Below are 229,575 nucleotides of genomic sequence, written 5' to 3'. Positions count from 1 at the left end.
CCGCGTGTGTGACGCCCGTCACCGGCGCCCCGAAAGTCGGAATTCGGCGATCTCGCGCGCGTTGTCGATCGCATCCGTCAATGCCCGGTGCCGGTCGTCGGCGAACTCGGCGGCCAGCACCGCGTACTTGTCCGCAGCCCCCATCGGCACCCACGACGCGAGCGCGTACAGGTGATCGCCGGGGCGCTCGAGGACGTCGAACATCCGCGGCGGGGCGGGCGGCGGGTCGTCGCGTAGCTCCCGGATGCGGGTCAGCAGGATGTACAGCTCGGTGATCTTGTCGGTGAGGTGCCGAAGCTGGTCGTCCGAGACACGCCCCGACGGACCCACCGGCCACGGCTCGACCTCGGCGCTCGGATACGGGTCGTCGCCCAGCCAGTGCCGCACCCGGATCCGCTCTTCGCCGACGCACTCGAGCGCGTACCGGCCGTCGCCGATCCCGACGTGGGAGACGATCCGCACCGCGGTGCCGACGTCGTTGCGCACGTCGCCGCCGCCCACCTCGTGCCCGCGCGCGATGAGCACGGTGCCGAACACGGGCCCCTCGGTCGCGGTGAGGCAGTCGCGGACGAGTGCCTGGAAGCGGGGCTCGAACACGTGCAGCGGCAACCGTTCCCCCGGCAGCAGAGCGGCGCCGAGGGGGAACATCGGCAGAACGGTCATTTGACCAGAATGGGCCATCAGGGCATCCGGAGGCGGGGAACCGGCACCGTGTCGGGCGGGGTTTCCCGATCGAGTTCGACGATCAGATGGTCGGCCCACGCCACCAGCCCGGTGATGTCGAGGGCGTGCGGCGGGTTGTTCTCGAACGGCACGATGCGGTGCCGGCCCTGCCGGAGCAGTGAGACGGCGCCGGCCGGGTTGCCGCGCATCTGATGGGTCACCGCCACCGCCAGCTGGGCCAGGCCCTGCCACAGCCCGCGTTCCTCGTGCGGGGCCTTCTTCCACGCGGCCTCGAGCACCTCGTGCGCGTGGAACGGCAGATCGTGGTCGAGCAGGCGCTGCGCTTCGGTGATTGCCTCGCCGGGATCGAGATCCAGGTCGTCGGGCATCGTCGGAAACCCTTCCTCGCCCCACTCGAGCGGCCGGCCCAGGCGGTCCCGGGGCCGGGCGTTGCGCGGCTTGCCGAGGGTGTCCCGATCGCGGTCGGTCATAGAAGCAATCTAGCCGCCGACGGGGTGTCGGGGGAGGGGTAGCTTGGCCGCGGGGTCGTGTGGTCGGGTGGGCGTCGGCGGGCGAGAGCTCCCGGGCGGTCCCGCTCCCGAACTCGTCTCCTGCCCGCGCGATCGCGTCCGCGGGAGGTCAGTTCGGGAGCGGCGGCGCTGTGGGCACAAGAGCTGTGGGCAAAAGAAAAGACCCGGTATCGCTGGTGCGATACCGGGTCCTTCATTTGTAGCGGGGACAGGATTTGAACCTGCGACCTCTGGGTTATGAGCCCAGCGAGCTACCGAGCTGCTCCACCCCGCGTCGGTAATTTCAGACTACACGATGTTTCGGGGCCGATTTACCATCGAGGCGATCCGCGGCTGTGTTCCCGGTCACCGGAACGACGCCCCGCCCAGTTGAGTCGCCGCCTTAATCTGCGGAGAGACTGCACGACGAGGGATCCGGAGGGATTCGCATGGCACTGCTCGAGAACAAGGTCGCCTTCATCACCGGCGCGGCACGCGGACAGGGGCGCAACCACGCGGTGCGCTTCGCCCGCGAGGGCGCGGACATCATCGCGTTCGACATCTGCGCGCCCGTGTCCGACGACGTCGGCTACCCGGCAGCCGCGCCCGAGGATCTCGAGGAGACCGCTCGCCTGGTGCGCGCCGAGGGCCGCGAGATCGTCACCGCGATCGGCGACGTCCGCGACCAGGCCGACCTGCAGGCCGCCGTCGACGCCGGTGTGGAGCGCTTCGGCCGCCTCGACATCGTGGTCGCCAACGCGGGCATCTCGACGTGGAACCGCTTCTGGGAGATGCCCGAGGAGCAGTGGACCACGATGGTCGACATCAACCTCAACGGTGTGTGGCGAACCCTCAAGGCGGCGGTGCCCGCGATGATCGACGGCGGCCGCGGTGGCTCGATCATCGTCGTCAGCTCGGCGGCAGGCATCAAGGCCAGCCCGGGCACGTCGAACTACACGTCCGCCAAGCACGGCCTGGTGGGTCTGACGAAGACTGCGGCGATCGAGTTGGGCGAGTTCGGTATTCGCGTCAACTCCATCCATCCGGGTGCGGTGGACACCCCGATGGGCCAGGATGCCAACGTCGGCAAGATCCTCTCCCAGTTCCCGCGCTACCTCGACAACTACAAGTGGCCGCTGGCCGGGCTGAGCAAGTGCAGCGTCGACGACGTCTCCGAGGTGGTGCTGTACCTGGCCAGCGACCGCTCGCGCACCGTCACCGGTTCGCAGATGTCGCTGGACCTGGGCCTCACGAGCATCTGAGTCCGGACAGGGGCGGCGTGGTCACAGATTGCCGCGCCGCTCCTGCTCGCGTTCGATCGCGAGGAACAGGGCCTGGAAGTTGCCCTTGCCGAACCCGAGTGAGCCGTGCCGCTCGATGAGTTCGAAGAACACCGTGGGCCGATCGCCGATCGGTTTGGTGAAGATCTGCAGCAGGTAGCCGTCCTCGTCGCGGTCGACGAGGATGCCGCGGCACTCGAGTTCCTCGATCGGGACGCGCACCTCACCGATCCGTGCCCGCAGCGCCGGATCCTCGTAGTACGACGCCGGTGTCGGCAGGAACTCGACGCCCGCCGCCGACAGCCGGTCCACGGCGCCCAGGATGTCCGACGTCGCGAGCGCCAGGTGTTGCGATCCGGGGCCGCGGTAGAACTCGAGGAACTCGTCGATCTGGGACCGCTTGCGGCCCACGGCCGGCTCGTTGAGCGGAATCTTGATGCGGTGGTTGCCGCTGGCGACCACCTTGCTCATCAGCGCCGAGTACTCGGTGGCGATGTCGTCGCCCACGAATTCGGCCAGATCGGTGAACCCCATGACGCGGTGGTAGAAGTCCACCCACTCGTTCATTCTGCCGAGTTCGACGTTGCCGACCACGTGGTCGAGCGCCTGGATCACCTGCGGCCCAGCACTCGTGGCGGCGGTGCGCGCGACATAACCGGGCAGGTACGGGCCCGTGTAGCGGGACCGGTCGACAAGGGTGTGCCGAGTCTCGCCGTACGCGGCGATGCTCGCGGTGCGGACGGTGCCGTGCTCGTCGGAGACGTCGTGCGGTTCGACGAGAACGCGTGCCCCCTGCCCACGGGCGTGCGCGATGCAGCGGTCGACGTCCGTGACTTCCAGTGCGACGTCGTGGACGCCGTCACCGTGCCGGCGGTGATGGTCGTGCAGGGGGCTGGACGGGTCGACTCCGCCGGTGAGCACGAATCGGACTGCACCGCTGCGCAATACGAAGGCGCGGTGATCGCGATTGCCGGTCTCGGGACCCGAGTACGCCTCGAGCTCCATCCCGAAAACTGTGCGGTAGTAGGCGGCGGCCTGCGTCGCATTGCCCACCACCCACACGATCGCGTCCCACCCGACCACGGGGAACGGATCGGCGGACGGATCGTGCTCGACGAGCCCGAGCAGTTGGCGCAGAGCGGCGTCGTCGAGGTGGGTCAGTGACTGGTCGACGGTCATGAGCGAACCTCCCGTGACGGTACGGGTCGATCACACCGCGAGGTACGCGCGTAGGCAACATCGGCCGGTGCGGCTGTTCAAGGTGGACAATCTGCGTCGGCGGAGGGCCTGAGGGGTGTGCAGTTTGTACAGAGGGCAACGGGACCCGAGTTCCCGTAGAGGTGGGACGCGGGCGTGGTCGGGACGCGTCCCGGATGGTCGAAGACCGCAGGCTGAGGACTTCTCCGGATATTCGTGAAAAGTCTCCCAAAGGGGATACGTGCACGTTAGCTTCCTTGGATACGGCCGCGAAGGGGTGTTTATGGGGTTCGCCGACTGGCTCACGGCGGGAACGCGACGGATTCCGAGCAAGGATGCCGAGTTCATCTACGGGGAGAACGACGGCCACCTGGGGCATTTCGTCGTCGTGTACGTCTTCGACACCACGCAGTTTCCGGACGCCGAATTCACGCAGGAACGCGCGATCGAATGGGTGCGGGCACGACTCGGACACCACCACATGTTCACGCACCACATCCGTCGGGTACCGCTGGGCATCGATCATCCGAACTGGATCCCGGACCCCGACATCGACCTGAGCGCTCATGTGCACGTCACCGCGATCGACGAGCCCGGGTGGGCGCCCCTCGAGGCGCATTTCTCCGAATTGTTGTGTACACGTATGGATCTCACGAGACCACCATGGGAACTGCACTTCTTCACCGGTGTCAGCGGCATCGTCGACCAGCCCGGCCGGCTCACCGCAGTGGCGCTCAAGGCGCATCACAGCGTCGGCGACGGGTTGGGCGTGTTGCAGACGGTGGAGAAGGTTTTCTCGGACGCCACGGCACCTCCGATCGCCGTTCGTCCGGCGCGGTTCCTCCGGGCGCGACTGACCGCCAGGTCCGTATCGGGTTTTCCACGTCAGGTGATCCGGTTCGCCAAGAGCATCCCGGGTAACCGTGCCGCCGATCGCGCGCTGAAGGAGGCCGAGGCGTCCGGTGACTGGTTGGTGCAATCCGAACAACCGGGCATCCGGTTCAACGGCAAGGTGAGCGGATCGGGTGCCATGGTGCCGATCACGCTGTCCACGGAGTCGCTTCGCCGAATCCGGGGCGCCGTTCCGGGAGCGACCGTCAACGACGCACTCCTTGCCGTCGTCGGGAATGCTCTCGCGGCCTATCTCGCGGAGAAGGGTGAGCCGCACCGGGGTTCGCTCGTCGCGATGGTCCCGCGTTCCATGCGCAAGCTGGAGGAGTGGGAGTCGGGGAACCAGCTGGCAATCATGAATGTCGACACCCACACCGACACCCCGGATCTGCTCGAGCGGGTGGCGCGCGTCGCCGAGTCGTCGAGGTCCGAGAAGGCCCGCACGTCACACATCGCGGTTCGCCGGTCCGCCGCTGTGATCGACTCCCTGCCCCCGCTGATGATGCGAATGTTCATGTACGTGCGCAGGAACGCCGTCACGTTCGACCCCCAGCGCTCCCGGCACCGGCACACCATGATCAGCAATGTGGCATTCGGCGTGGCGAGCCTGACGCTCGAGGGCGCCCCGTCCGTGGCGGTGTTCGGTGGGCAGCCACCCGTGGACGGGGACGGGCTGCGGCATTTCCTCGCGGCCGCTGCCGGTGGCGACGTGACACTGACCGTGATGGCCGACCGCGCGATGATGCCCGACACCGACAGATACATCGAGCTGATTCGCGCGAGCCTCGCGGAGTTCGAGAGCGCGGCCGCGGGTCGGACCGATCAGGATCCTTCGGACGAAATCGCCTCCTGACGGTATCCACGATCACCGTTCCAAGCTCACGCCACCGGCCGGGTTTCGCCGTTAGTCTGATACCGAACGTGCACACACGAGCCGATCGGAGTGGACGATGTCACCAGCGAACGAGACCAGGCCGGTGATCGTGGGCGTCGACGGATCCGACGCCGCGATCCACGCCGTCAGGTGGGCGGCCGTCGAGGCCCACGCCCGCAAGGTGCCGCTGAAACTGGTGCACGTCATCGATACCGAGAACGACTTCCCGTTCGTCGCCGACGACCTCGAGGAAGAAGAGGCGGCCGGCCGGGAGGCACTCAAAGTCGCGCGGGAGGCCGCCACCGTCGAGGACTACACCATCGACATCGAGGTGGAACTGCTTCGCGGACGGGTCAATCGGGCATTCGTCGACCTGTCCGAGAAGGCGAGCCTGCTGGTCGTCGGCTCGGTGGGTGCCGGTTTCTTCGAGCGCATGGTCCTCGGGTCGACGGCCCTCTCGCTCGCGCATCACGCCAAGTGCACGGTCGCGGTCGTCCGCGGCGCCGACGGCAGCCCCGTCCCGCCCACGTCCGGTCCCGTCGTCGCGGGTGTCGACCACTCCGACAGCGCCGACATCGTCGTCGGCACCGCGATGCAGGAGGCGTCGATCCGGCACGCCGAGATGACGGCCGTGCACGCGCGTCGTCGGCGCGGCACCCAGGAGGCAGACGAGGAGGCCCGCGGCCGCATCGATCGGTTGATCGCCACGTGGGGCGCCAAGTTCCCGTCGGTTCAGGTCGAGACCGTGCTCGCGGAGGCGGGTCCCACCAAGCACCTGGTCGCCCTCAGTGCCACCGCCCGCTCGATGGTCGTCGGTAGCCGCGGTCGTGGCGGGTTCGAGAGCGCACTCCTGGGCTCCACCTGCCAGTCGCTGCTGTACCACGCGCAATGCCCGGTGATCGTCGCCCGCTCCCGCGTCACACCGTGACATCGCCATGGACCGGGGCGGGCATCGACTGGACGCGCTCGACGTCGACCTGATCGCCCGCCTGCGCGACGACCCGCGGATCGGGATCCTCGAACTGTCCCGTCGGGCCGGGGTCGCCCGCGCCACCGTGCAGGCGCGGTTACGCCGGCTCGAGGAGGCAGGGATCGTCACCGGCTACGGGCCCGAGATCGATTTGCACACAGCCGGATACTCGGTGCAGGCGTTCGTGACGCTGGAGATCGCGCAGGGCTCCCTCGGACAGTTGACGAAGGAACTCGAGGAGTTCCCCGAGGTGGTCCAGGCGTGGGCCACCACCGGGGTCGGCGACGTCCTGTGCCGGGTCGCGGCCGCGTCGCACGACGACCTGCAGACCCTGCTGATCGCGCTGCACCACTCGTCGACCGTCGCGCGGTCGATGTCGGTGGTGGTGCTCTCGGAGATCGTGGCGTTCCGGACGCTGCCGCTGCTCGCGAAGTCGGTCGAGCACTAACCGAGGTTCGCGGCCAGGTCCCGGTAGTACCCGGACTGGGACGGGAAGTAGTCCGCGAAGTCCGGCAGCGGCGTGCCGGCGCGCGCCGCGCCGAGCATGTCCAGGTAGTACTCCCACCCGGGGCCGATCTCGCTGACGGCCTCCGCCGGCACACCGAGATGGATCAGCGTCAGCTCGGTCGCGCCGTCCGTCTCCCGCAGGTCGACGGCCAGCCGCCAGGCTCCCGCGTCGTCGCTGGTGGACAGTCCCAGGTGCTGCGGCGGGTCGCACGCGTCGATGCGCATGTCGGTCCACGGAGCGTCCTCCTCGAACGCCATCTGCACGCGGATCGTGTTGCCGGCGCCGGGTTCTCCCTCCCACGGTCCGAACCATGCTGCGGTGCGTCCGGATTCGGTGATGCTCGCCCAGACGTCGTCGATCGGGGCGTCGAACGTGCGGGTGATGCGCAGGTCCACGCCGTCGGAGGTGCGGACGAGCGTGCCGTGCGGTTCCGGATCCATCCGCCTACTCTCCCTCACCCAGCTTGTCCTCGCCACGACGACGGAAGAACCCGAACCCGGGAACCCCGATGATCGCCTGTCGCACGTCCTTGACAACCTCGAGCAGCTCGTGGATCTCGGGGGACACGGTGTCGAGGGTTGCGAGGATCGGCATGAGCGCCGCCATCCGGTCGGTCAGCTCGGGAAGCTGGTCGAGCAGCCGGACCGCGGCGTGCACCTCGTCCTCGCTGATCTCGTCGACGAACTGCGTCGCCAGCGGCGCGGCCGTCAGCGCGAGTGGTCGGTAGATCTCGAGTAGTTGGTCGGCGACGGCTGCGGATCGCGACGCCGACGCCACCACCACTTCCGTCTCGCCTGCGATCACGGCGGTGCGGTCGACCAGCGCGGCGCACGCTGCGATCACCGCGTCGGCTGCGGCGACCGCGCGGGCGGCGCCGTCGACCACGCCGGACACCTGCCGCACCAGCCCCTCCGCCTCGTCGAGCAGTGCGGACACTCGGGTCGGCAGGCCTGCGACGAAGGTGGCCGTGTCCAGCGACCACTGCGCCGCCTTCTGGACCGTCGAGACGATGTGGAGCGGATTGGGGAGAAGCGGCATCCTGCAATCCTGCCCGAACTTCGCGGATTGTCGGTGGTTGCTGGGAGGATCGGAGCTGTGGATGCCGAACACACCGTCGTCGATTCGCCCGTCGGGCCGCTGACGCTGGTCCGCAATCCCGAGGGTCTGTGCGGGCTGTACATGCACCTTCAGCGGCACCTGCCGGACGGTGCGCGATTCGGTCCGCGCACCGACACCGGCTTCGACGACGTCACCGCGCAGCTCACCGAGTACTTCGCCGGGGAGCGCGCCGAGTTCACGGTGCCGCTCGCGCCGCGGGGTACCGAATTCCAGCAGCGGGTGTGGGCCGCGCTGCGAACCATCCCGTACGGCGAGACCTGGTCGTATCTGCAGCTCGCGGAGCATCTGGGCAACGTCGCCGCGATCCGCGCCGTCGCTGCCGCCAACGGCCGGAACCCGATCGGCATCATCGTCCCGTGTCACCGCGTGGTCGGCAGCAACGGCTCGCTCACGGGCTACGCCGGCGGACTGGGGCGCAAGCAGTTCCTGCTGGATCTGGAGAGCCCGTCCGCCGTGGGAATCCAGGATGGACTGTTCTGACGCGGAGCGAACCTCACGTTCCGGCGACCCGGAGCGTCTACCCGGTGTGGCACTGAAACCGTTCGAGAACATCGTCACCGAGCACGGGCCCGTGGTGCTGCGGGTGTGCCGGGCACTGCTCGGGCCCGTCGACGCCGACGACGCGTGGTCCGAGACGTTCCTGGCGGCGCTGCGGGCGTACCCCGATCTGGCGCCCGGTGCGAACGTCGAGGCGTGGCTGGTGACCATCGCGCACCGCAAGGCCGTCGACGTCCACCGCGTCCGACAGCGCACGCCCGTCCCCACCGACGACCTGCCCGACCGGGTGTCGGCGCGGGATCTGCCCGGCGCATGGAACCACGAACTGTGGGACGCGCTGGCCGATCTGCCGTTCACGCAGCGGGCCGCGGTCGTCTACCACCACCTGGCCGGACTTCCGTACGCGGAGGTCGCGGCGATCCTCGGCAACAGCACCGCCGCGGCCCGCCGCGCCGCCGCCGACGGCATCGCCCGGCTCCGCCGCACCTACCCGGCCGCCACCGAACCATTCGCCCAGGAAGGAGCCGTCCGATGACCGTCATCCCCACCCCCGACGTGGACCCCTCGGATCTGAGCCGCCTGCATGCCCGCCTCGCCGCCGCCGCCGACCGCGACGGCCTGCTCGACCTCGCCTACCGGTCCGTCGACACCCCCGTCGGACGGCTGCTGCTGGCCGCCACCGACGTCGGACTGGTCCGCGTCGCCTACCCGCGGGAGGACCACGACGCCGTGCTGGCGATGCTGGCCCGGCAGGTGAGTCCGCGCATCCTCGAGGCTCCGGGACGACTCGACGCCGCCGTCCGGCAACTCGACGAGTACTTCGCGCACCGGCGCACCCACTTCGACGTCCCGCTGGATCTGCGGCTGTCGAGTGGCTTCCGGCGCACCGTCCTCACCCGCCTGCCCGACATCGCGTACGGCAGCACCGCCAGCTACGCGCAGGTGGCCGAGGCCGCCGGCAGCCCGCGCGCCGTCCGGGCGGTCGGATCGGCCTGCGCCACCAACCCGCTGCCGCTGTTCGTGCCGTGCCACCGGGTGGTGCGCAGCGACGGCAGCATGGGCCAGTACGCGGGTGGCGTCGACACCAAGCGCGCGCTGCTGACGTTGGAGGCGGCGTGAGCGCGCTCGCCGACCGCGTCGACGCCCTCGACTGGACACCGCTGCTCGACGAGCTCGACCGGTTCGGCGGTGCCCAGAGCGCCCGTCCGCTCCTCGACTCCGACGAATGCCGGGAGTTGGCGGAGCTTTTCGACGACGACGCGCTGTTCCGGTCGACGGTCGACATGGCGCGGCATCGCTACGGCGCCGGCCGGTACCGGTACTTCGACTACCCGTTGCCGGCGTCGATCGCCGAGATGCGGGCCCGGTTCTACGTGAAACTTCTCCCGGTGGCGCGGGAGTGGGCGTGGCGGCTGGGCCGGCCGGCGCCGTGGCCCGACACTCTCGACGAGTGGCTCTCCATGTGCCACGCTGCCGGACAGCACCGGCCCACCCCGCTGATCCTGCGTTACGGCCCGGACGACTGGAACGCGCTGCATCGGGACCTGTACGGCGAGCTGGTGTTTCCGCTGCAGGTGGTGATCGGTCTCGACGAGCCCGGCGTGGACCACGAGGGTGGCGAGTTCCTGCTCGTGGAGCAACGCGCCCGCGCGCAGTCGCGTGGCACCGCGACCGTGCTGCGGCAGGGGCACGCGTTCGTCTTCACCACCAACGACCGCCCGGTGCAGTCGGTGCGCGGCTGGTCCGCCGCCCCGATGCGGCACGGCGTCAGCACCGTGCGCAGCGGCATCCGGCGCACGATCGGACTGGTACTGCATGATGCGGAGTGAATCGAGAAATGTACAAAATGCTCAGTTTTGTACAGAACGGCCCACCGTGTACACGTTGATCGGCCGGGACGGAAAGCCCTACGAGAGCGCCACTCCCGGCACGCTCGGCGGTCACCGCAAGGACCGCATCTACGGCACGCTCGACTGTCCCGGCGCGGCTCGCGCCATCGCCCGCGGCGGTTACGTGACACAACGCGTGTTCTTCGCAGACGAGGACACCGCTGTCGCCGCCGGCTACCGGCCGTGCGCGGTGTGCCTACGAGACATGTACGACGAATGGAAGAGATTGCACGGGAAGGGGGAGCGGTAGATGTCGGCACTGCTGCCCCGCCCGCGCCGCACCGTCGCTCCCGGCGCCGTGCTGGTCCCGGACTGGCTCGACCTCGGCGAGCAGCGCCGACTCGTGGAGGCGTGCCGCGACTGGGCGCGCGGACCGGTGCCGATGCGGGCCGCCCGCCTGCCCACCGGGCACGCGATGTCGGTGCAGACCGTGTGCCTGGGCTGGCACTGGCAACCGTATCGCTACAGCCGGATCGCCGGCGATGCCGGTGGCGGGCGCGTGCTGCCGGTACCGGAGTGGCTGGCGCAGTTGGGGAGACGTGCCGTCGCCGACGCGTACGACGATCCGGCTGCGGGCGCCCCCTACGAGCCGGACGCCGCGCTGATCAACTTCTACGACGACGCCGCCCGCATGGGCATGCACCGCGATCAGGAGGAGCGGGCGGACGCCCCGGTGGTGTCGCTGAGCATCGGCGACACCTGCACGTTCCGCTTCGGCAACCCTGACACCCGCACCAAGCCGTACACCGACGTCGAACTGCAGTCGGGGGACCTGTTCGTGTTCGGCGGACCGTCGCGGTTCGCGTACCACGGTGTGCCCAAGGTGTTTCCGGGCACCGCCGATCCCGACTGTGGCCTCACGTCGGGGCGGCTCAACATCACGCTGCGGGTCACCGGCTTGGAGGGCGAACGTTGACCGACACGACCGTCCTGCCGTTCCGGCCACCCTTCACCACGGCGCCCATGCTCGGCGCCTTGGCGGCGCACGCGGTGGACGGCCTCGAACTCCACGACGCCGAGAGCGGGACGCACACCCGGGTGGTGCCGGCGCCGCACGGACCCGCCGTGGTGAGCGTCCGCTTCGCCGGCCCCGACCACGTCGCCGCGTCGATCCGCGCTACCCGCCCCGACGACGTCCCGCACGTCGCAGCACTGGTTCGTCGCTGGCTCGACCTCGACGCCGATCCGGACGTCGTCGACGCCGCACTCGCGCGGCACACCCTGCTCGCACCGCACGTCGCGGCGCGGCCCGGGCTGCGGGTGCTCGGCTCCGTCGACGGTTTCGAGACGGCGGTGTTGACTGTGCTGGGGCAGCAGGTGTCGCTCTCGGCGGCACGAACATTCGGCTCCCGCTTCGTGGCGGCGTTCGGCACCCCGACCGCCTTCGACGGGTTCGTCAGCTTCCCCGAGCCCGAGCTGCTGGCCGCACTCGATCCGGCGATCGTTCAGAAGGCCGTCGGTCTCACCGGCGCCCGCGCCCGCACCGTGCAGGCGCTCGCCGCGGCCGCGGCCGACGGGCTGCACCTCGGCCCCGACGCCGACCCGGCCGAGTTCCGGGCCCGGCTGCTGGCGCTGCCCGGTATCGGGCCGTGGACCGTCGACTACCTGTCGGTCCGGGTGCTCGGTGACCGTGACGCCTACCCGTCAGGCGACCTGGTGCTACGTCGCGCGCTGGGCGTGAAGACGCCACGCGAGGCCGCCGCGGCGTCGGAGCCGTGGCGGCCGTGGCGGGCCTACGCGCTGTTCCATCTGTGGACGAGCCAGGCCTTTCTGTGACGAGGCGCCTACCGCGGCAGTGGGCGCAACCCGATCATCGTCCGGGCGGAGGCGTACACGGACATCAAGCCTTGGCCTCCGCGGCGGGACTCGCCGGGTTCCGGTCGCTCGACGCGTTTCCGTTCTGCGCGGTGCGGACGCCCTTCTCGACCCGCTCACCCAGGTCCTTGTCGACGTTGCGCCAATAGTCGAACGCGCGCACCAGAACCGGTTCGGTGACGCCGTTGAGCAGGTGGCCCACGATGTTCGACGCCAACCGCTCGCGGGCCGCGTCGTCGAGGACCTCGCGCACCATGGTGCCGGCCTGGCTCCAGTCGTCGTCGTCCTTGCGGAGCGTGTACGCCTGGTGCACCATCTCGCCGTCGCTGTACCAGCTCGGCGACTCGCCCGACACGGACGCGTCGGCGTGCGGCCCGCCCTTGGAGTTCGGCACGTACACCGGATCGCCCGGATTGTGGTGCCGCAGTTGCCCGTCCTTGGTGTACGAGTTCCGGGGCCCGGCATGTGGCGAATTGACCGGCAGCTCCTTGTAATTGGACCCGATCCGGTAGCGGTGCGCGTCCGGGTACGAGAACCAGCGGCCCAGCAGCATCTTGTCGGGGCTCGGCCCCGTGCCCGGTACCGAACTGCTCGGCTCGAATGCGGCCTGCTCGATCTCGCAGTGGTAGTCGACCGGATTGCGGTCGAGTTTCATCGTCCCGACGTCGATCAACGGGTAGTCGCCGTGCGGCCACACCTTCGTCAGATCGAACGGATTGAACCGGTAGGTCTTCGCGTCCTCGTACGGCATGATCTGCATCTTCAGCGTCCACGTGGGGTAGTCCCCGCTGTCGATGTGTTCCCACAGGTCACGGGTGTGATAGTCGGTGTCCGTCGCGGCCATCCGGTCACCCTCGTCCTGGGTGAGGAACTCGATGCCCTGGTCGGTCTTGAAGTGGTACTTCACCCAGAACCGTTCGCCCTGCGCGTTGACCCACATGTAGGTGTGGCTCGAATAGCCGTTCATGTGCCGCCACGTGCGCGGAATGCCGCGATCGCCCATCAGCCACGTCACCTGGTGCGCCGATTCGGGGGACAGGGTCCAGAAGTCCCACTGCATGTCGTGGTCGCGCAGATTGTTGTCGGCCCGTCTCTTCTGCGAACGGATGAAGTCCTGGAACTTCATGGGATCGCGGACGAAGAACACCGGGGTGTTGTTGCCGACCATGTCGAAATTGCCCTGCTCGGTGTAGAACTTGAGGGCGAACCCGCGCGGATCGCGCCACGTGTCCGGGCTGCCGCGCTCGCCCGCCACGGTGGAGAACCGTGCGAGCATCTCGGTCTTCTTGCCGGGCTGGAACAGGTCGGCCTTGGTGTAGGCGCTCACGTCGTTGGTGACCTCGAAGGTGCCGAACGCACCACCGCCCTTGGCGTGCGGTTGGCGTTCCGGCACCCGCTCACGATTGAACTGGGCCATCTTCTCGATCAGGTAGTAGTCCTGGAGGAGGATCGGCCCGTCGGGTCCGACGGTCAGTGAGTGTTCGTCGCTGGGTACCGGGATACCGGAGTCGTCGGTGGTGTAGTTCGACATCTCATTCCTTCCCTACGGATCACGTTGCCGTGCGGTAGAGACGATGCCCCGAATGTTCTGGGCTGCAGGGCATCATCGGTGGAGAGCGCGTACCTCGACGCGGCGCGAGGGGAGCGCGCCATCCATCACCTTCCAGCCGACCACTTCCGTGCCGATCCGTCAACCGATGTGCGACGTCGTCGACGACCGAGGGGTCAGTTTTCCGCCCGCGCCAACGTGGACGGCCACCAGATCTTCCGGCCGATGTCGTGCGAGAGCGCCGGCACCAGCACGCTGCGCACGACGATCGTGTCGAGCAGGACACCGAACGCGACCGCGAATCCCACCTCGGCGAGGAACACCAGCGGCAACACCCCGAGCACCGCGAACGTGCCCGCCAGGACGATGCCCGCCGACGTGATGACGCCGCCGGTCACCGCGAGACCGCGCAGCACCCCCGCGCGGGTGCCGTGCGTGACCGTCTCCTCCCGGACACGGGTCATGAGGAAGATGTTGTAGTCGATACCGAGCGCCACCAGGAACACGAACGCGAACAACGGGAACGACTGGTCTGCACCCGCGAAATGGAACACGTGCGTGAAGAAGAAGCCGCACACGCCCAGCGTGGCCGCGAAGCTCAGCACGACGGTGGCGATGAGGATCAGAGGCGTCAGCAGGGCCCGCAACAGCAGCGCGAGCACGATGAAGATCACGACCAGGACGATAGGGATGATCAGATTCCGGTCGTGCACCGACGCGGTCTGCACGTCGAGCGTCGCGGCCGAGCTTCCGCCGACGAGTGCGTCCGCTCCGGGCACTGCGTGCAGAGTGTCGCGTAGGCGTTCGACGGTCTCGAGGGCTTCCGGCGAATCGTACGAATCGGCAAGCGCCACATTGACGATGGTCCGACCGTCGATCGGCGCGACGTTCAACAGCGACGGCGGGCACCCGGGCGGCAACTGCTGTGCCGGGTTGCCGCCGGAGTTCTGCAGCAGCGCCTTCACCTTCTCGACGTCCACCTGCACGCACACCGAACCCGGCCCCTGCCGCACCCCCTCGACGCCGCCGGCGGCGGCGATCACCGCGTCGACACTCGTCGCGTTGGTGGTGACGACGGCGGGCGCGCCGGCCCCCTGATCGAAGTTGGCGTCGTACAGCGCCTGCCCGCGGACCGCGTCGGGCTCGTTGGTGAAGTTCTCGGTCGCGGTGAGGCCGCTGGTCTGCAGGCTGCCGATTCCGACCGCGAACAGGATCGCCAGCAGGGCGGTCGCCCCGATCCACGCGGGCCGGTCGCGACGGCCCACCAGGTCGGCTATCCGCCCCCACAGCCCGTGTGTCGCAAGGTCTGTCGCACCGTCGGTCCTCGGCTTGCGCGGCCAGAACACCCACCGGCCCACCGCAGACAACACGACGGGCAGGAACGTCATCATCACCAGGTAGGTACACGCGATTCCGATCGCGGCGACCGGACCGAGGCTCTTGTTCGAGTTCAGCTGTGAGAACCCCAGGCACAGCAGCCCGAGAATCACGGTGACCGCGGAGGCGGTGATGGCCGGCGCGGATTCCCTCCAGGCCTTGATCATCGCGTCGAAGCGGTTGTCGTGGAAGTGCAGCTCCTCCCGATATCTCGCGATCAGCAGCAGTGCGTAGTCGGTACCCGCGCCGATCACCAGCACGAACAGGATGCCCTGGCTCTGCCCGGTCAGCGTGAGGATCTCGTGGTCGGCGAGGAGGTAGATCACCATCGACGACAGCCCGAGTGCGAGCAGCGCCGAGAACAGCGGGAAGAACCACAGGATCGGCGACCGGTACACCACCAGCAGGATCAGGATCACCACCAGCAGCGCGACACCCAGCAGCGTGCTGTCGAGGCCCTCGAACGCGTCGATGAACGCCACCAGCAGACCGCCGGGTCCCGCGGGCAGCACCTCGAGATCCGACGGCACCGCGTTCTGTGCGGCATCGATGACGTCCTGTTCCGCCGCGGCGAGGTCGTTGCCCTGAACGGTGGTTCCGTCCTGTTTGGCGATGAGCGGCACGAAGACCGACGCGGTGGTGCCGTCCTTCGAGATCTGGGTGGGCGTCACACCGTCCGCGTCGACGCCCTCCACCGACGCCATCGAGACCCGCGCCTGGTCGATCGCGGCCTTGTCGGCGTCCGTCAACCCGCTGTCGCGGTGGAACACCACGGCGCCCGGAATGGTCTCCACCTTCAGGAATTTCGCGCTCTCGTTCGCGACGATCGTCGATTCCGCGGACCCCGGCAGATAGGACGCGTTGTCGTTCTTCTGCACCTCGGCGAGCTTGCCCTGGAAGGAACCACCCAGCCCGCCCAGGATGAACGCGACGATCGCGATCGCGACGACCGTGAACACCGGCCAGCCGCGGCGCACGCGCGGCGCCGTGCCGGGTGGCGTGTCACCGGAGGACTCCACTCGTGTCATCGGTGCTCCTCGTGCGCGATCGCGGCCGGACAACCAATGCAGACCAGTACAACACGCCACCCCGCCGGCGGTGGCCGATCACCACATCGAATGCGGGACGCGTGTGCGGCTGCCGGACACTCAGCGCAGTTTGATGCTGCCGCCGTCGACCATGATCGTCTGCCCGGTGATGTAGGACGCGTCGTCGCTCGCGAGGAACACCGCCACTCGTCCGATGTCGGCCTCGGGATCGCCGAAGCGGTGCAGCGGAGTTCGTGCCAGCAGGGCCTCCTCGACGCCCGGATTGGCCGCGATGTACGCCTCGATGCCCTCGGTGAGCGCCAGCGGGGAGATGACGTTGACGTTGATGTTGTCGGCGGCCCACTCGTTCGCCGCCACCCGGCTGATCCCGCGGATCGCCTCCTTCGCCGCGGTGTAAGATGCCTGGTTGACCTGGCCGTCGATTCCGGCGCCCGATGCGAAGTTGATCACCGACCCCTCGGTGGCCTTCAGCTGCTCGTAGCAGGCCTTCATCAGCCAGAAGGTGGGATAGAAGCCCGTACCGAACGACAGGTTCATCATCTCCTGGGTGGTCTGCAGCAAGGGGGCCTGCCGGGACGCGTGCGCATTGTTGATCAGCACGCTCACGGAGCCGAAGGCGTCGACGGCTGCCGCGCAGATCTCGGCGGCGCTGGACTCCTCGGAGATGTCGGCATGCAGGTAGCGGACCGGGTCCCCGAGTTCCGACGCGAGCGCGTCACCCGCGTCGTCGTTGATGTCCACCACCAGTACCTTCGCGCCCTCCTTGGTGAGCGCACGTGTCATGCCGCGCCCGATCCCGCCGGCGCCGCCTGTGATGATCGCGACCTTTCCCTCAAGCCTCATGATTCACTCCGATACGTCTGTGATCGTGGATGATTCATCGAGCCGGCCCCGCGGAGTCGACGATACGGAACGTCGTGGAATCGAGGTAGCGACGCCGGGGCCGCCCCGGCGCTACTCTCGGGGTGTGGACGCGGACGCGTCCCGGTGAGGTGAGAGGACGATGGGCCGCCCCCAGCCGAGCGCCAGGTGGTGTTCGTGGTGAACGCCAGGTGGTGTTCGTGGTGAACGGCGGTACGGTGCTGAATTTCGTGTTGGTCGTCGTCTTCATCCTGATCGGCGGCGTGTTCGCCGCCACCGAGATCGCGCTCGTCTCCCTCCGCGAGGGTCAACTCCGAACACTGCACCAGCACGGCCGACGCGGTGAACGCGCGGTCGCGTTGGCGCGCAATCCCAATCGCTTCCTGTCGTCGGTGCAGATCGGTGTCACGGTCGCCGGCTTCTTCTCGGCGGCGTACGGCGCCTCGACGCTGGCGCCGAGTTTCGCTCCGACGCTGCAGGAGTGGGGGCTGTCCGTCACGACGGCGGACGTGGTGGCGCTCGTCGGCACCACGCTCGTCATCTCCTACCTGTCGCTGGTGCTCGGCGAGTTGGTCCCCAAACGCATTGCGCTGCAGAATGCCACCGGAGTCGCGTTGGTGACCGCGCCGCCCCTCGACAGGTTCGCCGGGCTGGTCCGTCCGGTGATCTGGCTGCTGTCGGTGTCGACCAATGCGCTGGTGAGGGTCCTCGGCGGTGATCCGGCGCGGAGGGGCGAGGAGATCACCCACGAGGAACTGCGGGATCTGGTGACCGGGCACAGTGCGGTCGCGGAAGAGGAACGCCGGGTGCTCACGGAGGTGTTCGACGCGGCCCGGCGGTCCCTCGTCGAGGTGATGCGCCCACGCACCGAGGTGGACTTCCTCGGTGCCGACACCCCGGTCCGGCGTGCCCGGGGCGACGCCCTCGCACTCGGGCACAGTCGCTACCCGGTCCGTGCGGAAACTCTCGACGACGTAGTCGGTTTCGTGCACCTGCGCGACCTGCTGCTCGCGCGGGGCGACGACGAGCAGCGGACCGTCGGAGCCCTGGTCCGACCCCTGCTGCGACTGCCCGGGTCCAAACCCGCGCTCGCCGCCCTCACGGTGATGCGCCAGGACAATGCGCAGATCGCGCTCGTGGTCGACGAGTACGGGGGCACCGCCGGCATCGTGACCCTGGAGGACATCGTGGAGGAGGTCGTCGGCGAGATCGGCGACGAATTCGACCCCCAGCCGTCGCAGGCCGCCGAGGAACCGGGGCCTACGCACGTCGACGGCCGCCTGCTGGTCGAGGACTTCGAGAGCGACACGGGAACGGTGCTGCCGAAGGGTCCGTACGAGACGCTGGCCGGGTTCGTGATGTACCACCTGGCTCGGCTGCCCCGGGTGGGCGATCGGGTCGAGGTGGACGGGTGGCGGCTCACAGTCGAGGAACTCGAGGGCCGCCGCATCGCCGCCCTGAGGGTCACTCCCGTCAGGTGAACGACATACCTGCGGTCGTGATGGACGATTGCCGGTCTCGTTGTGGCACAGATCCCCACAAAGCATTCGATCGCCGAGCGAACTGACGTAGCGTGGTTCTGTCCCGCACAGGAGGCCGGCATGCATCTGACGCCGCGTGAACTCGACAAACTGACCATACTGATGCTCGCGGAGGTCGCGCTCAAGCGGAAGGCGAAGGGCCTCAAGCTCAATCATCCCGAATCCGTCGCGGTGATCTCCGCCGCGGCACTGGAGGGAGCGCGAGAGGGAAAGACGGTCGAGGAAGTGATGACCGACGCGTCGCACGTGCTGACCGCGGACGACGTCATGGAAGGCGTGCCCGAACTGATTCCCCGCGTACAGGTGGAGGCGGTGTTCCTCGACGGGAGTCGGCTGGTCACGGTGCACTCGCCGATCCACTAGCGGAACCGGGAGACCGTCGAGATGAGTAAATCGAGCAAGGCCGGTAAGGCAGGCAAGGCAGGCAAGCCGGAGAAGCCCGCCAAGGCGGCGAAGACCACGAAACCCGGCAAGGACACCTCGTCGGCGAACTCAATTCCCGTGGGCGGATACGTGTTACGTGACGAACCGGTCGAATTGAATCCGGGTCGGCCGCGCCGGAAGGTCACGGTGCGCAACACCGGCGACCGCCCCGTGCAGGTCGGTTCGCACTTCCATTTCATGGAGGTCAACCGCGCCCTGTCGTTCGATCGGGAGGCGACCTTCGGGTGGCGTCTCGACATCGCCGCCGGAACCGCTGTCCGGTTCGAACCCGGCGACGAAAAGGTGGTCACCCTGGTTCCTTTCGGCGGCAAGCAGCGGGTCCACGGCTTCCAGGGGTTCGTCGACGGCTGGGGGCCGACGCACGCGACGTACCGCCCGCGGTTGGCTCGGGCGGTGGCCCTGGCGAAGGAGTACGGCTTCGAAACCGGTTGAGGTGTTCGTGCTCATCCGACATGGGAAGGGTTCGTGACGCATGACCGAGATCTCGCGACTGGAGTACTCCGGGCTGTTCGGGCCCCTGAAGGGCGACAAGATCCGTCTCGGCAACACCGACCTGTTCGTGGAGGTGGAGGAGGACCTCCGGACGATCGGCGACGAGGCGCTGTACGGCGGGGGAAAGACGCTGCGGGACGGGATGGGTCAGGATCCGACGTCGTGCAGTGCGGACGGCGCGCTGGACCTGGTGATCACCAACGTGGTGGTGATCGATGCGCTGCTCGGCGTCGTGAAGGCCGATGTCGGGATCAAGGACGGCCGGATCGTCGGCGTCGGGAAGGCGGGCAACTCCGGGACCATGGACGGTGTGACGCCCGGCCTGACGACCGGCCCGGCCACCGACGCCATCTCCGGCGAGCAGTTGATCCTCACCGCGGCGGGAATCGACTCGCACGTGCATCTCGTCGCGCCACAGCAGGCGTACGCGGCGTTGAGCAACGGTGTGACGACCCTGTTCGGGGGCGGGTTCGGCCCGACGGACGGCACCAACGGGACCACCATCACGTCCGGAACCTGGAACATCGAGATGATGCTCCGGGCCAACGAGGGCGTCCCGGTGAACATCGGGATGCTGGGCAAGGGCAATTCGTCCGGCGACCGCTCGCTGATGGAACAGATCGAGGCCGGCGCCGCGGGCCTGAAGGTGCACGAGGACTGGGGATCGACCCCCGCGGCGATCCGTGCCGCGCTGCGGGTGGCGGACGCCATGGACGTCCAGGTGGCGATCCACACCGACACGCTCAACGAGTCCGGATACGTGGAGGACACGATCGCGGCGTTCGAGGGTCGCACCATCCACACGTACCACAGCGAGGGCGCCGGTGGCGGGCACGCGCCGGACATCCTCCGGGTGACGGGCGAGGACAACGTGCTGCCCGCGTCGACCAACCCGACACTGCCGTACGGGATCAACACCCAGGCCGAACTCTTCGACATGATCATGGTCTGCCACAACCTCAATCCGAAGGTGCCGTCGGATGTCTCGTTCGCGGAGAGCCGCGTGCGGGCCGAGACCATCGGCGGCGAGAACGTCCTGCAGGACATGGGTGTCATCTCGATGGTCTCGAGCGATTCGCAGGCGATGGGCCGCGTCGGCGAGACCTGGCTGCGCACCATCCAGTTGGCCGACTGCATGAAACGAGCGCGGGGGAAGCTCCCGGAGGACGCCGACGGCAACGACAACTTCCGGGTCCTGCGCTATGTCGCGAAGATGACGATCAACCCCGCTCTGACGTTCGGCGTCTCGCACGTGCTGGGATCGGTGGCTCCCGGCAAGATCGCCGATCTCGTGCTGTGGGAGCCGGGATTCTTCGGTGCCAAACCGAAGATGGTCATCAAGGGCGGAATGATCAACTGGTACGCGATGGGCGACCCGAACGCGTCCCTGCCCACTCCCCAGCCGGTGATGTACCGGCCGATGTACGGGGCGCACGGGAAGGCGCTCGCGGAGACGGCGGTGTCCTTCGTCTCCCAGGCCGCCCTCGACGCCGGGGTCGAGGAACGTCTGGGTCTCGAGCGGCAGGTGCTGGCGGTCTCCGGTACCCGGACCGTCACCAAGCGGGATCTGGTGCGCAACAACGCCACCCCGCGGATCGACGTCGACCCCGAGACGTTCGCGGTGAAGGTGGACGGGGCTCACGCCTACGTCGAGCCGGCCGAATCCGTTCGGCTCGGTCAACTCTACTTCTTCAGCTAGGGGGGATCGTGGCGGAAAAAGAGTTGCAGGACAGACTCGTTCGAGTCGACGCGGTGCTCGGCAACGTCGCCGACCCGGAGTGGCAGACGATCGTCGCGGACGGCGAGGTGGATCTGCTGGTCCTCGACCAGTGGGAGGCGCAGAAGAGCCGGCTGCGGCGCACGACCCGGGGCGGGGTCGAGATCGCGCTCTCGCTCGAACGGGGCGTCCAGCTGCGCGACGGGGACGTCCTGGTTCGCGACGGCGACGGCACGGTGGTGGTGGCCCGGATCGACCTCAAGGACGTCATGGCGATCGACCTGTCCGGTCTGCGCGACACGGCCCCGGAGGTCCTGATGCAGACCTGCCTGGAGTTGGGGCACGCGCTCGGGAACCAGCACTGGCCGGCCGTGGTGAAGGGGACCACGGTCTACGTTCCCCTCACCGTCGACGAGGCGGTGATGGGGTCGGTGATGCGTACGCATGCGTTCGAGGGCATCGAGTACGAGTTCCGGCCGGGAGCCGAGGTGATCCCGTACCTGGCTCCGCACGAGGCACGCCGACTGTTCGGGGCGGCGGCGCGCGAGGGCGAAGGGCACACCCATGCCCCGTCGGTCTGAGCCCGTCCGGACGGTGGCGGTGCCCGCCGCGATCACGCGGGCGATGCGTACGGCGCAGTTCGCGGACTCGATGTTCCCCGTCGGAGCGTTCTCGTTCTCCGGGGGGCTCGAGGCCGCGGTCTCCGAGGCCGTCGTGAGCGATGCCGCATCGCTACGCGAATACGTCCTCACCGTGGTGCATCAGGCGGCGACATGTGACGGCATCGCCGTGCTCGCTGCCCATCGGGGCGTCGTCGACCAGGACTTCGACCGTGTTCTGGCGGCCGACCAGGCGGTGGTCGAACGCAAGCTGAACGAGGAGTCCCGCACGATGTCGACGCGGATGGGCAAGAAGCTCGCCGAGCTCGGCAGCGAGCTCACCGGAGGCGTCACCTTCCGCAAGTGGCTTGCCGCGGTGAACGCGGGGGAGGCGCCCGGAACGTACCCGGTGGGCGTGGGAATCGCGTTCGCGGAGATGAACTGCCCGGAACAGGACGCCTTCGCCGTGCACCAGTACGGGGCCGCGACCACGGTGCTCGGTGCCGCGCTGCGACTGCTGCGGATCGACCACGTCGCCACCCAACGAATTCTGTTCGAGGTCGACGGAAACACCGCCCGCGACTACACGGCGGTGGCCGGTCTCACCCTCGACGACATGTCCACTTTCGCGCCGATGGTCGACGTTCTCGCCGCCGTCCATGTGCGTTCACACGTCCGGATGTTCATGAACTAGGAGGGCGAGCATGAAGAAGACGACGCGCATCGGGGTCGGTGGCCCGGTGGGATCGGGCAAGACCGCGCTCATCGAGGCGATCACCCCGGAGTTCGTCGATCGGGGCACGAGCGTCCTGGTGGTCACGAACGACGTGGTCACCACCGAGGACGCCAAGCACGTGCGCCGAGCGCTCAAGGGTGTACTCGTCGAGGAACGGATCGTCGGCGTCGAGACCGGCGCCTGCCCGCACACCGCGGTTCGGGAGGACCCCAGCATGAACCTCGCGGCCGTCGAGGACATGGAGCGGATGTTCCCCGGCACCGACGTGGTGTTCATCGAGAGCGGCGGCGACAACCTGACCCTGACCTTCAGCCCCGCGCTGGTCGACTACTTCATCTACGTCATCGACGTCGCCGCCGGCGACAAGATCCCCCGCAAGAACGGTCCCGGCATATCGCAGTCGGACATCCTGGTGATCAACAAGACCGATCTGGCCCCGTACGTGCACGCCGACCTCGAGGTGATGGCGCGGGATTCGGCACTGATGCGGGGCGGGAAGCCCTTCTACTTCACCAACTGCATGACCGGCGAGGGCATTCGGGACGTCGTGGACCAGATCGTGCACGGCGTCCTCTTCGACAGCGCCGAACCCTCGGAGACGGCCTCGACGTGACGGCCCGATCGATCCTGTCCGCCCCCGAGCTCGCTCCGTATCAGGACGAGCCCGGGCAGGCGCCGTCCGGCCGTGTGGGAAAGACCGGGATTCTCGAGATGCGTTTCGAGGATCGCGGCCCACGATCGGTGCTCGCCCATCTCTACCGCAAGACCCCGCTGCTGGTGCAGCAAGCGCTGTACTGGGACGAGGCGATTCCGGGGCTGCCCTGCGTCTACATGATCTCCACCTCCGGGTGCGTGCTGCAGGGAGATCGGCTGCGCGTCGCGATCGCGATGGATCCCGGGGCGATGGCACACGTGACGACGCAGTCGGCGACGAAGATCCACGAGATGGACGCGAACTTCGCCTCCCAGCTTCAGACCGTCACACTGTCGGAGGGTGCGTATCTGGAGCTGATGCCGGGAATGACCATCCCGCACCGTCATTCCCGGTTCCTCGCGCACACCGCCGTCACGATCGACCGTTCGGCGACACTGCTGTTCTCGGAGATCGTCATGCCCGGTCGTAAACATCACGGCGACGGCGAGACGTTCGAATACGACGTGTACTCCACGACCGTGACCGCGTCCCGGCCCGGTGGCAGTGCGTTGTTCACCGAGAAGCTGCTGATCGAACCGGGACGCGCGCCGGTCCGGCTCGCCGGTGTCATGCGCGGATACGACGTCTTCGCCAACGTCCTGCTGCTCACCCCGAAGGAGCACGCCGACGCCGTGCTGGACCGGGTGGCGACCGGGCGGCGCGATTCGTCGGTGATCGCGGGCGCGAGCCGTCTTCCCCACGACGCCGGACTGATCTACAAGGTGCTCGGGCCCGAGAGCGAGCCCGTCCGCGCGACGGTGCGGGACTTCTGGTCCGCCACACGAGCTGTCGTGCTGGACAAGCCCATTCCACCCGTGCCGCTCTGGGGTTGACGGTGGGCGTCGCGATCGGAGCAGCGTGGAATCGGGCCGCTGACCGGTACCCGGCGATGCGGTTCGTGGACACCGGTCTCGAGGGTGCGGGCCAGGTGATGCTGCAGGGCAACGCGGCCACCGGTCTGCTGTTCCTCGTCGGGATCTGGTGGGGCGCGGTCGCCACCCATTCGGTGCCGGTGGCGGTCGGGGCCGCGCTGGGACTGGTCGTCTCCACCGCCACCGGGATGCTGCTCAACTCCGACGATGCATCGATGCGCGCCGGAATGTACGGGTTCAACGGCATCCTCGTGGGGGCGGCGATTCCCACGTTCCTCGCGGGCGGGGCGATGCTGTGGGTGTACCTCGTGCTCGGTGCGGCCGCGTCGACCGTCGTGTTCATGGCGGTCGCCAACGTGTTCAAGACGTGGGGTGCTCCGGCCCTGACGGCCCCGTTCAACCTGGTGACATGGCTGCTCGTCCTCGCCGCCTTCCAGTTCCTCCGGATCCGGACGTCGCCGCTGGCCGAAGGACAGTTCCCCCAGCACGTCGGCGCGGCCGCCGCACGGGCCGACATCACGGTCGGCTACCTGTGGGACACGTTGTTCCGGAACGTGTCCCAGGTGTTCCTGATCCGTGACACCGGCACCGGCATCGTCTTCGTGATCGCCCTGCTCGTCGCGTCACGGTGGGCGGCCGGGTTCGCGCTGATCGGGTCGGCCGTCGCGACGGCGGTGGTGCTCGGGATGGGCGCGGATGCCGACGCGATCGGCAACGGGCTGTACGGGTTCAGCGCGGTGCTGACCGCCATCGCGCTCGGGACGGTCTTCTACGAGCCGTCGTGGCGGGTCCTGGTCTACACGATCTTCGCGGTGCTGGTGACGGTCGTCGTCCACGCGGCGTTGCTGTCGGCGTTCGCGCCGATCTCGCTGCCGGTCGGCACCGCGGCATTCGTGATCGCCACCTGGCTGTTCCTGCTCCCGAAGAAGCGATTCGTCCCGGTACAGCACGACACTATTCGCGGCGGTGCGGCCGAGCCGCGTCAGTCCTCCGGCTCGGCATAGCACTCCCGCACCTCGACCTCCATCGGGAACCGAACCGCGGTGTCGCCGAACAGCAGTCGGGTCGCCGACGCCGCCGCCGCGAGAACGTGCGCGGCCGCCGCCTCGGGCCGGCGGGTGTGCACCATCACCTCGTCGTGCTGGAAGAACACCAGCTCGCCGTCACCGGGAGCGGCGGCGAGGCGTCGGCGCAGATCCGCCAGCAGGCACAGCGCCCACTCGGAGGCGGTGGCCTGCACGACGAAGTTGCGGGTGAACCGTCCGCGGGCGTGCGTGTCGCCGTTCGACCACCACGAGTCCGACGGCGGGGGGCAGGCGCGGCCGAGCCACGAGTGCACCACCTCGCCGCGCTCACCGGCGCGGGCGGCGTCCTCGACCAGCTGCACCGCGGTGGGAAAGCGTTTGCGCAGCATGCTCAGGAGTGCGCGGGCCTCTCCGGCCGTGGCGCCGTAGAGGACGCCGAGGATCGCGATCTTGGCCTTGGCACGATCGCCGCCGAACGCCTCGGCCGCGACGAGTGCATACAGATCGTCTGCGCCGGCGGCGGCGGTCATCCGCGGATCGCCCGACATCGCCGCGAGGATGCGGGGCTCGAGCTGGCCGGCGTCGGCGATCACGAAGGTGTGGCCGGGATCGGCGATGACGCTCGTGCGCAACGCCTTCGGGATCTGCAGCGCCCCGCCGCCCCGGCTGGCCCACCGCCCGGAGACCACCCCGCCCGGCACGTACACGGGCCGGAACCGGTTGCCGCGCACCCACGCGTCGAGCCACGTCCACCCGTTGGTGCTGTGCAGTTTCGCCAGATCGCGGTACCGCAGCAGCGGTTCCACGGCCGGATGGTCGATGTCCCGCAGCAGGTACTTGCGGGTGGACGCCAGCTCGATGCCCTCGCGCGCGAAGGCGGCGACGACCTCGGGCTGCGAGGCCGGATTGACCTGACGACCGAACGCCGCCGACACCTCGTCGGCCACCTCGTGCAGGCGCGCGGGCAGCATGTCGTCCCGGGTGCGCGGGCCGAGCGCGTCGGCGAGCAGGGCCAGGTGGGCGTCGGTGGAGAACGGCAGCCCGTCGTGGCTCATCTCGACGGCCGCGAGGCCGCCCGCGGATTCGGCGGCCACCAGCAGGCGCAGCCGCGGATCGTCCGCGATGGCCGCGAGCTGGCGGCGGTGCCGCTCGATCACCACGTCGGGCGCGGTGGAGGCGACCGCGTCGAACAGTCCGGGACGGTCGTCGACGGGCACCTCGGCTGCCGGGGTGAACCGCCCGGCCCGCATGTCGAGCAGCGCGCCCGACAGCCGCAGGTCGTGACTCCTCGCCACTCGCACACCCGCCGCGAGCAGCGGCGGACACGCACGCGCGGAGTCCTCGAACACCCAGCGTGGGCTCTCCGACGCCTCGATCTCCCGGACCGTCGCCGTGACATCGGCCGTGCGGCGCGGCGCCTCCACCGGATCGCCGGACTCGTCGGTCCGGACCAGCGTGGCACCGTCGCTGTCGGGTACCAGCACCGTTCTCACGGCATCCAGTGTGCGCGACGGCACCGACACGATCGTGTCGGACCGGCGGGCGGTGGCGGAGCGGATCCCGGCCGAGCCGGTGTGGCTGCCGCTCCCCGCGCGGCGATAGGCTGACTAGCCCTGAGCACGTGTCGCTCGACCGGCTCAGCGCATCCGAACCCGGGAGGTTCCCTTGGCTGGTGGTCTCGTCGCCCTGTTGGACGACGTCGCAGCGATCGCGAAAGCGGCCGCGGCGTCCATCGACGACGTCGGTGCGGCGGCCGGCAAGGCCAGCATCAAGGCGGCCGGCGTGGTCGTGGACGACACCGCCGTCACACCCCGCTACGTGCACGGGTTCTCGCCGAAGCGTGAGCTGCCGATCATCCGCAAGATCGCGATCGGGTCGATCCGGAACAAGCTGCTGATCATCCTGCCGGTGGCGATGCTCCTCAGTCAGTTCCTGCCGCAGGCGCTGCCCTATCTGTTGATCGCCGGTGGTCTGTTCCTCTGCTACGAGGGCGCCGAGAAGGTCTACGAGGCGCTCACCGGCGGCCACCACGAGGACGAGGACGCGACGGCCGCGCAGGACGGGCCCGAGCGCGAGAAGGCGATGGTCGGCAGTGCGATCCGCACCGACCTGATCCTGTCCGCCGAGATCATGGTGATCTCCCTATCGTCCGTCGAGGACGAACCGTTCTTCACCCGACTGATGGTCCTCATCGTCGTCGCGATCCTCATCACCATCCTCGTGTACGGCGTCGTCGCCGTCATCGTGAAGATGGACGACGTGGGTCTCGCACTGGCCCAGCGCAAGTCGACCGTCAGCCAGCGGATCGGCCGTGGCCTCGTGGCCGCGATGCCGAAGGTGATGGCGGTGCTCACCGTCGTCGGCATCGCCGCGATGCTGTGGGTCGGCGGCCACATCCTGCTCGTCAACGTCGGCGAGGCCGGATTCCACTGGCCGGCCGACCGCCTGCACGACCTCGAGCACTGGTTCGGCGAACTCGTGCACGGCGGCTTCGGCGGCGTCCTGTCGTGGACCGCGGGAACCGTGGCGTCCGCCGTCGTCGGACTGATCCTGGGCGCGATCGTCGTGCTGATCGCGCACCTGATCCCGAAGCGGAAGAAGGACGCGGCGCACTGACGCGGGTTCACCGCCTGAGCGCGAGCATCGCCTCCGCCACCTCGTCGGTGGCCGCCGCGGGAATCGCGGTTGCCGCGTCCTCGATCACGAGTAGCCGTGCGCCGGGGACCTCCCGCGCGCAGGCCTCGCCGTTGCCGACGGGAAAGAAGGGGTCGCGCCTGCCGTGCACCACCAGTGCCGGGATCGTGAGTTCGGGCAGACGTTCGCGCCAGCGCGGCTTGCAGTCGATCCTGGAGAACACCATTCCCAGCTGGTTGGCCATCTGGATCGCGGGTTCGGTGCTCTGCGTGCGGTCCCAGATGCGTTCGGCGGTCGCGCGCGCCGCGGCGGGGTCGTCGCCGAGGATCTCGGCGCCGGCGGCGGCGAACTCCGCGACGGCGGCGCGGTCGGACCAGTCCGGCATCGGATGTGAGAACAGCCGGCCCATGGTCGCCTCGTCATGGTCGGGCAGGTCGTCGTCGACCGGCCCGGGAGCAACGGGCCGTGTTCCGACGAGCGTGAGCGCGCCGAAAGCATCCGCATGATCGAGCGCGGCGACCTGGGCGACCATTCCGCCGACGCCGATGCCCGCCAGGTGCGCCGGCCTGGAGTCGAGTTCGTGGGCGAGCGCCGCGGCGTCCGATGCCAGATCGCGCAGCGTGTAGGCCGGTTTCTCGGGATCGATGGTGGTCGACGCCCCACAATCGCGCAGGTCGTACCGCACGACGTGGTGCCCACCGTGGGCGAGAGCGGCGCACAGGCCGTCAGGCCACGAGAGCATGGTGGTTCCGCCCACCAAGAGAATCAGCGGCGCCGCCGCGTCCCCGAAGTGCTCCACCCCGAGTGTGACGCCGTTGGCGTCGATCGTGTCCATCACGTGTGTCACAGGAGTTCCCCCTCGTCATCGTCCGTACCGCCCGGCCAGTGCACTGCCCGCAGAAGCGGCTCTTGCACAGACAGACCCGGCGCGGGGTCGAAAGTCATCGGGTGAACCGGTGTGGTGCCGGACGGGATCGACCGTCCGTCAGGTCGTAGCCCCCTCGGCCGTCGTGGTCGGGAAGCGGCGTGCCACGTTCTCCTCCGTCGATGGACCGGGTGCCCACGGCGCGATCCATGGCCCGGTGCCCTCCGACGGGTCGAAAACCCCGTCCTCGAGCCACGTGTACTCGCCGCTCAGGACGCCGCGGGAGATCCGGTGGTCGGTGTCGTCGGTGTTCTCCCAGAGCGCCCCGAAAAGGCCATCGATCCGCAGCCTCGCCTGCCGGCAGAACGCGTCGGCGAGGTCGACGGCGGCCGTGCCGCGCACCGGGTCCTCGGCGCGCTCCATGTCCGCACGCACGCAGGCCGCCGACATCGCGAACAGCTCGGCACCGATGTCGACCACGCGCCCGAGGAACGACTGGTGCTTCTCCATCCCGGCCTGCCAGCGCGCCATACCGTAGAACGTGGAGCGCGCGAGCTTGCGCGCATTCCGTTCGACGAACCGTAGATGCGTTGCCAGCGAACCGAACTCGCCGTACGAGGTGGGCAGCTGGCCCTTGCCGGAGACCAGGTGGGGCAGCCACCGGGCATAGAATCCGCTGGCGCCGAGGGCGGCCTTCGCCTTGTGCTGCAGGTCGGCCTCGGGATCGGCCAGGTCGCCGGCGGCGGCCAGGTGCGCGTCGACGGCCTCGCGCGCGATCAGCAGGCGCATGATCTCGCTCGAACCCTCGAAGATGCGGTTGATCCGCAGATCGCGCAGCAGCTGCTCCACGGGCACCGCGCGCTCACCACGCGCCGCGAGCGACGCGGCCGTCTCGTAACCGCGTCCGCCGCGGATCTGTACGAGGTCGTCGGCGATCTGCCACGCCATCTCACTCGACCACAGCTTGGCCAGCGCGGCCTCGATGCGGATGTCGTTGCGTCCCTCGTCGGCCATCCGTCCGGTCAGCTCGAGCACCGCCTCGAGCGCGTACGTGGTGGCCGCGATGAACGAGATCTTGGCCTCGACCGCGCCGTGCTCACCGACGGGCCGGCCCCACTGCACCCGCTCGGCCGACCACTCGCGCGCGATCTTGAGTGCCCATTTGCCGGCCGCCGCGCACATCGCGGGTATCGCCAGCCTCCCGGCGTTGAGGGTGGTCAGCGCGATCTTGAGACCGTCGCCCTCGCGCCCGACGAGGTTCTCGGCGGGAACTCGCACCCGATTCAACCGGGTGACGCCGTTCTCGATCCCGCGCAGGCCCATGAAGGCGTTGCGGCGCTCGACGGTGATGCCGGGGGAGTCGGCCTCGACCACGAATGCGCTGATCCCGCCGCGCTTGCCCTCCCTGCGCGGTACCCGCGCCATCACCACCAGCAACTCGGCCACGACGCCGTTGGTGGTCCAGAGTTTGACGCCGTCGAGGATGTAGGCGGAGCCGTCCTCGGTGGGGGTCGCGGTGGACGCGAGCCGGGCCGGGTCGGATCCGACGTCGGGCTCGGTGAGCAGGAACGCCGAGATCGCGCCCTTCGCGCAGCGCGGCAGGAACCTCTGCTTCTGCTCGACGGTGCCGGCAAGCTTCAGCGGTTCCGGCACGCCGATGGACTGGTGGGCTGACAGCAACGCACCGAGGCTCGGGTGCACCGACGACACCACCATGAGCGCCCGGTTGTAGGCGACCTGGGACAGCCCGAGCCCGCCGTACTCGATCGGAACCTTGAGGCCGAAGCACCCGAGTTCGGCCAGCCCGGCGACGTAGTCGTCGGGGATACGGGCGTCCCGCTCGATCACCGACCCGTCCAGCCCTCGGCAGTAGCGCTCGAGTTCGGCGACGAACGCGCCGGTGCGCGCCGCCTCGTCGGCGTCGGGCCGGGGGAAGGGATGGACGAGGTCGAGCGGGAAACGTCCGAGGAACAGCTCCTTGGCGAAGGACGGCTTGTCCCAGCCGCTCTCCCGGGCCTCCTCGGCGACCTCGCGGGCCTGTTCTTCCGTCACCTGGGTCGGTGCCACCATGATCCGCCTCCTCGACGAGAGCGATCGAAGGACCTAGTGAAGAACCTACTGGCGAGTATTCCCCTCGATCGGGGTTTGTGGAACCCGTGCGAGAATCGATGCCCGGAGGTAACCATGGTCAGCTCGGCAAGGCCACCGGCGTACACGATGCGTCAGCTGTTCGTTTTCGTCGCCGTTGCCGAGACCGGCACCATCCGGGCCGCGGCCGACCGGCTGCACGTCTCGCAGTCGGCGGTCTCCCTCGCGATCACCGAACTCGAACGCGGACTCAAGTCGCAGCTGTGTGTGCGCCGTCGGGCGCACGGAGTGCAGCTCACCCCCACCGGCGAACGGGTGCTGAGCCGCGCCAAGGCGCTGCTCGAGCAGGCCGGCGACCTGGCCGCGGAGGCGTCCGGTGCCGAGGGCGTGCTCACCGGTCCGCTCGCGATCGGTTGCTACTCGTCGCTGGGACCGACGTTGCTGCCGCGGCTGCTGTACGACTTCAACCAGCTGCACCCGAAGGTCACGGTCGACTTCGTCGAGGACACCCAGGATCGGCTCGAGCAGCGACTGATGTCGGGCGAGCTGGACCTCGCGATCGTCTACGACCTCGACCTGTCGCCGGAACTGCGGCGGGCCCGGATGGACACCCGGCAGCCCGCGATCCTGCTGCCCGCCGACCACCGCCTCGCCGACGCGCCGGTCGTCGAGCTAGCCGAGCTCGCCGACGAACCGATGGTGCTGCTCGACGCCCCGCCCAGTTCCTTCCATGCCCTGCAGATGTGCAGCCGAGCCGGATTCACACCGCACGTGCGGTTTCGTCCCAAGAACTTCGAGACCGCCCGCGCACTCGTCGGCCGCGGTTTCGGCTGGACGCTGCTGATCCAGCGGCCGCAGCTCGACGTCACGTACGAGGGGCTCGGCGTCGTCGTCCGGCCGGAGGTGGAGCCGCCGGTGCCGGAGGTCGACATCCTGCTCGCCTGGTCGCAGGACGCACTCCTCAGCCGAACCGCCCGCGCCTTCGTCGACTTCGCCGTGGACGGGGAGTCCGACGAGGTCGCAGTGGATGTCGCAGCCCACTGAGAGGGCACGGGTGTAGCCACTCTCACACGGGACAATCGGTCCGGAACAGGGCAGGATTCGAGGCGGCGAGTCCGCTACCCGGGCGTGTGCCCCCTCCGACCGGCAAACCCCAGAATTTCTGCGTATTCACCTCGCTTTCTTGCGCTTTTCACACGATGTGATCCAGGTCAAGATGTCCTGCAGGCCGCTTCGTCGGCACGCGTGCAGGTGGGTTTCTTCCCTGCGCGCCTCCAGAGTTGAAAGGCACCCGAACCATGACGGCAACCATGGCTGCGGCTCCGCCGCAGGAGTTGCACCGCAAGGCCCGCAAGGCCGCGCTGGGCAGCTTCGTCGGCACCGCGATCGAGTGGTACGACTTCTTCATCTACGGCACGGCCGCCGCGCTCGTTCTCGGTCACCAGTTCTTCCCGAACTCCTCGGACCTCGCCGGCACCCTGGCATCCTTCGCGACCCTCGCGGTCGGCTTCATCGCGCGCCCCATCGGCGGCGTCGTCATGGGCCACTTCGGTGACCGCGTCGGCCGCAAGTCGATGCTCGTCATCTCGCTGCTGCTCATGGGCTTCGCGACGGTCGGCATCGGCGTGCTCCCCAACTACGACGCGATCGGCGTGTTCGCCCCGATCCTGCTGGTGACGCTGCGCTTCATCCAGGGCCTCGGTGTCGGCGGCGAATGGGGCGGCGCGGTGCTCGTCGCCACCGAGAACGCACCCGAGGGCCGCAAGGGTCTCTACGGGGCGGCACCCCAGATCGGTGTCCCGGCGGGCGTCCTGGTCGCGAACCTCGTGTACCTGCCGCTGACCGCGTTCATGAGCGACGAGACGTTCAAGGCGTGGGGCTGGCGTATCCCGTTCCTGCTCAGCGCCGTCCTGGTGCTGGTCGCGATGTGGATCCGGCTCGGGCTCGAGGAGAGCAGCGAGTTCAAGGAGTCCAAGGATCACGAGCAGCCGAACAAGCTGCCGATCATGGAGGTCCTCACCAAGCACTGGAAGACCGTCCTGCTCGCCGGTGGCACGTTCATCGCCACCAACGGCATCGCCTACGCGTACATGGTCTACGTCCTCAAGTACGGCGAGAAGGAACTCGGCTTCAGCAAGACCACGATGCTGTTCCTGCTCATCGGGTCGTGCCCGTTCTGGATGGCCGGCATGGCGTTCAGTGCGTGGAAGTCCGACACCATGGGACGTCGTCCCGTCTACGTCCGCAGCTCGATCGCCCTCGTGATCGCCGCCGCCGTGTTCTTCCCGCTCATGGACACCGCCGTCCTGCCCGTCATGGTCCTCGCGATGATCGGCCTCGGCTTCACCCTCGGCTGCTGTGCCGGCCCGCAGTCCGCGCTGTTCGCCGAGCTGTTCCCGCCGGCGATCCGCTACTCGGGTGCCTCGCTCGGCTACCAGATCGGCGCCATCCTCGGCGGCGGCCTCGCGCCCATCATCGCCACCGCGCTGTACGCGAGCTTCGAGACGTCGCTCGCCATCACCGGCTACTTCGTGCTGATCGCGTTGATCAGCCTCGCCAGCATCCTCGTGCTGAAGGTTCCCGGTACCACGTCCTCCCGTCCGATCGAGCAGGAAGCGGAGTAAGTCAGTGTCGACCTACTACCAGCCCAAGAAATACCCGGCCTCGGCCTTCGATTCGATGGCGGCTACCGACGAGACGCTGCCCGTCGTCATCGTCGGCGCCGGCCCCGTCGGCATGGCCGTCGCACTCGGCCTCGCGCAGCGCGGGATCCCCGTCACGATCATCGAGGCCGCCGACCAGGTGTCGTTCGGCAGCCGCGCGATCTGCATCTCCCGCCACAGCCTCGAGGCCGCCGCGCGCCTCGGCTTCGGCGCCGAGCTCGAGAAGATCGTGCTGCCGTGGGTCGGTGGCCGCAGCTTCTACCGTGACCAGCAGGTCCTGCACTTCCAGATGCGCAACGCCGACCACGACGTGCGCCCGCCCATGATCAACGTCTCCCAGTCGGAGTTCGAGCAGATCATGGTCGACACGATCGAGGCGAACCCGCTCATCACGCTGCACTGGTCGGCGAGCATCGCGGGCGTGCTGCGCGCCGACGACGAGGTCACCCTCGAGGTCGACTGCGCCGACGGCAAGCGCCATCTGCGCGCTCGCTGGGTCGTGGCCGCCGACGGTGGCCGCAGCCGCATGCGCGAGCTGGCCGGGCTGCGTCTGCAGGGCAACAACTACGACGGCCGCTACGTCATCGCCGACATCCACTGGGAGTCGGAACTGCCGGCCGAGCGCATGGTCTGGTTCGATCCGCCGAGCAACCCCGGTTCGACGATCATCATGCACAAGCAGCCCAAGAACATCTGGCGCATCGACTACCAGCTCGACCCGTTCGAGGACGCCGAGATCGAGACGCAGGAGGACCGCATCCGGGACCGCATCACGCGGCACCTGGAGTGGCTGCAGAACGACCTGCCGTGGACTCTCGAGTGGCACGGCTTCTACAGCGCCCGCGCCCTCGCGCTCGAGGACTTCACCCACGGACGGCTGCTGTTCGCCGGTGACGCCGCCCACCTGGTGCCGATCTTCGGTGTCCGCGGCCTGAATTCGGGCATGGAGGACGCCGAGACCCTGGCGTGGCAGCTGGCCGCGGTGATCCAGGGCAACGCCGACGAGAAGATCCTGCAGGCGTACTCGGTGGAGCGCCACGACGCATGGCGACAGAACGTCGCGAACGCCGGCAAGAGCACGCTCATCATGTCGCCCGGCAGTCACGGCTACCTGACGACCCGTGACGCGATCCTCGCGCTGGCCGTCAACCGCCCCGAGTTCGGACACCTCATCAACCCGCGTCAGTCCAGTGCCACCAACGCGCGGATCTCGCCGCTCACGTGGCCCACCCCGGCCGACGTCGTGGGCGTCGCCGCCGGTGACCCGGTCGACGACCGTCGCGTCGTGACCGCCGACGGCACCGAGACGTCGCTCAACACGTTGCGCGGCACCGGTTTCGCGGTGCTCGGCGTGAAGGTCGACGCTCCCGCGCTGGCCGCCGCGGCAGCCACTCTCGGCGGTGCGCTGGCTCCGGAGTCGGTGCGCGCCATCCTGATCGGTAGCGACACGTCCGAGGCTTCGGTCTCCGTCGTGCCCGACGCCGACGGCGGAATCATGGCCGCGCTCGGTGCCCGCGACGGCGAGGTCTTCGTGATCCGCCCCGACGGCCTGCTGCTGTGCCGCATCGACGGTGTCGGACGCATCGAGGACGTCGCCCGCCACCTGAGCCTGGGCGACGCCCCGGCCGGTGCCAGCGCGGCCGTGGACAGCGGACCGGCCATCGACCCGGACGAGCTGCGGCGCGAGAACGTGTGGATGGGCCTGTCCGACGCCCTCGACCAGGTCGGCGAGAACGACCGCGAGGGCTTCCTCGCGCGCCTCGCGCTCGTGCTCGGTTCGCAGGTGGGGCAGCGGGAATTCGAGGAGGCCATCGCGGCCGCCGCCGATCCGTCGCTGACCGTCCCGGCCGACCGGAACGTGGACGCCACCATCGGTGGCTGAGCAGGTCTCCGAATCCAGCGCCGTCCGGCAGCAGCCGGCGGCGCTGGATTCGTCTTCGTGGCCGGTGGTGGCCGTCGCGTTGCTGTCCGGGGTCCTGGCCGCGAGCCAGGTCGGCAAGGTCATCGTCGCGCTGCCCACGGTCCGCGACGACCTCGGCATGAGCCTGACCGCGTCGGGGGTCCTGCTGTCGTCGTATACGTTCGTGGGAGCGCTGCTGGGCAGCGCCGCAGGCGGATTCGTCGACAAGTGGGGCCGTCGCCGGATGCTGGCCCTGGCATTGATCGTCCTCGCGGCCGGTGCCGGACTCGGTGCGATCGGTCCCGGAACGCCCGCCCTGCTGGTCTCCCGGGTCCTCGAGGGACTCGGCTTCATGGGTGTCGCCGTAGCCGCGCCCGCGACCATCACGGCGGCGGCGGGGGATCGTCACCGCCGCTTGGCGCTCGGCCTGTGGGGCATCTACATGCCGCTCGGGCAGTTCGCGGCGATCCTGCTGGGCCCGTGGGTGATCGGCGCCATCGGCTGGCGCGGGTTGTGGGCGGCCAACGCCGGTCTGCTGCTCGCGTGCGCGGCGCTGGTGGTGGCGGTGGTGCCTCGTGTGGCTGGGGTCCCGGCTGCGTCGGCCGGCGCGAAACGAGCTCCCGTGTGGCGCAATCCGGCCGCAGTACTGATCGCCGTCGCCTTCGGCACCTACTCGCTGCAGTACCTCGCGGTCATCGGGTTCCTGCCCACGATGTACGCGGCCGGAGGCTGGGCCGACAGCTCGGCCGCGATCCTCACCGCGCTGGTCGTCTTCGGCAACATCGTCGGTAACGTCGGTGCGGGGATCCTGCTGCACCGGGGCGTGCTTCCCGGCACGCTCGTCGCAGTCGCAGCGACCTCGATGGGTCTCGCCGCCGTCCTCGTCTACGCGGGGTGGGCGCCGTTCGGCCTGTCCTACGGCGGCGCAATCGCTTTCGCGCTGCTCGGCGGGCTGCTGCCGGCCGCCGTGTTCGCGGCCGTGCCCAGCGCCGCCCGCGGACCGCGCGAGATCGGCCCCGTCAACGGGCTGGTGGTGCAGATGTCGAACCTCGGGTCGATCGTGGGACCGCCGGCCGTCGCGTTCGTCGCCACCCACGTCGGGGGCTGGTCCATGAGCCCGCTGGTGCTCACGACCACCGCCGTGGCGTGCCTCGCGGCCGGACTCGGCTTGCGAGCCAGGGAGTCTCGCTGACCGGACGGCGAGTGACGATCGTTCAGCTGTGCTCGGAGTGGTGTTCGCCGGCGCGACGCAGCAGGTAGCGACGCTCGATGTCGTTGCCGGTGAGCTCGGCGGCCGCGAGGAACTGTTCCCGGGCGCGGGTGGTGTCGCCGAGCTGGTCCAGGAGATGTGCCCGGACGGCACGAGCGCGTTGTGCGACGAGGGGATCGTCGGTGAGCCGGTGGACGCGATCGAACTCGTCGAGCAGCGCGACGCCGCGACGTGGCCCGAAGGCGTGCGCGACAGCGACGACCCTGCTGAGCCGGACGGGTGCGGTGGGCTGCAGCCGCTCGAGCCACAGATAGAGCGCGGCGATCTGCGGCCAATCCGTCTCGGCGGCGGTCTCCGCCTGCGCGTGCGTCGCGGCGACGGCAGCCTGCAGCTGATACGGGCCCACCCGATCTCGCGCCCAGGCCCGTTCGATCAGCTGCCGCCCCTCCTCGGTCAGGTTCCGGTCCCACCGGGCACGGTCCTGCTCGGTGAGGGGAACGAGGTCCTCTCCGGGGTCGGTGCGGGCGGATCGGCGCGCCTCCGTCAACAGCATCAGCGCGAGGAGCCCGGCCGCCTCCGGGTCGTCGGGGAAGTGACGGCGCAGCATCCGCGTCAGCCGTATCGCCTCCTTGGTCAGATCGGCCCGGGTGAGTTCGCCACCTGCTGTGGCGGTGTAACCCTCGTTGAAGATGAGGTAGAGGACCCGCATGACAGCCGAACTGCGCTGTGTGACAGCCTCGTCGGCCCGAATCTCGAAGCGGGCCCCGGCCTTCCTCAGCGTCTGTTTGGCCCTGCTGATCCGCGTGCCCATCGTTGCCTCGGTGGTGCCGTAGGCGTGTGCGATCTCGGCCGTGGTCAGGCCGCCGACGGCCCGAAGTGTCAGGGCGACCTGGGAGGCTTCGCTCAGCGCCGGGTGGCAGCACAGCAACAGCAGATGAAGGCTGTCGTCCCGATCGCGGAGGAGGGGCCCGGTCCGATCGGGCTCGACGAGCACCGCATCGCTGTACGCGACCTCCTCCTCGCGACGACGGGATGCCTGCTCGGACCGGACGAGATCGACCATCTTCCGGTAGCCGACACGGATCAGCCAGCTGCGGGGCTCCTCGGGGACGGTGCCCTCGCGCCACGTGGTGCTCGCCGCGATCAACGCCTCCTGCACGGCGTCCTCGGCGAGTTCGAACCTGCCGAAGCGGCGGACCAGCGCGCCGAGTACGTGCGGCGCTTCGGTGCGCAGCACGTCCTCGATACGCCGGTCCCCGGTTCGTGCCGCGGGGGCCGAATGCTCCATCAAGCGAAGTCGTCGCCCATGATCGGCCGGATCTCCATCGGCTCGCCGAGGACTTCGACCATGCGCGCGACGATGTCGCGTGCACGCTCGAGGCTCGAGCATTCGATGATCGCGAAGCTTGCGAGCACCTCCTTCAGTTCGGCGAAGGGGCCGTCCGTGGCAACGACGCCCGCATCCGTCTTCCGGACGGTGGTCGAGACCGCGGGGTGGCCCAGGCCCTCGCTCAGGACGAACTCTCCCGATTCACGAAGCTCGGCCTCGAACTTCTGGTAGGCGGCGAACGCGGCCAGGGCGTCGTCGCTGGGGACATCAGCGGTGTCGGCGTCCCAGGAATCCGCGGGGGTGTAGCTCAGCAGCAGAAACTTCATCGCTCTCCTCCGTAGCTCGTTTACGTTGGCAGCCTATGCGTTTCACAGTCCACGGCGCAGCCCGAGCGAATTCATCGTGACCCACGTGAACGCGACCAGTCCGGTCACCGCGACCTGGATGCTCGACTCCGAAGGCGACACCGGCAGCAGCAGGACCGCGGCGGTGACCCCGTGGCCGACCACAGCCCAGCGGCGTCGAGCGCGCAGCGCGCGGACCATCAGTGCGATGCACGCCGCCGCGAGTGCGAGGAACGCCAGGGCGGCTGCCGCCGAGTGGACGACGGCGTGCCACGACATGTCCACCGCACCTTCCGGTGCCCCGATCGGGAATCCGTTCTGCGGGTCCATCGGGAAACACCCGGCGACGACGAATCCGATTCCGAAGATGCCGAGGAACATCGGCACGATGCGGGAGCCGGTGCCGTCTGCCACGACGCCGCGGTGGGCGAGGGCGAGACCGAGAACCCCCACCCCGGCCAGCACGAAGGTGACCGCCTGAATCCACCCGAGGTCGCCGGTCGCGAGCTGGCTGAGGGGGTGGACGCGGAGGTCGAAGCCGTCCCGGGTCAGTGCCTGCGCGGTGGACGAGACGTAGAAGAGCGGTCCGGCGGTCGCGGCGGCGGTGAGCAGGTGCCGAGTTCGCCGGGCCGATCGGTGCGTGGTCCGCTCGGGAAGTGCGGTGGTGGCCATGGTGTCCTCCGGTTCTCGTGGTGCCCGCCGTCCGGAACCGGACGGCTTTCACCGACACCACGGAGCCGGGGTTCTTCTTTCGACATCACGGACCGACGACTTCTCGGAGTCGTCGTTGCGCGGATGTCGAGAACGCGATCGCGGCTCCGAGGTTTCCACGAGAGCAGCCGCAGCGACGCTGCTCCGAACCGGAGAAGGAGCACACCATGAACGACACCACCACCAGCAACGACATCGGCAACACCGATCCGTCGCGGCCCAGCGACCGGGTTCGAGCCCTCGGCCGGCTCGTCGGCACGTGGACGGTGACCGGGGGAGCGGAGGGCACCGTGCGGTACGAGTGGATGCCCGGCGGGCACTTCCTCGTCCAGCATGTCGAGCTCGAGCAGTACGGCGAGCCCGTCACCGGATTCGAGGTGATCGGACACCTGCATCCGTTCGGAGAACCGATCGGCGACGAAATCGTCTCCCGGTTCTACGACTCGGCAGGCAACACCTTCGACTACGTCTACGAACTCGACGGCGACGTCCTCACCATCTGGGCCGGCGCGCAGGGGAGCCCGGCGTACTTCAGGGGCCGTTTCGACGACGGCGATCGAACGATGACCGGCGACTGGGTGTACCCGGGAGGCGGCGGGTACACCTCGACGATGACGCGCCGACGGTCGTCGATCGTGGAGTGATCGGTGAAGCTCAGCGCAGCAGAAGCGCGCCCAGGCGCCGGGCCGCGGCCATGACCGCCTCGCCCAGCTTCTGCTCCTCGGACGAATCGAACACCGAGACACCGATGCTCACCAGGTCGGCGGGACGACGGTTCGGCAGCGTGGCCGAGATACCCGTGACCGAGTGAGTCACCTCCCCCGAGGTCACCGCGAAGCCGCGCTCGCGGGCGCGCGTGACCTCGGGGCGCTCGCCCTCCTGCGGCGGTAGCGCCGCCAGCATCGCCAACCCCGCCGACCCGCGGTTGATCGGGTCGATCTGACCGGCGTTGAACCCCACGTGCGCCCGCGAGTTCCGCGGCTCGATCACCATGAGCGCGCGCACCGAGTCCTCGCCCTCCCGCACCGCGAGGTGCGCGGTGGCCTCCACGGAATCCGCGAGGTCCTCGAGGATCGGGCGCGCGAGTTCGCGCAAGTCCTGCTCTACCGAGCCCGCCAGCGTGACCAGTCCCGCGCCCAGCAGGATGCGCTTGCTCTCGGTCCGCCGGCACAGCCGGTGCGCCTCGAGTGTTCGCACCAGGCGATCCGCGACCGTGCGGTGCACCCCGATCCCCTCGCCGATCTCGGTGATCGTCAGCCCGTACTTGTGCTGCGTCAGCAACTCGAGAATCTCGAGGCCGTTGTGCAGGGTCTTCGACATTCGCGAATCGAGCTGGACGACGTTCGATCTCCCAGGACTTTCGTTCATCTGATCATCGGAACCGACCGATGCCATGGATCCCTCCCTTGACGCGTGTGAGGCGAGACACCTACGCTTCTTCTTAATCGCACTATGCGTTCGATTATCGCACACATTGGCGGGGCGGTGCAATCCCGATCGGGGTGCACCGGAGAGTGACCGAGGAGTTCTTCATGACAGGGATCGAGAGCCGCGCCCATGTCGGCGCAGTGGCGATCGTGGAGATCCACCAGCTGTACGGCCGGCAGAGCCACCTCATCGACGAGGGGCACGCGGCCGGATGGGCGGCTACCTTCACGGCCGACGGTGAGTTCCACTCGCCCAGCTACCCGGCCCCCGTTGTCGGAACGGCCGCGCTGACGGAGTTCGCGGACGCGTTCTTCACCAACGCGTCCGTCGCGGGGGAGGCGCACCGGCACGTGATCACCAACATCGCCGTCGAACGCACCGGGGACGACGAGCTCGAGGTCCACGCCTACCTGCAGATCGTCGCGACCCGGATCGGCGGGGAGTCCCGCCTCGTGCGGTTCACCACCGTCACCGACCGGGTGGTGCGAGAGGGCGGCCAGTGGCTCATCGCGCGCCGCGCCGTCCGCCGGGACGATCAGGCCCCGCAGTCCTGACACCTCGGGACTCGGCAGACGAGCAACCCGAACCTTTTGCAGAACATTTGTTTTTGGAGGAACACCCGATCATGACCGAAACCGCTGACACCCAGAACCCCGGCCGCACCGATGCATCCCTGATGACCGCGCTGTACCCGGAGATGGCCGGCAAGGTCGCCGTCGTCACCGGCGCCGCCCAGGGCATGGGCGCGGCCTTCGCGGCCGGTCTCGCCACCCGCGGCGTCAACGTCGTGGGTGCCGACATCAACGAAGCGCAGATGACGGCCACCGCGGACGAGATCAACACCGCGCTCGCGGCGAACTCGGTCGCCGAGACGCCCGGCCGCGTCGTCGGTGCCCGCATCGACGTCACCGAGGCTGCCGAGCACGAGGCCCTCGCGCAGACCGCGCTGAAGGAGTTCGGCCGCATCGACTTCTGGATCAACAACGCGGGCATCTTCCCGTTCGCGCTCGTCGACGAGATCTCCCCCGAGCAGATCGCTGCTGTCCTCGACGTCAACGTCGAGGGTGTGCTGTTCGGCGCACAGGCCGCGTCCCGTCACATGTCGCCCGGTGGTGCGATCGTGAACATGTCGTCGGTGTCGGCGCTGCGCATCCGCCGTGGACGCGGCGCGTACTGCACGTCCAAGGCGGCCGTCGCACACCTCACCGAGTCGCTCGCTGTCGAACTGGGCGACAAGGGGATCCGCGTCAACGCCATCGCTCCCGGCTACATCGACACCGAGATGACCCGTTGGGTCCGCGAGGATCCCGCCGCCCTCGAGCATGCACTGAACGTGGTGCCGCTGCACCGCCTCGGCTCGCCCGAGGAGGTCTTCGGGCCGCTGCTGTTCCTGCTCTCGGACAGCGCCCGCTACGTCACCGGCCACTCCATCGCCGTCGACGGTGGTTCGCGCCATGTCTGAGTCGATGGGTCGTTCCGCAAGCTCCGCTCCTGAGACTTTCCCGAACGTCGTCCTCGTCACCGGTGCCGCCGGCGGTATGGGCGCGGGCCATGCGAAGGCGCTCGCCGCGCAGGGCGTGCACGTGTGCGTCGCCGACGTCGCGGACACGTCCGCGGTCATCGCCGAGATCGAGGCTGCCGGGGGCAGTGCGTCGGCACACGAACTCGACGTCGCGGACTCCGCCGCGTGGACCCGGGTGATCGACGAGATCCGTTCCATCAAGGGCGAACTCGGTGGTCTGGTCAACAACGCCGGCATCAGCCGTCGACGTGAGTTCATGGACACCCCGGACGACGTCTGGGAACTGACCATGCGGATCAACCTGTTCGGCCCGTTCTACGGGATGAAGGCCGCCGCACCGCTGATGCGCGAGAGCGGCGGCGGATCGATCGTGAACATCTCGTCGATCTCCGGCCAGGTCGGCTACTTCTCGCCGGCCTACGCATCGAGCAAGTGGGGACTGACCGGGCTGTCGAAGTCGGCGGCCGGGCAGTTCGCGCAGTGGGGCATCCGGGTGAACTCCGTGCATCCCGGGCTGGTCGGCACCGCTCTCGTCGGGGGAGCGGACGCCTTCGTCAAGGCCTCGCTGGAGAGCATTCCGGCCGGACGCATGGGCACCGTCGACGAGATCACCGACGCGGTGCTGTTCCTGCTGTCCGACCGGTCCACGTACATGAACGGCAGTGAGGTGACGGTCGACGGCGGCCTGGTGTCCAACGGGCTGTACCACCGCATCCTCGCCGAAACGGGAGGTGTCCTCTCATGAGTGAAGACAACTGGGACGTCGTCGTGATCGGCGGCGGCGGAGCGGGACTCGCGGCCGCGGTGTCCGCGGCCGAGCAGGGCGCATCGGTGCTGCTGTTCGAGTCGCAGACCGAACTGGGCGGCTCGACGCAGCTGTCGGCGGGCCTGTTCACCGCCGCCGGCACCAGCGTCCAGCGCGGTCTCGGGATCGAGGACACCGCCGAGAAGTTCTTCCAGCATTACATGGACCTCAACCACTGGATGCTCAAGCCCGGGCTGGTCCGTGCGTTCTGTGAGAACGCCGGCCCCACGCTGGAGTGGCTCATCGGCCTGGGTGTGGAGATTCCGGCCCGCGAGTCCGCCAATGCGCACATGCCGGGCCTGGCCCAAGCCGGCGTCGAGGACGTCTGGCGCGGTCACGTACCCAAGGACCAGGGCTACGGGCTGGTCCAGGTGCTCGACAAGGCTCGCCGGGACCGGGGCGTCGAGGTCGTCATGAACACCCGCGTGCAGTCGCTGCTCGTCGAGGACGGCCGCGTCGTCGGCGTCGTCGCCGACGACATCGAGGTCCGCGCGTCGGCGGTGGTGATCGCCAGCGGCGGGTTCGCGCAGAACAAGGATCTGGTCGACCGGCTGTACCCGTTCGCGAACCGCGGCGGCGACTCGCTGTTCGTCGTGGCCGCCGAGGGCAGCCAGGGCGACCACCTCGCCTTCGGTGAGCAGGTCGACGCCGCGGTCACCGGCGAGGGCTGGGGTCTGATGCTCCCCACCGCCTACTTCCAGCGGTTCCACCACTGGCAGTCGGGGTTCCCGCCCAAGTCGCGGATCTACGTCAACGGCGGCGGCCGTCGGTTCATGGACGAGGACGCGTCGTACGCGGTCTCCACCGGGATCATCGACGCCCAGCAGGGCGGCGCCTGGGTGGTGTTCGACGAAAGGGCTAGACTGAATCTTCCTGTGGGCTATACTGATTGGGCTCCGGAGCGGATTCTCGAAGAAGCCGAATCCGGGCGTACGCTCCGAGCGGACTCGCTCACGGAACTCGCCGGCGCGATGGGCGTGCCCGCCGATGCTCTCGAGGCGGCCGTCACGCGCTGGAACGATCAACTCCCGAACGGTGTCGACGACGACTTCCTGCGTCATCGCACCCTCTCGAACAAGGGGTCCACCGCCAACCCGGACCCGATCGACCAGGGCCCGTTCTACGCGGCCCGGTTGCTGCCCGCCGAACTCGTCTGCACGCACGCGGGCGTCGAGATCGACAGCAACGCATCCGTTCTGGATCGGACCGGTCGTCCGGTCGACGGACTCTTCGCCGCCGGCGAGGCCGGGGCCGGCATCCTCGGCCTCCGGTACGTGGGCGGCGGCAACGCCGTGGCGAACGCCCTCACGATGGGCCGGATCGCCGGAATGAACGCCGCCCGCACCGCACGCGGCGAGTCGACGACGTCGACGGCACTGACAACTGCAGGAATCTGACACCGAGCGTGTTGCGCACCAGACACTTACAAAGGACCATCCATGCCAACGAACGATATTGTGGAGCCCGCGGTTCGTAACCCCGAGCCCGCCCGAGGACCGGATCCCGTGCAGACAGAGACCCAGCCGAAGCAGTCCACCGTCAAGGTGGTGCGTGCGGCCATCGTCGGCACCGTCGTCGAGTACTACGACTTCGGTATCTACGGCTACATGGCGACCATCATCGCGTCGCTGTTCTTCGTCTCGGAGAACGACACCGCCGCCCTGCTCGGCACGTTCGCGACGTTCGCGGTCGCGTTCTTCCTCCGGGTGCCCGGTGGCATCTTCTTCGGCCACATCGGCGACAAGTACGGCCGCAAGAACGCCCTGTCCTGGACGATTCTGCTGATGGTCGTCGCGACGGCGGCGATGGGCATGATGCCCACGTACGTCACGCTCGGCGTGTGGGCGACCGCGATCCTGGTGCTGGCCCGCTGCCTGCAGGGCTTCGCGGCCGGCGGCGAGCTGGGTGGCGCCAACGCGTTCGTGTCGGAGTCCGCTCCGGCCAAGTGGCGCGCGTTCCAGACCTCGATGGTCAACTCGGGTACCTACCTCGGTTCGCTCGTGGCATCGCTGACCGCACTGGCGCTGACCTCGGTGTTCACGCACGACCAGATCATGTCGTGGGCGTGGCGCATCCCGTTCCTGCTGTCCGTCGTCATCGGCGTCGTCGGCATCTGGATCCGTAACCACATGGAGGACACTCCGCAGTTCAAGGAGCTCGAGGACAAGGGCGAGACCGCGAAGGTCCCGGTCAAGGAGCTGCTCACCAGCTCCGGTCCCGCGCTGGTGAAGATCATCTTCCTCGGCGCGCTCATCACCGGCGGCTACTACATCGCCTCGGTGTACGCGGCGACGTACCTGCAGAAGGCCGGCGGCCAGTCGTCCACCGTCGCCTTCCTGTCCACCTCGCTGGCCCTGGTCCTCGGTGTCATCACGCTGCCGATCGCCGGCTACCTGGCCGACCGCTACGGCCGCAAGCCCGTGCTGTTCACCGGTACCGTCGCCGCGGTCGTCCTGGGCGTCCCGATGTTCATGCTCATGGCGGGCGGCAGCATCTGGCAGGCGGTCGTCGGCCAGTCGGTCCTGTTCATCGCGGTGTCGGTGGTCAACGGTGCGTCGTACGTGACGTACGTCGAGATGCTCAAGGCGTCGGTCCGCTACAGCGGCCTGGCCCTGGGCAACAACATCACCAACATGGCGCTCGGTGGTACGGCCCCGTTCATCGCGACGTGGCTGATCGACATCACCGGCAACAACCTGGCACCGGCGTTCTACTTCGTGTTCTGTGCGCTGCTCACCCTCGGTGCGATCTTCTTCGTCAAGGAGACCAAGGGCATCGAGCTCCGCGTCGACTAGTCCGTCCCCGTCGGGCCCTGCCGGTGGCGACACCGGCAGGGCCCGTTCGTCACGAGAGGAGAGCGCATGTCGCTCATCGACAAGCAGGAGATCACCGAGGTCCTGTACCGCTACGCGCGGGCGGTGGACCGCAAGGACTTCGACCGCGTCGCCGACTGCTACTTCCCCGACGCGATCGACAACCACGGCGGCTACATCGGCACCGTCGACGGCCTGATCGAGGACATGAAGTCCCGGCACGCCACCATCGACTCGTCGCTGCACTACGTGACCAACGTGCTGATCGACCTCGACGGCGACACGGCGAACGTCGAGTCGTACTGCCTGTGCTACCTGCGGCAGGCGCCGCAGGTTCCGGGCGGGCCGCAGTCGCGGGCCACCGTCAAGTGCCGTTACGTCGATCGGTTCGAACGGCGCGACGGGCAGTGGCGCATCGCGGACCGCATCGTCGTGTTCGACGAGTCCGTGACCGACGAGATCGTGGACGCCCTGTCCCCCTCCTGGGTACGATCCCGTCGCTCCTTCGAGGACCCGGTGTTCACCGGGAAGCCCTGACCGGCAATACCTCCGGGCCCACGAAGGCAACAGCGCCGGTACCGAAGTCTGCGGGGTACCGGCGCTGTCGTGGTGTCAGCTCGGATCAGCTCACTTCAGCTCGGAGAGCACGGCCTCGATGCTGGTGATCAGCGCGACCGGTGCCTCGAACATCGCGTAGTGGCCGGCGTTCGCGAGGACGTCGAGCTGGCACTGCGGCAGCTGCGCCATCCACGTTGCCTTCATCGTCTCGGCGCCCAGCGCCGGATCGTGCTCGCCGACGATGGCCTTGACCGGGATCGACGTCTGCGGCAGCGCGTCGACGAAGTCGGCCCCGCCCCACGCACGCAGGTACGCGCCGAACGCCGGCCGCGTGGTGTGGTCCACGGAGAACTGGGTCATCTGCTTCAGCCACGTGGCCGACTGCCGGTTGCCGGTCGTGAAGTCGAGAATCGCGTAGCGGTTGCCGTCCTCGTTCTCCGCGCCCGAGAACAGCGCCTGGCTGTCCGCGTCGAACGGGACACCCGAGGCGGGCACCGGCGAGATACCGATGACCGCGGTGACCCGCTCGGGGGCGTCGGCCAGCACGCGCAGCGCGGCCGCGCCACCCATCGAATGACCGACCAGGGCGAAGCGGTCCCAGCCCAGCTCGTCGGCGAGGGCCAGGGTGTCCGCCGAGATCTCCTCGAGCGTGTACTCGCCGGCCTCGTCCTTGCGGGCACCGTAGCCCCGGTAGTCGATGAGCGCGTACGTGTAGGCGTCGGTGTCGACGAGTTCCGGGAGCATGCCCCAGCCCTCGGACGTGCCGAACCAGCCGTGCAGCCCGATCACCTTCACCGGTCCCTGACCGACGAGCTTGTGTGCGATGGTCATTCGTAGTCTCCTGTCTGTAACTGCCGTCGTCGAGTATGCCGAACGAGTCGGGCCCCGGCCCGACCCCACGCGGGAGGTCGGACCGGGGCCCGGTCGTCAGGTCGGATTCGCCGACCCGGCGGTCACGGTCACGCGACCTCGTCGAGGTCGACTCCCTTGGTCTCGCGGCTGAGCAGCAGCGCCACCACCGTGATCGCCATCGTCACCACCAGGTAGCCGACGACCGTGCCGACACCGAAGTTCTCGATCAGCCAGACCGCGATGAACGGGGCCGGGGCACCGGCGATGATCGACGAGCCCTGGAACACCAGCGACGAACCGGCGTAGCGGTAGCGGGTCGGGAACAGTTCGGTGATCCACGCGGCCTCCGGGCCGGCGAGCATGCCGTGGAAGAACGCGCCCACGCACACGCCGAGCCACAGCATCGGCAGGCTCTCGAGCTGGACCAGCCAGAAGAACACCGGCGCCCACACCACGAGGATGATCGCGGGCACGAGCATCGCCTTCTTACGCCCGATGCGGTCCGACCACGCGCCGCCGCCGATCATGCCGACGAACTGGAACAGCGACGCGAACGTCACGGCCAGGATGATGTCGCCGCGGTGGAAATCGAAGTACGTGGTGGCGTACGCGATGACGAAGACCGTGTACACGTAGAACGCGATGTTCTCGCCGAGACGCATGCCCAGGCCGATCAGAACGGCGCGCGGGCGGCTCAGTGCCTCGAGGATCGACGAACGTTCCTGCGTCGCAGGTGCCTTCGCGGCCTGTTCCTGTGCGGCCTTGAAGACCGGGGACTCCTCGACGCCGCGGCGCACCCAGAAGCCGACGATCAGCAGCGGGATCGCGAACAGGAAGGCCACACGCCAGCCCCACTGGTCGAACGCGTCGTCGGTGAGGAAGAGGCCGAGGACCGAGACGATGACGGTCGCCAGCACCGTGCCCATCGGGGCACCGGCCTGCGGCCACGACGCCCAGAAGCCGCGCTTCTTCGGCTCGCCGTACTCGCTGACCAGCAGCACCGCGGCACCGAACTCGCCGCCGAGCGCGAAGCCCTGGATCATGCGCAGCACCACCAGCGCGACCGTCGCCCAGATGCCGATCTGGTCGTACGTCGGCAGCAGGCCGATCGCGGCCGTCGCGGTGCCCAGCAGGATGAACGTGGTGACCAGCATCGGCTTGCGGCCGAACTTGTCGCCCAGATGCCCGAACACGATGCCGCCCAACGGGCGGGCAATGAAGCCGAGGCCCTGCGTGGCGAGGGCCAGCAGCAGCTTCGCGACACCGTCGTCACCGGGGAAGAACAGCGGACCGAGCACGGTCGCGGCGAGGATGCCGTAGATCGCGAAGTCGTACCACTCGAGCACGGCGCCGGCCATGCTGCCGGTGAGGACGCGCTTGAAGCTGGACTTCGGCGGCTGGTCGGTGGTGGCCGAGCCCGGCGGCACGGCGGCCCCGGTGACGGTCGGAGATCCCATGACGGATCCTTTCGGGTGCTGGAGAGATTCTGGGGGAGGGGGGATCAGAGTGCGAGGCTGAGCTTCTTGCCGCACGCGCGCGAGCAGCAGGTCATCATCGACTTGTTCTGAGCCCGTTCGGTCTTGGTGAGCACCATGTCGCGGTGGTCCACCTCGCCGTCGAGGACGGGGGCTTCGCAGGATCCGCACAGCCCCTCCTCGCAGTCGCTCTGGATGTCGATGTTCGACGCGCGCAGGGCGTCGAGCACGGTCTGGTCGGCGGCGACCTGGATCGTCAGGCCGGAGTCGCGCAGTTCGAGTTCGAACGCGTGCTCGTTGGCCGGGTCGAGGGTGGCCAGGTTCGAGGTGAAGTGCTCGACGTGCAGCGAGTCCTCGGGCCAGTGTGCGGTGGCCTCCTCGAGCGCGGTGAGCAGTCGCTCCGGGCCGCACGAGTAGATCTGGGTACCGGGGGCCGGCGTCGCCAGCAGCGTCGGGATGTCGAGGCGGTTGCCCGCGGCGCTCGAGTGGATCTCCACCTTGTCGCCGTGGTCCGCGGTGAGCCGGTCGAGCAGCGCCATCGTCGCGACATCACGTCCGCAGTAGTGGATCTCGTAGTCCTTGCCGGTGGCCTTCGCGTGGTCGGCCATCGCGATCACCGGGGTGATGCCGATGCCGCCCGCCACGAAGATGTAGCGCTGCGCGTCCGGGTCGAGCTTGAAGTGGTTGCGCGGGCCGCGCATCTTCAGGGTGTGTCCGGTCTGCAGGGTGCGGTGCACGTAGCGCGATCCGCCGCGGCTCTCGGGCTCCTCGAGAACTGCGATCTCGTAGTGCGACAGATCGTTCGGGTTGCTGCACAGCGAGTACTGCCGGGACAGGTCCCCCAGCTCGACGTCCACGTGCGAGCCCGGCGTCCACTTCGGCAGCGGCTTGCCCGACGGATCCGACAGCCGTACACGCACGACGCCGTCGGCGGCCGGGGTGATCGCCTCGACCGAGACGGTGCGCGAGATGTTGGTCTTCGACGGCTCACCGATCTTCACCGGCTGCCGGTCGTCGAGGATCGACGGGTCGGCACGCTCCGGGTTCTTCGCCGGGTCCCACTGCACCAGAACGTGATCCGGACCGCGGAACGACGTGTTGGGCAGGTAGGTGAACTCCTGGTCCGGGACCAGCTCCATGTGCGGGAGGCGCTTGGTGAACTCCTCGAGGAAGATCTGCATCTCCATGCGGGCCAGGTTCTTGCCCATGCACTGGTGGCTGCCGTAGCCGAACGTCAGGTGATCGCTCGAGTTCTCGCGGCGGATGTCGAAGTCGTCGGCGTTGTCGAAGTGCCGCTCGTCGTGGTTGGCCGACGACGTCACGATCAGCAGCTTCGCGCCCTTCGGGATGTCGACGCCGCCGATGGTGGTGTCGTCGGTGGCGAGGCGGCGCCACGCGGCGACCGAACCGGAATGGCGCAGGCACTCCTCGACGGCGTTGGGGATCAGGCTCGGGTCGGCGCAGATCTCCTCCCACACGCTGCGGTTCTCGAGCAGCAGGCGGAAGGCGTTGGCCGACGCGTTGGCCGTGGTCTCGTGTGCTGCAACGATTCCCGCCATCATCATCGAGTGCAGGTACGAGTCGGTGACGACGTCGGGCTGCTCCTGCTGGACGCGGATGCCGAAGGGCATCCAGCCGTGGCCGGAGGGATCCTTGCGCATCTTGTCGAGCACCTTGCCGGCGTACTGCCAGAACTTACCGACGGCCTCGGCGACCGCGACCTGCTCCTCGACGGCGGGCCGGCCCCACGTGTTGACGGTGTGCGCGATCGAGTAGCTGCGCAGCTCGTCCATGTCCTCCTCGGGCACGCCGAGGAAGTGCAGTGCGACGGTGAGCGGGACCTCCCACAGCATCTCGTCGACCAGGTCGGCCCGGCCGGTCTCGACGAAGCGGTCGACGTACTCGCGGGTGAGTCGTCGGACCATCGGCTCGTGGTGGACCAGTTCCTTGGGGGTGAACGGATCCATCAGCACGCGGCGGCGCGGCATGTGCGCGGGCTCGTCCTCGTTCACCATGGTGCGCGCCATCGCATAGTCGTACTTCGCGAGCGTCGCCGTCGCCTCCTCCGAGACGGGGGTGATCTTCTCGAGGGCGATCGACGGCGAGAACAGGATGTTGTCGCGGAAGACGGCCTTGACGTCCTCGTATCGGGTGACCACCCAGTAGCCGAGTTCCGGGCTGAAGAACACCGGCTCCTCGTCGCGCGACCAGCGCAGCGACGCTGCGGGGTCCACCTGGTACGGGCCGGTGAAGGGATCGAAGGCGGCGGCATTCGCGGAAACCGGGCAGCCCGTGGTCTGCAGGGCCTTGTGATCGATCGGGCACGCGCTCATGACTTGTATCTCCGTTGGTCTGAAACTCGCTCGAACTGCGAAGTTACTAATAACGCACAACCTGTAGCGGTGAGCGAACTCCGCACAGAGTAAGTGCGGTCACAATCGCGGTCAAGTGCGGCCCCGATAACGACGTAAGTGGTCTGTAACTGCGCGGCCCGAACTGGCCGAATACGCGCCCGGGCACCGTGTTTCGGCGGACCTGCGCGTCCCGTCCCCTCGCGTTTTGCGCACTTATCGCGCGTCCGGTGTCCCGTCCCCTCGCGTTTCGCGCACTTATCGCCGTCCGGTGTCCCGTCCCCTCGCGATTTGCGCACTTATCGCGCGTTCGAGCCCGGGGATCTTCGCGCTAAGTGCGCAAAACGCGAGAAGCGGCACCTGCGAGATGCGGGTGCCGCTGGGGCCGGCGTCGGGCGAGTGGTGTCAGACGGTGATGAGGCGCTCGATGTGGCGGGCGGTGCGCTGGACCGCGTCGGCGGCTCGGTCGGTGTCGAGACCGTCGATCGCGACGACTCCGATACTGCGTTCGAGTCCGGTGGTGGCGCCCACGCCGTCGGGCAGGCAGATCCCCGTAGCGATGCCGACCGCACCGTGCTCGAGCTGTCCGCGGGTGAGGCTGAATCCGTCGATCCGCGCCTGGCAGACCTCGTCGGAGTCGCTCGGCTTCTCGGGGCGCATCGCGAGGATCGCGATTCCGGCGGCGCCGCGATCGAGGGGATGGCTGCTGCCGACGCGGTAGCCGACCCGCAGCAGCGTCGCCTCGGGCTCGGCCACCATGATCACGACACAGTTCTGCCCCTGAGCTGCGGAGATGAACGCGGTCGCGCGGGTCTCGTTGGCGAGCGAGTGGAGCAGCGGCTGGACGTCGCTCGCGAACTGCGGCTCGAACCGGGATGCGAGGACGGCGGCGCCCACGCCCAGGCGGATGCGGCCGTCGGACGTGCGGGCGACGAGCCCGTGCGCCTCGAGCGTGGCGACGATCCGGTAGCAGATGGCACGGTGCACATCGAGTTCGCGGGCGAGGTCGGCCACCGAGATGCCGGCTGCGGACTGTGCGACGACGTCGAGTGCACGCAGCCCGCGATCGAGGGTCTGCAGTGTGCTCATGTTCATCCTGTTCGGGGGGTCGTCGCGCCCGGGTGTGGGCGCCGCTTTCGCTGGTCTGGGTTCTTTGTACAGACTTTAGGCTGCGTATGGACAACCTGTTGCCGCACTGGCCCGAGCGGGTGTCGCGAAGATTCGCCGGACCGACCACGACGGCATACACACGGGGGCAACTAGTTAATAGATATACTAATTCGGTGGAGTCAGTAGGACATTTCGAGCAGCGCGAGCCGCTGCGGTGCCGCGATAGGGTGGCCGAATGAACGGCGACGAGGGGCGCAGCGCGCGGGCGGCGGAGGGTTCGACGACGCCGGCTCCCGGCTCGCTCGACTTCTGGTCCTTCATCGACCTTGCCAATACGCGTCTGAGCACGGAGTTCGGGTCCACTCATCAATTGGCTACGCAGGTTTTACTGACCCTCAACCGGGCAGCGAACGTCGTCACCTACGACCTGGAATCGTCCGTGCACCGGCCCCGCGGGCTGTCGTGGTCGGCCTTCCGCCTGATGTTCGTCACGTGGCTGGCCGGGCCCATCGAACCGAAGAGCGCGGCGAAGCTCACCGGTATGAGCCGCGCTGCCGTCTCCAATCTTGCGAAAACGCTGGTCGCGAGCGGTCTGCTCGAACGCTCGCCCGACGCGCACGACGGCCGGTCGGTGCAGTTGTCGCTCACCGAGCAGGGGCGGGCCGAGATGGCCGCGACCTATCGCGAGCACAACGAGCGCGAGTACGCGTGGGCCAGCGTGCTCACCGAGGCTGAGCAGCACATTCTCGTCATGCTGCTCGACAAGCTGATCACCAACCGCAGCCAGTTCGACGTCCGCGGCCGCAACTGACGCTGCCCGTCCGGCGCTGCCCCTTCGTTCCTTTCCTGCCCTTCCCGCGTTGTGCGCACTTCTCGCGCACCCGGGGGTCCTTCCCTGCGCGCCAAGTGCGCAGAACGCGGTTCTGGGTGGCGCGAATCCGCGCTAAGTGCGCACAACGCGGGGGTGGGGAAGGCGAGACCGCCCGTGTGGTTGCGCTCACGCCGCGAAACTAGTTAATCTGTTTACTAACCTCGACAGGGATCGGCGGCCGTGACCACCACAGCCGCGCTGCTGTCCCGCCGACGGTGACGACCACAGCCCGAGATCGGGCGCGAGTACCTCAGGAGGCCGGCCATGGCGTTCTACCGACAGCTCGGCAACATTCCGCCGAAGCGTCACACTCAGCACCGGGACTCCGGCGGCCAGCTCTACTTCGAGGAGCTGATGGGTGAGGAGGGCTTCTCCTCCGATTCGTCGCTGCTGTACCACCGCCACATCCCGTCGGCCATCGTCGACGCGACCGTGTGGGAGCTGCGCGACCAGACCACCACCCCGAACCACCCGCTCAAGCCGCGGCACCTGAAGCTGCACGATCTCTTCCCCGAGGAGATCTGGGCGGAGACCGACGTCGTGACCGGGCGCCGGCTGATCCTCGGCAACGCCGACGTGCGCCTGTCGTACGTGGTGTCCGCCAAGGAGTCGCCGCTGTACCGCAACTCGCTCGGTGACGAAATGGTGTACGTCGAGTCCGGCGAGGCGATCGTCGAGACCGTGTTCGGCGCACTGCACGCCCGCCCGGGCGACTACGTCCTGATTCCGATGTCGACCACCCACCGCTGGGTGCCGCAGGGCTCGGAGTCGTTGCGTGCGTACGCAATCGAGGCGAACAGCCACATCGTTCCGCCCAAGCGCTACCTGTCCAAGTTCGGCCAGTTCCTCGAGCACGCGCCGTTCTGCGAGCGCGATCTGCACGGGCCGTCCGAGCCCCTGACCGCCGAGGGCACCGATGTCGAGGTGCTGGTCAAGCACCGCGCCGGTGGCGCGATCGTGGGCACCCGCATGGTGTACCCGAACCACCCGTTCGACGTCGTCGGCTGGGACGGTTGCCTGTACCCGTACACGTTCAACATCTCCGACTACGAGCCCATCACGGGCCGCGTGCACCAGCCGCCGCCGGCGCACCAGGCGTTCGAGGGCAACAACTTCGTCATCTGCAACTTCGTGCCGCGCAAGGTGGACTACCACCCGCTGGCCATCCCGGTGCCGTACTACCACTCGAACGTGGACTCCGACGAGATCATGTTCTACTGCGGCGGCGACTACGAGGCCCGCAAGGGTTCGGGCATCGGCCAGGGCTCGATCTCGATCCACCCCGGTGGCCACGCCCACGGCCCGCAGCCGGGCGCGTACGAGCGCAGCATCGGCGTCGAGTTCTTCGACGAGCTCGCCGTCATGGTCGACACCTTCCGCCCGCTCGAGCTCGGTGAGGGCGCGTTGGCCTGCGAGGACGAGGCCTATGCCTGGTCCTGGTCCGGACGGGGGCCGAACAAGTGACCATTTCTCCGTTGCTCGCCGGTCTGTGCGACGACGCGGCGCTGTTCCCCCCGGGGAACGCGCCGATGGACGCCGCGGTGCCCGCGCACCTCGAACACGAGCGCAGCGACCACGCTGCGCTGGTGGGGCCGTTCGTCTTCCCCGCACCGCGCCTCGGCGAGCTGCCCGCGATCATCGCGAAGCAGGACGGCGACCTCGAGCTGAGCCTGACCGTGCCCGCCGGCACCGACGCCGTACCGGCGGCGCTCGAGCAGCTGCGTGCGATCGACGGCGTCAGGCTGGTCGCGATGGAGATCGGTGTTCCCGAGGGACAGGCGCCGGACGCCCTGTTCGCCGCCCTCGGCGAGATCTCCTCGGCCGCACCGGGTGTGGAAATCTTCGTCGAGGTGCCGCGCGACGACCGTCGCCCCGCGATCCTGGCGGCAATGGCCGGCACGCCGTACTCCGCGAAGTTCCGCACCGGCGGCATCGTCGCCGCCGCGTACCCGGACGAGGCCGAGCTGGCCGCCGCCATCCACACCGTCGCGACGTCGGGCGTGCGGTTCAAGGCGACTGCGGGCCTGCACCACGCGATCCGGAACACGGACCCCGAGACGGGATTCGAGCAGCACGGCTTCCTCAACGTCATGCTCGCGACGCACCGGGCCACCGGTGGCGCGAGCGTCGAGGAGGTCGCCGCGACGCTCGCCGACCGTGACGGAACTGCTCTCGCCGGCGCACTGGCGGGACTGTCGGCCGAGGCGGTGGACGCGCTGCGCGCGAACTTCCGGTCCTTCGGCACCTGCAGCATCAGCGATCCGCTGACCGAACTGGTCGGCCTCGGACTGGTGCCCCGATCATCCACCGAGCCCTCCGCGCCTACGGGCTCGGTGGATTCCCCCTCGACCGAGGAAGGACCCCTCGCATGACCGTCATCTCGATTCCCGCCGATTCCCTGTTCGGTGTCGACAACCTGCCCTACGGCGTGTTCTCGACGGCCGACGCGGGCCCGCGGGTGGGTGTGCGTGTCGGCGACAGCGTCGTCGACCTCGCGAAGGCGCTGGGCGACGACACGTTCGCCCAGCCGACGCTCAACGCGTTCATGGCCCAGGGCCGCGACCGGTGGGTCGAGGTCCGCGCGCAGATCACCGCACTGGTCGCCGGTGAGATCGCCGACGACGCGGTGTTCGCGGTCGACGACGTCACCATGCACCTGCCGATCGCGGTCGCCGACTACGTCGACTTCTACGCGTCGGAGAACCACGCCACCAACCTGGGCCGGTTGTTCCGCCCGGATTCGGCTGCGCTGATGCCGAACTGGAAGCACCTGCCGGTCGGCTACCACGGTCGGTCGAGCACCGTCGTGGTGTCGGGCACCGACATCGTGCGCCCGTGCGGTCAGCGCAAGGCCCCGGCCGACGCGGCCCCGTCGTTCGGCCCGTCGATCCGCCTCGACATCGAGGCCGAGATGGGCTTCATCGTCGGTGTCGGTTCGCCGATGGGTTCCTCGATCACCCCGGACCAGTTCGCGGAGCACTGCTTCGGCGCCGTGATCCTCAACGACTGGTCGGCCCGCGACATCCAGGCGTGGGAGTACGTCCCGCTGGGTCCGAACCTGGGCAAGAGCTTCGCGACGTCGATCTCCGCGTGGGTCGTCCCGCTGCTGGCCCTCGAGGCCGCCCGCATCGACACCCCGGTGCAGGATCCGACCCCGCTGCCGTACCTGCAGGGTGACGAGAAGTGGGGCCTGGACATCGATCTCGAGGTCGAGTGGAACGGCGACGTCGTGTCCCGTCCGCCCTACGCCCAGATGTACTGGTCGCCCGCACAGATGTTGGCGCACACCACCGTCAACGGTGCGGCGGCGAGCACGGGTGACCTCTTCGGCTCCGGCACCATCTCGGGCCCCGACAAGGCTCAACGAGGCGCCTTCATCGAACTGACCTGGGGCGGCGCCGAACCCGTCGAGGTCGCCGGTGAGCAGCGCACCTTCATCCAGGACGGCGACGAGATCTCGATCTCGGCGACCGCGCCCGGCGCCGACGGTGGCCGTATCGGTTTCGGTGAGGTCCGCGCCCGCATCCTGCCCGCGACCGGTGATGCCCGATGAGCAAGGTCTTCGCATCGGCGGCCGAGGCCGTCGCGGACATCGCCGACGGCTCCTCGCTCGCGGTCGGTGGTTTCGGTCTGTGCGGTATCCCGAGCGCCCTGATCGGTGGGCTCTCCGAGCGTGGCGTGACCGGGCTCGAGGTGTTCTCCAACAACTGCGGCGTCGACGACTGGGGGCTGGGAATCCTGCTGTCGGCCGGGCAGATCCGTCGGGTCACCGCGTCGTACGTGGGCGAGAACAAGGAATTCGCGCGGCAGTACCTGTCGGGCGAGCTCGAGGTGGAGCTCACCCCGCAGGGCACACTCGCCGAGCGGATGCGTGCCGGTGGCGCGGGCATTCCGGCGTTCTACACCCCCGCCGGTGTCGGGACCCCGGTGTCCGAGGGCGGTCTGCCGTGGCGCTACGCCGCCGACGGGTCGGTCGCGGTCGCGTCGCCTGCCAAGGAGACCCGCGACTTCGGCGGCAAGACGTACGTGCTCGAGGAGTCGATCGTTGCGGACTTCGCGCTCGTCCACGCCGAGATCGGTGACACCGAGGGCAATCTCGTGTTCAACAAGACGGCGATGAACTTCAACCCGCTGGCCGCGATGGCCGGCCGGATCACGATCGCGCAGGTCGAGAAGCTGGTCGAGCCGGGCGAGCTGGATCCCGCGCAGGTCCACCTGCCGGGCGTGTTCGTCCAGCGCGTGGTGCAGGCGGGTCAGCAGGACAAGCGAATCGAGAAGCGGACGGTGTCGGCATGAGCTGGTCACGTGAGCAGATGGCCGCGCGCGCCGCGGCCGAGATGATCGACGGCGAGTACGTCAACCTGGGGATCGGTCTGCCGACCCTGATCCCGAACTACCTGCCCGAGGGCGTCAAGGTGGTTCTCCACTCCGAGAACGGCATCCTGGGCACCGGCCCCTACCCGACGGACGATGCGGTCGATCCCGACCTCATCAACGCGGGCAAGGAGACGGTGACCGTGAACCCGGGTGCGGCGTTCTTCGATTCGGCGTTGTCGTTCGGCATGATTCGCGGTGGACACATCGACACCGCGGTCCTCGGTGGCATGCAGGTCTCCCGGAACGGGGACCTCGCCAACTGGATGGTGCCGGGCAAGATGGTCAAGGGTATGGGCGGCGCCATGGATCTGGTGCACGGTGCCCGGCGCGTCATCGTGGTCATGGAACACACCGACCGCGATGGCGGCGCCAAGATCGTCGAGCAGTGCACGCTGCCGTTGACCGGCCAGGCGGTGGTGCAGCGCATCATCACCAACCTCGCCGTGATCGACGTCCGGGACGACGCGTTGGTGTTGCGTGAGCTCGCGCCCGACGTCACCGTCGACGAGGTGCTGGAGAAGACCGGCGCCGCGCTGGTCGTGGATCTGGCGGACGACGCCGCCTAGCCCCCCGATCGCCCGTCCGATCCGGACCTCCCCCCCTACGGATCGGACGGGCTTCCCACTTCCCGGGGCGCGATCGCTTCCGCGATGAACGTGGCAGCGCGGACGAACTCCAGTTCCATGTCGGTGACGGTGTTCTCACGCCAGTACCGGATCGTGGTGATGTACACCGCGGTGACCATCTGCGACAGGAAGCTCAGCGGGTAGTCCCGGCGCACCTCGCCGCAGTCGACGCCGGCCTCGAGTATCCGTCCGAACGCGACGAGGAACCGTTCGGTGCGGGCCGCACTGATCGCGGGGGTCGCGAGATCCCGGTCGAGTTCGCGGGTGGTGGCCCGGAAGTACTTCTCCAGCGTGACCGCGGCCTCGACGACGTCGTTGAACAGTGATCGGATTCGTTCGTCGGTCGTGAGGTCGCGCGCGAGCAGGCCGTCGATTATGCCCGGCAACTTGTCCATGTGAACCTGGTGCAGCGCGGCGAGGACGGCGTCCTTGCTGTCGAAGTAGTTGAAGAAGGTGCCGCGGGAGACGTGTGCCGTCCCGACGATGTCGTCGATCGTCGTGTTGTCGAAACCGCGCTCGGAGAACTGTTCACGGGCGGCTTGCAGAAGCCGCTCGAACGTCTGCTGTCGCCGTTGTTCCCGCCGCGTGACGATTTCCCGGCTTTCCCCCATCTCGCCGCCTCCGTGTCCCTAGCTCGAAGCCTGGATACCTTCCGGTCAGTCGGAATCTACCCGCCGGACGACCGTCTCGGACAAACTTCGCCAATCCGGTCAAATCAGGCGCGTGGGGTGAGGGACTCTGCCACATAGGTGCCGGCCATGCGGAAACCCTCGGCGAGGTCGTAAGCCGGATCCTGACGCCAGTACCGGATGGTCGAGACGTACACGGCCGCGACCATCTGGGCGAGGAACTTCGGCGGATAGTCCGTGCGCACCTCGCCGCGCTCGATGCCGGGCGTGAGGATGCGCAGGATCTCGTCGTTGAACCGGTCGGTACGCTCCGCGCTGATCTCGGGTGAGGCGAGGTCTCGTTCGAGTTCGCCGGTCACGGCACGCAGGAACCCGGGCAGTTCCTCGGTGGCCTGCACGAAGTCCGCGAACAGGCCCAGAATGCGCTCCTCGGTCGTCAGGTCCTGCGCCAGGAGGTTATCGATCGTGGCTGCCAACGAGTCCATGTTGCTGGTGTGCAGCGCCGCGAGGAGGTCGTCCTTGGCGGGAAAGTAGTTGAAGAACGTGGCCCGCGAGACGCCTGCCTGGTCCGCGATCTCCTCGACGGTGGTGCCGAGCACCCCCCGTGCTGCGAAGAGGACCCGCGCGGCGTCCAGGAGCCGTCCGCGCGTCTGCTGCTTGTTCAGCTCGCGTCGGCCGAGCGTCGTGGACTCGTTCATGTTCTCCGGACTCCCGATCTCGACCTCCCCAGTCGGTGCCGGACCGTGCGGCACGCAGGCGATTGTAGTGGTGGATGCGCCGGGAAGGGCCGTTCGGTGCATCGCCGAGCGTCGCCCCGGGAGGCGGTGCCCCCGGGAAAGAAATCGCGAACCCGTTCCAAAAACCTAGACTAGCGTCTATCTTTAGCCTCCGAGTCCAAAAATTGTGCACCTCCGGCGAGACATCCGAAGCCGGAGCCACATTCGGCATCGATGCCGGAGCTCGGTCGTCGGAGGAGGAGTCGGTGGGCGGATCGATCGGGCCACTCGTGGCAGCGGACGAGTACTTCACCCACCAGATCGTGGAGACGTTCGCGACGGTGGCGCAGACCGACTACGCGTGGACCGAGAAGGTGTGCCTGATGGCGGCCGCCAAGGACGGGTCGCTGCAGATCGGGTTCGGTTTCGGTAAGTACGTCAACCGCAACGTCATCGACGCGTACGCCGGTGTGGCACGCGGAACCGAGCAGTGGACGGTGCGGGCCAGTCGCGAACTGGCGTCCGACCCGGACTCCGTCGACGTCGGTCCCGTTCGCTACGAGATCCTCGAGCCGCTGAGGCTGATCCGCGCGGTGCTCGAGCCCAACGACGTCCAACCGGTCGCCTTCGACCTCGTCCTCCAGGGCACCGTCCCGTGTGTCACCGAAGAGCGGGAGGACCGCAGGGGCATCACCGGCTATCGGCGCACCGCGGATCAGATCCGCTATCACCAGACGGGTGTCGTGGCGGGTGGGTGGATCGAGGTCGACGGCGAGCGAATCGAGGTCGGTCCCGAGGACTGGGTGATGACCCGCGACCATTCGTGGGGGGTGCGCCCCGGCGTCGGCGACGACATCGCCGACCTCCCGCCGGATCCCACCGAGCGGCACACCCCGAGCATCCTCGCGATATGGAACCCGCTGTACTTCGAGCACCCCGATGGCAGCGACTACGCATTCCACCAGTACCTTTTGCACTACGAAGGTCCGGGCTACCTGCACAAGGTGGCGCAGGGCGGCTTCGAGTACGCCGACCGGCCGCGGGAACTGATCACCGGCATCGAACCCGAGATCACGTTCGATCCCCGCAACCGGCGGTTCCTCGGCGGCGCCTTCCACCTCACCATGTCCGACGGACGTATCCGCATGCTGGAGGCGGAGCCGGTGTCCGACACGGGCTTCCACCTCGGCGCGGGCCACTACCTCCGGCCGAACGGCGAGCGGGGCGGGTCCTGGAAGGGGGCGCTCCACATCGACGGCAGCTACTACCCCGACACCTCGACGCCCGAGGCGGCCGAGGAGCTCAACCAGTTCCGGGACTGCGTGATTCGAGCCCACGACGTCGAGACCGGCGCCACGGGCTGGGGCAACCTGCAAACCTGGGTCGCCGGGACGTGGCCCGACATGGGTCTGCCCGGGTAGGCGCAATCGTGACGAGGGAAGTGGAGACTGTGGGATGACGGTGCGGTACGAGCGGCAGGGCCGGGTCCTCGTGGTCCGGATCGATCGCGAGGAGAGGCGTAACGCGATCGACCGGGAGACGGCCGAGGGGCTCGAGGAGGCGTTCGACCTCCTCGACGACGATGACGATCTGTGGGTCGGAGTCGTCACGGGAACCCCTCGAGTCTTCTCGGCCGGCACCGATATTCGTGAGCGCGCCGACCTTCGCATGCCCCGGGGCGGCGAGTACGGCATCATCCGGCGCACGCGGATCAAACCCTTGATCGCCGCAGTCGAGGGCTATGCGCTCGGCGGCGGATTCGAGATCGCGCTGGCGTGCGACCTCGTCGTTGCCGCGCGCACAGCCGAGTTCGGTCTCCCGGAGGCGCGACGGGGACTCGTCGCCGCCTCGGGGGCGCTCTTTCGAGCGCCCCGCGCGCTTCCGGTGAACGTCGCGCGCGAGTTGTTGATCACCGGCCGGACCCTCGCTGCCGAACGCGCTTTCACGCTCGGGGTCGTCAACGAGGTGACCGACACGGGTGAAGCGCTGGCGGGCGCGATGGCGATGGCGCTCGAAATCTGTGAGGCGTCACCGGTGGCGGTGCGCGAGACCCTGCGTGCGCTCGACGCGCAGACCTCGACCCAGGACGAGCGCGGATGGGAAGCTACCGCTGACGCGCTGGGTGTGGTTCTCGCGTCGGAGGACTTCCGTGCTGGCATCGAAGCCTTCGCGCGGCGCGGCCGACCCGTCTGGTCGGGACGCTAGGCGGCGACGCCGACCTGAGGCGCTGTCCGACAATCGAAGCCGCCCGGCCCCTCGGTCCTTCGTCACTGTTTGATGCTGACGACGCGGGTGTCGAGGAACGTGGACGCCGGCGGTGCCGCCCTCGCGGCCGAATCCGCTGGATTCGACTCCGCCGAAGGGGAGTTCGACTTCGAGGGCGTTGTGTTGGTTGATCCAGGCCGATCCGGCGTCCCACACCGGTGGACCCGGCGAAGGAGACCTTGCGGATCCGGCGGTGTTCGACGAGGGCACGGCCGACGACGAGAGAGACGGATTCGGCGAGCTCGACGACGACGGCGGCGCCGACACCGGACGAGCAACCGGTGACGACGACTGTCTTGCCGGAGAAGTCGGGCACGGACGGACTTCTTGCGGGATGGGAGGTACGGGCCGGATGTGCCGGAGGCGAAGCTGTCGAATTTTGGACTCGAGTCTAAGAATTGAGTGCGAACTGTAACACTCCAGCAGTGTGGCGGAAAGGGGCGAGATGTGGATTTCCGCAGCGGGGCAGGGCTTCTCGAAACTATTGACGCGTGTCAATTTTCGACCTACGGTGTGAACCACCTCACGTAATCGTCTGATGGGCGGCCTCGACGACGCGCCCACGCACGCGGTCCACCTCGAACGGAGCACGATGGCGAAACCCACCACCTGCATCATCGGAGCCGGAATCAGCGGTCTGACGGCCGGCAAGATGCTCACCGACTACGACATCCCCTACGAGTGCTTCGAGAGCTCCGATCGCATCGGTGGCAACTGGGCGTTCGGCAACCCGAACGGTCATTCGAGTGCCTACCGGTCGCTGCACATCGATACGTCCAAGCGCCGGCTGTCGTTCAAGGACTATCCGATGCCGGAGGAGCTCCCGGACTTCCCGCATCACACCGACATCAAGCGCTACCTCGACGACTACGCGTCCGCGTTCTCGCTCCTCGACCGGATCCGGTTCGAGAACGGGGTCGAACACGCGGAGCACCTGCCCGGCGGGGGTTGGGAGATCTCGACCCAGGATGGTGAGACGCGCCGGTTCGACTTCCTGGCCGTCGCGAACGGGCATCACTGGGATCCCCGGCTGCCCGACTTCCCCGGCGAGTTCACCGGCGAATCGATCCACTCGCACGCCTACATCGATCCGGAGACCCCGCTCCATCTGCGGGACAAGCGAATCCTCGTCGTCGGACTGGGGAACAGTGCCGCCGACATCGCCGTCGAACTGTCGCAGCGGTCCCAGCGCAACAAGGTGACGATCTCGACCCGCTCGGGCGCGTGGATCGTGCCCAAGTACGCATTCGGTGTCCCCGCCGACACTCTGATCCAGACGATCCCGCAGATCCCGCTGTCGTGGCAACGCCGGATGGGTCGCCGCGGGCCGATCTTCCTGTCGGGGCGCCCCGAGAGCTTCGGGCTGCCCAAGCCGGACCATCACTTCGGCGAGGCGCATCCGACGCAGTCCCAGGAACTGTTGGTGCGCTTCGGTTCCGGCGACATCGATGCCAAGCCGAACATCGAGCGACTCGACGGTGCGACCGTGCACTTCGTCGACGGCACCAGCCGCGACTTCGACGTGATCATCTACGCAACGGGCTACAACATCACGTTCCCGTTCTTCGACGAGGACTTCCTAAGCGCCCCCGGTAACCAGTTCCCGCTGTACAAGCGCATGTTCAAGCCCGGCATGGACGATCTTGCCTTCATCGGCTTCGCTCAGTCCGCGCCGACGCTGTTCCCGTTCGTCGAGTGCCAGGCGCGCACGCTGGCCGCCTACCTCGCCGGCACGTACCGGCCGCCCGCGCAGGCCGAGATGCATCGGGTGATCAAGGCCGACGAGGAACGCTTCGTGGGGCACTTCAACAATCGGCCCCGTCACACGCAGCAGGTCGACTACTACATCTACGAACACGAGATGCGGACCAAGGAACTGCCCGCCGGTCTCGAACGGGTACGGAGGGACGGTGCCGTCCGGTTGGCGGGTGTCCCGGCATGATGAGGACCCGTACGCAGTAGCCGACCGGAAGGCCGACACCATGACCAGCCACCCCGCCTCCAGCGACGAGACCCGCACGCGGAGAGCGAACAAGGGGGAGGAGCGCCGCGCGGCGATTCTCGAGGCCGTCGAACGCCTACTCGAGGATCGCAGCCTCGACGAGATCAACATCAGCGACATCTCGAAGGCGGCGGGGGTCACCCGGTCGGGCTTCTACTTCTACTTCGACAACAAGGCGAAGGCTGTCGCCGCGCTGTCCCGGACCGTGTACGGCGAGATGCAGGAGGGAGCCCGGCGCTATCTCGCGCGCGAGGGCAGCCCGCGGGAGATGATCGACGGCCTGATCGCCGAGGTGATCGGTACGTGGGAGCGCCACCCCAATCTGTATCGCGCCCTGCGTGATGCGCGAGACTCCGATCCCTCGGTGCGCGAGATGTGGGATCGCGACCGGTTCAGCTTCGTGGGCCCCGTGGCGTCGGTGATCGACGCCGAGCGGACGTCGGGGCGCGCGGCCGACGGCCCCGACAGCCGCGCACTCGCCGTGGTTCTTCTCGACATGAACGACCGCGCCGTCGAGAGTCTGTCGCGCGGCGGACCGGAGGCATTGACCCCCGAGACCGCTCGCGAGGCGCTCGTCGCGGTGTGGCTCAACACAATCTATGGGAGCAAATTGTGAATCGAACCGAAATGGAGTTCTCGGTGCAGGGGACGTCCTGCGCCGGCTGGCACTACCGCGGCGAGTCTGACGCGTTCCTCACCGAGGCGGGCCGACCGTGTGTCGTGATGGCCCACGGCTTCGGCGGAACCGTGGACTCCGGTCTCGAAGGTTTCGCGGAGGGCCTCGCCGCCGCCGGCCTGGACGTCCTGGCATTCGACTACCGCGGCTTCGGACGCAGTGGTGGGCGAGTGCGGCAGACGATCTCGATCCAGGGCCAGCTCGACGACTATGCCGCCGCCATCGCGGCCGCGCGCCGCACCGACGGCATCGATCCCGACCGCGTCGTCGCGTGGGGGGTGTCCCTGTCCGGCGGGCACGTCCTCAGCCTGGGCGCGAGCGATCCCCGACTGGCGGCGCTCGTTGCACTCACCCCGGCCACGGACGCCCGCGCGGCGTCGGCCGCCTCGATGAAGCAGTACAGCCCCGCGCACCTGGCGAAGAGTTCGTGGGCGGCGGTGCGGGACCGGGTGGCGTCGGCGCGCGGAGGTGCGGGCGTGACGATTCCGCTCGCCGGCCGCCCCGGTGAGGTGGCCGCGCTCGCGCTGCCCGGCATCTACGAGGACTACCACTCCATCGCCGGCCCCAGCTGGCGCAACGAGGTCAGCGCGCGATCCTTCCTCGAGATCGGCTCTTACCGGCCGGTGACGGTCGCCAGGAAGGTGACCGCCCCGCTGCTGGTGCAGGTCGGCGATCTCGACCGCAGCGCGCCGCCGCACGCCGCCGCGAAGGCAGCGGAGCAGGCGCGGGCCGAGGTGCGGCACTACCCGTGCGACCACTTCGACGTCTACCCCGGCAAGCAGTGGTTCGACCGGGTCCTCGAGCACCAGATCCTCTTCCTGCGTCGGCATCTCGCTGCCCCGGCGATGCCCGCCGTCGTCGTCGAGGAGGTGCGCGATGAGAGCGTTGCAGCTGGTTGAGCATGGCCGGATCGCGGTCGTCGACACCGATATCCCCGAGATCGGTCCCGGCGAGGTCCTGATCGAGGTTGCCGGTGCGGGGCTGTGCCACTCCGACATCCACGTCCGGCATTCGCCGATCACGATGCTGCCGCCGCCGATGACGTTGGGACACGAGACCGCCGGGCGCATCGCCGCCCTGGGCGACGGTGTCGAGTCGTTCGCGGTGGGCGACGCCGTCCTCGTCTTCCTGGTGTGGAGTTGCGGGACGTGTCGGGCATGCGTGCAGGGCCGGGAGAACTCGTGTGAGCGGGGGACGGGGCGTCAGGGAGTGCCCCTGTGCCCCGGGCTCGCCGCGCACGGCGGCATGGCCGAGTACATGAAGGTCGACGCCCGATTCGTCGAGCCGCTCGGAGACCTCGATCCGGTCACCGCCGGGCCGCTGGCCGATGCCGGACTCACGACCTATCACGCGATCGACGGCGCGCGCGACCGACTCGGGCCGGGAACGACGGCGGTGGTGCTCGGCATCGGCGGGCTCGGCCACACCGCTGTCCAGATCCTGGCGGCCACCACCGCGACCCGGATCGTCGCGGTGGACTCGGCGGAGGAGAAACTGGAACTGGCCACCGCAGTGGGCGCCGACCATGCCTTCGCCAGCGACGCGGCGAGCGTCGAGAAGATCCTCGACCTCACCGACGGGATCGGTGTCGACGCGGTCTTCGACTGCGTCGGCGTGCAGGCCACCGTCGATATCGCGACCCGGGTCATCGGACGCGACGGTGCGCTACGAGTGTTGGGACTCGGTGGGGGACAGTTCGACTGGACCGGCTTCGCGCTGCCGTGGGGTGCGAGTGTGCGCACGAGTTACGCCGGCACCCGCGCGGACCAGCGTGCGGTGATCGACCTGGCGCGGCGCGGACTCGTCACCATCGAGTCCGAGACGATCCCGCTCGAGGACGCAGTGGCCGCCTTCGACGCACTCGAGGCGGGAAGGGTCAAGGGCCGGGCAATCCTGGTGCCGGACCGGGGCTGACCCGAGAACGCCGAACGGGCGTCCACGGCACGCTTTCCCTCGAGAAGTGCGCCGCGGACTCCCGTTCGCGCGAGAGCCTCGGTACCGGTCGTCAGTACAGACGGCCCGCGTGAGCCTCGCGGTCGAACTCCGGCATCGCATCGCCGTCCCGAAGGCGCTGCGCGATAGCGGGATCCGCCATGTGCAGGCGCCCGATCGCGACGAGGTCGAACTCGGCCTCGTTCACGCGGCGCATGAGGTCGGGCAGGTTGTTCGACATCTGCGGCAGCCCGGAGATCACCTGTTCGTTGAGTGCGCTGTCGAGGCCGACGCTACCGACCGCCATCACGGTGGCGCCGGTCAGCTTCTTCGCCCACCCGGCCAGCGAGAGGTCGCTGCCCTCGAACGCGTGCGCGTAGAAGCGGCGGATGCTGGCGTCCAGGATGTCGACGCCGGCGTCGACGAGCGCATTCAGCACCACGCCGAGTTCCTCGGGCGTCTCGGCGATCTTCGAGACGAAGTCCTGCTGCTTGTGCTGCGAGAACCGGAAGATGATCGGGTAGTCGTCGCCGATCTCCTTGCGGATCGCCTTGACGACCTCGACGGGGAAGCGGGTGCGGCGCTCCAGGTCTCCGCCCCACTGGTCGTCGCGCTGATTGGTGGGCGCCCACAGGAATGCGTCGAGCAGGTACCCGTGGCCACCGTGCAGGGCGACACCGTCGAAGCCGACGTCGATCGCGTTGCGCGCCGCGGAGGCGTATGCGGCGATCACGTCGGCGATGTCCTGTTCGGACATCGCGGCGGTCACCGGGCGCATCTGCTCGACGTACTCGTCGGAGTACATCGTGTTGCCGACGGTGCCCCAGTGCCCGGACGGGCGCATGGGGGTGACGTCACCGACCGGTCCCATCGCGCCGAACAGCGGTCCGACGTGCCACAGCTGCGGGACGATCTTGCCGCCCGCGGCGTGAACGGCGTCGACGACGTTGCGCCAACCCGCAAGAGCCGCATCGCCGTACATGACCGGAACGGTGTCGGCATCGACGGCGGACGGGTGCTCGATCGCGACGCCCTCGGTGACGATGAGCCCGGTGCCACCCTCGGCGCGCCTACGGTAGTACGCGACGACCTCGTCGGTCGGAACGCCGCCGGGCGATCCGTGACGAGTCATGGGCGACATCGCTATCCGGTTCCTCAGCTCGAGGGACCGGACGGTGAGCGGCTCGAAGAGCGCGGACGTGTCGACGGCTGCAGTGGTCACAGGGCTCCCATGTACTCGAAGAAGTCGGGGGTGTGGGTCTCGCGCAGGCGGGTGAGCTTGCGGTAGCTGATGAGCCACTTGCCCTCCACCTTGCGGTACTCCTCGTGGTAGTGGCCGTAGCCGTGGAGGTGTTCCTCGACATCGCCGTTGGTCCACCACAGTTCGTCCTCCATGGCCCAGATGCCGGTGGCGGTGGTGTCGGAGGTGATCGTGATCTCGGGCTGGTGACCGTGGTGCGCGGTCGTCACGTGTGTCGAGGAACCGAGCATGCCGCGGATCGAGTTGGTGAGGTGCTCGCGTCCCGACGCGCGGTTGGACTGTCCGTTCGCCTTCGGCTGCTTGTCGCCCGGCAGGCCGGCCCACGTCTCGGTGACGACATCCTCGGTGTGCAGCGGGCCGTACAGATCCCACTGCTTGGTGTCCATGACACGCAGGCGCGTCGCGAACACCTTCTTGATCTCCTCGATGGCGAGCAACTGCTCGGCGGCAGTCATCGTCAGTTCACCGGTGGGTGCGGCCATGCCTGGACCTCTTTCCTCGGGTTTCGATCTATCAACCAAGCAATTGCTCGGGTGATCTGGAACACAGCATAGCTAGCGTGAGGGCGTATCGACTCCGCGGTAGTCGTAGAAGTGCGGCGTAGCGGTCTCGCGCAGGCGGGTGAGGGTGCGGTAGCTGATGAGCCACTTGCCCTCCACCTTGCGGTACTCCTCGTGGTAGTGGCCGTAGCCGTGGAGGTGTTCCTCGACATCGCCGTTGGTCCACCACAGTTCGTCCTCCATGGCCCAGATGCCGGTGGCGGTGGTGTCGGAGGTGATCGTGATCTCGGGCTGGTGACCGTGGTGCACGCTCGTCACGAACACGTTGCCGTCCAGAGTGTTTCGAATCGCGTTTGCGAGCAGGTCGCGTCCGGTGACCCGGCTGCCGGCGCCCCAGGACTCGCTGACGACGTCCTCGGTGTGTACCGAGCCGTACAGATCCCACTGCTTGGTGTCCATGATGCGCAGGCGTCGGGCGAACACCTGCTTGATCTCCTCGACCGCGAGCAGCTGCTCGGCCGGTGTCAGTGTCAGCGACGGTGATCGGTGATTCGTAGCAGACGTGCCCATGGTTCGACCTCCGAATTCGGGGTGTGGAAAGAGCTTCCGACTGGCCCGGGGCCTAGCGCCGACGGCGGGGACATCTCGGCCAACCAATCGATTGACCGAGGATATCGGGCCGGACGGTTCCCGGGAAGGGGTGTTCCGCTCAGCAAAACTGAGTCTGAACTGCGTCGATCGGTTGCGGGCTCAGCTCAGGAGCTTCACCTCGATGTCGTACGTGAGGTCGACCGACAGTTCGCGACGGGCGATGCGCCACGCCCCGCCGGTGTTGCGGTACTCGTCCTGGTAGCGGATCGCCACGACGTAGTCGCGGGGTCCGTTCTCGGTCGCGTACACGTGGTGGGCCTCGCCGTAGACCTCGCCGCGAGCCGTGTCGCCCGTGCGGTAGACGATCTGCTGGTTGACGACGTGGCGGGTCGAGTGGAGATGCGCGACGGCCTCGAGTACGCCCTGGGCGATGCCGACGTTGCCCGTCAGCGTTGCGTTGCGGCCGCGCCGGACCAGGCCTGCCGGCTGGACGAGTTCGGCGTCGTCGGTGAAGAGCGCGGTCAGTGCCGGCTCGTCGCGTCGATCGACGGCGATGGCGTACTGCGCGATGAGGTCGGTCAGGGCCAGGCGGTCTGCGAGTTCACTGCTCATGACATGCATTCTCCCCGCCGACGGTGGGGTCGGCGGGGAGGCTTCTCACTGATCGGCAATGTCGCCGCTACGGGGTGACCTGTGCCTCCATCGCGGTGAGGAAGCCCTCGCCGTACGGCGGCAGCATGCCCCACTCGGCGCGCGGATCGTGTTCGGGCGCCTCGAAAACCGTACGAGCATGGCTGAACTCGAGGAAGCCCTCACGGCCGTGGTAGTGGCCCATGCCGGACGCGCCGATGCCGCCGAACGGGGCGTCGTGCATGCCGGGGTGCATCATGATGTCGTTGACCGTCACGCCGCCGGAGAAGGTGCGGGTGAGCACGGCCTGCTGCTCGGCCGGGTCGGTTCCGAAGTAGTACAGCGCCAACGGCTTCGGTCTGCTGTTGATGTCGGCGATGACGTCTTCGGTCTGGTCGTACGGCAGCAGGATGACCGCGGGGCCGAAGATCTCCTCCTGCATGATCTTCGAGTCTGCCGGCGGCGAGACGACGATGCGCAGCGGGCGCTTGCGGTCGCCGTCGAACTCGGCGCTCTCGTCGACCGGCGTGGCGACGATGAGCACGCCGCGGTCGTGTGCGTCGGCGACCAGTGCCTCGACCCGGGCGAGGTGACGATCGCTGACGACCGCAACGACATCCGGATTGTCGGTGATGGTCGGCAGCAGGGTCGCGTACGACTTCTCGAGCGCGCCGACGAAGCTGTCGAGGTGCTCCCGCGGGACGTACACGACGTCGGGGGAGACGCAGATCTGCCCGGAATTGGTGGCCTTCGCGATCGCGATCTTGTTGGCCGCGGCGTCGAGATCGGCGCTGCGGCCGACGATCGTCGGCGACTTGCCGCCCAACTCGAGGGTGACCGGGACGAGATTCTTGGCGGCGTTGGCCATGACCAGCTTGCCGACCTCGGTGCTGCCGGTGAAGACCAGGTGGTCGAACGGCAGTGAGGTGAACGCGTCGGCCACGTCCGGGCCGCCGGTCACGACGGCGACCTCGGTGGGATCGAACATCTCCGCGACGGCGTCGGCCAGGACCTGCGCTGTCTGCGGCACGATCTCGGACGGCTTGAGGATCGCGCGGTTGCCCGCGCCCAGCGCGCACGCCAGCGGGCTCAGCAGCGTGAACAGCGGCGCGTTCCACGTGCCGATGATGCCGACCGATCCCTTGGGCTGGTACTGGACGTACGCCTTCGCGCCCAGCTGGTCGTACGGCGGGTACGGTGGCCGCTCCTCGTCCTCCATCCAGGACTCGAACGAGTCGCGGGTGTGCTTGAGCGACGTGATGGATCCGAGGATGTCGTTCATGATCGAGTAGCCGACCAGGCGTCCGCCGAAGTCCGCGTCCATCGCTTCGGTGAGCGGCTTGTGGAAGCGCACGAGCAGGTCGATCATCTTCTGCAGGCGGGCGCGGCGTACATCGGCCGACGGCGTTCCCTGTTCGGACGCAGCACATTTCTGGGCCTCGAGAATCTGGGGGAGGCGGGTGATGGCGGCGGTGTCCGTACTCATGGGTAACTCCTGTCGTTGCCGATGTCACGAAGCTAACGACCTGTGGCGGCGGTAACAGCACGCCGTCTCGCCCACCGGGAGTGTTCTTCGGTGGCGGGCCCGGAAGGGGTCCACCGGGCCGATCCGTCCCGGTGGGAGGTACCCCGTGCGGGGGAGTCGGGGGTCCTCGCTAGTCGGGACTTCGGTCCCCGGCGCGGGATTGCGCGTCGGAGTCGTCGAGGGCGGCGCCGCTGCGCGTGACCACGAGGCCGGTGCCGACCAGTCCGATGAGAACCACACCGATCGCGACGCTGGGCCAGCCCTCGGTCTGCCAGTAGACGTCGCGCAGGGTGATGAGCAACGCGGCCTCGTCGACGATGAGAGCGAGCGCGATACCCAGGGCCAGTCCCATCCAGGTGCGCGCGCGGGGGCTGCGATCGACCATGCCGAAGATCGCGACACCGGCCAGCAGCAGGATCCCCCACAGGTAATGGTGCAGGTGCGTGCCACCGGCGGAGACGTCACCGAAGTCCCGCGAGTCGACCTGGATCAGCCACGTCACCAGCCGGGCGCCGCCGAAGGTCACCGTGAACGCGAGCCACGCGAGCACGATGCCGCGTCGGGTCTCGTCGATCTGACTCCATCGGCGCGGAAAGCGCACACGTCGGATCTCGGATGGCTTCCGGTCGTCGTCGGAATCGGATCGTCCCATGATTTCTTGTCTACCCCCGATGACGCGACATCGCCGGGCACGCGCATTTTCCGCCCGAGCTGCAACGTGTTCTAGCTACGATGCGGCATGCGCATCGCGAAGACGTCCACCCTGTCCCTGCTCGCCGCGGCCACGATCGCCGTCGTGGCTCCCGCCGCCGCGTCGGCCGCACCGAACCCGACCGACTCGCCGAACCAAGCGATGGCCCGCGCCTACATCGACGCGCTCGTCAGCCACGACGCGAGTGCCGTCGTGTTCACCCCCGACGCCACCAGGGTCGAGGCCGGGCTGCAGACCGGCTTCAACGGTCCGCAGCTCACGAACGACCTGAACCACGGCGTCCAGTACCGCGTCATCCAGGGCGTCCGCGACCTCGTGATGAGCGAGGCCGGCGACACCGTCCACACCCGGTACCTGCTCGACGCCGGCTTCGGTCCGCAGCGCTTGATGACCGTCGAGATCGTCGAGAGCTTCGCCTTCGAGGACGGCGCGATCGACCGGATCGTCGCCACCATCTCCCCGGTCTCCCTGTCCTGACGCCGCGTCCCGCGTAGCCTCACCGACGGACGACACCGGGCAGTGGGAGGAGCGGCACATGACGGACGGCAACCAGCGGGTGGCGGTGGTCTCGGGAGCGGCCCGCGGAATCGGCGCCGCGATCGCGAAGCGCCTCGCGTCGGACGGCCTCGCCGTCGCGGTCCTCGACCTCGACGAATCCTCGTGCGGCGAGACGGTCTCCGCGATCCGGGATGCCGGGGGACGCGCGCTCGCGGTGGGCGCCGACGTCTCCGACGAGACGTCCGTGGCGGCCGCCGTCGACCGGATCGCCGCCGAGCTGGGTGCGCCCACCGTCGTCGTGAACAACGCCGGAATCACCCGGGACAACCTGCTGTTCAAGATGTCCGTCGCCGACTGGGACGCCGTGATGAACGTGCACCTGCGCGGTGCCTTCCTCCTCACTCGCGCCGCCCAGAAGTACATGGTCGAACAGAAGTGGGGACGCATCGTCAACCTGTCGAGCATCTCGGCACTCGGCAACCGCGGCCAGGTGAACTACTCGGCCGCGAAGGCCGGCATGCAGGGACTGACGAAGACCCTGGCGCTGGAGCTGGGCCCGTTCGGCGTCACCGCCAACGCCATCGCCCCCGGATTCATCGCGACGGAGATGACGGCGGCCACCGCCGAACGCCTCGGGGTCCCGTTCGACGACTTCATGGCCGCGGCGGCCGCGGAGACGCCGGTGCGCCGGGTGGGGCTGCCCGACGACATCGCGCACACCGCGTCGTTCCTGATCAGTGAGGGCGCGGGTTTCGTCTCGGGACAGGTGATCTACGTGGCCGGCGGCCCGAAGGCCTGACGCTGCACGGACTGCCGCTGGACCTCGAGGGCCAACTGGGTGCGGGACGCGCATCCGGTGGCCGCGAGGATGCGGCTGACATACTTCTTCACGGTGTCCTCGGTGAGGGTGAGCCGGCGGGCGATCGCCGCGTTGCTCAGCCCGTCCGCGACCAGTGTCGCGACCTCGTGCTGCCGCTCGGTGAGCGTCGCGAGCAGGTCACGTCCGGGGGCGGTGCCGAGGCTGCGGGTGAGCGCCGACAGGTGCCGGGCCAGTAGCCGGAGCGCGGCCATGTCCCTGGCGCCGAGCGCGTTGTCGTCGCCGTCGAAGAGACCCACGAGCGCCCGCGCCCGGCCGGGCAGATCCAGGTGCATCGCGCTGACCGAGCGCATGCCCCAGGCCCCCAGGTAGTCCCGCACGTAGGCGGCCGACTCGGCGGGCAGCTCCTGCAGATCGTCCAGCGACGCCACCCGGTTCCGCTCGAGCCGGCGCCGCGCCTCGGGGGTCGCGAAAATGTCGTGCCGGGCCCACTTCTCCTGGTAGACGGGACGTTTGCGGTCCCACTCGCTGCCGCCGACGAGCGTGGCGTCGGGGTCGGTGAACTGGCTGTCGAACGAGTCGCCGACGAAGCACGTCGCCACCCGGACCGGGAAGACGTCGGTCATCGCCGTCGCGATCCGGGCGCGGAACTCGGGCACCGTCCGCACGTCCGCGCACCGGTCGAGCACCGCGAACACGCGTTGGTAGTCGGCGGCCTGCAGCGAGACGTCGGACAAAATCGGTTCACCACCAGTTCGGTTCGAAACGGCGTGCGCCGTAGTGGTTCACGGGAACTGTCCACCAAAGTGCACTGTCGCCCGGGCGGAACGAATTCTAGCGTCGGGGACGACTGTGTTTCAGTGATTTCCCGAGGAGAACACGCATGAGCAGGCTACGTTTCGGCGCCTTCATCGCCCCGCACCACGCGATCGGACAGAACCCCACCGTCGCCCTGCAGCGCGACCTCGAGTTCGTCGAACACCTGGACCGCCTCGACTTCGACGAGGTGTGGATCGGTGAGCACCATTCCGCCGGCAGCGAGATCATCGGCAGCCCCGAGATCTTCATCGCCGCGGCCGCCGAACGCACCAAGCGCATCAAGCTCGGCACCGGCGTGACCTCGCTCAGCTATCACAATCCGCTGTGGGTGGCCGATCGGCTGGTGCTGCTCGACCACCTCACCCGCGGCCGCGTCATGCTCGGCGTCGGACCGGGTTCACTGCCCACCGATTCGGCGATGATCGGGCTGAACCCGACCGAGTGCCGCGAACTGCTCGACGAGAACCTCGACATCGTCGTGCGCCTGCTGAACGGCGAGTCGGTGACCGCGACGACCCGGACACACACCCTCGTCGACGCCCAACTGCAGCTGCGCCCCTACTCGCACCCGTGCTTCGACATCGTCGTCGCGGGGGTGGCGTCGCCGACCGGGCCGCGCCTGGCCGGCAAGCACGGGCTCGGCCTGCTGTCGATCGGTGCGACGCTCACCCCCGAGGGCTACGACGCGCTCGGCCACCACTTCGGGATCATGGAGGAGCGCGCCGCCGAGTACGGCACCGCCGTCGACCGCGACCAGTGGCGGCTGGTGTGTCCGATGCACATCGCCGAGACCGAGGAGCAGGCACAGCGCGACGTCCGGTTCGGACTCGGCGAATGGATCGACTACTTCGGAAAGGTCGCCGCATTCCCGCATTTCGGCTCCGGTGGGGCCGCGATGGACGACATGATCAAGTACATGAACCACTCCGGCATGGGCATCATCGGCACCCCGGCGCAGGCGCGGGAACTGATCGACAAGCTCGCGGCCCAGTCCGGCGGATTCGGCTCGATGCTCATCATGAACGCCGACTGGGCCGACCCGGCCGCCACGAAGCGCTCGTTCGAGCTGATCGCCCAGCAGGTGGCCCCGCACTTCCAGGGGCAGTCGCAGCCGCTGCTCGACGCCGCCGCCCGCGCCGGGCAGAAGCGTGACGGGTACAACGAGGCGCAACATGCCGCGATCGCACACATGACCAAGAAGTACGAGGACGAACTGGCGGCCAAGGCATGAGGGCCGCCGTCCTGCACGGCATCGACGACCTGCGGGTCGAGGACGTGCCGGAGCCGGAGCTGCCGGACGGGTACGTCCTGATCGACGTGGCGTTCAACGGGATCTGCGGATCCGACCTCGGCATGATCCACTCGTTCGGGATCTCCGAACACCCGCATCCGCTGACCGGGGCGTGCGGTCCGCAGATTCTCGGCCACGAGTTCTCCGGGGTGGTGCGTGCGGTGGGTGCCGGTGTCGCCGACGTCGCCGTGGGCGACCGGGTCGCGGTGCAGCCCAACTACCACTGCGGGACGTGCGCCCGGTGCCGCGACGGACACGAGCACCTGTGCACGTCGGCGGCCTTCCACGGGATCAACGCTCCCGGCGGCGGACTCGCCGAGCGCACCGCGGTGCCCGCGGAGAACGTCCACGTGCTGCCCGACGGCGTCTCGCTCGAGCAGGCCGCGGTCGTCGAACCGCTGGCCGTCGCGCTGCACGCCGTGCACCTGTCCGGGGCCCGGCACACGGACTTCGCCCTGATCCTCGGGGCCGGGCCCATCGGCATCGCGACCGCACTCAATCTGTGTGCGGACGGCGTGGACCGGGTCCTGCTCAGTGAGCCGTCCGAGACGAGGCGCGCCGTCGCGACCGCGCTGGGCCTCGATGTCATCGATCCGGCCGAGACCGATCTCGTTGCCGCGGTGCAGGATCGCACCGACGGATCCGGCGCGGACGTCGTGTTCGAGTGCGCCGGCGTCGGGGCTGCGGTGCGGACCGCGCTCGGGGCCGTGCGGACGCGGGGCACGGTGGTCCTGCTCGCGACGTACAAGGAGCAGGTGCCGCTCGAGACGTACGCGCTGATGTTCGGCGAGATGCGGCTGATGTCGTCACTCGCATACTCGCGCAGAGAGTTCGCCTCCGTCATCGATCGCATGGCGGCAGGGTCCTATCCGCTCGACGGGTGGGTGGAGCGCGTCCCGCTCGCGGACGTGGTCGACGGTGTCCAGGCGGCGTCCGAGGGGCGCCGTATGAAAGTTCTCGTGGAGGTGTCCCATGTCTGACAACACATTCGATGGCGAGCGTTTCGCCGGCCGAGTCGCCGTCGTCACCGGTGCGGCGTCGGGAATCGGTGCTGCAGTGGCGAAGCGACTGATCGGCGAGGGCGCCTCCGTCGTCGGTATCGACATCGCTGCCGACGCACTCGCCGTGCTGGAGAAGGAACTCGGTGAGCGGTTCGTCGGCGCCGTCGCCGACGTGACCGTCGAGAACGAGGTCGCGGCAGCCGTCGCCGTTGCCGTGGAGCGCTTCGGTGCCCTGGACCTGGCGTTCAACGTGGCCGGCGCCGCACGGGGCGGCATGATCCTCGACCTCGACGAGGCCGACTGGGACTTCACCGTGGACCTCGTGCAGAAGGGCGTCTTCCTCTGCACCAAGCACGAGGCGCGGCACATGGTGGCGAACGAACGCGGCTGCGCGATCGTGAACATCGCGTCCTTCAACGCCCGCATGCCGATGACCGGTGGCAGCCCGTACGTGACGGGCAAGGCCGGCGTCGAGATGTTCAGCAAGAACGCCGCACTCGAGCTCTCGCAGCACGGCATCCGTGTCAACGCCGTGTTGCCGGGGCTCGTCGACACCCCGCTCGTCGCCGGCGTCACCGGCTGGGAGCCGCTGCTGAACGGCTTCCTCGAGAGGATCCCGCTGGCGCGCCCCGCGACACCCGAGGAAATTGCCGCGCCGTGCCTGTACCTCGCGAGCGACGACGCCTCCTACATCACCGGGGCGAGTCTCATGGTCGACGGCGGCTGGCAGATCTCCAACTACCCGGACGTGATGAAACTCGTCGGCTAGGCGGCAGCGCCGGCGCTGCGCTCAGTGCCAGGTGTGGTCGACGAGTGGCGTCCGTGGCCCGAACTTGGGTTTGCGAGCCTGCCCGCTGATCTCGAGCAGCCGGATCGCCCGGTAGCGGTGCGGGCGGAGGTCGGCGAGGTAGTCGACCATGCCCTCGTCGTCGAGGGGGCGGCCCAGCAGCGACCACCCGACGATCGACGCGAGATGGAAGTCGCCGACGGACAGGGCGTCGGCGTCACCGAGCGCGCGCTGCGCCACCTCCGCGGCGGTCCACAGCCCCACGCCGGGGACGGCGCGCAGCCGCCGGTACGCGTCGAGCCGGTCCAGGCCGACGATCTCCTCCAGACGCTCGGCGACGCGGGCGCAGGCGACGACGGTTTTCGCGCGCTGGGGGTCGACGTTGGCGCGATGGAACTCCCACGACGGGATCCGCCGCCACACCTCCGCGCTCGGCGGCACCCGCATGCCGTCGGGGGCAGGCCCGGGCGCGGGCGTGCCGAACTTGGTGACCAGGCGACGCCACGACATGTGCGCGGCGACCGTGTGCACCCGCTGTTCGAGGATCGCGGGTACGAGGGACTCCATGACACGCGAGGTCCGGACGATCCGCAGGTTCGGGAAGCGCCGATGCGCGTCGGCCAGTTTCGGGTGCGCCGGCGCGAAGTCGTCCGATCGATCGGCGTCGTCGTCACCGACGAGGCCCGGTAGGTAGGTCTCGAGTTCCGCGGCCCCCGGCCCCCACGCGCGGGCGTCGACGACGCTCGGAGTGTGTTGCCGGAGCCGATACGTGACCGCGCCCGACGGCAGGAGCGACGTGCGCCACACGGCGCCGTCCGGCTCGCGACGATGGCACGGGTCGAAGCGTCCGCGGCGCAGCGGCGACAGCGTCGACGCGAGGTCCACCGGACGTCGCGTCGACACCTCGAACTGCACTTCGGAGGCCGTATCGGTCATCCTCGGCAGCTTATCGCCGCCCGGCCGGGACCTGACCGCCGGCCGTCGGGGCGGCAACGTATTGTCCGAAGCCATGATCATCGTGAGTACCGACGGTTCGTGTCTGAAGAATCCCGGTGGCGCCATCGGGTGGGCGTGGGTCGATCACGACGGTCCGAGCCGATCGGGCGGTGCGGTGTCCGGCACCAACCAGATCGCAGAACTGTGGGCGCTGGTCGAGGCGATCGTTGCCCATCCCGGCGCCGAGCCGCTGCTCATCGAGTCCGACTCCCAGTACGCCATCAAATGCGCGTCCGAGTGGCTGCCCGGCTGGAAGCGTAAAGGTTGGAAGACCGCGTCGGGCGGACCGGTCAAGAACCTCGAGCTGGTGCAGGACATCGACCGCGCGATCACCGAGCGGTCCGGCCCGGTGCGGTTCCGCTGGGTCCGTGGCCACGTCGGCAACCACTACAACGAAATCGCGGACAAGCTCGCGGGGGAGGCCGCGCGCGCCGTTGCCTCGACGCCAGAGAAGGCACGCCCGTGGGCCGGCCTCGGTCCCCGACAGTCGCCGATCCCCCCGGCCGCCGCCCCGGCCCCTGCCGCCGCCAGCCCGGCACCCGCTGCCGCTCCGGTGCGGCAGCCGGAGCCGGAGCCCCTGCTCACGTTGTTCTGAGTGCACCCGTTCGCGCCACTCACTCTCGGCCTGTCTTGCGTCGAGGAGTGAGTTGGCGTTCCCGCAATTCGCTCGCCGTTTGCAAGGCATGTGCAAATTGCGGGGGCGAGTCGCGAGCGTACTGTCGAGCATCGTCAGTGCCGGCCAGGCCGCGGGCCTCGCCTGGGGTCTTCGCCCTGGGTCGCCTGGCCATGAGGAGGGATCGGATGCGTTCGGTCGCCTCTCGGCGATAGGCGCAACGCAGCTCCAGCCGTACGGAACTCTGCGAGGGCAAGGGTTTGAGCCCGGGGGACACGGAACGCAACCGATCCAGCCACCTCAACGGCGACAGCGGCGGGGTTATTCCAGTCCGGTCGCTGGAACCAATCCCGAGTCGATGCGCCGGCAGCTTTTCGACGTCGTCGGCGGTACGCGCGCAGACGAACGGACCCGAGCGACGCCGCAATCGCCGGTCAGCAGGATTCTCGTCCTGCGGAGAGCACTGCCTTGACCATCAGTTCCTGGTTCGTCGGCGAGAAAGTCGTCTGCCAGGAGGAATCCGAACGCATCTTCTCCACCCGCTCCCGCGCGAACTGCTCGCGATCGAACTCGCCGACACGTCTCGTGCGCACGGGGTCGCCCATCCAATCGGAGATTTCAGACTCCAAGGTGCACATCTTGTCGTACAGCGCTTGACCGGTGAGGCCGCTCACGCTGCTCCAATCGGCGACACGAACCCACGTGCCGGTCTGTGATCGTTCGTCGACCGCTGTGGTGGTGGCGGACGGTAATGGCGGCTCGGGTGAAGTTCCTGGCTCGGCGTTCGGGCCCGACGAACCGGAGCAGGCCGACAGGACCAGCACAGCAGCACCGACGGCACCCGTAACCAGGAATTTCACAAGCCATGGATAGCACGGCGTCCCGGCAAGTCCCGGCTCGGTGTCCGTGCCCAGTCTGTGTGCGATCCGTCGAATGACGCGCGTCAGCGGGGCCACGGTCACACCGGCGTCCTACACTGCGGTATGGGCGCGAGGGAAGTGCCACCCGAGTCGATCGCCGAGGCCGCCGAGGCGGTCGCGGAGAAGATCGACGTGCTGCTCGAGCGGGCAACCGACGCCGTGCTGGGAGCGCCGCCGCCGGGCTCGGAAGCGTGGCAGCAGGCGTGGGTCGCCCGAGATACCGATGCCGGCCGCACCGAGCTCGCACACCGCACCCGGGTGAAAACCGCGATCGCGGCGGCCGCCGGAGTGGATCCGCGCCCCGAACTCGAGCGCGCCCGGCGTGCCGGGATCCTTGTCGGGGAGGCCGTTGCTGAGCCGCCCGGGAAGCCGAAACGGCGACGCCGGTCCGGGAACGGCGACGATCAACTGTCGATGTGGTGAATCGTCAAACCCGCTGTCCACCAGCTGAAATGACATAGCCGTCCCCGGCCGGCCGGCGTGTGGTCGGCGTGCTCACGTCGGAGGCTTTAGTCCGAGTTGTGGGTGCAGTGAGTCCTCTGTCGGCATGGTCAAGTGCTGCCCGTGTCGGGGCGCCGCAATGTGCTGACGCGGGAGAAATCCATTGACTCGCACATATGTTCGAAGTAAGCTGGGACCATGAATCCGGGGGGACTCAACAATTCAGGCACCGCAGCCACCGTGCTGCGACCCGCCGAGGTACGTCGACTGGCCGAACTCGACCTGTTGCGGTCGGCGATCGACTTCAGCCGCGAGATCGAGCGCTTGGAGACTCTTCGGGCCGTCGCGGTCGCCGAAATCAACGAGCGCGCAGTCTCGTTCGACGTCCTCGGGTTCCGGAGCGTCAAGCAATGGCTGGCGGCGAACACGTTGTTGGAGGTACCGGCCGCGGCACGGATCCTCGCGTTGGGCAGGATGCTGAGCCGGCAACCCGAGATTGCCGACGCCTTCAACGAGGGCGCCGTCTCGGCGGAGCATGCGGCATTGATCGGGAAGTTCTGTGAAACCCCACCGCGCGGCATGCCGAACGAGGCGTTGGGTTCGTGCCGGAAAGTGTTGCTGGACACAGCTACTGGGCCTGCCGCGACCACGATGACCGTGCGTACCTGCATTGCGAGGCTCGAGCGGATCTTCGAGTCCGACGAACTCCCGCCCAGCGAGGACGTCGAACGGAACGAATTCCACGCTTCGAAAACCCTGAACGGACGCGTCGCCGTGAAGGGGGATCTCGATGCCGTGACCGGCGAGATGCTGTTGACGGCGTTGTCTGCCTTGACCAAGCCGAGGAATCCGGTCGACGACCCCGCCGGCTCGCGCACCCCGGCGCAGAAGCGCGCGGACGCGTTCGCCGAGATCCTGCGCCGCTACCTCGAGTCCGGCGAGGGGCCGGTGGAGGGTGGCGAACGGCCCCACCTGTCCCTGCATGTGAACGCCGCCGACCTTGCGCGCAGCGAGTCGGATCACGAGTCGGCTCATCCGGATGGTGAGCCGGACCTGTTCGGCGAGAGGGATGTTGCGCGCATGCCGCACTTGGGGCCGCTCACCATCGCCACCGCCCGTCGACTCGCGTGCGACTGCCATCTCACCCCGATAGTGATGCAGGACGGCGCACCCATCGACCTCGGCCGCACCAGCAGAACCGTCTCCAAGAAGCAACGCCGCGCGTTGATCGCGCGCGATCACGGCTGCGCCTTCCCCGGCTGCGGAGCGCCACCCGCCCACTGCGAAGGCCACCACGTGAAGCACTGGGCAGATGGCGGACCCACCGACCTCGACAACCTTGTCCTACTCTGCCGCTACCACCACCGCCTCCTCCACCACAGTCACTGGCAAGTGCAGATCGGCGCCGACCATCACCCGCCCCCAAGCACTTCGTGCAGGGGGTACCCCCAGGTTCACCCCACCCAGTTCGGTCGACCCGTACAAGAAACTCATTCCCGCCCACAATCGGGCGGGACCACAGGCCGCATGACGTGATGCTCTCGCGGCCCGATCGCCCCGGCGGCCGCGCCGGTGAGGAAACCGCGTCGGAGTTCGCGCTGCTCCGAGTGGTCGGCGGGCGTGCTCGTCACTTGGTCCATGTAGCCCAACTCGGTGTCCAAAGTCGTCCCGGTGGGATGACGCGAGAGGCGCCTAGGTAGCGGCGCAACGTGGCCAAGGCTGGATGTGAGTTTCCGTTCCGATAGACGAGTGAATGCGGGTAGACCGGGGTCGGATCCGTGATCGGGATGCGCCGCAGGCCGTGTGTGACGGGCCAGACGTATCGATCACCGGCCCCTACGAGGGTCGCCACGGTGGGAGAGTCCGCGAGCGAGTCCATCAGCGCCTCAGCTCCGAAGTCGGGCCCGACAGCATCGATGGACAGATCGAACTCCTCCCCGAGCTCGTCGTAGAACGATGCCCACTCGGTGCCCGGTTTGATTCCGGGGATCCAGATGCGATGACCGTTCAGGCCCTCTGGGTGCAGTCGCGGCGCCCCGGCGAGTGCATGATCCGGTCCCACTAGTAGTTGGAGTGGGTCGTCGAGTATCCGTTCCACGGCGACAGATTCGGGCAGCTTTCGTGGGGGCACCGGCACGGAGCGGAAGGTCGCATCGATCGATCCGGCGAGTACGGCATCGATCGCCGCGGTCACGTCGGTGTCTGGTAGTGCCACCACATCGAGTTCCATGCCCGGACAGGCTTGGTGAAAGTTGCGCAAGGCGAGGGCCGGGGCGATTCGTCGGTTCGGGACGTCCACGCGCAACCTACGTTCGCCGGGACGGACGGACGCCGTCGCGCGGTCGATCACCCGCAGGACTTCGCGACCATGCGGAAGAAATGCTCGGCCGTCCAGCGAGAGCGCCGCCCCGCGCGCTGTCCGTACGAACAGCGTCACTCCGAGGGCGCGTTCCAAATTAGCGATCCGTTTGGACACGGCCTGCTGGGTGATGCGCAGATCCACAGCGGCTTCCTGGAACTGTCCGGTCTCGGCGACAGCGACGAACGTGCGCACGGCTTCGATGTCCACCCTTCAGAGCCTACGGATACAACTCGCGGTTGTGGCTCGCAGCCTTGGTGGTTGTTTGCGACTGATCGGTAAGGGTTGGTCGAATACCCGCTGTCGATGTTCCGTTGCGGGGGAGGGGTTTTCACATGGCGCGACCGAATCTCGGGCGCTCGTTCGGATGGTTGTGGGCGGCGTTCGCGGCGTCCACTGCGGGGACTTGGCTGGGCTTCGGCGCGTTCCCCCTGATCGCCATACTGGTCCTCGACGTGGGCGCCCTCGGGGTGTCCGTCCTGGCGGCGGTGGGGCTACTGGTGGGGGCTGTACTGGCTGTGCCGCTCGGGCCATGGGTCGAGGCCCACCGCAAGAAACCCGTGATGATCGCCGCCGACGTCGTCCGGTGCGGGGTCCTGCTCACCGTCCCGCTGGCCTATGCGCTGAGCATGTTGACCTATGCACAGCTGCTGGCAGTTTCGATCGTCAGTACTGCTTCGAATATCGCTTTCACCGCCGCGAGTGGTGCCTACCTGAAGCAGATCGTGCGCCCGGACCATCTGTTGGTGGCGAATGGCAGGCTCGAGTCGACCACGTGGACCGCCACCGCGGTCGGACCCACCCTGGGCGGCGGAGCCATCAGTGTTCTCGGCCCCGTCGTCACGGTGATCGCCAACGCCACGGGATTCCTCCTCTCGGCGCTGAGCCTCGGGATGATCCGCGACCCGGAACATGTCGGGCCCGGTGTGAAGTCGGTGAAGTTCCGGGTATCGGACGTGACCGAGGGATGGAAATTCATCAGCGCCGACCGACCGTTGCTCCGGCTGTTCTGGAACACAGTGGCCGTCAACGCGCTCATCATGGCCACGGAACCGCTGATTGCAGTCCTACTGCTCGATGACATGGGTTGGGAGGCATGGCAGTACGGGATCGCTTTCGGATTGCCGTGTATCGGCGGCTTCGTCGGTGCCCGGCTCGCTACCGGTCTGGCCGCCAGGTACGGGCGGGGCCGCGTCCTCCTGGTATCCGGTGCCCTGCGCGCGGTGTGGCCGGTGTGGCTGGTCCTGGCGATGCCGGGGCCCGCGGGTGTCGTGTTCGTCATCGTCGTCGAACTGGCACTCATCACCTGTATGGGAGTGTTCAATCCGCTGTTCGCAACCGCGAGATTGGAACGGGTACCGGTGGACCGCATCGGGCGGGTGATGGTTGCCTGGAACGTCACCGGTACCGGGGCCATCGCCGTTCTGACCGGCCTGTGGGGGCTGTGCGCAGCGATCACGGACGCCCGCATCGCCATCGGAATCGCGGGCGCCCTACTCCTGGTGACTCCGTTCCTGCTCCCCGGGAAGCAGCATTTCGAGAACGAGGTCGCCGCTCGTGGACGTCGGGTGCCCGTCGCGTCGTCCTGAGGGCTCGGCGCGACGACGGTTGCGGGTCGGACCGCTACCCGACGAACTGCGGCCGTCCGCTGTCCATCCATGCGTGGAAGCGGTCGCCGATCCGGTCGGCGATCCGGTCGTACGTCTCCCAGGTGTCGTCCACCCGGTACATGTCCTCGGCGGTGGTGTCGAACTCGTCGCGGTAGTCGTCGAGGTAGCGGGAGTCGTCGCTGCGCCCCGCGTAGTAGGCGACGGCGAAGGCATTGCCGTCGGCGGTGAGGTCGTCGCTGACGAACCGCTCGTCGAGCACGTCCATCAGGAATGCGCCGGGTGTCGTCTCCCGTGTCTCGAGCGGTTCGAGTGCATCCTCGACGCCCTCACTGCCGAAGCCGGTCAACAGGCACCACGCCACGAACATGCCGATGTGGGTGCCGCCCGCTGTGTGCGGCAGGTCGTCCGGGAAGTCGCCGCCGTAGTGCCAGTCGGCGTCGTCGTACTGCGTCAAGGATCGATTTCCTTCGATTTCGGGCTGTGCGGCGGGAGCCGAACAGGCGACCGGTCGCCGCAACGCCTCGCGCGGAGAGTTGCGGCGACCGGGTGGATCATGTCGAGCGAGAGGTTACGTCAGCGAGCCCTCGTGGACCTCGCGGACGAACTCGGGCAGCGGTGCGCCGTCGCGCAGGCGCGAGGCCAGTGCCGGGTCGGCCAGGTGCAGGCGGCCGATCGCGATCAGGTCGAACTCGCCACCGCCGATGCGCTTCTCGAGCTCGGGAATGTTGTCCACGACCGGTGCCGAACCGTCCATCCGGCTGTCGCGCAGCGACTTTCCGATGCCGACACTGCCGACGGCCATCGTGATCGCGCCGGTGACCTTCTTGGCCCAGCCGGCCAGCGACACGTCGCTGCCCTCGAACGCGGGGAAGTCGAAGCGGCGGATGCTGGCGTCGAAGACGTCGACCCCGGCGTCCGCCAGTGCGCCGAGGATCACCTTCAGCTCGTCGGGGGTCTCCGCGATGCGCGCGGTGTAGTTCTGCTGCTTGTGCTGCGAGAAGCGGTAGAAGATCGGGTAGTCCTCGCCGATCTCGGCGCGGATCGCCTTCACGACCTCGACGGGGAAGCGGGTGCGGCGCTCGAGGTCGCCACCCCACTGGTCGTCACGCTTGTTGGTGCCCGCCCACAGGAACGAGTCGAGCAGGTAGCCGTGGCCGCCGTGCAGGGCGATGCCGTCGAAGCCGACGTCGATCGCGTTGCGGGCGGCACGCGCGAACGCCGTGATGACGTCCTGGATGTCCTGCTCGGTCATCGCCTCGGTGGCCTCCTGGACCCACGAGGTGTACGACTCCGGGTACGACGTGGTGCCCAGCGGGCCCCATTCGCCCGACGGGCGCATCGGCTTGAGGGCGGGGTCGACCTTGCTCATCGCGCCCCACAGCGGCCCGACGTGCCACAACTGCGGAATGATCTTGCCGCCGGCCTCGTGCACACCGTCGACGACCTTGCGCCAGCCCGCGAGCGACTCCTCGCCGAACAGTCGGGGGACGCGTGAGTTGTCGACCGCGGTCTCGTGCTCGATCGCGACACCCTCGGTGACGATCAGGCCCGTGCCGCCCTCGGCGCGGCGACGGTAGTAGCCGGCGACGTCGTCGCCCGGGACGCCGTCGATCGAGTAGGAGCGCGTCATCGGCGACATGACGATGCGGTTCGCGAGTTCGAGCGAACGCACCTTCAGCGGCTGGAACAGGGGAGATGAAGAGGTCATGTCGTCTGCGCCTTTTCGGGATCGTGGTAAACCAAGCAAGTGCTAGGTAGCGTTTCAGGGACTTTCCGGACCCGTCAAACCGGGGTCTCACTCAGCGCAAACGTCCCGAGACTAGGGTCGGCAGGGTGTGTTCGGGACCACCCGGACAAGCGAGGCGAGAGGGGCCGGACCGTGTGTGAATCGGTGGCGACGACGGAACTCGACCGGGAATCCGAGGCGGCCGGAGTGGCCGCATTCCGCGAGCACCTGGGCCTGTCCACGCTGATCGACGTGCACACCCACTTCATGCCGAAGAACGTCATGGACAAGGTGTGGGCCTACTTCGACTCGGCCGGTCCGCTCACGGGGCGCGAATGGCCGATCCGGTACCGGTCGGAGGAAGACACGCGGGTCGCGCACCTGCGGGAGTTCGGCGTCGGCCGGTTCACCTCGATGCTCTACCCACACAAGCCCGAGATGGCGGCGTGGCTCAACCAGTGGGCGGCGGACTTCGCGGCACGCACCCCGGACTGCCTGCACACGGCCACGTTCTACCCGGAGGCGTCGGCGCCGCAGTACGTGGCGTCGGCGCTCGACGCGGGCGCGCGGGTGTTCAAGTCGCACATCCAGGTGGGTGACTACGACCCGAACGATCCGCTGCTCGACGCGGTGTGGGGGCTGCTCGAGGACAGCGGCACCCCGATCGTGATCCACTGCGGTTCCGGCCCTGCGCCCGGCCGCTACACCGGACCCGACCGCATCGCCACCCTGCTCGCGCGGCATCCGCGCCTGGCGTTGATCGTCGCGCACATGGGAATGCCCGAGTACGCCGAGTTCCTCGATCTCGCGGACCGCTACCCGCTGGTGCAGCTGGATACGACGATGGCGTTCACCGACTTCACCGAGGCGCAGATCCCGTTCCCGCGCCACGAGGTTCCGCGCCTGCGCGATCTGGGGGATCGGATCCTGTTCGGCAGCGACTTCCCCAACATTCCCTACTCGTACCTCGACGCGCTCGAGGCGCTCACCCGCTTCGACCTGGGCGACGACTGGGTGCGCGCCGTCGTGCACGACAACGCGGTGCGCCTGTTCGGGATCGAGTGACCGCGGTCAGGACGCCGTCTCGGGCTGCATGACGCTGAACACCGCGCCCTGCGGGTCGGCGAGGACAGCCATCCGGCCGACCGTCGCCATGTCGAACGGGTCGGCCATCAGCGCCCCGCCCTCCTTCGCGGCCGTCGCGACGGTGGCGTCGGCGTCCTCGGTGCAGAAGTAGACGTGCCAGTGGTTGGGGACGTCGGGGCGCGGCGGCGCGATGCATCCGCCGACCCCGTCCTCGTGGACCTGCAGGACGGTGTACTCGCCGTCCGGCATCGGCATCACCGCGGTGCCCAAGCCCACGACGGCGGCGTAGAAGTCGAGCGCGGTGGGCGCGTCGTCGGTGATCAGTTCGTTCCAGATCAGGGCGCCCGGTTCGTTGACGAGCGTGGCGCCGATGTGTGTGCGGGCCTGCCACAATCCGATCTGCGCACCGGTCGGATCCGCGACGAACGCCATCCTCCCGGCATCCCCGACGTCGAACGCCGGGAGGATCAGCTGTCCGCCGGCCGGTTCCACCTTCGCGGCCGACGCGTCGGCGTCGTCCACGGCCAGGAAGGTGTTCCAGGTCGGCGGGGTGTCCGCGGGCGGGGCACCCGCGGGTAGTGGCGCGACGGCCGCGACCTGCTCGCCCCGCAGCGTCGCGATGGAGTACACCGCGTCCTCGAGCATCGGGCGGTCGTCGTACGACCAGCCGAACAGGGCGGTGTAGAACTCCTTGGCTCCGGACTGGTCCGAGGTCTGCAGATCGACCCAACTGGGTGTGCCCTCGGGATAGTTCGAACGGGTAGACATCGCGATGTCCTCTCATCCGCTTCGACGCGTTCACGACGTGGTCGAGTGGGATCGTTCGAGAAAAGGCTATCGCAGACCGGGGCCTGCCCGCGTCCCCCGCCGACGCGGACGCGGGAACGCGGGCAGGCGACTGTCACTGGATGTCGGTCGAGATGATCTTCTCCATGTTGCGCTCGGCGAGCGCGGTGATCGTGACGAACGGGTTGACGCCGACGTTGCCGGGGACGAGCGAGCCGTCCACGACGTACAGGCCGGGGTACTCGGGCAGACGGCCGAAGTTGTCGGTCGCCTTGTTCAGCAGCACACCACCCAGCGGGTGGTACGTGAAGTCGTCGCCCCACGTCTTGTACGTCCCGAACAGGTCGGTCCGGTAGATCGTGCCTTCCTTCTTGTTGATCTTGTCGAAGACCTTCTTTGCCATGTCGATGCCGACCTGGTTCTGCGATGTCGTCCACGACAGATCGACCTTGCCGGTGCCCGAATTGAACTGGAACCGAGCACGATTCGGGTTCTTCGTGATCGCGAGGTACAGGCTGATGTACGTCTCGAGTCCCGCGGGGAGCGGGGCGATCTCGGCGAAGATGGGTGCGGTGGGGTCGGCCCAGTTGTCGATGCCCATCGTCGGGATCGTGGCCTGCTTGGAGCCCGTGGCATCCCACATGTGGTTGGCGCGGCCGACCATCACGTTGCCGTTGTTGCCCCAGCCCTCGCCGATCTGCGACGACAGGTTGGGCAGGTGGCCCTGCGCCTTCATCGAGACCAGCAGCTTGCTGGTGCCGACGCTGCCGGCCGCGAAGAACACGCGGTCCGCGGTCACGACCTTGGTCGCGATCTTGTTGCCCTGCTCGTCGATCTGGTCCATCGTGACGCTGTAGCCGCCGCCGGAGGCGGGGGCGACCTTGGTGACCTGGTGCAGCGTGGTGATGGTGAGCTTGCCGGTGGCCGCGGCCTGCGCGAGGTAGGTCTTGTCGAGCGACTTCTTGCCGGCGTTGTTGCCGTAGATGACCTCGCCGCCGAGACCCGACTTCGTGACCTGTCCGGCCGCTTCCTTCTTCATGTAGTCGAAGTCGTAGACGTTCGGGACGAAGACCGTGTTGAAGCCGGACCGCTGGGCCGTCTTACGGCCGGTGCGGGCGAACTGGTACCACTCGGTGGATTCGAACCAGGCCTGGTCGATGTTGTTGACGCCGAGGCCGGCGTTCGCGCGCGGGAAGTACTTGGTGTACATCTCGTTCGAGTCGACCGAGGGCAGGATCTCCTCGAAGTAGTTGCGCTTCGGGGTGACTGCCATGCCGCCGTTGACGAGCGAACCGCCGCCGACGCCGCGGCCCTGGTACACGCGGATACCGGAGAACCGCTCGGAGTCCAGCACGCCGACGTACTTGTCGATGTCCTTGTTGATGCCGATGCCGATGAACTTGCTGACCGGCTGATCCGTCTTGTTGGACAACCACGTCGAGCGCTTGTCGGGGTCGAGCATGCCGCAGAAGATCTTGCCGTCGGGGCCGGGAGTGTCCCAGCTGCGGCCCATCTCGACGATGTGGGTCGCGATGCCCGCCTGGGTGAGGCGCAGGGCGGCGACGGCGCCGCCGTAGCCACTGCCGATGACGAGTGCCGGGAGACGGTCGCCGTCGGCGACCGCTCGACGGGGGGAGGCGGAGGCGGAGGTGGACATCGAGGAGAGCAGCAGGGCTCCCGCGGTCACACCCGTTCCGGCAATGAATCGTCGGCGTGAGACGGATGCAACCCCCCGAGTCGCATCGGTTCTGTTCGCCCGGCTATCGGTCATGGAACTCCTCTGTCGGCGGTTTGGTAGGTGGTCCGCTTCACAGCGGACTGCCAGGCTTTATACCGCCGACAGAGGAGGTTACGAGGCAGTACCGGAAAATTGGCACACCTCGGACATGGTGTCTCGGACCGAGATCAGCGCAGCTTGAGGCTGCCGCCGTCCGCCATGACGGTCTGACCCGTCATGTACTTCGAGTCGTCGCTCGCGAGGAACAGTGCGATCGGCGCGATGTCGGTCTCGGGATCGCCGATGCGCTGCAGCGGAACCTTGGCGACCGACGCGGCGGCCCGCTCCGGGAACGCCTTCTGCCACGCCACGACTCCCTCGGTGGCCGCGAACGGGCACAGTACGTTGACCCGGATCTGGTCGGCGGCCCACTCGTTGGCGGCCACCCGGCTGACGCCGCGGATGGCCTCCTTGGCCGCCGCGTACGACGTCTGCGTCGGCATGCCCTCGAGCCCAGAGCTGGACCCGAAGTTGATGATCGAGCCCTGCGTCTTCTTCAACTCCTCGTAGCAGGCCTGCATCAGGTGCACCGTCGGGTAGAAGCCGGTGCCGAACGAGATGTCGAACATCTCCTGCGTCTGCTCGAGCAGCGGCGCCTGACGGGACGCGTGCGCGTTGTTGACCAGGATGTCGATCCGGCCGAACGCCGCCACGGCGGCGTCACGGATCGCCGCAGCCGAATCGGCCTGCGAGATGTCGACGTTGAGGAACTTGCCCTCACCGCCGGCCTCCGCGATCTCCTTCTCGAGCGCGAAGCCGTTCTCGTCGCTGATGTCGACGAACAGCACCTTCGCGCCCTCGCGCGAGAACACCCGGGTGATTGCGCGCCCGATGCCGCCGGCGCCACCGGTGACGATGGCGACCTTGCCCTGAAGCCTCATGCCGACCCCAGTCCCGATCAGACGCCGGCGGGCGTGTCGGTGGCGAGGGCGACCTTCTCGAGGCCCGCGACGCTGTATGCGGCGTAGGTCTCGTACGGGCCGCGGCCCGAGAAGTACGGCGTCATCTGGCCGGCCAGCTCCTCGACGGAGAACGCGGAACCGGCTGCATCGAAACGGTTCTCGACCTGCGGTGCGGCCATGAGGGCGACCATCTTGCCGTAGACCACGAACACCTGGCCGTTGATCTCGTCCGACGCGGGCGACGCGAGGTAGCGGACCAGCGTGCCGACGCGCTCCGGTGCCAGCGGGTCGAGACCCTGCGCGCCGGTGTTGTTCTCAGTGCCGAAGGCCTCGGCGGTCATGGCCGTCCGGGCCCGGGGGCAGATCGCGTTGGCGCGCACGCCGTAGCGGGACAGGCCGGCCGCGGTCGAGAGCGTCAGCGCGGTGATGCCGGCCTTGGCTGCCGAGTAGTTGGGCTGGCCGGCGGAGCCGAACAGGAACGCCTCGGACGAAGTGTTGATGACGCGACCGTAGATCGGGCCGTCGGCGTCCTTGCTCGCCTGACGCCAGTGCACGGCGGCGGCATGCGACGTCGCGGCGTGGCCCTTGAGGTGCACGCGGATGACGTCGTCCCAGTCCGACTCGGACAGGTTGAAGATCATCTTGTCGCGCAGGATGCCCGCGTTGTTGACCAGGATGTCCATCGAGCCGAAGTTGGAGACGGCTTCCTCGATCATCCGACCACCGAGCGACCAGTCCGAGACGTCGCCGGTGACGGCGAGAGCCTGTCCACCCGCGGCCTTGATCTCGTCCACGACGTCGTGGGCTGCGGCGCCCATGTCGTTCACGACGACCGCGGCACCGGCCTCGGCCAGCGCGAGCGCCTCGGCGCGGCCGAGACCGGCCCCGGCGCCGGTGACGATGGCCGTCTTGCCGGCCAAGCTCAGAGAATCCACCATGTCAGGCTCCTTCATGTTCCGTGCGATACACCCAAACTAGTATTCATTCTAGTTTTGACACAAGGGTCTTCACCGATCCCGTTCCGGTCGGCGCGCTTCGCACTCTCGCAGATGATGCGCCAGACAGGCTCTCCCGCGCTGGGAGAATCCCGAAACTCTTCGCCGAGCTATTGATCAACTAATAGGAATATGTTCTACTCGCTTGGTTGTGATCTCAGGCACACGAGGGCGTGGTTTGTGGTAGAACGCACTGTTGCTCGCTGTGCGATTCACCGAAGGACCAAGGTATGACTCTCAATCTCGCTGACCTGACCGAAGCTGTGATCGATGCCGTACCGGACAAGGTCGCACTCGTGTGCGGATCCGAATCCCGGACGTTCGCAGAGTTCGACGCCGCCGCGAACCGGATCGCCCATCACCTCGCGGCCCACGGGGTCGGGCCGGGTGACCACGTCGGGCTGCACGCGCGCAACAGCCTCGAGTTCGTCGAATCGCTGCTGGGCTGCCTCAAGATCCGCGCGGTCCCGGTCAACGTCAACTTCCGCTATGTCGACGCGGAGCTGACCTACCTCTACAACGACGCGAAGCTCGCCACCGTCATCGCCGACGGCGAGTTCAGTGACGTCATCGCCGACGTGTTGCCCAAGTGCCCCGGGCTGCGGCACATCGTGCTCATCGGCGAGCCGGCCGGACCGGCGCTCGCGGAAGCGGCCGCTGCCGCCGACGTGGCGGTCGTCGACTACCACAAGGCTTCCGCCGAGCAGTCCGCCGATCGGGACTTCCCGGAGCGCAGCGCCGACGACCTCTACGTCATCTACACGGGCGGCACCACCGGCATGCCCAAGGGCGTGATGTGGCGGCACGAGGACTTCTACCACGCGGCACTCGCGGGCGGCGCCATCATGGGCGGCGACCCCATCCTGTCGCCGGCCGAACTCGGCGCCGCTGCGGCCGCGAACCAGTTCGCGATGACCTACCTGGTGACCGCACCCCTCATGCACGGCGCCGCGTCGTACTCGCTGTTCACCTGCATGTTCATGGGGTCCAAGCAGGTCCTCATGACCAAGTACGACCCGGTCGAGGCGCTCGAACTGGTCGATCAGCACAAGATCAACACCGTGATGGTGGTCGGCGACGCGATCGCCCGTCCGCTCGCCGACGCGATCGAGGAGCACGGCGAGCGGTTCGACCTGAGCTCGCTGTGGATCATCGGCTCCGGCGGCGCGCTGTGGTCGGCGAGTGTGCGCGGCAAGCTCAACGAGCTGCTGCCGAACGTCTACCTCCGCGACGCGTTCGGTTCGTCGGAGTCGGGCAACGACGGCGAGCTCAAGAAGGACGAGGACGGGCTGCTGCGGATGCCGCCGTCCCCGAAGGCGCGTGTCGTCGACACGGACTTCTCCACGATCGAGCCCGGCTCCGACAACGTCGGCTATCTGGCCCGCGCCGGGCACGTGCCGCTCGGCTACTTCGGTGACCCGGAGAAGACCGCGGCGACGTTCCCGGTCGTCGACGGTGTGCGCCTGTCGGTGCTCGGCGATCTCGCCCGCGTCGAGGCGGACGGCACCATCGTCGTGCTCGGCCGTGGATCGTCGTGCATCAACACCGGTGGCGAGAAGGTGTACGCCGAGGAGGTCGAGGAGGCGCTCAAGAGCCACCCCGACGTGCTCGACGCACTCGTCGCCGGCATCCCCGATCCCATGTACGGGCAGCGGGTGTCGGCCGTCATCTCGGCCCGCGACGGCGTCGAGGATCTCGACGAGGACCAGGTGATCGCGCACTGCCGGACCCAGATCGCCGGCTACAAGGTGCCGCGCACGCTCGTCGTGGTGCCCGAGGTCGTCCGGTCGCCTGCGGGTAAGGCCGACTACCGCTGGGCCAAGGCGACCCTCGAGGCCGTGACCCAGTAGTTCCGGCAGAATTCATTCTATTTCGAGGCGCTCGAACCTCGACGAAACGGCCCGCTCCGCGAATCGCGAGGCGGGCCGTTTCGCGCGTTCGGGTCAGCTGCCGGCGCGGCCGAGCAGCTCCGGCGCCTCGGGGCGGCCGTCGAGCACCCGCGAGGTGCGGCGCTGGATCTGCCAGGTGCCGTCGATCTTCTTCAGGTCGAAGCGGTTCGCCGTCACGCGCCAGACCCGGAACGAATCCTCGTTCGGGTTGCGCAGCAGCAACTGCGAATGGCACGTCGCGACGGCCGTGTCGCCGTCGACCACGATGTTGATCGGGTCGAGCAGGTGACCGCAACCGTTCTTGATGTAGTCCTGGTGCGGGCTGGTGCGGACCATCTCCATGATCTCCGCGCGCCCGTTCATGTTGCGGACGTCGACGTCGTACACCGCATCCTCAGCCCACAGCGCGCCGACCTTGTCGGCATTGCCGGCGTCGACGGCCGGGCCGTACGCGGTGATGAGCTCCTGGATCGCGAGCTTGTCCTCGAGCAGCTCAACCCGCTCGATCAGCGACTGGACGAGCGCAGCGGTATCGGTCATCGGATCTCCTTCGGTGTTTGTCCAGCTATCGAATGAAACGTGAAACGTAGTGCGCGCGAGACCGGTTCGCGTCGCGACCCGATCTCGGTGGTGCGGGACTGCCTCGCGGCTAGCGGGGCGCGGGTTCGAACTCGACGCCGATCCCGGCACCCAGCTCCCGCAGCGACTCCAGCTGGTCGCAATAGTGCGCGGCTCCGGTCGCGGCGACCGATGCGCTCGCGATCGTGGCTCCCGCCTCACGCCGACGTTCGAGCGCCCGGATCGTGCGGTCGCGCGCGCCCAGCGGGTCCAGCGGTGCGCCCGCAGCGAGCACGACGTCGAAGTGCTTTGGGACGTCGACCTTTTCGAGCATGCCACGGAGCTCGTCGACGCTCAGACCGAACGGCGCCCACCCGTCGCCGTGGGTCGTGGCGCGGCGCAGCGATCGCATCGTGCGACCGCCGATCCACAGCGGCACCCGATCCTGCACGGCGTGCGGTTCGACGAGCAGTCCCTCGTAGTCGTAGTAGGTCCCGTGGTACTCGGGCAGGCTGCGCGAGAGCGACGCGCGCAGGGCGGCGAGGGCGTCGTCGGCGCGGGCACCGCGGTCCTCGAAGGGGGCGCCCAGCAGGTCGAACTCCTCGCGTAGGGTGCCCACGCCCAGGCCGAGGATCAGCCGTCCGCCGCTCACGACGTCGAGCGTGCCGTACCGCTTGGCGATCTCGAGCGGGTGGTGGTAGCCGAGCACGAGGACCTGGGTGGCGAGCCGGATCGTGGTGGTCCGGGCGGCGAGATAGCCCAGCGTCGCGAGCGGATCCCAGTACGTGCCGCCGCGGGTCGCGGCCACGTCCACCGGGACGGCGACGTGTTCGCTGCAGGTCAGGTGGTCGTAGCCGAGGCGGTCGGCGGTCTCCGCGATGCGCGCGAGGTCGGCGATCCCGGCGTTACGTTCCCACGGTGAGTGGGCGTCGGGGTGCAGGACCACGACGGGGGAGACGATTCCGATGTGCATCCCTACGACTCCGTTGCTGGATCGGCCGGTGTCGCTTCGTTCTACCGGAGGGGTGGGGGCGTCGCGCCGGTTTTTCCGGTCACCGGGAGTTTGATCGGTTCGGGCGGCGCGGCCTGCGGCCCCGGGTCATGATGGGGAATGTCCGATTCGGACAAACAATCGACCAAGATTTGGTCCCGCCCAGCGGGATTTTCCTGCTAGCCTGTCAGAATTGATTTCAGTTTTGCGTCAGATTGCCCCTCTGATCAGGGGCTCGGATGTTGCTTTGGAGGTGTCGATGACAGTCGTCGATTCCGGTGAGTCGGTCACCACGCCGGCCCCGCGCCGTGAACTGCCGCCTTCGATGGTCGAGCGGATGACCCTGATTCTCGACGCGTTCGACGGTCGCGCGTCGCGGCTCACGCTCGAAGAGGTGGCGTGCCGTACGCAGTTGCCGCGCTCGACCGTGCACCGAATCCTCGATCAGTTGGTGCGGCTGAACTGGGTGGAACACGCCTCGTTCGGCTACTGCCTCGGTCGCCGTGCGCTCGGCCTCGGCGGAGGCGACGGCGGGCACAGCGAGATTCGCGCCGCCGCGGCGCCGCTGCTGCACGAACTGCACATGCAGACCGGGATGGTCGTGCACCTCGCGGTGCTGGACGGCAGCGAGAGCGTCTATCTCGACAAGGTCGGCGGACGGTTCGCGTCGACGCTGCCGTCGCGCGTCGGCGGCCGGGGCCCGGCCTACTCCACGGCCGGCGGCAAGTCGATGCTCGCGTGGCTCGATCCCGAGCGGGTCGACAGCCTGTACGAGGCGCGTCTGAGTCGCTGCACCGACCGCACCATCGCCGACGTCGCGACCCTGCACCAGGAGCTCAACCGCATCCGGCAGCGTCGGGGCCTGGCCTTCGAGCGCGGCGAATCGGTTCGCGGCGTGGCCTGCGTCGGTGTCGCCGTTCGCGGCTACGACGGTCCGGTCGCCGGCATCTCGCTGTGCGGTGACGCGCGGACGGCCCAGCTCGAGCGCGTCGCCCCCCTCGTGGTCGATGCCGCTCGCGAGGTGTCGCGCACGCTCTACCCCGACATGGGTGCGCCCCGCCGCGCTCGCCGGGCACCGGAGCCTCCCGTCAACACCTGGTCCGCCGACGCCATGGACCGACTGCTGTCCATCCAGAGCGGGCAGTGGATCTGACCGCGTAGACGGAACGCCGACGAAACTGGCGGCACACTTCCCTGCGGAAGTGTGCCGCCAGTTCCCGTTCGTACGTAGGGAAGTCAGGAGCCCGTGGCCACCAGTGCGGGGGCCTCGATGCCGAACTTGCCGCGGAAGAACACCATCGGTCGTTCCTCGCACACCGCGTCGAGTTCGAGCACCCGGCCGATGATGATGTCGTGGTCGCCGGCGACGTGGACCTCGTGCACCTCGGCATGCACCCGCATCAGTACGTCCGGCAGCGACGGGGTGCCCCAGCGGGAGACCTCCCAGTCGAGGTCCTCGTACTTGCGTCCCTTGCTCGAACCGAACCGCGAGCACAGGTCCGACTGGTCCTCGTGCAGGACGTTGACGCAGAAGCGCCCGGTCTCGCGGATGCGGGGCCAGGCCCGGCCGCGGTGATCGGCGCAGATCAGGATGAGTGGCGGATCCAGGGACACGGAGGCGAACGACTGGCACGCGAAGCCGACGGGGCCGTCGTCGTCGAGGCCGGTCACGACGGTGACGCCCGTCGCGAACTGGCCCATGACGCGTCGCATGTCCGCCGGAGTCGGCTCTGCTCCCAGCGTGGTCTCCTGTGCAATCGCCTCTGTGGACATGGGGCCACCTCCGATTCGGGGAACTGCTCGGCGTCCGCTACGCCGAAGTCGATGTCTGCGAGCGTATGGCCGCACCTTCGCAGCCCTGAATTGCTGTCTCGATCAGCGGAACCACGCTCGACCGAGGGGTCGGGGGAAGTACCGGTCTCGCTGATCGGGATGCGATATGGCCCACGTCGGCACGGGCTGGCACCCTTCCGCCGATGGGCTGTGACCCGGATGACATTTTTGCGACGGACAGAGGCTGACGATGGCTATTGAGATCAGTTACGAAGAAACTCTGAAGGAATTGCACACCGATCAGGGCGTGCTCCGATACCACCAGGCCGGCGACGGTCCGCCGCTGCTGCTGCTGCACGGTTCGGGCCCCGGTGTGACCGGTTGGCGTAACTACCGCGGCGTCCTCGCGGACTTCGCGGAGCACTTCACCTGCTACGTCCTCGAGTTCCCCGGCTTCGGCGTGTCCGACCCGTGCGACGGCCATCCGATGGTCGAGGCCGTGGGCGCCGTCCCGACCTTCCTCGAGGGCCTGGGCCTGGGCCCGGTCCACATCATCGGTAACTCGATGGGCGGCGTCGTCGGTGCCCGCATCGCGATCGCGCGTCCCGAGCTCGTCGACAAGTTCGTCTCGATCGGTGGCATGGGCAAGAACGTGCTGTCGTCCAGCCCGGGCGAGGGCATCAAGTTGCTCATGGAGTTCACCGACAACCCGTCGCGGGAGAGTCTCGTCCGCTGGCTGCACTCGATGGTCTACAACCCGGCCGTGGTGACCGAGCAGCTCATCGAGGAACGCTGGGCGCTCGCGACCGAGCCGAAGACGCTCGAGATCGCCCGCCGCATGTACAGCAGCAAGGCCTTCGCCGCGATGGCCGCGGCCAATGCGCAGGCCGACGGCACCCCGTACTGGGCCCAGTTCGGCAAGATCAAGGCCCCGACGCTCCTCACGTGGGGCCGCGACGACCGCGTCAGCCCCGTCGACCTCGGTCTGCTGCCGATGCGCGACATCCCCAACGCCGAGTTCCACGTGTTCCCGAACTGCGGCCACTGGACGATGATCGAGGCCCGCGACGCCTGGGTCGCCTCGGTGCTCTCGTTCCTGCTGCGCGACTCGAAGTGAGCTGAACCAGAACATGGCTGAAGAGCAGAACTTCGACACCGTCGTCGACTTCCTCGTCGTCGGCAGCGGTGGCGGTGGCATGGTCGCCGGTATCACGGCCGCGAACCGCGGCATGTCGGCACTGATCATCGACAAGGGCAAGACCTACGGCGGTTCCACCGCCATCTCCGGCGGCGGCATCTGGATCCCGAACGCACCGGAACTGGTGCGCAAGGGCGCCGGCGACTCGCGTGAGTCGGTCCGCCGCTACCTCGACGTCGTCGTCGACGGCAAGGCGTCCGCCGAGCGCCTCGACGCGTACGTCGACAACGGCCCGCCGATGATGGAGCTGCTCGAGCGCAGCCCCCACATCGAGTTCTACTGGGTCAAGGGCTACTCCGACTACCACCCGGAGGAGGAGGGCGGACGTCCCCTCGGCCGCACCACCGAGTGCACGCCGTTCGACACCCGCAAGCTCGGCGAGGACGAGAAGTACCAGCGTCCCAACAGCCTCAAGGGACCGCTGGGTCTGTGGATCACGTCGAAGGACTACCGCGACCTCGCGATGGTCAAGCGCACGTGGCGCGGACGCCGGGCGTCGCTCGTCGCCGCGTGGCGTGTGTCGTCGAACGTCATCCGCCGCCGTCACATGGCGACCGGTGGTCGCGCGCTCGTCGCCCGCATGCGCATGGCGCTCAAGGATGCCGGCGTTCCGCTGTGGCTGAAGACGTCGATGACGGAACTGATCGTCGACGCGAAGGGTGCCGTCGTCGGCATCGTCGCGGAGAAGGACGGCAAGACCGTGCGCATCGGCGCCCGCAAGGGCGTCCTGCTCGCCACCGGCGGCTTCGACCACAACAACGAGATGCGTGCGCAGTACCTGCCGGAGAACGGTGTCGCGAACATCAGCGCCGGTGCGCGCGAGAACGTCGGTGACGGCATCCTCGCGGGCCAGAAGCTGGGTGCCGCCGTCGATCTGATGGACGACGCGTGGTGGATGCCGTCGGTCATGCATCCGATGGGTGCGGTGATCCCGCTGGTGTCCGAGCGGTCCATCCCGCCGGCCGTCATCGTCAACCAGGACGGCAAGCGGTTCACGAACGAGTCGTCGCCGTACGTGAACTTCGTGCACGACCAGCTCGACGGTGGGCACGTCCCGGCGTACTTCATCATGGACAGCAAGGCTCGTTCGCGGTACCCGTTCGCTCAGGTCCTGCCGGGAGCTCCGTTCCCGCAGGGCTTCTACGACAAGGGCATCGTGCACAAGGCGAACTCGCTGAGCGAGCTGGCCGAGAAGGTCGGCATCCCGCCGCAGAACCTGCTCGAGACCGTCGACCGGTTCAACGGCTACGCCCGCACCGGCAAGGACGAGGAGTTCGGCCGAGGCGACAGCGCGTACGACCAGTACTACGGCGACCCGACGATGAAGAACGCCGCGATGGACGAGATCGTCAAGGGCCCCTTCTACGCGATCCGCATCGAGGCGGGCGATCTGGGCACCAAGGGTGGTCTGGTCACCGACGCCGAGGCACGCGTGCTGCGTGAGGACGGGTCGGTCATCGACGGCCTGTACGCGACGGGCAACACGTCCGCCTCCGTGATGGGCAACGAGTACGCGGGTGCCGGCGCGACGATCGGCCCGTCGATGGTGTTCGGTTACGTGGCCGCGAACCATGTCGCCGACAGCGACACGAAGCGCATCGACGGACCCGGGACGAAGTAGTCCGAAAGTCCCCTCGAACCGCTCACTCAGCGGGACTGGGAAACCGGCTCTGACGTGCCGGAATTCCAGTCCCGCTGAGCGGGAGATGTTTTGTTCTCCCGGCCCGATTCCTGGGACCGTTCCATACACACGATCAGCGCAATCGAGTACGTTGATCCCCGATCCGCACCAGGAGGGGCGCCATGTTCGCAGGCTCCGTCCGGCACGTCGGTGCGGGTATCCGGGACACTGCGGCCGACTCGTTCGTCGGTGGTGTCCACCCCAGCTTCCTCGAGCATGCCGCGAGCATGCCAAGCGTCACGGCGCATCCGAACCGAGATTCTCGTCTAGGCCGGTCGCCCGAGCTTGTCGGAGGACAGGAGAGGCCAATTGCCCTTGAGTGCAGTCGGTCTGGCCGCTAAGAATTGATCCGCGTCGCCGTGGGATCGCAGAGAGAGAGCTGATAGCTATGGGTCAGGTTTTGGACAACATCATGCAGTTCGCGGACGAGATCCGCGAGGGTGGCATCGAGGGCGAGAAGCTGATGCGCCTCTCGGACGGCAACGCGAAGCGTGTGCGCGACGCCGGCGTCATCCGGATGCTGCAGCCGAAGGAGTTCGGCGGCCTCGAGGCACACCCGCGTGAATTCGCCGAGACGGCGATGAAGCTCGGCTCGGTCGACGGCTCGACCGGCTGGGTCTCCGGCATCGTCGGTGTGCACCCGTGGGAGATGGCCTTCTTCGATCCCAAGGCGCAGCACGAGGTCTGGGGCGAGGACGTCGACACCTGGATCGCGTCGCCGTACGCCCCCATGGGTGTCGCGGTGCCGGTCGACGGTGGCTACATCCTCAACGGCCGCTGGTCGTTCTCCACCGGCAACGACCACTGCGAGTGGGTCATGATCGGTGCGCTCGTCGGTGACCAGAAGGGTGTGCCGACCGGCAAGATCCTGCACGTGCTGGTTCCCAAGGCGGACTACACCGTCGACCACGAGAGCTGGAACGTCGTCGGCCTGCGCGGCACCGGCTCGAAGGACTTCACCGTCAAGGACGCCTTCATCCCCGAGTACCGCACGATCGACTCCGAGATCGTCCTGAGCGGCAACGGCGCCAAGCATGCGGGCCGCGACGAGACGCTGTACAAGTTCCCGTTCTCCTGCATCTTCCCGCTCGGCATCTCCTCGTCGCTGATCGGCATGTGCGAGGGCGGTCTCGCCCTGTACATCGCCGCGCAGAAGGAGCGCGTCGCGGTCACCGGCGTCCCGATCAAGGAGGACCCGTACGTCCTCTACGCCATCGGCCAGGCCGCCGACGAGATCAACGCTTCGCGCGTCGCGATCCTCGAGACCGTCGACCGCTTCTGGGACAAGACCGAGAAGGGCGAGGTCGTCACCTTCGAGGAGCGCGCCATCGGTCGCCGCACCCAGACCAACGCCGCGTGGCGTGCCGTGAGCGCGCTGGACGAGATCTTCGCCCGCGCCGGTGGCGGTGCCATGAAGGTCACGCTGCCGCTGCAGCGTTTCTGGCGTGACGCGCACGTCGGCCTCACGCACGCCATCCACGTGCCGGGCTCGATCAACCACTCGTCGGCGCTGACCCAGCTCGGTGGTGAGCCGCAGGGCGTCCACCGTTCGATGATCTAGTTCGAACCCAGCTGAATTCCTCACTCAGGGACGGATTGATATGACGGACATTCGGGGTCTCGGTTACCTCAGAATTCAGACCCAGGACATCGCTCGCTGGCGTGAACTCGTCGTCGACGGCCTCGGCATGGCGACCGGCTCGGGCCCCGACCCGGACGGCCTGTACCTGCGTCTCGACGAGCGGCGTGCGCGCCTGATCGTCCTGCCGGGCGACTCCGACAAGGCTCAGGCGGTGGGCTGGGAGGTGCGAGATCACTTCGCACTCCAGCGTGTCCGCGAGGCCGTGGAGAAGGCCGGCATCGCGGTCGAGGAGCTCTCCCTCGAGGAGGCCGACTACCGCGACGCCGAGAAGGTCATCGCGTTCGACGACCCGGCCGGCACGCGTGTCGAGGTCTTCTTCGGCCCGGTGCTCGACCACAGCCCGGTCGTGACGCCGCACGGTGGCCGCTGGGTCACCGGCGAGCAGGGCCTCGGGCACGTCGTGCTCCCGACGGCCAAGTTCGCGGAGTCGTACGCGTTCTACACCGAGGTGCTCGGCTTCCTGCCGCGCGGCGCCATCCGGCTGCAGGACGGCGTCTCGCGCGTCCGTTTCATGGGTGTCAACCAGCGTCACCACAGCCTCGCGCTGTGCCCGGCCCCTCCGACGGAGGAGCCCGGCCTGGTCCACCTGATGACGGAGGTCGACTCCCTCGACGCCGTCGGCCAGGCGCTGGACCGTGTCGCCAAGCTCGGCTTCACGATCTCCTCGACCCTGGGCCGCCACACGAACGACAAGATGATCTCGTTCTACGTGCGCGCTCCCGGCGGCTGGGACCTCGAGTTCGGCACCGAGGGCATGCTGGTCGACGAGACCTTCTACACCGCCGAGGAGATCACGGCGGACAGCTACTGGGGCCACGACTGGTCGGCCTCGGAGCCGCTGAAGGCGTTCATGCCGAAGGCCTGATCACCCTGTAGGTGGTGCTCGACGCGAAGGGGCCCCGCACGGATTCGTCCGTGCGGGGCCCCTTCGTCGTCCGCGCGTCAGGCCGGCAGATCGAGCGAGCGCGCGAGCGTCGGCCACGCCTTCGGCAGCCGGTCGCGCCAGTAGGACCACCCGTGGATGCCGACAGCCTCGTAGTCGAAGGTGGCGGGGATGTTCAGCTTGTCGAGCCGGGCGTCGAGGAGACGCGTGCAGCCGTTGGCCATGACCTCCATCGGGCCGCCGATGAACACCCGGTCGAACCAGTCGGAAGCCGCGGGATCCTCGTACTTGCCGGGCACCCCCGACGCCACCGAGACGTAGATGTCCATGCCGCGCAGCGCCTCGGCACCCAGGACGGTGTCGTGGGCGACCCACCCGGGTCCGCCGACCTCGCCCCACACGTTCGCGATGTCGCCGCCGCGCGAGGACACCGTGGACTGCACGCTGAGCCGGCCCAGGTCGTCCACCGTCGAGTAGCACCCGCTGAACACCGCGATGCCCTTGTACATCCCGGGATTGCGGTGCGCGAGCATCATCGCGCCCTGCGAGCCCATCGAGATGCCCAGCAGCGACTTGACGCCGTTGGTGTTCAGGCGGGCGTCGAGCAGCGCGGGTAGCTCCTGGGTGATGAAGGTTTCCCACTTGTGCAGCCCGACGCTCGGATCCGTCCGGTCCCAGTCGGTGTACATGCCGGACACGCCGCCGTTGATCATCACGACGTTGACGTTCTTGTCCGCGAAGAAGGCCGGCGCGCCGCCGATCGTGACCCACCCGCTGGTGTCCTCACGCGCGTCGACACCCTCGAGCGCGTAGATCGACGGGCGCGGCACCGAATTGTCCTTCGGAAGCAGCACTTCCACTCCCACCTCGCGGCGCAGCGCCGGTGAGGCGACGGTGAAGCGCACGAGTTGGTCGGTCTTCTGCTCCTCGCCGGTGATCGCCGCGGTCGTGATGTCGTCACGCAGCGGTGGTAGCGGTGGGTGCTCGTTCTGGAGAGGGCCCGGGATCACCGAACCGGCACTCACGCTGCCGTTGTCGGAGCTGGCTGCCGCGCTGCCGCTCGAGCCACCGGCGACGCTGCCGAGGCTGCCGGTACTGCCGGTGCTGCCGGGTGCGGCCACCGCCTCCCCGGCCAGCGGCAGTGCCACCAGCGCCGCGAGCGACGCGCCCAACAGGCCCCGCTGCAGTCGGTGGCGCGCCGCGCGCCTCGGATCTGAACCCCACATGGAGAAAATCCCCCCTACGTCTTCGAATCTGGCGATCAGTAAGGTACCCCGACCTGCGGACAGAGGTTCCCGAGTCCCGAGAATCGTCGACCGAGCGGACTAGACTGCGGCCGCATGGCGGACGTGCGGGTGGGCATCTCCGGGTGGGTGTACCCGGGGTGGCGCGGAGGGTTCTATCCGAAGGGTCTGGTGCACCGCGAAGAACTGCGGTACGCGGCCGAGCACCTGACGTCGATCGAGATCAACGGGTCGTTCTACGCGTTGCAGAAGCCGTCGAGCTACGCGAAGTGGCGCGACGAGACGCCCGACGGCTTCGTGTTCGCCGTCAAGGGCGGACGCTACGTCACCCACGTCCGCCGGCTGCGGGACGTCGAGGTGCCGCTCGCCAACTTCTTCGCCTCGGGCATCCTCGCGCTGCGCGACAAGCTCGGACCGATCCTGTGGCAGCTGCCGCCGAACCTGCAGTTCGACGCCGGGGTACTGGAGGAGTTCCTGTCCCTGTTGCCGCGCACGACGACGGCGGCGTGCACGCTCGCGGCCCGACGCGACGACAAGCTCTCCGACGACCGCGTCCTGGATACCACCGACGCGAACCGTCCGATCCGGCACGCCCTCGAAGTGCGGCACCCGAGTTTCGCCGTCCCGGAGGTGGTCTCGCTCGCCCGCGACCACAATGTGGCGCTGGTCCTGGCCGACACGGCCGGCCGGTACCCCAGGGTCGACGAGGACAGCGCGGATTTCGCATACGCCCGGCTGCACGGGGACGCCGAGCTGTATGCGAGCGGGTACACCGACGAGGCCCTCGATCGGTGGGCCGGGAAGGTGCGCGGCTGGACCGAATCGGGGCGCGATGCCTTCGTGTACTTCGACAACGACATGAAGGGCTACGCCCCGTTCGACGCGATGGGGTTGCTGAGCCGTCTGGGTTGATGCGGACTGCGGAAAGGCCGTCGTTCCGGGCGTCTCCCGATCTCCGCTCACCTCCGGGGCGCCACGGGTCGCTCCGCTCACACGTGACTGCGCACCTTCTCGACGGTCCGGGTGAACACGTCGTCGAACTCGGTGCGAAACTCCTTGCCGTGGTAAGCCAGCACCAGCACGGTGTAGTCGCCGACTGCGGCGTATCCCAGTAGCACCTCGTCGTCGGCCCACTTCGGATTGTCGGAGTGCGTGACCTCGGAGACGATCACAGCGTCCTCCGACGCGAGCGCAGGTGGCAGATCGAGTCGTTCGGTGCGGACCGTGCGGCCGAAGGAAGCCGGGTCGTCGTAGGCGACGGTGTACGTCGCGCACGATCCGGTGTGGGCATCGGCTATTCGCTGCACGTCCAGGTCGGTCTCGCTGACCAACAGGATGTACGCGCGGTCGTCTCCGAGAAGTGCGCCGGCCGCGGAACCGTTGTCGACCAACCCGATCCGAGCCCCGTCCGAGTACGCGTTCTCAGCCTCGCACGCAGGTGGATCGAACGTCGTCGTCGCCTCCGATCCGTCGCCGGTGCTGGGTGCGTCGAGTTTGAGGCTGAGGACCATCTGGTCCTCGCGGGGGAGTCGCTCGACCACGGCGCTGGGCGGAAGGTCCGCGGCGCCGGGCAGCAGGCTCACCCGGAGTTCTTCCCTGCTCACGGGCGGCGCCGCGTCCGTGGCCCCGCGGCCCACGACGCCGAACAGTCCGGCGATCCCCAGCGCCGCAACTCGATACCTCGACATGTTCCCTCCCCGTCGGGTGCCGCAGTCGCGACACCTGTGCAGACGGTATCGGGCAAAACGGTCGATCGTTACGTTGATCCTGAAGGATCTCCGTCGCTGAGCGAGAGAAATCCTTCAGGATCGGAGCCGACTGCGATTACGCGGTGTCGGTGCGCAGTCGGGTCAGACGCATCGACGCGATCCGCCAGTCGTCGCCGGCCTTCCGGTACTCCTCGACGTAGTGCCCGTAGCCGTGCAGGCTGCGCACCGGCGCGCCGTCCGGCCACCACAGCTTGTCCTCCATCGCCCACACCCCGGTCGCGGAAGTGGGGGAGGTGAGGGTGATCTCGGGCATGTGGCCGTGGTGGACGGTGGCGACGTTCTCGATGTTCGCCCGCAGGAACGGCATGTACTCGTCCACCGAATGCGTCACGCCCCCACCGGTCTCCGTCATGTCGATCGTGACGTCGGGGGTGAACACGGCCGCCAGTCCGTCCCAGTCCTTGGCGTCCATGAGCCGGAAGTAGCGGGCCTTGACCGCCTTGATCGCCTCGATGTTCGCCGCCGCTGTACGGGGATCGACCGGCGATGCGCCACCATTCCAGTGGCCGGGACCGGCACCGAGGACCTCGATGTCGCCCTGGGTGCCGCGCATGTGCTTGGTGCGGTGGCTCATTCGCCACACGCCGTCGGTGAGCCGCCACTGGTCGTGGTAGTCGCCGAGCGTCGAGAAGCTCAGGCCCTGTCGATCGCCCACACCGAGGTGCAGGTCGGACACGTACGTGCGGCTGGTCGCGGTGCCGGCCGCCAGGTCGACGTCGATCAGCATGTTGCCCAGCAGGTGCTGGGTGGGCCCGCAGTCGTCGAGGAACGAGCGGATCGCGGCCTCCACCTCGCCGGGGCCCTGCAGCGTTCCGGTGCCCAGTTCGGCGGTGGCGTCGGGCAGCATGATGTCGTGCAGCACCGGCCAGTCGCGGTCGTCCATCGCGCGCGCGAACCGTACGACTCCGCGGGCGATCTCGCGTTCGGCCAACAGGATCTCGAGACTCATCGGTGTTCCCTTCGGTGGCGGGGGCGAATACAACTGTGGCTGCGACCTTTCGGTCGCAGCCACAGCCTGTCGATCTGAAATTCTACGAGCGGTTCAGCAGTTTGCGCATCGCCTCGGCCGCACCCTTGACCATCTTGTCGCGGGGGAAGCCGCTGCGCTTCTCGGCAGCCGCGTAGTTGCCGCCGGCGACCCAGACCGGGCCGTCGGTGAGGTGCTCGAGACCCTCGCGGGCCGCGTCCTCGGGCTCCTGGACGATCATGCCCGGGATGTCGAAGTTCAGTCCGGCGCGGATCATCGCGGGCGTGCGGGTGACGCCCAGGATCAGCTCGACGACGTGGACGTTGTACGGCGCGAGCTCGAGCCACAGGCTCTCCGCGAACACCCGGCTGAACGCCTTGGCCGACGCGTAGATGCTCTGGTGCTCGGAGCCCATGTAGCCGGCGAGCGAGCCGAGCAGCATGATGCCGCCGCGGCCACGGTCCTTCATCTTCGCGCCGAAGTGGTGCGACAGCTCGAGCTGCTTGGTGATGTTGAGGTTGATGACGCCGTTGAACCCGTCGAGGTCACCCGTCACGAACTCGTGGCCGTAGCTGTTGGCGCCGGCGTTGAAGATGAGCAGGCCGACCTCGAGGTCGTCGGTCACCGTGCGGATCCGGTCCATCGCGTCGTCGGCGAGCAGGTCCAGCGACAGCGTGCGGACCTCGACGCCGTTCGCGCGGACCTTGTCCGCGGTCTCCTCGAGCGGGCCCGGCTTGCGGGCGATGAGCACGAGGTTGAGGCCGGCGCGACTGAGCTCGTCGGCGAAAGCCGCGCCGACGCCCTCGGAGCCACCCGCGATGACGACCCAGGGGCCGTACTGGTTCTTGTCGATCATGAAAGGTCTCTCTCGTCTGCAGCGCGACCTAGTGGTCGACGACCTGCGGGGTGGGGACGGGCTCCTCGTTGGTGATGGCGAGGCGCCCGTCGAGCGCGGCGACCTGGATCGTCGCGCTCAACGCCTCGCACCTCATCACCGGTGCGCCGGGGCGGCCTTCCCGGCCCACCCACTCGTGGATCTCGAGGCACTTCTCCTGCGCCGTCTCGTTCCACTGCACGGCGGTGTGTTCCCAGCTGTGCTTCTGGACCTGCACGCAGGCCCCACAGCGATCACACTCCAGCGGCTGCATTCTCACGCGCCTTCTTCTCGAGGTTGTCCTCGACCACCCGACGCCACGACGCGACGGCCTTGGTGGTGTCCATCTCGTGCTCGAAGCGGTCGGTCATGTCCGAGGTGACGTCGGCGCGGTCCACGTAGAACTGGTCGTACCAGCGGCGCAGCTGGTAGACCGGACCGTCCTCCTCGCACAGCAGCGGGTTCTCGATGCGGGTCTTGTTCTTCCAGATCGCGATGTCCTGCTCGAAGCCCTTGGCGATGAACTCGCCGAACTTCTGTGCCGTCGCCAGTGCGTTGTCACCGAGGACCGGCGACTTCTTGACGATCATGCCGTACATGAGCACGAACTTGTCGGGGCTGACCGGGTAGTGGCAGTTGATGAGGATCGACTCGACGTCGTAGCCCTCGTACTCGTACGCCAGGTCGTCGATCATGAAGGACGGGCCGAAGTACGACGCGTCGGAGCGGCTGCCGAGCATCTTCGGGACGCCGGTCGCGTGCGGACGCATGTCGGTGCGGGCCTCGCCGCGCATGAACTGGCTGGCGACCGGACCCTCGAAGACGTTCTTGAAGAACGTCGGGAACGAGTAGTGCACGTAGAAGAAGTGCGCCATGTCGACGATGTTGTCGACGATCTCGCGGCAGTTGGTGTCGACCTCGGTGGTGTACCAGACCCACTCGGTCCACTCGTCGCTGAGCGCACCCTCGATACGCGGGATGTACATGTCCTCGTCGGACGGCGCCTTGCCCTCGGGGTCGTGCCAGATGAAGAGCATGCCGTCCTGATCCAGCGTCGGCCAGGCGCGGGTCTTGGCGACCGGGGGAACACGGCGGGCGTAGGGGATGTCGGTACAGCGGCCCTTGCCGTTCCAACGCCAGTCATGGAACGGACACGCGACCGAGTCGCCCTTGATCTCGCCCTGGCTCAGGTCGCCACCCATGTGGCGGCAGTAGGCGTCGAGGACCTGGACGTCGCCCTTGCTGTCGGCGAACACGACCAGCTTGGTGCCGAAGGCGTGGACCGAGTGCGGCTTTCCGTCCTTGAAGGACTCCGACAGACCGAGGCAGTGCCAACCACGGGCGAAACGGGTGGGGGCGATACCGGCGACGATCTCGCGGACTTCGGTTTCATCGGACTGATTGAGCGTCACTTCGTCCGTCCTTTCAGGGAAAGCAGTTTTCGAGTTCGGACGCGCTTCGAATGTCGAGCGCCGGCCACGGATGCCGACCCTCCACGGTGGAGGATGCACCTGTGGCATTGACGGCCACGCTAGGTGACACCTATCACCCGGTTTTCGACAGTCCCACTGGGCGGGACCCGTCTCCGCGAACGGATCGCCCGGGGCTCGCGCGTGTGCCGACGGACCGCCCGGAGGACGGTCCGCGGCCGTCCCGCCCTACCATGCGGGTACCCCCCTGTCCCTACATGTGATCCCGGTCGGGGTCGTGGAGGAGCACCCACATGCCCAACGAGGTCCTGAGTTCGGTCCGCGAACTGTTACCCGCCATCGCCGAGCGCGCCCAGACCGTCGACGAATCGCGGCGCGTCTCCGATCAGACGATCCGGGACCTGACGGCGGCGGGCGTCTTCCGGATGCTGCAACCCGCGCGCTACGGCGGTCTCGAGACCAGCCCGGTCGACTTCTACGAGGTGGTTCGCGCCATCTCGGGCGTGTGTGGTTCCACCGGGTGGGTCACGTCGGTGCTGGGGGTGCACCCGTGGCATCTCGCGTTGTTCGACGTCAAGGTGCAGGACGAGGTGTGGGGGCAGGACACCTCGACACTCGTGTCGTCGGCGTATGCGCCGGTGGGGGAGCTCGTTCCGGTGGAGGGCGGCTACGAACTGTCGGGCAGCTGGCGGTTCTCGTCGGGCTGCGACCATGCGTCGTGGGCGCTGCTCGGCGGTCTCGTGGTCGGTGCCGAGGGGCGGCCCGTGGACTTCATGACCGTGCTGGTGCCGCGCACCGACTACCGGATCAAGGACGTGTGGGACGTCGTCGGCCTGCGCGGGACCGCGAGCAACGAGATCACCGTCGAGCGGGCGTTCGTCCCCGAGTACCGGACTATCCGCAACTACGAGGCGGCGCAGCTGCGCGGGCCCGGACACAAGGTGAACCCCGCGCCGCTGTTCAAGCTCCCGTTCGCGGCGATCTTCACCAGCACCGTCGCGGCGCCCGTCATCGGGACGGTCGCGGGGTGCTACGAGACCTACCTGTCGGCCATGCGGGACCGGGTCCGGCTCAGTCTCGGCGGCGGTCGGTTCGCAGAGGACCAGTCGGCGCAGATCGCGGTGGCGCGGGCGTCGTCGGAGATCGACGCGGCGATCCTGCAGATGGACCGCAACATCCGGGAACTGCTGGAGCTGGCCGAGGCCGGCCAGCCGCTGCCGATGAGCATGCGGCTGCGGGTACGACGCGATCAGGTGCGCGGCACGGAGCGGGCGCTCGAGGCGATCGACGTGCTCTTCAAGACCGCGGGTGGCAACTCGCTGACCCGCGGCAACCCGATCGAACGGGCGTGGCGCGACGCGCACGCCGGCAGCGTCCACGTCGCCAACGATGCCGCGCGGGCCCTCGCGATGTACGGGCGGGGAGCCTTCGGTCTGCCGGTCGAGGACAACCTGGTCTAGCGGCGGGCGGCCCGTGCTCTCCCACTTGCCGGGTCGGCATGGTTGTGTCCGCCCTCGATTTCGGGTTCGATGTGAACTCGATTGCGGGCGCCCATGCGGGCGCCACCATTCCCACTGACCGGAAGCGCTGCGCGCGGACGGCCTCAGCTGGAAGCATTCGGAGTGTGCTGCGCGCCCCGCGGCATACGATTCGAGGACGAAGAGGTAGGGGGTCGACGGTGCCGAGAGTGGCCGAGGCGCGGGACGCGGCCGAGCCGAGTTCGGCGGAGCAGCGCGCGCGGTTCACCCGCATGCTGGATGCCGCCGCCCAGTTGGGCGCCGAGAAGGATCTCGAGCGCGTCCAGATGCACGAGGTCGCCAAGCTCGCCGGCGTCGCCATCGGGACCCTCTACCGCTACTTCCCGTCCAAGACGCATCTGTTCGTCGCTGTGATGGTCGATCAGATCGACCAGATGAGCGAGGGGTTCGCCCGCCGCGCGCAACCGGCGCCGACGCCGCAGGACGAGATCTTCGAGACCCTGTTGCGGGCCACGCGGGCGTTGCTGCGCCGGCCCCTGCTGGCGAACGCGATGATCCAGTCGACGAGCACGGCGAAGGTCACCACGATCCCGGATGTGGCGCGCGTCGATCGGCAGTTCCGTGACGTGCTGTTCGAGGCCGCGGGGCTCGAGCAGGTCACCGAGAACGATTCGGTGCTGGTTCGTTTACTGGTATCGGCCTGGTTCGGGATCATCCAGTCGTGCCTCAACGGCCGGATCTCGGTCCCGGACGCGGAGGAGGATCTCCGCACGGCGTGCCGGCTGCTGCTGGCAGACCTGTCGAATGCTCAGTTGCCGCCGATCGAGACCGCTTAACTGAAATGAATTCTAAATCCGGCCCCGCGTTGCCTGCGGGGCCGGAATCGTCTGCGTAGGGACTCGCGCGAGCGAGGGGCGGTTCGACCCGATCTGGTTGTCGATAGGGAAACGGCTACCTGATTGACCCGTATGCGCCCGCGAGACCACGCTCGCCGAGTGAGCGGCCCGGTTCCGGCGCACCCATTGCTCTGACCGCGAAAGTAGAATACATTCCAAAAATGAACGAGTTGCAGTCCCGAGTCCGGGCCGACTCGCTGATTTCGCATGTACTCGTAGTACTTCAGAGGAGCACTCCATGACCAACGTCGTCATCGTCGAGGCCGCCCGCACCCCGATCGGCCGCCGCCGCGGCCAGCTCGCGGGCCTGCACCCGGCCACCCTGCTCGGTGCCGCCCAGCGCGGCGTGCTCGACCGCACCGGTGTCGCTCCCGAGGAGATCGGTCAGATCGTCGGCGGTGTCGTGACGCAGGCCGGCGAGCAGTCCAACAACGTCGCGCGCAACGCGTGGCTGCACGCGGGTCTGCCGTACACGACGGCCGCGACCACGATCGACTGCGCGTGCGGGTCGTCGCAGCAGGCCGTGCACATGGTGGCGGGTCTGATCGCGTCCGGCCAGATCGACGCGGGCATCGCGTGCGGTGTCGAGTCGATGAGCCGGGTGTTCCTCGGCCAGGCGCTCGCACCGGGCACCGGCATCCCGTACCCGGACGACTGGACGGTGGATCTGGGCGACCAGTTCACCTCGGCCGAGCGCATCGCAGCCAACCGCGGCATCAAGCGCGGTGACACCGACGCCTTCGGCCTCGAGTCGCAGCGTCGCGCCGCGCAGGCGTGGGCCGAGGGCCGCTTCGACCGCGAGATCGTGCCCGTCGAGGCTCCGGTCGTGACGAAGGAAGGCGAGTTCACCGGCGAGACCGCGACCGTGACCCGCGACGGCGGCCTGCGCGAGACCACCGCCGAGGGCCTGGCCGCGCTCAAGCCGGTCATGGACGGTGGCGTCCACACCGCCGGTTCCTCCTCGCAGATCAGCGACGGCGCAGCGGCGGTGATGCTGATGAGCGAAGACAAGGCGAAGGCACTGGGTCTGCGTCCGCGCGCCCGGATCGTCTCGTCCGGCATGGTCGGCTCCGACCCGTTCTACCATCTCGACGGGCCCATCGACTCCACCCGCCACGTGCTGGCCAAGGCCGGAATGTCGTTGGGCGACATCGACATCGTCGAGATCAACGAGGCATTCGCGGCCGTCGTGCTGTCGTGGGCGCAGGTCCTCGAGGCCGACATGAGCAAGGTCAACGTCAACGGCGGCGCCATCGCGCTCGGCCACCCGGTCGGTTCCACCGGCTCGCGCCTGATCACCACGGCGCTGCACGAGCTCGAGCGCTCGGACCGCTCCACCGCGCTGATCACGATGTGCGCGGGCGGTGCGCTGTCCACCGCCACCGTCATCGAGCGCATCTGATCCCGATTCCCCAGAGCTGCATCTACTTCCGAGGACTTTTCGATGACCATTGGTTTGAGTGACGAAGACCGCGAACTCCGCGATTCCGTGCGCGGCTGGGCGGCGCGCCATGCGACGCCGACCGTGATCCGTGAGGCCGTCGAGGCCAAGGCCGAGACGCGTCCCGCATACTGGGGCTCGCTCGCCGAGCTCGGCATGCTGGGCCTGCACCTGCCGGAGGAGGTCGGCGGCGCCGGCTACGGCCTCGTCGAACTCGCCATCGTCACCGAGGAACTCGGTCGCTCGATGGTTCCCGGACCCTTCCTGCCGACCGCGGTCGTCTCGGCGGTCCTGAACGAGGCGGGCCGCACGTCCGAGCTCGAGGGTCTGGCCGGCGGCACCCTGTTCGGCGCGGTCGCGCTGCAGCCGGGCGGGCTGAAGCTGGTGCGCGACGGCGGCAAGACGACGCTGTCGGGCACGTCGAGCTACATTCTCGGTGGCCAGGTGGGCGACGTGTTCCTGCTGGCCGCCTCCGAAGACGACGCCGACGCCGCCGACGGCAATCTCTCTTTCGTCGTGGTCGAGCGTGACCGCCTCGACGTCACCGAGTTGCCGAGCCACGACGTGGTTCGCCGCAACGCCGAGGTGACCGTCGACGGACTCGAGCTGGCCGACGGCGATGTGCTGTCGCTGGATTCGCGCCGCGTCATCGACATCGCCGCCACCCTGTTCGCCGCCGAGGCCGCGGGTCTCGCCGACTGGGCCACCACGACCGCCGCCGACTACGCACGGGTGCGCCAGCAGTTCGGCCGGGTCATCGGACAGTTCCAGGGCGTCAAGCACAAGGCCGCCCGCATGTTCAGCCTCACCGAGCAGGCCCGGGTCACCGCGTGGGACGCGGCCCGCGCCCTGGGCGAGGACGTCGACGCCGCGGAGGCATCGCTGGCGGCCGCGGTGGCCGGCGCGGTCGCGCTGGAGTCCGCGTTCCAGGTGACCAAGGACTGCATCCAGGTTCTCGGCGGCATCGGATTCACGTGGGAGCACGACGCCCACCTGTACATGCGCCGCGCACAGTCGCTGCGCATCCTCCTCGGATCGACGGCGTCGTGGAAGCGCCGCGTCGCGCAGCTGACCATCGACGGCACCCGCCGGGTCCTGAGCATCGACCTGCCGCCGGAGGCGGAGCAGATCCGCGCCGACGTCCGCGCCGAGCTCGAGCCCGCGAAGGCGCTCGACGGTGCCGAGCAGAAGGCGTACCTGGCCGAGAAGGGTTACACCTCACCGCATCTGCCCGCCCCGTGGGGCAAGGGTGCCGACGCGGTCACCCAGCTCGTCATCGCCGAGGAACTGCGCAGCACCAAGCTCGTTCCGCACGACATGATCATCGGCAACTGGGTCATCCCCACACTGATCGCGCACGGTAACGCCGAGCAGGTCGAGCGGTTCGTCCCGCAGTCGCTGCGCGGCGACATCGTGTGGTGCCAGCTGTTCTCCGAGCCCGGCGCCGGCTCCGACCTGGCCGGCCTGTCCACCAAGGCCACCAAGGTCGACGGCGGCTGGAAGCTCAACGGGCAGAAGGTGTGGACGTCGATGGCGCGCGAGGCGGACTGGGGCATCTGCCTGGCCCGCACCGACGCCGACGCCCCCAAGCACAAGGGCCTGTCGTACTTCCTGATCGACATCAAGAACAGCGGCCTCGACATCCGTCCGCTGCGCGAGATCACCGGTGAGGCGTTGTTCAACGAGGTGTTCCTCGACGATGTCTTCGTCCCGGACGAGTGCCTGGTCGCCGAGCCCGGCGACGGCTGGAAGCTGGCCCGTACGACCCTCGCCAACGAGCGCGTCTCGTTGTCGCACGACTCGTCGCTCGGTTCGGGCGGTGAGGCACTGCTGAACCTGGCCGCCGAGATCCCCGGTGGCCTCGATGCCGAACAGATGACCGTTCTGGGCAAGGTGCTGTGCGATGCGCAGTCCGGCGGCCTGATGGGTCTGCGCACGACGCTGCGCTCGCTCACCGGCGCACAGCCCGGCGCGGAGTCGTCGATCGCGAAACTGCTGGGCGTCGAACACATCCAGCAGGTGTGGGAGGTCGCGATGGAGTGGGCGGGCCCGTCGGCCCTGCTCGGCGAGCAGCATCGTCGCTCCGCCACACAAATGTTCCTGAACTCGCAGTGCATGTCGATCGCAGGTGGTACCACCAATGTGCAGCTCAACATCATCGGCGAGCGGATCCTGGGTCTGCCGCGCGATCCCGATCCCGGAAAGTGAGTTCCACACGCATGAGTAATCGCACGTTCGTCGTCGGCGTGGGTATGACCAAGTTCGAGAAGATCGAGTCTCGTGACTGGGAGTACCCGGACATGGTGTCGGAGGCCGTGGGTACGGCGCTCGCCGACGCCGGGATTTCGTACGAGCAGGTGCAGCGCGCGGCGGTCGGGTACGTCTTCCAGCCGTCGGCTGCCGGTCAGCGCGCACTGTACGAGACGGGCCTGACCGGTATCCCGATCGTCAATGTCAACAACAACTGCGCCACCGGTTCGTCGGCGCTGATGATGGCGCGCGAGTGGGTGCAGGGCGGCATCGTCGACGTCGCCCTGGCGGTGGGTTTCGAGAAGATGACCAAGAATGCGCTCACCGGTTCCGGTGAGATGCCGAAGGTCACCACGCTCGACGATCACCTGAAGGTGATGACGGCAAAGCACGAGTGGGGTCGTGGGCCGATGACGGCGCAGCTGTTCGGCAACGCCGCGGTCGAGCACATGGAGCGTTACGGCACCACCGTCGAGCAGATCGCGTCGGTGGCGGTGAAGAACCACAAGCATTCGGTGAACAACCCGTACGCGCAGTTTCGGGACGAGTACACGCTGGCGCAGGTGTTGGACGACAAGATGATCCATGCGCCGCTGACTCGGTCGCAGTGTTCGCCCACCTCGGACGGGGCGGGTGCCGCGGTGGTGGTGAGCGAGCGGTTCGTGCGTGAGCACGGGCTCGAGGACCAGGCGGTCGAGATCGTCGCGCAGGCGCTCACCACCGACACTGCGGAGGCGTTCGCGGACAGGTCGATGATCGACGTCGTCGGTGCGCCGATGACGAAGGCGGCGGCGGCGCAGGTGTTCGCCGAGTCGGGTCTGACGGTCGACGATGTCGACGTGATCGAGCTGCACGACTGTTTCGCGATCAACGAGATCATCACGTACGAGGGCCTGGGTCTGTGTGGGCCGGGTGAGGGTGGCAAGCTGGTCGAGTCCGGCGCCACCACGTACGGCGGTAAGTGGGTCGTCAATCCGTCCGGTGGCCTGATCTCGAAGGGACATCCGCTGGGCGCGACGGGTCTGGCGCAGTGTGCCGAGTTGACGTGGCAGTTGCGTGGTCGGGCCGACGCCCGTCAGGTCGACGGTGCCCGTGTGGGTCTGCAGCACAACCTCGGCCTCGGTGGTGCGTGCGTCGTCACGCTGTACCGGGCCGGGACCATCTCCAAGGAGTCGTAACACCATGCCTATCGACGTGAAGGCTGCACTGTCAGCCGAACCGACTGTGCGCGAGGCCAACTGGACCGAGCGTGACGTCCTGCTGTACCACCTGGGGCTCGGTGCGGGCGTGAACTCGCTCGACCCCGCCGAACTCAGCTGGGTGTACGAGAAGGGCCTGCGGGTCCTGCCGACGTTCGCGATGGTCGCGGGCCAGGGCGTCTCGGCCGGGACGCTGAAGCCGGCCGGGATGAACATGCCCGGCATCGACATCGACCTGCGCAAGATCCTGCACGGCGGCCAGGCGCTGACGCTGCACGCACCGATCCCGACCGCGGGTTCCGCGCGGATCTCCTCGCGCGTCGCCGACGTGTGGGACAAAGGCAAGGCCGCGGTCATCGTGCTCGAGCAGTCCGCGACCGACCTCGACGGTAATCCGTTGTGGACCACGGGTATGCAGATCTGGGCTCGTGGTGAGGGCGGCTTCGGCGGCGACGCCGGCCCCGAGGTCACCAACGCGGTGCCCGAGCGGGACGCGGACAAGGTGCTGGTCTCACCGACCAGCACGCAGCAGGCGCTCGTCTACCGGCTCAGCGCGGACATGAACCCGCTGCACGCCGATCCGGCGTTCGCGCAGATGGCCGGCTTCGACCGTCCGATCCTGCACGGACTCGCGTCGTACGGCGTCGTCTGCAAGGCCGTCGTCGACGGCCTGCTCGGGGGCGACCCCGCTCGCGTGCAGAGCTACTCGGTGCGCTTCGCGGGCTCGATCTACCCGGGCGAGACCATCGAGACGTCGGTGTGGCAGGACGGTAATACGCTCACGCTGCTCGCGACCTGCCCCGAGCGCGACGGCCAGCCGGTGCTGACCCACGCCACCATGGAGGTTCGCTCGTGAAGGTCGGTGACCACCCGACAGCGCAGACCCATCCGCACGGCACCGTGCTGACGTCGGCGCCGCAGGACGCGCCGGTCGACCGCGCCACCGCGGCCGCCCGGCGGGTGATCGACGCGATGCTGCGCACCGATCGCGGCAACGCGAACCTGGACCGCGTCGCGGAGGAACTGAACAGCATCGCCGACCATCTCGAGGAACACGCCCCCGAGGTGGCCGAGCGGATGATCGACATGTGGAGCGGCGAGGGCGTCACCCGGCACGACCCGATCACGGGTCCGGAGAACGCGATCGCGCCGCCGCTGGTCCTGAAGGGACTCGACGACGGCTCGGTGCAGGGCGTCGTGACGCTGACCCTGCCGTACCAGGGTCCGCCCGGGTGCGTGCACGGCGGCGTGTCGTCGCTGATCCTCGACCACGTGCTCGGTGTCGCGAACGCGTGGGGCGGCAAGGCCGGCATGACCGCGCAGCTCAACGTGCGGTACCACAAGCCGACTCCGCTGTTCGAGCAGTTGACCGTCACCGGCAAGCAGATCTCGGTGGACGGCCGCAAGATTCACACCGTCGGCGACATCAAGAACGCCGCCGGTGAGGTGTGCGTGTCGGTGGAGGGACTGTTCATCGACGCATCGGTGCCGCGCCCGCGGTAACCGTCTGCTTCGAGCTGAAGGGTCCCTTCGTGCGCTGTCCGCGCGTGAAGGGACCCTTCAGCTCTTCCGGGGATTTCGAGGGAGAGGGGATCGACTGTGGGAAAGCTCGACGAGAGGGTTGCGATCGTCACCGGCGCCGGCATGGGCATCGGCCGAGGGATCGCGGGAGCGTTCGCACGTGAGGGTGCGAACGTACTGGTGGCCGAGATCGACGAGGCCGCCGGTGAATCGACCGCGCAGTGGCTGCGCGACGAGTGGGGGGTCGAGGCCCGGTTCCTGCGGACCGACATCACCGACAAGGATCAGGTCCACGCAATGGTCGACGGTGCGGTGGCGCAGTTCGGCCGCCTCGACATCCTCGTCAACAACGCGTGGCGCAGTTCGGGATTCGCGCGATTCGAGAACATGACCGACGAGCAGTTGCGCGGCGGCTTCGACATGGCGGTCATGGCCGCGTTCTGGGCGATGCAGCGGGCCCTGCCCGAACTCGAGAAGCGCGGCACCGGCCGGGTGATCAACCTGTGCTCGCTCAACGGCGTCAACGCGCACATGTACTCGGTGCACTACAACGCCGCCAAGGAGGCGCTGCGCACGCTCACCCGCACCGCCGCTCGCGAATGGGCGCCGAAACAGGTGTGCTGCAACGTGATCTGCCCGGGTGCCCAGAGCGAGGCGTACCGGCGCGTCAAGGAGGCCAACCCGCAGATGGCCGCGTCGATGGGTGAGGCCAACCCGATGGGCCGGATCGGCGACCCGCTCGACGACATCGGACCGGTCGCGGCGTTCCTGGCGAGCGACGATTCCCGCTACGTCACCGGCAACACGCTGTTCGTCGACGGCGGCGGGCACATCAACGGCGTGCAGTGGGCGCCGCAGGTGGACTGACGACCGGTCAGGCGCTGGGAGAGTCGACGACGCTGCCGTAGGAACTGCCGAAGCTGCCGGTGTTCGAGCTGCCCAAGCTGCCGGAGCTGCCGGTGGCCGAGCTGCCCAGGCTGCCGGTGTCGAGGCTGCCGAACCCGAGCTGACCGAGCAGCGGCGTCAGGAGCGAGGGAAGGCTGAAGGTGATGCTGCCGGCCGAGCTGCTCGGCTCGGGTGGCTCGGGCAGCGCGGCGGCGGTGCCCGGCGCGAATGCCATCACCGCTGCTGTTCCTGCCGCCACCAGCACGGCCCCGAGTGCTGCCCGCACCCGACGACCCGTCGTATCAGTCACCATGTTCGGTTCCCTTTCCTCAGTTCGGGACGAATGAAACACGACGACGGTGCCGGTCGGGGCGGGATCGGACGGATTCACCCCGGCATTCACGTCGAGCCGTCCGGTGGGTCTCGCGCGGACGGTGCCCAGCCGAAAGCGCCGATCTTCCGTAGGGTCGGCACCGATGACGTACGAATTGACTGCAATCGAACTGTCCGACAGTGCGCGAACGTGGTTGATCGAGCGGCCCATCGAGATCACGGTCTACATCGTGATCGCGCTCGTCCTGCGCTTCGTGCTCAACCGCCTGATCGATCGGGCCACCCGGGACAAACCGGGTGGCGAGCCGAGCCTGCTGCGACCGCTCAAGGAGCGGCTCCCGGCCGGTACCCGCGGCGCCGTCGCCGCTGCCCGGCGGGCGCAACGGGCCCGCACCATCGGGTCCGTACTCAAGTCCGGCGTCTCGATCGTGACCCTCACGTGGTGTGTGCTGCAGATCCTCACGGTCTTCAGCGTCAACGTCGCGCCGCTCGTCGCGTCCGCCGGAGTGGTCGGCGTCGCGCTCGGCTTCGGCGCGCAGAACCTGGTGCGGGACTTCCTCACCGGCATGTTCATGCTGCTCGAGGACCAGTACGGGGTGGGCGACATCATCGACGTCGGCGAGGCCGTCGGGACCGTGGAGACGGTGGGCCTGCGGGTCACCACGATCCGCGATCTGAACGGCACCCTCTGGTACTGCCGCAACGGTGAGATCGCTCGCGTCGGCAACATGAGCCAGGGGCATGCCGTCGCGGTGATCGACCTGCCCATCGCGCACAGCGCCGCCGTCCCGCGCGCAACGGAGGTCGCGCTCACCGCGGCGATCGAGGCTACCGAGGACGAGGCGATCGCCGACGCGGTGCTCGAACGGCCACAGATGCTCGGCGTCAACGGCGTCACCGCGGAGTCGGTGATGCTGCGGCTGACGGTGCGCGTCAAGCCAGGGCAGCAGTGGGCGGTGCAGCGGTACATCACCCAGGCCGTGCTCGCCGCGTTCGACGAGCACGACATCGCTGCCCCGCTCGCGGCGCTGGCGGCGATGCGGGGAAGCAGCGCGAACTGACGCTGTCCGAAAGATCCAATCGGCGGTTCCCGCGGAGCGTCTAGCGTGGCGTGCATGACTCCTCAGCTGAACGCGATCGGCCTGGTGACGACGGATCTCGCGGCGTCCCTCCGCTTCTACCGACTCCTCGGCCTCGACATCCCCGCCGACGTCGAGTCCCGGCCCCACGTCGAGGTGGTGGCCGGCGGGGTGCGGTTGATGTGGGACACCGTCGAGGTCGTGGAGTCCTTCGGCGGCCCGTACACCCCGCCCACCGGTGATGCCCGGGTCTCGCTCGCGTTCGAGTGCGACGGGCCGGCGGACGTGGACGCGGTGTGGGCGCGCCTGGCCGAGGCCGGGCACGGTGAGATCGAGCCGTTCGACGCTCCGTGGGGGCAGCGCTACGCGACGGTCACCGACCCGGACGGCAACGGCGTCGACCTGTTCGCGGCGCTGGCGTCCTGACGCAGTTCGCCGAACGGGCGTCCCGTGATGCGGCGGGACTCGCGGATGAGGTGGGCCTGGTCGACGTATCCGCAGTCGGCCGCCACCACCGCCGACGGGACGCCCTGCGCGGCCAAGGTCTGCGCGCGCTGCAGACGCAGGATTCCCGCCAGGGTCTTGGGGCCGTAGCCGAAGTGCCGGCTGCCGAGCCGGTGCAGCGCACGGGCCGACAGTCCGGTGGCGGCGGCGACATCCGCGACGGAGACGCCGCGGGCGAGCATGCGGGCCACCGCCGTCACCGCCGGGTCCGGCGCTCCGGCGTCGCGCAGACGTGCCACCGCGAACGACTCGAAAGCCGCTCCCGCGTCGGCGGGATCCAACCCGGTGAGAACCGCAGCGGCCCGCTGCCCGACGACGTCGTCGAGCGGTACCCGGTCGTTGCGTAGGTGCGCGGCCGGAACACCCAGCAGATGGGGGAGCAGGCCGGACGGAAAACGTACCCCCACGCCGGGATCAGGGGACGCGGCGACGGTGAACGGTTCGGTGTCCGGCCCCGCGACGAGCACGGTGCCGTCCCGCCACACGAGGTCCATGCAGCCGTCGGGCAGCACCGTCCCGCCCGCGGACCGAACGGTGTGCCACACGACCGCACCCGGGATCTCGCGCGACGGTCGCTCGCTGTACACGGCCCCAGTACAGCACGCGGGGCCGACAGGCTCAGGCCGGCCGGGTGCGCAGGGCGTCGTTTCCGGTCTGGGCCTTCAGCCCCACGGCCCAGTCGATCAGCTCCGGAATCTCTTCTCCCGCTGTGCAGAAAGTGGCGGGCCGGAAGACGACCACCGTCGCACCGGCGGCGTGCCAGGACAGCGCCTTCTCGGCGGTGGCGTCCAGGTCGACGGTGCCGTCGTCGCGCCGCTCCGGTCCGACCGACACCTGGACGATCGCCGACCGGGGGTCGCGACCGTGGGCCTCGAAGGTGTCGCGCAGAAGCGTGACGCTGTCCGAGAAGGTCTGCATGTCCGCGGGATTGACGGTCCACCCGTCGGCCACGCGGGCGATGCGGTCGAAGTTGCGTCGACTCGGGCCGAACCCGAAGATCACCGGCACCCGGTCCTGCACGGGCAGGGGCCGGGCATGGAAGTTCTCGAAGGAGAACTCGCGGCCCCGGAATGTGGCCGGGGCCTGGGTCCAGAGTTCGCGGCACGCGCGGACGGTGTCCTCCATGCGGCCGAAGCGCGCGTCGAACGGCATGTTGGTGGCCGTGTACTCGGCCTCCTGCCAGCCGACGCCCATCCCGATCGCGGCACGGCCCTCGGACAGTCGGTCGAGAGTGGCGATCTGCTTGGCGAGCAGCACCGGTGGCCGGACCGTCGCGATCAGGACCGACACGTTGAGCAGCACCCGCTCGGTGACGGCCGCGACCGACGACAGCAGCGACAACGGCTCGTACCAGTCGTGTTCGATGGGGAACGGGAAATTGTGCGTGCGAACCCGGTCCGCGTGCGCGGCCGCGTCGAACCCGAGATGGTCTCCGGTGGAGATCATGTCGACCCCCGCACGGTCCGCCGCGGCGGCCGCGTCGAGCACCGGACGGATCCGGCCGGCGAAGAGGTTCTCTGCTCCGAGAATGTTGAGACCGACCTGCATGGTGCTCCTGTTCCGCGGCTACGCCTTCGGCAGCTCGCTCGTCGCCAGGGTGGCGTCCACCGCACGCCGGCCCGACGGGCATGCGGCGCTACAGCTTCGGAGACGAATTCTTCCCCATCGAGAACAGGGGGTGGGGAAGATTCTCACAGAGTGCGCTGTGCGTGCTCGCTGAGATTCCCGACCAGGTCGATGCAGGTGAGTCGCTGCGTGAACACCCACTCGCCGTCCCGGACTGCGAACGCGTCGAAGTAGCGTCCGGACAGAATCGGCTGCAGAGGAAGCGCTTCCGTGGCCTGCAGCACCGTGAAGTACGACAGCGACGTGGCCGTGCGGCAGTCGTCGGCGACGTCGACCCGCAGGTTGGTGACGACGTGCTTGGTGCGCGGCCGCGGCGGCGTGCCGTGCATCCGGATGAAGCCGCGGCACGCCGCCAGCACGCCGGCGGGGTCGCAGTCGCGCACCGGCCCCAGCGGCGTTCCGGCGCCGTCGCACTGCCCGTACACCGAGTGCGCGAAGAGATCCGCGACCTCCTCCAGGCGCGCCTCGTCGATGAGGTGTGTGTAGAGGTGGGCGAGGTCGCGGATCGCCTCGACGGCGCTCAGGCGTTCGATCGTGTAGGCAGTCAACGGACGCTGATCTCGCGTCGGTTCATCTTGCCGGTTGCGTTGCGCGGCAACAGGTCCGTCGTGATACGCCACAGCGTCGGCACCTTGAAGTACGACAGGCGCTCGGCCGCGAACTCGCGCAGTTCCTCCTCGGTGACCGTCTCGCCCGGCGTCACCACGACCACAGCCGAGACTTCCTGGCCCAGATCGGGATGCGGAGTACCGACCACCGCGCACTCCTGCACTGCGGGGTGCTCGTCGATCGTCTGCTCGATCTCGGTGGGGTAGACGTTCTCGCCGCCGCGCAGGATCAGGTCCGAGCGCCGACCGGTCAGCCGCAGGCGCCCGTTCTCGACGACGCCGTAGTCACCGGTGCGCAGCCAGCGGTCGGGGGTGATCGAATTCGCGGTCGCGTCGGCGTCGTTCCAGTAGCCGAGCATGACGAACGGGCTGCGCACGCACACCTCGCCCTCCATGCCGTCGGGCAGCCACTCACCGAACGGATCGCGGATCTCCATGCTCACCGTGATGATCGGGCGGCCCAGCGTGCCCGGGTACTCCTCGAGTTCGGCGGACGTGGCCACCGCGATCGCGGTGCTGCACTCGGTGAGCCCGTAGCTGTCGACCAGTGCGTTGCGGGCGAACGGAACCTGCTCACGAAGACGGTCCTTGAACGCGATCGACGACGGCGCCGACGCGAGCGAGAACGACGTCAGCGACGACAGGTCGTACTTGCCGAGGTTGCCGTGCTCGAGCAGTCGGGAAGCCATCGTCGGGACGGCACCCCAGTTCGTGACGCGCTCGCGCTCGATGAGGCCGAGGATGCGGTCGACGTCGAACGAGCCCTGATGCATGACCAGTGCGCCACCCATCGCGAGGCGGGGGACCGCCAGGTTGTGGAGGCTCGCGATGTGGAACAGCGGGGAGGTGAGCAGGTCACGCATGTCGGTCGGCACGTCGGGATCGCTGGGCTTGCCCGTGAAGGCTGCCATGATCGCGCCGTTGTAGCGGTGGTAGTCGACGACCGCGAGCAGGTTCCGGTGCGAGTGCAGTGCGCCCTTGGGCCGGCCGCTGGTCCCGGACGTGAAGAGGATGACGGACGGGTCGTCCTCCTCGATCTCGACGGCGGGACGCCCCGCCCCGGCGAACTCGGCGAACAGTCGGGGGAGGTCCTCTTCCATGGTCAGCACCGCGATGCCGGTCGTATCGACGCCGGCGAGGGCGGCGCTGCGCTTGGCGTCGGCGATCACGACCTTCGGGGTGCTGTGCTGCAGACCGAACTCGATCTCGCGCGGCACCCACCAGCCGTTGAGGCCGACAGTGATGGCACCGAGAGCCTGCGTCGCCCAGAAGGTGGTGACCCACTCGGGGGTGTTCGCGGCGAGGATCGCGACGCGGTCACCCTTCTCGACGCCGTACCGCTCCCGAAGGGCGGCGGCCAGCGCGTAGGCGTCGGCGGCGTGCTGCGTGTAGGACACGCGGCGGTCCTCGGTGACGAGGTAGTCGCGGTCTCCCCACTTGACGGACTCCGCCAGCAGGTCGCCGACGGCGCGGTCACGGTTCTTCATGACCGGCATACGGGTGCCGAGGACCTCTTCTTCCACGATCTCGAACGGTCCGCCGAAGCCGGTGAGTCGAGAGATGACCTGATCCAGGTGCAGTTGCGGATCGGCGGGGGCTGTCATGGGTGACCTTTCTTCGATGTCACAGTGTCGCGCCTGCCACAATTGGCCAGTGAACACCCAGGTAGACGTCTCGGGGTGCGGTATGTGACGGGGTTCTCACGGCAATTTCTCACGTCCGGAAGTCGTCATGGGGGGAGTTACCACTGAGCGAGACTGGCGGTGATCTACACGACAGCCACGGATACTTTTCGCGAAGAGGACATGGCTGCCCCGCCGACACCGCCGACGGCCATCAGTACCGCGCCCACCGGCGCCGTGACAGGAGTGAATGAGTTGGAACGCACCACGATTGCCGAGATGCTGCTCGATCGCGTCGGCGACGAGCATCTCGGTCTCCGCACCCGCGACCAGGACTGGACGTGGGACGAGGTCGTCCGCGAGAGTGCCGCGTGCGGTGATCTGGCCCGTTCACTGCGAGTCGACGGCCCCTTCCACATCGGTGTGCTGCTCGAGAACGTACCGGAGTTCCTGTTCTGGCTCGGCGGCGCGGCACTGACCGGCGCGACGATCGTGGGCATCAATCCGACGCGTGGCGCGGCGGAGCTCGAGGCCGAGATCAAGTACGTCGACTGCCAGCTGATCGTCACCGACTCCGCGGGCATGGAGAAGCTGAAGAGCCTGGACCTCGGCCTGGCCGAGGACCGCTTCGTGCTGGTCGACGCGCCGGACTACCGGGAGCGGATCGATGCCCACCGCGTCGAGCCCGCGATCGCCGACGGCATCGACGAGTTCAGCCTGTACCTGCTGCTGTTCACCTCCGGAACCACCGGAATGTCGAAGGGCGTCAAGTGCAGCCAGGGCCGGCTGTCGCGGCTCGCGTACGCCAACACCGCGAAGTACGGGCACAAGCGCGACGACGTCGACTACTGCCCGATGCCACTGTTCCACGGCAACGCGTTGATGGCGTTGTGGGCTCCGGCGCTCGCGAACGGCGCCACGGTGTGTCTGCCCGAGGCGCGCAAGTTCTCCGCGTCGGGGTTCCTGCCCGACGTGAAGTTCTACGGTGCGACGTTCTTCACCTATGTAGGCAAGGCGCTGTCGTACCTGATGGCGACCCCGGAGCAGCCGGGCGACATCGACAACAAGCTCGAACGCGGTTTCGGCACCGAGGCCTCGCCCGAGGACAAGGCCGAGTTCGTGCGCCGCTTCGGCGCGGAGTTGTTCGAGGGCTACGGCTCGTCGGAGGGCGCCGGCTCGGTCAAGCTCGATCCGCAGGCCCCGCCCGCCGCGCTGGGACGTCCCGCGCACGACGGCATCGCGATCGTGAACCCGGAGACCCGCGAGCAGTGCGTCCGCGCGATCCTCGACGAGCACGGCCGGGTGCTGAACCCGGACGCGGCCATCGGCGAGATGATCAACAAGGAGGGTGCGCGCGCGTTCGAGGGTTACTACAAGAACGACGCCGCCGACGCCGACCGGATCAAGCACGGTTGGTACTGGACGGGCGACCTCGGCTACATCGACGAGGACGGGTTCATCTACTTCGCCGGCCGCAAGGGCGACTGGATCCGCGTGGACGGCGAGAACACGTCGGCGCTGATGATCGAGCGCGTGCTGCGTCGTCACCCCGAGGTCATCGCGACCGGTGTCTATGCGATCCCGGACCCGAAGTCGGGTGACCAGGTGATGGCGGCGATCGAGGTCGAGTCGCTCGACGGCTTCGACGCGGTCAAGTTCGCCGAGTACCTGGCCGGTCAGGCCGATCTCGGCAGCAAGGCGACGCCGCGGTTCGTGCGGGTGTCGACGAACCTCCCGATCACCGGATCGAACAAGGTTCTCAAGCGCGAGCTGCAGGCCGAGCTGTGGCGCACCGACGAGCCGGTCTACCGGTGGGAAGGCCGCGGCGAGCCGGTCTACAAGCAGATGACCGCCGACGACAAGGCCGCTCTCGAAGCCGAGTTCGTGGCGTCCGGCCGCCAGCGTTTCCTGGGAGTCTGACGTGACCCGCAAGGTCGCACTCGTCACGGGCGCCAGCCGCGGTATCGGGCGCGAGATCGCGCTCGCATTCGCGCGCAAGGGGTTCGACGTCGCGATCACGGCGCGCACGGTCCGGGAGGGCGACGGCGCCGTCACGCCCCGCACCCGCGCGGAAGGCGAGACGCTCATTGCGGTTCCCGGCAGCCTCGAGACGACGGCCGCGGAGATCGAGGCGTGCGGTGCGCGCGCACTGCCGATTCGGATGGATCTGCTCGATCACGAGTCGGTGGTCGCAGCGGCCGACGACGTCCTTCGCGAGTGGGGCCGCATCGACGTCCTCGTCAACAACGCCTACGCCCAGACGGCCGGTCACATGGAGCGCATCCTCGACCTGCGGCAGGACGACGCCGAGGTGATGGTGCGCGGCAACTACCTGCACCAGCTGGCGCTGATCCAGCGGGTGCTGCCGTCGATGGTCGAGAACGGTGACGGCGTCGTCGTCAATCTGGTGTCCGGGTCGGCGACGACCGATCCGCCGGCGGCGCCCGGCGAGGGCGGCTGGGGCGTGGCCTACGCGGCGTCGAAGGCGGCGTTCGGCCGCCTCGCCGGCGCGGTCAACGCCGAATACCGCAGTCGCGGTATCCGGGCGTTCAATCTCAGCCCCGGCTTCGTGGTCACCGAGTCCGGCAAGGCGCGCGGCGGCACCGAGAAGATCGAGGACGCCGGGTTCGACTCGGTGCCCGCGACGGTGCCGGCCGACGCCGCGGTCTGGCTGGCCACGGCACCCGACTCCGAGCGTTTCCTCGGAAGGGTGGTCTGGGCGCCCAAGCTGGTGAATGATCTCACTGGTTCCACCACGCCCTGACGCGGCGTCTCGACCCCGCTCGAGTGCAGGTCGGGTAGTGATTCCCGCTGTGCGAGACGCGCGACCCGAGGATGGGGCGCGGTCGCTAGCGTCCGGGACAACGCAGGCAGACAGTCGCCGGGAACCGGCGACTGTCTGCCTTTGGTAAACGACGTCGTTCGGTATTAGAGGAGTAACGATGGATTTGAGGGAATCCCCCGAACAGCTCGCGCTCCGCAAGGAGCTGCGCGCCTACTTCGCAGCGTTGCTGCCGGAGGAGAAGCGACGCAAGGCCGGCGAGGAGGGCGTGGGCGGCCAGTACTTCCGCGAGGTCGTCAAGCTGCTCGGCCAGGACGGCTGGCTCGGTATCGGCTGGCCCAAGGAGTACGGCGGACAGGGCCGCTCGATCGAGGAGCAGTTCGTCTTCTTCGACGAGGTGCAGCGCGCCGGTCTGCCGTTCCCGTTCGTCACGGTCAACACCGTCGGCCCGACGCTGATGAAGTACGGCACCGAGGAGCAGAAGGAACGCTTCCTGCCGGGCATCCTGGCGGGCGACATCGTCTTCGCGATCGGCTACACCGAGCCGGAGGCCGGCACCGACCTCGCGTCGCTCAAGACCCGCGCGGTCGCCGACGGCGAGGACTTCGTGGTCGACGGCAACAAGATCTTCACCTCCGGCGCCAACACCGCCGACTACGTGTGGCTCGCGTGCCGCACCGATCCGGAGGCCCCCAAGCACAAGGGCATCTCGATCCTCGTGGTGCCCACGGACGACCCGGGCTTCTCGTGGTCGCCGATCCCGACCGTCGGCGGCCTCATGGTCACCTCGACGTACTACAGCGGCATCCGGATTCCGCAGAAGGACGTCATCGGTGAGGTCAACGGTGGCTGGCAGCTGATCGCCGCGCAGCTCAACCACGAGCGCATCGGCCTGGCCGCCATCGGTGGCCGCACCTACGGTCTGTGGCACCAGGTCCTGGACTGGGCCAAGGAGAACGGCGCTATCGAGATCCCGTGGGTGCAGCAGGAATTCGCGCGCACTCACGCGAAGCTCGAGGCGATGCGCCTGCTGAACTGGAAGATGACGGCCGCCGTCGCGGCGGACACGCTCTCCGGTGCGGACGCGGGCGCCACCAAGGCGTACGGCACCGAGACCCACATCGACGTGTACCGCACGCTCCTGGGCATTCTCGGTGCCGCGGGCCGCATCCGCCCCGAATCGCCGGGTGCGCTGCTGGCCGGTCAGATCGAGCAGATCTCCCGTCAGGGCATGGTCAACACGTTCGGCGGCGGCGTCAACGAGGTCCTGCGCGACATGGTCGGCACGATGGGCCTGGGCCTCGTGCGTGAGAAGAGGGTCAAGTGAGCGAATTCCTCACCAAGCTCAAGGCGTTCGAAGGACAGATCCTGACGCCCACCGTGTGGGGTCCGGACGAGGTCAACACCCCGATGATCCGGCACTGGGTCGAGACGATGGGCGACACCAGCCCGATCTACCTCGACGACGAGGCGGCCCGGGCGACCGGTCGGGACGGCGCCGTCGCGCCCGCGCTCATGGCGCAGGTGTGGACCATGCGCACCTTCAACGACAAGATGGCGAACAACGATCCGTCGCAGGTGTGGACCGACCTCATCGCCACGCTCGACGACGAGGGCTTCTCGTCCGTCGTCGCGACCGACTCGGACTTCGAGTTCTTCACGGAACTGCGTCCCGGCGATCGTGTTTCGCTCACCGAGGTGATCGAGGACATCTCCGAGGAGAAGAAGACGGGCCTCGGTGTCGGACACTTCGTCACGACGCTCAAGACGTACCGGAACGACGATGACCAGGTCGTCGCGACGCAGCGGTGGCGCACCCTGCGCTTCAAGCCGAAGGGCACCGAGCAGACCTCCGAGAAGCCGGGGAAGCCGGCCGAGAAGGCCCAGAAGGCAGGGGAGTCCTCGGGTCCGATCCCGGGCCTGCGCCCGCGTCCGGCGCTCAACGTCGACAACGCCTTCTGGTTCGAGGCCGCCAAGGAGCATCGTCTGGTGATCCAGCGATGCGCGAACTGCGGCGTGCTGCGCCACCCCACGGGTCCGATGTGCGGCGCGTGCCAGTCACTCGACTGGGACACCGTCGACGCCTCGGGCCGGGGCATCGTCTACAGCTTCGTCGTCAACCACCACCCGCAGATTCCCGGATTCGAGTACCCGCTCATCGTGGCGACGATCGAACTCGAAGAGGGCACCCGCCTGATCGCGAACATGACCGGCATCGCGCCGGACGCCGTCGAGATCGGCATGCCGGTGGAACTGGACTGGATCGACGCCGACCCGGATCTGACGCTGCCCGCGTTCCGTCCGGCCGCACGGGAGGACTCCTGATGGACTTCAACTTCAGCGAAGAGCAAGAGGCAATTCGCAACCTCGCCGACGAGGTCTTCACCAGCAAGGCCGACATCGACCGCGTCAAGCAGGTCGAGCAGAGCGACGAGCGCATCGATCGCGACCTGTGGCGCGAACTGGCGAACACGGGCCTGCTCGGCATCGCACTGCCCGAGGATCTCGGCGGCGGCGGCATGGGCCTGTCGGAGCTGTACGTCCTGCTCGAGCAGCAGGGCCGCCACGTCGCCCCCGTGCCGATCTGGCAGTCGGCCCTCGCGGCCCTGGCGGTCGCCGAGTTCGGCACCGACGCCCAGCGCACCGCGCTGGTGCCGGGTGTCGCCGAGGGCAGCAGCTTCCTGACGATCGGGCTCGAGGAGTTCGGGCCGTACGTCGCCGGTGACCCGCAGACCACGGCCACCGAGGCCGGCGGCCAGTGGACCCTGACCGGCGCGAAGGCCGTCGTCCCGATCACGCACGTCGCGGATCGCGCGATCGTCTCGGCGTCCACGCCGACCGGCGCGGCGCTGTTCGTCCTCGACCTGGCGGCCGCCGGTGTCTCGGTGGAGCAGACGCAGTCGACCAACTGGGAGATCTGCGGCAACGTCACGCTGGAGTCCGCCCCGGCGGAGCTGCTCGGCCCCGCCGACGGCACCACCGCGCAGTGGCTGCTGGACCGGGTCGAGCTGGCGCTCGCCGCGATCGCGCTCGGTGTCGGTTCCGGCGCTACGGCGCAGGCTGTCACGTACCTCAACGGCCGCCAGCAGTTCGGGCGTCCGCTCGCGACGTTCCAGGCGGTCAATCACCAGCTGGCCGATTGCTACATCGACCTGCAGGCGATGAGCGTGACTCTCTGGCAGGCCGCACACAACCTCGTCGACGGCTCGGATCCCGGCACCTCGGTCCTGGTCGCGAAGTGGTGGGCCACCGACGGCGGCCAGCGCATCGTGCACCGCACCACGCATCTCCACGGCGGCATGGGTGTCGACACCGACTACCCGGTCCACCGCCACCTGCTGTGGGGCAAGCAGATCGGCGCGACCCTCGGCGGTTCCGCGTCCGACCTGGCCCGCCTGGGTGCCCAGCTCGCCGCGGGTGTCGAGGTGGTCGGATGACCGCCACCGTCACCGTCACGGGCCGCAGCTACGACGACATCTCCGTCGGCGACGTGCTGCCGGAGCTGGCGATCCCCCTGACCCGCACGCTGATCGTGTCGACCGCGATCGCGACGCGCGACTTCCAGGACGTGCACCACGATCCGGAGCTGGCGCAGCAGCGTGGCTCGAAGGACGTGTTCATGAACATCCTCACCAGCAACGGGCTGGCGGGCCGGTTCGTGACGGACTGGGCCGGACCGCATCCGACGGTGCGCCGGGTGAAGATCCGTCTCGGTGCCCCGAACTATCCGGGCGACACGATGACCATGACCGGCGAGGTGGTCTCGAAGGAGAACGGTCTCGTCGAGGTGAAGGTCGTGGGCGCGAACAGCCTGGGCAAGCACCTGTCGGGCACCGTCACGATCGCCTACCCCGCCGCTGAAGGGAAGGACGCCTGATGGCTGTGAGCCCGCTCTCGGGTGCCGCCGCGATCGTCGGCATCGGCGCCACCGAGTTCTCGAAGAAGTCCGGCCGCTCCGAGCTGCAGCTCGCCTGCGAGGCGGTCACCGCCGCGCTCGCCGACGCCGGCATCGACCCCTCCGAGGTCGACGGCCTGACCACGTTCACGATGGAGACCAACGGTGAGATCCTCGTGGCCCGCAACTGCGGGCTCGGGGAGCTCAAGTTCTTCTCCCGCATCGGTTACGGCGGCGGCGCGGCGTGCGCGTCGGTGCAGCAGGCCGCGATGGCCGTCGCGACCGGCATCGCCGACGTCGTGGTGGTCTACCGCGCGTTCAACGAACGCTCCGGTATGCGCTTCGGTGCGGGCCAGCACGACCGCCCGATGGATTCGACCGCGGACCGCGCAGCGTACGCATGGCTGACTCCGCAGGGATTGGCGACTCCCGCCCAGTGGGTCGCGATGTTCGCTCGCCGGTACATGTACCAGTACGGTGCCACGAGTGAGGATTTCGGTCGGGTCGCTGTCGTGGCACGCAAGCATGCCGCGAACAACCCGAAGGCGTGGTTCTACGGCAAGCCCATCACGCTCGAGGACCACCAGAACTCCCGCTGGATCGCCGAGCCGCTGCACCTGCTCGACTGCTGCCAGGAGACCGACGGCGGCCAGGCCCTCGTCATCGTCTCGGCCGAGCGTGCCAAGGACCTGCGGCAGAAGCCCGCGATCATCAAGGGCGCTGCACAGGGTTCCGGCAAGGACCAGCACATGATGGCGAGCTACTACCGGCCCGACATCACCGGCATCCCGGAGATGGGTCTGGTCGGGCGTCAGCTCTACGGCCAGGCCGGGTTGACACCGCACGACATGGACGCCGCGATCCTCTACGACCACTTCACCCCTCTGGTGCTCCCGCAGCTCGAGGAACTCGGTTTCTGCCGTCCCGGCGAGGCCAAGGACTTCATTCGCGAGGGCAATCTGGAGATCGGTGGACGGCTGCCGAGCAACACGCACGGTGGTCAGGTCGGTGAGGCGTACCTGCACGGCGTCAACGGAATCGCCGAGGCGGTCCGGGTGCTGCGGGGCACGTCCACCAACCAGCCCGAGAACGTCGAGAACATGATCGTCACGGCGGGGACCGCGGTTCCCACGTCCGGTCTGATTCTCGGCGTCGCCTGACCGAATCACCTGGAAGGACCGAAGAATGACGGCAGTGGAGCAGAAGCCGGCCGGCGCGTGGCGTGGGGTCGACCTCGGCACCCGCACGGTGAGCTACGACGAGCGCGACGCGATCCTGTACGCGCTCGCCGTCGGCGCCAAGGCCACCGACCTGGACCTCGTGATGGAGGACCGGCTGCGCGTGCTGCCGACGTTCGCGCTGACCCTGGCCCAGTGGGCCCCCGACGAGCTGGGGCAGCGCGGTGCCTTCGACACGAAGACCGCGCTGCACGGCTCGCAGGAGCTGAAGGTACTCGCACCGCTGCCGCGTAGCGGTGAGCTGTCGCTGAAGGCCACGGTCGGCGAGGTCTGGGACAAGGGCGCCGCGGCGGTGTTCGAGGTACGCGTCGAGTGCGAGTACTTCGTCGCCACCTGGTCGCTGTTCGCCCCGGGCGCAGGCGGATTCGGCGGCGAGCGCGGCCCGTCCAAGCCGCCGGCGCCGGAGGGTGAGCCGAACCTGACCACGGAGCTGGTCACCGCCGCGAACCAGACGGCGCTCTACCGGCTGCTCGGCGACATGCACCACATCCACATCGATCCGGAGGCGGCCGCGCACATCGGTCAGCCGCGTCCGATCATGCACGGTTTGTGCACGCTCGCCGCGTCGACGCTGCCGCTGGCGCGGGAACTCGGCGTGCACCCGGCGGACCTGAAGGAGCTGCAGGGCCGCTTCGCCGCCCCGATGTTCCCCGGTGACACCGCGGAGCTGAAGGCGTGGGGCGACGCCTCGGGTCTGTCGTTCGAGCTGGTCCGCGAGGGCAAGTCGGCGATCTCCGGCGGCTACGCGGTCTTCGCCGCGTAGCTCCGCCAGTACTTCAGCTGCGGGAGCGTGGACTTCGGTCCCGCTCCCGCAGCTGTTTTCACATCCGGGCTCAGTTGCCCTGCGTCGCCATGTAGCGCGCCGGGTACTCGCCGCCGCCGTGCACCGCGAGGTCGGCTCCGTTGACGTACGACGACAGGTCGCTGCCCAGGAACAGGCACGCCTTCGCGATGTCCGACGGCACCGCCATGCGCTCCATCGGGAGGGTGCGGGTGACGGCCGCGCCGCCGTCCTCGCCGTAGACCGATGCCGCCGCCTCGGTGCGGATCAGGCCGGTGGTGATGTGGTTGACGCGGACCTTCGGCGCCCATTCGAGCGCGAGTGCCTTCGTCAGGCCGAGCAGTCCGGCCTTCGCCGCGGTGTAGGCCGCGGTGCCGGGCTGCGGCTGGTGCGCGGAGACGCTGCCGATGTTCACGATGGCACCGCCCGTCTCCTGTTCGCGCATCACGAGATTCGCGGCCTGCGCCATGTAGGCCGGCGCCAGCAGGTTGAGCGCGACGATCTTCTCGACGAAACGCGGCGACACGGTGGCGGCGTCGGCGTCGGGAGAGCCGCCGGCATTGTTGACCAGCACGTCCAGGCGCCCGAAACGGTCGACGGCATCCTGCATCAGGGCGGTCGCATCGGCGGGATCGCGCACGTCCACCGCCCGGAAGGCGGCGGTGCGGCCGTCGACGGCGGGCAGCTTCTCGGGCTCGTTGCGAGCACACACGAGCACGTCGGCGCCGGCCTGCAGGAAGTGCTCGGCGATGACGAAGCCGATGCCCTTGGTGCCGCCGGTGACGACCACTGCGCGACCGGTGAAGTCGATCGGGTTGGGGTAGCTCATGCGAACTGCCTTTCTGTCGTATCGCAGCGCCGTACGCCACGAGGCTCTCTGGTGCCCAGAAGTTTTCGTCACCAATTTCGCGAAAACGCTGCGCTCAAGCAAATGCTTGGTCGAGAATAGTCGACTGGAGGTCTGTCACACCAGATCTTCCCAGTTCACGAGACTTCGAGAGCGAGTACACATGGGCAATCTCGACGGCAAGATCGCACTCATCACGGGCGCCGGTCAAGGCATCGGCCAGGGCATCGCGCACGCGCTGGCCAAGGAGGGCGCGTCGATCGTCGTCTCCGGCCGGACCGAGTCGAAGCTGATCACGACGGTCGAGCAGATCGAGGCCTACGGCGGCAAGGCGTTTGCGGTCCCGTGTGACGTCAGCAACGGCGACGACATCGATGCGCTCGTCGCCCGCACCGTCGAGCACTTCGGCGGGGTCGACGTCCTGGTGAACAACGCCAACGACTGCAAGCCCGGACCGCTGCTGTCGGTCACCGACGAGGACTTCGAGCGCTCGTTCGCGACGGGCCCGCTCGCCACGCTGCGTCTGATGCGGGCGTGCTACCCCTCCATGAAGGAGCGTGGTGGCGGTTCGATCATCAACCTGGTGACGTCGGCGGCGGTCCGCTGGGACGCCAGCAACTACGGCGCGTACGCGGCCACCAAGGAAGGCATGCGGGCGCTCACCCGTGCCGCGGCCTGCGAGTGGGGCATCGACGGCATCCGGGTCAACGCGATTGCGCCGCACGCGCTGTCGCCGGCGCTCGAGTGGTGGATCAACGAGTACCCCGAGGAGGCGGAGGAGTTCAAGGCCGGCATCCCGCTGCGCCGCATCGGCGATCCGGAGAGCGACATCGGACGCGCCGTCGTCTTCCTGGTGGGCAGCGACGCCGGCTACCTGAGCGGTGCCACCATCCCGCTCGACGGCGGCCAGTCCCGCTGGGGCTGACGGACGTGGAGCCGCGGTCCGATCGCAGCCGGATCCTGGTGCTCACCACGGATCCGGAGATCGAACGAGCCGTGCGCGAGTCCGTCGGCGACGCGGGAACCGTGGTCCGGCCGAGGTCCCGCACCGCAGAGGCGGTGCGGGAGCTGCTGCCCGACGTCGACGTCGTCGTGGCGGACTGGAGCGGACGACTGCCGCTCGGTGCGGCCGAGGCGGCGCTCGGAGCGCACCTGCGGCTGATCCAGCAGCCGGGTGTCGGCGTCGCCTACATCGACGTCGACGCCTGGACGGAAGTCGGGGTGCCGGTGGCGAACACGCCGGGCGGTAATGCCGCGTCGGTTGCGGAGTGGGCGGTCGCGGCCACCGCGAACCTGTGCCGCTCGATCGGCTGGGCGGACGCCGAGATGCGGCGTGGCCGCTGGCCGCAGACGTCGATCCGGGAGCGGGACTGCCGTGACCTGGGCGAGCGGCGGATCGGTCTGGTCGGGTTCGGCGACATCAACCGCCGCTGCGCGGCGTTGTTTCGGGCGTTCGGGTGCGAGGTCGCGTACCACTCGCGTCGCCCGGATCCGGACTCGACACTGCCGCGCCTGTCGCTCGACGAGTTGCTGTCGGTGTCGGACGTCGTCGTGGTCGCGGTCCCGCTCACGCCGGGCACCCGGGGTCTGATCTCGGCGCGCGAGCTCGAGCTGTTGCCTCCCGAGGCGCTGGTGGTCAACGTCGCCCGCGGCCCGGTCGTGGACGAGGCGGCGCTCGCCGACGCGATCCGGTCGGGCACGGTGGCCGGTGCGGCGCTGGACGTCTTCGCGCGGGAACCCGTCGAGACCGACAGCCCGCTGTTCGACCTCGACAACGTGCTGCTCAGCCCGCACATCGCGGGCGGCAGTTCGACGGCCCTGTCGCGGATGTTCGCGATGACGGCGGAGAACGTCGCGCGGGCGTGCCGCGGGGAGGCCCCGCTGTGGACGATCGGCTGAGAATCCCGACGGCCTTCCGACTCCGCTGGCATCGAAACGAACGTTCGATCGATTCTCGGTAGGCTCTGCGCACCGGTCCCGCTGGGTGGGACGGCGATCGTAGGAGGCACCGCATGATGACATCGCTGCTGGGCAAGGTGCGCCTACTGCTCGAGTCCTTCGATGCCGAGTCGGGTTCGCTGTCGCTCACCGAGCTGTCTCGGCGGAGCGGCGTCGCGAAGGCGACCGTGCACCGACTCGCAGCCGAGATGGTCGAACTGGGATTGCTCGAGCGCATCGGCACCGACTACAGGCTGGGCCTGCGGCTGTTCGAACTGGGGCAACTCGTCCCCACCCAGCGGATTCTGCGCGACGCCGCGCTGCCGTTCCTGCAGGAACTGCACGCCATCACCCGCGAGACGGTCCATCTCGCGATCCGCGACGGACTCGACGTGCTGTACGTCGACAAGATCACCGGGCACGGGTCGGTGGATCTGCCGTCTCGCATCGCCGGCCGGCTGCCGGTCGAGGTCACTGCCACCGGCAAGGTCATGCTCGCCTTCTCCTCACCGGCGGTGTTCGAGCAGGTCGTCGCCCGGGGCCTCGCGAAGTTCACGCACCGCTCGGTGGCGTCGGCGGCGATGCTGCGACGGCAACTCGATCGCGCCCGCAGCGAGGCGATGACGGTCGAGGCCGAGGAAGTCCGCCTGGGGACCGCCAGCGCGGCGGTCCCGATCTTCTCCGGAGGATCGACCGTGGTCGGTGCCATCAGCGTGACGACGAGCACGGCCCGGATGAACGTCGCCCGGATCTCGGGACCGCTGCACACCGCGGGGCAGGGCGTCAGTCGAGCGCTCCACGAGATCGCACGGACGGCCTGACGACGGTGCCGAGAGCGAGCAGCGCGAACACTGCCGCTCCGGTCATCGCGACGGCGATCGCCAGCGACGTGTTGCCGAGCAGTCCGACGACGGGGGCGATCACCGCGGCCGCCCCGAACTGCGCGAACCCCACCATCGCGGCCGCTGTTCCGGCGGCCTCACCGTGCCGGGACAGTGCGAGGGCCGGGGCGTTCGGCATCACGAATCCGGTGGCACACAGCAGTGCCAGGACCGGCAGCGCGAAGCCGAGGAAGCCGCCCGTGCCGGTCGCCGCCAGCGCGATCGCGACGCCTCCGATCACGGTGCTCACCGCGAGCGACGCCAGGCTGATGCCCAGCGGTGTCCAGCGGCCCAGCAGCACCACGTTGAGTTGGGAGGCGCCGATCAGCACCACGGCGCCCGCCGCGAACGCGAAGCCGTAGACCCCGGGCGCCAGCTCGAACTGTTCCTGCATCACGAACGACGAGCCGGCGATGTACGCCCAGAGCACCGCCCGGCCCAGACCGCACACCAGCACGAGCACCATGAACTGCCCGTCCCGGGCCAGCCTCACGTACGTGCGCAGCACCGGCCCGAGACCGCGGCCGACCCGCGCCGACGGCGGCAGCGTCTCGGGCATCGCAAGCCCACCGAGGACGATCATGAGCAGTCCGAGGCCGGCGAGCACGAGGAACACCCCGTGCCACGAGACCGCGGTCAGCAGCACGCCGCCGATCGAGGGAGCCAGGATCGGGGCGACGCCCATGACGAGCATCAGCCGCGACATCACGACGGCGGCGTCGCGGCCGTCGAACAGGTCGCGGACGACGGCCATCGCGATCACCCCGGTCGCGGCCGCGCCGAGCCCCTGCAGTGCGCGCAGTGCGCCGAGCACCGCGATCGACGGCGCGAACCAGCACGCCACCGATGCCGCGACGTGCAGCGACGTACCGATGACGAGTGGCCGTCGGCGTCCGAAGACGTCGGAGAGGGGGCCGATCACCAACTGTCCCAGAGCCAGGCCGAGCAGCGTGCCGGTGAGGGTGAGCTGCACCGCCGCATCGGACGTCAGGAAGTCGTCGGTGATCGCGGGCAGCGCCGGCAGATACATGTCCACCGTGAAGGGCCCGAGGGCGGTGAGCAGGCCGAGGATCACGACCAGCCGGATCCGGCTCCCGCCCTCGGGCGCGGCGACGCGCACACCCTCCCGGGTCGCGTCGGTCGTCGCGTCGGCTGTCACGGATGCTGCTGGTTCAGGAACCCGGTCACCACGGTGTAGTAGTCGTGCGGCCGCTCCTCCTGCAGGTGGTGCGACGCCTTGTCCATCACGTACAGGTGGCCGTGCTCGATCATCCGGGCGAGCATCAGCGGGTAGTCGGGCGTGAGGAAGGCATCGTGCATGCCCCACGCGAAAAGCACCGGCGCCTGGATCATTCCGAGTTCTGCGGTGAGATCCTGCCAGTCGCCGCGGGGATTGTCCGACGCCGCCGCGAGTGCCATCTCGTCGGGGTCGAGGCTCTGCTCGTAACGCATGTCGAGGGTCTCCTCGGGCAGCCGGTCGCCGTCGAACCACTCGAGCTTGGTGATGAGCTGACGCATCTTCTCGCGCGTCGGGCCCTCGCCGCCGTAGTACACGTCGCGGGCGTTGCGACCGCGGCGGCCGTCCTCGGGCAGCGGCGCGAGCGGACCGTAGAACACCGGCATGCTGCCCGTGATCACCAGCGAGCGCACCCGGTCCGGGTACTTGGCCGCCAGGTTCAGTGCGATGGTGCCGCCCCACGAGTTGCACACGAAATCGGCTCGGTCGATGCCGAGTTCGTCCAGCAGTGCCACGATCTTGGCGGCGTGGAAGTCCCACATCGGCCCGGTGATGGTGCACTTGTCGGACAGACCGTACTGCGCGATGTCGACGAGGATCGCGCGGCGGTCCCGCGCGAACAGGGGAGCCACCGGTCCGAAATCGGACCACGCGGTGCAGCCCGGCCCGCCGCCGTGCAGGAAGATCGTGGGCGCACCCTCGCCGAGGTCGTGGTAGTGGAACTTCACGCCGGCTGCGGTGGCGTACAAGCTGTTCGGTCGATTCGTCATGCGCATACCTGACCCGATCGCCACCCGCGGGCAAAGCATCGCGGTCCACCAGGCGGTCCCGGTCTGTGGCCCTGCAGGTGGTGCCGCTCCTAGCGTCGCCGCATGAGAACCCCACTGGAGACCGCCCACGAGCGGGTGTCGGCGGCGATCGGCACCCGCGAACACCGCGATCTCGGGTCGATCCGGCCCGACGAGGCGGTCGCCTTCGCGCGCGCGTGCGCGGAGGACGACCCCCGCTATCTGGAACCGGAACGACCGGACTTCGCGGTGCACCCCTTGTACGTGCCCAGCCTGCTGCGCGGACCGCGCGGCGCCCGGGACGACGAGTACCGACCCGACGGCATGTTCGCGGACGAGGTACCCGGGACGACGGGGCTCGACGTCCGGCTCATGGCGGGCGGGCAGGACATCGACTTCCACCGGGCGCCGCCGCTGGGTGAACGGATCGACGTGGACCGGACCGTCGACCGCGTCGAGTGGAAGGGGCGCGGCGACTCCCGCTTCCTGTTGATCACCGTCGTCAAGACCTACCGTGCCTCCGGGCTCGGTGCGGTGGCGACCGTCACGGAGAGGTTCATCGTCCGATGACTGAACAGGCCGTCCCGACCGTCGGGGAAACCATCGAAGATGTTGTACTGCACACCGATCCGGTCAGGATACAGCGATTCGGCGCGGCCACCCACAACGCGCACCGCATCCACTACGACACCGCGTACGCGCGCGTCGAGGGGCTCGCGGACCGGGTCGTGATGGCGCAGTTGCACGGCACCCTGTTCCACCGTGCGGCCGCCGGATACGTGGGTGATCCGGACGCGGTGCTGTCGGTCGGGTGGCGCAACCGCGCGCCCGCCTACGTCGGCACCACGCTGACGGTGACCGGATCGGTGCGCGAGGTCCACGACGATCGACTCGTCCTCGAGCTCGAGGAACGCGACTCGGACGGAACGCTGTGCGCAGTGGGGGAGGCCGTCGTGGCCCGGCGGTGAACCGGGTCTGCTGAGTGAACCGGATCCGTTGGAAGGTCGCGCGTTCCGTCGGAAGATCTGCGTACCAAAAGATCTCGTGTCGAGAGGACTTCACATGACTGGTGTCGAGGCGCCGGACGCCACGCAGGCGCTCCCGGAGAGGCCGCGTGCGGCCGGTCGGCAGGACTGGACGGCATGGCCCCGATACAACGAGGCCGGCAGCGGCTATCGGGGCTACTGGTACCCGGTGACGTGGTCCAGCCACATCGGCAAGGATCCCAAGAGCTACACCATCTGCGGTGAGAAGCTCGCGATCATCCGTGACAGCGGCAAAGTTTATGCACTGCACGATCGTTGCCCGCACCGCGGCGTACCGCTGTCCGAGGGCGATCAGCAGTTCCCGGGCACCGTCAGCTGCCCGTACCACGGCTGGACGTTCCGGCTGAACGACGGCAAGCTGGCCGCGGTCATCACCGACGGACCCGACTCGAAGATCTGCGGCAAGCTCTCCGTCCGGACGTACGCCATCGAGGAGCGGCTCGGCCTGGTGTGGGTCTACATTCCGATCGCGGAGGAGCCTGCGCCGCCGATCGACGAGCAGCTGCCCCGCGAACTCGTCGAGAACGAGGGCATCGTCGGCGGCCGCATCCAACCGCGCGGCGGCAACTGGCGATTCGCGTGCGAGAACGGCTTCGACGAGGGACACGCCAAGTATCTGCACCGCACCGCGCTGTGGCGGCTGTTCAAGCCCATGCCCACGTGGAACATCACCAGCATCGTGCCCGAGGGCCGGTGGCTCTTCCGTGTGCAGGAGGAGGTCTACTGGGAGGCGGACTTCCCCGGCGTCGGCAAGTGGACCAACAAGCGCTGGTGGAAGAAGAAGCCCGACGAGAGCCAGATCTCGCAGATCGGCAACGTCGGTGCCGGTCTGAAGGTGAACCCGGTGATCGAGGCCCAGAAGTTCCCGGGCTTCGCGTCGCTGTCGATGCCCGGTGTGCTGCGCATCGCGTACCCGAACTTCATCCACTACGAGTTCTACGTCCCCGTCGACGAGGACAACCACCAGTACGTGGGTCTCATGGTCAACTTCGTCACCGGTGCGGCGAAGCTCGGCTTCTACGCCAAGTACCTCGGCGCGATCCGCTGGCTGTTCCACGGCCAGTTCTCCGGACAGGACGAGTGGATGGTCCGGGTCACGGACGCACCGCCCGAGAAGCTGTACCGCCCCGACATCTCGCTCACCGCGTGGCGCAACCTCGCCGAGGAGGAATACGCCGAGAAGATCGCCGCCGCGGTGGCACACACCCCGCAGCCGCCGGCCCGCCCCGTGCGGGAGCGGCGCCGAGCCACCCCCGCCGCCGAATCGGGCGGCGCCGCAGCGGCGCCGCGGACCCCGGCCGCTTCCGACTAGAGGAGAAGACGATGCTCAAGACTCTCGTCAGTGTGACGTTCGGCGTCCTGCTCGCCACCGGTGCCCCGCTGGCCTGGCGCTTCGTCGCTGCACGCAGCAACACCCAGGTACACCAGGTCAACTCGTGACTGTCGGGACCGTCGATCCACTCGCCGGTCTCGACGATCAACGGCGCCACTGGGTCGAACAGGCCTGGCGAAAGGTCGATCGGGAGCGACTGCGCGAGCTCACCGTCGGGCTGGTGAACATCGCCAGCCCGACCGGTGACGAGGCGCCGCTCGCGCGGCACATCACGGAAACCCTGACCGCCGGTGGGCTCGAAGCGCACACGATGTACCTCGACGACCGGCAGGCGAACTCGTGGGGACGGGTGCGTGGGTCCGGCACCGGACCGGATCTGATGCTGTACGCCCCGATCGACACCGTCACCAGCGGCAACGCCGACGAGGACGTGCCGTGGGCGGCGGAGACGTTGCGACCGGATCTGCGTGCCTGTGCCACCGCCGACGGCGACTACGTCATCGGGCTCGGGGCGTCGAACCCCAAGGGACACGCGGCGTGCGTCATGGCGGCGGCGGAGGCGATCGGGGCCGCCGGGATCCCGTTGCTCGGCGATCTCCTGGTCGGTTTCGGTGCCGGTGGAATGCCCACCAATGCCCGCCCGGGCGTGGGTAACCCGCGACTGAACACCGGTCAGGGAGTCGGCTGCTCGTTCCTCCTCGAGCAGGGGGTGTGGGCGGACTTCGCGCTCATCGCCAAGCCTGGATGGACGGTGTCGTGGGAGGAGGTCGGGCTCGCGTGGTTCGAGATCACGGTGCACGGCAGCCACACCTACGTCGGCTCACGGCACCGGCTGCCCTACCGGAACCCGATCGCGTTGGCCGGGGAGGTCGCGGGACGGCTCGAGTCGTGGTTTCCGGAGTACTCGGCGCGGCATCGTGACGGGCTGGTGCTGCCGCAGGGCATGGTCGCGAACATCCGGGGTGGCTGGGAGCGCACCGCATCCTTCACCCCGGGGCAGGTGCGGATGATGGTCGATCTGCGGCTGAGCCCGCGAACCACACCGACCGCGGGCAAGCGTGAACTCGTCGACGCGGTCCGCGCCATCGCCGCCGACCTCGACGCGCGGATCGACGTGGAACAGATCCTGGCGATCCCGGGTGAGGCATCCGACGAACAGATGTGGCTGTGTCGCAGCGCGATCGAGGCGTGGGAGGCATTCGAGGGCGGTCCGCACGCCGAGTTCCACGACGCGAGTGGCGCGACCGACGCGAACATCCTCCGCGGCCGGGGCATCCCCACGGTGCGGGTCGGTATGCCGAAGGTGGTCGATGCGCCGTTCGAGGTCGACTTCGCGATGGGGATGAACACCGTGGACCTGCGTGCGGCCGAGCGCCTCACGCGCTACCTGATCCGGGTCGCGGTCGACACCGCTACCCGGTCACTCGAGGAAGTGGGTATCGACTGATGGCGAAACTGGTGCTGGGGGTCGGTGCATCGCACAGCACCCTCATGAACACGCACTGGGAGGAGACGACGCACAAGGCGGAAGCCGAGCGGTTCCGGGACGCCCTGGCGGTGGCCCGCGACCGCATCGCCGCCGCGCAACCGGACGTGGTGATCCTGCTCGGCTCCAACCACTTCCGAGGGTTCTGGCTCGATCTCATCCCGCCGTTCACATTGGGAGTCGGCGAGTGCAACGCGAGCGGAGAGTCCGGAACGCCGAAGGGGCCACAGCGCGTCGACGTCGACCTCGCACGGCATCTGGCCGACGAGGTGGTCGGGGGCGGCCGGTTCGATCTGGCCTTCTCGGCCCGCCTGCAGATCGACCACGGTCAGTCGCACGCGATTCAATACCTGCTGGCGGGACTCGACGTCCCGATCGTCCCCCTGGTCGTCAACGTCTTCGCGCCGCCCCTGCCGACGTTCGAGCGGTGTGAGGGCCTCGCACTCGCACTGCGCGACGCGATCGCGTCGTACCCGCCGGACACCCGGGTGGCGGTCATCGCCTCGGGCGGGCTGTCGCACCGCCTGCCGTGGCCGGACTGGCGCGACCCGCACGGCGAGGACGAGGACTTCATGGTCCAGGCCTGGCTGGACGGCCGCGAGAACTGGTCCGACTACGACGTGCGCCGACGGCAGATCATCCGGGCCGCCGAGGCCGCGATCTCACCGGAGTTCGACGACCGCATCCTCGACCTGTTCGCGGTCGGCAAGGCCGGTGAACTCGCGGGCTACACGAGCGCGGACATCGAGACCGAGGCGGGCAACGGTGCCCAGGAACTGCGTACGTGGCTGATGATGGCCGCGATGATGGACTACATCCCCGCCGAACGACTTGCCTACGAGGCCATTCCGGAATGGCTCACCGGAATGGGCGTCGTGGTGCTGGACCCCGCGGCGGCGCCGGCGGCGCACTGACATTCACCTCCACCCCTTCTGCAAAGGACACACTCATGACAATCTGGAACGAATTGGCCGGTATCGACTTCGCGGTCAAGACCGTCGACGCCGCGGGCATCCCCACCCGCTCGCTGCAGGCCGGATCCGGTGACGAGGCCGTGGTGTTCCTGCACGGCACCAGCGGACACCTCGAGGCCTTCGCCCGCAACATCGCGGTGCACGCCGCACACTACGAGTGCCACGCGATCGACATGCTCGGCCACGGCTACACCGGAAAGCCGGACTACCCGTACGAGATTCCGCGCTACGTGGAGCATCTCGTGAACTACCTGGACGCCGTCGGGCTCGACAAGGTCCACCTGGTGGGTGAGTCGCTCGGCGGCTGGGTCGCGGCCCACCTGGCCAGTGAGCAGCCCGAGCGCGTGCTGTCGCTGCAGCTGTTGGCGGCCGGCGGCACCGTCGCCAATCCGGAGGTCATGGAGCGCATCCGCACCTCGACGACCAAGGCGGTGCAGAGTGACGACGTCGAGCTGACCCGCGCCCGGCTGCGGCTGCTCATGCACGACCCCGTCGATGCCACCGAGGAACTCGTCGAGGCGCGGCACCGCATCTACCACCAGCCGGATTTCGTCGCGAACATCCACAACCTGCTGTCCCTGCAGGACATGGAGACTCGTCAGCGCAACCTGCTGCGTCCGGACCGGCTCGCCCGGATCCAGGCGCCCACGTTGGTGGTGTGGGGACACGAGAACCCGTTCGGTGACGTGCCCGAGGCGAAGAAGATGGCGGAAGACATCCCGGGCGCGCAGTTGCAGCTCTACCCCGAGTGCGGGCACTGGCCGCAGCACGAGCAGGCGGCGCTGTACAACCCGCTGAGCCTCGAGTTCCTCGCGAAGGCCTCGGCGCAGGCGAGAAGCGTCGCCTGAGCGCTTTCCCCGCAACCCAGTCCGTGAAGCCGGTCGCGCTGTTCCGCGCGGCCGGCTTCACGCATCGAGAGGACGGTCCGTGATGCGGATACTGCTGTTGGCGCCGGACGGTCACGACGCCCTGGGACATCGCCTGCGCGGCGCGGCCCCGCGGGCCGAGGTGGTCCGGCCGGTCGCCCGGAGCCGGGCCGAACTCCATGCCCTGCTGCCCTCCGTCGACATCGTCGTCGGCGACTGGAGCGGTGAACTTCCCCTGGGTGCAGCAGAAGCGGCGATCGGCGGGCATCTGCGACTGGTCCAGCAACCGGGCGTCGGAGTGAACTGGATCGACGTGGACGCGTGGCGCCGGGCCGGGATACCGGTCGCCAACACCCCCGGGGCGAACGCGGCTTCGGTGGCGGAGTGGGCCGTCGTCGCGGCCGCGAGCCTGAGCCGTTCGATGGGCTGGGCCGACGGCCGGATCCGGGAGGGGCAGTGGCCGCAGGAGCGCATCCTCTCGCACGGTTGCCGCGACCTCGGTGAGCGCAGAGTGGGGATCGTCGGCTTCGGCGACATCGGCAGGCGCTGCGCCGGGCTGTTCGCGGCGTTCGGTTGCGAGGTCGCCTACACCGCGCGTCGTCCGAGGGGCGACGCGCCGGCACGGCACGTCGCTCTCGACGACCTGCTCGCCGGCTCCGACGTGCTCGTACTCGCGGTGCCGTTGACGCCGTCGACCCGCGGGTCGATCGGCGCACCCGAGCTCGCCCGGTTGCCGGAAGGCGCGATCGTCGTGAACGTCGCGCGCGGCCCGGTGGTCGACGAGGGCGCACTGGCGGCCGCTCTGGAATCGGGTCACCTGGGCGGCGCCGCTCTCGACGTGTTCGACCACGAGCCGCTCGCGCCGGACAGTGCCCTACGAGGGCTCGATCGGGTCCTGCTCAGCCCGCACGTCGCGGGCGGCAGCGCCACTGCGCGGCGTCGGATCTACGACATGACGGCGGCCAACGTCGGTCGCGTGTGCGGCGGCGATGCGCCGCTCTGGACGCTCTGAGCGTCGCTCGATTTGTTTCCGCTGCGTTTCGGACAATCCCCTGGGACCAGGACCGATGTTGCGCCGGAGTAAGTTCTCCGGCCCGGTCCGCACGGTGGACCGCGTTCGTTTTCGCGGCTCGCCCGCGCCGTTAGGTTTCTTCACCACGACCCCGCAAATGCGGCGCAGATCACAGAACGAAGGTGTGCACACATGGCCTGGCGATCGACTTTCGGCAAGGTGACCCTTGCATCAGCAGCGCTTGTTCTCACGGTGGCCGCCGGGGCGTGCAGCCGTCCGGCGACGCAGAGTACGGCCGACACCGGCGGCGGTCCGCTCCGGATCGCGGTGGGTATCGACGCGTCCTACGCACCGTTCTTCGTGGCCGACCAGGAAGGAATGTTCGCGGACGCCGGGCTCGACGTGCAGCTGGTCCAGTTCGGACGCGGCGGCGAGGCCGTCGACGCGCTCGCCACCGGCCAGGTCCAGGTGGCGGGCAGCTCCGACACCACGACGATCGCGCAGTTGCGGCAGAACCCGTCGCTGCGGGCGATGTACTCGTACGAGGTGTCCGGCGACTACATCAAGGTCGTCCTGCGCAACGGTGTCGACGCGGCTGCCGGGATCAAGAAGATGGGTATCGTTCCGGGACTGAGCCAGATCTCGACGGACAAGTACCTCGAGGCCAACGGAATCGCCCCGGGTGCGGTGGAAATGGTGTCGGCCACACCGACCGACATGCCGGCGCTGCTGAGCCGCGGCGACATCGACGGCTACGTGCTGTGGGAGCCGTGGCCGGCCACCGCACTGTCCCAGGGCAGCGGGCACGTCGTGGCGGTCACCGGCGACTACGACTGGTTCTACCACCACTGGGCCATCACCACGGCGCCGTGGCTGGACCAGAACGAGGACACCGCCCGCACGATCGCGAAGGTTCTCGCCGAGGCGAGCGAGCGCGTCGAGTCCGACCCGCAGGCAGCCGCCGTCGCCACCAAGAAGGCGGTCAACGTCGCCGAGGATCAGACGATCACCGCGGTCGGCGAAATCAATTTCGGTGTCGAGAATCTCACCGACAAGGACGTGGAGTCAGCACAGTCGATCGTCGACTTCTACAAGAAGATCGGCGTTCTCTCCGAGCAGCCGGACCTCACCTCGGCGATGCTGCTCGACTGGTATCAGGAGGACAAGCAGTGACAGCGACAACGACCATCAAGGGCGTCCCGATCGACGTCCGCGATCTGGGCATCAGTTTCGGTGCCGCCGAGATCGTTTCGGGTATCGACCTCGACGTGCGACCGGGTGAGTTCGTCTGCCTGCTCGGCCCCAGTGGCTGCGGCAAGTCGACGCTCCTCTCGGCGATGGCCGGCTTCGTGAAGCCGTCCGCCGGCGAGATCGTCTGCGACGGCGACGAGGTCTACGGCAGTAACCCGCACGCGGGTATGGTCTTCCAGAGTTCGGAGGCACTCTTCGAGTGGATGACCGTGAGCCAGAACGTGGCGTACGGACCCCGTATGCACGGCGCGGACAAGGCGGCGCAGTCGCGGATCGCCGCCGAGTACCTGGCGATGGTCGGCCTGCCGCACGCCGGTGGCAAGTTCCCGGCCCAGCTCTCCGGCGGCATGCGTCAGCGCGTGCAGATCGCCCGCGTGCTCGCGAACCAGCCGTCGCTGGTGCTGATGGACGAGCCGTTCGGCGCCCTCGACGCCCAGACCCGGCAGGTGCTGCAGACCGAACTCGACAGGATCTGGCGGCACACCGGCTGCACCGTCGTCTTCGTCACCCACGACATCGACGAGGCGCTCACCCTCGCGGATCGGATCGTCGTCATGTCGGCGGGACCGAAGGCGCGCATCAAGAGCGTCTACGAGGTGGATGCGCCGCGGCCGCGTGATCGTGCCCACCCCGAGGTGATCGATCTGTACGAACAACTGCGGGACGACATCCGCGCCGAGGTCGTGGCGTCGCTGCGCAACCAGGGCATCGAGGAGGACCAGCTGTGACCGCCGTGGCCGACACCCCCACCACCGTGCGCGCCGCGCGTACACCCCGCACGCGGCGCAGGAGCGCCGGAGCCTCCGCCGCGGTCCGCACCGCCCTGCTGTGGATCGCATCCGCCGCGATCGGTCTGGCGGTGTGGTCGTTCCTGGCCTGGTGGTACGGGCCCACCACGATCGCCTCGCCGGCCGAGGTGTGGACGGCGGCAAAGGAACTGGCGGAGAGCGGCGTGCTGTGGACGTCGATCTGGGCGTCCGCGCAGCGCATCCTCATCGGCTGGAGCCTCGGCGTCGTGATCGGTGCCCCCATCGGCATCCTCATGGGTCGCGTGAACATCGTCCGGCAGCTGCTCGATCCGTACATCGAGTTCTTCCGCTTCATCCCGCCGATCGCCTTCGTGACCCTCGCGGTCGTGTGGTTCGGGATCGGCGAGACCTCCAAGGTCGTCCTGATCTTCTACACCTCGGTCTTCATCGTCACCGTCAGCACGATCGCCGCGACCGTCGCGATCAGCGAGAACAAGCTTCAGGCGGCGACGAATCTGGGGGCGGGCAAGCTCCAGATCATGAAGACGGTGGTGCTCCCGTCGTCGGTGCCCGGCATCATCACCGGCGCCCGCCTCGCGATGGGCAACAGCTTCCTGACGATCGTCTCCGCCGAGATCGTGGCCGCCGACCACGGCATCGGGTCGATGATCTGGCAGGCACGCAACTACGGCCGTATCGACTGGACGTTCGTGGGCATCATCGTGCTGGGCATCATGGGCTTCCTGTTCGACCGGATCCTGCGCCTGCTCTCCACGCGGTACCTCGCCCGATACGGCGTCAAGTAGATCCACCCCTCCGCCGAACCAGAAGGGACGCAATGACTCACGCACCCACCATCGCAGAGTTGGCCGGAATCCCCGGACGACCCGAGTCCGACGACATCGCGACCGAGCGCCGGCGCCGGAAGATCGCGGTGATCGGCGGCTACCGGATCCTCTCGCGCTTCGGGCTCGACGAGGGCATCTCGGGGCACATCACGGCCCGGGATCCGGAGCGTCCCGACACGTTCTGGACGGCGCCCTTCGGTCGGCACTTCTCGCAGGTAGGCCCGGACGAACTGCTGCACGTCGACTCCGACGGCACGATCCTGTCGGGCGACGGGCCGCTCAACCGGGCCGCTTTCGTGATCCATTCCAAGGTGCACGAGGCACGACCCGACGTCGTCGGTGCCGTGCACGCCCACGGGTTGCAAGGCAAGGCGTTCTCGTCGCTGCACCGCCTGCTCAGCCCCATCACGCAGGACGCGTGCGCCTTCTACCAGGACCATTCGATCTACGACGAGTACCACGGTGTCGCACTCGACGAGGACGAGGGGCTGCGCATCGCGGCCGCGCTGGGGTCCCACAAGGCGGTCGTCCTGAGCAACCACGGACACCTCACGGTCGGCACGTCGGTCGAGAGTGCCGTGTGGTGGTACGTGTCGATGGAACGATCGATGCAGGCCGAGCTCGCCGCCCGTGCGGCCGGGGAACCCGTTGCGCTGCAACATGACGTCGCGGCCCAGACGTACGAGGCGGTCGGCACCGAGAAGGTGGGCTGGTTCGCCTACTCCACCATCATCCAGAAGATCGCCGCGGAGGAATCCCACATCTTCGGCTGACTTCGCGGCACCCCGTGACGGCGGGCCCACCGGCAGACCTCCCCCTTCGCCGGTGGGTCCGCCTTTCGGCGTGCGCACGTTCCCGCCCGTGCGGACCGAACACAGTCTGCTGACCGGACCGGTTTCATATGGCAAGGGCGCCAACATGATTAGCGTTGCCGGCATGAACGCTTCGTCCAACGCCTCGACCGCACTCGAGGTCGACATCCTGATCATCGGCGCCGGCCCGGCGGGCCTCTACGGCGCGTACTACGCCGGTTTCCGGGGCCTACGGGTGGCCGTGCTGGACGCGCTGTCCGAGCCCGGCGGTCAGGTGAGTGCGATGTACCCGGAGAAGGCCATCCTGGACATCGCCGGGTTCCCCTCGGTGAAGGGGCGCGACCTGATCGACGGTCTGCTCCGGCAGGCCGATCCGTACGACCCGTCGTACCTGCTCGGGGAGCAGGCGCAGACACTGACGCACGACGCCGACGGTCGCGCCGTGGTCGGAACGAGCAAGGGACGCACCGTGACCGCCGGTGCGGTGATCGTCACCGGGGGCATCGGAACCTTCACACCGCGGCCGCTGGCCAAGGGGCTCGACTTCCTCGACCGCGGCCTGAGCTACTTCGTCCCCGATCTGTCGGTGCACGCGGACAAGGACGTGGTGATCGTCGGCGGTGGCGACAGTGCCTTCGACTGGGCGGTCCACCTCGAGCCGATCGCGTCGTCGGTCACCCTGGTGCACCGCCGCGACAAGTTCCGTGCTCACGCCGCGACCGTCACGAAAGTGCGCGAGAGCAGTGTGCGGATGATCGTCAACGCCGACGTGTCCGCGGTGCGCGGCAACGGCTGGATCTCCGAGGTCGACGTCGCGCACAAGCTCGAGAAGAGCACCAGTACGCTGCCCGCGCAGTCCGTCATCGCCGCACTCGGCTTCACCGCGGACCTGGGACCACTGACCGAGTGGGGCCTCGAGATCGACTCGCGCCATATCGTCGTCAACACCCGCATGGAGACCGCGGTTCCCCGCGTGTACGCGGCCGGCGACATCACCGACTACCCCGGCAAGGTTCGGCTCATCGCGGTGGGCTTCGGCGAGGCGGCGACCGCCGTCAACAATGCCGCCGCCGTGATCGACCCCGACGCCGAGATCTTCCCCGGACATTCCACCGAACAGGAGGGCTGAACAATGGCATTCGTCATCGGCGAGGCATGCATCGACTACATGGACCGTTCCTGCATGGAGGAGTGCCCGGTCGACTGCATCTACGAGGGGGAGCGCAAGCTCTACATCAATCCGAACGAGTGTATCGACTGCGGTGCATGCGAACTCGCGTGCCCGGTCGAGGCGATCACCGTCGACCGGAAGGCGGATCCGGAGTTCAAGGAGGACGCCAAGCGGTTCTTCCTCGAGATCCTGCCGACGCGCGCGGAGCCGGTCGGTAATCCGGGCGGCGCGGCCAAGATCGACGTGATCGGCGTCGACACCCCGATGGTGGCGGCCTTCTGATGGGCGTGCGGTTCGGCTATGCGGACACCTCGTTCGGCCAACTGCACTACGCCGAGCAGGGGCGGGGACCGGTGATCCTGCTGCTGCATCAGACGCCGCGCTCGTGGGACGAGTTCCGCGAACTCATCCCGTTGTTGGCGAACAACTTCCGGGTGATCGCGATGGACATGGTCGGGTTCGGGGCGAGCGCGTCGCTTCCCGCCCCGCAGACCGTCGAGGACTTCGCGCAGGGGGCGTGGGAGCTGCTCGATGCCCTGGGCGTCGACCGGGCTACCGTGCTCGGGCACCACACCGGTGCGGCCGTGGCCCTCGAAATGGCCGCGGCCGCGGCCGACGGCGGGCGGCTCGACGCGGTCGTGCTGTCGTCGTGCCCGTGGGCGGACGCGCAGTACCGCGCCGGCCACACGGGCGCGGGCGGGGTGGACTGCGCCGAGCATGTCCCCGACGGCGCGCACCTGCGGAGGCTGTGGGATCTGCGCCGTCCGTACTACCCGGCGCCGGCCACGGACCTGCTGGACCGGTTCCTCCACGACGCTCTCTCCTTCGGCGTCGACCCGGCCGAGGGACACCGCGCGTGCGGTCGGTACCGGATGGAGGAGCGGATCGGCTCCGTCACGGTGCCGGTGCTGCTGATCGGGGCGGGCGCCGACCCGTTCTCGATGCCGGCCCTGCCGAAGCTGCGCGAGCACCTCGTCGGGGCACCGTCGGTGACCGAGGTCGTGATCGAGGACGGCACCGTGGCCCTCGTCGAACGGCACGCGGATCGCGTCGCGACAGCGGTGTGCGAGTTCCTGGCGAATGTGAACACCACCGCCGCACCGGTGACGGCGGACACCCTGGTCGCGCGGCATTTGTAAACCCTGTGAAACCGGTCCGCTGGACGGAACGTGTGACGTGCGTCTCGGGACTTTGGTCCCTAGCGTCACTGGCACCGACAGGGCTACACCGCTCGGACCTCCGAGTCGGAGAGAGCCCCAGAGTGTCAGGAGGCCGCAGTGACGACAGCGATGCAGCGATCGGTCGATATCGGTTCGGTGGTGCCGATCCAGGCGGCGCGAGGACAGGGCGGTGAGATGTCGTCGGTGCTGGGAAAGGCCCGCTCGATCCTCGACGCGTTCGACAACGACCACAGCGATCTGTCGCTCACCGAGTTGACGCGCCGCAGCCGGGTCGCGAAGGCCACGGTGCACCGTCTCGCGGGGGAGCTGGTCGAGTGGGGCCTGCTCGAGCGGGCCGGCACGAAGTACCGCCTGGGGCTGCGCCTGTTCGAGTTGGGGCAGTTGGTGCCCCGGCAGCGCATCCTGCGCGACGCCGCCCTGCCGTACATGGAGGACCTCCTGCTCGCGACGCAGGAAACGGTGCACTTCGCGGTGCGGGACGGGATCGACGTCCTCTACATCGAGAAGATCATCGGCCACCGCGGGCTCAATCAGCAGTCCCGCGTCGCGGGCCGACTCCCGTTGTACTGCACGGCCACCGGGAAGATGATCCTGGCGTTCTCGCCGCAGTCGGTGTTCGACGAAGTGGTCGAACAGGGCTTCACTGCGCTCACGTCGCGTACGACGATGTCGGTGTCGGTGCTGCGTCAGCAGCTCGAGCGGATGCGCAAGGAGCAACTGGCGGTCGAGGTCGAGGAGACTCGTCTCGGCTACATGAGCGTCGCGGTTCCGGTCTTCAGTGGTCCCACCACGATCGCCGGGGCGCTGTCGGTGACCGGCCCCACCGTCCGGCTCAACGTCAGCCGGGTGACCGGCGCGCTGCGCACCGCGGGGATGGGGATCAGCCGCGCCCTGCACGCGATGAAGTGCACGCACGCACCCGCCGACCTCGCGCGGGGAATGGCCTGCAGCCCCACGATGTGCTCGTTCAACGGCTGCGGTAAGTGATCGGCGTCGTCAGCGGCCGGGGGCGATCCCGGCCGCTTCGGCGTCCCAGGTGCTCGTCCCGACTCCGCGTTCGCGCAGCTCCGCCTTGCGCACCTTGCCCGTCTCGGTGAGCGGCAGGGCGTCCACGACGTCGACGTACCGGGGCAGGGCGAAGTAGGAGAGGCGCGGCTCGGCGAACCGGCGCAGGTCGGCGGGGTCGAGGCGGTGCCCGGGCCGACCGACGACGGCGGCCATCACCTCGTCCTCCGCCAGCTGCGACGGGACGGGGAACACCGCGACCTGCGCGACCGCCGGGTGCTGCGCGAGCACGTCCTCCACTTCGGTCGACGAGATGTTCTCGCCGCGGCGCCGGATGACGTCCTTGACCCGGTCGACGAACCGGAACCACCCGTCGGCCTCGCGGATCACGCGATCGCCGGTGGCCAGCCACGCGCCGGGGGCCGGGGGTGGGTCCCCGAGGTAGCCGAGTGCGAAGGCGCCGTCGAGTTCGGTGCGCACCAGCAGTTCGCCCGGGACGCCGTCCGGTACGGGAGTGCCGGACGGGTCGACCACGAGCGCGCCGTATCCCGGCACGACCGTGCCGAGGTAGCCCGCCCGCCGGTCACCCGGCCCGGTCCCGAGCACCAGATTCGTCTCGGTGGTGCCGAAGCCGTCGATCAGCTCGATGCCGAACCGGTCCCGGAACGGCCGCCACAGCCGCTCGGGTGTCGCGGGAGAGAGCGCCCGGGTCGCCCGGTGCGCGCGGTCGTCGGGGGACGGCGGCCGGCCGGCGAGCATCGCGACCATCGCCCCGAGCAGGTACACGACGGTCGCGTCCGCGTCCGCGACGCGTCGCCAGTACTCGCGAACCGAGAAATGCTGTCCCAGAACGAAGGTCCCACCCGCCACCACGGCCTGGAAGAACGCGTTGATGGCGTTGGTGTGGAACAGCGGCAATCCGTTGTAGAGGACGTCGTCCGCATCCAGGTCGAGCGATGCGCCCACGCCCAGCCCCCACCACAGGAACTGGGCGTGCGGACACAGCACGCCCTTCGGCAGCCCGGTGGTGCCGGAGGTGAACAGCACGGCCGCCGGGTCCAGCGCCGAGATCGTCTCGGCCGACGGTAGTGGCGGCGAATCCGGTTGCGGCGCCGCGTCGGAGCCGACGATCCACAGCTCACCGCGGAAGCCCGCTCCCTCGACCCGGGTGACGTATTCCGGTTCGACGAGCAGCCACCGCGCACCCGACGCGGCGAGGACGTGGCTGAGAGCGTCGCCGCGGAAAGCGGTGTTGAGCGGCACCGCGACGGCGCCAAGCCACGCGCAGCCGAGGATCAGATCGAGCGCCTCGATGCGGTTCGCCGTCATCGCGGCAACAGGATCACCGCGCCGCACCCCGCGGCGCGCGAGTGATCCGGCCGTCGCGGCCGCGCGGTGCGCCAACTCGCGGTAGCTCACCCGCACGTCGCCGACGCGCAGTGCCGGATGATCGCCGCGTCGAACGGCGCGGTCGAGAAGTAGCGCCGGAATCGTCATCGGCTCCGGTAGCGGCAGCGCTCCGGTCACGGTGTCACGGCACGACGACGGCGCGGCCCGTGACCTTGCCCTCGCGCATCAGCTGCAGCGCGTCGGCGATGTCGTCGAGCGGGAACTGCTGGACCGCGAGGCGGATGTCGCCGGCGACGAGGCGGGCGATCAGCTCCGGGGCGAGCTCGGCCTGGCGTGCGGTCTTGCGGATCATGTTGACCGGCAGGATCGCGACGTCACTGAGCAGCCAGTTCGGCAGGTCGATCGTGAGCTGCGTGCCGAGGGTGTATCCGATCAGTGCGGCCCGCCCGCCCGGCACGACACGTGCGAGCAGGTGCGGCAGTGCGTCGCCGCCGAGGGTGTCGATCAGGACGTCCGCGACCGGCTCGGGACCGAGCGCCTCGGCCACCTCCGCGTCGCGCCCGACGATCGCCCGGACGCCCTCCGGCACCAGCGCGGCCTGGTCCTCGCGGGGCACCACCCCGATCACTTCGGAGGCGCCGGCCAGCAGCGCGAACTGTGCGGCCATCGCCCCCACCGCACCCGAGGCGCCGGACACGATCACCCGTTCGCCGACCCGGACGTCGGCGACGTCGTGGACGGCGACGTACCCGGTGGTGCTGGGCAGTAGGAAGGTCGCCGCGACCGCGGGGTCGAGGCCCGAATCGAACGGGGTGAACGCCTTGTCCGCCGCCACCACGTATTCGGCCCAGCAACCGTTCTTGAACAAACCGACCCCGCCGCCGCGCACCAGGACCCGGGTTCCGGGCTCGAAGGTGTCGGATTCGACGACGGTGCCGGCGCCGTCGGTGCCGCCGATGTGCGGCAGCGCCGGACGGACGTCGAAGTTGCCGCTCGCGACCGTCATGTCGAGGTGGCCGAGCGCGGCCGCGTCGATCCGGACGAGCGTCTGGCCGGAATCACGAGCGGGGACGTCGACGTCGTCGACCACGGGGGCCTGTCCGAAACTGTGGAGCCGGGCGGCGCGCATGTGTTCTCCTTCTGGATCTTTCGAGCAGTGGACCGGTCGTCGGACCGTGTGGATCGGGTCGGGTCAGGTCAGCACGCCGTCGGCGCGCAGTCGGGCGATGGACTCGGGCGGGTAGCCGGCGACGTCGCGGAGCACGTCGTCGGTGTCGGCGCCGAGCAGTGGCGCCGCGCGGCGGACGGTCACCGCGGCGCCCACCCGCACCGGTGCGCCCTCGTGCAGGAACCGGCCGGCCTTCGGGTGATCGCCGGGAACGTAGTAGCCGCGTGCCCGCAGATGCGGGTCGCTCTCGACCAGGTCGCGGCCGTTCTGGACGGTCCCGGCGGGCACGCCGACGGACTGGAGGATTTCGGCGACGGTCTCCGCGGGCAGAGATGCCGTCCACGCCGCGATCGTGTCGGCGATCTCGGCCTCGTGTTCGCGGCGCCCCGCTGCGGTTCGGAACCTGTTGTCCTCGGCCCACTCCGGACGTCCGAGCGCCCCACTCAGACGTCGCCAATCGGCGTCGTCGCGGACCGCGATCGCGCACCAGCGGTCGGCACCGAGGCATCGGAACACTCCGTGCGGCGACATCGTCGGGTGGGAGTTGCCGATCGGGGCGGGGAACCGACCGGTGCCGGTTGCCTGCACGACGCTGGTTCCCATGTGCGAAGCCATCGCCTCGAGTTGGGACAGGTCCACGTGCTGTCCCCGGCCGGTGCGGTCGCGGTGCTCGAGTGCGGCCAGGACGGCGGTGGCCGCCTGCAGTCCGGCCACGATGTCACCGTGCCCGTAGATCACGCCCACCACCCGGTCGGCGCTCCACCCGGTCAGCGCCGTCAACCCAGTTGCGGCGGAGACGATGTCGGCGTACGACACCCAGCCGCTCCGTGGTCCGGTGTGGCCCATGCCGGACATCGAGACGTACACGATGTCGGGGCGCAGTTCGCGCAGTCGCTCGTAGCCGAAGCCCATCTTCTCCATGACGGAGGAACTGAAGTTCTCCACCACGACGTCGCTCCGCACGATCAGATCGGCCAGGACCTCGAGCCCGGCGGGGGAGCGGGTGTCGAGGGTGATGCTGCGCTTGTTCCGGTTGACGTCGTTGAAGTACCCGCTGGTGTCGGGATCGTCGTGCGGGCCCCGGGACAGGTGCATGAACGGCGCGAACCGTGTCGGGTCCGGTCGGCCGAGCGACTCGACCTTGACGACGTCGGCGCCGTGATCGGCGAGGATGCGGGTGCAGTACGGTCCGGCGAGCACCCAGGTGAGGTCGAGGACGCGGATGCCGTCGAGCGGAAGTGGCGCCGAATCCCCCTCCGGCACGGGTCGATCCCGAACCGTCGATCGGTCGAGCAGCGCCTGGTGCTCGCCGAGATCCGCCACCGCGAGATCGCGCACGCGGGCGCCCTCCGGGAATGCGAACCCGAAACCCAGGTCGCGGGTGACTCCGTCGCGCGAGACCACGTCGACGAAGAAGTCGCGGTCGTTCAGTTGCGGGTTGACGAGCAACTCGTCCGGGCGGTCGACGGCCGACCACGGCAGCTTGCGAGCCTGCGCCGCGACCGCGAACTCCTCCTTCGTCCACTTGTCGAGGAATCGCTGAACCACCTCGAAGATGTGGTCCTGGTGCTCCTTTCGCTCCACCGGATCGCTCCAACGGGGATCGGTGAGGTCGTCGGCCGCGCCCTCGTCGACCAGCCACGCCAGCAGTGCGTCCCACATCCGGGGGCTGCCGCCCAGGCCGCCACCCAGCAAGCCGTCGGCGGCACGGAACAACCCGTGCGGCACCAGCGGATGCACCCGGCCGGGGCGCGGCGGCACCCGATCCTCGTGCAGGTAGGCGAGGGTCCCGGCCTCGAGGCTCGCCGCGACGCATTCCTGGGCCGAGACGTCGATCGTCGGCACCGGTCCGCGTCGGCGTGCCCGCAGTCCCAGCAGCGCCGCGATGGCGGCGTTGACGCCGGCCAACTGTTCGGCCTGGCCCTCGGGGAGCAGCAGCGGCGGACCGCCCGGATCGCCCACCTGGGCGAGCATGCCGCCGAGCGCGGCGACGGTGAGGTCGGTTGCCGCCCAATCGCGGCGCGGGCCGTCGATGCCGAACGGGGTCACCCGGACGTGCACAGTCGAACCATTCTGCACCGCAACCGGTTCGGCCCCCGGCGCGCTGCCGTCGAGCACGATGTCCGACGCGTCGACCAGCCGTGCGAGGTCGCGGCGTCCGGCCTCCGCCCCGAGATCGAGGACGACGGACTTCTTCCCGGCATGCCAGTGGGCGTACGCCTGCCCGCCGAACTCGTGTCGGCTCGGGTCGCCGTCTGCGGGTTCGACGAGGACGACGTCGTAGCCGAGGCCGACGAGGATCCGTCCGGCGAAGCGGGTGAAGGGGCTCGAGAGTTCGACCACCCGGATTGCGGATTCGACCACGGCTGCTCCGATCGGTGACGCGGGTTCTTCGGTGAGTGCGCCGACACTATGGCGGCGTGGTGCCGACGGGAAACGATTCCGTTCTGCTGACCGAACCGGGCCCGATCCGGTCGGCAGAACGGTGTCGTCATCCGTTCTCGGCGTGCTCGGTGACCCAGCCGTGCAGCATCACCGTGTCGGTGTCGACGGAACCGGTGATCTTGCCCTGGTCACGGAAGAAGGTGACCAGGTCGTCGGCGCGGGCGGTGTCGTCGGCGGTGAAGTCGCGCCCGACGAAGTCGATCTGGGTGACCGTGCGCTTCGCCTCCGCCGGATCCATCTGGATGGCCGACGATATCGCGGTGGCCGCACGGTCGGGGTCCGAGTTCACGATCGCGGCCGCGTCGGCGACGACGGCGAACACCCGGGCCGCCAGATCCTCGTTGGCGGCCAGCCACGACTCCGAGGCGAGCAGCCACTGCGAGTACCGGGCGCCGAAGTCACCGCTCGTTCCGGCGACGCGTCCGCCGGTGGCGACGGCTTGTGCAACCCACGGATCGAACGAGATGAAACCGTCGATGTCACCGCGGGTGAGCAGCGCCGGCTGCTCCGGCGGGCTGGTGCTCACCAGCTTCACAGCGGCCGGGTCCAGGCCGAGGCTGCGCAGGTACGCGTCGGTGAAGTACAGGCCGATGCCGGGGAACACTCCCATCGTCTTGATCGACTGTGGCGTGACGCCCGGGCGGAGCACCACCTGGAAGTAGCGGTCGGACTCCTCGTAGACGCCGAGCGCGCGCAGGCTCGGGTTGGCGGCCATCACCGTCAGAGCGGTCGAGTCGGCGTTGCCGGACATCTCGGAGGTGCCGGCCACGACGTTCTGGGCGCTCGCGGCACCGCCCTCGGTCTGGATGATCTGCACGTTCAGGCCGGCCGCCTCGAACAGGCCCTCCTTCTCCGCCACGAAGAACGGTGCATAGGACGGGTCGACGCCGACCGAGATGCGGACGAGGCCGTCGGTCGAGGCGGACGCCGACTCGGAGGCGGGCCGCGAACACGCGGTGGTGGCGACGGCGACCGCGGCCAGGGCGGCGACGGCGGTGACGGCGCGGCGCCGGAATCTGGATGTCATAGAGTGTCCTTCGTGAAGAGTGGGATGGTCGGCGCGGGGTTCAGCGGCCGGTGAACGACGGGGCCCGCTTGTCGAGGAAGGCCTGCAAACCCTCGGCGGTGTCGCGGGTGCGGATCAATTCGAGGACGGCGGCGAACTCGACGTCGAGCGCCTCGTCGAGCGGAAGCGTGCGGCCCTCTTCGACGATCCGCTTGAGCAGGCCGATGGTGGCCGTCGGCTTCGCGGCCAGCTCGACCGCGAGTGCGGCTGTACGGGAATCGAATTCCGCGTCCGGCACGACTTCGTCGACGAGGCCGATTCGCAGGGCCTCCGCCGCGGTCAGTCGGTCCCCGCGGATCATCAACAACTTCGCGCGATGCGCGCCGAGGAGCCGGGGCAACCGTTGGCTGCCGCCCGCGCCGGGGAAGAGTCCGAGCCCCATCTCGGGGAACCCGATCGTCGCGGACTCGGACATCACCCGGAGATCGCACGCGAGGGCGAGTTCGGCGCCGCCGCCGAGAGCGTGCCCGTTCAGCGCCGCGACAACGGGTTTCGGCGCCGTCTCCAGCAGCTTCTGCACGTCGATCCACGGCCGCATCGCATGCTGTGTCTGCTCGGTGAGCTCGCGCATCACCCGGATGTCCGCACCGGCGACGAAGAACCGCCCGGTTCCACGCACGACGAGGCAGCGGACGTCAGGGTCGGTGACGAGCGGGGGCAGCACGGCGAGCAGTTCGGCGATCAACGCGGGATCGAACGCGTTGGCGGGTGGTCGGTCGATCGTGATCGTCGCGACGCCGTTCGAGCGGGTCACGTCGACGCACGCAGTGGTGGGTGGGCTTTCGGTCGTCATGGTGGCTCCAGATCTCGGTGAGACGGGTCCGGTGAACCCGCAGAGAGGAGCCGAGTATCGACGGGAGGTGCCGCGGTGGGCACGACCGACGGTCCGGTGGGCGAACCGGAAACGTCCCCGTAACGACGGGAGACGCCGCGCCCACCGGGCCGGACGCCGGATCAGGGCAGCGATGCCCCGCGTCGGTCGAAGCTCGCCCGGCGTTCGATCAGCTGCTGGATGCGATCGGCGGGAGTGGCCCGCGCGACCGCGGGATCGAGGGCTGAATCCAGTTGCGCGAACGGCACGGTCGTGACGACCGGGCGCTGTTGACGCTCGAGGTGTGTTGCCAGTAGTTCAGCGACGTGAACCAGTAGTTGCCCAGCTACAGGCCCAGACAGCCGGCGTTCGCGCGATCGACCGCGATCGCGGTCGCCTCGTCGCGTTGTCCACCCCACGATCCGCGAACACTCGCTCGGCCGCGCGGATCGAACGGCGGCGCGTCTCTGTCGGATCAGGCGGCATCGGGCGAATGTAGTCGGCTCGTCACGGGAGGGCAATCGCCCCCGGATACGCGAAATGCGCGGTGCGCGGGACCTCCCCCTGCTCGCACACCGCGCATTTCGCGCCGTGACCCTGCCCGTCAGAGCAGGTGGACCCTCTTGTACAGCACCTTGGACGGTCCGCCGACGAGGCCGACACTGTCGAGGAAGCTCATGAGCTTCGAACCCGAAGTACGGATCCTGTCGTGGTGGTGCTTGTTGGTGCGCGCGACCTCGAGTGCGCGTTCCTTGTCGAGACCGGCGTTCGCGTACACGTCGGGGTGGATCATGCTCTTCATGACGAAGTAGACGGTGGCGGCGGTGCTGACCCGCTCGAACGCCCGACGGGCACGCGATGCGCCCTGCAGTCGGCGCGTGACCTCCTCGCGGGCGAAGCGGATGTGCCGCGCCTCCTCGAGAACGTGGATCTTGCTGACGGTGCGCGTGATCGGCTGGACCCGCTCGTCCTTCATGAAGTCGCGCTGCATCATGTCGAGGATCTCCTCGGCCGCCATGACGCTCGCGTACGCGTTCGCGCCGCGGAAGAGACCGCCCCACAGGCGACCGGCCTTGTGGATGAACGTGATCGGGCCGTAGTCGGGCATCCCGAACTTTTCGCCGGCCCGCGCGAACATCACCGAGTGGCGGCACTCGTCGGCCACCTCGGTGAGCGCGAACTGCACGTGGCGCGAATGCTTGTCGCGGCCGTACACGTCGCGCAGCAGCATCTGCATGAGCAGGATCTCGAACCACAGGCCCACGCTCGAGACGCTCGCGGCCTCGTGCTTGGTGAGCTCGATCTTCTGCTCGTCCGTCATCTCGTCCCACAGCGCGGTGCCGTACAGCGTGCTCCACTCGGGCGTGAGACCGAACTTGTCCGTGGGGAGGGGCGCGTTCCAGTCGACCTCGACCATCGGGTCGTACGACTTGCGCGCCGACGACGCGAGCAGGCGCCGCGCGGTTTCCTCGCGGTCGGACACCGGCGGTGCTGTGCGGGTCGACGGAATCGCAGTGGTCATGACGCCCCCTCTGTTGTCACCGCCGCGGTCGCGGCGAGCCATCTGTGTGTGACGATCGGTAACTGTTAGCTGAACCATACAATGGCGATTGTCACGATGGCAATGGGTCGGGTGCGGGGGCGACGCCGTCGGAGCTACCGGGCCCCTCTCAGTTCGGTTGCCACATCACGGACGAGAGCGCCGATCTCGGCGTAGCGATCGGGCGTGAGCCGGGTGTCCGGGCCGCTCACGATCACCGCGCCGACCGGGCTTCCCGTCGAATCCGTGATCGCGGCCGCGATACTCGTCGATCCCGGCTGCACGGCGCCCTCGCACAGCGACCACCCCCGGGTACGGATCTCGGTGTAGGCGTCGTCGGTGAGCAGGGCGGCGGGGTCGGCGGCGAAGCCGGCGCGGTCGTCGGGGGTGAGGAGGGCGCAGATCGCGCGGCCGGCCGCACTGGCCTCGGCCGGGTGGACCTGCCCGACCTGCAGTGTCGTGCGGACGATCTGTTTTCCCTCGGCGACGTCGACGACGGTGATCGTCGAGCCGTCGAGGATCGCGAGATGGGCCGTCTCGCCCGTCGCATCCCGCAGTGAACCCAGGAGCGTGCGGGCGCGGACCGGGAGTGGTGACGCCGCGAGTGCGCGCCCCGCGACGATCAACGGTTTGGTCGACACCTCCCAGCGCGGCGGTGAATCGGAAAGCGGGCGAATCCATCCCGCGTCGTGCAGGGTCGCGAGAGTGCGCTGAAGTGCGCTCTTGTCCTCGTCGAGCACGCGGGAGAGTTCGGTCAGTCCGATCGGCTGGTGTTCGGCGACGGCCTCGACCACGCGGAGACCGCGCGCGAGCGTGCCCAATGTCTTGACTGAGATGTAGATCACCCCTACTGTGTATCTGCAAGTGATACCTAGTATCGCATAGTGATACGAGCTGGGCAAGGCCTCTCACGAAGAAGCCTCCCGTGATCCGATCCTCCGAAGGAGCGTGCCGTGACGGCTGTCAATCAGGAACTCGACCCCGAACTCTTCAACCCCGAGCCGGAACCGGCCGAGGTCAAGTACACGGTCATCTCCGTCGACGACCACGTGGTCGAGCCGGCTCACCTGTTCGACACGTGGATGCCCGCCTCCTTGAAGGATCGCGGCCCGAAGATCCTCGAAGGTGAGGACGGCTCGCAGGTCTGGGAGTTCGACGGCAACATCTACTCCCAGGTGGGTATGAACGCCGTCGCGGGACGCCGCAAGGAGTCCGTGAAGTACGAGCCCTTCCGCTTCGATCAGATGCGCCCGGGCTGCTACGACATCCATGCGCGCGTCAAGGACATGGACAAGGGCGGCATCTGGGCGATGCTGAACTTCCCGTCCCAGATCACCGGCTTCTGTGGCCGCGTGTTCGCGCACGCCTCCGACAAGGAGGTCGGCATCGCCGCGGTGCGCGCGTGGAACGACTGGCTCTACAACGAGTGGTACCTCGAGTACCCGACCCGCGTGATCCCCGGCGGCATCACCTACCTCACCGACCCGGTCGAGGCCGTCAAGGAGATCGAGCGCAACGCCGCGCGCGGCTTCACGTCGGTCACCTTCCCCGAGCGTCCGCACGCGATCGGCCTGCCGTCCCTGTGGGATCGCGATCACTGGGATCCGATCATCCAGGCGTGTGTCGACACCGACACCGTGATCTCGCTGCACGTCGGCAGTTCGGGCATGTACCAGTACCCGAAGGGCGCGCCGGGACTGCAGTTGGGCGCCACCATGTTCGGCCAGCTGTCGCTCGGCGCATGCAGCGAGTGGCTGTGGTCGGGCTACCCCAAGGATCACCCGACGCTGAAGATCGCGATGAGCGAGGGCGGCATCGGCTGGGTGCCGATGCTGATCGACCGCCTGGACAACATCATCGACCGGTCCGGGTACGGCCTGGGCTGGGACGAGCGTCCGGCGGACATCCTGCGCCGGAACTTCTGGTTCTGCACGCTCGACGACCCGTCCACCATCGCGCTGCGGCACGTCATCGGCGTCGAGAACATCATGCTCGAGACGGACTACCCGCACGGCGACGGCACGTGGCCGCACACCCAGAGTGTGCTCGAGAAGTACTGGGGCGACATCCCCGCCGACGAGATGCGGAAGATGTGCAGCGAGAACGCCGCCAAGCTGTACCGCCACCCGCTGCCCGAGATCGTGCTGCCCCGAGGCTGAGGGGGATCGGCTTGCTCGTCGACGTAGGCGGAGTGGAGATCGCCACGCGGGTGGTCGGTTCGGGGCCACCGTTGCTCCTCCTGCACGGGTACCCGCAGACCGGTCGCGTCTGGCGGCGGGTCGCGGACGCATTGGCGGACCGCTTCACGGCCGTGACCACGGATCTGCGGGGCTGCGGCGAGAGCAGCAAGCCGGCGGGCGAGGACACCCACACGACGTATTCGAAGCGCGCGATGGCCGGCGATCAGGTGGAGGTCATGTGCAGCCTGGGCTTCGAGAGATTCGCGGTCGCCGGCCACGACCGGGGCGCCCGAGTGGTGCATCGCATGTGCCTCGATCACCCGGGCCGGGTGGTGCAGGCGGCACTGCTCGACATCCTGCCGACCTCCGAGGTCTACGCGACCACCGATCGGCAGTTGGCGACGATGTACTTCCACTGGTTCTTCCTGATCCGGCCGCACGCTCTCGCCGAGCAGCTCATCGACGGGAATCCGGATGCGTGGATGGACAACGTGCTCGGGCTGGCGGGTGGGGCGGACAGCTCGATGTCGGAGGACGACATCGAGCACTACAAGAGCTGTTTTCGGGATCCGGCGGTGGTGCACGCGACGTGCGAGGACTACCGGGCCGGCGCGTCCGTCGACCTCGAGCACGATGCGCTCGACGCCGGGCGCCTGATCCCCTGCCCGGTGCTCGTCCTGTGGGGTGACCGGGGTCCGCTCACCCGGCGCGAACACCCCCTGAACGTCTGGAAGCGATTCGCCCGCGACGTCACCGGACACGCCGTCCCGGGGGGACATTTCTTCATCGACGACTCGCCCGACGACGTCGGGCGGGCACTCGCAGAGTTCTTCGAACCGTGGCGGTGCGGCGAACTCGACTGAGCGACACCGAGGCCGGTGCGCCTCGCAACACGAGAGGAGATACTTCGTTGGAATTCACACCCACCGCAGATCGTCTGATCCCGGAACTCGATGCGCGGGAGGAGATGGTCATGCTCGGCCGCACCCTCTGGAACGAGGGGTACCGCGACCACCTGGCCGGCCACATCACCTACAACCTCGGTGACGGCACCCTGCTGTGCAACCCGTGGCTGCTGACGTGGGAAGAGGTCTGTCCGGCCGACCTGCTGCGAATCGACCTGCAGGGCAACCTGCTCGAGGGTGATTGGCCGGTGCCGCTGGGCATTCCGCTGCACCTCGCGCTGCACAACGCCCGACCCGAGGTGGTGTGGGCGCTGCACAACCACTCCGAGTACGGGACGGTGTGGGGCGACATCAAGGAGGTGCCGCCCGCGTACGACCAGAGTTCGAGCCTGGGTGGCGGCGAGGTGGTCCTCGTCGACGAGTACGACGGCGCCGTCAACAGTATGGAGGCGGCCGAGAAGGCGGTTCGTGCGATCGGGGATGCCGACCGGGCACTGCTCGGCGGGCACGGCGTCTTCGTCATCGCGGACACCGCGAAGGCGGTGTTCCTCCGCGCGGTCGCGCTCGAGCAGCGCTGCAAGAACGCGTGGATGGTGCGCGTTGCCGGCGGACCGGAGAAGACGTCGCTGCCGGACTGGTGGCTCGACCGGCAGCTGAAGAACGACGGCAACGGCTTCCACGGATTCTGGGAGGCTGCGGTGCGCAAGGAGATGCGGGCCGATCCTGTTCTCGCACAGAAGATCCTGTCGCGGCAGCGATGACCGAGACGTACTCGGCCGATACGGCGGCGGGCCCGGACCTGGACGCGTCCGGGTCCGCCGCCGCGGACCGTCCGGCCCACGTCCTCGGCTGGGTGGCAGCCCGGCGGGCCGACGGCGAGGCCGACCGGTGACGCCGACGACGGTGCTCGTTCCCGACGAGCGCGGGATGTTCGCACTGGCGGGGATACCGCACGTGCACGCGGTCGCGTACGACCCGGAGCGCCCGCACCTCCCGGTCGGTGCCGGCGACGCCGAGATCCTCGTCGCGCACCGCCTCGATCCGGCGGAGTCGGCGCCCCTGTTCGCCCAGCTACCGCGGCTGCGGATGGTGCAACTGTTCAGTTCGGGTGTCGAGCGGTGGACGCACGTGGTGCCCGACGGCGTCGCCCTGTCCAACGCGGACCGTGCTCACGGCGGCGCGGTCGCGGAATGGGTCGTCGCGCAGTTGCTCGCACACGTCCGTGACCTCTCCGGTTACCGGATCAAGCAGCAGAACCGGCAGTGGGAGGCGCATCGCACCGGGACGCTGTCGGACAGGAACGCGCTCGTGTTCGGGGCCGGGGACATCGGTGAGAACATTCGTCGACGGCTCGAACCGTTCGGCTGTACGGTCACCCTCGTCGGACGGACTGCGCGACCGGGCATCGTGGATTTCGCGCAGGGCCGGGCCATGCTCGGTGACCGGGACGTCGTGATCCTGGCTCTGCCGCTGGACGATTCGACGGTGCGCCTCGTGGATGCGGGGTTCCTCGCGACGATGAAGGACGGTGCGGTGCTGATCAATGCCGGACGGGGTGAGCTCGTGGACACGGAGGCCCTTCTGGGAGAGAGCGGGCGCGTGAACGCGATCCTCGATGTCACCGATCCCGAACCACTTCCCGTCGAGCACCCGCTGTGGAGCGCCCCCGGCGTCGTGGTGACGCCGCACGCCGCGGGCATCACCGACGACGTGCTCGACCGGTGCTGGTCCGCGGTCGCGCGCAAGATCGCCGCGTACGTCGCCGAGTCCCGTGCGACGGTGACCGGGTGAGGGCCTTCGGATTCGACTGGCAGTGGCGGGCGTCCGGAGAGCCGATCAGCATCGAGGACTACCGGCGCGCCGCCGGTCGCACGGTGCCGCGGATGGTGTGGTCGTACATCGAGGGCGGCGCCGACGACCTGCGCACCGTCGCGGGCAACCGGTCGGCGTTCGACGACTGGTGGCTGGTGCCGAGTGTCCTGGCCGGCCACGACACCCACGATCTGTCCACTCGGGTCGCGGACCTGCCGGTCTCCATGCCGGTTCTCACCGCACCGACGGGGTTCAACGGCTTGACCCGGTGGAGCGGCGACCTGGACGCGATCCGGGCCGCCGAGCGTGTGGGCACGCGGTGCGTCGTGAGCACGGCGTCGACGTGGTCGGTCGAGGAGATCGCGGACGCGGCCGGCGAGCGGCACGGCTTCCAGTTGTATCCCGGTTCGGGGGGCGTGGCCGCCGCGCTCATGCGCCGGGCGTGGTCGGCCGGATTCCGGTCCCTGTTCGTCACGGTCGACGTTCCGGCAGTCGGGAACCGCGAGGGCGAGAAGCGGGAGGGGATGGGCGTCCCGCCCGTCCTCACCCCGCGTCGCCTGCTCGACGTGTCGCGGCACCCGCGGTGGGCCTACGACGTCGTGAAGCACCGGCGGATCGGTGGTCGCAACCTCGCGTCCGGAGACGGAGTGACCGCGGCACTCGCGTCGATCGAGGTTCAGGAGCGCCACCTCGTCCAATCGCGGCTGAACTGGGACGACGTGGCCTGGATGCGGGACAACTGGCAGGGCACCGTGCACCTCAAGGGGGTGCTGCGCCCCGAGGACGCGGTGCGGGCCGTGGGCCTCGGGCTGGACGGCGTCGTCGTGTCGAATCACGGTGGCCGGCAACTGGACGGCTGCGTGCCGACGCTGACGGCCCTCCCCGACGTGGCCGACGCCGTCGCCGGACGCGCCGAGGTACTGCTGGACGGGGGTATCCGGCGCGGCACCGACGTGATCAAGGCGCTCGCCCTCGGGGCGGACGCGGTGCTGGTCGGAAGGCCCTGCCTGTACGGCATGGCGGTCGCCGGTGACCGCGGCGTCGAGCATGTGCTGACGATCCTGCGCGACGAGATCGCGCGCGGGCTCACGCTGCTCGGGGTGCGCGACGTTCACGACCTCGACCGATCCCACGTGCGCGCGGTGACGCCCGGCGAGAACACGGTTTCGATCGGAGCGATTACCACCCAGTGAGACTCTCGCCACAACGGAAACGAATTCATCGGTATCAAGAATCGCGTTCCACACAGATGCCTGCTCGAGGAGGACTGCAATGGGTAACCCGGTGATCGTGGATGTGGCGAGGTCTCCGATCGGTCGGCGTGGCGGCTGGCTGTCCGGACTGCACGCCGCGGAACTGCTGGGTGCCGTGCAGTCCGGGATCCTCGAGCGTCTCGGCCTCGATCCGGCACTGGTCGAGCAGGTGATCGGTGGCTGCGTCACGCAGGCGGGGGAGCAGGCGTCGAACGTCAGCCGCAACGCGTGGCTGCACGCGGGCCTGCCGGAGCGGACGGGCGTGACGACCATCGACGCCCAGTGCGGTTCCGGCCAGCAGTCGGTGCAGCTGATCGCGGCGCAGATCGCGGCCGGTGTCATCGACGCCGGTCTGGCGTGCGGCGTCGAGGCGATGTCCCGGGTTCCGCTGCTGTCGAACATCAAGGGCGACTTCGGCAGCCCCAAGCCGGCGGGCTGGACCGTCGACATTCCGGCCCAGTTCGAGGGAGCCGATCGCATCGCGCGGCGGCGTGGATTCAGCCGCGAGGATCTCGATGCGTTCGGTCTGCGGTCGCAGCAGCGCGCGGCGCAGGCGTGGTCGGAAGGCCGCTTCGACCGGGCGATCATCCCGGTGAAGGCACCCGGCACCGACGGCGGTGCTCCCACCGAGGTGACGCGTGACCAGGGGCTGAGGGAGACCTCGCTCGAGGCGCTCGCGAACCTGAAGCCGGTCCTCGAGGGCGGTCTGCACACCGCGGGCACGTCGTCGCAGATCTCGGACGGCGCCGCGGCGGCGGTGCTCATGGACGAGGCGCGGGCCCGCGACCTCGGTCTGCGCCCGCGCGCCCGGATCGTCGCGCAGTGCCTGATCGGTGCGGAGACGCATTTCCTGCTCGACGGTCCGGTACAGGCCACCGAGTACCTGCTCGAGCGGACGGGCCTGTCGATCGCGGACATCGACCTGTTCGAGGTGAACGAGGCGTTCGCGGCGGTCCCGATGTCGATGGCCCGCGTCCACGGTGTCGACGAGGACCGGCTCAACGTGAACGGCGGTGCGATCGCCCTGGGCCACCCGGTGGGCTCGTCCGGTGTCCGGCTGATCGGCGCGGTGATCGACGAGCTCGAGCGCCGCGACGGCGAACGCGCCCTCGTCGCGGTGTGCGCGGGCGGTGCCATGGCAACCGGAGCGATCGTCGAGCGCATCTGATGCCGGTCCAGCTCACGGGTCTCGACGGGAAGGTCGCGGTCGTCACCGGCGCCGGGCGGATGCGCTCGATCGGCCGGGAGATCGCGGTCGAACTCGCCCGCGCCGGTTGCGATGTCGTCGTCACCGGCACCGGACGCACGCCCGACCGCTACACGGACGAGGAGAAGGCCGCCGGCTGGCGCGACATCGAATCCGTCGTCGACGAGATTCGCGTGCTGGGACGCAGGGCGACCGCCGTCGTCGCGGACGTCGCCGACGAGGACTCGGTGAACTCCCTGCTCGCACAAGTCCAGGCGGAGTTCGGGGGCGTGGACGTCCTCGTCAACAACGCCGCAGCGGCCCGCGCCGGCGATCGTGTCCCGGTGACCGAACTGGACGTCGACGTCTGGGACCGGGTCCTGCGGGTCAACCTGCGCGGCACCTTCCTGATGAGCCGGGCATTCGCGCGGGCGATGGCCGGGCGGGGGGCGGGCGGGTGCATCGTCAACATCTCCTCGATCGGCGGGAAGCTGGGCGGCGCGAACACCGCCGCCTACGCCGCATCGAAGGCCGCGGTCCAGTCGCTGACGTCGTCGATGGCCAAGGAACTCGGGCCGTCGGGGATCCGGGTGAACGCGCTGTGCCCGGGCGTCACGTCGACCAGCCGGCTCGACGACTGGCCCGCGGACGTCTGGCAGCAGTACGTGGAGGCCAACATTCCGCTGCAGCGTGCCGGTAGTCCGCGCGAGGTGGCCTGGGCCGCAGTCTTCCTGGCCAGCGACCAGGCCGCGTGGGTGAGCGGCCAGTCCTGGAACGTCGACGGCGGTCAGCTGACGATCCGCTGACCCGGGTCGGCGAAACCGGCCCCGAACGATCCCTCCCCGGAAAGGTGTTGTGATGTCCGATCTTCGTCCTGTACCGAACGCACGCGCGGAAGTCATTGCGCGGCTGACGGCACCGGGTGCGGCTTTCGAGATCGCCCCGGAGCCGGTTCGGGGTGCGGCGATGCCGGTGTTCCGTAACCGGTGCCGGTCCCTGAACCAGCTGTTGGTCGAGTCCGCTCGCTACGGCGACACCGAGTATCTGGTGTGCGACGACCTTCGGCTCACCTTCACCGAGCACCTGGATCGGGTCGCGTCGCTGGCGCAGGAGCTCCGGTCCCGGTACGGCATCGCCGAGGGTGACCGGGTCGCGATCCTGTCGGCGAACAACGCCGAATGGATCATGACGTTCTGGGCGGCCACGGCACTGGGTGCCGTCACGGTCGGGATGAACTCGCTGTGGTCGGCGCGTGAGATCGCGTACGGGGTGGAGCTTTCCGAGCCGAAGGTGATCGTGGCGGACGCCCCGCGCCGGGAGCTGCTGGGGCCGGTGGGCGTCCCGGTCCTCTCCACCGAGGAGGACATCCCGGCCCTCTCGACGGCACGTCCCGGCGCGGACCTGCCGACGTCGAACGTCGGTGAGGACGATCCCGCAGTCATCCTCTTCACCAGCGGTACCACGGGGCGGCCGAAGGGCGCCACGCACTCACAGCGGAACATGCTGGCAGCTGTAGACTTCCACCGGTTCAACGACGCGCTGGCCGCCGAGTTCGGCCGGGCACCGAGCGGCCGCCGATTCCTGCTGGCCACGCCGCTCTTCCACATCGCGGCACTGCACAATCTCGCCGTGCCCCGGCTCGCGTTCGGGGACACCGCGGTGATCACCACGGGCCGCTTCGACATCGACCGCGTGCTCCGGCTGATCGAGCGTGAGCGGCTCACCAACTGGGGCGCTGTGCCCACCATGATCAGCCGCCTCGTCGAGCACGGTGGTCTGGACTCCTACGATCTGTCGTCGCTGCAGACGATTTCGGTCAGTTCGGCACCGTCGTCCGCGGCGTTGAAGGAGCGGCTCCGTCAGGTCTTGCCGGCGGCGGGGCGGTCGCTGGGCACGACCTACGGGTTGACGGAATCGTCGTCCGCAGCCACCCTCGCGACGGCGGCCGACCTGGTGGAGCGCCCGGACACCGTCGGCACCGCCGTCCCGACGATGCGGGTCGAGGTCCGCGACGAGGCGGGACGGCCGGTGCCGGACGGAGTCGAGGGCGAGATCCACGTGCGCGGACCCCTGGTGATGCTGGGGTACTGGAACAACCCGGAGGCGACCGCGGCGACGATCGACGAGGCCGGCTGGATGGCGACCGGTGATCTCGGCACGATGGAGGACGGGTATCTCCGGATCAGCAGTCGCCGTTCGGACCTCATCCTTCGCGGTGGCGAGAACGTGTACCCCGCCGAGGTAGAGGATGTACTCGCGGAACATCCCGCGGTGCGGGAATGCATCGTCGTCGGGATGGAGCACGACGACTACGGCGAGGAGGTCTGCGCCGTGGTGGTGGTCGATTCCGACGTGCAGGTGACAGGAGAGGAGTTGGCCGGGTACATGGCCGAGCGGATCGCGCGGTACAAGGTGCCGAGCAGGTGGATTCTCCGGGGCGAGGAACTGCCGCGCAACGCGACAGGCAAGGTCAAGCGAGTGGAAGTTCTGGCTACTCTGTAGTAGTCATTCTCCCGAAAAGTGCTGTAACCAATCGAAACTGGCCGGTACACACCGTGTGGCGTGTGTGCCGGCTCAGTGCTGTCCGGGCCGGGGGCGCGGTGGGAGACGCCGAGTGGCGGGTGCGTGTCCGTTTCGCGGTTTCCACTTGCACAACGAACGTTGCGTGCTGTTATTGTCATCACAGCAGTCGTGAGATCGGAATCACACGCTGCTGCTTGGATTTCGAGAGCGTCGAGGCGACGCCTCGACTCGGCGCGGACCGTCCGAACTGCACGACAGTCGGGTAGGTGGATCGCCTGCTGCAACTCGATACGGCACATGCGCGTCAACGTGATCGGTGATCCGGTCGCGGATCTTCGAGAGGACACAAAATGAGGGACAAGTGGATTCGTGGGTCGCGGAACCTGGCGGCGGTAGCCGTTGCCGCGGTCGCACTGGCGGGCTGCGGTGGTGGGGCGTCGTCCTCGACTGCCTCGTCGGGTAACTCCGGAGAACTCGACACCTCCGCCACCCTGCGCGTCGCGACCGCCGCACCGTCACGAAACCTCGATCCCTACCTGCAGACCAGTGTCGGCGGATACGGGTACCTGTCACCGATCTTCGACCGGCTGACAGTGGTCGATGCCGACGGCAATCTCGAACCGGGGCTTGCGGAGTCGTGGGAGTTCGCCCCCGACGGCTCGTATCTGGAACTGAAGCTGCGCAAGGGTGTGACCTTCCATGACGGTGCCCCGTTCGACGCCGCCGCGGTGGTCGCGAACATCGAGCGCGGCCAGACGATGGAAGGCAGCACCGTGGTGGCTGCGCTGAAGAGCATCACCGGCACCGACGTCGTCGACGAGCACACGGTGCGGCTGCGGCTTGCTCCGGGCGCGGGCGTCGAGCTGCCGGGCGTCTTCAGTAACAACGCGGGAATGATGATCAGCCCGAGGTTCATCGAGGCAGGTACGGACATCCGCAACAACCCGGGCAAGAGCGGATCGGGAGCGTACGAGGTCGCCGCCTACGTGCCCGAGGAGTCGCTCACGCTCGTGCGTGCCGAGGGCACCAACTGGGACCCGGAGGCCGGCAAGGTCGCCGGGATCGAGATCAAGGCGATGCCCGATGCCAGCACCCGGTTGAACGGTCTCAAGACCGGCGCCGTCGACATCAGCTGGGTCAGCTCCGCCAATGAGGTCGTCGAGGCGCAGTCGCTCGCGAAGAGCGGCACTCTCGCGGTGGACGAGGTCTCGTTCCGCAACGTCCTCGGTGTGTACATGCGGGCGCAGGGCGATCTGGCCAAGCCGGAAGTGCGTCAGGCCGTGGCCTACTCGATCGATCCGGCGGCCGTCAGCGCGCTGTTCTCCGGCACCTGCACGCCTCGTCAGCAGTTGTTCCCGGCCGGCAGCTGGGCGGCGGACGACTCCTACCAGTATCCGTATGCCTTCGACCTGGACAAGGCCAAGAGCCTCGTCCAGAGTGTCGGAGGAGCACCGAAGATCACGCTGACCTTCGGCGCGGGAACGAACACCGAGAAGCCCGCCAACGTCATCCAGTCCATGCTCGCGGCGGCGGGGCTCGACGCCGACCTCAATCCGGTGCCGAACAGTCAGAACGAACCGCGCTACGTGGCCGGTGACTTCCAGTCCATGGTCGCCAACAGCTTCACGCCGCGGGTCGATCCGGCCGAGACCGTCAGCACGTACATCACAGGACCCTACGATCTGTCGAACGGCAACCCGCAGATCAAGGAACTCGCCACCAAGGCCGCGAATCCCACTCTGTCGCAGGATGAGCGGGCGCCCATGTACCAGGACATCGCGGAGCAGACCCTCGAGGAGGCGATGTTCGTGCCGATCTGCAACCTCACCAACGCGACCGTCGCGACCGACAAGGTCACGGACATCGACGGAATCGCCTGGGTGAACAACGGTCTGTTCGACATTCGCCACGTCGGCATCGCGAAGTAGCCGTCGTCATCGTCGGTCACCGACACCTGTTGAGGGGCAGCCATGTTGCGTTATGCCGGTAGGCGGTTGTTGGCAGCGATTCCGCTGCTGCTGGTCGTGCCGTTTCTGATCTTCGTGTTGATCGATCTGGCGCCGGGTGATCCGGCGGTCATTCTCGCGGGCGAGGATGCGACACCGGAGCGGCTCGAGCAGTTGCGGGCGACGTTGGGTCTGGATCAGAACGTGTTCGTCCGATATCTGGAGTGGGTGGGATCGGTGCTGCGCGGCGATCTCGGGGCGTCGCTGTTGTCGGACCAGTCGGTGGCGGACCTGTTGTTGCGGCGAATGGCGACGACGCTGTCACTGGTCGGGTTCGCGATGGTGCTGGCCGTGGTGATCGGCCTGGTGCTGGGTGTGCTGGGGTCGCTGCGTCCGGGCGGCATCGTGGATCGCGCGATCAATGTGATCGCGTCGATCGCGATTGCAATTCCGGCGTTCTGGTTCGGTCTGGTCCTGGTGTCGCTGTTCGCGGTGTCGAATCAGATCTTCCCGGCGTTCGGATATGTGCCGCTGTCGGACGGGGTGGTGCCGTGGTTCCAGCATCTGGTGTTGCCGGGTGTGGCGTTGGCGTTGTTGCCGGCAGCGGAGGTGACGTTGCAGTTGCGGTCGGCGCTCGGGCAGGTGATGGGCAGCGACTACATCCTGAATGCGAAAGCCCGCGGTCTGGGGCAGGCGAGTGTGGTCCTCAAGCACGGGTTGAAGAACGCGTGCATCCCGGTGGTGACGGTGCTGGGTTTTCGTGTCGCGGAGGTCCTCGGCGGCGCGGTCACGATCGAGATCATCTACAGCATGCCGGGGATGGGGTCGCTGGCGGTCAACAGTGTGCAGAACCATGACGTTCCGGTGCTGCTCGGGTTCGTGTTGTTCACCACGTGTGTGGTGGTGCTGGTGAACCTGTTGGTCGACATCTCGTACGGCTACTTCAATCCGAAGGTGCGCGCATGACAACGACTCTCTCTTCTCCATCTGGTGACGTCGCGTCTCGTGACGGGTTCGTCCGCAGATTCTTCGGGTTCGTGCGACGTCGTCCGGTCACGGCGATCGCCGGAGCGTTCGTGCTGCTGCTGGTGCTGATGGCGATCTTCGCGCCGTTGATCGCGCCGTACGACCCGTACGCGCAGGACGTGGTGAACCGGCTGCAGCCGCCGTCGTCGGCGCATTGGCTGGGGACCGACGACTACGGCCGGGATGTGTTGAGCCGGTTGATCTACGGTTCGCGGATCTCGCTGCAGGCGTCGCTGCAGGCGGTCGCGTTGGCGTTGGTGCTGGGGTTGCCGTTGGGGGTGATCGCCGGCTATCGGAGCGGCTGGGTCGACACGGTGCTCACCCGCATCATGGATGCGTTGATGAGCGCGCCGTCGCTGGTGCTGGCGATCACGATCGTCGCGGTGCTGGGTTCGGGGATCACGAACGCGATGCTCGCGGTCGGACTGGTCATGGCGCCGCGGTTCTTCCGGGTGGCGCGGGCGTCGACGATGGACGTGCGCGGCGATACGTACGTCGAGGCGTCGGTGGCGTTGGGGTGCACCACGTCCCGCACGATCGTCCGGCACATCCTGCCCAACGTGATGCCCCCGATCGTGCTGGTCATCTCGGTCTCGTTGGGAACCGCGGTCGCGGCGGAGGCGAGCCTGAGTTTCCTCGGGTTGGGTGCGAAGGCGCCCGCGGCGAGTTGGGGTTCGATGCTGTCGACGGCGGCGTCGAACATGCAGCTGGCCCCGTATCTGGTGTGGCCGCCCGGCGTGATGATCTTCCTGACGGTGCTGGCGTTCACCTATCTCGGCGACGGTGTGCGCCGGGCGTTGACGAGGAGTCGCAATGGCAACAACTGACACGCTCGTTCGTCCCGACCGGGCCCCGGTGGACCCCACCACGCCGCTGTTGCGGGTGCGGGATCTGACGGTCCAGTTCCCGGCCGGCCGCAAGGAGTGGGTGACCGCGGTCGACGGCGTCTCGTTCGACGTCGCCGCCGGTGAGTCGGTGGCACTGGTCGGAGAATCCGGATCCGGCAAGACCGTCTCGTCACTCGCGGTGATGGGATTGACCGGCGATACCGGCGGCCGGATCGCTCGCGGCAGTGTCGAATTCGACGGCCGCGACCTGACGAAGCTGCCGCACAAACAGTGGCAGGGCCTGCGCGGCACCGGAATGGGCATGATCTTCCAGCAGCCGATCCGCTCCCTGAACCCCGCCTACACCGTCGGCGATCAGATCGCCGAGTCGGTGCGCAAACACCTCGGCCTGGACCGCAAGGCGGCGATGGCGCGGGCGGTCGAGATGCTCGAGCTGGTGCAGATCCCGCGAGCGGCGGACCGGGTGCGTGAGTATCCGCACGCGTTCTCCGGCGGCATGTGCCAGCGGGTGATGATCGCGATGGTCATGGCGTGCAACCCGCGGCTGCTGATCGCGGACGAGCCGACCACCGCGCTGGACGTGACGGTGCAGGAGACGATCCTGGATCTGTTGCGGGATCTACAGGCGCAGACGGGTATTTCGTTGTTGTTCGTCACCCACGATCTCGGCGTGGTCGCGGAACTGTGTGAGCGGGTCGTGGTGATGTATGCGGGTGAGGTGATCGAGGACGGCCGCGCCGACGAGGTGTTCTTCACGCCCCAGCACCCGTACACCTCCGGCTTGCTCGCATCGATCCCGCGGCCGGGCATCAGCACCGATCGCCGGTTGACGGCGATCCCGGGCCGGATCCCGGCGGCGGGGGAGTGGCCGGCGGGCTGCCACTTCCACGACCGCTGCACCCACGCCGTGGCAGGCCTGTGTGATGTCACCCATCCGTCGCTGGCCGCGACCACGGCAGGACGCGCGGCTCGCTGCCTGCGCGTGGCCGATCTGCAGTTGGAAGGAGTGAGCGCGTCATGAGTCTGCTCGAGGTCGCGAACCTGACCAAGTCGTTCTCCACCCGCCGGGACTTCCTCGGCCGCAGGACCGGATGGACCCACGCGGTCAAGGACGTCTCGTTCACCCTCGACGCCGGGGAATGCCTCGCCGTCGTCGGTGAGTCCGGGGCGGGAAAGTCCACGGTCGGGCGGATGGTGCTGCGCCTGATCGAACCTGACACCGGCACGGTGGTGTTCGACGGTGAGGATGTCCGGGCCGCGAAACCGGCCAGGTTGCGGGCCATGCGGCGCGGGATGCAGATGATCTTCCAGGACCCGCACTCCTCGCTCGATCCGCGAATGACCGTCGAGGACGCGGTGATCGAACCGTTGATCGTGCACACCGACCTCGACCGCGCCACGCGCCGGGCGCGGGCGCAGGAGTTGCTCGACAAGGTCGGTATCGGATCCCGCTATCTCGGGCGGTATCCGGCCGAGCTCTCCGGCGGGCAGCTTCAACGTGTCGCGATCGCCCGCGCGTTGACGCTGGAGCCGAAGATGATCGTGTGCGACGAACCCGTTGCCGCGCTGGACGTCTCGGTCCGAGCGCAGGTGTTGAACCTGCTGCGGGACCTGCAGGAGGAACTCGGGCTGGCGTACCTGTTCGTGTGTCACGACCTCGCACTGATCGAGGTCATCTCGGACCGGGTGATGGTGATGAGATCCGGTGAGGTCGTCGAGACCGGCACGGTGGACCAGATCTACACCGCACCCAGCCAGGACTACACTCGACAACTCCTCGACGCCATCCCCGTCCCCGTCCCCCGGGCGGCACGTCCGGCACATCCGGCCTGAGCCGGAATCAGTCGACGTCGGCCAGAGCCTCGGCCGCGGGTTCCTCGTCGATCGACGCGATGCCGCGACCGCCGGGGGCCCAGAGGCCGAGTGCGACGGCGCTGACCAGCATGACGGCGGCCAGCGCGAGGGAGGCCTCCTGCATGCCGTGCAGGAACGACTCCTTCGCGAAGTCCGCGAGCTGCTGTCCCTGCGGGCCGGCCAGTTTCGAGACCTCGAGCGCTGCGGCCAGCGAGTCGCCGACCGGCTGCTTGGCCTGCTCGGGCACGGCCTCGACGACCGGTGCGATGTTCCGTCCGTAGCCCGCGGCCAGCACGCTGCCGGCGAGGGCGACTCCGATCGCGGCACCGATCTCGCGGGTCGCGTCGTTCACGGCGGACGCGACGCCCTGCTTGGCCGCGGGGGTGTTCTGCACGATCGCCGTGGTCGCGGGAGCGGTGCACAGGCCGAGGCCGACGGCAGCGATCACCAGCGGCACCGCGACCTCGCGGTATGTGCTGTCGGCGTCGAGTTGTCCGATCAGCGCCAGCGACACACCGAGGACGGCGAGCCCGACGAGCGTGAGGACCCGCAGCCCGATGTGCGGAATGAGCCAGGGCGCCGCCACCGACAGGGCGATGACCACCACGGCGATCGGCGCGAGAGCTAGTGCCGACTGCAGCGGCGAGTATCCGAGCACGAGTTGCAGGTGCTGGACGATGAGGAAGAACAGGCCGAACGTCGCGAGGAACTGCATCAGCAGCGATACCGCGCCGACGCCGAACGTGCGGTTGCGGAACAGCCGCACGTCGAGCAGCGGATGTTCGGTGCGTGCCTCGACGACCGCGAACAGCGCCCCGGCGGCCAGACCGCCGACGATCGCGGCAAGTACCCAGGGGTCGAGCCAGCCCCGACCGGGCGCCTCGATGATGCCGAGCACGAACAGGCCGATGGCGCCGGCGCTCAGCACCGCGCCGCGGATGTCGAAGGCTGCGGGCTGATCGTCCCGCGACGACGGGATGGTGAACGCCAGCGCGAACAGCACGGCGGACACGCCCGCCAATCCGATGAAGATCGCGTGCCACGACCACTTCTCGAGCAGCAGACCCGACCCGATGAGCCCGGCGATGCCGCCCGATCCCGCCACGCCCGACCAGATGCCGACGGCCTTGGATCGTTGCGCCGCAGGGAAACTCGCGGTGAGGATGGACAGCGTCGCGGGCATGACGAAGGCGGCACCGAGTCCGGCGACCGCGCGGGCGCCGATGATCTGGGTGGGGGTGTCCAGCAGGATCGGCGACGCCGACGCGAGTCCGAACAGCAACAGGCCGATGACGAGCAGTCCGCGTCGTCCGTAGCGGTCGCCGAGCGCGCCGGACGGCAGCAGCAGGCACGCGAGCGCCAGCGTGTAGCCGTCGACGATCCAGGTGAGCTGGGACTGGGTGGCCCCGGTGTCCCGGGCGAGGTCGGCGAGCGCGGTGTTGAGGGCCGCCATCGCGGCCACGACGAGGGCCACCGCGGCGCACGACACGGTGAGCGTCCAGATCTGACCCCAGGTCATCCGGTCTTTCGTTTCCGTGTACTTTCCAGCCATGCGGGCCTCCCCGTAGGAAACAAGACTGTCAGTATCGTAGGTGAACTGGTGGTCCCACAAAAGGTGGTGACGGATGGGTGCGGACGACAAGGGCGGGTCGGCGGACGAGCAGGACCCCCGCAAGGCCCGGTCACGGGCTCGGCTGCTCGACGCCGCGACGACCCTGCTCGTCAAGGGCGGAACCGAGGCGGTGACGATCGACGCGGTCACCAAGCTGGCGAAGGTGGCGCGCGCGACGCTGTACCGGCACTTCGACAGCGGCACCGAACTGGTCGCCGCGGCGTTCGGGAAGCTCGTGGCCCCCGCCGCGGAGACGGCCGTCTCCGGTGACCTGCGCGAGCAGCTCGTCGAGCTGCTCACCACCCAGGCGCGGATGATCGAGGACGCGCCGATGCACGTCACCGCGCTGTGCTGGCTGGGGATGGGCCCGGCGCTCGACGACTACTCGAGTGCCTCGGACCTCGAGGCCGGCGAAGGCCCCGGGAAGAACCGGCCCGAGCTCAGATCGCTGCGCGAACACGTCGTCGTGCAGTACCGGGCCGCGTTCGACCGCGTGCTCGGCACCGACGAGGCGAAGGCCCTGCTGGGCGACTTCGACTACGACCTCGCGCTCGCGCAACTGGTCGGCCCGCTCGTGTTCACGCGGTTGGCGACCCTGGCACCGCTCGGGCCCGACGCGTGCGTGCGGATCGTCGACGACTTCCTCGCGGCCCGGCTGTCGGACCGCACCCGCGCCTCAGCGCCGGTCCCGCCCGGGACGCAGGGCGAAGGCCCGGAGACGGGAGTAACCGCGGACTCGGAAGGGGCGTAGCGGGCGCAGTTCGACGCCGTCGTCGTCCACGAGCGCCGCGGACAGCTCGGCGTCGACGAGCACCGTCCCAGGGCGGGCCGCGCTCGTCAGCCGAGCCGCGATGTTGACGGCCTCGCCGAACAGGTCGCCGAAGCGGACCAGGACCGGGCCGAGGGCCAGACCCACGCGCAGTTCCGGTTGTTCGGGGTGGGTGTGGGCCGCGCCCTGCAGCCCCAGCGCGATCCGGGCCGCGTCGGACGCGTGTTCCGCCGCGAACATCACTTCGTCGCCGACGTTCTTGATCACCCAGCCGCCGCCCTGCGTGATGACCGACGTGGTCTGCGACTCGAAGTCCTCGAGCAGCGAGCTCAGTTCGTCGACCCGGATCCTGCGGGTGAGGCTGGTGTAGCCGACCATGTCGGCGAACCCGACGACGAGGGTCCGATGGGTGGTGTTCTCGCCGACGCTGCCGGCCCGGCGTGCGGTGGCGGCAGCCAGGTGCCGGCGCCACACGTACGACTGCAGTGCCTCGACGGTGGGCAGCAGCCCGGAGGTGAGGGCACCGACGGCGTCGCGCAGGGCCCGCTCGTCGAGCGTGCCGGCATCCAGGTGGGTGGCGGCCAATTCCTCGGCCAGATGCGAATTGAGCACCGCGACCTGCCACTCCGCCAGGCGGGACATCGACTGACCGAGGGCCCGGGTCGCAGCGACCGCCGCGTCCGGGGCCAGCGCCCCGCTGTCGACGAAACCGACCAGACCGCGCAGTGCCGCGGCGTCGGCGTCGGTGAACATCGCCGCGTCGGGATCGGCATCGATCGCGAAACCCATCGACACCCACAGACGTTGCGCGCGTTCGAGAGGCACCCCGGCGAGCTCGGCCACCTGTTCGCGGGTGTACCGGCGTGGGCCGCCGAGGAGGGTCTGCTCCACTTCCGACTGGATGAGGCCGAGCACTGTTGGATCGAGGTGCTCGGAGAGTTCCAACGCACGCCCCTTTCGTGATGGTCGCCCCAAGAATGAACCACGCGAGAGCGGGCCGCAACGACTGTCGGGCGCCTGTGGGAAGGTAGCGGTGCAAGCAGTCGTTCGGTACCAGGAGGACCCCATCATGCCGCCCCGCAGTCGTTCCGGAGCAGGCTCGGCAACGCCGGAACACCTCACCGCGGAGAACCTCGAGACGCTGGCAGCAGCCGTCGCCGAGGGCAAGCGCGCCACCGTGTACCTGCGCGAGGCCACCCCGAGCCTCGGCATCGAGGCCGGATGTTCGGCGAAAGTTGTTTCCGTGGAAGGGAACACGGTCGTCATCAGCCCCAAGGGGGTCAACGACGAGCTTCCGTTCGAAGCGGAGGAGCTGCGCATGACGCGCAAGGCGCCGGAGCCGGTCAAGCCGGCCCGGCCGGCCAAGTCGGCAGCCCCCACACCCAAGCCCGTCGCCGCGACGCCATCGCGGCCCGCCCCGGCACCGAAGCCTGCTGCGGCCCCGGCACCGAAGCCTGCTGCGGCCCCGGCGCCCAAGCCGGCCCCCGCCCCCGTGCCGGTCACCACCGCGGCACCCGCCGCGCCCGCGTCGCGTCGCGTGAAGAAGGCTCCGGCGGGGGTGAGCGTGACGATTCACGCCGGCGCCGAGAACGACTGGACGGTGACCGTGACGCACGGGGCGAAGCGACCCGGCAAGGCCACGCCGGTCAGTCCCGACGCCGTCGACCGCGCGATGCGCGAACTCGGTGACGACGTTGCGCTCGAGGCGGTCCAATCGGTCATTTCCGCAGCAAGAGAGGCCGCGGAGCAGCGAATTGCCGCATTGTCGAAGGAACTCGAGGATGCGCGACGAGCCCTCGAGGCGCTGGGGTCGACCTCCTAGTCGGCGATTGGGTGACGATCGGATCAAGCTCGCCCGGCGGCTGACGCTCGGGTGGGAAAGTTGCCGGTGAGTGTCCCGCCGACTCGGGTGCGCAAGTGCCAGGGGGCGTGCAAGCAAGAGCAGACGGCAAGCATGTGGCGGTGATCGACCGATGGCACATTCGTAGCGCCAAGCGGGAGGGCAACATGCTCAAGCGACTTTCCTTGATCTTCGCGGCGTTGGCGGTGATCGCCGGCATGCTCAGCGTCGGCACCGCGACCGCGGCGCCACCCAGAGCAGTCCTGGGCGGCGGGTCCGGAATCGTGATCGACGATATGTATCAGTGCACGCTCACCACGATCGGGCACGACAACGCCGGCCGTCTGGTCGGCATCACCGCCGGACACTGCGGGGAAGCGGGCTGGCCCGTGGTACCCGAGGCCGATCCCGACGCGGGCGTGGTGGGCCGCTTCGTCGTGTCCAACTCCGACTACGACTACGCGGTGATCGAGTTCGATCCCGCGAAGGTGCAGCCGGTGAACACGATCGGTCAGGTCACGATCACCGACATCGGCATGCCGGCCCAGTTCCCGGCCACCGCGTGCAAGCAGGGCCGCACCACCGGGCACACGTGCGGGATCGTCTACGGCGACCTGCTGCAGTCCCAGGAGACGTGGACGCAGATGTGCGTCATCGAGGGTGACTCCGGGTCGCCCGTCGTCGTCGGGACCACTCTGGTCGCCATGGTGAACGCCTATGTCGGGGTTGCCTGCCTCGGGCCGGAACTCGGTACCAACATGACGGCGATCATCGACAACATCAACGCGACCGGTGGTGTCGGGGCGGGTTTCAGACCCATCTGATCCGCCGCTGTCACTGCTTTCTCCGGACCGTGCCGGACCCGCAATCGGGTCCGGCACGGTCCGTTTCCGCGGGAATCCGGCCGTTCGCCGACGCCCTCTGCCGGGCTCCCACTTGACAGCGGATGTGTGACCCGTAACACTCGCTAACCATCGCCGACCGATCGATCGGTCGGTCATTTGTTGGAATCGTCCGGTCCGGCGAAGCCGTGCACGTGCCCGGCGCGGGTTCGCCGCTGGAAGGGAGCTGGTCTCATGTCCCACCCGTGGGTTCGTCTCTACCCGAAGAACGTGGATCCGCACCCGCCGCTTCGGCCGGAATCGCTCGTCGACGCGTGGACGGCGCGGGTTGCCGCCGACCCGGACGGCGTCGCGGTGCGGTACTTCGACGGAATGCTCACCGCCAGGGAACTGGACGAGGAGTCGGACGCTCTCGCCGTAGGACTGCGGGACAGGGGGGTTCGTCGGGGCGACCGCGTCGGGATCTACCTGCAGAACATCCCGCAGTACGCGATCTCCATGCTGGCGCTGTGGAAGGTCGGGGCCGCGGCGCTGCTGCTCAATCCCATGTATCGGGGGCGGGAACTGCGGCATCTCGTGGCCGACGCCGGAACCGTGGGTGTCATCTGCGCCGATACCGTCGTGGCCGAGACGGCGGAGGCGCTGCAGGGCACATCGGTCGACTGGTTCGTCACGACCTGCGATCTCGACTACCAGACCCGCAACGACCCGCGAGTGTTCGACGAGGCGGATCGGAAGCCGGGTCCCGTGGGCGTGGCCATGTCCGACGTGGTGGCGCGCCACCGCGGCGAGAGGCCCCCGCGGCTCGATCTGGACGGTGACGACCTCGCGATCGTCGCCTACACCTCGGGCACGACGGGCGCCCCGAAGGGCAGTCGCAACACGCATGCCAACGTCCTCGCGGTGGCGCGCACCTACGGCGATTTCGTCGGGCTCGCCGACGGAGACGTCGTGTTCGCGGTGGCACCGCTCTTCCACATCACCGGGGCCGTGATCAATGCGGTCGTGGCGCTCGTGCGGGACTGCGCGCTCGTATTCGCCAACCGGTTCCACCCCGAGGTCACCCTCGACGCCTTCGTCGAACATGGAGTGACGTTCACCATCGGCTCGATCACCGTCTTCAACGCCCTGTACCGGGTGCCCGGCGCGTCGGCCGAGCACTTCGCCTCGGTGAAGACGCTCTACTCGGGCGGGGCGCCGATTCCGCCGGCCACGGTGCGCAAGTTCGAGGACCGATTCGGCCACTACATCCACAACGCGTTCGGGATGACCGAGACCTCCTCGGGTGTCGTCGCGGTTCCCCCGGGTGTGCGTGCCCCCGTCGACGCCGAGAGCGGATCGCTCGCGATCGGCATCCCGCTGCCCCTCGTCGAGGCGCGCATCGTGGACGACCGCGGCGACCAGGTCCCGATCGGAACGCCGGGCGAGCTGGAACTGGCCGGACCACAGATCATCTCGGGCTACCTCGGCCGGCCCGACGACACGGCGAAGACGTTTCCGGGTGGCCGGCTCCGCACGGGCGACGTCGCGATCATGGACGAGGCCGGCTGGATCCATCTCGTCGACCGCCTCAAGGACCAGATCAACGTCTCGGGTTACAAGGTGTGGCCGCGCGAGGTGGAGAGCGCGCTGCACGAGCACCCCGGTGTCTACGAGGCGGGCGTGACGGGCGAGCCCGACGACTACCAGGGCGAACGCGTAGTGGCCTACGTCGCGCTCAATCCCGGCGTCGAGGTGGCCGAAGCGGAACTCGTCGCCTTCGTCGGGGATCGTCTGGCCGCCTACAAGAGGCCGCGGCGTGTGCACATCGTCGACGCCATCCCCAAGACCCTCACGGGAAAGATCCGGCGCACCGAACTGCGGGCGCAGTCGTCGTCCTGAATCCCGTCATCCGACAATCGCATCCATCGAAAAGGCTGGAGAAATCCGTGGCATCTGAGGTCATCGAGAGGGATCGACTCCGGTCGACGTCCGGATCGGACATCCGGTCCAAGAAGAAGTCACTCGTCGCGAGTGCGGTCGGCAACGTGCTCGAGTGGTACGAGTGGAGCGCGTACGCGGTGTTCGCCCCGTTCATCGCCGCGGTCGTCTTCGACAGCGCCAACCCGGTCTCCGCGCTGTTGTCGACGCTCGCGGTCTTCGCGGTCGGGTTCCTGATGCGGCCGCTCGGCGGCATCGTGTTCGGGCGGATCGCGGACCGGCGGGGCCGCAAGTTCGTGCTCGTGACCACGATGCTGATGATGGCCGGCGGCAGCCTCGTCATCGGCATCATGCCGACGTACGATTCCGTCGGCATCTGGGCGTCGGTGATCCTGCTGGCCGCGCGCATCACGCAGGGTTTCGCGCACGGCGGCGAGTCCGCGACGGCCTACTCGTACGTGAGCGAGATCGCGCCGCCGCATCGCCGTGGCATGTGGGGGAGCGTCGCCTTCATCGCCATCTTCGGTGGCTCCGCGCTCGCGTACTCGGTCGGCGGCGGCGTGACGTCGGTGTTGTCGAACGACGCGGTGGCGGACTGGGGTTGGCGAATCCCGTTCCTGATCGGTGCCCTGCTCGCGCTCGTCGCGCTGTACCTGCGCCGCAGCATGGAGGAGAGTGAGGTCTTCGACGCCCAGGCCGCCGACGACGGCCCGAAGATTCCTCGCGCGACGGTCGTGCGTGCAGTGCTGCTCATGATCGGCATGACGTCCGGAATCACTGCAGCGCACTACACCTGGACGTCGTACATCTCGACCTACGCCATCACGCAGAAGAACATGAACCCCGACACGGCGTACTGGATGCTCGTCGTCGCCCAGCTGATCGCGCTCGTTTCGCTGCCGTTCTGGGGGCTGCTCTCGGATCGCATAGGCCGCCGGCCGATGCTCTTCGCGTTCGCCGGTCTGATGTTCGTGCTGCAGTTCCCGCTCACGGCGATGATCAGTTCCGCGGGCTGGACCCTGCTCCTCGCGACAACCGTGGCGCTGCTGGTGGTGTCGATCCCGGCGTCGGTTCTCTCGGCCACCCTGTCGGAGAGCTTCCCCACCAAGTTGCGGACGCAGGCCATCGGGTTCGCGTACTCGATCTCGGTAGCGGTGTTCGGTGGCTCGTCGCCCTACCTCAACCAGCTTCTGGTGGGACAGGGCATCGGCTGGGCCTTCAGCGTCTACATCATGCTGCTGTGTGCGTTCACCGGCATCGCCTGCGTGTTCATGAAGGAGACCAAGGGGATCCGTCTCGAGGACGCCTGATCGACGGTCGGCGACGAGCTATCCGCACACCGCGCCGCCGGACGCGGATCCGACCAGCTTGGTGTACTTCGCCAGGACGCCGCGCGTGTAGCGCGGAGGCAGGGGCTCCCACCCGCTTCGGCGGGTGGCGAGCTCCTCGTCGTCGACCACGAGATCGAGGACGCCGTTCGCGACGTCGAGCCGGATCCGGTCGCCGTCGCGCACGAACGCGATGGGTCCCGCGTCTACCGCCTCGGGGGCGACGTGGCCGACGCACAGTCCGGTGGTGCCGCCGGAGAACCGTCCGTCGGTGAGCAGCAGCACGTCCTTGCCGAGTCCGGCGCCCTTGATCGCGGCGGTGATCGCCAGCATCTCCCGCATGCCGGGGCCGCCCTTGGGGCCCTCGTAGCGGATCACCACGACATCGCCCGCCGTGATCGTGCCGTCCTCGAGTGCGTCCATCGCGGCCCGCTCGCGGTCGAAAACCCGTGCCGTGCCCTCGAAGACGGACGAATCGAATCCTGCGGACTTCACCACGGCCCCACCCGGCGCGAGCGAGCCCTTCAGGATCGTGATGCCGCCGGTGGGGTGGATCGGCGACGACAGCGCGCGCAGCACCTTGCCGTCCGGGTCGGGCGGTGCGATGTCCGCGAGGTTCTCGGCGAGGGTGCGCCCGGTGACGGTGAGGCAGTCGCCGTGCAGCAGTCCGGCGTCGAGCAGCGCCTTCATGATCACGGGGACGCCGCCGATGCGGTCGACGTCGATCATGACGTGCCGCCCGAACGGCTTGACGTCCGCGAGGTGTGGGACGCGCGCCCCGACGCGGGCGAAGTCGTCGAGCGTGAGCGGCACCTCCGCCTCGTGCGCGATCGCGAGCAGGTGCAGTACCGCGTTGGTCGAGCCGCCGAACGCCATGACGACGGCGATCGCGTTCTCGAACGCCTCCTTCGTGAGGATGTCCGACGTGGTGATGCCGCGGCGCAGCATCTCGACCACGGCCTGCCCGCTGCGCCGGGCATAGCCGTCGCGCCGCCGGTCGGTGGCCGGCGGCGCGGCGCTGCCGGGCAGCGACATCCCCAGGGCCTCCGCGGCGCACGCCATCGTGTTGGCCGTGTACATGCCGCCGCACGCGCCCTCGCCGGGGCAGATCGCGCGCTCGATCGCGTCGACGTCCTCGCGGCTCATCAGCCCGCGCGAGCACGCGCCGACCGCCTCGAACGCGTCGATGATCGTGACTTCCTTCTCGGTGCCGTCGGACAGTTTCGCGATGCCGGGCAGGATCGAGCCCGCGTAGAGGAAGACGTTGGCCAGGTTCAGGCGGGCGGCGGCCATGAGCATCCCGGGCAGCGACTTGTCGCACCCGGCGAGCAGGACCGAGCCGTCGAGGCGTTCGGCCTGCATCACGGTCTCGACGCTGTCCGCGATCACCTCCCGGGACACGAGCGAGAAGTGCATTCCCTCGTGCCCCATCGAGATGCCGTCCGAGACGGAGATGGTGCCGAACTCGAGCGGGTAGCCACCGGCTGCGAACACACCGTCCTTGCACGCGTCGGCCAGTCGGTCGAGGGACAGGTTGCACGGGGTGATCTCGTTCCACGACGACCCGATCCCGATCTGCGGCTTGTCCCAGTCGTCGTCGCCCATGCCGACCGCGCGGAGCATGCCGCGGGCGGCGGTCTTCTCGAGCCCGTCGGTGACGTCGCGACTACGCGGCTTGATGTCCGGGCTGCCCTGCTCCGGGGTGTTCGACGAGGTGGTCACGGCGCTGCTCCCAACGATCGATCGTCACGGACGGCGTGCTTCGACGTCCATGTAACCACGGGCCGCGGGCGGTGGGGTGTAGCCGCGGGCACGGACGATGTCCTGAGTGAGTCGGATGAACGCCCGGGCTGCGGCGCTGCGATAGGTGCCTCGCCGATCCAGGAGCACGACCGTGCGGGCGGGCAGGGGAGGGTCGAGTGGGACGGGGACGAGATGCGGGTGGTCGTGAGTGATCGCGTCCGGTAGGACGGTGGCCACGGATGTGCGTTGCACGATCTCGGTGAGTGCCTGGATGGTGTTGGCCTCGACCATGATTCGAGGTTCGATCCGGTGGTCGGCGAAGTAGGCGTCGATGTGGCCGCGCGTGGCGAAGTCGCCGCTGAGGAGGGCGAGCTGCTGTTCCTGAAGATCCTGCACGGCTAGGGATTTCGGCGTCTCGGGCATCTCCGGCGTCGGCGAGCCGCCGATCACCAGGCTGAGGGTTTCCGTGAAGAGCGGGGTGGCGGTGATGCCGGTGGGGTGTGTGCCCGCGAAGGCGATGCCGAGGTCGAGGTCGTCGGCGAGCAGTGCTGCCTCGATGCGGTCCTGCGTCGTCTCGGTGAGGGTCAGTCCGACGCCGGGGAAGCGGGTGTGGAGTTCGGCGACGAGTGGGCCGATGAGGTAGGCGGTGAACGTGGGGGTGACGCCCAGGCGCAGGTGTCCGCGGGAGAGGTCCTGGACGTCGTGAACGGCACGTTCGGCGGCGTTCAGGTCACGCAACGCGCGTCTGGCGTGCTCGGTGTACACGGCGCCGGCGTCGGTGAGACGCACTGTGCGGCCGGTGCGGTCGAGTAGTTGTACGCCGACGGCCCGCTCGAGTTGCCTGATCTGTTGGGAGAGCGTGGGCTGGGAGACGTGCAGGTCTTCGGCCGCGCGGGTGAAGTTGCCGTGTTCGGCGACGGCGATCAGGTAGCGCAGGTGGCGCAGTTCGAGGGCGGCCATGACTCTCACTATAGATGTGAGCAATCGTTTTCATGGATAGCAAGCCTTGGACTCTATAGGTGCAGTTCGTGCACGGTGGATTGCGTAAGCCACCCACGAAGGACGTGACCCATGCAGGACCTCATCGAAGGAATCGCCCATTTCCGGAAGGACGTCTTCCCGGACAAGGCGGAGCTCTTCGCCCACCTGGCCACCCATCACACACCGCACACGCTGTTCATCGGCTGCTCCGACGCCCGCGTCGTTCCCGAACTGATTACCGGCACCGACCCGGGGGACCTGTTCGTCATCCGCACCGCCGGCAACCTGGTGCCCGCCTACACGCCCGAGGCGGACGGCGTGGCAGCGAGCATCGAGTACGCCGTCGCCGTTCTGGGCGTGCGGGACATCGTCGTCTGCGGCCACTCGGCGTGCGGTGCGATGACCGCGATCGCTCGGAGCGACGACCTCAGTACTGCCCCCGCGGTCGCCGCATGGCTGCGGCACGCGGACGCCTCCCGGGCCCGCACCGCCGACGTCGGCGACGTGGGAGCGCTGGTCCGTCAGAACGTCCACGCCCAGCTCGCGAACCTGGCCACCCACCCCTCCGTCGCCCGTGCGCTGGCAGAACGGAAGGTCGCCCTCCACGGGTGGGTATTCGACATCGCGGCCGGCGAGGTCGCGGATGTGTCCGCCTGAAGTAGTCACCCCGACCGAAGCAGTCCAACCCGAGAAGTAAGGAAGAACCGATCATGATCCAGTCCCAGTTCGACCCCGCCGCCCGTCAGGCCGTCGCCGTCGCCGCAGTCGATGCCAAGACCCGCAAGGATCTCTCCTGGCAGCAGATCGCCGACGCATCCGGCCTGTCCGTGGCCTTCACCACCGCCGCGGTGCTCGGCCAGCACCCGCTGCCGGCGACGTCCGCCGAGGCCGTCGCCGAGTTGCTCGGCCTCGACGAGGACGCGGCGATGCTGCTGCAGTGTGTCCCCACCCGTGGTTCGATTCCCGGCGGCATCCCGACCGACCCGACCATCTACCGCTTCTACGAGATGCTCCAGGTCTACGGCACCACCCTCAAGGCCCTCGTTCACGAGCAGTTCGGCGACGGCATCATCTCCGCGATCAACTTCACCCTCGACGTGCAGAAGGTCGCCGACCCCGAGGGTGGCGAGCGCGCCGTCATCACCCTGAACGGTAAGTACCTGCCGACCAAGCCGTTCTGATCCCGCCCCCCATCAACCTTCGGAGGACTCCTCATGGACTTCGTCCAGCGCACCATCGACCTCGCCCGCCGGAACGTCACCGAAGGCGGCCGCCCGTTCGCGGCCGTCATCGTCAAGGACGGAGAGGTACTCGCCGAGAGCCCCAACCGGGTCGCCCAGACCGGTGACCCCACCGCCCACGCCGAGATACTGGCCATCCGCCAGGCCTGTACCGAACTGGGCACCGAGCACCTGACCGGCACCACCATCTACGTTCTCGCCCACCCGTGCCCGATGTGTCTGGGGTCGCTGTACTACTGCTCGCCCGACGAGGTCGTCTTCCTCACGACCCGCGACTCGTACGAGCCGTACTACGTCGACGACCGCAAGTACTTCGAGCTCGGCACCTTCTACGACGAGTTCGCCAAGCCCTGGCAGGATCGTCGGTTGCCGATGCGCTACGAGGAGCGTGCCGACGCCGTCGACGTGTACCGCCTCTGGCAGGCCCGCAACGACAGCTGACACGGCGGACTCGGACCCCGGCTACGTCGTCGTGAAGCCGCGGTAGCCGTCGGCCGCGATCCGGGCGCACAGATTCCGGTAGTTGCCGACGCCGCCGAGATAGGGCATGAAGACACGGGGCTTGCCCGGCACGTTGGCGCCGAGGTACCACGAGTCGGCCTGCTGGTAGATGCTCCCGGCCGCGATGGTCGTGAGGTGGTCACCCCACTCGTCCTGCGCCTGCGTCGTGGCCTCCGCGAGCCGGGCACCGTGCTCGCGCAGGTGATCGAGATAGCCGACGACCCACTCGACGTGCTGCTCGATCGACACGACGACGTTCGACAGCACCGACGGGCTGCCGGGACCGGTGATGACGAAGAGGTTGGGGAACCCGGCCACCGCGACGCCGAGGTAGGTGCGCGGACCGTCCCGCCAGGTCTCCCGCAGGGTGGTGCCGTCCCGACCGCGGATGTCGATCGCACCCAGGGCGCCGGTGAGGGCGTCGAATCCGGTCGCGAAGACCAGTGTGTCGAGTTCGTGGAGGCCGGATTCGGTGCGGACGCCCTCGGGAACGATCTCCGCGATCGGGTCGGACCGCAGGTCGACGAGTGCGACGTTGTCGCGGTTGTAGGTCTCGTAGTAGTCGGTGCCGATACAGACGCGTTTGGCGCCGAGCGGATACCCCTTGGGGCACAGCGACTCCGCCGTGTCGGGGTCGGTGACGGTCTCGCGGATCTTCGACCGCACGAAGTCCGCGGACGTCTCGTTCGCCGCGAGGTCGGTCATGACGTCGTCGAACGTGGTCTGGAAAGCGAGCCCGCCCATGGCCCAACGGGCCTCGTACTCCTTGACTCGGACCTCGGGCTCGGTCTGCAGTGCGGATCCCACCGGTGGCGGGAGGATCCAGCCGCCGTGCGATTCGCGCTGGAGTTGCCGCCGGGCCGGGTAGTCGGATTTGATCGCGGCGAGTTCGCCGGCGTCCAGCGGGCGGTTCCGGGCGGGGATCACGAATCCGGGCGTCCGCTGGAACACCGTCAACCGGTCCGCCTGCTGCGCGATCACCGGGATCGCCTGCACCCCGGACGAACCGGTGCCGACGACCCCCACGCGCTTGCCGGTGAAATCGACTCCGTCCGTCGGCCACTGCGCGGTGTGAAGGATCTCGCCGGTGAAGGAGTCCAGGCCGTCGATCGCGGGGAGCCGGGCGGTCGAGAGCGCCCCGGTCGCCATGACCGTCCAGCGCGCGGTGACGGTCTCACTGCCGGCGTCGGTGCCGATCGTCCACAGGCCGCTCTGTTCGTCGAAATGTGCCGATGTCACCCGGGTCCCGAAGGTGATGTCCTCGCGGAGGCCGAAGCGGTCGGCGACGTGTTCGAGGTACCGCAGGATCTCGGGTTGCGTCGGGTAGCGCTCGGTCCATTCCCATTCCTGCTGCAGGGCGTCGTCGAACGAGTACGAGTAGTCGGCGCTGTCGACGTCGCACCGTGCGCCCGGGTAGCGGTTCCAGAACCACGTTCCGCCCACGCCGGCACCGGCCTCGAACAGTCGCACCGACACGCCCCGTCGGCGCAGGCTGTGGAGGGCGTACAGGCCGGCGAACCCGGCGCCCACGACGACGACGTCGTAGGTCGGCTCGGCGGAATCGTTGTTCGGCATCGTGGTGGACCTCGTTTCGAAGTGGGGTGAGCAGGGGTCAGTAGCATCGGTGCAGCAGTTGTCCCGCCGGATCGGCGGGAACGATGGGAGGCGTACGAGCGTGGGTGCAGGCGATCCGGACCGGTCGGACAGGCCGACGTTGCCCGACCCCGCGGTGTTGCCGAAGGGGCAGCGGGAGCGGCGGCAGCGCATCATCGATGCGGCCGGCGACTTGCTGGTCGCCGACGACTTCGAGCGGATCCAGATCCGGGACGTCGCCGAGCGGTCGGGCGTCGCGCTGGGCACCGTCTATCGCTACTTCGTCTCCAAGGAGCACCTGTACGCGGCCGTGTTGCTCGACTGGTCCGCCGCCGACCCGATCAAGCACGGCGACGCGCCGGATCCGGGATTGCCTGCGGCCGAGAGGATCCGGATCCGCCTTCACCACTCGGTCGACCGGTTCGAGGAGTACCCGACCTTCCTGCGATTGCAGAACGTGCTCCGACACTCCACCGATCCGCTCGTGTGCGCGCTGTTCGCGGAGTTCTCCTCCCAAGTACTCGACTCCTATCGTGTGCATCTGCACGACCTGTCCGACGCGGATGCAGCGGATGTCGTCGCGATCGTGACGGCGGTCCTGGCACACGAACTCATCCTGTTCGGCCTGGGCCGGCAGGACGTCGCGGAGGTGCATCGCCTCCTCGATCGCACCGTCGACCTGGTGTTCGCGGTCCCTTCCCGCCCCTGAGTGCGTCGCCGATCGGCCGTGAGAAGCGAAGCCTCGCATCGGCGTTGAGCGCAGTGCGCGCGCGGGTGTGACCGTTGTCATACGGTAAGACTAGAGTTAGATTCTAATTCATGACAAGTGGCATGCAGGGAACTCGAACGGAATTGGACCCGGTACTGCACGCGGTCGCCGCTGCGGTCTCGGGATCGGGCCTCCCACCCATGGTGGAACTCGATCCCGACGGGGCGCGTGAACGGATCCGCGGTGCGCTGCAGTCGTGCGCATCCGGTCCCGAGGTCGCCTCGGTCTCGGCGCACACGGTCTCGCCACACGTGCGCGTGCGCCTGTACCGGCCGGCGGCCCGCAGGTCCGCGGGAACGATCGTCCATTTCCACGGTGGCGGCTGGGTGACCGGGGACCTCGACTACGCGGACGCGACGTGTCGCATGCTCGCGAACGAGGCCGGGGTAGACGTCGTGAGCGTGGACTACCGCCTCGCGCCGGAGCACCCCTTCCCTGCGGCGACCGACGACGCGATGGAGGTGTTGCGCTGGGTGGCAGCAGGATCCGAGGGGCTCACCGGACCGGTCGTGGTCACCGGAGACAGCGCCGGGGGTAACCTCGCCGCCGTGTGTGCCGCCCGGTCCCGTGGTCAGGGCGGTATCGACGTCGCCGGCCAGGTGCTGATCTATCCCGTCGTCGACGCCGATCTGGGGCGCGACTCGTATGCGCGGAACTCCGGCGTGTTCCTCGGTTCCCGTGAGATGCAGTGGTTCTTCGACCACTACTGCCCCGACCCCGACACCCGGACGAGCCCACTGGTGTCGCCGCTCCGGGATGCCGATCTGTCCGGGCTGCCGCCCACCGTGGTGGTCGTCGGAGGCCACGACCCGCTGCTCGACGAGGGTGTCGAGTACGCCGAGCGGCTGACGGACTGCGGCGTGCCGGTCGAACTGCTGCGCTTCCCGTCGCTGGCCCACGGGTTCCTGCAGTTCACCGGTGTCTCGCCGGCGGCTGCCGAAGCGGCCGCGACAATCGTCCGCGCGGCGGCGGCCCTCTTCGAAGACGAAGCAGTGGAGCAGGATTCGACCACGGGAGGCGTTCATGCATGATCTGGTGATTCGCGGCGGTCTCGTCGTCGACGGAACCGGGGAACCGCCCCGAACCGCCGACGTCGCCGTCGACGACGGACGTATCACGGCGGTCGGTGAGGTGCGGGAACCCGGCCGCCGCGAGATCGACGCGTCGGGCAAGCTCGTCACCCCCGGATTCGTCGACATCCACACGCATTACGACGGACAGGTCACGTGGGACCCGCTGCTGACCCCGTCGTCGCTGCACGGGGTGACCACCGTCGTGATGGGCAACTGCGGGGTGGGCTTCGCGCCGGTCAAGCCGGAGCAGCGCGACTGGCTCATCAGCCTCATGGAGGGTGTCGAGGACATTCCCGGAAGCGTTCTGGCGGAGGGAATGACGTGGAACTGGGAGTCGTTCCCCGACTATCTGGACGCGATCGACACCCCGCACGCGATCGACTTCGCGGCCCAGTTGCCGCACGGCGCCCTGCGCACCTACGTGATGGGCCGGCGCGGCGGCGATCACCTCACCCGGCCGACCGAGGACGAAATGAACCGCATGCGCGATCTGGTGGCCGAGGCCGTCGAGTCCGGCGCACTCGGGTGGTCCACCTCCCGGTCCGCGGTCCACAAGACGTCCGCCGGTGAGCCCACGCCCAGCCTGACCGCTTCCCGCGAGGAACTCACCGGCATGGCGGCGGGCCTCGCGAAAGCGGGCGCGGGCGTCATCGACTTCATCTCCGACTTCATGGACGAGCCGGAGGAGATGGAGTTCGTCAGCGCCATCGTCGAGGCCGCTCGGCGACCCATGTCGGTGTCGGTCGTGCAGAGCGACCGCGCGCCCGACAAGTGGCGCGGACTCCTCGACGGGCTTGCGGAAATCTCTGCGGAACAGGGGGTCCCGATCACCGGTCAGGTCGCGCCCCGCGCCGTGGGGGTGTTGCTCGGCTGGGAGCTGAGCTGGCACCCGTTCATGGCGTACCCGAGCTGCGCCGCCCTCGCGGATCTGCCGCGCGAGGAGCGGGTGGAACGGCTGCGACGACCGGAGGTCCGGGCGGCGATCCTGTCCGAGCAGCCGGTGACCGACAGCGAATTCGTCGATCGCCTGTCGACCCGCTTCGACCAGCTGTACCTGCTCGGTGATCCGCCGAACTACGAACCCGGACCCGATGATTCGGTTGCCGCGTTGGCCGAGCGGACGGGGGCGTCGCCGGCCGAGGTGGCGTACGACGCGCTGATGGCGCAGGACGGGCGCGGACTGCTCTACTTCCCGATGCTCAACTACTCCGCCGGCAATCTCGACGCGGTGCGGGAGATGCTCGCGCGTCCGGACACCGTGCCCGCGCTCGGCGACGGCGGCGCACACTGCGGGGCGATCTGTGATGCCAGCTTCCCCACGACGCTGCTCACTCACTGGGGCCGGGATCGTAAGGCGGGTGGCCTCTTTCCGGTGGAGTGGTTGATCAAACGCCACACGGTCGACACCGCGGCCGTCGTGGGTCTGCTCGATCGCGGGCAGGTCCGCCCCGGCTACCGTGCCGACCTCAATGTCATCGACTTCGACAGGCTCCAGGCCGACCATCCCGAGGTGCTGTACGACCTGCCGACCGGCGGGCGACGCCTCATGCAGACCGCGACCGGTTACGTGGCGACGGTCGTGGCCGGCGAGGTGATCGTCGAGGACGGCCGGCACACCGGTGCGTTGCCCGGCCGCCTCGTGCGCGGTGCGCAGCCCGCGCCCAGCGCGCACTGATCCACGTCGGAAAGCGGATGCCCCGCCACTCTCACGAGTGGCGGGGCATCCGCTTACGTCACCGAGTACAGGGTCAGTTCTTCTTGAACGCCTTGTCGAACAGGATGATTCCGTCGACGGTCGGGTTGGCCCGGTACACGTCCGGCGACCACGCGACGTAGTTGACACCGGCGCCCCACGAGAGGAACGGCTGATCGGTGTTCACCAGGTTCTGGATGTCGACGATCGCTTCACGCTTGGCGGACTCGTCCGGAGCCGAGAGCACCTTGCCGAGGAGAGCGTCCATCTCGGGGCTCTTGTAGCCGAGGATGTTGTTGGTCGAGGTGCTCGACAGCGAGCTGAAGAGCCGGATCTCGGGTGCGACGTCGGCGATGCTGTACGCACCGAAGCTCATGTCGTAGTTGCGGTCGATGTAGAGCCGCTTGACCATGTCGGTGATGCTGCTGGTGTACTCGAGCGCGACGTCGAAGCCGATCGAGTTCATCTGTGCCTGCACCGCGAGCGCGAGCTGCTGCGCGTCGGGGTCGTTGACGCCGACGTAGGTGATCTTGCCGTTGAACCCGTCGGCCTTGGCCTGGTCGAGCAGTTCCTTGGCCTTGGCGGCGTCGGGGCTGATGCCGTCGACGTTGCCGTACCACTCGGACCACGGCTGGAACATGTCGGTGCCGGGCATGCCCTCGCCGGCGCGCACGCGCTGGTTGAGGACCTCGGGATCGACCGCGTACGCGATCGCCTGGCGAACCCGCGGATCGGCGGCGGGCCGTCCCGGTGCGTTGTTGAGCTGTCCGACCATCGACATGCTCGTGGTGTCGACGTAGCCGGGGAACTCGGCCTTCGCGGCGTTCACGGTCTGCGCGTTGCGGAGGTAGGCCATGTCGATGCCGTTGGTCTTGAGCGCGTCCACCTTGGGCTGCTCACCGGCGATCGCGACGAACTTCAGTCCGTCGAGGTTCGGCGCGCCACCCCAGTAGTCGGGGTTCGCCTTCAGCTGCAGCTCCTGCTGGGGCTGGAGGCTGACGACGGTGAACGGTCCGGCGCCGATGGGCGTGAACTTGTCGCCCTGCTGCGAGGACGGTGCCACGATCATGCCGTGGCCGTAGGCGAGCATCGCCGGGAAGGTGCGCCACGGCTGCTTCAGGGTGAAGACCACCGTCGACGGATCCTGCGCGACGTTGCTCGCGACCATCTGGCTGTACACCTGCGAGTTGGCGCCGCGTCGCTGGTTGTAGCGGTCGATGCTCGCGACCACGGCAGCCGCGTCGAGCGGGGTGCCGTCGCTGAACTTGACGTTGTCGCGGAGCTTCAGCGTCCAGGTCAGGAAGTCGGGGCTCTCCTCGAACGACTTCGCCAGCTGCGGCTCGAAGCTGCGGGACTGCGAGTCGTAGCGCATCAGGACGTCGTAGACCGCCGCCATCTCGCTACCGCCGGTCGCGCCGGCGGGCTGCGTGACGGCCGGATCCAGGCTCGTGACGGGCGCGTAGGACGCGAAGCTCAGGGTTCCGCCCGACACGGGTGTGCCGCCGTCACCCTGGTCGCCCAGGATGCCGTACGCGGTGGTCGTTGCGCCGGATCCGTTGCTCGCGTCGGAGCTCTCCGACGACGCGCAGCCGGCAAGCGCGACCGCACCGACGACCGTGACGGCCATCGTGCGGGCGAGCCTTCTCGAATACTTCTTCATGTACCAGCCTCCACGGTCAGGGGTTGACGCCTGCCAGTCGGTGCGAGCCGGATGGCCCGCCCGGATGATCGAACGGATCTCTGATTCGCCGGGCCTGGCCGCCCGGTCGAAGAGGACGATCGCACCGGAATTCGATGCAGTCGGGGTCGTTGCAGAATCGGACTCTAGCCGCCTCGGCGGACGTCCACAAGGAATCGCGAGATCTGGTGATTCCGCAGCGTTACAGCGGTATTCGTTAGCAATGGAGGTCGATCCGCGAACGGCCTCGCGCGCGGCCCGGCCGGCCCTCCGGCGGGACCGAAATGAATTTCACCAAAACTCTTGTGGAACCAAGATAGGTGTCCTAGATTGTCCGGAACACAGCTTTGTATAGACAAAGTTCTCGCCTGGGTCGTGGACGGTTTCCGTCGGCCCCGGTGAGGACTTCGGCGACCGACGACGGCCGGCGTGAGGCGGGAGGACCCTCTCGATGTACCTGGTGGTTCACGCGTTATCCGTGCCCGGTGACGGACGGAGAGCCGCTGTTCCGTGACAGACCCGCAGCATGTGCTGCTCGCGCAGGATCTGATCTCACGGATCCAGTCGGGAGAGTTCGCGGTGGGCGACAAGCTGCCGACCGAGGTCGAACTGTGTGAGACCCGATCGCTTGCCCGCGGGACGGTTCGGCAGGCGCTCAAGCATCTCGAGGATGCGGGAATGATCAGTCGCCGCCGCGGGGCCGGTACCACGGTCGAGTCCCCGGAGCCCGTGGTCGGGCACCAGGCCTTCGTGACGAGCAGCCTCGGCATGCTCGCGTTCGTGGAGCGCACCCGGATTCTCGACCCGTCGTCGAAAATTGTTGTCGCAGACGATGAATTGTCACAGCGCGTCGGTGTCCCGGTCGGTTCCGAGTGGTATCGGGTATCGGGCCCGCGTGTTGTTCGAGGGTCGATGATGCCCCCCTTCTGCTGGAGCGAGGTGTATCTGAGATCGGACCTGCCGCATCGCCAGATGGTGCTGACCGGCAGGTTCGGCATCGGGAATCTGGTGCGCCAGCGCATCGAGCAGGTGGTGACCGGCACGCTTCTGTCGTCGCGGCTCGCGCAGGCGCTGGACGCGGAGAAGGGCAGTGCCGCACTGGTTGTCACGCATCGTCATGTCGACTCGGTCGGCGCTCTCGAAGCCGTCGGCATCCACACCCATCCGGCGGAGCGCTACTGCATCGTGACGTCGGTGGGCGCGCAGTTGTCGACCGATTGACGCCGTCGGGTGCTGTCCCACTCGGGGCGGCGCGGGGGCCGGGGAAACCTACTGGGGAGTAGCCGGGCCCCAGATAATGACATGAATTCTATTGTGCGCTAGCCTCTTCAAAACGCTATGTGATCCACATCTCACGAGGGAGTCGAACGTTGGACCGGAGTGCGACGACCAGTGATGTCGAGGTCATCGATCGCATCCACGTGAGAGGTGTCGTCCTTCCGGCCCCGGGTGCGGCATCCGCGACGGCGTTCGCGGTGTCGGGTGGCAGATTCGTTGCGGTGGGCTCCGACGAGGACATCCTCGCGCTGGCCGGGCCGGCCACCGAGGTCGTCGATCTGGGAGGCCGCACGGTCGTTCCCGGATTCATCGAAACCCATGTGCACCCACACATGTCGGGGATGAACAGCGTTGCCGTCGACGCCGGCTCGGATGCGTGCCCCGACATCGAGTCGCTCGTCGCCGCACTCGCGGCGCGTGCGGCCGAGACTCCGGTCGGGCAGCCGGTCTCCGCGTCGGGTTTCGACGACAGTCTGGTGGCCGAGGACCGCGGACTCACCGCCGCGGACCTCGATCGTGCCAGCGTCGACCACCCCATCGTGGTGCGGCACCTGTCCGGGCACGGGCTGTACGTCAACTCGCTCGTGCTGCGGAACAAGGGCGTCGACCGGGACACGGAGGAGCCCGAGGGTGGTGTCGTCGTGCGGGATTCGGCCGGCGATCCGACCGGCGAGTTCCGTGAGATCCCCGCGATGCGTCTGGTCGTCGCGCCGGAGGAGTCGATGCCGACGGGTGAGGACCTCGACGAGGGGCTGCGCCGCGCACTCGCCCAGATGGCCTCGGTCGGTGTCACGACCTTCCACGACATGTTCGTCACTCCCGCAGTGATCGACTCCTACCGACGCCTGCTCGGCCGGGGGGAGTTGATCCTCCGCGGTCGGCTGTACGCGGGTTTCGGCACCCTCGAGGGATTCAGCGTCGAGAGCGGCCCCCACGCCGAGGCCGACGAGCATCTCGTCGTCGGAGGCGTCAAGCTCATCTCGGACGGGTCGATCCAGCTCCACACCGGGGCACTCACCGAGCCTTACCACGACCTCGGCGGATGTCACTGCGGCGAGATGGCGATTCCGCCCGCGGACCTGGACGAGATGGTGCGCCGGTGCCACGAGGCGGGCCGGCAGGTCGCGATCCACACCAACGGCGACCGGGCCATCGACCTGGCGCTCGACGCGATCGAGAAGGCGGTCGCCGCGACCGGGGGAGCGCAGCTTCCCGGCGGGTTCGCGCACCGACTCGAGCACGTGCAGGCACTCCGCAACGACCAGATCGAGCGGATGCGCGATCTCGGGGTGTCGGCGTCGGTGTTCGTCAACCATGTCTACTACTGGGGAGATCGGCACCGCGACCGCTTCCTCGGACCGGAGCGGGGCAGCCGGATCAGCCCGCTGGCATCGATCAGTACGGCGCAGGTTCCGTTCGCACTCCACTGCGACAGCCCGGTCACCCCGGTGAACCCGCTGTTCACCATGCACACCGCGGTCAACCGCATCACGCGCGGCGGCGCCGTCCTCGGCCCCGAGGAACGGGTGGGCGCCGATACTGCCCTGGCCGGCTACACCACGTCGGCGGCCCGTCTCGGCGGCGAGTCGAACGTCAAGGGCGCCATCGCTCCCGGACTGTTCGCCGACTTCGTGGTGCTCGACGGTGATCCGACCGGTGTCGCGCCGTCGGCGATCAAGGACATCGCGGTCCTCGCGACCGTGGTCGGGGGTCGGGTCGTGTACTCCACCGACCCGACGTTCTCCTAGTGGCGTATCCAGTTCGACGGAAGTAGGTACGAATGACGCGATCCTCGCTTGCTCGGGCCGGGACACTCCTGACCGCGCTCACCGCAGCGACCGTTCTGCTCGCGGGTTGTGCGGGTGGTGGGTCGGGTTCGGCGACCGACGCTTCCGACGTCACCACGGGACTCGTGGGCGAGCAGTCCGACGGCGGTGACCCGGTCTCGGGCGGCACGCTGTCGTACGCGACGTACAACGGTGTGAGCAGTCTCGATCCGGCCGATCGTCAGGACGGCGGCGCCACCGGCGGCAGCGAGATGGCGGCCATCTACGACCTGTTGATGCGCTACGACCCCGAGACCAAGGCGTACCAGCCGCAACTGGCGCAGTCCCTGGAGGCCAACGGCGACAACACCGTCTGGACCCTGACGCTGCGTCCGGATGCGACGTTCAGCGACGGGACGCCGGTGGATGCGGCGGCGGTGCGTTGGAGCATCGGCCACTACCTGGACAAGAAGGCGACGCACTCGCAGGTGTGGAAGGCGACGGTCGCGGACATCCAGTCCCCCGACCCGGCGACGGTGGTCTTCATCCTGAAGCAGCCGTGGAACGAGTTCCCGATCATGTTCACGACCGGGCCGGGCATGATCGTGGCCCCGTCCTCGATGGCCACGGGCACCTTCACCCCGATCGGAGCCGGCCCGTTCACGGTCGAGAAGTTCGCGTCGCAGGACGAGTTGGTTCTCGCTGCGCGTCCGGACTACTGGGACGGTGAGCCGCACCTGGCCAAGCTCCGCTTCCCCGCGATCGTCAGCGAGCAGGGCAAGCTCGACGCGCTGCACACCGGGGGCGTCCAGGCGGCCTACCTGCGTGGCGCGGAGGTGGTTCACAACGCGCTCGACGCCGGCGACGTCGGCTACGTCTACACCGTGAACATGGGCGGTGTCGGGAACATCAATCAGCGCGAGGGGCGGGCCGCGTCGGACGAGCGGGTCCGGAAGGCCATCGTCGCCGGCTTCGATCCGGAGACCTTCAACCAGCGCGTCGAGGGCGGCTACGGCATGCCCGGCAGCGACATGTTCCAGGACTGGTCGCGGTGGCACGGCAGCGTTGCCGGCAGTGGCTACGACCCGGAGGCGGCGAAGAAGTACCTCGCCGAGGCGAAGGCCGACGGCTACGACGGCAAGCTCACCTACGTCGGCCTCAACGACCCCGCCACGCAGAGCAGTGCACTGGCATTCCAATCGATGCTCCAGGCCGTCGGTTTCACCGTCGACATCGTCTACACGACCAGCATCAACGATCTGGTCAAGCGCATGTATGCGCAACACGACTACGACATCGGCTACGCCGGATTCAACATCCTGGACGAGTCTCCCTTCGTTCGCCTGTACGGCAATCTCTTCAGCGAGTCGTCGTCGAACGTCCTGGGTTACGAGAACCCGAGGATGGACGAGCTGCTCGGCAAGCTGCAGACCGCTCCGTCGGACGAGGACCGCCTCGCGGTGGTCGAGGACATCCAGACCGTCGTCAACGAGACGAACCCGATGCTCGTGGTCAACAGCGGCAAGTACTTCATCCCGTGGAGTAAGAACTCGCACGGCATCACGCCCAGCGCCGATGGCATCATGCTGTTCGGAAACGCCTGGCTCTCTTCCGAATCCGCGTCATAGTGCCGGATCGGCGTAATCAATCGGATTGGTACACCCATGAACACAGGAAGGAGGCGATGAGGCGATGACGAGAACCGTGATCGACAAGGTGATCGAGCTTATCGTCGTGCTCTTCGTCGTCAGTCTCGGCACGTTCGCACTCGTTTCGCTCATCCCGGGTGATCCGTCCGTCGCGATGCTCGGTGAGGGACGTTCGCCGGAGGAGTACGCGCAGGCTCGTGCGGACATGGGGCTGAACGATCCCTTCTTCACGCGCTACTGGGACTGGTTGTCGGGTGCGCTGCAGGGTGATCTCGGCAATTCGATGGTGCCGCCGCAGGGCCCGGTGACCGACAGCATCAGTGCCGCACTGCCGGTGAGCATCCAGTTGGCCGTGATGGGTCTGTTCATCGCGATCGTGGTCGCGATTCCGCTGGCCATGTACTCGGCCCGCCATCAGGGCGGCTGGATCGACCGCGCGATCAGCGCGTGCACCTTCGGTGTGCTGTCCATCCCGTCGTTCCTGTCGGGTCTGCTGCTGATCATGGTGATGGTGAACTACCTGGGGTGGTTCCCGCGGTCGCAGTGGGTGCGAGTCTCGGAAGGACTGGGGCAGAACCTTTATCACGCGATCCTGCCGGCGATCACGATCAGCCTGCTCGAGATGGCCATGTTCATCCGCATCCTGCGCAGCGACCTGGTGATGACGCTCAAGGAGAACTTCATCCTGGTCGCCAAGGCGAAGGGCATGTCGAACGCGCGCCTGTTGTTCAGCGATGCGTTGCGGCCGTCGTCGTTCTCACTGATCACCATGCTGGGCATCGTGCTCGGATCGATGATCGGCAGCACCGTGATCGTGGAGACGTTGTTCTCGCTGCCGGGAATGGGTTCGCTGATCGTGCGTGCCGCGCAGCAGGGTGACATGCCGATGGTGCAGGGAGCGGTTCTGGTGATCGCGGTGATCTACGTGGTCGCCAACGGTGTCATCGACATCTCCTACGGATACCTCGACCCAAGGAGCCGACGAGCCCATGTCTGAGACCAAGATGGACGACATCGACATGCCGGCGTTCACCGGCCGCGTGCTCGACGACGCGGGCGCAGAGGAGTTGGCGAACGCGAAGGATCTGGCCGAGCGCCGCAACCTGTATCGGATCGGCACGATCCTGACCGCCGTGGGCGTCGTCTGCGCGGGCCTGGGCGTGCTGCCGATGCTGGTCATGGGTGCTCGGGTGGCGATCTTCGTGGTCGGCCTGATCGCCCTGTACATGGGTGTGCGGCGGCTGGGGTTGGCGCGCTTCGGTTCCGACTTCGACCTCACGTTCATCCTCTCGTGCGCCTGGTTGACCGTGCTCATCCTCGCCGCGATCCTGGCGCCGCTGCTGCCACTCGCCGAGCACGAGGACACCACCAAGACCCTCGCTGCGAAGAGCTACGCGTCGCCGAGCCTGTTCTCGTCGCACCCGCTGGGCACCAACAACTTCGGGTTGGACATGCTGGCCCGGTCGATCTACGGCGCCCGGTCGTCGCTCATCGTGGCGGTCGCCGCGGTCGCGATCGGCATCCTGATCGGCGGCGCGATCGGCATCCTCGCCGGCTACTTCGGCGGTTGGGTCGACCGGATCGTGGGCATCCTCACCAACTCGCTGCTGGCGGTTCCGGCGCTGATCCTGCTGATCGCGCTCGCGTCGGTGCTGCAGCCGAACCTGCGGAACGTCTCGTTCGCCCTCGCGGTGCTCGCGATACCGTCGATGGTGCGCATCGCCAGAGCGAACACCCTGGTGTTCTCGCAACGCGAATTCGTGCTGGCCGCACGAGCAATGGGCGCCACGCGGTGGCGAGTGATGCTGCGGGAGATCGCGCCCAACGTCGCGCTGCCGCTGCTCTCGCTCGGCATGGTGATGATCTCGGTGATGATCGTGGCGGAGGCGTCGCTCAGCTTCCTCGGTCTCGGCATCCAGCCGCCGTCACCGACGTGGGGCAACATGATCTCCGAGGGCCAGGGCAACGTCTTCGAGCAGCACCCGTACATCGTTCTGGTGCCCGGTGTGTTCCTGTTCCTGACGGTGTTCGCGTTCAACATGGTCGGTGAGAAGGCCCAGAAGAAGACCGGCGGCACCCGGGAGGTGAAACTGTGAGTAGCAACGAACCGATCCTGACGGTGGACGGTGTGTCCACCAGGTTCCGCACCAAGCGCGGACAGTTGCGTGCGGTCGAGCAGGTGTCCCTGGAACTCGACGCCGGCGAGACCCTCGGCCTGGTCGGCGAGTCCGGTTCCGGGAAGTCCGTTCTGGGGCAGACCATCATGGGTCTGGTCTCGAACGGCGGCACCTCCACCGTCACCGGCACCGTGAACTTCATGGGCCGGGACATGCAGGGGCTGACCCGCAAGGAACAGCAGCAGATGTGGGGCAACGACATCGCGATGGTGTTCCAGGACCCGATGTCGGCGCTCAATCCGTTCAAGCGGATCGGCACGCACATCACCGAGTCGCTGCGCGCGCACCTGGGGTTGGACAAGACCCAGGCGCGGGAGCGGGCCATCGAACTGCTGCGCAAGGTCCGGATTCCCGAGCCGACGCGGCGGATCGACCAGTACCCGCACGAGCTGTCGGGCGGTATGCGTCAGCGCGTGGTGATCGCGATGGCGCTCGCGTGTGATCCGAAGCTGACGATCGCCGACGAACCGACCACCGCGCTCGACGTCACCGTGCAGAAGCAGATCCTCGAGCTCCTCGACTCGCTGCGCACCGAGATGGGCATGGCCGGGATCCTCGTCAGCCACGACCTGGGAGTCGTTGCCGGACAGACCGATCGTGTCGCGGTCATGTACGCGGGCCGGATCGTCGAGACCGCGCCCACCCGGCAGCTGTTCGCCAACCCGCGGCACCCGTACACCGAGGCGCTGCTCGCCGCGGTTCCCCGCCTCGAGCAGGAACCGCACACCCGGCTCGAGTCCATCGACGGCGGCCTGCCGGACATGACGAAGCCTCCCACCGGGTGTTCGTTCGCGTCCCGCTGCAAGTACGCGCAGGCCAAGTGCCGGGAGGTCGTGCCGATCCTGACGGCGTCCCGGGACACCGCCGGCGCTCGTCACCCGCACGAGGTGGCCTGCCATTTCCCGTTGGACGGCGTCGCCGACCTCGGGATGCCCGCCGCGGTGGGCACAGAGAACCGTGAGCTCGAAGTGGAGACCATCTGATGGCCGGAAGTGGAGTTGCGCACCTGCGCAGGGGCGAGGGGCCCGTGCTCGCGGTCGAGAATCTCGTCGTGGAGTTCCCGGCCGGGCGCGGCCAGACCGTGCACGCGGTGTCGGACATCAGTTTCGACCTGATGCCCGGTGAAACCCTCGGCATCGTCGGCGAATCCGGGTGTGGCAAGTCCACCGCCGGTCGCGCGGTCCTGCAGCTGCCGTCGCCGAAGTCGGGCAGCGTGGAGATCGACGGCATCGAGCTGACCACGCTCAGTCCGTCCGCGCTGCGCAAGATCCGGGCGCAGATGCAGATGATCATGCAGGACCCGATCTCGTCGCTCAATCCGCGGCGCAAGGTCAAGCACCTCGTCACCGAGGGCCCGCGCATGTGGGGACAGCGGAACAAGGAACGCCTCGACCAGCTGGGCCGGGAACTGCTCCAGGCGGTCGGCCTCGACCCCGACATGGTGTGGGACCGGCTCCCGGGGGAGCTGTCCGGCGGTCAGTGCCAGCGCGTCTGTATCGCCCGCGCCATGATGCTCAAGCCGAAGGTCCTCATCTGCGACGAGCCGGTGTCGAGTCTGGACGTGTCCGTCCAGGCGCAGATCCTCAACCTGCTCGAGCAGACGAAGACCGAGTTCGAGCTCACGATGATCTTCATCGCGCACAACATGGCGGTGGTCAAGAACATCAGTGACCGGGTGATGGTCATGTACCTGGGCAAGGTGTGCGAGATCGCGCCGAGCCGCGACATGGAACAGCAGGCGCAGCACCCCTACTCGCAACTGTTGCTCGCATCGATCCCCGACCCGGACGTGCTCCGCGGCGAGACCGACGCGACGCCGCAGATCGAGGGCGACCTGCCGTCCCCGCTGAATCCGCCGTCGGGCTGCCGGTTCCGGACGCGCTGCCCGCTGGCCACCGACCGGTGCGCGGCCGAGGAGCCGCTGCTCCGCGAGGTCGCTCCCGAGCACTTCGTGGCCTGCCACAACGTCTGACACATCTATCTCCCGCGTTTTGCGCACTTATCGCTGAAATTCCGGTGCCCGGAGCGCGATAAGTGCGCAAAACGCGGGGAGCGGGAGGAACAGGTATGTCGATCGAGAGTTTGTTCGACGGTCAGGACATGACCGGGCTCGCCGCCTCGATCCGTCGCGGTGACGTCTCGGCCCGCGAGGTGGTCGAGTTCGCGGTGCACCGGGTCGAGGAGCGCAACCCCGCCGTCAACGCGGTGGTGGCCGACCGCGCCGAGGAGGCGCTCGCCGAAGTGGACGCCGGCCTACCGGACGGGCCGCTGCGCGGAATTCCGTTCCTGATCAAAGATCTGCACGCCGACGTCGCCGGACTGCCCACCTCGAACGGCTCCCGGCTGTTCGCGGGTCGGGTCGCGAACGCGGACAGCGAACTGGTGTCGCGCTACCGGCAGGCCGGGCTCGTGGTGATCGGCAAGACCAACACACCCGAGTTCGGTCAGAACGCGAGCACCGAGCCCGTGCTGTTCGGCCCGACGCGCAATCCGCGTCGGCTCACCCACAGTGTCGGCGGCTCGTCCGGTGGCGCGGGTGCGGCCGTCGCGGTCGGCATCGTTCCGGCCGCGCATGCCAGCGACGGCGGCGGCTCCATCCGGATTCCGGCGTCCGCCAACGGGTTGGTCGGCCTCAAGCCGTCCCGCGGCCGGATGCCCTCGGGCGCTCCGCTCTCCGGGCCGCTGTCGGTGGAACACGCTGTCACCAAGAGTGTTCGGGACACCGCGCTGCTGCTCGACCTCACCGCGGGACCCGCGGTGGGCGCGCCGTTCGGTATCGCGCCGCCGGTCCGCCCGTACGTCGACGAGGTGGGCGCCGATCCGGGCAGGCTCCGCATCGGCATCACCACGACGATGCCGGGCGGGGATCCGGTCCACCCGGACTGCGCGGCGGTCGCGTCGGACGTCGGGGTGATGCTCGAGAAGCTGGGTCACCACGTCGAGACGGCCGCGCCGACGTTCCATCCCGAGGCGCTCGGGGCGGCGATGCAGTACCTGATGTCGGCGCCGATGGCGGTGGAGATCGATCAGCGGCTCGCCGAACTGGGCCGGGAACTGCGCGACGACGACCTCGAGACGATGGCGCGGGTGCAGTACGAGCGGTGCAAGTCGCAGTCCGTCACCGACCTGGCCGCCGCCTACGCGGCACTCGAGCTCACCGGGCGGGAGATCGGGCGGTACTTCACCGAGTACGACCTGCTGCTGAGCCCGACCCTGTGTCGGCCGACGCCGGAGCTGGGTGTGCTCGACGCGATGAACCTCGAGGCCATGTGGCAGCACGCCGGCGCGTACGGCGCACTGACGTCACCGTTCAACAGCGGTGGACAGCCGGCCATTTCGCTTCCGCTGGGCAAGGATTCCATCGGGCTGCCGCTCGGTGCCCAGCTGGTCGCGGCGCACGGTCGTGAGGATCTGCTGATCCGGGTCGCCGCGCAGCTCGAGGCCGCGTATCCGTGGAGCGCGGCGCCGGCGTGGCCTGTGGTGGAAGGCTGATTCCGAGTCAGTTCGCGGGAGGTTGAACGGCGGGCGCGGTGACGTCGCAGTGCGGTTGGCACGCGACGGACTCGCCCGCCGTTTCCTCTGCCGCGGCCTCCGGTGCGGCCTTCCGGGGAATCATCACCGCGGAGATCGCCGCCCCGATCAGGAGCAGCCCGGCGCAGACGAGCATCGCGACCCGGAATCCCGCCGAGAACGCCGCGGGGTCCGTGAGGGCGTCCGCGCCGATGCCGGCGAGCGCAGGGAGCGCAGCCACCGCGAGCAGTTGGCTGGTGCGGGCGACGGCGTTGTTGACACCCGACGCGATGCCCGCCTGATCCGACGACACCGAGCCGAGAACGGCCGCGGTGAGCGGCGCGACGAGCGCTGACAACCCCAGGCCGAACACCAGCACGGCGGGCAGAACCTGCGTCGGATACGACGCGCCGGGCCCGATCCGCAGCATCAGCAGCAGGCCGCCGGCGCCGAGCAGCGGCCCGACGGTCATGGGGACGCGGGGGCCGTGGACCTGCGCCCAACGCCCGGCCCGCGACGACAGCAGCAGCATCAGGATCGTGATCGGCAGCGACGCGATGCCCGCGGCGAGGGGTGAGTAGCCCGACACGATCTGTAACTGCAACAGCAGTAGGAAGAACACGCCGCCGAGCGCCGCGTACACCGCGAGCGTCACCAGGTTGGCGGCCACGAAGACGCGGGACGCGAACAGCGACCCCGGCACCAGGGCGTACCGGGATCGCCGCTCGACCACGACGAACGCCGCCATGAGGACGAGGCCGGCGATCACCGCCCACGCGGTCGTCTCGATCAACCCGTAGGTGAGCGCACCCAACGCGAGGGCGGCGAGTGCGGAGCCGAGGACGTCCAGGCGCTCGGGCGGGTGCGGATCCCGCGTCTCGGGCACATGCCGCACCGACACCCAGACGACGGCCACCGCGAGCGGAAGATTGATCAGGAACACCGAGCGCCAGCCCGCGACTTCGACGAGCCAGCCCCCGAGCAGCGGTCCGACGGCGGCGGCGACGCCTCCCAGGCCGGACCACAGTCCGATCGCCGCGCCCTGGTCCTCGTCGTCGAACGATGCCGAGATGATCGCGAGGCTGCCCGGTGTCAGCAGCGCGGCCCCGACGCCCTGGAGTAGACGCGCGGCGACGAGAATCGTGACATTCGGTGCGAGCGCGCATAATCCGGACGCCACCGCGAACCATACTGTGCCCCACACGAATACTCGCCGCCGTCCCACCCGATCGCCGAGGGCGCCACCGAACAGGATCAGGGACGCCAGGGTGAGCGTGTAGCCGCTGAGCACCCATTGCAGGCCGGCGACCTCGGCGCCGAGATCCTCGCCGATCCGTGGCAGCGCGACGTTCACGACGGTGCCGTCGAGCATCGCGAGCGACGAGCCGAGCACGGTCGCGGCCACGACCCATCGTCCCCGCGGCGATTTCAGGTGGAGCGGAGCGGTCATCTCTTCGATGGTGCTCGCGACTCGCGCCGACGGGAAGGGGTTTCGTCCGTCCGCTCGTCAATCGTGAGGAGACGGTAAGAGTCCGGCGCCGCGCCGTCGTATCGGTCTCTGCTGGTCTGCAGCGCCTCTACCGTTGCGCATTCGAGGGAAACCGGACGAATGGAGCGACATGATGTCGATGCGTGGTGGGGCGAAGCGAAGTCCGAAGGTGCTTGCGGCGGCGATCCTGTGCGGTGTAGCGCTCGCGACGGCCGCGTGCTCCGAGCCGGCGGAACCCGGCGATTCGCCGTCGCCTCCGCCGTCGTCCACGACCGTGACACCGCAGCTCATCGCCGCGCCGACACCCGCCGAACTGAATGCGAATCTGGCGCGCGCGTTCGACGCGACGATCCCCGCTGCGGACAAGGTCGCGCTGGTCCAGGGTGCGCAGGCGGATCCCGAGCTGATCGACCGGGTGGTCGAGGCGGCCCTGGCCAACAAGGCGTCCGCACAGGTCACCGATGTCACGGACCTCGGTGACGGCACGGTGGCGGCGACCGTCGTCATGACGTTCGACGGTCAGCCGGCACCCGAGAGTGTCATCACCTTCGTCGCCGAGGACGGCGTGTGGAAGCTGTCGAAGGACAACGCGTGCGGCATCGTGAGCGTGGCGGGGCTGTCGTCGCAGGCGTGTGCGTGAGCGTGGCGCTGCCGTGCCGACGCTCAGCACCGGGGTGATGATGGAGCGATGGCGACCACCTCGATTCTTCGCGCGGCGGCCGTGGCGTCCACGGCCGGAATGCTCCTCGCCGTCGTGGCCTGTTCGAGCGACACCGGCACCGACGGCGTGGCCGAGTCACGACAAGTGACGGTGACGGCGGTTCCGTCCACGACGTCGGTGCAGCCCTCCGCGTCGTCGACGACCACGATCGAAAGTAGTTACACCGCAACGACGGTGCGGGTCACGGGCGACAACGGCCGGGTCCGGTACGACGTCGTGGTGCCGCAGATCGAGGGCGGCGACCCGGCCGTCGCCGCCGAGTTCGACGAGTCGATGCGGGCGGCGCTGCAAGACCAGATCGCCGGCTGGCAGGGGGACCGGTTCACACTCGAAGCCACGGACCGGTCGGCCGTCGTGCACATCGGTTCCCGAGTGGTCAGCGGTCTCCTGGTGACGTCGTGGAACGCGGATCCGCCCGGCGCGCACCCGACGCCGATCGTCGCGACGGTCGTGATCGATGCCGACGACGCGCAGCCGATCACGCTCGACCGGTTGTTCCCCGATCTCCCGGCGGGCCTGGATCGGCTGTCCGAGGAATCCGCGCGTCTTCTGCCCGCGACCGCCGCCGGACCCGACTTCCAGCGCGAGGGAATCGAGCCGAAGCAGGAGAACTTCGCGAACTGGGTTGCCACCCCGGCCGGGATGGAGATCCACTTCTCCGACTACCAGGTAGGGCCGCATGCGATCGGGCTGATCGACGTGACGGTCCCGTGGGAACGGTTGTCCGACGTGGTCGCACCGGACCTCGTCGACGTCGTCTCGAGCTGACCAGACGGCGCCATCGAACGAATGACCAGTCAACGGGAGGAGCTCTGGAAACGGGGCCTCGGCGTCGGGAGATTGGAGGTTCGAACGGAGCACCGGCACAGCCCGCCTGCGTGCACCGTGGGACGAAAGGACTGACCATGACCTCCGTGCACGCCGAGGACGTCGACACCGACGAGATCCGCATCATCGACCAGGGCACGCCACCGGCGCGGTTCGCTCGCGGCTGGCACTGCCTCGGTCTCGTCGACGGTTTCCGCGACGGCAAGCCGCACTCGGTCGAGGCGTTCGGCACCAAGTTGGTGGTGTTCGCCGACAGCAAGGGTGACCTGAAGGTCCTCGACGCGTACTGCCGCCACATGGGCGGCGATCTGAGCCAGGGCGAGATCAAGGGCGATTCGGTCGCGTGTCCGTTCCACGACTGGCGGTGGAACGGCAAGGGCCGCTGCACCGACATCCCCTACGCCCGTCGTGTTCCCCCGGTCGCGAAGACGCGGGCGTGGCAGACGATGGAGCAGGACGAGCTGCTGTTCGTGTGGAACGACCCGGAGGGCAACCCGCCGCCGCCGGAGGTCACCATCCCGGCGATGCGCTCGACCGACGCGGAGTGGACGGACTGGCAGTGGAAGTCGCTCGTCATCGACACCAACTGCCGTGAGATCGTCGACAACGTCGTGGACATGGCGCACTTCTTCTACGTGCATTACTCGTTCCCCACGTACTTCAAGAACGTCTTCGAGGGGCACGTCGCGATCCAGGAGCAGAAGGGCGTCGGCCGCGACGACGTCACCGAGTGGACCGACCCCGACGTGCCGCAGCTGGTCGGCAACACGTCCGTCGCCGCGTACCACGGTCCGTCCTTCATGATCGACGACCTGATCTACCACTACGACAAGTACGACGTCGAGTCCGTGCTCATCAACTGCCACTACCCGATCGCCCCGGACAAGTTCGTGCTGATGTACGGCATCTCGGTGAAGAAGACCGAGCAGGTTCCCGCCGAGATCGCGGACCAGCTGGTGGACGCGATGATCGGTTACATCGGTGTCGGGTTCGAGCAGGACATCGAGATCTGGAAGAACAAGACCCGGATCGAGAACCCGCTGCTGACCAACGAGGACGGCCCGGTCTACCAGCTGCGCCGCTGGTACGAGCAGTTCTACGTGGACGTCGCCGACGTCACCCCGGACATGGTGGACCGCTTCGAGTTCGAACTCGACACCACCAAGCCCGTGGAGGCGTGGAAGCAGGAAGTGGCCGACAACCTGGCCCGTCGCGCCGCCGCGGAACAGGCGTAGGCGTGGAGCCGGTCGAGTGCGATCGCTGCGGCTGCCGGGTGCTGGCGGCCAAGAACAGCTGGCAGCACACGTCGGTGCAGTGGACGGCCGAGGCCCGGGCCGCGTGCGTCGAACTGGACGACGCGGCGGGCCCGGTGTCGCGCGCGCGTAGCTGCCCCGCGATGCGGGAATCGATCGCGCGGGCGGCCGTCGAGGGCCGGATCGGCGTCCTCGACGACTGAGTTCCGTTCGTGCCGTGCGTGAACGAGGTCCCCCGCGCGAGCGGGGGACCTCGCCTACTATCCGGGGGTCGGGTTTCGCGCGGGAGGTTGCTGTGATCAAGGTGAACCAGGTGACCTCGCGCCGCGAGGCGGACAAGCTGCGCGGCGTCGACATCGTGGGTATCTGTCTGGGCGACGCCGCGACAACCGAGCGGCGAGTCGTCGACGCGGGCACGTTCACGATGTTGCAGGACGTGGTCGGCCCGCGGACGTCGCTGTACATCGATGCCTCCGCGGCCCTCTCGCCGCAGGACGTCGTCGATGCCGTCGAGGCGCTCCGGCCCACCTATTTCGAGTTCACGGTCGTGGACGCACCCAAGGAGGCGGCGGCGGCCGAACAGTTGGACTTGCTGGCGCGGCTGCCGGTTCCGAAGATTGCCAACGGCCTCTTCGTCCTGAAGGAAGACGTCGGCCTGCTCGACAGCCGGATGCATCTGGACCGCCTCGTCGCGGCCGGCGTCGAATACTTCCAGGTGGAGACCGAATCGCTGATAGATCCCAGGTTCCGGATATCTGCGCCCCATCGTGAGCGTCTCGCGGCACTGTTCGCCGACTACCCGTGCCTCGTCGCGGATGTGTGCACGACCCCGCCGGTTCTTCCGGCATTCGGTCAGGTGGGGACCTACTTCAGCCTGGGGAACGGACGCGTGCCCAACTACGACGGCTCGGACCGCCAGACGCCTCTCTCCGGAATTGTCCGGATCATCCGCTCTCTGGCGGTCGGCTGACCCGATTCGACCGCTTCTGTTCGCCTGGCGGTCACCCGACTGTTCCGGGGCCGTTGCCAGGTCACAGGAATATTACTCACGGAGATTCGAGCAGGTCGAGGTGAAATCGGCTGTCTCGCAGAATCTCTGCCCGGATCTCACGGCTAGTGTCGTGAGCACCGTGCAGCATCCCGGGACGCGCTACGAAGCGCGGACACATCATTCACTGTGAGGAGTTTTGACATGGGTTCTTCCGACGCAGATCTCGCGCTGATCAAGCAGATCCAGCCGGTCATCAGCGGCATCGGCACCGTTGTCGGTGGCATCGGTGCGATCCTGGGCCTGGTCGGCGCGCTGAACGCCCTGTTCCCCGCCTGATACCTGCTCGAACACCTCCGGCCCGTATCCCTGCAGGGATACGGGCCGGAGGTCGTGTAAGGGGTGCTTCGCGTAGGAACGACGGTGCCCCACAGCCTTCGAGGGGCTATGGGGCACCGTCGAAGCAGGTGTTCCTACTTGTAGCTGTAGAAGCCCTGACCGGTCTTGCGGCCCAGGTGTCCGGCGTCGACCTTGCGGCGGAGCAGGGCCGGCGGCGCGTAGTTCGGCTGCGCGAACTCGGCGTACAGCGACTCTGCCGCCGCGAGCGCGACGTCCAGGCCGACGGTGTCGAGCAGCGTCAGCGGGCCCATCGGGTAGCCGCAGCCGCCCTTCATGGCCTCGTCGATGTCCTCGGCGGACGCGTAGCCCGACTCGAGCATGCGGACCGCGTCGCACAGGTACGGGATCAGCAGCGCGTTGACGATGAAGCCGGCGCGGTCACCCGCACGAACGGCCTTCTTGCCCAGGGTGTCACGCGCGAACTCCGTCACCGCCGCGACGGTTTCCTCGGACGTCACCAGGCTGACGACGATCTCCACCAGCGGCATGACCGGCACCGGGTTGAAGAAGTGGACGCCGACGACCTGCGACGGACGCTGGGTCGCGTTGGCGATCTTGATCACCGGGATCGACGACGTGTTGGTCGCGAGGATGCCGGACGGCTTCACGATCTTGTCGAGCTTGCCGAAGATCTCGAACTTGAGCGCCTCGATCTCCGGTGCGGCCTCGATGACGAGGTCGCGATCGGCGAACTCCTCGATGTCCAGGGTGACCCGGACCCGGGCGATGGCGGCGTCCGCCTCCTCCTGGGTGATCTTGCCGCGGGCGACGCCCTTGCCGATCGAGTTCGCGATGCGCGCCTGGGCGGCGTCGGCGAACTCTTGCTTGGTCTCGAGGATCAGGACGTTGCTTCCGGCCTTGGCACACACCTCGGCAATGCCGGCACCCATCGTGCCGCCACCGATCACACCAACTAGCTCCACAGTCGAATCTCCACAGTCGTCTCGTCACCTCGCCGTCGGGCGAAGTGCTGTCAGGGTCATTCTGCTATCGGGTCATTCTGCTACCGGGGGCCGGGCGTCCGTCACCCCGGCGTCGAAAGCTCCGACGCCGGGGTGACGGACACCGCGGAAACCGTCGAACGGTCAACTGCCGAGGCTGCCGCCTCCCAATCCACCGCCCGGTCCGCCTTGTCCCTGGCCGCCCATGATGGCCATGAGCTGTCCCAGGACGTCCACCAGTTCACCGAGAATGCTGATCGAACCCATGTGTACTCAACTCCCTGCGTCGGTCACGGTGCCGGCCCCCGAACGGCCTGCTTCGAGCAGCTCCCGGTTCGAACCGTGCTGTCACCTACCGCGGCACCCTCGGGTGCCGTCCCCTCATTGAACGCCGGGGAGCCCGGTCGGCGGAACCGTCGCAGCGGAACTGTGCGTCACTTGAGCAGTGCGCGTGACATGACCAGACGCTGAATCTGGTTGGTGCCCTCGTAAATCTGGGTGATCTTCGCATCTCGCATCATTCGTTCCACCGGGAAGTCGGTGGTGTAACCGGCGCCGCCGAACAGCTGGACCGCGTTGGTGGTGACCTCCATCGCGACATCCGACGCCAGGCACTTCGCTGCGGCAGAGATGAAACCGAGGTTCTTCTCGCCGCGCTCGGCGCGAGCGGCCGCGGTGTAGACCATGAGGCGGGCCGACTCGATCTTCATCGCCATGTCGGCGAGCATGAACTGGGTGTTCTGGAAGTCGGCGATGGCCTTGCCGAACTGCTTGCGGTCCTTGGTGTAGGCGAGCGCGGCGTCGAACGCGCCCTGCGCGAGACCGAGCGCCTGGGCGCCGATCGTCGGGCGGGTGTGGTCGAGGGTCTCGAGGGCGGTCTTGAAGCCGGTGCCCGGCGCGCCGATGATGCGGTCGCCCGGAATGCGGCAGTTCTCGAAGTACAGCTCTGCGGTGGGCGAGCCCTTGATGCCGAGCTTGTGCTCGAGCGGTCCCACGACGAAGCCCTCGTCGTCCTTGTGCACCATGAACGCGGAGATGCCGTTGGCGCCCTTGTCGGGATCGGTCACGGCCATCACGGTGTACCAGGTGGACTGGCCGCCGTTGGTGATCCAGCACTTGGAGCCGTTGAGGATCCAGTCCTCGCCGTCGGCCTTCGCGCGGGTGCGCATGCTGGCCGCGTCGGATCCGGCCTCACGCTCGGAGAGGGCGTACGACGCCATCGCGCCTTCCGCGATCTGCGGCAGCACCTGCTTCTTGAGTTCCTCGGAGCCCTTGAGGATCAGGCCCATCGTGCCCAGCTTGTTGACGGCCGGGATGAGCGAAGACGAACCGCAGACGCGGGCGACCTCCTCGATCACGATGCAGGTGGCCACCGAGTCGGCGCCCTGGCCGTCGTAGGCCTCGGGAACGTGGACGGCGTTGAATCCCGAGTTGACGAGCGCGACCTGAGCTTCGTGGGGGAAGCGGGCCTTCTCGTCGACTTCCTTCGCGTACGGCGCGATCTCCTTCTCCGACAGCGCGCGGATCGCGGCCCGCAACTCTTCGTGCTCCTCGTTCAGCTGGAAGAGGGGGAAATCGGGATTGCCGGACATGAGACGCTCCTCGTCGTGCGTGCGGCGGCGCCGAGTGTTCGGGCACTCAGTGCCAGGCCGGGTTGGGCTGGCTGTTCGTACTCCTCGGCAGGTTTCTACCGATCGCGTACGTACGTCCACGAATGCCCCCCAGTCAAGCATGGCACTTAGTGCCAGTCAAGGTCGGTGGGCCTCGAGTTGTCGGCGCACCTGCCGCGCCACCTCGGCGGGAGAAGTCCCGGCCGGATACGTCACGACGGTCACCGTCTCGCCGACGGAGGTGGCGGAGGAGTTCCCCGACGCCGGGGCCCCGGGGGCGAACTTGTGGCGGATCTCGGTCAGGGCGCTGCGCAGCGCCTCCGGGGTCGCGTGCTCGTCGCCCCGGATCATGGCGCGGAGCAGGTAGTTGTGGCACGCCGTTACGCTCGCCGTGAAGCCGACCACGGCGAGCGGCGGCGCCGCGGGCGCGGCGCCGCGCAGGTAGTCGCTGAACACTCGCTCGTACCGGTAGCCGGTGACCAGTTCGCGGTCGCGCAGCGCCGGCACGCGCTGGACCACCTGGTAGCGGCGCACCGACAGCTCCCGGTTCTCCCGATACCGGTCGAACACCAGGTGCGCGGCATCGCAGACCGCCTCCCACGGATCCGTCGTCGTGCCCGCGAGAAAGGCCGACGCCTGCGCGATCAGCGATTCGTGATCGGCGAAGATCACGTCCTCCTTCGACCGGAACTGGCGGAAGAAGGTCCGTCGCGAGACACCCGCGGCCGCGGCGATCTGATCGACCGTGGTGGCCTCGTACCCGTGCTCGGCGAAGAGGCGGATCGCCTGGGTGGCGACGTGCACCCGGAAGTCCGCGGTGTCGCCGCCTGTGTCGGGTGCCGTGCCCTCGACGCGCTCACTCATGCGTGCCAGTATCCACGCCGGATCGACGCCGGACGATCGTCGACCTCCCCACCGGCCCGGCCCGGCACCGTGCCTGACCTGCCGATCTGGACCGCAGCCATCATGCGGGCGGATACTGCACATAAGGCGCTGCCCGTCGTAGGACGGCTTCCGCCCGAGGGAGTTCACGTTCGACGACGGTGGCGCGAGCCACCGTGGCGAAGCGAACCTCCCTGGGGGCGATACGTGGAATCATCCGAACCTCCCGATCCTCACATGACCGGCGCCGATTCGTACCCGCGCCGGTTCCCGCTGTCGGAGGCGCAGCGCGCGCTGTGGTTCGCGCAGCAACTCGTGCCGGACGTCCCGCTGTTCATCGCGCAGTACGTGGAGATCGACGGTCCTCTCGACATCGATCTGCTGCGTGCGGCGAACGTTCGTGCGGCGCACGAGTTCGAATCGCCGTTCCTCCGTGTCGTCACCGTCGACGGCGATCCGATGCAATACCTCGATCTCGCACGGGACACGTCGATCGAGCTGGTGGACCTACGCGCCGCCGCCGACCCGGAAGCCGCCGCGCACGCGTGGATGCAGCGGGAGGCGGCGACACCGATCGATCTGGCCGTCGACCGGCTGGTCCAGACCTCGATCCTGCAGGTCGGTGACCGGCATTTCCTGTGGTACAGCAGAAGTCACCACATCGCGCTCGACGGGTACGGTGCCGCGACCATGCTCTACCGCATCGCCCATCTCTACACCGCGATGGCGGAGGGGCGCGAGCCGGATCCTCCCGCCGCCGCCGATCTGAGATCCCTCTACGACATCGACGAACGCTATCGGGCGTCGGACCGTCACGACACCGACCGGGCGTACTGGGCGCAGCGGCTCGACGGGGCCCACGGCGTGACGCTGGCGGGTGGGGGCGCGCCGGCCGTGGCCGAAAGTCGGCTCGCGACTGCGGTGTTGTCGGATCGGACGATGCGTCGGCTCGAGCTGACCAAGGAGGCGCACGGATCCGGGGCCTCGGCGGCGGCGCGGATCATCGCCGCCTTCGCGTGCTACCTGAGCCGGACGACCGGTCGCCGCGACGTGGTCGTCGACATCCCGGTCTCGGCCCGCACGACCGCGGTGCTGCGGCGGTCGGGCGGGATGACCGTCAACCTGGTACCGGTCCGAATCGAGATCCGCGACGACGACACCGTCGGAGATCTGGTCGGACGTGTGCAGGTGGAACTGATTGCCGCCCTGCGACATCAGCGTTGCAGTCGCGCCGACATCCAGCGCGACCTCGGCGTGGACCTTCCGGCGCCGATCGTCAACGTGATGTTCTTCCACCCGGAGATCGAGATGGGCTCGCTCGCGACCGAGTTCCACATCATCACCTCCGGGCCGGTGGACGATCTGCTCGTCAACGTCTACCAATCCGGTACGCCCCTCCGAACTTTCGTCGATTTCCGGGCGAATCCGCACCGGTACACGCAGGAGATCGAGGCCTCGCACCACCGGCGATTCCTGGAGTTCCTCGAACACGTCGTCGCGGCGGATCCACAGACACCGCTCGCGGAGGTGCGGCTGGACGCGGCCCCGACTGCGAGGCCGGGCGCCCGGGCGCCGACGCCGGTCGCGCAGCCCGAGTCGGCGGAGCCGCCCGAGCCGGCCGTGGACAGCGCCATCGAACGCGTGATCGCGGACGTGTTCACCGAGGTCCTGCGTGCGAGCCGGACGGTGCTGCCCGGCGACAGCTTCTTCGATCTCGGGGGCGACTCGCTGGTGGCGACGAAGGTCGTCGCCAGGCTGAACACGGCCCTCGGCGTGACGCTGACGGTGCGGGATCTGTTCGAGGCGCCCACCGCGCGTCGCCTCGCCGGACACGTCGGCGCGCTGACCGGGTCGGACGGGGCGCCGGCCGGTCCGCCGCCGATCCCGCCTCCCGCCCGCGGGGCCCGCCCGGATCGACTCCCGCTCTCGCCCGCGCAGCAGCGGATGTGGTTTGTCAACCAACTCGACACCGATTCTCCCGTGTACAACATCGCGTTCGCGGTGGCGTTGACCGGACCGCTCGACGTCCGGGCGCTGCGCGCCGCGATCGCCGACGTCGTCGAGCGTCACGAGGCGCTGCGCACGGTGTTCCCCGCGGCCGTGGAAGGTCCCCACCAGGTGATCGTGCCCGCCGAGTCCGCGGTGCCCGACGTGACGCCGATCGTGGTGGGGCGCGACGCGGTGTGGGACGCGGTCCGATCCGGCTCCGTCGTGGGATTCGATGTGCGCGAGGATCTTCCGCTGCGGGTGCGCCTGTTCCGGATCGGGCCGGAGGAACACGTCCTGGCGGTGGTCGTGCACCACATCGCCGCGGACGGACAGTCGGTGCTGCCGTTGTCGCGCGACGTCATGGTCGCGTACGACGCCCGACGAGCCGCAGGTTCGCCCACCTGGACGCCGCTGCCGGTCCAGTACGCCGATTACGCGCTGTGGCAACGGGAGATGCTCGGGGACGAGCGCGACCCCCGTTCGGTGGCCGCGCGCCAACTGCGGTTCTGGACGGACCGGTTGGCGGACCTGCCCCCCGCCATCGTGCTGCCGCACGATCGTCGGCGTTCGGCGACCGCCACGACCCGCGGGGGGACCGTCACGTTCGGGATCGCCCCGGGCACGCACCGTCGGCTGGTCGACCTGGGGCGCGAGAACGACTGCACCCTCTTCATGGTGCTCCACGCCGCGTTCGCCGTCCTGCTGTCGCGGCTCGGGGCCGGACGCGACGTCGCGATCGGCACCCCGGTGGCCGGACGTGCGGCTGCCGAACTCGACGACGCGGTAGGCATGTTCGTCAACACCCTCGTGCTGCGTAGCGACATCGACCCCGCGGCCACGTTCGTCGAGGTGCTGGCGGGTGTCCGCGACACCGATCTGGCGGCGCTCGCCAATGCGGATCTACCGTTCGAGCGCCTCGTCGAGGAACTCGCGACCGACCGCTCGCCCGCGCAGGCACCGCTCGTCCAGGTGATGCTCGAACTGCAGACTGCCGGGACCGCCTCGGCGGAGTTACCGGGTGTGGTCGCCGACGTGCGGGAGGTCGACACCGGTGTCGCGAAGTTCGAACTGCAGCTGAGCGTGCGGGAACAGGTCGACGACGGCGGACAGCCGCAGGGGCTCTCGGTCGCAGTGCATTTCGCGAGCGACCTGTTCGATCGCGCGACGATCACGAGCGTCGCCGAGCGACTGCAATGCATCCTCGAGGCGATCGCCGCGGACGGCGGCACCGTCGTCGGCGATGTCGAGATCACCGACGAGACCGAACGCGCACTGTCCGCCCGTGCGCCGGACGTCCGCGGTGCGGCCGCGACGTTACCCGATCTGCTCAGCCGTGCCGTCGCGGCGGATCCGACGGCGGTCGCCGTCGTCGCGGGCGGGTCGCGACTGACGTACCGGGCGTTGTCCGAACACGCGAACAGGCTGTCCCGCTGGCTGATCCGGCGCGGGATCGGACCGGAGTCGCGGGTGGCGGTCGCGATGACGCGATCGGTGGACCTGCCGGTCGTCCTCACCGCGGTGATCGGCGCGGGAGCCGCCTACGTGCCGGTGGACGTCGACTACCCTGACGAGCGCATCGCCCTCCTGCTCTCCGATGCCCGACCGGCGTGCGTGCTCGTCGACGCCGCCGGTGCGCACCGGTTGTCGTCGGTGTCCGCCGACGTCCCGTCGGTGAACCTCGACACCGACGCGATCCGGGCCGCCGTCGCCGAGATGCCCGCCGGCCCGGTCACCGACGCCGACCGCACGGCGCCGCTGCGACCCGACGCGGCCGCGTACGTCATCTACACGTCGGGTTCGACGGGCCGGCCCAAAGGAGTCGCCGTCCCGCACCGCAGCGTGGTCACGCTGTTCGCGCGTACACAGCCGATCTTCGAGTTCGACGCGACCGACGTGTGGACGATGTTCCATTCGTACGCATTCGATTTCGCGGTGTGGGAACAGTGGGGCGCGTTGCTGCACGGCGCGACCGTGGTGGTGGTCGACCGCGACACCGCGCGGTCGCCGCGGGACTTCCTCGCCTTGTTGCGCGACGAGGGAGTGACGATCCTGAGTCAGACTCCGGGCGCGTTCCGGCAACTGATCGACGCCGATGCGACGTCGCGTGACCGGGAAGGCGCACTGCCGCTGCGACACGTGGTCTTCGGTGGTGAGGCGCTGGACCCGACACAGCTGTCGGGCTGGTTCGAGCGCTGGGGCGACGACCGGCCGCGGCTGTCGAACATGTACGGGATCACCGAGACGTGTGTGCACGTCACGCACGGTCCGGTCGGTGCCGACTCGGCCGCGCACGGCAGTCCGGGCGCGATCGGGCACCCGCTCCCGGGCATGGCGGTCCGGGTCCTCGACGCGCGCCTGCACCCCCTCCCGACCGGCATCGTCGGCGAACTGTACGTGGCGGGTGTGCAATTGGCGCGTGGCTACCTCGATCGGCCGGGCCTGACCGCGGGACGGTTCGTGCCGGATCCGTTCGGCACCGGCACCCGGATGTATCGGACGGGAGACCTGGGCGCCTGGGCGCCCGACGGCACCCTGCGGTTCGCGGGACGCGCCGACGCGCAGGTGCAGGTCCGTGGCTACCGCGTCGAACTCGGGGAGGTGGAGTCGGTCCTCGCCGCGGTGCCCGGGGTGGGCTCCGCCGTCGCGATCGCAGACGACCCGCCGTCCGGCGTTCGGATCCTCGGCTACGTGGTGCCGTCGGGCGGGGCCCCGCTCGATCCGCGCGCGGTGCGAGAGGCCGTGGCGCGCACGCTTCCCAGATACATGGTGCCGTCGGCGGTCACGGTGCTGGACCGGCTGCCGATCACGGCGCACGGCAAGCTCGACCGCGCGGCGTTGCCCGCTCCCGAGGACACCGAGCGCGTGCTCGTCGCTCCCCGTGACCCCGTCGAGGAGGCGGTGGCGGCAGCGGTCCGCGCGCTGCTCGGGCTCGAGCGGGTCGGCATCGACGACGACTTCTTCGTGCTCGGGGGGAACTCCCTGGTGGCGGCACAGTTGGCGGCCCGTGTCGGCGACGCGACGGGCACCGATCTCGGCATCCGGGACGTGTTCGACGCGCCCACCGTCGCGGGCCTGGCACGCCGCGCCCGCGGTACGGACGCGGAAGGACCGCGGGCCCGCCCGCCGCTCGTCGCACGGCCTCGGCCGCCGCGGATTCCGCTCTCACCGGCCCAACAGCGGATCTGGTTCGTCAATCAGTTCGACACGCACTCACCGGCGTACAACATCTCGCTCTCGCTCCAACTGTCGGGAGCACTGGACCGGGACGCCCTCGTCGGCGCGATCGATGACGTGGTCGCCCGGCACGAGTCACTGCGCACCGTTTATCCGCTCGACGACGCCGGGCCCCGCCAGGAGGTGCTGTCCGTCGACCGTTCGGGTCTCTCGATCGATGCCGAGGATGTCGACGACGACGGCGACCTGCAGCGGCGGATGGGGGCGATGATGTCCCGGGGGTTCGACGTCTCGGCGCGGGTGCCGGTGCGCGCCGGGCTCTTCCGGATCGCCGAGACAGAGCACGTGCTCACCGTGGTCCTGCATCACATCCTGGCCGACGGCTTCTCGCTCGGGGTGCTTGCACGCGATCTCGTGACGGCCTATGCGGCCCGGACCACCTCGGGTACGCCGGCGTGGACGCCGCAGGTCGTCCAGTACGCGGATTACGCGCTGTGGCAAGCGGACTGGCTGGGGGACGCCGACGACCCCGGCTCGCTGCTCTCCCGTCAGCTCGACTACTGGACGACGACCTTGGCGGACCTCCCGGCCGTGTCGGCCCTGCCGTGCGACCGGCCCCGACCCGATGTGCGGTCCGAGGAAGGGGGCCGGGTCGACTTCGAGCTCCCGGCCGATCTGCACGCAGTCGTCGTCGACCTTGCGCGCCGGCACGATTCGAGTGTGTTCATGGTGATGCACGCGGCGCTGGCGGTCCTGCTGGCCCGGGTCGGCGGCACCGACGACGTCGCCGTCGGCACGCCGATCGCGGGGCGCGGCGCGGCTGCGCTGGACGACATGGTCGGCATGTTCGTCAACACCCTCGTCCTGCGCTGCACCGTCGACGGCGACCGCTCGTTCGCGGAACTGCTGCACGGAATCCGGGAGGCCGATCTGGGGGCCTTCATGCATGCCGACGTCCCCTTCGAGCGGGTGGTCGAGGCGGTGGACCCACCCCGGTCCACCGCGTACTCCCCGTTGTTCCAGGTGCTGCTCGAGTTTCGGACCATCACGCGCCCGGAGGTCGAACTGCCCGGCGTGCGGGTGCGGACGTTGGAGCGTCGCGACGAGGTCGCCAATTTCGACCTCCAGGTGAGCATGGCCGAGGAGTTCGACGCAGACGGCGCCGCCGCGGGCATCGCGACCGGGATCGTCTTCGCCACCGACGTGTTCGATTCCGCGACGGTACGTGGGTTTGCCGACCGGTTGGTGCGGATCCTGAGGGCCGTGGCGGCTTCTGCCGAGACGGCGGTCGCGGACATCGACCTCCTGGACCCCGCCGAACACGCTGCGCTGGTGTCGGCTCGGGGAACGCCGGGGATTGCGCCGCGCACGCTCCCGGATTTGCTGTCGGTCGCTGCGGAGATGGACCCGAGCCGTTCCGCGCTCCGGTTCGAGGGCGCCGACATCACCTACGGCGAACTCGACCGGGTATCCGACGAACTGGCTCGCACGTTGATCGACGACGGGATCGGCCCGGGGGCGGTGGTGGCGCTGGGAATGCACCGATGCCCCGCCCACCTGATCGGTGTGTGGGCGATCGCGAAATCCGGCGCCGCCTTCCTCCCGGTGGATCCGGCGCATCCACCGGACCGGATCGAGCTGATGCTGCGCGACTCCGGAGCGACGCTCGGGCTCACGACCGCGGACCTACGGGACTCGTTCGCCGACACCGTGCCCTGGCGGATCGTCGACGAATATCGCTCCACTCCGGCCACTTCCGTTCGCCCGATACGCGACGGCGAGCGCACCGCGCCGCTCCACCCGGACGACGTCGCCTATCTCATCTACACCTCGGGATCCACCGGCGTGCCCAAGGGAGTCGCCGTCACGCACCGAGGACTCGCGAACTTCGCCGCCGACCTGCACGAGCGGTGTCGCACCACACCCGACTCCCGGATCCTGCAACTCACGTCGCCGAGCTTCGACGTATCGGTACTCGAACTTCTGCTGGCGGTCGGCGTCGGCGCGACGATGGTGATCGCCCCGCCCGCCGTGTACGGCGGCGAGGCGCTGCGGCAGCTGCTCGCGTCCGAGCAGGTGACGCACTGCATCATGACGCCGACCGCCTTGGCGATGACGCCGACCGTGCCGGAGGCCGACGGCACGGCCGATCTCGACCACCTGACATGTGTGCTCGCCGCCGGCGAGGCGCTGCCGCCCGACGTCGCCGCCCGCTGGGCCCGCGGCCGCGAGATGGTCAACGCCTACGGGCCCACCGAAACCACCGTGATCGGGACCGCCGGTACCGCACCGGAACCGGGGGGCACGGTGACGATCGGCGGCCCCATCCAGGGATTCCGGGCGCTGGTCCTCGACGATCGGCTCCGGCCCGTTCCGGTGGGCACACCCGGCGAGCTGTACCTGGCCGGGCCCGGGCTGGCGCGTGGCTACCATCGCCGGCCCGCGCTGACCGCCGCCCGGTTCGTGGCCGAGCCGAGTGGGAACCCCGGTGGGCGCATGTACCGCACCGGCGACCGGGTGCGGTGGACCGCCGCCGGCACGCTCGAGTACTTCGGACGCGGCGACCGGCAGATCAAGCTGCACGGACACCGGATCGAACTCGGTGAGATCGACGCGGCGCTGACCCGGCATCCGGACGTCGGACAAGCCGTCACCGACGTCCGCCACGTGGATCGTCTCGGTGACCGGTTGGTCGCGTACGTGGTGCCGGCCGCGGGTGCCGACATCGACACCGCGAGCCTGCTCGAGTCGGTGGCCGCGTGGTTGCCGTCGTACATGGTTCCGCGTCACGTCACGGTCCTGCCGCAGATTCCGATGACGGTGCACGGCAAGCTGGACCGCGCCGCACTGCCGGACCCGGTCGTCACTGTCGAGGCGTCGGCCTCCCGGCCGCCGGCCACCGCGGCGGAGCGGACGCTCGCGGGCGTGTTCGCGGATGTGCTGGGGCTGGAGACGGTCGGTGTGGAGGACTCGTTCTTCGATCTCGGCGGCGACAGCATCATGTCGATCCAACTCGTGGCGCGGGTGAAGGCGGCCGGGCTGTCCGTGACGCCCCGGGACGTCTTCGACCGTCGGACGGTCGCGGCGCTGGCGGCAGTTGCGGTTGCGAACGAGGACGCCGCCGAGACTCTTCCCGAACTCGACGGGGGCGGGGTGGGCGACGTACCGCTCACGCCGATCCTGGCGTGGCTCCTGCGGCGGGCCGGCCACCGGATCGACCGCTTCGCGCAATCGGTGCTGCTGCACCTCCCGAGCGGCGTTCGGGAGCCGGACCTGATCGCGGCGACGCAGGCGGTCCTGGACCGCCACGACATGCTGCGTGCCCGGCTCGAGCACGGTGCATCCGGCTGGCGCACGGACGTGCTCCCGATCGGTGCCGTCGATGCCCGTGACGTCGTCGTCCGGAACCCGGTGCGCGCCTTCGACGACGACTTCGACCGTCGCGCGGCCGCGGAGTCGGAGGCGGCGGCCGACCGACTGGATCCTGCGGCGGGCCGCATGGTCCAGGTGGTCTGGTTCGACGGGCCGGAGGGCGCCGGACGGCTGCTCGTCGTGGTCCACCATGCGGTGGTCGACGGGGTGTCGTGGCGGGTGATCGTGCCCGACCTGGCCGCGGCGTGGGCCCGGTCGGTCGACGGGCGGAACCCCGCGCTGGAACCGGTCGGCACGTCGATGCGCAGGTGGGCGCACGCGCTGCGTGACATCGCGTCCGACCGGGCCGGTGAACTGCCGCTGTGGGAGAACGTGGTCGCCGGAACCGATCCACCGATCGGGCGCCGCTCGCTCGACCCTGATCGCGACGTACAGGCAACCACCGAGACGCTGTTCGTCGATGCCCCGGCCGTCGACACCACGGCGCTGCTCACAACCCTCCCCGCCGCGATTCACGGCTCCCCGCAGGATGTTCTGCTTGCCGCGCTCGCAATGGCGGTCGCCCGGTGGAACTCGGCGCGTGGCCGTGACGGCGGCGCCGTGCTGCTCGGGATCGAGGGGCACGGCCGCGAGGAGGATGCCGTCCCCGGTGCCGATCTGAGCCGAACGGTGGGCTGGTTCACGACGATTCGTCCGGTGCGGCCGGATCTCTCGCGGATCGACCTCGACGACGCGTGGGGCGGCGGGGCCGCTGCGGGCGCCGCCGTGAAGCTCGTCAAGGAGCACCTGCGGGGCGCTCCCGACCACGGCATCGGGTACGGGGTGCTCACCGAACTCGACGGCGACGCGGGCCGCCGGCTGCGCACGTCGCCGCAGGTCATGCTGAACTACCTGGGCCGGCTCACCGTCGCGGACAGCCCCGCTTCCGGGGCGGGACCGTGGATGCCGGTCGAGGTCGGAGGCCTCGGCCTCACCCAGGATCCCGACATGCCGGTGTCCGCGCCCCTCGACATCTCCGCGGGCGTGCGCAGCGGAGCCGACGGCGCTGTGCTGCAGGCGTCGTGGACGTACGCGACCGGGGTGCTCGATCGGGCCGACGTCCAGCGGCTCGCGCAACTGTGGACGGAGGCGTTGCACGGACTGGCCGGGTACGCACGTACGCCCGGCGCCGGTGGGCTGACACCGTCGGATCTGGATCTCGTCCAGCTGGATCAGGAAGGGATCGATGCGCTGGAGGCGACGCGGCCCGGCGTCGTCGACGTGTGGCCGGTGACCCCGCTGCAGGCCGGTCTGTTGTTCCACGCGCGCCTGGTGGAGAACTCACCCGACGCCTACCTGATCCAACTCGTCATCGAATTGCGGGGCGAGCCGGCGCGAGATCGCCTGCGCGATGCGGCCCGTGTCCTGCTCGACCGGTACCCGAACCTGCGAGCGTGTTTCGTCGACGACGTCGGCGGCGAGACGATCCAGGTGATCGAAACCGACGTCGCGGTGCCCTGGCACGAGGTCGACCTGACGGGCGAGGCGCCGGCACACCTCGAGCAGCGGTGGCAGGCGCTGCTGGGGGAGGACCGCGCCACACCCTTCGCGATGGACCGGCCGCCGTTGCTACGGTTCACGCTGGCGCGCGTCGCGCCCGAGTCGTACCGGCTGCTGCTGACGCACCACCACATCCTGCTCGACGGCTGGTCGACACCGCTTCTGCTGCAACGGCTGCTGACGCAGTACGCGGTGGAGGCCGACGCGGCTGCACCGCCTCCGGTCGGCGACTACCGGGACTACCTCGCCTGGCTCTCCGCTCGCGACCGCGAGGCGTCGGTCGCGGCGTGGTGCCGCGCCCTCTCCGGGGCCACGGACCCGACGCTGCTCGTCGCGTCGGACGCGGTGGACACCGCCGGCGAGTCGCACGATGTCGAACTGGTGCTGAGCGGATCCGATACGGCCGCGCTGCTGCGGATCGCACGCGACCACGCCGTCACCCCCAACACCGTCCTCCAGGTCGCGTGGGCGCTGGTGCTCGGAGTTCTCACCGGGCGGACGGACGTCGTCTTCGGCGCGACCGTCTCGGGTCGGCACGCGGACGTTCCCGGAATCGAGTCGATGATCGGCCTGTTCGTCAACACCGTTCCGGTTCGGGTCCGGTTGGATCCACGTGAAACCGTGGGGCAGTTGCTCCGTCGGGTACAGCGCGAGCAGGCGGCGCTGATGGAGCATCACGACGCCGGTCTCGCGGAGGTGCAGCAGGCGGCAGGACCCGGGGCCGTGTTCGACACGCTCACCGTGTTCGAGTCCTATCCGATCGATCGCTCCGCGCTCGAACGTGGCGCGGACATCGCGGGCCTGAGTGTCACCGGGGTGCGCGGAATCGACGCCACTCACTATCCCCTGACGCTGCGGGCCGCACTCACCGACCGGCTGCACGTGACAGTGAAGTATCGGTCCGGTGCGATCGACGAGGCGGACGCCGAACTCCTCGGTGCCCGTGTGCAATCGGCGCTCGATCAGATCGTTCACCAGCACACCCGGACGATCGCCCGTATCGATCTGTCGACAGCGGCCGAGCGGCAGGAGGTGCTCCCGGACGGGGGTCGCCCGTCGGTGCCGGCGCTGCTCCCGCAGATCCTGACGGCCGGTGCCGCCGCGAACCCGGACGGGCTCGCGGTCGTCTCCCGCGGTGCGTCCCTGACGTACCGGGAACTCGACGAGCGGTCCAATCGTCTCGCGCGGGTGCTCATCCGAGCGGGGGCCGGACCCGGCGCGGTCGTGGCGTGCGCACTGCCACGCTCGGCCGTGTCGGTGCAGGCGGTGTGGGCCGTCGCGAAGTCGGGCGCGGCCTTCCTCCCGGTCGACCCCGCGTATCCGCGCGAGCGCATCGAGAACATGCTCGCGGATGCGGACGTGACCGTCGGCGTGACGTCGGCGGCGGATCGCCCCAGCCTCCCGGACACGGTCCGCTGGACGGTGCTCGACGATCCGGTCGCGGCGGGTGCCGGCGAATCGGCGGCCGTCGTCACCGATCGGGACCGGACCGGCCCGATCCACGTCGACGACATCGCCTACCTGATCTACACCTCCGGATCGACCGGACGGCCCAAGGGAGTCGCGGTCACGCATCGCGGCCTGACGAGTCTGGTCGACGAGATGCACTCCCGCTACCCGATTTCGCAGTCGGCTCGGTGCCTGCACGTCTGTTCCCCGAGCTTCGACTTCGCGGTGCTCGAACTGCTGCAGGCGAGTGCGGCCGGTGCCGCGCTCGTGGTGGCGCCACCCGAGGTGTACGGCGGGGCCGCCCTCGCCGAACTCCTCGTCGCCGAGCGCATCACACACGTCTGCATCACCCCTGCGGCGCTCGCCACCGTCCAACCCGGCCGCTTCGACGACCTGGCCGTCCTCGTGGTCGGGGGCGACGCCGTCGGAACGGAACTCGTCGCCGGCTGGGCGCCCGGACGCACGTTGATCGACGGCTACGGGCCGGCGGAGTCGACCATCGTCACCACGTTCAGCGCACCGCTGGTTCCCGGGGCCGACATTCCGATCGGGACGCCGATCCGCGGAACCGGTGTCCTGGTGCTCGACGCGTACCTGCGCCCGGTCCCGATCGGTGTGCCCGGCGAACTCTATGTCGTGGGTGCGGGTCTCGCGCGCGGCTACCACCGCCGACCGGGGTTGACCGCCGCCCGGTTCGTGCCCTGCCCCGTCTCGGCGGCGGGGGAACGCATGTACCGGACCGGCGACATCGTCCGGCGCCGGCCCGACGGTGCGCTGGACTATCTGGGGCGCAGCGACTTCCAGGTGAAGGTGCGTGGTCTCAGGATCGAGCTCGGCGAGATCGAGGCGGTTCTGGTGGCGCACCCGGCGGTGGCCCACTCGGTCACGGTGGCGCGCCGCCGCGGGGCCGGCGACTCGCTGCTCGCCTCGTATGTCGTGCCGGCGACCGACGACGGAGTCGACGTGACGGAGCTGGCGGAGTTCGCGGCGCGTCGCTTGCCGCGCCACATGCTGCCGAACACGATCGTGGTCCTGGACGAGCTGCCCGTCACCCCGGTGGGCAAGCTCGACCGCGATGCGCTGCCCGAACCCGACTTCGTTCGACCCACCGCGCCCTACCGCGCCCCCCGCACTCCGGCGGAGGAACAGGTGGTGGCCGTGTTCGCCGACATCACCGGCGCCGAACGAGTGGGTCTGGACGACAACTTCTTCGGACTCGGCGGAAACTCGCTCGGCGCGACCCGGGTGGTCGCCCGGATCAACCGGTCGCTCGGTTCCGGCCTCGACGTGCGTGACCTCTTCGAGTGCGGTACCGCCGGGCGACTCGCCGCGCGGGCGTCGGAGCGCGTTCGAGCCCCGAGCCCGGTCAGGCTGCGTGCCGTGGTTCGGCCGGAGCACCCGCCATTGTCGTGGGCACAGGAGCGGATGTGGTTCATCGATCAGTTCGACCCCACCTCGGCTGCCTACAACGTGCCGATGGTGTTGCAGCTGAACGGAACGCTCGAGATGCAGGCACTGCGCGCCGCGTTGACCGACGTCGTGGAACGGCAGGAGTCGTTGCGGACGGTCTTCCCGTCCTTCCCGTCGGGCCCGTCGCAGGTGACCGTCGCGGCCGCGGACGTCGTGGGCGGCATCGAGCCCGAACCGGTGCGGCGCGAGGACGTCGACGCCCGGATCCGGAATCTGATCGGAGCGGGATTCGATGTGGCGCGCGAGGTTCCGGTCCGGGCCCGCATCCTTCGGCTCGACTCGAACGTGCACGTGCTGGTCCTCGTGTTGCACCACATCGTCGCGGACGGCTTCTCGGTAGGCCCCCTCGCCCGTGACGTCGCGGCCGCCTATGTGGCGCGGGTCGCGGGCCGGGCACCCGACTGGGAGCCGCTGAGCGTGCAGTACGCGGATTACGCGCTGTGGCAGCGCCGCGTGCTCGGCGATCCCGACGACCCGTCGTCGATGCTCGCCCGCGAGGAAGGGTACTGGCTCGACCGGCTCGCCGGTGCACCGCCGGTGACGACGCTGCCGTTGGATCGTCCGCGGGGCGCCCGCCGATCGACGCGCGGCGGACGCGTCGACCTGTCGGTGGGGCCGGACGTGCACCGCGCACTGTTCGACATTGCCGAGCAGCATGATTCGACGATGTTCATGGTGGTGCACACCGCGTTGGCGGTGCTGCTCGCCCGGCTCGGGCAGGACCGCGACGTCGTGATCGGGACGCCCGTGGCCGGACGCGGTGAGGCCGAACTGGACGACGTCGTCGGCATGTTCGTCAACACACTGGCGCTGCGCACCGAGGTGGATCCGGCGGCCGCGTTCGGTGCGGTCCTCGCGCGGGTGCGTGACATCGACGTCGAGGCGTTCGCCCACGCGGACCTGCCGTTCGAGCGTCTGGTCGTGCGGTCCGGCGCGGCGCGGAACACGTCGTACGCCCCACTGTTCCAAGTGCTGCTCGAGTTCCGGAACGTGGAAGCGCCCCGTCTGGAGCTACCGGAACTGACGGTCGAGTCCGTCGGCGTCGAGACCCGCGAGGCGAAGTTCGACCTGCAGTTCGGGATCGGCGAGCGGCACGACGAGGACGGTGTGCCGCGCGGGCTGGTCGGCGAGATCGTCTACGCGACCGACGTGTTCGACGAATCCACGGTGGCCGGGCTGGCCGACATGCTGTCCCGGCTGCTCGGGGCGGTGTCGGCGAATCCCGGCATCGTGGTCGGGGACGTCGACCTCACCGAGGCCCGCGCGCCGGGTGCGCGGCCCGTGGCGGCGGAGGGCACGCTGGCGGATCTGTTCACCGCGGCCGCCGCCGCGGCGCCGGACGCCGTGGCCGTCGTGTGCGGGGACGAGCGGATCACCTATCGCGAACTCGATGCGCGTTCCAACCGGCTGGCCCGCTGGCTGATCGAGAAGAAGCTCGGCCCCGAGTCGGTGATCGCGGTGGCGATGGAACGATCGGTGGAGCTGATCGTCGCCCTCGTGGGCGTCGTCCGAGCGGGGGCAGCGTATCTTCCGGTGGACCCGGGCTATCCACCCGAGCGCATCGGCTTCGTCGTCCGGGATGCGCGTGCGGTGGCCCTCCTCACCGACACGGCGTCGGCCGCCGGCCTCACGGACACACCGCTGCCGGAGCACATCGAGATCAGCCGTCTCGATGCCGAGGACGTGCGGCGGCGGATCGACGGCCGGCCGTCGGGGCCCGTTGCCGACCACGAACGTGTTCGCCCGCTGCATGCGGACTCGCCGGCCTACGTCATCTACACCTCCGGGTCGACCGGGCGGCCCAAGGGCGTCGTCGTCACCCATCGCAACGTCGTGACACTGCTGTCCGGCGCGCGCGACGTCCTCGGCTTCGACTCGACCGACGTGTGGACGATGTTCCACTCGTATGCATTCGACTTCGCGGTGTGGGAACTGTGGGGCGCCCTCGGCTTCGGGGGCCGCATCGTCGTCGTGGACCGGCACACCGCGCGAGCACCGGACGACCTCCTCGCGCTGCTGGCAGCAGAATCGGTGACACTACTCAGCCAGACACCCTCGGCCTTCGGTCAACTCGCCCGTGCGGACGCCGATTCGGACCTTCCTCTCGCCCTGCGGGGGGTGGTGTTCGGCGGTGAGGCACTCGACGCCACCCGCCTGGCCGGATGGGTGGAGCGTCACGGATCGGATCGCCCCACGCTGATCAACATGTACGGGATCACCGAGACGTGCGTCCATGTCACGTGGCACCGCGTCGAAGCGACCGAGGTCGATTCCTCCCGGACCGTCGGATCGGTGATCGGTGTCGGGCTGCCCGGGATCGGCGTGCGCGTCCTCGACGACCGGCTGCATCCGGTACCCGTCGGTGTGGTGGGCGAGCTGTACGTGGCGGGCCCCCAGGTGGCGCGGGGGTACCTGCACCGCCCGGACCTCACGGCGTCGCGATTCGTCGCGGATCCGTACGCGCCGTCGCAGCGGATGTACCGCTCGGGTGACCGGGTGCGGTGGAGCCGGGCCGGCGACCTCGAGTACGTGGGACGCGCGGACTTCCAGGTGCAGGTGCGCGGGTTC

The 229,575-nt window shown here is 68.7% G+C and carries 208 protein-coding genes, 1 tRNA gene and 2 pseudogenes (1 of these 211 running past the window's edge); 137 read left to right on the top strand and 74 right to left on the bottom strand.

Going from position 1 to position 229,575, the window contains the following annotated elements:
- Positions 1-18 precede the first annotated feature (18 nt).
- From ABEU20_RS06290 to ABEU20_RS06280, 3 genes are all read right to left on the bottom strand, one after another.
- On the bottom strand, positions 19-663 hold the full coding sequence (locus ABEU20_RS06290; RefSeq protein WP_420163539.1) for an LON peptidase substrate-binding domain-containing protein: 645 nt from the start codon (positions 661-663) through the stop codon (positions 19-21).
- A gap of 17 nt (positions 664-680) precedes the next feature.
- Entirely contained in the window at positions 681-1,154 is a 474-nt protein-coding gene (locus ABEU20_RS06285) for a DUF309 domain-containing protein (RefSeq protein ID WP_420163538.1), read from the bottom strand.
- Positions 1,155-1,393: 239 nt separating this feature from the next.
- Positions 1,394-1,467, bottom strand: a tRNA-Met gene (locus ABEU20_RS06280).
- A gap of 154 nt (positions 1,468-1,621) precedes the next feature.
- Here ABEU20_RS06280 and ABEU20_RS06275 point away from each other — a divergent pair.
- Entirely contained in the window at positions 1,622-2,434 is an 813-nt protein-coding gene (locus ABEU20_RS06275; RefSeq protein WP_420163537.1) for a mycofactocin-coupled SDR family oxidoreductase, read from the top strand.
- 21 nt (positions 2,435-2,455) lie between these two features.
- Here the strand turns inward: ABEU20_RS06275 and hppD are convergent, their stop codons facing one another.
- Complete coding sequence (gene hppD, locus ABEU20_RS06270; protein WP_420163536.1) at positions 2,456-3,631, bottom strand: 4-hydroxyphenylpyruvate dioxygenase; 1,176 nt, start codon at positions 3,629-3,631, stop codon at positions 2,456-2,458.
- Positions 3,632-3,932: 301 nt separating this feature from the next.
- Between hppD and ABEU20_RS06265 the strand changes: the two genes are divergently transcribed.
- The 3 genes from ABEU20_RS06265 to ABEU20_RS06255 all read left to right on the top strand — a co-directional run bounded on the left by ABEU20_RS06265 (position 3,933) and on the right by ABEU20_RS06255 (position 6,832).
- On the top strand, positions 3,933-5,393 hold the full coding sequence (locus tag ABEU20_RS06265) for a wax ester/triacylglycerol synthase domain-containing protein (RefSeq protein WP_420163535.1): 1,461 nt from the start codon (positions 3,933-3,935) through the stop codon (positions 5,391-5,393).
- 97 nt (positions 5,394-5,490) lie between these two features.
- Positions 5,491-6,342 (top strand): universal stress protein, encoded by an 852-nt coding sequence (locus ABEU20_RS06260; RefSeq protein ID WP_420163534.1) that lies wholly within the window; start codon positions 5,491-5,493, stop codon positions 6,340-6,342.
- Positions 6,343-6,349: 7 nt separating this feature from the next.
- Positions 6,350-6,832 (top strand): Lrp/AsnC family transcriptional regulator, encoded by a 483-nt coding sequence (locus ABEU20_RS06255; protein WP_420163533.1) that lies wholly within the window; start codon positions 6,350-6,352, stop codon positions 6,830-6,832.
- On the opposite strand, the gene ABEU20_RS06250 is transcribed toward ABEU20_RS06255, so the two are convergent.
- Positions 6,829-7,332 (bottom strand): SRPBCC family protein, encoded by a 504-nt coding sequence (locus tag ABEU20_RS06250; RefSeq protein ID WP_420163532.1) that lies wholly within the window; start codon positions 7,330-7,332, stop codon positions 6,829-6,831. The two genes, ABEU20_RS06255 and ABEU20_RS06250, sit on opposite strands and share 4 nt — an antisense overlap.
- A gap of 4 nt (positions 7,333-7,336) precedes the next feature.
- A complete protein-coding gene (locus ABEU20_RS06245; RefSeq protein ID WP_420163531.1) occupies positions 7,337-7,930 on the bottom strand; it encodes a ribulose 1,5-bisphosphate carboxylase large subunit in 594 nt (197 codons plus the stop codon).
- A gap of 57 nt (positions 7,931-7,987) precedes the next feature.
- On the opposite strand from ABEU20_RS06245, the gene ABEU20_RS06240 reads away from it, so the two are divergent.
- The 7 genes from ABEU20_RS06240 to ABEU20_RS06210 are packed head-to-tail and all read left to right on the top strand — an operon-like array spanning position 7,988 to position 12,174.
- Positions 7,988-8,491: a methylated-DNA--[protein]-cysteine S-methyltransferase gene (locus ABEU20_RS06240; protein WP_420163530.1), complete on the top strand. Its 504-nt coding sequence runs from the start codon at positions 7,988-7,990 to the stop codon at positions 8,489-8,491.
- Positions 8,492-8,537: 46 nt separating this feature from the next.
- Positions 8,538-9,044: an RNA polymerase sigma factor gene (locus tag ABEU20_RS06235; protein WP_420163529.1), complete on the top strand. Its 507-nt coding sequence runs from the start codon at positions 8,538-8,540 to the stop codon at positions 9,042-9,044.
- The gene (locus tag ABEU20_RS06230) at positions 9,041-9,628 is read left to right on the top strand and encodes a methylated-DNA--[protein]-cysteine S-methyltransferase (RefSeq protein WP_420163528.1); all 588 of its coding nucleotides are present in this window, start codon (positions 9,041-9,043) and stop codon (positions 9,626-9,628) included. Before ABEU20_RS06235 ends, ABEU20_RS06230 begins: the two co-directional genes overlap by 4 nt.
- Positions 9,625-10,338, top strand: a complete 714-nt coding sequence (locus ABEU20_RS06225) for a 2OG-Fe(II) oxygenase (RefSeq protein ID WP_420163527.1) — start codon at positions 9,625-9,627, stop codon at positions 10,336-10,338. The genes ABEU20_RS06230 and ABEU20_RS06225 overlap by 4 nt, the downstream gene beginning before the upstream one ends.
- Positions 10,328-10,648: a metal-binding protein gene (locus tag ABEU20_RS06220; protein WP_420163912.1), complete on the top strand. Its 321-nt coding sequence runs from the start codon at positions 10,328-10,330 to the stop codon at positions 10,646-10,648. Before ABEU20_RS06225 ends, ABEU20_RS06220 begins: the two co-directional genes overlap by 11 nt.
- On the top strand, positions 10,649-11,314 hold the full coding sequence (locus tag ABEU20_RS06215) for an alpha-ketoglutarate-dependent dioxygenase AlkB family protein (protein ID WP_420163526.1): 666 nt from the start codon (positions 10,649-10,651) through the stop codon (positions 11,312-11,314). It abuts the gene before it with no gap.
- The gene (locus tag ABEU20_RS06210) at positions 11,311-12,174 is read left to right on the top strand and encodes a DNA-3-methyladenine glycosylase family protein (RefSeq protein WP_420163525.1); all 864 of its coding nucleotides are present in this window, start codon (positions 11,311-11,313) and stop codon (positions 12,172-12,174) included. Before ABEU20_RS06215 ends, ABEU20_RS06210 begins: the two co-directional genes overlap by 4 nt.
- 64 nt (positions 12,175-12,238) lie before the next feature.
- Here ABEU20_RS06210 and ABEU20_RS06205 read toward each other — a convergent pair whose 3' ends face one another.
- The 3 genes from ABEU20_RS06205 to ABEU20_RS06195 all read right to left on the bottom strand — a co-directional run bounded on the left by ABEU20_RS06205 (position 12,239) and on the right by ABEU20_RS06195 (position 17,031).
- Entirely contained in the window at positions 12,239-13,744 is a 1,506-nt protein-coding gene (locus ABEU20_RS06205) for a catalase (protein ID WP_420163524.1), read from the bottom strand.
- A gap of 194 nt (positions 13,745-13,938) precedes the next feature.
- Positions 13,939-16,167 carry an MMPL family transporter gene (locus ABEU20_RS06200; RefSeq protein ID WP_420163523.1) on the bottom strand — a complete coding sequence of 743 codons (2,229 nt, stop codon included), beginning with the start codon at positions 16,165-16,167 and terminating at the stop codon, positions 13,939-13,941.
- A gap of 120 nt (positions 16,168-16,287) precedes the next feature.
- On the bottom strand, positions 16,288-17,031 hold the full coding sequence (locus ABEU20_RS06195; protein WP_420163522.1) for an SDR family NAD(P)-dependent oxidoreductase: 744 nt from the start codon (positions 17,029-17,031) through the stop codon (positions 16,288-16,290).
- A gap of 221 nt (positions 17,032-17,252) precedes the next feature.
- On the opposite strand from ABEU20_RS06195, the gene ABEU20_RS06190 reads away from it, so the two are divergent.
- The 9 genes from ABEU20_RS06190 (at position 17,253) to yut (ending at position 25,148) form a co-directional block, all read left to right on the top strand.
- Entirely contained in the window at positions 17,253-18,530 is a 1,278-nt protein-coding gene (locus ABEU20_RS06190) for a hemolysin family protein (protein WP_420163911.1), read from the top strand.
- A gap of 120 nt (positions 18,531-18,650) precedes the next feature.
- Positions 18,651-18,953, top strand: coding sequence for an urease subunit gamma (locus ABEU20_RS06185; RefSeq protein ID WP_420163521.1), 303 nt, complete (start codon positions 18,651-18,653; stop codon positions 18,951-18,953).
- A gap of 21 nt (positions 18,954-18,974) precedes the next feature.
- Positions 18,975-19,466 (top strand): urease subunit beta, encoded by a 492-nt coding sequence (locus ABEU20_RS06180; RefSeq protein ID WP_420163520.1) that lies wholly within the window; start codon positions 18,975-18,977, stop codon positions 19,464-19,466.
- Between the two features lie 40 nt (positions 19,467-19,506).
- On the top strand, positions 19,507-21,225 hold the full coding sequence (locus ABEU20_RS06175) for an urease subunit alpha (protein ID WP_420163519.1): 1,719 nt from the start codon (positions 19,507-19,509) through the stop codon (positions 21,223-21,225).
- Positions 21,226-21,233: 8 nt separating this feature from the next.
- Positions 21,234-21,824, top strand: a complete 591-nt coding sequence (gene ureE, locus ABEU20_RS06170) for an urease accessory protein UreE (protein ID WP_420163518.1) — start codon at positions 21,234-21,236, stop codon at positions 21,822-21,824.
- Positions 21,808-22,536 (top strand): urease accessory protein UreF, encoded by a 729-nt coding sequence (locus tag ABEU20_RS06165; protein ID WP_420163517.1) that lies wholly within the window; start codon positions 21,808-21,810, stop codon positions 22,534-22,536. Before ureE ends, ABEU20_RS06165 begins: the two co-directional genes overlap by 17 nt.
- Positions 22,537-22,546: 10 nt before the next feature.
- Positions 22,547-23,191, top strand: a complete 645-nt coding sequence (ureG, locus tag ABEU20_RS06160; protein WP_420163516.1) for an urease accessory protein UreG — start codon at positions 22,547-22,549, stop codon at positions 23,189-23,191.
- On the top strand, positions 23,188-24,105 hold the full coding sequence (locus ABEU20_RS06155) for an urease accessory protein UreD (protein ID WP_420163515.1): 918 nt from the start codon (positions 23,188-23,190) through the stop codon (positions 24,103-24,105). The genes ureG and ABEU20_RS06155 overlap by 4 nt, the downstream gene beginning before the upstream one ends.
- Positions 24,106-24,161: 56 nt before the next feature.
- On the top strand, positions 24,162-25,148 hold the full coding sequence (yut, locus tag ABEU20_RS06150) for an urea transporter (RefSeq protein WP_420163514.1): 987 nt from the start codon (positions 24,162-24,164) through the stop codon (positions 25,146-25,148).
- Here the strand turns inward: yut and ABEU20_RS06145 are convergent.
- On the bottom strand, positions 25,127-26,662 hold the full coding sequence (locus ABEU20_RS06145) for a bifunctional 3'-5' exonuclease/DNA polymerase (RefSeq protein ID WP_420163513.1): 1,536 nt from the start codon (positions 26,660-26,662) through the stop codon (positions 25,127-25,129). The two genes, yut and ABEU20_RS06145, sit on opposite strands and share 22 nt — an antisense overlap.
- Before the next feature lie 172 nt (positions 26,663-26,834).
- On the opposite strand from ABEU20_RS06145, the gene ABEU20_RS06140 reads away from it, so the two are divergent.
- Positions 26,835-27,785 carry a DUF808 domain-containing protein gene (locus tag ABEU20_RS06140; RefSeq protein WP_420163512.1) on the top strand — a complete coding sequence of 317 codons (951 nt, stop codon included), beginning with the start codon at positions 26,835-26,837 and terminating at the stop codon, positions 27,783-27,785.
- 7 nt (positions 27,786-27,792) lie between these two features.
- Here ABEU20_RS06140 and ABEU20_RS06135 read toward each other — a convergent pair whose 3' ends face one another.
- Positions 27,793-28,638, bottom strand: a complete 846-nt coding sequence (locus ABEU20_RS06135; protein WP_420163910.1) for an alpha/beta fold hydrolase — start codon at positions 28,636-28,638, stop codon at positions 27,793-27,795.
- A 150-nt stretch (positions 28,639-28,788) separates the two neighbouring features.
- Positions 28,789-30,738, bottom strand: a complete 1,950-nt coding sequence (locus ABEU20_RS06130) for an acyl-CoA dehydrogenase family protein (protein ID WP_420163511.1) — start codon at positions 30,736-30,738, stop codon at positions 28,789-28,791.
- 114 nt (positions 30,739-30,852) lie between these two features.
- On the opposite strand from ABEU20_RS06130, the gene ABEU20_RS06125 reads away from it, so the two are divergent.
- From ABEU20_RS06125 to ABEU20_RS06110, 4 genes are all read left to right on the top strand, one after another.
- Positions 30,853-31,800, top strand: a complete 948-nt coding sequence (locus ABEU20_RS06125; protein ID WP_420163510.1) for a LysR substrate-binding domain-containing protein — start codon at positions 30,853-30,855, stop codon at positions 31,798-31,800.
- 254 nt (positions 31,801-32,054) lie between these two features.
- Positions 32,055-33,380: an MFS transporter gene (locus tag ABEU20_RS06120; RefSeq protein ID WP_420163509.1), complete on the top strand. Its 1,326-nt coding sequence runs from the start codon at positions 32,055-32,057 to the stop codon at positions 33,378-33,380.
- A gap of 4 nt (positions 33,381-33,384) precedes the next feature.
- Positions 33,385-35,301 carry an FAD-dependent monooxygenase gene (locus ABEU20_RS06115; RefSeq protein WP_420163508.1) on the top strand — a complete coding sequence of 639 codons (1,917 nt, stop codon included), beginning with the start codon at positions 33,385-33,387 and terminating at the stop codon, positions 35,299-35,301.
- The gene (locus ABEU20_RS06110) at positions 35,294-36,511 is read left to right on the top strand and encodes an MFS transporter (RefSeq protein WP_420163507.1); all 1,218 of its coding nucleotides are present in this window, start codon (positions 35,294-35,296) and stop codon (positions 36,509-36,511) included. The genes ABEU20_RS06115 and ABEU20_RS06110 overlap by 8 nt, the downstream gene beginning before the upstream one ends.
- 22 nt (positions 36,512-36,533) lie before the next feature.
- On the opposite strand, the gene ABEU20_RS06105 is transcribed toward ABEU20_RS06110, so the two are convergent.
- The 3 genes from ABEU20_RS06105 to ABEU20_RS06095 are packed head-to-tail and all read right to left on the bottom strand — an operon-like array spanning position 36,534 to position 38,875.
- Complete coding sequence (locus ABEU20_RS06105) at positions 36,534-37,817, bottom strand: RNA polymerase sigma factor (protein WP_420163506.1); 1,284 nt, start codon at positions 37,815-37,817, stop codon at positions 36,534-36,536.
- A complete protein-coding gene (locus tag ABEU20_RS06100) occupies positions 37,817-38,185 on the bottom strand; it encodes a YciI family protein (protein ID WP_081122279.1) in 369 nt (122 codons plus the stop codon). Before ABEU20_RS06100 ends, ABEU20_RS06105 begins: the two co-directional genes overlap by 1 nt.
- A 42-nt stretch (positions 38,186-38,227) precedes the next feature.
- Positions 38,228-38,875 carry a DUF998 domain-containing protein gene (locus ABEU20_RS06095; RefSeq protein WP_420163505.1) on the bottom strand — a complete coding sequence of 216 codons (648 nt, stop codon included), beginning with the start codon at positions 38,873-38,875 and terminating at the stop codon, positions 38,228-38,230.
- Between the two features lie 206 nt (positions 38,876-39,081).
- Here ABEU20_RS06095 and ABEU20_RS06090 point away from each other — a divergent pair, with 206 nt between their 5' ends.
- Positions 39,082-39,558, top strand: a complete 477-nt coding sequence (locus ABEU20_RS06090; protein WP_420163504.1) for a hypothetical protein — start codon at positions 39,082-39,084, stop codon at positions 39,556-39,558.
- Between the two features lie 10 nt (positions 39,559-39,568).
- Here the strand turns inward: ABEU20_RS06090 and ABEU20_RS06085 are convergent, their stop codons facing one another.
- Entirely contained in the window at positions 39,569-40,309 is a 741-nt protein-coding gene (locus tag ABEU20_RS06085; RefSeq protein ID WP_420163503.1) for an IclR family transcriptional regulator, read from the bottom strand.
- 137 nt (positions 40,310-40,446) lie between these two features.
- Here ABEU20_RS06085 and ABEU20_RS06080 point away from each other — a divergent pair, with 137 nt between their 5' ends.
- From ABEU20_RS06080 to ABEU20_RS06055, 6 genes are all read left to right on the top strand, one after another.
- On the top strand, positions 40,447-40,896 hold the full coding sequence (locus ABEU20_RS06080; RefSeq protein ID WP_420163502.1) for a nuclear transport factor 2 family protein: 450 nt from the start codon (positions 40,447-40,449) through the stop codon (positions 40,894-40,896).
- A 71-nt stretch (positions 40,897-40,967) separates the two neighbouring features.
- Positions 40,968-41,804, top strand: coding sequence for an SDR family NAD(P)-dependent oxidoreductase (locus ABEU20_RS06075; RefSeq protein WP_420163501.1), 837 nt, complete (start codon positions 40,968-40,970; stop codon positions 41,802-41,804).
- A complete protein-coding gene (locus tag ABEU20_RS06070; protein ID WP_420163500.1) occupies positions 41,797-42,609 on the top strand; it encodes an SDR family NAD(P)-dependent oxidoreductase in 813 nt (270 codons plus the stop codon). Before ABEU20_RS06075 ends, ABEU20_RS06070 begins: the two co-directional genes overlap by 8 nt.
- The gene (locus tag ABEU20_RS06065) at positions 42,606-44,066 is read left to right on the top strand and encodes an FAD-dependent oxidoreductase (RefSeq protein ID WP_420163499.1); all 1,461 of its coding nucleotides are present in this window, start codon (positions 42,606-42,608) and stop codon (positions 44,064-44,066) included. Before ABEU20_RS06070 ends, ABEU20_RS06065 begins: the two co-directional genes overlap by 4 nt.
- A 108-nt stretch (positions 44,067-44,174) precedes the next feature.
- Entirely contained in the window at positions 44,175-45,464 is a 1,290-nt protein-coding gene (locus ABEU20_RS06060) for an MFS transporter (protein ID WP_420163498.1), read from the top strand.
- Between the two features lie 66 nt (positions 45,465-45,530).
- The gene (locus ABEU20_RS06055) at positions 45,531-46,019 is read left to right on the top strand and encodes a nuclear transport factor 2 family protein (protein WP_420163497.1); all 489 of its coding nucleotides are present in this window, start codon (positions 45,531-45,533) and stop codon (positions 46,017-46,019) included.
- Between the two features lie 90 nt (positions 46,020-46,109).
- On the opposite strand, the gene ABEU20_RS06050 is transcribed toward ABEU20_RS06055, so the two are convergent.
- The 4 genes from ABEU20_RS06050 to ABEU20_RS06035 all read right to left on the bottom strand — a co-directional run bounded on the left by ABEU20_RS06050 (position 46,110) and on the right by ABEU20_RS06035 (position 51,807).
- Complete coding sequence (locus tag ABEU20_RS06050; protein WP_420163496.1) at positions 46,110-46,871, bottom strand: alpha/beta fold hydrolase; 762 nt, start codon at positions 46,869-46,871, stop codon at positions 46,110-46,112.
- A 128-nt stretch (positions 46,872-46,999) separates the two neighbouring features.
- On the bottom strand, positions 47,000-48,349 hold the full coding sequence (locus ABEU20_RS06045; RefSeq protein ID WP_420163495.1) for an MFS transporter: 1,350 nt from the start codon (positions 48,347-48,349) through the stop codon (positions 47,000-47,002).
- Positions 48,350-48,393: 44 nt separating this feature from the next.
- Positions 48,394-50,700 carry a cytochrome P450/oxidoreductase gene (locus ABEU20_RS06040; RefSeq protein ID WP_420163494.1) on the bottom strand — a complete coding sequence of 769 codons (2,307 nt, stop codon included), beginning with the start codon at positions 50,698-50,700 and terminating at the stop codon, positions 48,394-48,396.
- A 423-nt stretch (positions 50,701-51,123) separates the two neighbouring features.
- The gene (locus tag ABEU20_RS06035; protein WP_420163493.1) at positions 51,124-51,807 is read right to left on the bottom strand and encodes an IclR family transcriptional regulator; all 684 of its coding nucleotides are present in this window, start codon (positions 51,805-51,807) and stop codon (positions 51,124-51,126) included.
- A gap of 256 nt (positions 51,808-52,063) precedes the next feature.
- On the opposite strand from ABEU20_RS06035, the gene ABEU20_RS06030 reads away from it, so the two are divergent.
- The 6 genes from ABEU20_RS06030 (at position 52,064) to ABEU20_RS06005 (ending at position 57,642) form a co-directional block, all read left to right on the top strand.
- Positions 52,064-52,639, top strand: a complete 576-nt coding sequence (locus ABEU20_RS06030; RefSeq protein WP_420163492.1) for a MarR family winged helix-turn-helix transcriptional regulator — start codon at positions 52,064-52,066, stop codon at positions 52,637-52,639.
- Positions 52,640-52,963: 324 nt separating this feature from the next.
- On the top strand, positions 52,964-54,163 hold the full coding sequence (locus ABEU20_RS06025; protein WP_420163491.1) for a homogentisate 1,2-dioxygenase: 1,200 nt from the start codon (positions 52,964-52,966) through the stop codon (positions 54,161-54,163).
- A complete protein-coding gene (locus tag ABEU20_RS06020) occupies positions 54,160-55,071 on the top strand; it encodes a hypothetical protein (protein ID WP_420163490.1) in 912 nt (303 codons plus the stop codon). The genes ABEU20_RS06025 and ABEU20_RS06020 overlap by 4 nt, the downstream gene beginning before the upstream one ends.
- On the top strand, positions 55,068-56,252 hold the full coding sequence (gene fahA / locus ABEU20_RS06015; protein WP_420163489.1) for a fumarylacetoacetase: 1,185 nt from the start codon (positions 55,068-55,070) through the stop codon (positions 56,250-56,252). Before ABEU20_RS06020 ends, fahA begins: the two co-directional genes overlap by 4 nt.
- Positions 56,249-56,995, top strand: coding sequence for a CoA transferase subunit A (locus tag ABEU20_RS06010; RefSeq protein WP_420163488.1), 747 nt, complete (start codon positions 56,249-56,251; stop codon positions 56,993-56,995). Before fahA ends, ABEU20_RS06010 begins: the two co-directional genes overlap by 4 nt.
- Entirely contained in the window at positions 56,992-57,642 is a 651-nt protein-coding gene (locus ABEU20_RS06005; protein ID WP_420163487.1) for a CoA transferase subunit B, read from the top strand. Before ABEU20_RS06010 ends, ABEU20_RS06005 begins: the two co-directional genes overlap by 4 nt.
- Before the next feature lie 35 nt (positions 57,643-57,677).
- On the opposite strand, the gene ABEU20_RS06000 is transcribed toward ABEU20_RS06005, so the two are convergent.
- Both ABEU20_RS06000 and ABEU20_RS05995 read right to left on the bottom strand, forming a co-directional pair.
- Complete coding sequence (locus tag ABEU20_RS06000; protein WP_420163486.1) at positions 57,678-58,313, bottom strand: TetR/AcrR family transcriptional regulator; 636 nt, start codon at positions 58,311-58,313, stop codon at positions 57,678-57,680.
- Between the two features lie 104 nt (positions 58,314-58,417).
- The gene (locus ABEU20_RS05995; RefSeq protein ID WP_420163909.1) at positions 58,418-59,029 is read right to left on the bottom strand and encodes a TetR/AcrR family transcriptional regulator; all 612 of its coding nucleotides are present in this window, start codon (positions 59,027-59,029) and stop codon (positions 58,418-58,420) included.
- 284 nt (positions 59,030-59,313) lie between these two features.
- Between ABEU20_RS05995 and ABEU20_RS05990 the strand changes: the two genes are divergently transcribed.
- Together ABEU20_RS05990 and ABEU20_RS05985 are read left to right on the top strand one after the other, a co-directional pair.
- Positions 59,314-60,468 (top strand): hypothetical protein, encoded by a 1,155-nt coding sequence (locus tag ABEU20_RS05990; protein WP_420163485.1) that lies wholly within the window; start codon positions 59,314-59,316, stop codon positions 60,466-60,468.
- A gap of 34 nt (positions 60,469-60,502) precedes the next feature.
- Positions 60,503-61,252 carry an enoyl-CoA hydratase-related protein gene (locus tag ABEU20_RS05985; protein ID WP_420163484.1) on the top strand — a complete coding sequence of 250 codons (750 nt, stop codon included), beginning with the start codon at positions 60,503-60,505 and terminating at the stop codon, positions 61,250-61,252.
- A gap of 111 nt (positions 61,253-61,363) precedes the next feature.
- Here ABEU20_RS05985 and ABEU20_RS05980 read toward each other — a convergent pair.
- Positions 61,364-61,927, bottom strand: a pseudogene (locus ABEU20_RS05980) (aldehyde dehydrogenase family protein); the annotation flags it as partial.
- Here ABEU20_RS05980 and ABEU20_RS05975 point away from each other — a divergent pair.
- Genes ABEU20_RS05975 through ABEU20_RS05960 form a run of 4 tightly spaced genes read left to right on the top strand, consistent with a single transcriptional unit; the run spans position 61,905 to position 65,904 of the window.
- Positions 61,905-63,254 (top strand): flavin-containing monooxygenase, encoded by a 1,350-nt coding sequence (locus ABEU20_RS05975; protein WP_420163483.1) that lies wholly within the window; start codon positions 61,905-61,907, stop codon positions 63,252-63,254. The pseudogene ABEU20_RS05980 and the gene ABEU20_RS05975 overlap by 23 nt on opposite strands.
- A 40-nt stretch (positions 63,255-63,294) precedes the next feature.
- The gene (locus ABEU20_RS05970) at positions 63,295-63,930 is read left to right on the top strand and encodes a TetR/AcrR family transcriptional regulator (protein ID WP_420163482.1); all 636 of its coding nucleotides are present in this window, start codon (positions 63,295-63,297) and stop codon (positions 63,928-63,930) included.
- 11 nt (positions 63,931-63,941) lie between these two features.
- Positions 63,942-64,889: an alpha/beta hydrolase gene (locus ABEU20_RS05965; protein ID WP_420163908.1), complete on the top strand. Its 948-nt coding sequence runs from the start codon at positions 63,942-63,944 to the stop codon at positions 64,887-64,889.
- Positions 64,867-65,904: an NAD(P)-dependent alcohol dehydrogenase gene (locus tag ABEU20_RS05960; RefSeq protein ID WP_420163481.1), complete on the top strand. Its 1,038-nt coding sequence runs from the start codon at positions 64,867-64,869 to the stop codon at positions 65,902-65,904. Before ABEU20_RS05965 ends, ABEU20_RS05960 begins: the two co-directional genes overlap by 23 nt.
- Positions 65,905-65,995: 91 nt before the next feature.
- Here the strand turns inward: ABEU20_RS05960 and ABEU20_RS05955 are convergent, their stop codons facing one another.
- From ABEU20_RS05955 to ABEU20_RS05930, 6 genes are all read right to left on the bottom strand, one after another.
- The gene (locus tag ABEU20_RS05955; protein ID WP_420163480.1) at positions 65,996-67,144 is read right to left on the bottom strand and encodes an oxidoreductase; all 1,149 of its coding nucleotides are present in this window, start codon (positions 67,142-67,144) and stop codon (positions 65,996-65,998) included.
- A complete protein-coding gene (locus ABEU20_RS05950; RefSeq protein ID WP_420163479.1) occupies positions 67,141-67,665 on the bottom strand; it encodes a nuclear transport factor 2 family protein in 525 nt (174 codons plus the stop codon). Before ABEU20_RS05950 ends, ABEU20_RS05955 begins: the two co-directional genes overlap by 4 nt.
- A 72-nt stretch (positions 67,666-67,737) precedes the next feature.
- A complete protein-coding gene (locus ABEU20_RS05945) occupies positions 67,738-68,253 on the bottom strand; it encodes a nuclear transport factor 2 family protein (protein WP_420163478.1) in 516 nt (171 codons plus the stop codon).
- Between the two features lie 180 nt (positions 68,254-68,433).
- Positions 68,434-68,886 carry a nuclear transport factor 2 family protein gene (locus tag ABEU20_RS05940; protein ID WP_420163477.1) on the bottom strand — a complete coding sequence of 151 codons (453 nt, stop codon included), beginning with the start codon at positions 68,884-68,886 and terminating at the stop codon, positions 68,434-68,436.
- Between the two features lie 67 nt (positions 68,887-68,953).
- Positions 68,954-70,390: a coniferyl aldehyde dehydrogenase gene (locus ABEU20_RS05935; RefSeq protein WP_420163476.1), complete on the bottom strand. Its 1,437-nt coding sequence runs from the start codon at positions 70,388-70,390 to the stop codon at positions 68,954-68,956.
- Between the two features lie 169 nt (positions 70,391-70,559).
- Complete coding sequence (locus ABEU20_RS05930) at positions 70,560-71,081, bottom strand: hypothetical protein (RefSeq protein WP_420163475.1); 522 nt, start codon at positions 71,079-71,081, stop codon at positions 70,560-70,562.
- An 87-nt stretch (positions 71,082-71,168) separates the two neighbouring features.
- Between ABEU20_RS05930 and ABEU20_RS05925 the strand changes: the two genes are divergently transcribed.
- Together ABEU20_RS05925 and fabG are read left to right on the top strand one after the other, a co-directional pair.
- A complete protein-coding gene (locus tag ABEU20_RS05925) occupies positions 71,169-71,618 on the top strand; it encodes a hypothetical protein (RefSeq protein ID WP_420163474.1) in 450 nt (149 codons plus the stop codon).
- Positions 71,619-71,676: 58 nt separating this feature from the next.
- The gene (fabG, locus tag ABEU20_RS05920; RefSeq protein WP_420163473.1) at positions 71,677-72,438 is read left to right on the top strand and encodes a 3-oxoacyl-ACP reductase FabG; all 762 of its coding nucleotides are present in this window, start codon (positions 71,677-71,679) and stop codon (positions 72,436-72,438) included.
- Here the strand turns inward: fabG and ABEU20_RS05915 are convergent.
- Positions 72,411-73,193: a helix-turn-helix transcriptional regulator gene (locus ABEU20_RS05915; RefSeq protein WP_420163472.1), complete on the bottom strand. Its 783-nt coding sequence runs from the start codon at positions 73,191-73,193 to the stop codon at positions 72,411-72,413. The two genes, fabG and ABEU20_RS05915, sit on opposite strands and share 28 nt — an antisense overlap.
- A 146-nt stretch (positions 73,194-73,339) precedes the next feature.
- Between ABEU20_RS05915 and ABEU20_RS05910 the strand changes: the two genes are divergently transcribed.
- From ABEU20_RS05910 to ABEU20_RS05900, 3 genes are read left to right on the top strand one after another with little or no spacing between them, the layout of a single operon-like run.
- Positions 73,340-74,506 (top strand): LLM class flavin-dependent oxidoreductase, encoded by a 1,167-nt coding sequence (locus tag ABEU20_RS05910; protein WP_420163471.1) that lies wholly within the window; start codon positions 73,340-73,342, stop codon positions 74,504-74,506.
- Positions 74,503-75,546 carry a 2,3-butanediol dehydrogenase gene (locus ABEU20_RS05905; RefSeq protein WP_420163470.1) on the top strand — a complete coding sequence of 348 codons (1,044 nt, stop codon included), beginning with the start codon at positions 74,503-74,505 and terminating at the stop codon, positions 75,544-75,546. Before ABEU20_RS05910 ends, ABEU20_RS05905 begins: the two co-directional genes overlap by 4 nt.
- A complete protein-coding gene (locus tag ABEU20_RS05900) occupies positions 75,539-76,336 on the top strand; it encodes an SDR family NAD(P)-dependent oxidoreductase (protein ID WP_420163469.1) in 798 nt (265 codons plus the stop codon). The genes ABEU20_RS05905 and ABEU20_RS05900 overlap by 8 nt, the downstream gene beginning before the upstream one ends.
- Before the next feature lie 21 nt (positions 76,337-76,357).
- On the opposite strand, the gene ABEU20_RS05895 is transcribed toward ABEU20_RS05900, so the two are convergent.
- Positions 76,358-77,290: a DNA-3-methyladenine glycosylase family protein gene (locus ABEU20_RS05895; protein ID WP_420163468.1), complete on the bottom strand. Its 933-nt coding sequence runs from the start codon at positions 77,288-77,290 to the stop codon at positions 76,358-76,360.
- A 73-nt stretch (positions 77,291-77,363) separates the two neighbouring features.
- On the opposite strand from ABEU20_RS05895, the gene ABEU20_RS05890 reads away from it, so the two are divergent.
- Positions 77,364-77,945, top strand: coding sequence for a ribonuclease H family protein (locus tag ABEU20_RS05890; protein WP_420163467.1), 582 nt, complete (start codon positions 77,364-77,366; stop codon positions 77,943-77,945).
- 452 nt (positions 77,946-78,397) lie between these two features.
- Here the strand turns inward: ABEU20_RS05890 and ABEU20_RS05885 are convergent, their stop codons facing one another.
- Positions 78,398-78,925, bottom strand: coding sequence for a fimbrillin family protein (locus ABEU20_RS05885; protein WP_420163466.1), 528 nt, complete (start codon positions 78,923-78,925; stop codon positions 78,398-78,400).
- A 21-nt stretch (positions 78,926-78,946) separates the two neighbouring features.
- Between ABEU20_RS05885 and ABEU20_RS05880 the strand changes: the two genes are divergently transcribed.
- Positions 78,947-79,306, top strand: coding sequence for a hypothetical protein (locus ABEU20_RS05880; protein WP_420163465.1), 360 nt, complete (start codon positions 78,947-78,949; stop codon positions 79,304-79,306).
- Between the two features lie 216 nt (positions 79,307-79,522).
- Positions 79,523-80,855: pseudogene (locus ABEU20_RS05875) on the top strand (DUF222 domain-containing protein).
- A gap of 96 nt (positions 80,856-80,951) precedes the next feature.
- Here ABEU20_RS05875 and ABEU20_RS05870 read toward each other — a convergent pair.
- Positions 80,952-81,893, bottom strand: a complete 942-nt coding sequence (locus tag ABEU20_RS05870) for a LysR family transcriptional regulator (protein ID WP_420163464.1) — start codon at positions 81,891-81,893, stop codon at positions 80,952-80,954.
- Positions 81,894-82,018: 125 nt separating this feature from the next.
- On the opposite strand from ABEU20_RS05870, the gene ABEU20_RS05865 reads away from it, so the two are divergent.
- Positions 82,019-83,272: an MFS transporter gene (locus ABEU20_RS05865; protein WP_420163463.1), complete on the top strand. Its 1,254-nt coding sequence runs from the start codon at positions 82,019-82,021 to the stop codon at positions 83,270-83,272.
- Positions 83,273-83,306: 34 nt separating this feature from the next.
- Here the strand turns inward: ABEU20_RS05865 and ABEU20_RS05860 are convergent, their stop codons facing one another.
- Positions 83,307-83,747 carry a DUF7832 domain-containing protein gene (locus ABEU20_RS05860; protein WP_420163462.1) on the bottom strand — a complete coding sequence of 147 codons (441 nt, stop codon included), beginning with the start codon at positions 83,745-83,747 and terminating at the stop codon, positions 83,307-83,309.
- 114 nt (positions 83,748-83,861) lie between these two features.
- Positions 83,862-85,001 (bottom strand): NADH:flavin oxidoreductase, encoded by a 1,140-nt coding sequence (locus ABEU20_RS05855; RefSeq protein WP_420163461.1) that lies wholly within the window; start codon positions 84,999-85,001, stop codon positions 83,862-83,864.
- 183 nt (positions 85,002-85,184) lie between these two features.
- Here ABEU20_RS05855 and ABEU20_RS05850 point away from each other — a divergent pair, with 183 nt between their 5' ends.
- Positions 85,185-86,084, top strand: coding sequence for an amidohydrolase family protein (locus ABEU20_RS05850; RefSeq protein WP_420163907.1), 900 nt, complete (start codon positions 85,185-85,187; stop codon positions 86,082-86,084).
- 6 nt (positions 86,085-86,090) lie between these two features.
- Here ABEU20_RS05850 and ABEU20_RS05845 read toward each other — a convergent pair whose 3' ends face one another.
- From ABEU20_RS05845 to ABEU20_RS05830, 4 genes are all read right to left on the bottom strand, one after another.
- Positions 86,091-86,873 carry a VOC family protein gene (locus ABEU20_RS05845; RefSeq protein ID WP_420163460.1) on the bottom strand — a complete coding sequence of 261 codons (783 nt, stop codon included), beginning with the start codon at positions 86,871-86,873 and terminating at the stop codon, positions 86,091-86,093.
- 133 nt (positions 86,874-87,006) lie between these two features.
- Positions 87,007-88,578: a GMC family oxidoreductase N-terminal domain-containing protein gene (locus ABEU20_RS05840; protein WP_456300329.1), complete on the bottom strand. Its 1,572-nt coding sequence runs from the start codon at positions 88,576-88,578 to the stop codon at positions 87,007-87,009.
- 218 nt (positions 88,579-88,796) lie between these two features.
- Positions 88,797-89,549, bottom strand: a complete 753-nt coding sequence (locus ABEU20_RS05835; RefSeq protein WP_420163458.1) for an SDR family NAD(P)-dependent oxidoreductase — start codon at positions 89,547-89,549, stop codon at positions 88,797-88,799.
- Positions 89,550-89,566: 17 nt separating this feature from the next.
- Positions 89,567-90,508 carry a 3-oxoacyl-ACP reductase gene (locus ABEU20_RS05830; RefSeq protein WP_420163457.1) on the bottom strand — a complete coding sequence of 314 codons (942 nt, stop codon included), beginning with the start codon at positions 90,506-90,508 and terminating at the stop codon, positions 89,567-89,569.
- A gap of 287 nt (positions 90,509-90,795) precedes the next feature.
- On the opposite strand from ABEU20_RS05830, the gene ABEU20_RS05825 reads away from it, so the two are divergent.
- On the top strand, positions 90,796-92,415 hold the full coding sequence (locus ABEU20_RS05825; protein ID WP_420163456.1) for an acyl-CoA synthetase: 1,620 nt from the start codon (positions 90,796-90,798) through the stop codon (positions 92,413-92,415).
- A gap of 93 nt (positions 92,416-92,508) precedes the next feature.
- On the opposite strand, the gene ABEU20_RS05820 is transcribed toward ABEU20_RS05825, so the two are convergent.
- Both ABEU20_RS05820 and ABEU20_RS05815 read right to left on the bottom strand, forming a co-directional pair.
- A complete protein-coding gene (locus ABEU20_RS05820) occupies positions 92,509-92,994 on the bottom strand; it encodes a nuclear transport factor 2 family protein (RefSeq protein ID WP_420163455.1) in 486 nt (161 codons plus the stop codon).
- Between the two features lie 109 nt (positions 92,995-93,103).
- The gene (locus ABEU20_RS05815) at positions 93,104-93,985 is read right to left on the bottom strand and encodes a TIGR03619 family F420-dependent LLM class oxidoreductase (RefSeq protein ID WP_420163454.1); all 882 of its coding nucleotides are present in this window, start codon (positions 93,983-93,985) and stop codon (positions 93,104-93,106) included.
- A gap of 277 nt (positions 93,986-94,262) precedes the next feature.
- Between ABEU20_RS05815 and ABEU20_RS05810 the strand changes: the two genes are divergently transcribed.
- Entirely contained in the window at positions 94,263-95,156 is an 894-nt protein-coding gene (locus ABEU20_RS05810) for an IclR family transcriptional regulator (RefSeq protein ID WP_420163453.1), read from the top strand.
- Positions 95,157-95,239: 83 nt separating this feature from the next.
- On the opposite strand, the gene ABEU20_RS05805 is transcribed toward ABEU20_RS05810, so the two are convergent.
- Positions 95,240-95,776, bottom strand: coding sequence for a flavin reductase family protein (locus ABEU20_RS05805; protein WP_420163452.1), 537 nt, complete (start codon positions 95,774-95,776; stop codon positions 95,240-95,242).
- Between the two features lie 250 nt (positions 95,777-96,026).
- Here ABEU20_RS05805 and ABEU20_RS05800 point away from each other — a divergent pair, with 250 nt between their 5' ends.
- The 4 genes from ABEU20_RS05800 (at position 96,027) to bphC (ending at position 101,162) form a co-directional block, all read left to right on the top strand.
- Positions 96,027-96,893 (top strand): alpha/beta fold hydrolase, encoded by an 867-nt coding sequence (locus ABEU20_RS05800; RefSeq protein ID WP_420163451.1) that lies wholly within the window; start codon positions 96,027-96,029, stop codon positions 96,891-96,893.
- Positions 96,894-96,906: 13 nt separating this feature from the next.
- Positions 96,907-98,595, top strand: coding sequence for an FAD-binding protein (locus ABEU20_RS05795; RefSeq protein ID WP_420163450.1), 1,689 nt, complete (start codon positions 96,907-96,909; stop codon positions 98,593-98,595).
- Positions 98,596-99,043: 448 nt separating this feature from the next.
- Complete coding sequence (locus tag ABEU20_RS05790) at positions 99,044-100,216, top strand: acyl-CoA dehydrogenase family protein (protein ID WP_420163449.1); 1,173 nt, start codon at positions 99,044-99,046, stop codon at positions 100,214-100,216.
- A 40-nt stretch (positions 100,217-100,256) separates the two neighbouring features.
- Positions 100,257-101,162 (top strand): biphenyl-2,3-diol 1,2-dioxygenase, encoded by a 906-nt coding sequence (bphC, locus tag ABEU20_RS05785; protein ID WP_420163448.1) that lies wholly within the window; start codon positions 100,257-100,259, stop codon positions 101,160-101,162.
- 77 nt (positions 101,163-101,239) lie between these two features.
- Here bphC and ABEU20_RS05780 read toward each other — a convergent pair whose 3' ends face one another.
- The gene (locus ABEU20_RS05780; RefSeq protein WP_420163447.1) at positions 101,240-102,406 is read right to left on the bottom strand and encodes an alpha/beta hydrolase; all 1,167 of its coding nucleotides are present in this window, start codon (positions 102,404-102,406) and stop codon (positions 101,240-101,242) included.
- 114 nt (positions 102,407-102,520) lie between these two features.
- Between ABEU20_RS05780 and ABEU20_RS05775 the strand changes: the two genes are divergently transcribed.
- On the top strand, positions 102,521-103,336 hold the full coding sequence (locus ABEU20_RS05775; RefSeq protein WP_420163446.1) for a DUF72 domain-containing protein: 816 nt from the start codon (positions 102,521-102,523) through the stop codon (positions 103,334-103,336).
- 77 nt (positions 103,337-103,413) lie between these two features.
- On the opposite strand, the gene ABEU20_RS05770 is transcribed toward ABEU20_RS05775, so the two are convergent.
- The 5 genes from ABEU20_RS05770 to ABEU20_RS05750 all read right to left on the bottom strand — a co-directional run bounded on the left by ABEU20_RS05770 (position 103,414) and on the right by ABEU20_RS05750 (position 107,446).
- Complete coding sequence (locus ABEU20_RS05770) at positions 103,414-104,112, bottom strand: hypothetical protein (protein WP_420163445.1); 699 nt, start codon at positions 104,110-104,112, stop codon at positions 103,414-103,416.
- 136 nt (positions 104,113-104,248) lie between these two features.
- Positions 104,249-105,142: a nuclear transport factor 2 family protein gene (locus tag ABEU20_RS05765; RefSeq protein ID WP_420163444.1), complete on the bottom strand. Its 894-nt coding sequence runs from the start codon at positions 105,140-105,142 to the stop codon at positions 104,249-104,251.
- Positions 105,143-105,224: 82 nt separating this feature from the next.
- On the bottom strand, positions 105,225-106,016 hold the full coding sequence (locus ABEU20_RS05760) for an SDR family NAD(P)-dependent oxidoreductase (protein WP_420163443.1): 792 nt from the start codon (positions 106,014-106,016) through the stop codon (positions 105,225-105,227).
- Between the two features lie 28 nt (positions 106,017-106,044).
- Entirely contained in the window at positions 106,045-106,272 is a 228-nt protein-coding gene (locus tag ABEU20_RS05755; RefSeq protein WP_420163442.1) for a hypothetical protein, read from the bottom strand.
- A 16-nt stretch (positions 106,273-106,288) separates the two neighbouring features.
- A complete protein-coding gene (locus ABEU20_RS05750) occupies positions 106,289-107,446 on the bottom strand; it encodes a Rieske 2Fe-2S domain-containing protein (RefSeq protein WP_420163441.1) in 1,158 nt (385 codons plus the stop codon).
- Between the two features lie 311 nt (positions 107,447-107,757).
- Here ABEU20_RS05750 and hsaA point away from each other — a divergent pair, with 311 nt between their 5' ends.
- From hsaA to ABEU20_RS05710, 8 genes are all read left to right on the top strand, one after another.
- Positions 107,758-108,924: a 3-hydroxy-9,10-secoandrosta-1,3,5(10)-triene-9,17-dione monooxygenase oxygenase subunit gene (gene hsaA / locus ABEU20_RS05745; protein ID WP_420163440.1), complete on the top strand. Its 1,167-nt coding sequence runs from the start codon at positions 107,758-107,760 to the stop codon at positions 108,922-108,924.
- Positions 108,925-109,142: 218 nt separating this feature from the next.
- Entirely contained in the window at positions 109,143-109,778 is a 636-nt protein-coding gene (locus tag ABEU20_RS05740) for a TetR family transcriptional regulator (RefSeq protein WP_420163439.1), read from the top strand.
- Positions 109,779-110,076: 298 nt separating this feature from the next.
- Positions 110,077-111,240, top strand: coding sequence for a steroid 3-ketoacyl-CoA thiolase (locus tag ABEU20_RS05735; RefSeq protein WP_420163438.1), 1,164 nt, complete (start codon positions 110,077-110,079; stop codon positions 111,238-111,240).
- Positions 111,241-111,282: 42 nt separating this feature from the next.
- Complete coding sequence (locus ABEU20_RS05730) at positions 111,283-113,487, top strand: acyl-CoA dehydrogenase (RefSeq protein ID WP_420163437.1); 2,205 nt, start codon at positions 111,283-111,285, stop codon at positions 113,485-113,487.
- Between the two features lie 11 nt (positions 113,488-113,498).
- A complete protein-coding gene (locus ABEU20_RS05725) occupies positions 113,499-114,707 on the top strand; it encodes a lipid-transfer protein (RefSeq protein ID WP_420163436.1) in 1,209 nt (402 codons plus the stop codon).
- A 4-nt stretch (positions 114,708-114,711) separates the two neighbouring features.
- The gene (locus ABEU20_RS05720; protein ID WP_420163435.1) at positions 114,712-115,584 is read left to right on the top strand and encodes a MaoC/PaaZ C-terminal domain-containing protein; all 873 of its coding nucleotides are present in this window, start codon (positions 114,712-114,714) and stop codon (positions 115,582-115,584) included.
- Positions 115,581-116,231, top strand: coding sequence for a PaaI family thioesterase (locus ABEU20_RS05715; protein ID WP_420163434.1), 651 nt, complete (start codon positions 115,581-115,583; stop codon positions 116,229-116,231). Before ABEU20_RS05720 ends, ABEU20_RS05715 begins: the two co-directional genes overlap by 4 nt.
- Positions 116,232-116,327: 96 nt before the next feature.
- Positions 116,328-117,116: an SDR family NAD(P)-dependent oxidoreductase gene (locus tag ABEU20_RS05710; protein WP_420163433.1), complete on the top strand. Its 789-nt coding sequence runs from the start codon at positions 116,328-116,330 to the stop codon at positions 117,114-117,116.
- A 7-nt stretch (positions 117,117-117,123) separates the two neighbouring features.
- On the opposite strand, the gene ABEU20_RS05705 is transcribed toward ABEU20_RS05710, so the two are convergent.
- Positions 117,124-117,447, bottom strand: a complete 324-nt coding sequence (locus tag ABEU20_RS05705) for a hypothetical protein (protein WP_420163432.1) — start codon at positions 117,445-117,447, stop codon at positions 117,124-117,126.
- A gap of 163 nt (positions 117,448-117,610) precedes the next feature.
- On the opposite strand from ABEU20_RS05705, the gene ABEU20_RS05700 reads away from it, so the two are divergent.
- Together ABEU20_RS05700 and ABEU20_RS05695 are read left to right on the top strand one after the other, a co-directional pair.
- Positions 117,611-118,528, top strand: a complete 918-nt coding sequence (locus tag ABEU20_RS05700; protein WP_420163431.1) for a mechanosensitive ion channel family protein — start codon at positions 117,611-117,613, stop codon at positions 118,526-118,528.
- Positions 118,529-118,582: 54 nt separating this feature from the next.
- Entirely contained in the window at positions 118,583-118,972 is a 390-nt protein-coding gene (locus ABEU20_RS05695; protein ID WP_420163430.1) for a VOC family protein, read from the top strand.
- Here the strand turns inward: ABEU20_RS05695 and ABEU20_RS05690 are convergent.
- From ABEU20_RS05690 to ABEU20_RS05675, 4 genes are all read right to left on the bottom strand, one after another.
- Positions 118,909-119,637 (bottom strand): helix-turn-helix domain-containing protein, encoded by a 729-nt coding sequence (locus ABEU20_RS05690; protein ID WP_420163429.1) that lies wholly within the window; start codon positions 119,635-119,637, stop codon positions 118,909-118,911. The two genes, ABEU20_RS05695 and ABEU20_RS05690, sit on opposite strands and share 64 nt — an antisense overlap.
- A 31-nt stretch (positions 119,638-119,668) precedes the next feature.
- A complete protein-coding gene (locus ABEU20_RS05685) occupies positions 119,669-120,598 on the bottom strand; it encodes a TIGR03619 family F420-dependent LLM class oxidoreductase (RefSeq protein ID WP_420163428.1) in 930 nt (309 codons plus the stop codon).
- 143 nt (positions 120,599-120,741) lie between these two features.
- A complete protein-coding gene (locus ABEU20_RS05680) occupies positions 120,742-121,224 on the bottom strand; it encodes a nuclear transport factor 2 family protein (protein WP_420163427.1) in 483 nt (160 codons plus the stop codon).
- Positions 121,221-122,888 carry a class I adenylate-forming enzyme family protein gene (locus tag ABEU20_RS05675; RefSeq protein WP_420163426.1) on the bottom strand — a complete coding sequence of 556 codons (1,668 nt, stop codon included), beginning with the start codon at positions 122,886-122,888 and terminating at the stop codon, positions 121,221-121,223. The genes ABEU20_RS05680 and ABEU20_RS05675 overlap by 4 nt, the downstream gene beginning before the upstream one ends.
- A 297-nt stretch (positions 122,889-123,185) precedes the next feature.
- On the opposite strand from ABEU20_RS05675, the gene ABEU20_RS05670 reads away from it, so the two are divergent.
- The 8 genes from ABEU20_RS05670 to ABEU20_RS05635 all read left to right on the top strand — a co-directional run bounded on the left by ABEU20_RS05670 (position 123,186) and on the right by ABEU20_RS05635 (position 131,584).
- On the top strand, positions 123,186-124,826 hold the full coding sequence (locus ABEU20_RS05670; protein ID WP_420163906.1) for an AMP-binding protein: 1,641 nt from the start codon (positions 123,186-123,188) through the stop codon (positions 124,824-124,826).
- Position 124,827: 1 nt separating this feature from the next.
- The gene (locus tag ABEU20_RS05665) at positions 124,828-125,670 is read left to right on the top strand and encodes an SDR family NAD(P)-dependent oxidoreductase (protein WP_420163425.1); all 843 of its coding nucleotides are present in this window, start codon (positions 124,828-124,830) and stop codon (positions 125,668-125,670) included.
- 178 nt (positions 125,671-125,848) lie between these two features.
- Positions 125,849-127,015, top strand: coding sequence for an acyl-CoA dehydrogenase family protein (locus ABEU20_RS05660; RefSeq protein WP_420163424.1), 1,167 nt, complete (start codon positions 125,849-125,851; stop codon positions 127,013-127,015).
- Positions 127,012-128,013, top strand: a complete 1,002-nt coding sequence (locus tag ABEU20_RS05655; protein ID WP_420163423.1) for a bifunctional MaoC family dehydratase N-terminal/OB-fold nucleic acid binding domain-containing protein — start codon at positions 127,012-127,014, stop codon at positions 128,011-128,013. The genes ABEU20_RS05660 and ABEU20_RS05655 overlap by 4 nt, the downstream gene beginning before the upstream one ends.
- Positions 128,013-129,125 carry an acyl-CoA dehydrogenase family protein gene (locus ABEU20_RS05650; RefSeq protein ID WP_420163422.1) on the top strand — a complete coding sequence of 371 codons (1,113 nt, stop codon included), beginning with the start codon at positions 128,013-128,015 and terminating at the stop codon, positions 129,123-129,125. The genes ABEU20_RS05655 and ABEU20_RS05650 overlap by 1 nt, the downstream gene beginning before the upstream one ends.
- Positions 129,122-129,565, top strand: coding sequence for a MaoC family dehydratase (locus tag ABEU20_RS05645; RefSeq protein WP_420163421.1), 444 nt, complete (start codon positions 129,122-129,124; stop codon positions 129,563-129,565). Before ABEU20_RS05650 ends, ABEU20_RS05645 begins: the two co-directional genes overlap by 4 nt.
- Positions 129,565-130,743, top strand: coding sequence for a lipid-transfer protein (locus tag ABEU20_RS05640; protein ID WP_420163420.1), 1,179 nt, complete (start codon positions 129,565-129,567; stop codon positions 130,741-130,743). Before ABEU20_RS05645 ends, ABEU20_RS05640 begins: the two co-directional genes overlap by 1 nt.
- 25 nt (positions 130,744-130,768) lie before the next feature.
- A complete protein-coding gene (locus ABEU20_RS05635; RefSeq protein ID WP_420163419.1) occupies positions 130,769-131,584 on the top strand; it encodes a MaoC/PaaZ C-terminal domain-containing protein in 816 nt (271 codons plus the stop codon).
- A gap of 70 nt (positions 131,585-131,654) precedes the next feature.
- On the opposite strand, the gene ABEU20_RS05630 is transcribed toward ABEU20_RS05635, so the two are convergent.
- Complete coding sequence (locus tag ABEU20_RS05630) at positions 131,655-132,431, bottom strand: SDR family oxidoreductase (RefSeq protein ID WP_420163418.1); 777 nt, start codon at positions 132,429-132,431, stop codon at positions 131,655-131,657.
- 181 nt (positions 132,432-132,612) lie between these two features.
- Here ABEU20_RS05630 and ABEU20_RS05625 point away from each other — a divergent pair, with 181 nt between their 5' ends.
- From ABEU20_RS05625 to ABEU20_RS05615, 3 genes are all read left to right on the top strand, one after another.
- Positions 132,613-133,374 (top strand): SDR family NAD(P)-dependent oxidoreductase, encoded by a 762-nt coding sequence (locus tag ABEU20_RS05625; RefSeq protein ID WP_420163417.1) that lies wholly within the window; start codon positions 132,613-132,615, stop codon positions 133,372-133,374.
- Between the two features lie 5 nt (positions 133,375-133,379).
- Positions 133,380-134,348 (top strand): 2-hydroxyacid dehydrogenase, encoded by a 969-nt coding sequence (locus ABEU20_RS05620; protein ID WP_420163416.1) that lies wholly within the window; start codon positions 133,380-133,382, stop codon positions 134,346-134,348.
- 113 nt (positions 134,349-134,461) lie between these two features.
- Positions 134,462-135,208, top strand: a complete 747-nt coding sequence (locus ABEU20_RS05615) for an IclR family transcriptional regulator (RefSeq protein ID WP_420163415.1) — start codon at positions 134,462-134,464, stop codon at positions 135,206-135,208.
- Here the strand turns inward: ABEU20_RS05615 and ABEU20_RS05610 are convergent.
- Positions 135,171-136,427, bottom strand: coding sequence for a multidrug effflux MFS transporter (locus ABEU20_RS05610; protein WP_420163414.1), 1,257 nt, complete (start codon positions 136,425-136,427; stop codon positions 135,171-135,173). The genes ABEU20_RS05615 and ABEU20_RS05610 overlap by 38 nt on opposite strands.
- Positions 136,424-137,275: an alpha/beta fold hydrolase gene (locus ABEU20_RS05605; RefSeq protein WP_420163413.1), complete on the bottom strand. Its 852-nt coding sequence runs from the start codon at positions 137,273-137,275 to the stop codon at positions 136,424-136,426. The genes ABEU20_RS05610 and ABEU20_RS05605 overlap by 4 nt, the downstream gene beginning before the upstream one ends.
- Positions 137,276-137,377: 102 nt before the next feature.
- Between ABEU20_RS05605 and ABEU20_RS05600 the strand changes: the two genes are divergently transcribed.
- The 15 genes from ABEU20_RS05600 to ABEU20_RS05530 all read left to right on the top strand — a co-directional run bounded on the left by ABEU20_RS05600 (position 137,378) and on the right by ABEU20_RS05530 (position 151,009).
- Entirely contained in the window at positions 137,378-137,863 is a 486-nt protein-coding gene (locus ABEU20_RS05600) for a hypothetical protein (RefSeq protein ID WP_420163412.1), read from the top strand.
- Positions 137,860-138,261 carry a hotdog family protein gene (locus ABEU20_RS05595; protein WP_420163411.1) on the top strand — a complete coding sequence of 134 codons (402 nt, stop codon included), beginning with the start codon at positions 137,860-137,862 and terminating at the stop codon, positions 138,259-138,261. Before ABEU20_RS05600 ends, ABEU20_RS05595 begins: the two co-directional genes overlap by 4 nt.
- Before the next feature lie 94 nt (positions 138,262-138,355).
- Positions 138,356-139,651 carry an aromatic ring-hydroxylating oxygenase subunit alpha gene (locus tag ABEU20_RS05590; protein ID WP_420163410.1) on the top strand — a complete coding sequence of 432 codons (1,296 nt, stop codon included), beginning with the start codon at positions 138,356-138,358 and terminating at the stop codon, positions 139,649-139,651.
- Between the two features lie 124 nt (positions 139,652-139,775).
- A complete protein-coding gene (locus ABEU20_RS05585; protein WP_420163409.1) occupies positions 139,776-141,119 on the top strand; it encodes a deacylase in 1,344 nt (447 codons plus the stop codon).
- Positions 141,119-142,072, top strand: a complete 954-nt coding sequence (locus ABEU20_RS05580; protein ID WP_420163408.1) for a DODA-type extradiol aromatic ring-opening family dioxygenase — start codon at positions 141,119-141,121, stop codon at positions 142,070-142,072. The genes ABEU20_RS05585 and ABEU20_RS05580 overlap by 1 nt, the downstream gene beginning before the upstream one ends.
- A gap of 35 nt (positions 142,073-142,107) precedes the next feature.
- A complete protein-coding gene (locus tag ABEU20_RS05575) occupies positions 142,108-142,980 on the top strand; it encodes an alpha/beta fold hydrolase (RefSeq protein ID WP_420163407.1) in 873 nt (290 codons plus the stop codon).
- 82 nt (positions 142,981-143,062) lie between these two features.
- On the top strand, positions 143,063-144,010 hold the full coding sequence (locus ABEU20_RS05570; protein WP_420163905.1) for a 2-hydroxyacid dehydrogenase: 948 nt from the start codon (positions 143,063-143,065) through the stop codon (positions 144,008-144,010).
- A 219-nt stretch (positions 144,011-144,229) separates the two neighbouring features.
- Positions 144,230-145,183, top strand: coding sequence for an ABC transporter substrate-binding protein (locus tag ABEU20_RS05565; RefSeq protein ID WP_420163406.1), 954 nt, complete (start codon positions 144,230-144,232; stop codon positions 145,181-145,183).
- Positions 145,180-145,989 carry an ABC transporter ATP-binding protein gene (locus tag ABEU20_RS05560; protein WP_420163405.1) on the top strand — a complete coding sequence of 270 codons (810 nt, stop codon included), beginning with the start codon at positions 145,180-145,182 and terminating at the stop codon, positions 145,987-145,989. The genes ABEU20_RS05565 and ABEU20_RS05560 overlap by 4 nt, the downstream gene beginning before the upstream one ends.
- Entirely contained in the window at positions 145,986-146,816 is an 831-nt protein-coding gene (locus ABEU20_RS05555; RefSeq protein WP_420163404.1) for an ABC transporter permease, read from the top strand. The genes ABEU20_RS05560 and ABEU20_RS05555 overlap by 4 nt, the downstream gene beginning before the upstream one ends.
- Positions 146,817-146,848: 32 nt before the next feature.
- Entirely contained in the window at positions 146,849-147,631 is a 783-nt protein-coding gene (locus tag ABEU20_RS05550) for a class II aldolase/adducin family protein (protein WP_420163403.1), read from the top strand.
- A 163-nt stretch (positions 147,632-147,794) separates the two neighbouring features.
- A complete protein-coding gene (locus ABEU20_RS05545; RefSeq protein WP_420163402.1) occupies positions 147,795-148,799 on the top strand; it encodes an NAD(P)/FAD-dependent oxidoreductase in 1,005 nt (334 codons plus the stop codon).
- 3 nt (positions 148,800-148,802) lie between these two features.
- Entirely contained in the window at positions 148,803-149,123 is a 321-nt protein-coding gene (locus tag ABEU20_RS05540) for a DUF362 domain-containing protein (protein ID WP_420163401.1), read from the top strand.
- Positions 149,123-149,980 (top strand): alpha/beta fold hydrolase, encoded by an 858-nt coding sequence (locus ABEU20_RS05535; protein ID WP_420163400.1) that lies wholly within the window; start codon positions 149,123-149,125, stop codon positions 149,978-149,980. The genes ABEU20_RS05540 and ABEU20_RS05535 overlap by 1 nt, the downstream gene beginning before the upstream one ends.
- Positions 149,981-150,118: 138 nt before the next feature.
- Entirely contained in the window at positions 150,119-151,009 is an 891-nt protein-coding gene (locus tag ABEU20_RS05530) for an IclR family transcriptional regulator (RefSeq protein WP_420163399.1), read from the top strand.
- A gap of 9 nt (positions 151,010-151,018) precedes the next feature.
- On the opposite strand, the gene ABEU20_RS05525 is transcribed toward ABEU20_RS05530, so the two are convergent.
- The 7 genes from ABEU20_RS05525 to ABEU20_RS05495 all read right to left on the bottom strand — a co-directional run bounded on the left by ABEU20_RS05525 (position 151,019) and on the right by ABEU20_RS05495 (position 160,252).
- On the bottom strand, positions 151,019-152,524 hold the full coding sequence (locus ABEU20_RS05525; RefSeq protein WP_420163904.1) for an AMP-binding protein: 1,506 nt from the start codon (positions 152,522-152,524) through the stop codon (positions 151,019-151,021).
- Positions 152,525-152,558: 34 nt separating this feature from the next.
- On the bottom strand, positions 152,559-153,506 hold the full coding sequence (locus ABEU20_RS05520; RefSeq protein ID WP_420163398.1) for a quinone oxidoreductase family protein: 948 nt from the start codon (positions 153,504-153,506) through the stop codon (positions 152,559-152,561).
- A 63-nt stretch (positions 153,507-153,569) separates the two neighbouring features.
- Positions 153,570-155,909 (bottom strand): CaiB/BaiF CoA-transferase family protein, encoded by a 2,340-nt coding sequence (locus ABEU20_RS05515; protein WP_420163397.1) that lies wholly within the window; start codon positions 155,907-155,909, stop codon positions 153,570-153,572.
- Between the two features lie 127 nt (positions 155,910-156,036).
- Positions 156,037-157,017: an ABC transporter substrate-binding protein gene (locus ABEU20_RS05510; protein WP_420163396.1), complete on the bottom strand. Its 981-nt coding sequence runs from the start codon at positions 157,015-157,017 to the stop codon at positions 156,037-156,039.
- A 40-nt stretch (positions 157,018-157,057) separates the two neighbouring features.
- Complete coding sequence (locus ABEU20_RS05505) at positions 157,058-157,849, bottom strand: enoyl-CoA hydratase/isomerase family protein (RefSeq protein WP_420163395.1); 792 nt, start codon at positions 157,847-157,849, stop codon at positions 157,058-157,060.
- A 622-nt stretch (positions 157,850-158,471) separates the two neighbouring features.
- Complete coding sequence (locus tag ABEU20_RS05500) at positions 158,472-159,389, bottom strand: AurF N-oxygenase family protein (protein ID WP_420163394.1); 918 nt, start codon at positions 159,387-159,389, stop codon at positions 158,472-158,474.
- Positions 159,390-159,523: 134 nt separating this feature from the next.
- Entirely contained in the window at positions 159,524-160,252 is a 729-nt protein-coding gene (locus tag ABEU20_RS05495) for an IclR family transcriptional regulator (RefSeq protein WP_420163393.1), read from the bottom strand.
- 108 nt (positions 160,253-160,360) lie between these two features.
- On the opposite strand from ABEU20_RS05495, the gene ABEU20_RS05490 reads away from it, so the two are divergent.
- The 14 genes from ABEU20_RS05490 (at position 160,361) to ABEU20_RS05425 (ending at position 174,919) form a co-directional block, all read left to right on the top strand.
- On the top strand, positions 160,361-161,566 hold the full coding sequence (locus ABEU20_RS05490) for an amidohydrolase family protein (protein ID WP_420163392.1): 1,206 nt from the start codon (positions 160,361-160,363) through the stop codon (positions 161,564-161,566).
- Between the two features lie 11 nt (positions 161,567-161,577).
- Complete coding sequence (locus ABEU20_RS05485; RefSeq protein ID WP_420163391.1) at positions 161,578-162,450, top strand: alpha/beta fold hydrolase; 873 nt, start codon at positions 161,578-161,580, stop codon at positions 162,448-162,450.
- Positions 162,451-162,497: 47 nt separating this feature from the next.
- On the top strand, positions 162,498-163,253 hold the full coding sequence (locus tag ABEU20_RS05480) for a class II aldolase/adducin family protein (RefSeq protein ID WP_420163390.1): 756 nt from the start codon (positions 162,498-162,500) through the stop codon (positions 163,251-163,253).
- Positions 163,250-163,384: a hypothetical protein gene (locus ABEU20_RS05475; protein ID WP_420163389.1), complete on the top strand. Its 135-nt coding sequence runs from the start codon at positions 163,250-163,252 to the stop codon at positions 163,382-163,384. Before ABEU20_RS05480 ends, ABEU20_RS05475 begins: the two co-directional genes overlap by 4 nt.
- Positions 163,381-164,283, top strand: a complete 903-nt coding sequence (locus ABEU20_RS05470) for an NAD(P)-dependent oxidoreductase (RefSeq protein WP_420163388.1) — start codon at positions 163,381-163,383, stop codon at positions 164,281-164,283. The genes ABEU20_RS05475 and ABEU20_RS05470 overlap by 4 nt, the downstream gene beginning before the upstream one ends.
- Complete coding sequence (locus tag ABEU20_RS05465; protein ID WP_420163387.1) at positions 164,280-165,497, top strand: alpha-hydroxy acid oxidase; 1,218 nt, start codon at positions 164,280-164,282, stop codon at positions 165,495-165,497. Before ABEU20_RS05470 ends, ABEU20_RS05465 begins: the two co-directional genes overlap by 4 nt.
- Before the next feature lie 79 nt (positions 165,498-165,576).
- A complete protein-coding gene (locus ABEU20_RS05460; protein ID WP_420163386.1) occupies positions 165,577-166,725 on the top strand; it encodes a steroid 3-ketoacyl-CoA thiolase in 1,149 nt (382 codons plus the stop codon).
- Positions 166,725-167,549 (top strand): SDR family NAD(P)-dependent oxidoreductase, encoded by an 825-nt coding sequence (locus ABEU20_RS05455; protein WP_420163385.1) that lies wholly within the window; start codon positions 166,725-166,727, stop codon positions 167,547-167,549. Before ABEU20_RS05460 ends, ABEU20_RS05455 begins: the two co-directional genes overlap by 1 nt.
- 52 nt (positions 167,550-167,601) lie before the next feature.
- Complete coding sequence (locus ABEU20_RS05450; RefSeq protein ID WP_420163384.1) at positions 167,602-169,245, top strand: class I adenylate-forming enzyme family protein; 1,644 nt, start codon at positions 167,602-167,604, stop codon at positions 169,243-169,245.
- Between the two features lie 371 nt (positions 169,246-169,616).
- Positions 169,617-171,194 carry an ABC transporter substrate-binding protein gene (locus ABEU20_RS05445; protein ID WP_420163383.1) on the top strand — a complete coding sequence of 526 codons (1,578 nt, stop codon included), beginning with the start codon at positions 169,617-169,619 and terminating at the stop codon, positions 171,192-171,194.
- Between the two features lie 42 nt (positions 171,195-171,236).
- Positions 171,237-172,178: an ABC transporter permease gene (locus ABEU20_RS05440; protein ID WP_420163382.1), complete on the top strand. Its 942-nt coding sequence runs from the start codon at positions 171,237-171,239 to the stop codon at positions 172,176-172,178.
- A complete protein-coding gene (locus ABEU20_RS05435; RefSeq protein ID WP_420163381.1) occupies positions 172,175-173,065 on the top strand; it encodes an ABC transporter permease in 891 nt (296 codons plus the stop codon). Before ABEU20_RS05440 ends, ABEU20_RS05435 begins: the two co-directional genes overlap by 4 nt.
- Positions 173,052-174,107 (top strand): ABC transporter ATP-binding protein, encoded by a 1,056-nt coding sequence (locus ABEU20_RS05430; RefSeq protein ID WP_420163380.1) that lies wholly within the window; start codon positions 173,052-173,054, stop codon positions 174,105-174,107. Before ABEU20_RS05435 ends, ABEU20_RS05430 begins: the two co-directional genes overlap by 14 nt.
- Positions 174,104-174,919, top strand: a complete 816-nt coding sequence (locus ABEU20_RS05425; protein ID WP_420163379.1) for an ATP-binding cassette domain-containing protein — start codon at positions 174,104-174,106, stop codon at positions 174,917-174,919. The genes ABEU20_RS05430 and ABEU20_RS05425 overlap by 4 nt, the downstream gene beginning before the upstream one ends.
- A 7-nt stretch (positions 174,920-174,926) precedes the next feature.
- Here ABEU20_RS05425 and ABEU20_RS05420 read toward each other — a convergent pair whose 3' ends face one another.
- Complete coding sequence (locus ABEU20_RS05420) at positions 174,927-176,492, bottom strand: MFS transporter (protein ID WP_420163378.1); 1,566 nt, start codon at positions 176,490-176,492, stop codon at positions 174,927-174,929.
- 73 nt (positions 176,493-176,565) lie between these two features.
- On the opposite strand from ABEU20_RS05420, the gene ABEU20_RS05415 reads away from it, so the two are divergent.
- The gene (locus tag ABEU20_RS05415; protein ID WP_420163377.1) at positions 176,566-177,303 is read left to right on the top strand and encodes a TetR/AcrR family transcriptional regulator; all 738 of its coding nucleotides are present in this window, start codon (positions 176,566-176,568) and stop codon (positions 177,301-177,303) included.
- Here ABEU20_RS05415 and ABEU20_RS05410 read toward each other — a convergent pair.
- Entirely contained in the window at positions 177,229-178,266 is a 1,038-nt protein-coding gene (locus ABEU20_RS05410; RefSeq protein ID WP_420163376.1) for an adenylate/guanylate cyclase domain-containing protein, read from the bottom strand. The two genes, ABEU20_RS05415 and ABEU20_RS05410, sit on opposite strands and share 75 nt — an antisense overlap.
- A gap of 124 nt (positions 178,267-178,390) precedes the next feature.
- Here ABEU20_RS05410 and ABEU20_RS05405 point away from each other — a divergent pair, with 124 nt between their 5' ends.
- The 4 genes from ABEU20_RS05405 (at position 178,391) to ABEU20_RS05390 (ending at position 183,233) form a co-directional block, all read left to right on the top strand.
- Entirely contained in the window at positions 178,391-179,143 is a 753-nt protein-coding gene (locus tag ABEU20_RS05405; protein ID WP_420163375.1) for a DUF6319 family protein, read from the top strand.
- A 185-nt stretch (positions 179,144-179,328) separates the two neighbouring features.
- Complete coding sequence (locus tag ABEU20_RS05400; protein ID WP_420163903.1) at positions 179,329-179,985, top strand: S1 family peptidase; 657 nt, start codon at positions 179,329-179,331, stop codon at positions 179,983-179,985.
- A gap of 252 nt (positions 179,986-180,237) precedes the next feature.
- Positions 180,238-181,884 carry a class I adenylate-forming enzyme family protein gene (locus ABEU20_RS05395; RefSeq protein WP_420163374.1) on the top strand — a complete coding sequence of 549 codons (1,647 nt, stop codon included), beginning with the start codon at positions 180,238-180,240 and terminating at the stop codon, positions 181,882-181,884.
- A gap of 47 nt (positions 181,885-181,931) precedes the next feature.
- Entirely contained in the window at positions 181,932-183,233 is a 1,302-nt protein-coding gene (locus ABEU20_RS05390; protein ID WP_420163373.1) for an MFS transporter, read from the top strand.
- Positions 183,234-183,251: 18 nt separating this feature from the next.
- On the opposite strand, the gene ilvD is transcribed toward ABEU20_RS05390, so the two are convergent.
- Together ilvD and cynR are read right to left on the bottom strand one after the other, a co-directional pair.
- A complete protein-coding gene (gene ilvD, locus ABEU20_RS05385) occupies positions 183,252-184,973 on the bottom strand; it encodes a dihydroxy-acid dehydratase (protein WP_420163372.1) in 1,722 nt (573 codons plus the stop codon).
- A 24-nt stretch (positions 184,974-184,997) separates the two neighbouring features.
- Positions 184,998-185,954, bottom strand: coding sequence for a transcriptional regulator CynR (cynR, locus tag ABEU20_RS05380; RefSeq protein ID WP_420163371.1), 957 nt, complete (start codon positions 185,952-185,954; stop codon positions 184,998-185,000).
- A gap of 111 nt (positions 185,955-186,065) precedes the next feature.
- On the opposite strand from cynR, the gene ABEU20_RS05375 reads away from it, so the two are divergent.
- From ABEU20_RS05375 to ABEU20_RS05365, 3 genes are read left to right on the top strand one after another with little or no spacing between them, the layout of a single operon-like run.
- On the top strand, positions 186,066-186,632 hold the full coding sequence (locus ABEU20_RS05375) for a carbonic anhydrase (RefSeq protein WP_420163370.1): 567 nt from the start codon (positions 186,066-186,068) through the stop codon (positions 186,630-186,632).
- 53 nt (positions 186,633-186,685) lie between these two features.
- Positions 186,686-187,156, top strand: coding sequence for a cyanase (gene cynS, locus ABEU20_RS05370; protein ID WP_420163369.1), 471 nt, complete (start codon positions 186,686-186,688; stop codon positions 187,154-187,156).
- 33 nt (positions 187,157-187,189) lie between these two features.
- Entirely contained in the window at positions 187,190-187,657 is a 468-nt protein-coding gene (locus ABEU20_RS05365; RefSeq protein WP_420163368.1) for a nucleoside deaminase, read from the top strand.
- Positions 187,658-187,678: 21 nt separating this feature from the next.
- On the opposite strand, the gene ABEU20_RS05360 is transcribed toward ABEU20_RS05365, so the two are convergent.
- On the bottom strand, positions 187,679-189,292 hold the full coding sequence (locus ABEU20_RS05360; RefSeq protein WP_420163367.1) for a flavin-containing monooxygenase: 1,614 nt from the start codon (positions 189,290-189,292) through the stop codon (positions 187,679-187,681).
- A 100-nt stretch (positions 189,293-189,392) separates the two neighbouring features.
- On the opposite strand from ABEU20_RS05360, the gene ABEU20_RS05355 reads away from it, so the two are divergent.
- The 3 genes from ABEU20_RS05355 (at position 189,393) to ABEU20_RS05345 (ending at position 192,827) form a co-directional block, all read left to right on the top strand.
- Positions 189,393-190,019 carry a TetR/AcrR family transcriptional regulator gene (locus ABEU20_RS05355; RefSeq protein WP_420163366.1) on the top strand — a complete coding sequence of 209 codons (627 nt, stop codon included), beginning with the start codon at positions 189,393-189,395 and terminating at the stop codon, positions 190,017-190,019.
- Positions 190,020-190,129: 110 nt separating this feature from the next.
- Positions 190,130-191,110, top strand: a complete 981-nt coding sequence (locus tag ABEU20_RS05350) for an alpha/beta hydrolase (protein WP_420163365.1) — start codon at positions 190,130-190,132, stop codon at positions 191,108-191,110.
- Positions 191,103-192,827, top strand: coding sequence for an N-acyl-D-amino-acid deacylase family protein (locus tag ABEU20_RS05345; RefSeq protein ID WP_420163364.1), 1,725 nt, complete (start codon positions 191,103-191,105; stop codon positions 192,825-192,827). The genes ABEU20_RS05350 and ABEU20_RS05345 overlap by 8 nt, the downstream gene beginning before the upstream one ends.
- 73 nt (positions 192,828-192,900) lie before the next feature.
- Here ABEU20_RS05345 and ABEU20_RS05340 read toward each other — a convergent pair whose 3' ends face one another.
- Entirely contained in the window at positions 192,901-194,505 is a 1,605-nt protein-coding gene (locus ABEU20_RS05340; RefSeq protein ID WP_420163363.1) for an ABC transporter substrate-binding protein, read from the bottom strand.
- 528 nt (positions 194,506-195,033) lie between these two features.
- On the opposite strand from ABEU20_RS05340, the gene ABEU20_RS05335 reads away from it, so the two are divergent.
- From ABEU20_RS05335 to ABEU20_RS05300, 8 genes are all read left to right on the top strand, one after another.
- A complete protein-coding gene (locus ABEU20_RS05335) occupies positions 195,034-195,744 on the top strand; it encodes a GntR family transcriptional regulator (RefSeq protein ID WP_420163362.1) in 711 nt (236 codons plus the stop codon).
- A gap of 200 nt (positions 195,745-195,944) precedes the next feature.
- Positions 195,945-197,549: an amidohydrolase gene (locus ABEU20_RS05330; RefSeq protein ID WP_420163361.1), complete on the top strand. Its 1,605-nt coding sequence runs from the start codon at positions 195,945-195,947 to the stop codon at positions 197,547-197,549.
- A 32-nt stretch (positions 197,550-197,581) separates the two neighbouring features.
- Entirely contained in the window at positions 197,582-199,195 is a 1,614-nt protein-coding gene (locus tag ABEU20_RS05325; RefSeq protein WP_420163360.1) for an ABC transporter substrate-binding protein, read from the top strand.
- Positions 199,196-199,259: 64 nt separating this feature from the next.
- Entirely contained in the window at positions 199,260-200,213 is a 954-nt protein-coding gene (locus ABEU20_RS05320) for an ABC transporter permease (protein ID WP_420163359.1), read from the top strand.
- Complete coding sequence (locus ABEU20_RS05315; protein ID WP_420163358.1) at positions 200,206-201,312, top strand: ABC transporter permease; 1,107 nt, start codon at positions 200,206-200,208, stop codon at positions 201,310-201,312. The genes ABEU20_RS05320 and ABEU20_RS05315 overlap by 8 nt, the downstream gene beginning before the upstream one ends.
- Positions 201,309-202,376, top strand: coding sequence for an ABC transporter ATP-binding protein (locus ABEU20_RS05310; RefSeq protein WP_420163357.1), 1,068 nt, complete (start codon positions 201,309-201,311; stop codon positions 202,374-202,376). Before ABEU20_RS05315 ends, ABEU20_RS05310 begins: the two co-directional genes overlap by 4 nt.
- Positions 202,376-203,365, top strand: coding sequence for an ABC transporter ATP-binding protein (locus ABEU20_RS05305; protein WP_420163356.1), 990 nt, complete (start codon positions 202,376-202,378; stop codon positions 203,363-203,365). The genes ABEU20_RS05310 and ABEU20_RS05305 overlap by 1 nt, the downstream gene beginning before the upstream one ends.
- Before the next feature lie 95 nt (positions 203,366-203,460).
- Complete coding sequence (locus ABEU20_RS05300) at positions 203,461-204,885, top strand: amidase (RefSeq protein WP_420163355.1); 1,425 nt, start codon at positions 203,461-203,463, stop codon at positions 204,883-204,885.
- Between the two features lie 7 nt (positions 204,886-204,892).
- On the opposite strand, the gene ABEU20_RS05295 is transcribed toward ABEU20_RS05300, so the two are convergent.
- Positions 204,893-206,353, bottom strand: coding sequence for an MFS transporter (locus ABEU20_RS05295; RefSeq protein ID WP_420163354.1), 1,461 nt, complete (start codon positions 206,351-206,353; stop codon positions 204,893-204,895).
- Positions 206,354-206,522: 169 nt separating this feature from the next.
- On the opposite strand from ABEU20_RS05295, the gene ABEU20_RS05290 reads away from it, so the two are divergent.
- From ABEU20_RS05290 to ABEU20_RS05265, 6 genes are all read left to right on the top strand, one after another.
- Entirely contained in the window at positions 206,523-207,032 is a 510-nt protein-coding gene (locus ABEU20_RS05290) for a hypothetical protein (protein ID WP_420163353.1), read from the top strand.
- 48 nt (positions 207,033-207,080) lie between these two features.
- Positions 207,081-207,881: an RsiV family protein gene (locus ABEU20_RS05285; RefSeq protein ID WP_420163352.1), complete on the top strand. Its 801-nt coding sequence runs from the start codon at positions 207,081-207,083 to the stop codon at positions 207,879-207,881.
- A 137-nt stretch (positions 207,882-208,018) separates the two neighbouring features.
- Positions 208,019-209,176, top strand: a complete 1,158-nt coding sequence (locus ABEU20_RS05280; protein ID WP_420163351.1) for a Rieske 2Fe-2S domain-containing protein — start codon at positions 208,019-208,021, stop codon at positions 209,174-209,176.
- A 2-nt stretch (positions 209,177-209,178) separates the two neighbouring features.
- The gene (locus ABEU20_RS05275) at positions 209,179-209,397 is read left to right on the top strand and encodes a hypothetical protein (RefSeq protein WP_420163350.1); all 219 of its coding nucleotides are present in this window, start codon (positions 209,179-209,181) and stop codon (positions 209,395-209,397) included.
- A gap of 92 nt (positions 209,398-209,489) precedes the next feature.
- Positions 209,490-210,164, top strand: coding sequence for a hypothetical protein (locus tag ABEU20_RS05270; RefSeq protein ID WP_420163349.1), 675 nt, complete (start codon positions 209,490-209,492; stop codon positions 210,162-210,164).
- Between the two features lie 222 nt (positions 210,165-210,386).
- A complete protein-coding gene (locus ABEU20_RS05265; protein ID WP_420163348.1) occupies positions 210,387-210,521 on the top strand; it encodes a hypothetical protein in 135 nt (44 codons plus the stop codon).
- Between the two features lie 134 nt (positions 210,522-210,655).
- On the opposite strand, the gene ABEU20_RS05260 is transcribed toward ABEU20_RS05265, so the two are convergent.
- The 4 genes from ABEU20_RS05260 to ABEU20_RS05245 form a co-directional block, all read right to left on the bottom strand.
- A complete protein-coding gene (locus ABEU20_RS05260; RefSeq protein WP_420163347.1) occupies positions 210,656-211,504 on the bottom strand; it encodes a 3-hydroxybutyryl-CoA dehydrogenase in 849 nt (282 codons plus the stop codon).
- Between the two features lie 162 nt (positions 211,505-211,666).
- On the bottom strand, positions 211,667-211,789 hold the full coding sequence (locus ABEU20_RS05255) for a hypothetical protein (RefSeq protein ID WP_420163346.1): 123 nt from the start codon (positions 211,787-211,789) through the stop codon (positions 211,667-211,669).
- A 167-nt stretch (positions 211,790-211,956) separates the two neighbouring features.
- Positions 211,957-213,114 carry an acyl-CoA dehydrogenase gene (locus ABEU20_RS05250; RefSeq protein ID WP_420163345.1) on the bottom strand — a complete coding sequence of 386 codons (1,158 nt, stop codon included), beginning with the start codon at positions 213,112-213,114 and terminating at the stop codon, positions 211,957-211,959.
- 156 nt (positions 213,115-213,270) lie between these two features.
- Positions 213,271-213,996 carry a TetR family transcriptional regulator gene (locus tag ABEU20_RS05245; RefSeq protein WP_420163344.1) on the bottom strand — a complete coding sequence of 242 codons (726 nt, stop codon included), beginning with the start codon at positions 213,994-213,996 and terminating at the stop codon, positions 213,271-213,273.
- Between the two features lie 255 nt (positions 213,997-214,251).
- On the opposite strand from ABEU20_RS05245, the gene ABEU20_RS05240 reads away from it, so the two are divergent.
- Positions 214,252-229,575 carry the 5' portion of a non-ribosomal peptide synthase/polyketide synthase gene (locus ABEU20_RS05240; RefSeq protein WP_420163343.1) on the top strand. The gene runs 9,120 nt beyond the window's last position, so the window shows 15,324 of its 24,444 coding nt (coding positions 1-15,324); its start codon is at positions 214,252-214,254; its stop codon lies beyond the right edge, outside the window.

Origin of the sequence: Rhodococcus parequi, assembly GCF_046042785.1 — a bacterium.
GTDB classification, from domain to species: domain Bacteria; phylum Actinomycetota; class Actinomycetes; order Mycobacteriales; family Mycobacteriaceae; genus Prescottella; species Prescottella parequi.
Note: the sequence above shows the minus strand (reverse complement) of the source record. Positions and strands in the feature narration are given on the sequence as shown.

Excerpts from the sequence above, each read along its gene's own strand:
- ABEU20_RS06290 (WP_420163539.1), bottom strand. The coding sequence starts at position 663 with ATGACCGTTCTGCCGATGTTCCCCCTCGGCGCCGCTCTGCTGCCGGGG.
- ABEU20_RS06285 (WP_420163538.1), bottom strand. The coding sequence starts at position 1,154 with ATGACCGACCGCGATCGGGACACCCTCGGCAAGCCGCGCAACGCCCGG.
- ABEU20_RS06275 (WP_420163537.1), top strand. The coding sequence starts at position 1,622 with ATGGCACTGCTCGAGAACAAGGTCGCCTTCATCACCGGCGCGGCACGC.
- hppD (WP_420163536.1), bottom strand. The coding sequence starts at position 3,631 with ATGACCGTCGACCAGTCACTGACCCACCTCGACGACGCCGCTCTGCGC.
- ABEU20_RS06265 (WP_420163535.1), top strand. The coding sequence starts at position 3,933 with ATGGGGTTCGCCGACTGGCTCACGGCGGGAACGCGACGGATTCCGAGC.
- ABEU20_RS06260 (WP_420163534.1), top strand. The coding sequence starts at position 5,491 with ATGTCACCAGCGAACGAGACCAGGCCGGTGATCGTGGGCGTCGACGGA.
- ABEU20_RS06255 (WP_420163533.1), top strand. The coding sequence starts at position 6,350 with ATGGACCGGGGCGGGCATCGACTGGACGCGCTCGACGTCGACCTGATC.
- ABEU20_RS06250 (WP_420163532.1), bottom strand. The coding sequence starts at position 7,332 with ATGGATCCGGAACCGCACGGCACGCTCGTCCGCACCTCCGACGGCGTG.
- ABEU20_RS06245 (WP_420163531.1), bottom strand. The coding sequence starts at position 7,930 with ATGCCGCTTCTCCCCAATCCGCTCCACATCGTCTCGACGGTCCAGAAG.
- ABEU20_RS06230 (WP_420163528.1), top strand. The coding sequence starts at position 9,041 with ATGACCGTCATCCCCACCCCCGACGTGGACCCCTCGGATCTGAGCCGC.
- ABEU20_RS06220 (WP_420163912.1), top strand. The coding sequence starts at position 10,328 with ATGCGGAGTGAATCGAGAAATGTACAAAATGCTCAGTTTTGTACAGAA.
- ABEU20_RS06215 (WP_420163526.1), top strand. The coding sequence starts at position 10,649 with ATGTCGGCACTGCTGCCCCGCCCGCGCCGCACCGTCGCTCCCGGCGCC.
- ABEU20_RS06205 (WP_420163524.1), bottom strand. The coding sequence starts at position 13,744 with ATGTCGAACTACACCACCGACGACTCCGGTATCCCGGTACCCAGCGAC.
- ABEU20_RS06200 (WP_420163523.1), bottom strand. The coding sequence starts at position 16,167 with ATGACACGAGTGGAGTCCTCCGGTGACACGCCACCCGGCACGGCGCCG.
- ABEU20_RS06195 (WP_420163522.1), bottom strand. The coding sequence starts at position 17,031 with ATGAGGCTTGAGGGAAAGGTCGCGATCATCACAGGCGGCGCCGGCGGG.
- ABEU20_RS06185 (WP_420163521.1), top strand. The coding sequence starts at position 18,651 with ATGCATCTGACGCCGCGTGAACTCGACAAACTGACCATACTGATGCTC.
- ABEU20_RS06180 (WP_420163520.1), top strand. The coding sequence starts at position 18,975 with ATGAGTAAATCGAGCAAGGCCGGTAAGGCAGGCAAGGCAGGCAAGCCG.
- ABEU20_RS06175 (WP_420163519.1), top strand. The coding sequence starts at position 19,507 with ATGACCGAGATCTCGCGACTGGAGTACTCCGGGCTGTTCGGGCCCCTG.
- ABEU20_RS06165 (WP_420163517.1), top strand. The coding sequence starts at position 21,808 with ATGCCCCGTCGGTCTGAGCCCGTCCGGACGGTGGCGGTGCCCGCCGCG.
- ureG (WP_420163516.1), top strand. The coding sequence starts at position 22,547 with ATGAAGAAGACGACGCGCATCGGGGTCGGTGGCCCGGTGGGATCGGGC.
- yut (WP_420163514.1), top strand. The coding sequence starts at position 24,162 with ATGCGGTTCGTGGACACCGGTCTCGAGGGTGCGGGCCAGGTGATGCTG.
- ABEU20_RS06135 (WP_420163910.1), bottom strand. The coding sequence starts at position 28,638 with ATGGACACGATCGACGCCAACGGCGTCACACTCGGGGTGGAGCACTTC.
- ABEU20_RS06130 (WP_420163511.1), bottom strand. The coding sequence starts at position 30,738 with ATGGTGGCACCGACCCAGGTGACGGAAGAACAGGCCCGCGAGGTCGCC.
- ABEU20_RS06125 (WP_420163510.1), top strand. The coding sequence starts at position 30,853 with ATGGTCAGCTCGGCAAGGCCACCGGCGTACACGATGCGTCAGCTGTTC.
- ABEU20_RS06120 (WP_420163509.1), top strand. The coding sequence starts at position 32,055 with ATGACGGCAACCATGGCTGCGGCTCCGCCGCAGGAGTTGCACCGCAAG.
- ABEU20_RS06105 (WP_420163506.1), bottom strand. The coding sequence starts at position 37,817 with ATGGAGCATTCGGCCCCCGCGGCACGAACCGGGGACCGGCGTATCGAG.
- ABEU20_RS06100 (WP_081122279.1), bottom strand. The coding sequence starts at position 38,185 with ATGAAGTTTCTGCTGCTGAGCTACACCCCCGCGGATTCCTGGGACGCC.
- ABEU20_RS06095 (WP_420163505.1), bottom strand. The coding sequence starts at position 38,875 with ATGGCCACCACCGCACTTCCCGAGCGGACCACGCACCGATCGGCCCGG.
- ABEU20_RS06090 (WP_420163504.1), top strand. The coding sequence starts at position 39,082 with ATGAACGACACCACCACCAGCAACGACATCGGCAACACCGATCCGTCG.
- ABEU20_RS06085 (WP_420163503.1), bottom strand. The coding sequence starts at position 40,309 with ATGGCATCGGTCGGTTCCGATGATCAGATGAACGAAAGTCCTGGGAGA.
- ABEU20_RS06080 (WP_420163502.1), top strand. The coding sequence starts at position 40,447 with ATGACAGGGATCGAGAGCCGCGCCCATGTCGGCGCAGTGGCGATCGTG.
- ABEU20_RS06075 (WP_420163501.1), top strand. The coding sequence starts at position 40,968 with ATGACCGAAACCGCTGACACCCAGAACCCCGGCCGCACCGATGCATCC.
- ABEU20_RS06070 (WP_420163500.1), top strand. The coding sequence starts at position 41,797 with ATGTCTGAGTCGATGGGTCGTTCCGCAAGCTCCGCTCCTGAGACTTTC.
- ABEU20_RS06065 (WP_420163499.1), top strand. The coding sequence starts at position 42,606 with ATGAGTGAAGACAACTGGGACGTCGTCGTGATCGGCGGCGGCGGAGCG.
- ABEU20_RS06055 (WP_420163497.1), top strand. The coding sequence starts at position 45,531 with ATGTCGCTCATCGACAAGCAGGAGATCACCGAGGTCCTGTACCGCTAC.
- ABEU20_RS06050 (WP_420163496.1), bottom strand. The coding sequence starts at position 46,871 with ATGACCATCGCACACAAGCTCGTCGGTCAGGGACCGGTGAAGGTGATC.
- ABEU20_RS06045 (WP_420163495.1), bottom strand. The coding sequence starts at position 48,349 with ATGGGATCTCCGACCGTCACCGGGGCCGCCGTGCCGCCGGGCTCGGCC.
- ABEU20_RS06040 (WP_420163494.1), bottom strand. The coding sequence starts at position 50,700 with ATGAGCGCGTGCCCGATCGATCACAAGGCCCTGCAGACCACGGGCTGC.
- ABEU20_RS06035 (WP_420163493.1), bottom strand. The coding sequence starts at position 51,807 with ATGAGCACACTGCAGACCCTCGATCGCGGGCTGCGTGCACTCGACGTC.
- ABEU20_RS06030 (WP_420163492.1), top strand. The coding sequence starts at position 52,064 with ATGAACGGCGACGAGGGGCGCAGCGCGCGGGCGGCGGAGGGTTCGACG.
- ABEU20_RS06025 (WP_420163491.1), top strand. The coding sequence starts at position 52,964 with ATGGCGTTCTACCGACAGCTCGGCAACATTCCGCCGAAGCGTCACACT.
- fahA (WP_420163489.1), top strand. The coding sequence starts at position 55,068 with ATGACCGTCATCTCGATTCCCGCCGATTCCCTGTTCGGTGTCGACAAC.
- ABEU20_RS06010 (WP_420163488.1), top strand. The coding sequence starts at position 56,249 with ATGAGCAAGGTCTTCGCATCGGCGGCCGAGGCCGTCGCGGACATCGCC.
- ABEU20_RS06005 (WP_420163487.1), top strand. The coding sequence starts at position 56,992 with ATGAGCTGGTCACGTGAGCAGATGGCCGCGCGCGCCGCGGCCGAGATG.
- ABEU20_RS06000 (WP_420163486.1), bottom strand. The coding sequence starts at position 58,313 with ATGGGGGAAAGCCGGGAAATCGTCACGCGGCGGGAACAACGGCGACAG.
- ABEU20_RS05995 (WP_420163909.1), bottom strand. The coding sequence starts at position 59,029 with ATGAACGAGTCCACGACGCTCGGCCGACGCGAGCTGAACAAGCAGCAG.
- ABEU20_RS05985 (WP_420163484.1), top strand. The coding sequence starts at position 60,503 with ATGACGGTGCGGTACGAGCGGCAGGGCCGGGTCCTCGTGGTCCGGATC.
- ABEU20_RS05975 (WP_420163483.1), top strand. The coding sequence starts at position 61,905 with ATGGCGAAACCCACCACCTGCATCATCGGAGCCGGAATCAGCGGTCTG.
- ABEU20_RS05970 (WP_420163482.1), top strand. The coding sequence starts at position 63,295 with ATGACCAGCCACCCCGCCTCCAGCGACGAGACCCGCACGCGGAGAGCG.
- ABEU20_RS05965 (WP_420163908.1), top strand. The coding sequence starts at position 63,942 with ATGGAGTTCTCGGTGCAGGGGACGTCCTGCGCCGGCTGGCACTACCGC.
- ABEU20_RS05960 (WP_420163481.1), top strand. The coding sequence starts at position 64,867 with ATGAGAGCGTTGCAGCTGGTTGAGCATGGCCGGATCGCGGTCGTCGAC.
- ABEU20_RS05950 (WP_420163479.1), bottom strand. The coding sequence starts at position 67,665 with ATGGCCGCACCCACCGGTGAACTGACGATGACTGCCGCCGAGCAGTTG.
- ABEU20_RS05945 (WP_420163478.1), bottom strand. The coding sequence starts at position 68,253 with ATGGGCACGTCTGCTACGAATCACCGATCACCGTCGCTGACACTGACA.
- ABEU20_RS05940 (WP_420163477.1), bottom strand. The coding sequence starts at position 68,886 with ATGAGCAGTGAACTCGCAGACCGCCTGGCCCTGACCGACCTCATCGCG.
- ABEU20_RS05935 (WP_420163476.1), bottom strand. The coding sequence starts at position 70,390 with ATGAGTACGGACACCGCCGCCATCACCCGCCTCCCCCAGATTCTCGAG.
- ABEU20_RS05930 (WP_420163475.1), bottom strand. The coding sequence starts at position 71,081 with ATGGGACGATCCGATTCCGACGACGACCGGAAGCCATCCGAGATCCGA.
- ABEU20_RS05925 (WP_420163474.1), top strand. The coding sequence starts at position 71,169 with ATGCGCATCGCGAAGACGTCCACCCTGTCCCTGCTCGCCGCGGCCACG.
- fabG (WP_420163473.1), top strand. The coding sequence starts at position 71,677 with ATGACGGACGGCAACCAGCGGGTGGCGGTGGTCTCGGGAGCGGCCCGC.
- ABEU20_RS05910 (WP_420163471.1), top strand. The coding sequence starts at position 73,340 with ATGAGCAGGCTACGTTTCGGCGCCTTCATCGCCCCGCACCACGCGATC.
- ABEU20_RS05905 (WP_420163470.1), top strand. The coding sequence starts at position 74,503 with ATGAGGGCCGCCGTCCTGCACGGCATCGACGACCTGCGGGTCGAGGAC.
- ABEU20_RS05900 (WP_420163469.1), top strand. The coding sequence starts at position 75,539 with ATGTCTGACAACACATTCGATGGCGAGCGTTTCGCCGGCCGAGTCGCC.
- ABEU20_RS05895 (WP_420163468.1), bottom strand. The coding sequence starts at position 77,290 with ATGACCGATACGGCCTCCGAAGTGCAGTTCGAGGTGTCGACGCGACGT.
- ABEU20_RS05890 (WP_420163467.1), top strand. The coding sequence starts at position 77,364 with ATGATCATCGTGAGTACCGACGGTTCGTGTCTGAAGAATCCCGGTGGC.
- ABEU20_RS05880 (WP_420163465.1), top strand. The coding sequence starts at position 78,947 with ATGGGCGCGAGGGAAGTGCCACCCGAGTCGATCGCCGAGGCCGCCGAG.
- ABEU20_RS05865 (WP_420163463.1), top strand. The coding sequence starts at position 82,019 with ATGGCGCGACCGAATCTCGGGCGCTCGTTCGGATGGTTGTGGGCGGCG.
- ABEU20_RS05855 (WP_420163461.1), bottom strand. The coding sequence starts at position 85,001 with ATGACCTCTTCATCTCCCCTGTTCCAGCCGCTGAAGGTGCGTTCGCTC.
- ABEU20_RS05845 (WP_420163460.1), bottom strand. The coding sequence starts at position 86,873 with ATGTCTACCCGTTCGAACTATCCCGAGGGCACACCCAGTTGGGTCGAT.
- ABEU20_RS05835 (WP_420163458.1), bottom strand. The coding sequence starts at position 89,549 with ATGAGGCTTCAGGGCAAGGTCGCCATCGTCACCGGTGGCGCCGGCGGC.
- ABEU20_RS05830 (WP_420163457.1), bottom strand. The coding sequence starts at position 90,508 with ATGGTGGATTCTCTGAGCTTGGCCGGCAAGACGGCCATCGTCACCGGC.
- ABEU20_RS05825 (WP_420163456.1), top strand. The coding sequence starts at position 90,796 with ATGACTCTCAATCTCGCTGACCTGACCGAAGCTGTGATCGATGCCGTA.
- ABEU20_RS05820 (WP_420163455.1), bottom strand. The coding sequence starts at position 92,994 with ATGACCGATACCGCTGCGCTCGTCCAGTCGCTGATCGAGCGGGTTGAG.
- ABEU20_RS05815 (WP_420163454.1), bottom strand. The coding sequence starts at position 93,985 with ATGCACATCGGAATCGTCTCCCCCGTCGTGGTCCTGCACCCCGACGCC.
- ABEU20_RS05810 (WP_420163453.1), top strand. The coding sequence starts at position 94,263 with ATGACAGTCGTCGATTCCGGTGAGTCGGTCACCACGCCGGCCCCGCGC.
- ABEU20_RS05805 (WP_420163452.1), bottom strand. The coding sequence starts at position 95,776 with ATGTCCACAGAGGCGATTGCACAGGAGACCACGCTGGGAGCAGAGCCG.
- ABEU20_RS05800 (WP_420163451.1), top strand. The coding sequence starts at position 96,027 with ATGGCTATTGAGATCAGTTACGAAGAAACTCTGAAGGAATTGCACACC.
- ABEU20_RS05795 (WP_420163450.1), top strand. The coding sequence starts at position 96,907 with ATGGCTGAAGAGCAGAACTTCGACACCGTCGTCGACTTCCTCGTCGTC.
- ABEU20_RS05790 (WP_420163449.1), top strand. The coding sequence starts at position 99,044 with ATGGGTCAGGTTTTGGACAACATCATGCAGTTCGCGGACGAGATCCGC.
- bphC (WP_420163448.1), top strand. The coding sequence starts at position 100,257 with ATGACGGACATTCGGGGTCTCGGTTACCTCAGAATTCAGACCCAGGAC.
- ABEU20_RS05780 (WP_420163447.1), bottom strand. The coding sequence starts at position 102,406 with ATGTGGGGTTCAGATCCGAGGCGCGCGGCGCGCCACCGACTGCAGCGG.
- ABEU20_RS05775 (WP_420163446.1), top strand. The coding sequence starts at position 102,521 with ATGGCGGACGTGCGGGTGGGCATCTCCGGGTGGGTGTACCCGGGGTGG.
- ABEU20_RS05770 (WP_420163445.1), bottom strand. The coding sequence starts at position 104,112 with ATGTCGAGGTATCGAGTTGCGGCGCTGGGGATCGCCGGACTGTTCGGC.
- ABEU20_RS05765 (WP_420163444.1), bottom strand. The coding sequence starts at position 105,142 with ATGAGTCTCGAGATCCTGTTGGCCGAACGCGAGATCGCCCGCGGAGTC.
- ABEU20_RS05760 (WP_420163443.1), bottom strand. The coding sequence starts at position 106,016 with ATGATCGACAAGAACCAGTACGGCCCCTGGGTCGTCATCGCGGGTGGC.
- hsaA (WP_420163440.1), top strand. The coding sequence starts at position 107,758 with ATGCCCAACGAGGTCCTGAGTTCGGTCCGCGAACTGTTACCCGCCATC.
- ABEU20_RS05735 (WP_420163438.1), top strand. The coding sequence starts at position 110,077 with ATGACCAACGTCGTCATCGTCGAGGCCGCCCGCACCCCGATCGGCCGC.
- ABEU20_RS05730 (WP_420163437.1), top strand. The coding sequence starts at position 111,283 with ATGACCATTGGTTTGAGTGACGAAGACCGCGAACTCCGCGATTCCGTG.
- ABEU20_RS05725 (WP_420163436.1), top strand. The coding sequence starts at position 113,499 with ATGAGTAATCGCACGTTCGTCGTCGGCGTGGGTATGACCAAGTTCGAG.
- ABEU20_RS05720 (WP_420163435.1), top strand. The coding sequence starts at position 114,712 with ATGCCTATCGACGTGAAGGCTGCACTGTCAGCCGAACCGACTGTGCGC.
- ABEU20_RS05705 (WP_420163432.1), bottom strand. The coding sequence starts at position 117,447 with ATGGTGACTGATACGACGGGTCGTCGGGTGCGGGCAGCACTCGGGGCC.
- ABEU20_RS05700 (WP_420163431.1), top strand. The coding sequence starts at position 117,611 with ATGACGTACGAATTGACTGCAATCGAACTGTCCGACAGTGCGCGAACG.
- ABEU20_RS05695 (WP_420163430.1), top strand. The coding sequence starts at position 118,583 with ATGACTCCTCAGCTGAACGCGATCGGCCTGGTGACGACGGATCTCGCG.
- ABEU20_RS05685 (WP_420163428.1), bottom strand. The coding sequence starts at position 120,598 with ATGCAGGTCGGTCTCAACATTCTCGGAGCAGAGAACCTCTTCGCCGGC.
- ABEU20_RS05675 (WP_420163426.1), bottom strand. The coding sequence starts at position 122,888 with ATGACAGCCCCCGCCGATCCGCAACTGCACCTGGATCAGGTCATCTCT.
- ABEU20_RS05670 (WP_420163906.1), top strand. The coding sequence starts at position 123,186 with ATGCTGCTCGATCGCGTCGGCGACGAGCATCTCGGTCTCCGCACCCGC.
- ABEU20_RS05660 (WP_420163424.1), top strand. The coding sequence starts at position 125,849 with ATGGATTTGAGGGAATCCCCCGAACAGCTCGCGCTCCGCAAGGAGCTG.
- ABEU20_RS05650 (WP_420163422.1), top strand. The coding sequence starts at position 128,013 with ATGGACTTCAACTTCAGCGAAGAGCAAGAGGCAATTCGCAACCTCGCC.
- ABEU20_RS05645 (WP_420163421.1), top strand. The coding sequence starts at position 129,122 with ATGACCGCCACCGTCACCGTCACGGGCCGCAGCTACGACGACATCTCC.
- ABEU20_RS05640 (WP_420163420.1), top strand. The coding sequence starts at position 129,565 with ATGGCTGTGAGCCCGCTCTCGGGTGCCGCCGCGATCGTCGGCATCGGC.
- ABEU20_RS05635 (WP_420163419.1), top strand. The coding sequence starts at position 130,769 with ATGACGGCAGTGGAGCAGAAGCCGGCCGGCGCGTGGCGTGGGGTCGAC.
- ABEU20_RS05630 (WP_420163418.1), bottom strand. The coding sequence starts at position 132,431 with ATGAGCTACCCCAACCCGATCGACTTCACCGGTCGCGCAGTGGTCGTC.
- ABEU20_RS05625 (WP_420163417.1), top strand. The coding sequence starts at position 132,613 with ATGGGCAATCTCGACGGCAAGATCGCACTCATCACGGGCGCCGGTCAA.
- ABEU20_RS05615 (WP_420163415.1), top strand. The coding sequence starts at position 134,462 with ATGATGACATCGCTGCTGGGCAAGGTGCGCCTACTGCTCGAGTCCTTC.
- ABEU20_RS05605 (WP_420163413.1), bottom strand. The coding sequence starts at position 137,275 with ATGACGAATCGACCGAACAGCTTGTACGCCACCGCAGCCGGCGTGAAG.
- ABEU20_RS05600 (WP_420163412.1), top strand. The coding sequence starts at position 137,378 with ATGAGAACCCCACTGGAGACCGCCCACGAGCGGGTGTCGGCGGCGATC.
- ABEU20_RS05595 (WP_420163411.1), top strand. The coding sequence starts at position 137,860 with ATGACTGAACAGGCCGTCCCGACCGTCGGGGAAACCATCGAAGATGTT.
- ABEU20_RS05590 (WP_420163410.1), top strand. The coding sequence starts at position 138,356 with ATGACTGGTGTCGAGGCGCCGGACGCCACGCAGGCGCTCCCGGAGAGG.
- ABEU20_RS05580 (WP_420163408.1), top strand. The coding sequence starts at position 141,119 with ATGGCGAAACTGGTGCTGGGGGTCGGTGCATCGCACAGCACCCTCATG.
- ABEU20_RS05575 (WP_420163407.1), top strand. The coding sequence starts at position 142,108 with ATGACAATCTGGAACGAATTGGCCGGTATCGACTTCGCGGTCAAGACC.
- ABEU20_RS05570 (WP_420163905.1), top strand. The coding sequence starts at position 143,063 with ATGCGGATACTGCTGTTGGCGCCGGACGGTCACGACGCCCTGGGACAT.
- ABEU20_RS05550 (WP_420163403.1), top strand. The coding sequence starts at position 146,849 with ATGACTCACGCACCCACCATCGCAGAGTTGGCCGGAATCCCCGGACGA.
- ABEU20_RS05545 (WP_420163402.1), top strand. The coding sequence starts at position 147,795 with ATGAACGCTTCGTCCAACGCCTCGACCGCACTCGAGGTCGACATCCTG.
- ABEU20_RS05540 (WP_420163401.1), top strand. The coding sequence starts at position 148,803 with ATGGCATTCGTCATCGGCGAGGCATGCATCGACTACATGGACCGTTCC.
- ABEU20_RS05535 (WP_420163400.1), top strand. The coding sequence starts at position 149,123 with ATGGGCGTGCGGTTCGGCTATGCGGACACCTCGTTCGGCCAACTGCAC.
- ABEU20_RS05525 (WP_420163904.1), bottom strand. The coding sequence starts at position 152,524 with ATGACGATTCCGGCGCTACTTCTCGACCGCGCCGTTCGACGCGGCGAT.
- ABEU20_RS05520 (WP_420163398.1), bottom strand. The coding sequence starts at position 153,506 with ATGCGCGCCGCCCGGCTCCACAGTTTCGGACAGGCCCCCGTGGTCGAC.
- ABEU20_RS05510 (WP_420163396.1), bottom strand. The coding sequence starts at position 157,017 with ATGACATCCAGATTCCGGCGCCGCGCCGTCACCGCCGTCGCCGCCCTG.
- ABEU20_RS05505 (WP_420163395.1), bottom strand. The coding sequence starts at position 157,849 with ATGACGACCGAAAGCCCACCCACCACTGCGTGCGTCGACGTGACCCGC.
- ABEU20_RS05500 (WP_420163394.1), bottom strand. The coding sequence starts at position 159,389 with ATGACCACTGCGATTCCGTCGACCCGCACAGCACCGCCGGTGTCCGAC.
- ABEU20_RS05475 (WP_420163389.1), top strand. The coding sequence starts at position 163,250 with ATGACCGAGACGTACTCGGCCGATACGGCGGCGGGCCCGGACCTGGAC.
- ABEU20_RS05460 (WP_420163386.1), top strand. The coding sequence starts at position 165,577 with ATGGGTAACCCGGTGATCGTGGATGTGGCGAGGTCTCCGATCGGTCGG.
- ABEU20_RS05455 (WP_420163385.1), top strand. The coding sequence starts at position 166,725 with ATGCCGGTCCAGCTCACGGGTCTCGACGGGAAGGTCGCGGTCGTCACC.
- ABEU20_RS05450 (WP_420163384.1), top strand. The coding sequence starts at position 167,602 with ATGTCCGATCTTCGTCCTGTACCGAACGCACGCGCGGAAGTCATTGCG.
- ABEU20_RS05445 (WP_420163383.1), top strand. The coding sequence starts at position 169,617 with ATGAGGGACAAGTGGATTCGTGGGTCGCGGAACCTGGCGGCGGTAGCC.
- ABEU20_RS05440 (WP_420163382.1), top strand. The coding sequence starts at position 171,237 with ATGTTGCGTTATGCCGGTAGGCGGTTGTTGGCAGCGATTCCGCTGCTG.
- ABEU20_RS05435 (WP_420163381.1), top strand. The coding sequence starts at position 172,175 with ATGACAACGACTCTCTCTTCTCCATCTGGTGACGTCGCGTCTCGTGAC.
- ABEU20_RS05430 (WP_420163380.1), top strand. The coding sequence starts at position 173,052 with ATGGCAACAACTGACACGCTCGTTCGTCCCGACCGGGCCCCGGTGGAC.
- ABEU20_RS05425 (WP_420163379.1), top strand. The coding sequence starts at position 174,104 with ATGAGTCTGCTCGAGGTCGCGAACCTGACCAAGTCGTTCTCCACCCGC.
- ABEU20_RS05420 (WP_420163378.1), bottom strand. The coding sequence starts at position 176,492 with ATGGCTGGAAAGTACACGGAAACGAAAGACCGGATGACCTGGGGTCAG.
- ABEU20_RS05415 (WP_420163377.1), top strand. The coding sequence starts at position 176,566 with ATGGGTGCGGACGACAAGGGCGGGTCGGCGGACGAGCAGGACCCCCGC.
- ABEU20_RS05405 (WP_420163375.1), top strand. The coding sequence starts at position 178,391 with ATGCCGCCCCGCAGTCGTTCCGGAGCAGGCTCGGCAACGCCGGAACAC.
- ABEU20_RS05400 (WP_420163903.1), top strand. The coding sequence starts at position 179,329 with ATGCTCAAGCGACTTTCCTTGATCTTCGCGGCGTTGGCGGTGATCGCC.
- ABEU20_RS05395 (WP_420163374.1), top strand. The coding sequence starts at position 180,238 with ATGTCCCACCCGTGGGTTCGTCTCTACCCGAAGAACGTGGATCCGCAC.
- cynR (WP_420163371.1), bottom strand. The coding sequence starts at position 185,954 with ATGGCCGCCCTCGAACTGCGCCACCTGCGCTACCTGATCGCCGTCGCC.
- ABEU20_RS05375 (WP_420163370.1), top strand. The coding sequence starts at position 186,066 with ATGCAGGACCTCATCGAAGGAATCGCCCATTTCCGGAAGGACGTCTTC.
- cynS (WP_420163369.1), top strand. The coding sequence starts at position 186,686 with ATGATCCAGTCCCAGTTCGACCCCGCCGCCCGTCAGGCCGTCGCCGTC.
- ABEU20_RS05365 (WP_420163368.1), top strand. The coding sequence starts at position 187,190 with ATGGACTTCGTCCAGCGCACCATCGACCTCGCCCGCCGGAACGTCACC.
- ABEU20_RS05360 (WP_420163367.1), bottom strand. The coding sequence starts at position 189,292 with ATGCCGAACAACGATTCCGCCGAGCCGACCTACGACGTCGTCGTCGTG.
- ABEU20_RS05350 (WP_420163365.1), top strand. The coding sequence starts at position 190,130 with ATGACAAGTGGCATGCAGGGAACTCGAACGGAATTGGACCCGGTACTG.
- ABEU20_RS05345 (WP_420163364.1), top strand. The coding sequence starts at position 191,103 with ATGCATGATCTGGTGATTCGCGGCGGTCTCGTCGTCGACGGAACCGGG.
- ABEU20_RS05340 (WP_420163363.1), bottom strand. The coding sequence starts at position 194,505 with ATGAAGAAGTATTCGAGAAGGCTCGCCCGCACGATGGCCGTCACGGTC.
- ABEU20_RS05325 (WP_420163360.1), top strand. The coding sequence starts at position 197,582 with ATGACGCGATCCTCGCTTGCTCGGGCCGGGACACTCCTGACCGCGCTC.
- ABEU20_RS05320 (WP_420163359.1), top strand. The coding sequence starts at position 199,260 with ATGACGAGAACCGTGATCGACAAGGTGATCGAGCTTATCGTCGTGCTC.
- ABEU20_RS05315 (WP_420163358.1), top strand. The coding sequence starts at position 200,206 with ATGTCTGAGACCAAGATGGACGACATCGACATGCCGGCGTTCACCGGC.
- ABEU20_RS05305 (WP_420163356.1), top strand. The coding sequence starts at position 202,376 with ATGGCCGGAAGTGGAGTTGCGCACCTGCGCAGGGGCGAGGGGCCCGTG.
- ABEU20_RS05300 (WP_420163355.1), top strand. The coding sequence starts at position 203,461 with ATGTCGATCGAGAGTTTGTTCGACGGTCAGGACATGACCGGGCTCGCC.
- ABEU20_RS05295 (WP_420163354.1), bottom strand. The coding sequence starts at position 206,353 with ATGACCGCTCCGCTCCACCTGAAATCGCCGCGGGGACGATGGGTCGTG.
- ABEU20_RS05290 (WP_420163353.1), top strand. The coding sequence starts at position 206,523 with ATGATGTCGATGCGTGGTGGGGCGAAGCGAAGTCCGAAGGTGCTTGCG.
- ABEU20_RS05285 (WP_420163352.1), top strand. The coding sequence starts at position 207,081 with ATGGCGACCACCTCGATTCTTCGCGCGGCGGCCGTGGCGTCCACGGCC.
- ABEU20_RS05280 (WP_420163351.1), top strand. The coding sequence starts at position 208,019 with ATGACCTCCGTGCACGCCGAGGACGTCGACACCGACGAGATCCGCATC.
- ABEU20_RS05265 (WP_420163348.1), top strand. The coding sequence starts at position 210,387 with ATGGGTTCTTCCGACGCAGATCTCGCGCTGATCAAGCAGATCCAGCCG.
- ABEU20_RS05255 (WP_420163346.1), bottom strand. The coding sequence starts at position 211,789 with ATGGGTTCGATCAGCATTCTCGGTGAACTGGTGGACGTCCTGGGACAG.
- ABEU20_RS05250 (WP_420163345.1), bottom strand. The coding sequence starts at position 213,114 with ATGTCCGGCAATCCCGATTTCCCCCTCTTCCAGCTGAACGAGGAGCAC.
- ABEU20_RS05245 (WP_420163344.1), bottom strand. The coding sequence starts at position 213,996 with ATGAGTGAGCGCGTCGAGGGCACGGCACCCGACACAGGCGGCGACACC.